We start from the raw sequence: 194,942 nt of genomic DNA, 5'->3' as shown, positions 1-194,942 counted from the left end.
CGAGCGGTTTTGCCTACTTTTTCCAAGAAAAAAGTAGGCCGCCGTAAGGGCGGAAGGGGCCGGCAGCGTCGCCACACAAAATGGATAAGCTAGCAGCACCACCAACCCAACCCAAAAATCTCAGCCCCCGAAACTCCACCGTCCCAGGTGCATCAAAGCTGTTGCTCCAACTCCGGAACAGCCTCAAACAGATCCGCCACCAGACCGTAATCAGCCACCTGAAAGATCGGCGCTTCCTCATCCTTGTTGATCGCAACAATCACTTTCGAATCCTTCATACCGGCCAGGTGCTGAATCGCCCCGGAAATACCAACGGCGATATACAACTGCGGCGCAACGATCTTGCCGGTCTGCCCCACCTGCATATCGTTGGCAACGAAACCGGCGTCGACCGCAGCGCGGGATGCCCCGACACCAGCACCAAGCTTGTCAGCCAGACTGTACAAATGTTTGAAATTGTCACCGTTCTGCATACCACGCCCGCCCGAGACAACGATCTTGGCAGCGGTCAGCTCCGGCCGATCAGACTTGGCCAGTTGCTCCCCGACGAACAGCGAAATGCCCGCATTATGCGCGGCAGCGACAGCTTCAACCGCAGCCGAACCACCCACAGCGGCAACGGCGTCAAAGCCGGTGGCACGCACGGTGATCACCTTGACGGCAGCGTTCGACTGCACCGTGGCAATCGCGTTACCGGCATAGATCGGACGCTTGAAGGTGTCCGCCGACTCCACCGAAATGATCTCGGAGATCTGGTCAACGTCCAGTAGCGCAGCAACGCGTGGCAGGATGTTCTTGCCGTTGGCCGTGGCCGGCGCAAGGATGTGGCTGTAGATCACACTCTGATCGATGACCAGACTGGCCACCAACGGCGCGACATTCTCCGGCAACTGGTGAGCATAGACCGCAGCGTTGGCCACCAGTACCTTGCTGACGCCCTCGATGCCTTGCGCCGCAGCCACGGCGCCTTCGATATCAACACCGGCGACCAGCACATGAATCTCACCGCCAATCTGTTGCGCCGCAGCGACCGTGTTCAACGTCGCGGCGGCAAGCTGGGTGTTGGTGTGTTCGGCAATTACCAGAATAGTCATCAGATTACCTTCGCCTCGTTCTTCAGTTTCTCGACCAGTTCAGCCACCGACTTGACCTTGATACCGGCGCTGCGTGCAGCTGGCGCTTCGACGTTCAGGAGTCTGTTGGTGGAGGCAGTGGAAACGCCCAGCGCGTCTGGCGTAACGGTTTCCAGCGGCTTTTTCTTGGCCTTCATGATGTTCGGCAGCGACGCGTAGCGCGGCTCGTTCAGACGCAGGTCGGTGGTGACGATCGCGGGCAGGTTCAGCGCAACGGTCTGCAGGCCGCCGTCGATTTCACGGGTAACCTGGACCTTGTCGCCAGCCACTTCAACCTTGGAGGCGAAGGTGCCTTGAGCGAAGCCGCTCAGCGCCGCCAGCATCTGGCCGGTCTGGTTGTTGTCGCTGTCGATCGCCTGTTTGCCAAGGATCACCAGTTGCGGCTGCTCTTTGTCGACCACAGCCTTGAGCAGCTTGGCCACGGCCAGCGAGCTCAGCTCTTCAGCGGATTCGACCAGGATGGCACGGTCGGCACCCAGTGCCAGCGCGGTACGCAATTGCTCCTGAGCAGTGGCCGGGCCAACCGTCACCACCACCACTTCAGTGGCAATCCCTTGTTCCTTGAGGCGTACCGCCTCTTCCACGGCAATTTCGCAGAAGGGGTTGAGCGCCATTTTCACGTTAGCGAGGTCAACGCCAGTGCCGTCCGCCTTGACGCGGACTTTGACGTTGTAATCGACCACGCGCTTTACTGCAGCCATTACTTTCATGGAGCACTCCTGTTGAGTGGGTTGTTTCAACTGTCCAGGCGATGCAGGACGGCTTGCTGGTCAAAAGGTTGATAACGCGATTGCCGGTCACGACTGACCTTGATCAGCGCAACACTGGGGTCGCGAGGCAGAAACAGTCGTCCGCCAATAGCCACCAGGTGGTCGAGCAGGCGTTCTTTTTCATCAATCAGGCATTCCGGATTGCGGTCGAAGGCCGTGGTCAGATCAAGGGTGAGCCACTGCATGGCAGGCACCAGGTCGCCGGCGAAAATCAGCGGACCACCAGGCATGCGGATTTCCGGCAACAATTGCCCCGGGGTGTAACCGTCGCTGAGATGAAAACGCCAGCCGTCGCCCAACAGGTCGTCGGCATGCTCGTCCAGCAGACGCAAACGTCCGCTGCTTTGCAGCTGGCTGATGATCTGCGCAACGAACAGGGTTCGATCGCGCGGGTGCGGTTGGTTGGCGCGGATCCAGTGCTGGCGGCCAACCAGGTAACGGGCGGCCGGGAACAACAGCCGAGGGCTGTCACCGTCGCTGACCGCCCGACGCACGTCCGGCGCAAGCATCGCATGCAGGTGCGTGAGCACCACGGCGTGTATCTGCCCTTCTGCCACCCCCAGCCGCGCCAGGCTGTCGAGCAGGCCATGCGCTGGACGCTGACAGCGGCAGGATGGCGGCAACGGTGCCAACAACGCCTCGGCGCCCGCCATGACCAGGATATTCATCCCGTCCTGTTGCACCAGCAGGACGCGCGAAGCCATCTCGACCTGATTGTCACTGTCAGGGCTCAACCACTCGCTCCAGGTGCGCCGCGGCGTGGTGCCGAACAGCGCGCCACCATCGAGCTGGCGCGGCCTGCCGGTCACTGAAAATAGCTTGCGATACACCACATTCACCTCTTCTTTGCATGCACTTCACCCCGGTTGCCTTCGACGGCCTCGGGTATTGCTAGCTTATGCAAAGAAAAGTGATCAGTACCCCTCCCGTGAAGGGTGGCTCGGGCATCCGAATTGCGCCCGCAACCCCACCCCAGGGGAACTCAGAGCACCTCGAACAAACCGGCCGCGCCCATGCCGCCGCCGACACACATGCTCACCACCACATACTTCACGCCGCGGCGCTTGCCCTCCAGCAAGGCATGACCAACCATGCGCGCACCGCTCATGCCGTAAGGATGGCCGATAGCAATCGCACCACCGTTGACGTTAAGTTTCGCCGGATCGATTCCCAGGGTTTGCGCGCTGTACAGCACCTGGCAGGCAAAGGCTTCGTTGATTTCCCACAGGCCGATGTCGTCCACGCGCAAACCGTGCTGGCGTAGCAATTTGGGAATTGCCAGTACCGGGCCGATGCCCATCTCTTCCGGCGCCAGGCCAGCCACAGCGATACCGCGATACAAGCCCAGCGGACTCACAGAGGAGCGCGCCGCCAGAGCGCCACTCATCAGCACGCAGGCGCTGGCGCCGTCGGACAACTGGCTGGCGTTGCCGGCGGTGATGCAACCGCCTTCGCGCACCGGGGCCAGCTTTTGCAGATCGGCCAGGGTGGTTTGCGGGCGGTTGCCTTCATCCTGAGTCAGTTGTACGTCTTCATAAGTGATCGCGCCGCTCTGTTTGTCGACGACTTTCTTGCGCACATTGACCGGCACGATCTCGTCAGCGAACACCCCTGCCGCTTGCGCCGCCGCGGTACGCTGCTGCGATTGCAGGCTGTAGGCGTCCTGGGCCTCACGGCTGATGTTGTAGCGCCGGGCAACGATTTCAGCGGTCTGCAGCATCGGCATGTACGCGTGTTCGGCCATGCGCAGCACCGTGGCATCTTCGGCGGCGGCCGCCGCCTGCATATGCGCGTTCTGCACCAGGCTGATCTGCTCCTGGCCGGCACCGATGGTCAGCTGCATGCCATCGACCATGATCTGTTTGGCGGCGATGGCAATGGCCATCAACCCGGACGCGCACTGCCGGTCGATGGTCTGGCCGCTAACTGACAACGGCAGGCCCGCAGCCAGTGCCGACAAGCGTGCGAGGTTGGTCGATGCGGTGCCGCTCTGCATGGCGGTGCCCATCACCAGGTCGTCGATTTCACCCGGCTCGATTTTCGCGCGCTCGACTGCGGCACGAATGGCCAGCGCACTCATGGACGGCGACTTGAGGTCGTTGAACGCACCGCGAAAGGCTTTGGCGATTGGCGTGCGGGCGGTGGAAACGATAACAGCGTCTTGCATGGTCGTGTGCTCCAACGGGATCAGTCACAAAGCAGGCGGTTCAATGCCGCCCGCAGGGGTTGAGGAACAGGTACAGGGCGACTGCTGGCGCGTTCGACGAAGACATGCACAAAGCGTCCGGTTGCGCAGGCCTGTGGCTCCCCGGCCTTGAAAATGCCCAGGCTGTAATGCACCGAACTGTTGCCCAGCTTGCTCACCGACAGGCCAACCTCAATGCGCTCGGGAAAGGCAATCGAGGTGAAGTAGTCACAGCTTGAGCTGACCACAAAGGCAATCACTTCACCCTGGTGGATATCCAGCCCCCCAACCTCGATCAGGTAGCTGTTCACCGCACTGTCGAAGTAGCTGTAGTAGACAACGTTGTTGACGTGGCCATAGACGTCGTTGTCGTGCCAGCGTGTGGTGATCGCCTGGAAATGCTGAAAGTGTTCGCGCAGGTGTTGGCTCATGGCCTGGAGTATCCGTTCATGTCAGTAAGCCGCGCGATAGATCGCCAATGCGTCGGCTTCGCTGACGGCACGCGGGTTGTTGACCAGCAAACGCTGCTGAAGCATGGCGTCGCTGGCGAGTTGTTCGAGGCTGTCGGCAGGCACCCCGGCATCGCGCAACCGCGTGGGCAGGCCGCAACGCGGGCTGAGTTCGGCCAGGGCGCTGACCAATTGCTCGGTCTGAGCGTAGGCATCCCCCGCCTGTAATCGGTCACCGAGCAACAGCGGTGCCAGCTCAGCGTACAGAGGCGCGGCCGCCTCGGCGTTGAAACGCAGCACATGCGGCAATACCAGGGCATTGGACAGGCCATGGGGGATATGGAAGTGGCCGCCCAGCGGATAGGCCAGCGCATGCACCGCTGCCACCGGCGCATTGGCGAATGCCTGGCCGGCCAGGCAGGCACCGAGCAACATGGCCTGGCGGGCCTCGCGGTTACTGCCGTTGTGCACCGCCAGGTCAAGGTTGCTGGCCAGCAGGCGCAACGCCTCACGGGCCAATAGGCTGGACAGCGGGTTGCGCTTGAGTTTGCTGGTGTAAGCCTCGATGGCATGCACCATGGCATCAATTCCGGTGGCCGCCGTGACCTGCGGCGGCAAGCCGAGGGTCAGGTCGGCATCGAGCAGCGCCAGGTCTGGCAGCAACAAGGTCGAAACCACACCCATCTTGCTGTGCTCACCGGTGGTGACAATGGCAATCGGCGTCACCTCCGAACCGGTGCCCGCCGTGGTCGGCACCTGGATCAACGGCAAGCGTTGCCCGCGAGCCTGATCGACCCCGTAGATATCGCCAAGCTGTTGCTGGCACTGCGGGTGCGCGAGTAGCGCCACCAGCTTGGCCACGTCCATGGAGCTGCCACCACCGAAACCGACGATCAAATCTGCTTGCATGGCCCGGGCTTGCTGCACCACCTCAAGCACACAGGCTTGCGGTGGATCGGCCTGCACCCGGTCGAACACCTCCACCGCCAGGCCCTGACCGGCAAAGCCGGGCAACAGCGGCGCCAGTAAACCCAGGCGGGCGATGCCCGGGTCGGTGACGATCAGCACCCGGCGTGCACCGCGTTCACGGCACAGGTGCGCCAGGCGCGACGCGGCGCCCGCTTCGCAGAGGATCTGCGCGGTGGTAGCAAAACTGAATGACTGCATGCGGCGTCTCCCTTTGTTGTTATGGTCCGCAGCGTGAATCAGAAAGCGAAATCAGCCTCCGGCATCGCCATCAGGCAATCGGCACCGGCGAGCAAGGCCTCGCGATGGGCATTGGCCCGTGGCAGTACGCGGCGCAAGTAGAAATCCGCCGATCGCAGCTTGGCCCGGTAGAACGCCGGCTCCCCGCTGCCGGCCGCGAGTGCTTGACTGGCACGCTCTGCCGCCTGCAACCACAACGCCGCCAACAACACATAGGCCGAGTAAGCGAGAAAATCCACCGACACCGCGCCGATCTCCTGCGGGTCGCGGCGGCAGGCCTGCAGCACCGAATCGGCCAGCAGCCGCCACTCTTGCAGGTGCTGCCCGACCCGCTCGGCCAGCACCGCGTGCGACGTGGCTTGCGCCACCTGGGTGGCCAGTTCGTCGATCAAGGCATTGAGTTCGGCACCGTCGTCGCCGAGCAGCTTGCGGCGGATCAGGTCCAGCGCCTGAATGCCGTTGGTGCCTTCGTACAGCTGGGTGATGCGGCTGTCGCGCATCAGTTGCTCCATGCCCCACTCGCGGATATAGCCATGACCGCCGTACAGCTGCACGCCAAGGCTGGCGACTTCCTGACCGCAGTCGGTAAAGAATGCTTTGACCAGCGGAATCAGCAACGCGGCGCGGCGGGTCGCCGCGTCTCGTTGCGGCGCAGTGCTGGCGCTGTGTTCAAGGTCCAGTTGCCGGGCGGCGTAAGCTGCGAGCATGCGACAGCCTTCACTGAGGGTCTTCTGGGTCAGCAGCATGCGCCGCACATCCGGGTGAACGATGATCGGGTCAGCCGGTTTGTCCGGCGCCACCGGGCCACTGATCGCGCGCGACTGCAAGCGCTCGCGGGCATAAGCCAGCCCGCCCTGGAACGCCGCTTCGGCGATCCCCAGACCCTGCAACCCGACCTGAAAACGCGCATCGTTCATCATCGTGAACATGCACGCCAGGCCATGATTCGCCTGCCCCACCAGCCAGCCGCTGGCAGCGTCGAAGTTCATCACACAGGTGGAGGCCCCCTTGATGCCCATCTTGTGCTCCAGCGCCCCGCAGCTCACGGCGTTGCGTTCACCCAGCGAGCCATCGGCGTTGACCAGCCGCTTGGGCACCAGGAACAGGCTGATACCTTTGACACCGGGCGGCGCATCGGGCAAGCGGGCGAGCACCAGGTGGATGATGTTGTCCGTTAAATCCTGCTCGCCGCCGCTGATGAAAATCTTGCTGCCGCTGAGCCGGTAGCTGCCATCGGCCTGAGGCTGGGCGCGGGTGCGCAGCAGTGCCAGGTCGGTCCCGGCCTGAGGCTCGGTGAGGCACATGGTGCCGGCCCACTCGCCGCTGACCAGCTGCGCCAGGTAACGCTGCTTGAGCTCGGCACTGCCATGCCGGTCCAGGGCGACGACGGTGCCTTCGGTCAGCCCGGAGTAAACCCGAAACGCCAGCGAAGCACTCATCAACATCTCGTGAAAACTCGCCGAGACCATTTGCGGGAAACCCTGGCCGCCGAAATCCACCGGCCCGGTCATGCTCGCCCAGCCCTGCTCGACGAACAGCTGGTAGGCCTGGCGAAAGCCATCAGGCGTGGTCACTTCGCCATCCTGCAAGTGACAGCCCTGCTCGTCACTGTTGCGGTTGAGCGGTGCCACCACCTCGGCGGTAAAACGCGCGGCCTCTTCGAGCACGCCGTCGATGGTCTCGCGATCCAGGCCGTTGCCCAGTTGCTGGCAATGGCCGCTCACGTCAAACAGCTCGTGCAGAACAAAACGCATATCGCGCAATGGTGCCTGATACTTCATACCCGCCCCTCCCCTACATTGCCCAAGCCCTTGCCTGCTGCCACCAACCGGGTAATCAGCGCGGCCGGCTTCCAGTGTTCACCGTGTTGCTGCTGCAGCGCCTGCAGACGTTGTTCGATCGTCGCCAGCCCTTGGGCGTCGGCCCAGTTCATCGGCCCCCCCACTTGCGCCGGGAAGCCATAACCGTTGAGGTAGACCAGATCGATGTCGTGGCTGTTGGCGGCGATGTTTTCCTCAAGAATCTTCGCGCCCTCGTTGACCAGGGCGAGCAAGCTGCGCTCGATAATTTCCTGATCGTCGATCACCCGGCGGCGATAGCCCAGCTCGCGGGCAATGCTTTCGATCAGCGCATCGACTTGCGGATCATGCTCGGCTTCGCGGCTGCCTTCGGCATACCGGTAGTAGCCGCGGCCAGTCTTCTGGCCAAAGCGCTCGCGCTCGCACAGGGCGTTGTCGACCTGCGCCAGCGGACTGTCCATGCCCTGCCTGGCCAGTTGCCGCGCGCGCCACTCCAGATCGATGCCGACCACGTCGTACATGCGAAACGGCCCCATGGCAAAGCCGAAAGCCTGCAACGCCGCGTCCACCTGCTGCGGCAAAGCCCCCTCAAGGAGCATCTTGCGCGCCTCGTCGGCGTAGGTCTTGAGCATGCGGTTACCGATAAAGCCACGGCAGTTGCCCGCCACCACTGCGACTTTGCCCAGGCGTTGCCCGAGCTGCCTGGCCTGCGCCAGCACCGCCGCTGAGGTGTGTGCGCCACGGACGATTTCCAGCAGTTTCATGATGTGCGCCGGGCTGAAGAAATGCAGGCCCAGCACCTGCGCAGGGCGCGAGGTGACGGCGGCAATGGCGTCGATATCCAGCGCCGAGGTGTTGCTGGCGAGAATCGCATCAGGTTTGAGGGTGCTGTCCAGCAGGCGAAAGATTTCCTGCTTGAGCTCAAGGTTCTCGTACACCGCCTCGATCACCAGGTCGACATCGGCCAGGGCCGCGTAACTGTCCACCGCCTGTAACCGGGCCAGATTCTGCTCGGCCTGCGCCTGGCTGATGCGGCCCTTGGTGACTTGATGGGCCCAGGTGTCAGCTGCCATTTTCAGGCCAGCACTGAGCATCTGCGCATTGGCGTCCAGCCACAACACCGGGATACCGGCACTGGCCAGGCTGATGACAATCCCCCGGCCCATGGTGCCGGCCCCCACCACCGCAGCCTGTTGTATCTCGAATCCGTCGCTCACAGCGGCACTCCCAATCAGTAAAGAAGGATTGCCGACACCCTAAGCAGCCGCCTACTATTTGAGAAATTTCATTTTCATATGCGTGATATTTGCGAAATGAATATAACCAACTTCGATCTCAACCTGCTGCGCATCCTCGACGTCTTGCTGCGCGAGCAGAATGTCTCGCGCGCCGCCGAACGCCTGGCCCTCAGCCAGCCAACCGTCAGTAACGCCCTGGCACGCCTGCGTGAGCTGCTCGAAGACCCGCTGCTGGTGCGTATTGGCCGGCGCATGCAACCCACCCCGAAAGCCTTGGCCCTTGAGGGCCCGATTCGCTCGGCGCTGCAGCAGATCGAACAAACCCTGAATGTCGGCGAAAGCTTCGACCCGCGCTTGAGCCGACAGACTTTTCGCATCGCCATGACCGACTTCGTCGAGCAACTGTGCATGCCCGAACTGCTGCGGCACCTGCAAGACAGTGCCCCCAACCTGCGCCTGGACATCACCCCGCTGGCCCCCACCCTGCCGGTCGATGCGCTGGACCGCGGCCGGCTCGACCTGGTGCTGGGGCGCTTTGAGGAAATCCCGGCGCGCTTCGCCCGCCATCACTGGCGTAGCGAAACCCTGCAGGTTGCGGTACGCCAGGGCCATCCACTGGTCAATGACGCGCTGGACCTTGAGACTTTCCTGCGCCTGCGCCACCTCTGGGTGCACGGCGGGCAGACCCGCGGCATGGTCGATCAATGGCTGGGGGAACAAGGGCTGGCGCGGCAGATCGTCTACACCACGCCCAGCTATCTGCAGGCGGCACATCTGGTGGTGGCTTCAGACCTTTGCGTGGTGTTGCCGACGCAACTGGCGCGGTATTTCGCCACCTTGCTGCCCTTGCAACTGTATGACCTGCCGTTTGCCCTGGAGGCTTTCGAACTGGAGCTGGTGCACCTGGCACAGCACGGACAGAATCGGGCCCTGGAGTGGTTGGTCGGGGAAATGCTGCGCGTAGGCAAACACTGAAGGATGCAGATGTGCAGTCCTATCAGGTGCAACTGCGCAGTAGAAAAAAACAATGGCCTTCAGCATAAGGCGCTGTTGGTGTGTCTCTATACTGCGCTGAATACCAGAGGCTCGGACGCCTACAGCGCCATCTGATTCATCCTACATGGAGGTGTGATGAAAAATCGGACAGCCGCGCAACCGCAGCGATTGCTCGACAACCTGCCGTTGCTCATTGAGAAGCTCGGGTTTCACTACTACGCATTTACCTTCATCGGTTCCGATCAGCACACTTACACAACCAACTACCCTGCTTCCTGGCTCGAACACTATAACCGCTGCGGCTATGCCGCTCAGGATCCGGTACCCGCTCATTGCCAGACCTCCAGCTTTCCGTTGTTGTGGGACGCTGAAACCTTTGACAGCACACCCGAGATCTGGATTGCGGCGCAAGCCTACGACCTGCACCACGGCTGGGTTCAACCCATTCATAGCCAGCAAACGCGAAGCAGCTTGAGTGTTTTGCGCCCCCACGCTAGCGTCTCGCGCGAGGAGTTTTACGCGAAGGCGGAACAGGTGATGCTGCTAGGCGCGCAATTGCATCGGGCTGCGACCTGTTTTTCGCCCTCCGCACACATCACCAGCCCGAAGCACCGGCTTGATTAGGGTATGGAATGCCCCGAGGTCCCGCGCAGCAATGTCAGCGTGAGTTCAAGCATCAAGGCCCGCTGAGCCGCCAGACGTGCGTCCCGGATGCGGTTCATCTGCGCTACGCGCTCACCTTCCGGAACTGTCTCGGCGTCCATCAGCACGGCGAGACGGTCATGGAACGGCGCATCGATTGTGTCGAAACGTGTCCTGTGCGTACGCAACAGATGTTCCTGCCAGAACTCCCGCGCTACCAATGATTGGGCCAGTTGTTCGGGGGTTTCAGCGGCCTCGACTCGGGCCAGGGTTCGCGCGATGCGTTGCGCATCCAGGCCAGCGACTTCGCCGAACAGCATGTCACTGGGCTGTGCCGGTAGATCAAGGGCGTCACGCAGGGCCAGGCGATAGGCCAGTGCGACCTCGATCTGGTCTGGATTACTGCCCGAGGCCCGGCGTGCCTGGATATCCTCCAGGGCGATGCGATCGACTTCGTCCAAACGCCATAATTGCCGTCCCAGATACAGCAATGCAGCCTGCGGGTTATCGGCCGATGACTCGGCCCGCCACACCAGCATGCGCAGCTCCAGGTTGCTGAAACACAAAGCAACGCTGTCCTGACAGCTCAGGTCTGGGAGGTCTCGGGTAATATGACTCAATAACGCTTCGCGCAGGCTGGCATGATCGTTCATCGCCCTGATCATGGTGAACACCCGGTTGGCCAGGGCTTGACTGTTCTGCTGGAAATCGGCGGTTTCCAGCAGTCGTCTGAGCATGTCGAAAAAGTCGATTGACCCGGGTTGATTCTCCAGGTCCTCCCAGCGTGCAGACCATTCATCGCGTGTCAGACTGTTGGTCGCATCGAGCCAGCGCTGGCGAATGGTCACAGAGCCTTCAGCAGCGACTGCATGATGCGCAACTGCTCCGGTATCCGACAGCGAGGCCTGGAATCGCAGGGCTTCCTGGGCAGTCAGCGGGTTGTCCGCAAGCAAGATAATGCGCCTGAGCCATGGCGGGGAATGATAGAAGTGCTCCGACAACTCAGTGATCTGGTTTTCGCGCAAATCGGCCAACAGCAAATCGGGGCAATCCAGAATCGCATAGGGCAGCCGGTTGATCCCGGTTTGGCGCAAGTGCAAACGGCGCAGCCGGATCAGCCTGCGCAGAGAAAAAGAACGTCCCAACGGGTTGTAGGACAGGTTGAGGTACTCAAGGGCTTCACAATTGGCGAGGATGGCCCCCTGTGCTTCATCCAGCACAATCTGATTGTTGAACAGATCCAGTTCCCGCAGGTGTTCGAGTTGCGCCAACTGTTGTGGCACCCGGTTCAGTCGATTGCCGGGGAGTTCCAGTATCCGCAGTTGAGTGAAGGCTCGCATGAAGCCATCGGGTATCTCCCGCAGCCCCATGCCCAAAAGGGCTAACTCAAAGACGTGCGAGAAACTGATTTGCGCAGGTAGCTCAGGCAAAGCCCCGATCTCTGCGCCATACAAGGTGAAGCGATAGTTCACCAGATGCTCGCTGGTACTTGGCCCAAGGCTTGCCGTGCGCTGCCAGCAGTTAACCAGGGACTCCCTGAAATAGTGGCGATCGTCCCGCACCCCGGCATTGTCGGGCTGGCTTGCCCAATGGTGCAGAGTACTGTTCAGTTGTTCGAGTTCCTGGCTGAGCCTGGCCAGTTCAGTCTCGATCCGTATGCCGGCATGCTGCATATCGTTGATCCAGGCAATGACCTGCGCGTCAGTGAAACTCGGGTACAACGCACGCACCATAGCGAACAGTGATTGTGGTCTGCCCCTGCGCGCGCTGCCCGCCGAGCCACGCCCGCTCAACGGATAGCCGATTCGACCATCGGCCAGGCGTTGCGGTGGCTGGAACCAGCCAGTGCGCCCGCGTGCGCTCAATAGCGATGCCACTTGCTCGCGTCGACGAACAGCTTGCCGCCCGAGCAGCACCCGCACATTGTGCGCGAAAGGATCAGCAATGCCCATGGCCTCGCGCTGGGGTTCGTCATAGGCCATTGCCATGACCTCGAAAAGCTCACCCGCATCGCCAATGCTCGAGCCATTGCCATCGAGCAGCTGAAATGCTCCATTCAGATGGATCAGACTGAATGTCGTGGGGGCCTCTCCGGTCACTAACAACTGCGGCCCGGCGGCGTGTCCTTCGATCAAGCGCCACTGCACACCTGCGGTGCCCGGCAGGTGTTCAAGCATTCCCAGGGCGACACGAGCGACGTCGGCATTTTGCGAAGTATCGATAACGAACGCTTCATATGCCCTGGCCACACGGATCTGCTGGACGCTGGCCCTGGCCGCTTCAGCCAGGTGCAATGCCACCCGCCCGGTGTCGAGTAGCCGCTGGCGATCAGCAGTGCTTGCCCTGCCCACAAGCACGTTTGCAGCGCTACTGTGCAAACTCGGAAACACCCGGCGCAGTGCTACAACACCGGGCCCGTCACTGTCCTGCAGGCTGTCGTACAAGCGCTGGAACAACTGTCGGCGTTCGTTCCAGGCCAGCTCGGCCAGGTTCTGGTCGGACAATCCGGCTGCGCCCGGCAAGCCCTGGGCATGGTGCAGCACGGTAATGTCCTCGACCGATTCGCCGCTACGCAAACGGCGAACCAGATTGCGAATGCGCTGGTCCAGCCTGATACGCGTCACGCTGTCCTGCAGCTCGGGCGACGGCGCCTGCGCATACACATGCAAAGCGCGCAGATCGTCGTTGCCCAGACCATGGATGCTCAGGACCAGATCGATCTGCTCGGCGTCAAGCTCACCGAAGGCCCCGCCCAGGCGGCGGAACATGAGCTGAGTATCGTCCCACTCGGCCGGTTGATCACACCACAACCGCCAGGCTCCGGCGCCGTTGTGACGCAGCAGCGGGCCGTGACCGTCCTGCGGTCGCAGTTGCCACTGGCCAGCGCTGGCCCGCTCGACCACGGCATAGTACCGGCCGTCCATCTCGATCCAGGACTGTTCAGCCAGGCGATGGACACCCAGGCTGTCACGCGTTGCTTGCGGCACTGGCTGTGCACTGCGAAATAGCGTCAGGTCCTGGCTCCACAGTTTTGTACTGCCGTCCTCCAGGTGCGCCGGGACCAGTGCATCCACCACCGAGGACCGCTGCCACACCCTGCTCACGACACTGACACCGACAGCGGTGGCAGCAATCACCGCAAGATCGATGGCCACATTCAGCAGATGATCGAAGGCCTCACTGGTATCCCCCTCATGCCAGGCATCGATGCCATGATAGACCTCACCGAGCAGCTGCCAGGCGTTGACCGCCAGCAGCGCCGCGCCTATGGCCGGCACGAAGAACCCGGCCAGACCGAGCAGCGCCCAGCCTTCGGCAGCCAGACGCTGGTCATGCGCGCGCTGGACCTCGCGGTCCAGATCAGCCACCGGCACTGCGATCATCGCCGCGTCGTCCTTGATCTGGCGGATGCGTGCTTCAGCCAGTTTTTCGAACAATGGCCGCCGATAAGCCAGCACGTGTTCTTTGAGGTTGATGTTGGCCCAGATCGCCAGGTCCGCATAGGCCGGGATGACCACGGAGAAGAAACGCTGGCTGTCACGCCGCCGTACAAAGCGGCTGAAGAAGCGTTGATACTGACTTGAGCGAAGGCGTCTGCCCAGCTCATTGGCGAGATAGCGCAGGCTTTTGCAGACAGTCCAGGCGCCATTCGGATCGCCGGGAATATGCACCAGCACGCGCTTGGTGGTAATGCTCAACACGCCTTCATCGAAGACATTGAGCACGACAATCTGCTCCATGGCGCAGCCGAGCAGGTTCAGTTGCATGGCCACGACAGGGTCGCCGTCGAGGCGGCCCAGCCTACCCACGTCGCACAGCCCGACCACTAGCTGGAGTTCGCTCTCGGTCAATACGCCCTTGAGCCTGGCCTCATAGGCATCGGTGAGCATGGTGTAGCGATGCGAATTGTCCAACAACTGCGCTACGTTATCGGCACTACCACTCCCGGCTTGCGGCTGGAGGACGCTGTCCAGATGGCGCTGATACTGTCCCCCGACGTCGGTATCACGGCACAGCCTGGCAAACTCAATGGCGCTGGGTGGCCGGATGTTGCCTGCCTGAGCGTTGTTCAAACGGTTACCCTTCGGCTGCCCGCCAGCCACGCTTTCAGCGGCGGTGAAATTGCGCAGCGCCGCCTCGAGCAGAGGAGTTTCTTCATACACAACTTCGGTAAGGTGAGCACCGACGGGCTGTTGATTGATCACCGGCTCCCGGTGCCCGCTGATAAATTTCCAGCGCCGTACGTTGTAATCGTCGGCGAAACGCTCTTTCAGGGCCTTTTCCAACGCGTTGATCGCGAAGTTGTCGATACTCTGAATACGCGCCAACGCCTTGCTCAGCCGCTGGCGGACGACCAGGCTGTGGCGCATCGCATCGCCAAGCGCGCTCAGTTGCTCGGCACTGGCCTTGCGCAGCCAGTCTGGTAAGCGTTTGCCGATGATGCTGTCTTGATAGGTTTGTTCTGTCGCGAGCGTGTCTGCTGCCGCGATGTCCTGACTGTGGCTGGTTTCCATGGCGCGTGCCTTCTGTGTGACTGAAGACGCGAGCCTAAGCGTCGAGGGTTGTCAGGCGTGCTTAGATAGCTACTACCCCGGTTCAAAACGGTTACTTATGAGGCAACCGCCGTTGCTGGCCAGCTTCGATGGCTCAAGTCGCCACCTGCCCCCCATGTGCAGTATGACCTGGCGCCGGCACCGCGTTCTGACTCAACCGATACAGCCTGCTGGCCCGCTCCATGCGGGCGATCTTGAGGACAATCAGCAGCGTGCCTGCCATGCAGAACAAGGCGAGCCCGAGCAGCAGCGAGCGCTGTTCACGCAGCCCCGTTCTTACATGCTCCACGTAACCGGGGTCCATGAAGAAGGAACAGATCAGGTCCAGCTGTGTTTCTGGCAGACCCTCGCGGATGAAGGGCTGCAGCGTCGCGGAAGAGCGACATTTTTCAACAGTCAGGAAGTCGTCGGCGAACAAGTCGAATTTGATGTCGTTCTCGGACAAATAGAAACCGGGAGCGTCTGGCGCATTTTTCAATGAGACCGCCAGGTATTTCGCTTCGGTAAATGTAGGCAAGGGCGCCAGAACGAGTAGCAACAGGATGAACAGTGAACCCCAAAGCTTGAACTTGAGGGGCGAAAAGCGTTTGTTCTTGAAAGCTGGAGCATTGAAGTCGCCCCAGTCGATGTAGTTGCGAGAGCGCCCGACATCGGCGGGTGCCAAGCGATGGGTGATGATCCATCGTCGCGCCAGCTCGGCGTCGCTCAATGTGCTGGCAGGAATATTGAATTCATAGCGGAACAGTTCAACTTCGCGCATTTCCCTGCGCATCGTGTTGAGCTGTGGGTTGTTATCGAAATCTGTCTTGCCGCCAAAGCTGCGCCAGATCAGATCACGCAAGAAGAACAACGACCCGGCACGGTTGTAGATGAACCAGAGCAGCCATACGAACAGTAATACCGTGGCGATACCGCCAAGCGAGGCGATTGACTCCGCGTTCCATGTCAGGGGGATGGTAGCTGGGGAAGGTGTTGTCATGAACGATCCTTATTCAAACGGCTATGCAGTACAGCTGGCCGCGTCAAAGCGGCGAAACTGACTGCAAGAGAAAGAACTCGGAATGATAGAAGAGGCGTTACCAGGTTGTCCGCAGCGAAAAATCTGAATACGGTGTAGGAAATATTTCGACGGGACGAGCGCGATGCTGTCTACGGCTCAACGCACTGACTGAAACGAAAAAAAGAGGCCTAAGCCTCTTTTCTTTGAAACCTACAGACTTCAATGGAACCCTGTAGATCGATATCTGGAGCGGGAAACGAGACTCGAACTCGCGACCCCGACCTTGGCAAGGTCGTGCTCTACCAACTGAGCTATTCCCGCATTTGGTGACGGCCATTCTATAGGATCATGAATCGCCGTCAAGCCCTTGATTCAAAAAAGCTTTATTTTTGCTCCGAACCTTCGCGCAGGTGCGGCCAGGCGGCGCGCAGGTAGTGCACCATCGACCACAGGGTCAGGCCGGCAGAGACCATCAGCAAGGCGTAGCCCAGGATCACCCAGAAGGTCAGCACCGGCGGGTTGGCCAGCAGGATCACCAGCGCCAGCATCTGTGCCGCGGTTTTCCACTTGCCCAGGTTCGATACGGCCACATGCGCCCTCGCCCCCAGTTCGGCCATCCACTCGCGCAGCGCCGATACCACGATCTCGCGACCGATGATCACCGCCGCTGGCAGTGTCAGCCAGAAGTTCGCATGCACCTGCACCAGCAGCACCAGGGCCACGGCAACCATCAGCTTGTCGGCTACCGGGTCGAGGAAGGCGCCAAAGGGCGTGCTCTGCTGCAGGCGACGGGCCAGGTAACCGTCAAGCCAGTCAGTGGCCGCCGCAATGGCGAAGACGCTGCTCGCTGCGATATAGCTCCAGTGATACGGAACATAAAACAGCAGAATGAAGATCGGAATGAGCAGGACGCGAAGAACTGTAAGTAGATTTGGGATATTCATCGGCACAACTGGCTGCAAAGTGAGCGTGCATTCTACTCGCTATGCAGGTTGGCATAAATCGACTCGGCAAGCTTTTTACTGATTCCCGGTGCTTTGGCGATTTCTTCGATGCTGGCGCGGGTCAGCTCCTGCAAACCACCGAAGTGTTTGAGCAGGTCACGACGACGCTTTGGCCCTACCCCGGCGACGTCTTCCAGGCTGGAAGTACGCCGGGCCTTGCCACGCCGGGCACGGTGGCCGGTAATGGCAAAACGGTGCGCTTCGTCACGGATCTGCTGGATCAGGTGCAACGCCGGCGAGTCGCCCTTGAGGGTGAACTCATGGGCAGCGTCGTTGAGGTAGAGGGTTTCAAAGCCGGCCTTGCGCGTCACGCCCTTGGCCACGCCAAGCAGGATCAGGTCGGGAACCGCCAGCTCCTGGAGCACTTCGCGGGCCATGTTCAACTGGCCTTTGCCGCCGTCGACCAGCAGCACGTCGGGCAGCTTGCCCTCGCCGTCCTTGATGCGCCCGAAGCGTCGGGTCAGGGCCTGGTGCATGGCCGCATAGTCGTCGCCGGGGGTAACGCCTTCGATGTTGAAGCGCCGGTAGTCGGACTTCAACGGGCCTTCCGGGCCGAACACCACGCAGGAGGCGACCGTCGCCTCGCCGCTGGAATGGCTGATGTCGTAGCATTCCAGGCGTTGCGGGGTTTCATCCAGGGCCAGGACCTGGGCCAGGGCTTCGAACCGTGAAGCCATGTGTTGGCGGTTAGCCAGGCGTGCACTCAGTGCCTGCTCGGCGTTGGTCACCGCCAGCTGCTGCCAGCGCGCCCGGGTGCCGCGCACGCGGTGGCTGATACTCAGTTCGCGCCCGCGCAGGGCTTCAATGGCGGCGGTGATCGCGGCGAAGTCTTCGTGCACCACGTTGACGATCAGCTCGCCCGGCAAGTCGCGCTCGGCGTTGCCGATGTAATACTGGGAAAGGAACGCGGCCATCACTTCGGCCACCTCCTCTTCGATCCCCACCTGCGGGAAGAAATTCTTGCTACCCAACACCCGCCCGCCGCGCACGCTGATCAGGTGCACACAGGCGCCACCCGGGTTGGTGAACGCGGCGATGACGTCCACGTCGCCGCTGCCGCCCTCCATACTCTGCTGGTCCTGAACCCGGCGCAGCAAGGCGATCTGGTCGCGCAATTCAGCGGCCTTCTCGAACTCCAGCGCCATGGCTGCCTGCTCCATCTCGGCATTCAGCTCGTTGGTCAGTTGATGACTGCGGCCTTCGAGGAACATCACCGAATGACGTACATCAACGGCGTATTCCTCTGGCTCGACCAGGCCGACACAAGGCGCCTTACAGCGTTTGATCTGGTATTGCAGGCACGGCCGGGTGCGGTTGCTGTAATAGCTGTCTTCGCATTGCCGGACGAAGAAGGTTTTTTGCAGCAGGCTCAGGCTTTCACGAATGGCCCCCGCGCTGGGGTAAGGCCCGAAGTACTTGCCCTTCTGCTTCTTCGCGCCGCGATGAATCCCCAGCCGCGGGAACGGTCCGTCAGAGAGGAACACATAAGGGTAGGACTTATCGTCGCGCAGCAGGATGTTATACGGCGGCCGCCATTCCTTGATCAGCGTCTGCTCAAGCAGCAGCGCTTCGGTCTCGTTGGCGGTGATGGTGGTTTCGACCTGGGCGATACGTGCCACCAGGGCAGCCGTCTTCGGCGCCAGGCCGGTCTTGCGGAAATAGCTGGCCAGGCGCTTCTTGAGGTTCTTCGCCTTGCCGACATACAGCAGCCGGGCTTCACCGTCGAACATCCGGTAAACACCCGGGCGACCGCTGCAGGTCGCCAGGAAAGCACTTGAATCGAACACAGGGGTCATGAGTTCAGAGACTGGCGTCAACCATGCCATGGCGGACCGCCAGCAGCGTCAGTTCGACGTCGCTGGTGACCGAGAGTTTTTCGAAGATCCGGTAACGGTAAGTATTGACCGTTTTCGGTGACAGGCACAGCTTGTCGGAGATGATCTGCACTTTCTGGCAACCGACGATCATCAAGGCGATCTGGATTTCCCGCTCCGACAGTGCATCGAACGGCGAGCCTTGCGGCTGGAACGACTTGAGTGCCAGTTGCTGGGCGATCTGCGGGCTGATGTAGCGCTGACCGGCAAACACCAGGCGAATGGCCTGGACCATTTCATCCAGGCCCGCACCTTTGGTCAGGTAGCCGGCTGCTCCCGCCTGCAACAGGCGCGTGGGAAACGGGTCTTCCTCGCAGACGGTCACCGCCACCACTTTCACATCCGGATGACTGCGCAGCAGTTTGCGCGTGGCTTCAAGGCCACCGATCCCGGGCATTTTCACGTCCATCAGGACCACATCGGGCTTGAGTTCACGTGCGACCTTCAACGATGCCTCGCCAGAGTCGGCCTCGCCCACCACCTGCAGACCATCGATATCGGCCAGCATGCGGGTGATGCCCGTACGTACCAGATCGTGATCATCGACCACCAGGACCCTAATCAAGCAGACACCTCACACTGCGGCGGCAATTGGATCCCGCCACCTTAGCAAAAAACCAGGCGCTAGAGCTAACGGAACACGTCATCGCATCGCTGCTATTTCGCCGTTGCCCGCTTCACGGCCAAAAACACTCGAATCACGCCCGGAAACCTTCGCATAGGCCCTTGGCAGAGCATTGGCAAGACTACCGAGCAATTGCGCGATGGCGGCCTGATCGGCTGCGGGCAAGCCGCGAAAAGCCCCCAGCAAGCGCTCCTCCTCCGGGCTCAGACTGCCCTGGATGACAGGCGTACGCGTACCGCTCAACACATACAGGGCATCGACGCCACGCGTTGCCACCGCAGCCAGGTAATCGGCCTTGGGCGTTCGCTCGCCACTCTCGTACTTGCCCTGGGCATTGGGCTCGACCCCACCAATGTCACCGAACACCCGCTGGGTCAGACCCAGACGTTCCCTTTCTTCCCTTAGACGGGCACCGATTCCGTTCATTGCGATCCATGTCCTTGATACATCACCCAGATCGGGCAACTACGTAAGACCTACAGGATAGGCCAGTCGCACAGCACTATGCACAGGAACACGAGTACTGCACAAGCCAGCACATGCCTCGCCTACCCGAGGTTGTCTGTACAAGGCATTTACCCGGCACTGGATGGCCTTCTAACCGAACATCGGCGGACAAACTTTGATCCCGGCGAAAATGGCACTTTAGTGCTACTTGTAACTATCTAAACGCCATCATCCACGCCAACTTAAACCAACAAAAAAGTTCAATGGCAACAGCAAAATCCAGCAACAAACCCGCCAAAACGTCGTCGGAATGGTAACAAAATTCATTTTATTGGCGCCATGAAACCGCCAGACCATGCAAGACTGTTTTTTGACACACAACTTATTGGCAACTTTAAGCTATTGATTTATAAGTGTTTTTTAAACTTAACAAACAAATATCAATTAGTTTTGAATTAACAACAACAGATTGCTTGCGTAACTAAAAATTTCCCCCTTAGGATAGAAATAAGACAACGAACAACACGGCCATCGCCTGTTCAGTGCGCGATATGTTTATGCGTGCTCGCCTCGTCGACATCACCGATAAACCGAGTAACCGGGTCGGCATTGCCGAACCCGGAAGAGGGAACTATGAACATCAGTATTTTTGGACTGGGTTATGTGGGGGCCGTGTGTGCCGGCTGCTTGTCTGCCCGTGGCCACCAGGTGTTGGGCGTCGACATCTCTCAGGCCAAGGTCGACATGATCAACCAGGGCAAATCGCCGATTGTCGAACCCGGGCTTGAGCAACTGTTGCTCGATGGCGTGAATCATGGCCGCCTGCGCGGCACCACTGATGTTCAGGCCGCCGTGCTGGCGACCGAGATGTCACTGCTGTGCGTCGGCACGCCGAGCAAGAAAAACGGTGACCTGGACCTGGTCTACATGGAAGCGGTGTGTCGCGAAATCGGCATGGCCCTGCGCGACAAGGGCAGCCGCCATACCATCGTGGTGCGCAGCACGGTACTGCCAGGCACGGCGAAAAATGTGGTCATCCCCCTGCTTGAGAAAGCCTCGGGCAAACGCGCCGGTGTTGATTTCGGGGTTGCCGTGAACCCCGAGTTCCTGCGCGAAAGCACTGCGATCCAGGACTACGACTTCCCGGCCATGACCGTGATCGGCGAGCTGGACCAACACTCCGGCGACCTTCTCGAGTCGCTGTACAAGAGCCTTGATGCACCGGTGATCCGCAAGTCGATCGAAGTCGCCGAAATGATCAAGTACACCTGCAACGTCTGGCACGCGACCAAGGTCAGCTTTGCCAACGAGATCGGCAACATTGCCAAGGCCTCCGGTGTCGATGGCCGCGAAGTGATGGATGTGGTCTGCCAGGACTACAAACTCAACCTGTCGCGCTACTACCTGCGCCCAGGTTTTGCCTTCGGTGGCTCTTGCCTGCCCAAGGACGTACGCGCCCTCACCTACCGCGCCGGGCAACTGGACGTTGAGCACCCGCTGCTGGCCTCGATCATGGACAGCAACCGCAACCAGGTGCGCAATGCCTTCGAGCTGATCGCTCGTCAGGACAAACGCCGCATCGGCCTGCTCGGCCTGAGCTTCAAGTCCGGTACTGACGACCTGCGCGAAAGCCCGCTGGTGGAACTGGCCGAGATGCTGATCGGCAAGGGTTACGAGCTGAGCATCTATGACGCCAACGTCGAGTACGCACGGGTTTTCGGTGCCAACCGCGAGTACATCGAATCGAAGATTCCTCACGTCTCGTCCCTGCTCTGCAGCGACCTCAGCCAGGTCATCAACGGGGCTGACGTGATTGTGCTGGGCAACAACGACGATAGCTTCGCCCAGGCGCTGGATGTCGCCGCTGGCAAACAGGTCATCGACCTGGTCGGTTTCATGCCCCATGGCAGCAACAGCAGCCAACAGGGTATCTGCTGGTAACGCCTGAGACTCCATAGAGAGCACCCGGCAAGCATCCCAGGCCTGCGCCTGAGCGAACTGCACATCTGCCTCTGTCTGCCTGCCGCATTGCGGCCGGGCCTGGTAAGTGCGCGTTTCGCTCAGGCTCAGGCGCCTGTACAACGGAGCAACGGTTAGATGGAACGACAGCAACAACCGCCTTCGGGCGCACGACGGGCAGCCATGAGCTTATGCGCCTGGGCCTGCCTGTTCGGCCTGATCGCCCTGGCCTCGGAGATGATCGCCCCGGCGTATCTGGACCCGAGCCACCACAGCTTCATCTTCTTCATCGGCACCCTGGGCATGTGGCGCTATGGCAATGCCATCGTCCACTACGTGCGCGGTATGTACTTCCTGCACTGGAAGTTCCCGCGCATCCGCAAGGCCGTCGAGCGCATGGGCGATGCGGCGCTGCCTGCGCACATGTTCATGGTGGTGACCAGTTTTCGCATCCCCACCCACACCACCTTCAAGGTCTACCAGTCGGTGTTCCAGGAGGTGCAACGGCTCAAGGTGCCGTGCACGGTGATTGCCTCGATCGTCGAAAAAGGCGACGAGCAGTTCATCAAGCAAATCATGCGCAACGAGGTCAAGGACCGCGACGACATCAAACTGGTGATCGTTCGCGCCCGTGGCACCGGCAAACGTGATGGCCTGGCCCATGCCTTCCGCGCTCTGTCGCGGCAAATGCCACTGGAGGATTCGGTGGTCGGTGTGGTCGATGGCGACACCATGATGCTGCCGGGCTGCGTCGAACGCGCGGTCAAGCTGTTCGCTTACCTGCCCAAGGTTGGCGGCCTGACCACCAACGAGTTCTGCGAGGTCGAAGGCAGCAATCTGATGCGCCAGTGGCACTCGATGCGCTTTGTCCAGCGGCACATCAACATGTGCTCCATGGCCCTGTCGCACCGGGTGCTGACCCTGACCGGACGGCTGTCGTTCTTTCGCGCCAGCGTCATGACCAATCCGGACTTCATCCGCGACGTCGAAGCCGACTTTCTCGAGCACTGGCGCCTGGGCCGCTTCCAGTTCCTCACCGGTGACGACAAGTCTTCGTGGTTGAGCCTGATGCGTGCTGGCTGGGACACCTTTTACGTGCCCGACAGCAACACCCTGACCGTCGAGCATCCACCAGACAACAGCTTCTGGCGCGCCACCCGCCAGTTGATGTTCCGCTGGTACGGCAACTCGCTGCGCCAGAACTTTCGCGCCACCGCCCTGCTCGGCCGCGCGCGTCTGGGCCTGTTCACCCTGTATGTGCTGCTCGATCAGCGGGTGTCGATGTGGACCTGCCTGATGGGCCTGACCGCCTCGGTGGTCGCAGGCCTGGTGTTCGGCATCCAGTACCTGCTGGTGTACCTGTTCTGGGTGCTGCTGTCGCGCAGCATTGTCACCGTGCTGTTCCTGTTCGCCGGCCACCCAGTGAGCCCGGTGTACCCCTTTGTTCTTTATTACAACCAGATTGTCGGCTCGGTGATGAAGATCTACGCGCTGTTCCACATGGACCAGCAGCGCTGGACCCGACAGAAAACCACATTAAGCAACGGCGCCGTCGACTTCGATGCCGCCCTGAACCGCTGGTCCTCCAAGGCGATGCTGTTTTCTTCCATCGCGATTTTCTTCGGGGTCATCTCGGTTCTTCTCGAACTCACGCAACGTTAAGGAAAGCCGCCTGCCATGAGTAGCTCAAGTACACCTACAGTTCCCGGTAAAACTGCTGCCAATGTCGTCCATGAAGCGATCGACGAACGCCAGTACGTGCGCACCCGGATCAATGCCCGCGTCACCCTGGCAGCGGCCGGACAGCCTACTGTCGAAACCACCTTGCAGGACATTTCCCTGGGCGGTATCGGCCTGCGTCACGACAAACCGCTGACCATCGGCAGCCTGTACAACGCCTCGATCCGCCTGCGCCTCAATCAGGTCGACCTGAGCCTGGACAGCAAGGTGCGCATTGTCTCCCAGCGCGGCGAAGAAGTCGGCGCGCAGTTCGTCGACCTCGACGCGCAGAAGCGCGACATCCTGCGTTACATCATCAGCGCCTACCTGTCGGGCGAGATTGCCGACATCAACGGCCTGTTCAACGTGATGCAGCGCGAGAACTACATCAAGGAACGCAAGCAACAGCACGCCAGCGCGCGCAGCAGCAGCGATCGCCTCAAGGCCGTGACCGGCACCCTGCTCTACGCCGCTGCCGGCCTCGCCGCCCTGGGTTTTGTGGCCTACAAGAGCTACCTGCTGTTCTTCCGCATTCCGGCGGTGCAGGCCCAGGTCTCAGCCAACGCACAGCTCATCAGCATGCCCGACAACGGTTATGTGAAGTTCCTCCTGCAGCCCGGCCAGACCGAGGTGAAAGCCGGCCAGCCGCTGGCCAATATCTCCACCCAGCTGGCCACCAGCTTCACCAGCCCGGCGGACATGAAAGCCGTGGCCGACCTGTCGCCCGGCGATCTGCAGACTCTGCTCGGACGCGCCACCATCGAGACGGTGATCAACAGCCCGTGCGACTGCGAGGTTTACTTCCCGAGCAAGCCGCTGGATGGCTACGGCTACAAACAGGCGCCGCTGATGCACTTGCTGCCGCGTGACGAGGGCCTGTTCGTTACCGCCAACGTGCCGTTCGACAAGCTGGCCGATATCTCCCGGGTCACCTCGGTGGACCTGAAAGTGTTCGGCCTGGATGAGCACTTCAGCGGCAAGGTGGTCGACTCGCGTGTCGATGAAGCCAACAAGAACCTCGCCCTGACCATCGCTCCGGACACCCCGTTGCCACGCCAGGCCTACCAGAAGCCGGTGGCGGTGGACCTGTTCCTGGGCTTGCCGTTCACGGCATCGCGTTGAGCGCAAAGGAAGGATTGGCGATGAACGCGATGATGCCCTCCCGTCTGCTGCTGGCAGGTCTGTGCGTAGCCTGTGCCAGTGCCGTGTCGGCCGGCCAGAGCCTGGAGCAGATCCGCTATGCGCTGTACAAGGACCCCAGCGCCAATGTCAGTAGCGACCTGCGCCTGTTGTCCGATCGTGGCGACCTGGCCTCCAAGCTGTTGCTCGGCGATGTGCTGGCCAACACCGACGGCACCAGCCGTCAGGAAGTGCTCGGCCTGTACAAGGAAGCATTCGCTGATGGCCGTGGGCAGATTCCGGCACTGGCCTCGCTGGCGCGCCTGCTTGACCGCACCCCGAGCCTGCAACAGGGTCAGCGTAACTGGGTGGCCCAGGCCTTGACGCGCTACCCGGCAACCCTCGATCCGCGCAACGCCAGCACCACCCTCGAGGTGTTTCTGGTCTACCCGCAACTGGTCTCCAACGACCAGGCGCAGCACCTGCTGGCGCTGTACCAGCAATCGTGCCTGCTCAACTGCCGCCCCGAGCTGTACCGTGCAGTACTGGCTGAGCGTCAGGGCGATCGGCAGACCGCCGAGCACTGGTACCAGCAGGCAGTGCGCGTGGATGTGCGGGCCATCGATCGCTACTACCGCTTCCTCGGTGAAGACCAGGACCGCGCCTTCCCGGCCTTCGCCCGTAGCCTCGAAGCCCAGCGGCCAACCCTGGCGGTGGAGATCGTCCACCGCATCGGCTCGCTGCTCGACAGTATCAACAGCGTGCAGCGCGCCGACCTGGAAAGCGACCGCCAGGCGCGTCAGGTACGTGCCATGGGCACTGCCCAGGTGCAACCTGATGCCGCGCAACTGGCCCGGGAAAAAGCCCGCAGCGACGAACTGGAGCTGGCTCGGGCCGAGGCCCTGCGCTGGCGTGACCATGCTGTCGAGCGCGGCTATGTACCGGCGATAGCGTCCAAGGCCAGCTACATGATCTCCGACCCCACCGCGCATAACGCTGAAGAGACCCAGGCCCTGATCAACCAGGTGCAAGCCCATGAGCCGACCCGCGCCAAGGCCCTGCAAGCCTCGTTCTATATGGTCAACAACTGGTTGACCCTGGACCCGCAAAAAGCCCGCGCGCTGATCGATGAACTGATCGCCAGCCACTACCCCGATGCCCAGTTGCTGCTCGCCGACTACTACAGCAAGGGCGTAGAGGATGAGCCGGACCAGGACAAGGCCCTGCAGATTTTCCAGGCCCAGGCCCAGGCCGGCTCAACCACGGCCTGGTACCGCATGGCCACCCTGCACGCCTACGGCCGGGCCATCTGCCATGACCCGGTCAAGGCCTACACCTATGCCCAGGTGGCGCTTGAACTGGGTGAAAGTGGCGCCCGCAGCCTGATCAAACGCCTGGAAAAGACCCTGAAAAAGGATGACATCGACCGTGCCCTGGCCGCACGCGCCGATCTGTTGAAGGAGGCAACCCTGTGAAAGCGCATCACTCCCTGCTCGGTGCCCTGCTGGCCCTGACACCGCTGTACCCGGCCATGGCCGCCGAAGAAATCACCGGCCCCGAAGCAGACAGCAACGAACCGGTACGGGTGCTGCCCAGCGACGGCAGTGCGCCGGTGATTACCTCGGAGTTCTTCAACAAGCTGACCGTGCAGACCGGCTACGGCCCGGAAAACTCCGAGGTCGGCCGCAGCCGCGAGATGTTCTACAGCCTGCGCTACGAGCCATCGTTTGCCTGGTACTCGCCGGAAAAGCGCTGGGCCAAGTGGATGGTCTATGGCCGCCTGTGGCTGAACTACGACTCCAGCCAGTCGATCAGCACGCAGAACGAGAACAGCAACAGCTTCGACCGCGAACAGCCTGAAGGCTGGTACGCCGAACTGCGCGAGCTGTACGTCAAACGCAACCTGCTCGGCGATGACCCGCGCTTCTCGCTGTCGGTCGGCCGCCAACGCTATTTCGATGACTACGGCATCTGGTGGGACGACAGCCTGGAGTCGCTGCGCTTCAACTACAACGACACCTTCTCCCGTGGCTTTTTTGCCGTGGGGCAGAAGTTCTACAACTACAACAGCGACGTCAACAGCCTGGCCGACAGCGAAGAACGCACCACCTACCTGATGGGTGAATACGCCTACCGCTGGAGCGAACGCAACTGGGCCGGCGTGCGCCTGATGCACGAGAACGACCACAGCGGCCACGACCCGGAAGATCGCTACGACTTCAAGGGCATGCGCTACGGGCTGTTCTTCAAGGCCGATGACCTGGATGTCAGCCCGCTGTTCAGTGACTACCACCTGGAGCTGGCCGGTCTCGATGGCAAGGTCGACAACACCGATGGCAACGGCACCACCAGCACCGGCAACAATGCCAGCGGCTGGGCAGCCCTGGGCGAGATCGGCAAGCGCTTTCACGACCTGCCCTGGACGCCACGGGTAGCCCTGCGCGGTGGCCTGACCGACAAGCCGAGCAACGAAAACGACGGCTTTCGCCTCAATGCCATCCAGTCCGACCGCATCACCCGCCAGGGCAGCTACAGCACGCGCCTGACCAGTTCCTTCGTCAGTCTCGACCTGCGCAACCTGAGCTACTACGGCATCAGCCTGGAAACCAACCCGACCCCGCGCAGTGCCCTCGACCTGCGCGTGACCGACCTGAAACTGCGCGATGCCGACGGCACCCTGCCGGTGCGCATCGACGGTGACCAGCGCAGCGAACGCAACCGCGCCATTGCCCAGGGCAACCACGGTGGCGGCAAGGATGTCGGGCAAATGTACGACCTCAATTACTACTGGAAGATGTTTCCGGTGGCCATCGACGGCAAGCACCTGGACGTCAACGCCCTGGTCAGCGCCAGCTACCTCAATGCCGGCAACGCCCTGGACAGCGGTGATGACTACCAGCTGAGTGTCGGCGTGGTGATCAGCTACTAAGGACGGACCCTCCGATGATCTTCGCCTCCAACGTCTTTTTATTCCTCTACCTGCCGTTGTTCCTGGCCGTGTACTTCCTCGCCCGGCCACAGTGGCGCTCGACCGTGATCGTTGCTGCCAGCTACATCTTCTATGCCTGGTGGCGGCCGGACTTTTTGCTGCTGTTCGTCGCCATCACCTACTGGAACTACTGGTTCGGCCTGCGCATCAAGGCGCGCCTGGACGCCGGCGACAAACGCTGGGCGCTGCGCCTGCTGTGGATCGGCATCGTCGGCAACCTGTCGACCCTGGGCTACTTCAAGTACGCCAACTTCGGCGCCGAAGTGCTCGCCGCCCTGCTCGCGCCGCTGGGTATCAACACCTGGAGCCTGGAGACCATCTTCCTGCCGCTGGGCATCTCCTTCTATGTGTTCCACGCCCTGAGCTACATCGTCGACATCTACCGCAAAGACGCCACGCCAACCAACAACTTCATCGACTTCGCCGCCTTCGTCGCGCTGTTTCCGCACCTGGTCGCCGGCCCGATCCTGCGTTACAGCCAGCTGGCGCCGCAGCTGCGCCAGCGCACCCATTCCCTGGAGCTGTTTTCCCTGGGCGTGTGTCGCTTCATGCTCGGCTTCATCATGAAGGTGTTGATCGCCGACCAGCTGGCGCCGATCAACGTGCTGTTCATCAGCGAAGGCACCCTGCAGCTCAGCGACGCCTGGTTCGGCCTGGTGGTCTCGACCCTGCAGCTGTACTTCGACTTCGCCGGTTACAGCCATATGGCTTTGGGCCTGGCGCTGATGATGGGCTTCCGCTTTCCGGAGAACTTCAACCAGCCCTATGTCTCGCAGAGCATCACCGAGTTCTGGGCACGCTGGCACATGACCCTGGCGCATTTCCTGCGCGACTACGTGTACATGCCGCTGGTGCGCAAACGGGTGGCCGGGGCACTGCCGGCGCTGGTCTACACCATGCTGCTGTCGGGGCTGTGGCACGGCGCAAGCTTCGCCTTCATTTTCTGGGGCCTGTTCTTTGGCCTGGGGATGGTCATCGAACGCAAATACAACCTGGCGACCAAGATCACCACGCCCTACCACCTGGGACGCAACCTGCGCACCTTCGTGCTGATCATCCTGAGCATGCCGCTGTTCTTCACCAACGACCTGCGCCACAGCCTGGACATCTACCAGGCGCTGTTCGGCTTCAACGGCCTGGGCTCGCTGGACCTGTATGTGCTCGGTGCGTCGAAGATGGCCATGTCGTTTGCCGCCGTCGCGCTGTGCTGGCTGGTGCTGGCCGGCAGCAACAACGTGCGCTACTACGCCGGCAATAAAGAGCAGTACTTCATGCGTCATGTCGGTGGCCTCAAGGCCGTGCTGTTGTGGGCCGGTTTCGCTCTGGCGCTGAGCAGTCTGGCGGCGAACTCCTTTTCACCCTTTCTGTACTTCCAGTTCTAGGAGACGGCCATGTACCCGGTCATGAATTCGGCGAGCAAGGTCAACGGCATCCTCTTTGGCGTAGTGCTGGCAGGGATGTTCGTCTATTCCCTGCCGCCGGTGTTCAGCTTCGCCAAAAGCCAGAGCGATGCCTGGAACCTGTTTGTCGATGGCAAGTTGCTGCGCAAGTTCGAGCAGGTCTACGACAAGCGCTTCTTCCTGCGTGAACCCTCGGTTGAACTGTGGGCCAACGCCCAGTACCGCTTGTTCGACGAAGGCACCAAAGGTGTGGTGCTGGGCAAGGACGGCTGGCTGTACACCAACCAGGAGTACCGCGTACCGAACAACCTGCAAGCCAACCTGGACGGCCAGCTGGCGCAGATCGCCGAGGTCGAGCAAAAGCTCAAGGCGCACAACAAACGCCTGATCCTGCTGCCGCTGCCGATGAAGGTGGATGTCTATGGCGCCCACACCGAGCGTGCCGTCGATCCGCGGGCGATCAGCCTGTACGACCGCTTCATTGCCGGCCTGCAGGCGCAGAAAACCGAGGTCACGCCAGTGCGCTCGGCCTTCCTGTACAACAGCGCCGGCCCGCAACTGTTCCTTAAATCCGACACCCACTGGAGCCCGGAAGGCGCGCGGCTGACAGCCTATGAACTGGCCCGTCAACGCCCCGACCTGCTCGGCGATGAGCGCTACGTGTCGCACAAGGTCGCGGAAAAATCCGTCAAGGGCGACCTGATGAACTACATCCAGTTCAATCACGCCCAGCTGGCCCCGCAGTTTGGCCCCAGCCAGATCGCCCTGTACGAAACCCTCAAGGCCGAACAGAACAGTGACGCGTTGTTCGCCGACGAACAGCAGAGCCTGCTGCTGGTCGGCACCAGCTACAGCAAGATCGACGACTGGAACTTCACCGGTTTTCTCAAAGAGGCGCTCAACCGCGACCTGCTCAGTGTCGCGGTGGAAGCCCGCGGCCCGTTCGAGGCGATGAACCAGTTCCTCGCCAGCGACGACCTCAAGAACCCGCAGATCGACACGGTGATCTGGGAGTTCCCGCTGCGCACCCTGCTCGCCCACCGCCTGGGCTCACTGAGCCGTCCCGGCCAGACCCAGCATTTCTGACACTTTCAAGGAGATCGACATGAACCGTTCGCTCAAGCACCTGCTCACCGCCAGCGCCTTGTTGCTGGTCAGCAGCCAAGGCGTGGCCGCCGAAGGCAACGCCGACCTGTACGACGCCGTGGCCCCGGCCGACTCCGCCTTTGTGCGGGTGCTCAACCTGTCTGACAGCAACATCGACGTGACCCTGAGCGGCAAGGTCAACCCGCAGCGGGTCGCTGCCGGACAACTGAGTGGCTACCGTTTCACCCCGGCCGGTAGCCACAAGATCGCTGTCGGTGCCAAGGCCATCGAGCCACAGCTCAAGGCCAATGCCGCGAGCACCGTGGTCTATGACGGCAACACCCTGACGCTGATCGCCGACAAGTACGTCAACGAGCCGAAAAAGGCGCAGATCGCCTTCTACAACCTGACCCCGGCCAAGGTCGCGCTGAAAACCGTCGATGGCAAAAGTGTGGTGGTCGACACCCTGGGCAAGGACCAGACCGGCAGCCGCATGGTCAACGAAATCAAGATCGGCTTTGCCGCCTATGACCAGCAACAGAAAATCGCCCAGTTCGACGAACTGTTCCTCAAGAAAGGCCGCTCCTATAGCTACGTACTGCTGCCTCAGGGCAACGGCTATCGCAGCATGAGCCTGGCCAACAGCATCGACCCGAGCGAGTGAGCGGCACCATGAAAAGCCTATTCGCCCTTGGCCTGGCCGTTACCGGCGCGCTGTTCAGCGTGCACGGCGCGGCCGCCGACAGCAACCCGGCCACCTGCAAAGGCCTGGAGTGCTTGATGTGCCCCGGCTTGAGCAATCCCCAGCATTACGCCGAAGGCCGCATGAAGCTGATGCGCGAAATCGTTCCGGGCAAGGATCGCTGGCTGTTTCGCTCGGCGGTCGACCTGACCAACGACTTCGGCATCCCGGCGCCGATGCGCCCGGAGTTCGCACGCCTGATGGACACCTTCCATCGTCAGGGTATCCAGGTGGCCATGGCCATCCAGCCAACCCGCGGCCTGATGCACCGCGACAAGCTGTACGCCGACAAACTGCATGGTTTCGACTTCGCCCGCGCCAGCGGCAACCTGAGCAGTTATCTGCAGCAGCTGCGCAACGGCGGCGCCATCGTCGCACCGATGATGCAGGTGGTGCAGAACCCGCCCCAGGCTGAGTTCTTCTTCCGCCGCGATCACCACTGGACGCCGGCGGGCGCTGAAGCCACCGCCCGCCTGGTGGCCGAGGAAGTACGCCGTCAACCGTTCTATGCCTCATTGGACAAGAAGCAATACCGCACCGAGCCCGGAGTGATGGTGCCCAAGGACGGCACCCTGAACCTGGCCCTGAGCTACATCTGCGGCAACAACTATGGTTTCCAGTACGTGCGTGGTTACCAGACCATCCCTCAGGATCAAGGTGCCGAGGCCTTGTTCGACGACGCGCCGGATCCGCAAGTGATCCTGGTCGGCGACAGTAACGCCGCCGCCCGGGAAGACGAAAGCAAGCAGTTCAATTTCGACGGCTACCTCAAGCAGTACCTCGACGTCGATATCCTCAACTACGCCCTGCCCGGCGTCGGCCAGGACGGCTCGTTGCTCGAATACCTGCTGTCGGAGAACTACAAGCCCAAGGCGCCGCCCAAGCTGATCATCTGGGAGTTGCCGGCCAACTACCAGCTGGAGTCCGAGCTGATGTACCGCCAGCTGATTCCAGCGATCAAGGGCGGCTGCCCGGTGTCCACCGAGGTTATGGCCAACCGTTTGCAGCGTCCGGCGCTGAAGGTCAACGAGCGTATCGAACTGCTCAGTAACGCAGGCCAAGCGCGCAAGGCGGTGAATGCCGGCTTCCTCGACATCCGCATCAGCGACAAGAACGTCAAGGATTTCTACGTGATCGTCTATTACGACAACGGCGCGCGCGACAAGGTCTGGTTCCGCCGCGAGGCGGTGGTCACTGGTGGCCAGTACTACCTGGAACTGAGCCGCGCCAAGGAGTTTGCCGGGGCCAATCTGCTCTCGGTGTTCATGGAGCCGACCAAAGCCGGCAGCGCCGCCACCCAGGTGGAAACCCGACTATGCCTGTGAAAACCTGGAGCGCCCTGGCCCTGGGTCTGTACGCCAGCCTGCAACTGGGCCACAGCCTGGCCGCCAGTTCGATCTGGCCGCCACGGGCCACCGCGCAATCGGCAATGATCGCCGACTACCGCACCCTGCAATGCAGCAAGGAGCCACCAGCGCCCTACACCGGCAGCTTGCAGATGCAGAGCAAGTACGACCAGCGCGATGCCAGCAAGTCGACCCTGCGCAGCAGTCCCGATGCCAACAGCGCAAAGATCGGCAAGCAGGTCAAACAGTTCATCGGCGGCCTGATCTATGCCAGCAAGCGTTTCCAGCGGGCGAAAACGCCGCAGCAAGCGAACATGGCCCTGGCCTGCCAGGACCAATGGCTGCAGCAGTGGGCCGAGGCCCGGGCGCTGCTCAATCCGGACGCCAGCAGCACCGGCATGGCTGCGCGCAAATGGGCGGTCGCGGCCATGGCCTCAACCTTGCTGATGACCCAGGCGGCCAGCGACGGCAAGCTGCAACTGACGGCGCAGCAGCGCGAATGGTTCACGCAGTTGGGCGAACGCATCATTGCCGAGTACCAGCCGCGCCGGGCGCAAGGTTTTGCCTGGTTCAACAACCATGACTACTGGGCCGCCTGGGCGGTAGCGGCGACCGGCATGCTGATCCAGCGCGATGACTTCATCCAGTGGGCCGACGGCAACCTGCGCCTTGGCCTGCAACAGGCGGTCAAGGCCCGCGATGGCAGCTATGCCTATCTGCCGCTGGAAGTCGCCCGCGGCAAACTGGCCGCCACCTATAGCCAATACGCACTGGTGCCGCTGGTATTGCTGGCCGAGTCGGCGCGGGTCAATGGCCTGCCCTGGAGCGCGCAAGACCAGCAGACCCTGGAACTGCTGGGCAACTTCGCCGCACGCAGCATCCTCGATGCCGACGAACTGCCCGAGCTCAAGGGCCAATCGCAGATCGCCGTGGCGCCTTACAAGCTGGCCTGGCTGATCCCCTTCCTGCAGCGCGCACCAGACCATCGCCTGGCTCGCCAGCTGTACGACAGCGAAGACGGCGACGTCGACAACTACAGCCAGATTGGCGGCCCGCTCAAGCCGCTGTACCCCAAACTGCCGTAACCCAAGGACGAATCGCCATGGCCATGCGCCCTCTTTCCCTTTGCTGCCTCGCCGTTCTGCTTTGCGCAGGCACGGCCCAGGCGGCAAGCCAAAGCCTGCCACTGCAGCAGTCGCTGAGCGTGATCAGCAACAGCGAGCATCAGGCACAGTTGCAACAGCTGCAACAACAGGCTGCCCAGGCCGTGCAGTTGCAGGTCAAGGAACGCCCGCGTCCGGCCGGGCGTGCCAGTGTCAGCCTGCAACCGATGTTTTCCTCGCAGACCGGCAGCTGGCCGTTCGAGCCGTTCGTCAACAATGGCCTGTTCCGCGCGATTGCCGGCTACCAGGCACATCACCCGCAGGCGGTACTGATTCGTGGCGGCAGCATCACTCTGGGGCAACTGCACGACGCGCTGAACAACCCACGGATCCTCAAGCCCTACAAGGACGGCTACCTGCTCAGCTATCCGCTGATGATCGGCAGTGATGGCGGCCTGGTGCTGGAAGGCACCAGCCTGTACCTGTACAGCTACTCGGGCACGGCGCTGATCAACCAGGGCTGGCTGGGCCTGAACCAGTCACGCCTGGAAAGTGTCGCCGGCGACAAACCGGGCAGCACCGACCGTGCCTGGCGCCCGTTCGTGGTGGCCTGGGCCGGCAGCCATACCCAGATTATCGGCTCAACCCTTGAACGCCTGGGTTACAACGCCAACCTGTCCCGTGGTCTGAGCACCGCCCTGAGCAGCCAGCAAGCGCCGGGCACCGCCCAGGCTACGCTGATCGTGAGTAACAGCCAGTTCAACGAGCTGTCCAGCGCCGTCGAGTTGCAACACACGCAAGCGCAGATCAACGACAGTCGTTTCGAGCAGTCACAGCAGTACGCCATCGACGTACGCGACAGCCAGGTCAACCTGGTCAACAACCAGCTGCGCGGCATCGACAACAATAGCGGCATCCGCCTGCGCGGACAGACGGTGGCACGGGTCGAGCGCAACCTGATCCTCGGTGCACACAAGGCCGCCATCGAAATCAGCGAGCAGCGCGGCGCCCTGCTGCTCAGCGCCAACCTGATCGGCGACAGCCGCGGCAACGGCCTGCAACTGCGCAACCTGGCACCCAGCGCCCAGGCGCCCCTGCTGATCGAGGACAACCTGATCGGCAACAGCCAGGGCAGCGCCGTGGATGCCAGCGAAGTGAGCGGCGCAATCCTGGTCAATAACCGTATCGGCAACACCCCGGAATATGCCATCAGCCTGCGTAATGTCGCGCCATTGGCAGGTCCACTGACCCTCAGTGGCAACACCCTGGGCAAGGCAGGCAAGGCAGTGGTGCGGGTCGAAGGACTGCAGCAGGTGGTGCTCGGGCGCAATCGCTTCGAAGGCAAACCGCTGCTGCAGAACCTGTTGATCGGTGACCTGCTGACCATTCAGGGACCGCTGCTCGACGCCACCCAGCGCCAGGAGCGCGTGGTGCGCGTCAGCCGGAACGCTAGTCAATAGTCCGCTGCATGCGCACGAAACATTCATCCTCGCCCACTGCTTGAAACCCCCGGCGCTGGTACAGGGCCTGCGCCGGGTTGCTTTTGAAGACTGTCAGACGCATCAGCGGTAAACGCCGTTCGGCAGCCCAGCCGGCCAGTTGCTCCAATACCTGGGTACCGATGCCGTGTCCACGGGCATTCTCGAGCAGATGCAACTCGCGGATGTACAGGGCCTGGCGGTCCTGGCTGAGGCTGCAGAAGCCCAGCACCGCATCGTTTTCGACGATCAACCATTGCTCACGCCAGCTCCAGGCCTGATCGAAGGCTTCTTCGATCCACAGCAGGTCGAACTCGTGGTAGTAACGCAGCATGGCGCGGCGGGTCAGGTCGCGGGCGAAGGCGCAGTGCTGGTCGGTGGCGGGGATAAGTTGCAAGGGTGGGTCCCTGAATGAGTTGTTTACGGTGGGAGCGGGCTTGCCCCGCGATTGCGGTCTGTCAGTAGCATCGTATCGCGGGGCAAGCCCGCTCCCACCGCAAGCCGCCTACAAGGGTTTGACCTCCCCGGCATAACACACCGGCGAACTCATCGGCCCCTGCCGGTCCAGCTCATCTTCCAGCCACTGGGCCAGTATCAGGGCATTGTTGTGTTCGGTGTCTTTGCCTGCATAAACCAGGGTCAGGTCGCCCTTCCCGGCCATCCCAAGCAGTGACCACCAATGCTCGGGCCGCGCCGCCAGTTCCTGACGGTAGCGCTCGGCAAAGCCGGCAAAATCCACTTCGCCTTTATGGAAGGCCTGACGCAATGCGGTCGACGGCGCCACCTCAGGCAACCATAGCGCCTGCAGCTGTTCCTTGCGCTTGTTGCGCGGCCACAAGCGGTCGACCAGCACACGCTGGCCATCTTCGACCGCCACAGGATCATAAACGCGCTTGCAGCGAATCATCGGCACCTCGTCATTATTTTGTATCAGCCTAGACCTTTCATTGATCGGGATCAGGTCGGTTTCGCTCCTATCTTCTAAGCTTGCCGCCTGAGGTAACCAACCCGGAGTCATCATGACTACCCCGACGCTGGCCAGCAGTCCATCGCTTGCCACAACCGACCCACGACCGCAGCTGAACCACAAGCCCGGTCGCGGTACCCTGATCCTGTTCTTCGGCCTGTTGCTGGCCGGTCTGCTTTACACAGCCTGGAGCCTGGCGCACGACATCGATGCCAGCGGCACGGTGGTCACCACCTGGACCCCCTTCCTGTTGCTCGGGGTGGCGCTGGTGATCGCCCTGGGCTTCGAGTTCGTCAATGGCTTTCACGATACCGCCAACGCCGTGGCCACGGTGATCTACACCCATTCCCTGCCCGCCTCGGTGGCGGTGGTCTGGTCCGGTTTCTTCAACTTCCTCGGGGTGCTGCTGTCCAGCGGTGCCGTGGCCTTTGGCATCATCGCCCTGTTGCCGGTAGAGCTGATTCTCAAGGTTGGCTCCTCGGCCGGCTTTGCCATGGTCTTCGCCTTGTTGCTATCGGCGATCATCTGGAACCTGGGCACCTGGTGGCTGGGCCTTCCGGCCTCCTCCTCGCACACATTGATTGGTTCGATCATTGGCGTCGGCGTGGCCAATGCGCTGATGCATGGCCGCGATGGCACCAGCGGTGTGGACTGGGCCCAGGCCAGCAAGGTGGGCTATTCGCTGCTGTTGTCACCGCTGGTCGGTTTTGCCTGTGCGGCGCTGTTGTTGCTGGTGCTGCGTCATCTGGTCAAACGCCGCGATCTGTACCAGGCCCCCGTCGGCAACACGCCGCCGCCCTGGTGGATCCGCGGTTTGCTGATCCTGACCTGCACCGGGGTGTCGTTTGCCCACGGCTCCAACGACGGTCAGAAAGGCATGGGCCTGATCATGCTGATCCTGGTCGGTACCCTGCCGATGGCTTACGCCCTGAACCGCACCATGCCCGCCGAGCAGTCACTGCAGTTTGCCGCAGTCGCCGAGGCCACCCAGCAGTCTCTGCAGCGCGGCGCTCCACAACTGTTGAGCGCCGATCCACGGAAAACCCTGACCGAATTCATCCGCCAACCGGCAGCCAGTCCTGAACTGGTTCCGGCCCTCGCCGCCCTGACCGGCGCCATCGGTAGCGAAGTCGAAGGCTATGGCTCGCTGAACCGGGTACCCGCCGAGGCCATGGCCAACGTGCGTAACGACATGTACCTGACCAGCGAAACCATTCGCCTGATCGACAAGCACCAGTTGGTCCGCTTCGACAGCGACACCCAGGCCAACCTGCAACTGTTCAAGCGCCAGCTGGACGACGCCACCCGCTACATACCGCTGTGGGTGAAGATTTCCGTAGCCATCGCCCTGGGCCTGGGCACCATGGTCGGCTGGCGGCGGATTGTGGTCACGGTCGGTGAGAAGATCGGCAAAACCCACCTGACGTACGCTCAAGGGGCTTCTGCAGAGCTGGTAGCCATGTGCACCATTGGCGCGGCGGACATGTACGGCCTGCCGGTATCGACGACCCATGTGCTGTCTTCGGGGGTGGCCGGGACCATGGTTGCCAATGGCTCGGGCCTGCAGATGCGGACCATCTTCAACCTGCTGATGGCCTGGGTGCTGACATTGCCAGCGGCGATTGTGCTGGCAGGCGGGTTGTACTGGTTGTTGCGGCACGTGTTCTAACGACTACGGGCCCATCCTTCGCGGATGGGCCCGTAGTGTCTTCAGCTGCGGTCGCTGACCGCATTGCTGCCGTGAGAAATGATCACTTCCACGCGGCGATTGAGCTGACGCGACTGAGCATCGGCATTGGAAGCCACCGGAAACTCCTTGCCGTAGCCGGCCACCTTGACCCGCTCCGGCGCAACACCGGCACGACGCAGCGCGTTGGCGACTGCAGCGGCGCGACGCTCCGACAGCTGCTGGTTGAATGCATCGCCACCGGTGGAATCGGTAAAGCCTTCAACCCGCACCTTGCGCTCAGGGTTGGCGCGCAAGTACTCAGTCAGCTGATCCAGGTTACGCAGGCTGCTGGCCTTGAGTTCAGCACGACCGGTATCAAACAGCACATCACCGAATGTGACCACTGCACCGCGATCAGTCTGCTTGGCATTGAGCTGTTGCAACGCCTTGAGCTGGGCGGTGCGCACATCCAGACGCGCCTGGGTACGTTGCGCCTCGATGCCCAACAGGCCGGCTTCGGCCTTGCGCAGGTCGATGGTCTGTTCGGCAATGGCAATTTTCTGTTTGGCCAGATACGCCAACTGCTCGACCTGCGGGGCCTTGCGATCCTTGAGCGAGGCAAGGTCCGCCTGGCCCAAGGCGGCAAATGCCGCTTTGGTTTCCAGCCCGGCCAGGCGAGTGGATTCAGGTTTGCTCTGCAGTGCACTGAATTGTTCGCGCGCTTCCAGCAAGCCGGCATTTTCCGGTGTGGTGCCACAGCCGCTGAGGATCAGGCCCGCTGCAGAGACAGCGATAAACAGGTATTTGAGTTGCATGGAAACGATCCTTATCGGCTAGGCGAAACAATGGCGTCGGGGGCTTGCAGCATTTCCTGCCTGAGCACTTCGATACCCTGCCGGGCTTCTTTGAGCTGCTGTTGGGCCCGAAGGGCCCGCGCCTTGCGCTCGGCCAGATCGGCATCGGCTTCGGCTTGCTCAGCCAGCAGCCGCGCTTGGGCAAAGTCCTGCTCACCCAGTGCACGCTCTACTTTGTAAAGCTTGTCCTGGGCCGACTTCATTTCCACCGGGGCAAACTGCGTCGCGTCGGCGGTTACCGCACGACTGACCGCATTGCGGGTCAACTCGACCTGCTCGGTAGGAACCGCCACACTGGCACAGCCGCCGAGCGTGGCGAACAGCGTCACCATCAGGCCGGAAACGGCGAGGTGTTTTGAGGTGCGTTTTACAGCCATAGGGAGACTCCATCACAGCGTTTAACCAGCTTTCGCACCTTTCTGGCACGCAGACGCCTCCGTTGCCCTGAATCACAGGGCAAGCGCTAGTACGAGAGGTTTGCGAACCGGACGTGATGATCGGCGCTGCTAGCGCGCGATACACAAAAGAAGGTGAGATGAACTGAACATCGGCGACAGCCGTTTAGTTGAGACGCCGCAAGGGTATTCCTACAGATAAGGCCCGCAAACAGGAAACACCCTTATTTCATGTAGGAATTTTCAACCAATTATATTGATGCCAATGGGAGTTCCTGGCCCCTGGGCAAACTTCAAACACCCTTGAGAGCGCCCACAACCGGGGCCGGTTTGGCGGTGTAGTTTCAGCTTACGGCTACCGCAACGGGCAGCGCCACCGAGTAACCCTTAGCGCCGACGAAACAACGGCCGCGGCTCAATCACCGAGCGCCCGTACAGCACACTCATCCCTGCCAGGCCCTTGAGTGCGTCCTCGGCGCACTTGTCCTCGCGCACGGCAAAACTGTCGAAACCGCACTGGCGCATGTGGCTCAGTTGATCGCGCAGTACATCGCCGATGGCGCGCAATTCGCCGTGCCAGCCCAGGCGGGTGCGTAACAGGTAGGCCTGGCTATAGCCACGCCCATCGCGAAAGCTGGGGAAATCAATCGCAATCAGCGGCAGTTGCGCCAACCAGGGCTGCAGCGGCTCAACCTCGTCATCCGGCCCCAACCACAGACCATCGCGACCGCCGGGTTGCGACGCCTGACGCGCCAGCCAGAGATCAAGCGGCAGAATCAGCAAGCCTTCAGGCAACGCCGACTCACTGTCACGTACCAGTTGCCAGCCATCCTCGGCGAGCAGCTGCGGCTCGCCGTTGCGCAAGGCAATCACATTACGCATATCAGCTCCTCGGGGCGTTTGGCATAGACCCGCTCTTTGAAGGGCTCCAGGCCAACCCGGCGCACGGTGTCGACAAACGGCTCGTCCAGCTCGCGATAGGCGCAGTAGGTGGCAATGATCTGCTCGATGACCCGCGGGATTTCGTCGGCGCTGAACGATGGGCCGATCACCTTGCCCAAGGTGCTGTGCTTGCCCTGAGCGCCGCCGAGCGTCACCTGGTACCACTCGCTGCCGTTCTTGTCGACGCCAAGGATGCCGATGTTGCCGATGTGGTGATGGCCGCAGGCATTGATGCAGCCGGAAATGTTCAGGCTCAGCTCGCCCAGGTCGTGCAGGTAGTCGAGGTCTTCGAAGCAGCGCTGGATCGACTGGGCAATGGGTATCGACTTGGCATTGGCCAGGGCACAGAAGTCGCCGCCAGGACAGGCGATGATGTCGGTGAGCATGCCGATATTGGCGGTCCCCAGGTCGCGCTCGCAGGCCAGGCGCCAGAGTGCGTGCAAGTCCTGCTTGCGTACGTCCGGGAGGATCAGGTTCTGTTCATGGGCGATACGGATTTCACCAAAGCCGAACTGTTCGGACCAGTCCGCCACCGCTTCCATCTGTGCCGCGGTCAGGTCGCCCGGTGGCGAAGACGCCCCCGGTTTGGTCGACAGCACCACGCTGGCATAGCCAGGCACCTTGTGCGGTTTCACGCAGCAGGACACCCAGCGTGCAAACCCGTGGTCCTGGGCCAGGTGGGTTTCGTACTCGAGTTCGCTGTCGGCCGCACTGGCATACGCCGGCGGTTCGAAGGCTGCGGCCACGCGCTGGAATTCATCGATGGTCAGCTGCGCCGGACCGTCCTTGATGTGTTGCCATTCCTGCTCGACTTCCCGGGAGAAAGCCTCGATACCCAGCGCCTTGACCAGGATCTTGATCCGCGCCTTGTACTTGTTGTCGCGGCGACCGTGGCGGTTGTAGACCCGCAGGATCGCTTCGACATATGACAACAGATGCTGCCATGGCAGGCCCTCGCGGATCTGCAGACCGAGAATCGGCGTACGCCCCAGACCGCCGCCGACCATGACCCGCAAGCACATCTGGCCCTGGCCGTCGCGGTACAGGTACAGGCCGATGTCATGCATCATGATCGCCGCGCGGTCTTCAACTGCCGAGCAGATGGCGATCTTGAACTTGCGCGGCAAAAACAGGAATTCCGGGTTGATGGTCGACCACTGGCGCAGGATTTCGGCCAGCGGCCGTGGGTCGAGCAACTCATCGGCAGCGACGCCGGCGAAGGCTTCAGTGGTGATGTTGCGCACACAGTTGCCGGAGGTCTGGATGGCATGCATCTCGACCTCCGCCAGGTGCTGGAGGATGTCGGGCACCTGCTCCAGTTCGATCCAGTTGAACTGGATGTTCTGCCGGGTGGTGAAATGCCCGTAGCCGCGATCATAGTCGCGGGCGATGCGCGCCAGGGTGCGCATCTGGCGGGCACCGAGGGTGCCGTAAGGAATCGCTACACGCAGCATGTAGGCGTGCTTTTGCAGGTACAGGCCGTTTTGCAGGCGCAGTGGCAGGAACTCTTCTTCACTCAGTTCGCCAGCCATGAAACGCTGCACCTGATCGCGAAACTGCGCCACGCGCTCGAACACCAGCGCACGGTCATACTCGTCATACTGATACATGGTTCGGACCTCATCACGGAGGCCCTTACTATGGCGTTGAGGTGTACTGAGTTACAGATTCAGGTTTATAGGATTTATACGGATCAGTTGAGTATCCGGCGGCTGATATTGCCCAGATCATCCGCCCACAGCCAACGCATAAGGCCCCTCGCTCAACTGCTCCCGTAAAAACGCCACACAACTGCGCACCTTGGCCGAACTGCTTGAGCGCGCAGCCGTCACCGCCCAGACATCCGCGGGCTGGTGGTAGGCCGGCAGCACCCGCTGCAGCGAGCCATCTTCAAGGTTGCCGACCAGATCCCAGTACGAGGCCATGATGATGCCGTGCCCGTCCAGCGCCCACTGGCGGACGATGTCACTGTGGTTGGCCGCCATCGGCCCGGTGACCTTGACCGTCTCGGCGCCGTTCGGACCAAGCAGGCGCCAGACCCCGAAGCGGTCATCACGGCTGCGAAACAGCAGGCAGTCGTGCTGCGCCAGCTCCGCCGCCACGCGCACCGGCCCACGTCGCGCCAGGTAATCGGGGGCGGCAGCCAGCACCCGTTTGTTCTCGGCGATGCGATGGGCGATCAAGTGTTTTTCCTGGACTTCACCGACGCGAATGTCGATGTCGAAGTTCTCGCCAATCAGGTCGACCCGGCGGTCCATCAGCTCCAGCCAGATATCCAGATTGGGATGGCGCTGGCGCAGCAGCGACAGAATCGGCGCGACATGCTCGCGCCCCAGGCGCAGGCTGGTGCTGATCCGCAAGGTGCCCCGTGGCTCGCTGTGCGCTGCGGACAATGACTCGAACATCGACTCGACGTTCTCGAGGATCTTCTGTGCCCAGACGAACGCCGCCTCGCCATCGCTGGTGATGCTCACCCGCCGAGTGGTGCGATTGAACAGCTTCACCCCTAATAGCGTCTCCAGGGTGGCGATGCGCTTGCTGACATGGGCCGGCGACAGGCCAGTTTCGGTTGCTGCGGCAATGAAGCTTGAGCGCCGCGCCACCTCACAGAACAACTGAAGATCGCGCAGCAACGGCTCATTATTCGCTAGCAGCATATTCTGATTCTTCATTCTGGCCGATTATCTCCCCAGCGTTTTTTATTAGCCTCTCACAAAACCGCCGTCGCGGTCTGCCTTGCCCCACAAGAACAATGAGAGCGCCATGACTCCCCTACGCATCGCCGTCGCCGGTGCCGGCCTGATCGGTCGGCGTCATGTTGAACTGATCCAGGCCAGCAACGCCTGCCAGCTCTGCGCCCTGGTCGACCCGGCCCCGGCCGCTGCCGAACTGGCCACAGCCGCCGGGGTGCCGCTGTACTCGTCTCTGGCCGAGCTGTTCGCCGAGCAGCGTCCGGACGGCGTGATTCTCGCCACCCCGAACCACCTGCATGTCGAAGGCGCCCTGGCCTGTGTCGAGCAAGGCGTGGCCGCGCTGATCGAAAAGCCGGTGGCCCATAGCCTGGCAGAGGGCCAGCGCCTGTTGGCCATTGCCGAGCAACGCGGGGCGCGGCTGCTGGTCGGGCACCATCGTGCCCACAGTGCGATCCTTGCCAAGGCCCGCGAGCTGATCGCCGAAGGCTTGCTCGGCAATCTGGTGGCGGTGATGGGCAGCGCATTGTTCTACAAGCCTGACGACTATTTCGAGGCAGCGCCCTGGCGCCGCAAGGCAGGCGGCGGGCCAGTGCTGATCAACATGATTCACGAGATCGGCAACCTGCGCTCGCTGTGCGGCGAGATCGTTGCCGTGCAGGCCCAGGCCTCCAGCGCCACGCGCGGCTTTGCCGTGGAAGACAGCGTGGCCATCAGCCTGCGCTTTGCCAGTGGCGCGCTGGGCACCTTCCTGCTCTCGGACACCGCCGCCTGCGCCCGCAGCTGGGAACAAACCGCGCGGGAAAACCTCGATTACCCAAGCTATGACGACGAAGACTGCTATGTCATCGCCGGCACCCGCGGCTCGCTGTCAATTCCTACCATGCGCCTTAAATACTACGAACAACCCCAGGATCGCTCCTGGTGGACGCCCTTCGCCAGCGCCGTTGCCAGCCTGCAACACGCCGATCCACTGCAGCGCCAGCTTGCGCACTTCTGCCAGGTGATCCGTGGCCAGGCCCAGCCGCTGGTCACGGTACGCGACGGCCTGCGCAACCTGCAGATCGTTGACGCCATCAACCAGGCCGCGCGCAGCGGCCAGATCGTAATCACCGACACCCTCACTGGAGACCTTCAGCCATGACCACCCTGCTCGTGCTCAACGGCCCCAACCTGAACATGCTCGGCCTGCGCCAGCCCGAGGTCTATGGCCGCGAAACCCTCGCCGACGTCCATGCCCTGTGCCAACAGGCGGCCAGCCGCCTGGAACTGACCCTGGAATTCCAGCAAAGCAACCACGAAGGCCAGATGATCGACTGGATTCACCAGGCCCGTGGGCGGGTTGACGGCATCGTCATCAACCCCGGCGCCTGGACCCACACCTCGGTGGCCATCCATGACGCGTTGATCGCCGCCGAAGTACCGGTGATCGAAGTGCACATCTCCAACGTGCACCGGCGTGAAGCTTTCCGCCATCACTCCTATGTCTCACTGGTGGCCAAGGCCGTGCTGGCCGGATTCGGCACTCATGGTTATGTACTGGCCATCGAGCATTTCGCCCGTGAGCTACGACCTGCAGCAGGCCAATAACCACTGAGGGTTACTCCATCGCAGTAATGTGCGGCCAGCAACCGGCCGCGCATACTCGGTTCCAGCTCTGCACAAGGAACCGCGATGAAGATCGAACTGATACAGATTGATGGCCGCGACGGCGATACCGCCTACAACCTGCAACGCACGCTGGAGGCCATTGCCAGCTGCAAGGCCGACACCGACCTGCTGGTGTTTCCGGAAACCCAACTGATGGGCTTTGCCAGCGCCGAGCAGCTGCCGCTGGTTGCCGAACCGCTGCATGGCCCGGCCCTGCAAGCGGTCCAGCAGGCAGTGTGCGAACGCGATGTGGCGGTGGTGATCGGTATTGCCGAACAGGCCGACGGCGTTTACTACAACACCTCGGTGCTGCTGACCCCCGAAGGCATCGCCCTGTCTTATCGCAAGACTCACCTGTGGCCGTCCGAGCGTGGACTGTTCCAGCCCGGTGACCGTTACGCCAGCGCATGCTGGAAAGGCCTGCGCATCGGTCTGTTGATCTGCTACGACATCGAACTGCCAGAGAGCAGCCGCGCCTTGGGCCAGCTGGGTGTCGACCTGATCATCGTCAGCAACGGCAACATGGACCCCTACGGCCCGGTGCACCGTACCGCGATCATGGCCCGTGCCCAGGAAAACCAGGCCTTCGCGGTGATGGTCAATCGGGTCGGCGCAGGAGACGGTGGGCTGCTGTTCGCCGGTGGCAGCGCCGCGGTCGATCCCTTTGGCCGCGTACTGTTCGAAGCCGGTCGCGAAACGTGCCGCCAACAGATCGAGCTGGACCTTGAGCAACTGCAACTCGCCCGCCGCGACTACGACTACCTCAAAGACCGCCGCCTGCTACTGCCGGGTACACGGATCGAGCACCCTGACGGGCGCCGCGAGCTGCTGATCCCCTAGGGTCTGTACGAAATATCGCCGAGCGTCGCGCAGGCATATTTCGTACAGAGCCTAACACTGCCTGACAACAACAAGAATCCTGGAGTGTCCCCATGAAGCCGATCCGCTGTTTGCCCCTGGCCCTGGCCGCATTGCTGTGCACTGCCGGCGTTCAGACAGGAGAAGCTGCCACGCCCAGCGTGCACATCTACAACTGGTACGACTACATCGCGCCGAACACCACCAAGGAATTCCAGCAGGCCTCGGGCATCGCCCCGGTTTATGACGTGTTCGACAACAGCGACGTGATGCAGGGCAAGTTGATGGCCGGGCGCAGCGGCTATGACGTGGTGTTCGCCAGCGGCGACCTGCTGCCCAACCTGATCAAGGCCGGCGTACTGGCCGAGCTTGATCGCAGCCAGCTGCCCAACTTCCCCCACCTCGACCCGCAGATGCTCGCCAAGCTGCAGAGCAACGACCCCGGCAACCGCTACGCCGCCCCCTACATGTGGGGTACCACCGGCATCGGTTATGACCAGGACAAGGTCAAAGCCTTGCTCGGCGAACAGGCCCCGGTGGACTCCTGGGCATTGATTTTCGACGAGGCCAACCTGGCCAAGCTGAGCGAATGCGGGGTGGCCATGCTCGATGCCCCGAACGAGATCATTCCCATCGCCCTGCACTACCTGGGTCTGCCCTACAACAGCAAGAACCCGGACGACTACCGCAAGGCCGAAGCGCTGTTACTCAAGCTGCGCCCGCATATCCGCTACTTCGACTCGTCGCGGTTCATCTCCGACCTGGCCAACGGTAATGTCTGCGTAGTACTGGGCTGGTCCGGCGGTGTGTTCGAGGCCAAGCTCAGTGCGGAGAATGCCGGCAACGGCCGCCAGCTGCGCTACAGCATCCCGCGCGAAGGTGCGCCAATGTGGCTGGAGAACATGGTGCTGCTCAAGCATGCGCCGAATCCGCAACAGGGTCTGGCGTTCATCAACTACATGCTCAGGCCCGAGGTCATCGCCGCCTCGACCAACTACCTGGGCTACCCGAATGCCAACAAGGACGCGACCGATCTGGTCGATACCAAGATCCGCGACAACCCCACGGTGTACCCGCCGCAAGCGGTGCTCGACACCCTGTTCCCGCTCGAACCCTTGCCGCTAAAGCTTGAGCGGGTGCGCACCCGGGTGTGGAGTCAGGTCAAGACCGGCAGTTGATCAGCCTCAGTCTTCCAGTGGCTTGGGCGGTGGCAGCGGCTTGGCCGGTTTGGCGGGTTTAGCCGGTTTGCCTTCTTTAGCCGGGGTGGTGGCGGCCTGTTTCTGTTCTGCCACGGTCGGGGCGACGATGGCTTTTTCTTCGGCCGGCAAGGCGTCTACGGCGTCAAAGATCGCCTTGGGTTCAAGGGTGCCCGTGTGTGCTATCCGATGCTGTACGCCATCCTTGCCCACCAGCACCACCGGGGTAACGACAGTGTCGGCGGCGCTGAACCTGAACTGACGGATCAACGCCATGGTCGTCTGCTGGTCGAGGTCCTTGCCTTCGCGTTTGCCCATCATGCCGGCAATGCTGTACAGCACCAGGTTGCGCTCCTGGAACGCAGCCTTGGTGGCCGGGTCTTCCAGCGCCTGGTTCAAGGCACGCAGGGTCGGGTCCGCAGTACTGGGCGCAATGACAATCAACGGACGGGCCTTGTACAGATCCAGGTCCAGCGGTTTGGGATCACTGTTGTCAGCGAAGACTGGGCCGGCAACTATGGCCAGCAAGGTGGCAAAGGTCAGTGACCGTACGAGCATGCGCATCTCCTTCAAATTCCATGCATCAAAGACTACAGATCGCGACGAAAGATCCGAGGTGCGAGCCTAAACTACAGGACGAAATCCGTGGACAGCTCAAAGGTAACTTCCGATTTCCATGTATGGCCTTGGGCATGTCCAGAACAGGCTGACATCTGAATCTGAGGATAGCTGATGGCTGTCAGCCACGCCTGCCCCTGCCGCTACTGAAGGACCGGACCATGAGCGTTGTCGATGCCTTGCTGTTGTTGCTGATCCTGGCCACGGCCCTGGGTTGTGGCCTGATGGGAGGGTTGTTCTTCGCCTTCTCCAACTTCGTCATGAAAGCGCTGGAACGTATCCCCGAACACAGTGCCGTGGCGGCCATGCAGTCCATCAATCAAGTGGTGCTCAACCGCCTGTTCCTGGCCTTGTTCCTTGGCACGGCGTTGACCAGCGTCGGCTTGCTGATCTGGGCTTACCAGCGCTGGCCGTTGCCAGGCAGTTTGTGCATGGCCATTGGTAGCGGCCTGTACCTGGCGGGCAATATCGTCGTGACGATGCTGTTCAACGTGCCGAAAAACCAGGCACTGGCACGCCTCGACCCGGCCAGCAGCGAGGCGGCAGCGGCCTGGCACCGTTATGTACCGAGCTGGAATCGCTGGAACCACGTACGCACGATCACCGCTCTGGCTGCGGCGGCGTGGCTGATGTTGGCCCTGTGGTTGGTTCGCGGTATGTAGGCAGGCGCTGAGCCCTGTGGGAGCTGGCCTTGCCAGCGATTGGTTCCACACTGGCCTCATCGCCGGCAAGGCCGGCTCCCACAAGTACCTCAGGGCTAGAACAAGCCCATCTGCCGATCGATCAATGCGCTGAAGTCATCCTGCACAAACGGCAGGATGGCATCGGCCACCGGTTGCAGTTGCCGCGTCAGGTAGTGGTCGTAGTCAATGGCCGAATGCCGGGTCTCCAACGGCTCGGGGCCGGCCACGGTGATCACATAGCTGATCCAGCCACCGTTCTGGTACTGCCGGGGTCGGCCCTGGCGCTGGTTGAAGTCGTCAGCCATGCGCGCCGCCCGTACATGCGGCGGCACGTTGCGTTGATAGTCAGCCAGCGGCCGGCGCAGACGCTTGCGATAGATCAGCAACTCATCCAGCTCCCCGGCCAGGGTCTGGCGCACATATTCGCGCACATAGGCCTGGTAGGGCTGGCGGCGAAAGATGCGTTCGTACAGTTCCTGCTGGAATTGCCGGGCCAGTGGCGACCAGTCGGTACGCACACTTTCAAGCCCCTTGTAGACCATCTCTTCGTGCCCGTCACCGCGCTGCACCAGGCCGGCATAGCGCTTCTTGCTGCCCTCCTCGGCACCGCGGATGGTCGGCATCAGGAAGCGCTTGTAGTGGGTCTCGTACTGCAGCTCCAGGGCACTGTCCAGGTCGTGGCTGTCGCGTAAATGCTCGCGCCACCACTGGTTGACCTGCTGCACCAGGCGCCGTCCGATCACCTCGGCATCGGCTTCGCTGTGGGCGCTCTTGAGCCAGACGAAGGTGGAGTCGGTGTCGCCATAGATCACCGCATAACCCTGGGCCTCGATCAGCTCACGGGTGCGGCGCATGATCTCGTGGCCGCGCAGGGTGATCGATGAAGCCAGGCGTGGATCGAAGAAGCGGCAACCACTGGAGCCCAGCACGCCGTAGAAGGCATTCATGATGATCTTCAACGCCTGCGACAACGGCGCGTTATGTTCGCGCTTGGCAGTCTCGCGCCCTTGCCAGACCCGTTCGACAATCGCTGGCAGACAGTGATGGCTGCGGGAAAAGCGGGCGCCGCGAAAGCCGGGTACCGATGTCTCGTCACCCGGTTCACGCAGGCCCTCGATCAAACCCAGCGGGTCGATGAGGAAGGTGCGGATGATCGACGGATACAGGCTCTTGTAATCGAGCACCAGCACCGATTCGTACAAGCCAGGCCGTGAGTCCATGACGAAGCCGCCGGGGCTTGCCTCATCGGGTCGCTCACCCTGGTTTGGCGCAACAAAACCCTGGCGGTGCATCAAGGGGATGTACAGATGGCAAAATGCAGCGACCGAACCACCGCTACGGTCGGCTGGCAAGCCGGTGACCGTGGCCCGCTCCAGGAGGAAGGTGAGCAGTTCGGTCTTGGCGAAAATACGCGTGACCAGTTCGCAGTCCTTGAGGTTGTAGCGCGCCAGGGCGGGCTTGTCCTCGGCGAACATGCGGTTGATTTCATCCATGCGCTGGTACGGCGTGTCGATCGCCTTGCCCTCGCCGAGCAGGGTCTGGGCGACGTTCTCCAGGCTGAACGAAGGGAAGCTCCAGGTCGCCGAGCGCAACGCCTCGATACCGTCGATGATCAAACGCCCAGTGGCGCCGGCAAAAAAGTGCGCACGGCTGCCATGTTCGCGCCACTCCATTGGCTCGCCCTCACGCCCCAGACAAAGCGGGACCTGCAGTTGCTGGGCGTGAGCCTGCAGTACGCGCAGGTCGAACTGCACCAGGTTCCAGCCAATGATCGCATCGGGATCGTGCAACGCCAGCCAGTGGTTCAGGCGCTCCAGCAATTGCGCACGGGTGTCGCAATATTCAAGGTCGAAATCGATGCCAGTGGCATCGCCGTTGGCCGGGCCGAGCATGTACACCTGGCGTTGACCGCAGCCTTCCAGGGCAATCGAGTACAACTCGCCGCGCTCGGTGGTTTCGATGTCGAGCGATACCAGTTTCAGCCTCGGGCGGTAGTCGGGTGCAGGTTTAAGCTGGGCGTCCTGCACTACTCCCTGTTCGTCCGGGGTGCCACTGAAACTGACCGGAGCGGTGATGAAACGCTCCATCAGGTAGCGTTCGGGCGGACGAATGTCGGCTTCGTAAACCTGCACCCCGGAAGCGCGCAGGCGCTTCTCCAGCTGTATCAACTGGCGATGCTGACGGCAGTACAGGCCCAGCACGGGCCGTTGTTCGAAGTCGCGCAGCTCAAGTGGCCGCAGCTCTACCCCGCGCTCGCCGCGCAGCACGCTCTGGGCCTGCTGGCGGTGGGCTGCGGGAATGAAGGCCACGGAGGTTTGCAGCGGCAAGCGCAAACGACGCGGGCCCTGATCGGTGGCCAGACAGAACTCGACACAGGTGCCTGCCGGGGTGTCACGCCAATGCCGGGTCAGGACAAAGCCCTGCTGTAACTCCACCGCTGCAACCTCGAAACCTGCTGACTGAGCAGCGATTCTACCTTAGCCAGCCACCCGCGCGCCCGGCGCAAAGCCATGGCGATGGGCGCTACCGGTAATCAGCAGGGCCAGACCGATCAGCAGCAACAACACCCAGGTGAAACTAGCCACGCCCCAGTGCGTCAGTAACAGCCCGCCGAGCAGGCCGCCAACGGCAACGGCCAGATTCCACACGGTGACCAGCATCGACTGGGCGACATCGACACCCTCCCCGGCGGCATCGGCGCTGGCGGTTTGCAGCAAAGTCGGCGCGCCGCCGTAAGTCAGTCCCCAGAGGGCTACGCTGACAAACACCAGCAGCGCCGACTGACCGACAAACCCCAGCACCAGCGCCACCGTGGCAAAGCCGATCAGGCTCGACAGCACCAGATTGCGCAAGTGCCGGTCGACCCAGGCGCCGACCAGGGCGATACCGGCCAGGGCAGCGATGCCGAACGTCAGCAACACCAGGCCGGTACTCGCGGCCAGCCCCGCCGCAGCGAGGAACGGGACGATGTAGGTGTACAGCACGTTGTGAGCCAGGATCCAGGTGAAAATCACCAGTAACACCGCCAATACCCCAGGCGTGCGCAACACGTGCAACACACCTGGGCGCTGACCCGGCTTGTGGCCCTCGAAGTCCGGCACTTTGCATAACACCCAGACCACCAGACCCAAGGTTGCAACCGAGACCAGGGCAAAGGTCATCCGCCAGCCGAGCAGCTCTCCCAGCCAGGTACCGGCCGGCACCCCGAGCGACAGGGCCACCGGCGCACCGATCATGGCCACCGCCATGGCACGCCCCTGTTGAGCGGGGCTGACCATACGCCGTGCATGTCCGGCGATCACCCCCCAGGCCAGGCCGGCGGCGACGCCGGTCATGAAGCGCGCCACCAGGGTCAGCAGGTAGGATTGCGACACGGCAGTCAGGGTGTTGAACAGCAAAAAGCCGGCAATCGCCAGCAACAACACCGGACGCCGGCGCCAGCCTTGCGTCAGGGTCACCAGCGGAATGGCGGTGAGCAACGAGCCCAGGGCATAGACCGTGACCAGTTGTCCGGTCATGGCCTCGCTGATCTGCATACCTGCCGAGATCTGCCCAAGCAGGCCGGCGGGTAAGGTTTCGCTGAGGATGGCAATGAAGCCGGTCATGGCCAGGGCCAACAAGCCGCTGAGCGGCAACGGTTGTTCGATCATTCCGGGCGCTGCCGGGGCGGCGGTGCAACTCATCTGAGTCATGGTGAAACTCCTGGGCAAAAGACCAGGGCAACTTTACGGGCGGCGGCTACTACGGAAAAAGACGGGTAGTATTCCGCACATCCAGGACATAGATGTCCGCAATAGGAGTTTCAGATGGATAGCCTCAATGGTTTCGTGGTGTTTGTCCGGGTGGCCGAAACCCGCAGTTTTGTCGCTGCCGCCCAGTCTCTGGGGGTAAGTGCCTCAGCCGTTGGCAAACGGGTTGCGCGTCTGGAATCGCGCCTGGGAGTACGCCTGTTTCACCGCAGCACCCGCAGCATCACCCTCACCGCCGAGGGTATGGTGTTTCTCGAACGCAGCCGGCGCATCCTCACCGAAATTGAATCCGTCGAGCTTGAGCTGTTGCAATCAAACGAAACGCCGCGCGGCCGCCTGCGCATCAGCCTGCCGCAGGTCACGGCCCTGGTGATGCCGGCCTTGAGTGAGTTCATGGCGCTGTATCCGGAAATCGAACTGGACCTGGATTTCAGCGACCGCATGGTCGATATCATCGGCGAAGGCTTCGACGTAGTGATGCGCGGCGGTACCCCTTCGGATTCACGCCTGCAGGCGAAATTCCTCGGCCACTTCCACCACCTGCTGGTGGCGTCGCCCGGTTACCTGCAACGTTGCGGCACCCCACGCCACCCTGATGACCTGACCCGCCACACCTGCCTGCACTATCGCTTCCCCAGCAGCGGCAAACTCGAGCGCTGGCCGTTACGCCGCGAAGCGTCCGAACGCGACTATGAGATCCCGGTGTCGATGGTCTGCAACCATGTCGAAACCCGGGTCTGCTTTGCCATGCGCGACCGTGGCATTACCTGCTTGCCGGACTTCACCGTGCGCCAGCAACTGGCTAAAGGTGAGCTGGTCACCGTGCTCGACGATTACCTGGAGCGACGCGGCAGCTTCTACCTGCTGTGGCCGTCCGGTCGGCAGATGCCGACACGCTTGCGGGTGTTCATCGACTTCATGGCTGAGCGGGTGTTTGCTGAACATCAGCGCTACGTGCCGCACAGCTATTAGTCATACAAATAATCAACCCCGTGCAAGGGCGGTTGCGGCACCCGGGCACGCAGAAATTCACCCAACACCCGTACATGCCGGGCCTGGGGGCTGGACTTTGGCCAGGTCAGGTAGTAACCCTCGGTGGTGGCCACGGCCTGGGGGAAAGGCATGACCAAGCGGCCACTGTCGAGCTCGCCTTGGGCCAACAGCAAATCGACCACGGCGATACCCGCCCCCTGCTGGGCAGCGCTGATACCCTGGTCGAGGGTGTCGAACAGCTGGCCACGGTCGATCGTCACCTGCGCCGCACCCAGGCGCGTCAGCCAGCGCCGCCAATCGCGGCGGTCTGCCGAGCAGTGCAACAGCTCAAGGCGGTTCAAGGCGTTCAGGTCCCGCGCTGCTGCAGCCTGATGTTCCGGGCTGCACACCGGTACCAACCACTCGTCAAACAGCTTGAGGCTGTCGACCTCGGCGGCAAAACGCCCGTCAGCCAGCAGAATCGCGGCCTCGAAAGGTTCGCTGTAGAAATCGACGTGATCGATATCCATCCACACGCTGGACAGCTGCACACGGCGGTGTAAATCCTGCTGGCGAAACTGCTCGAGTACCTTCAGCAACCAGCGCACGGTCAGGGTCGATGGCGCCTTCAGACGAATGCCATTGCGGTCCTGTTTGAGCAGCCCGCAGGCATTTTCGATGATTTTGAACCCGACTTTCAGCTCCTGGGCCAGCAAGCGCCCCGGCTCGGTAAGCGACAGTTTCGGGCCACGACGTTCGAACAAAGCGCAGTCGAACAGCCCCTCAAGGGTCTTGATGTGATGGCTGATAGCCCCTTGTGTCAGCGCCAGTTCCTGGGCTGCCCGGGTAAAGGAGCCATAGCGCGCCGCCACCTCGAAAGCCCGCAGGGCCTGCAGCGCAGGAATTCGTTCGGACATGGTCGCCCTTAAGCATGAGTAAAACTAATAGAAAGCCATAACAACAGGCGTTTTACAAGGTTGCAGGGGCTGTCGAGAATGCCCGGCCATCTCCTTGCTGCTGAGCGCCATTGATGAACACCGCCCTGCTGTTGACCTATGCATTGACCGTTACGCTGTTGATCGCCACGCCGGGGCCGGTCGTTGCCCTGGTCGTCAACACCGCTGCCAGCGCCGGTCGCCGCCAGGCCCTGATGACCGCCGTCGGTACCAACGGCGCTTCGTTGGTGCTGATTGCCCTGGCTGCCGGCCTGATTCTCACCAGTGCCGCCATCGCCCCGCATTTGCTGACAGCACTGAGCCTGGTGGGCTGCCTGTTCATCGGCTACCTGGCCATTGCCAGCCTGCGTCAGACACTGGCACAAAAGGCCGATGCCGTCGTCACTGCCAGCACACGGGGTAGTCTGTGGAAAGGCTTTGCCATCGGCCTGTCGAACCCGAAAGACATCCTGTTTTTCGTGGCGTTTTTCCCGCAGTTCATCCAGGTCACGACTGACACAAGTCACAGCCTGTTACTACTTTCGCTGCTCTGGACCGTAATGGATTTGGCCATATTGAGTCTGTACATCCTCTTGACCAGCAAACTGGCAACCCCGCAGCGCCAGCGCTTGATCAGCCTGACCAGCGGTATTGTGCTACTGCTGATCGCCGCAGCGGGCCTGCTTTACAATCTCCATGTGCTCTGGCCCTGAGGCTTCGTGGCTTTCGAGACCGGTCCTACAACGGTTAGAATGTCCGACTTTCCCCCAGGCCCCTTCGAGCCCCACTATGGACAGTCGGATTGAACCCTGAAAATCACCAGCCTGCTAACTGCTTGATGCGCACCCGTCAGATACCCCTCTCAAGTGTTTTCCCCCTGCTACGCGCACGCTTTCTGAGTGTATTGCTGGTGGCACTTACTCCTGCCTGCGCCCTGGCTGACAGCCCGCCAATCGATCCCCACGCCGACCTGCTGTACCGCCAGGCGTTGACCCTTCTGGAGCAAGCCGACCAGCAGATCAGCGGTTTCAGCCTCAAGACCAGCACCACCGACCAGGACCTCGCGCAACAGGGCCGGGCCATGGGCCGCAGTCTGGCCCCGGCGGTGAGCCTGTTGAACAAAGCCGTGGAGCTGGAGCATCCGGTGGCCCGCTACCGCCTGGCGCTCTACTACATGACCTACCTGCCCGCTGAACAGGTTCCGGCAATTGCCTGCCCACTGCTGCAGACCAGCCTGGACCAGGGCTTTGCACCCGCCGCCCTGGGGATCGAGGCCTGGTGCCCGGACTACCGCCAGAGCGCTGCGTTTGCCAAGGACCTGGAAAACATCCCGAGCGCGGCCAGCCGCTTCGCCGCTTACTATCCGCAACCTGCCGAGCGCCTGCTGTGCAACCGTGAGCAGCCCCAGGGCCTGGCCATGCAGTGGGGACGCCAGCGTGACTTCCAGGCTGAAGTCTACCGGCTGCAGGGCAACAGCGATCCGGTGCATCGTCAGTGGTACTGGAAGAAAGCGGTGGACCTCAACGGTTGCTTCTCGGTCAGTCAGCGCTTACTCAGCAGCCAGCACTGAACCTTGACTTGGCAAAGGTGACCCTGGACAGCAAGATCGTTCAAGTCACCTGCGCGCAGCTCTGGCATGCTGTGCAACCTTGTTCAGTAACTGCATATTTCCATGTCCAGTCCACCGTTCGCCCGCCAAGCCTTTATCCAGGGCGCCATTGCCATCCTGCCATTGTCCCTGGCCGTTGCCCCCTGGGGGCTGCTGGCCGGCTCCATGGCCATCGAAGCCGACCTCACGCCGTGGGAAGGCCAGGGCCTGTCAGCCATTGTTTTTGCCGGCGCCGCCCAGCTGGTGGCGATCGGCATGATCAAGGGCGGGGCCAACCTGTTCTCGATCCTCTTGACGACCCTGCTGCTGACTTCGCAGCACTTGCTCTACGGCCTGTCGATGCGCCCGGTGCTCTCCGGGCTACCAACCCGCTGGCGGCTGGGCCTGGGTTTTCTGCTGACCGACGAGTTCTTCGCCCTCACCAGCCAGTATGACCAGCAGCAGTTCAATCGCTGGTACGCCCTCGGGGTGGGCCTGACTTTCTATATTGCCTGGAACCTGTTCACCCTGGCCGGCATCATCCTTGGCCAGAACATCCCGCACCTGGATCAACTGGGCCTGGACTTTTCCATTGTCGCCACCTTCGTCGCACTGATCGCGCCACTGGTGCGCAACCTGCCCACTGTGGTCTGCGTCGCGGTGTCGTTGTTCAGTTCGGTGCTGTTCAGCTTCTGGCACTGGGAAACCGGTCTGGTGGCGGCCGGTCTGCTGGGCATGAGCGCCGGCTTCATCTGCCAGAAGTTCAGCGGAGCACGCGCATGATCTTTGCCTTGATTATCGGTATGGGGTTGCTGGTGTTCCTCAACCGTTACGCCTTTCTCGAACCGCGTCTGCCGCTGCGCCTGAGTTCCAACGCGCGCCAGTTTCTGGGGTTTGCCGTGCCGGGCATGCTCACGGCAATCTGCGGGCCGATCATTTTCCTGCCCGGCCATCAGCTCGACCTGAGCCTGGCCAATCCCTACCTGCTGGGTTCGGTGGTCGCAGTAGTACTGGTATTGTTGACCCGCAGCACCCTGATCAGCATGCTGGTGAGCATGGCTTTCTTCTTCGTCTTTCGCTGGTGGTTGAACGGCAATCCATGAATCTTGCGCCGCAGGAACAGACCCGCTTCTGGCAAGCGCCAGCACTTGGCGATATCGAGATGCTGCACGCCAGGTATTTCCAGCAGCGCTTTGCTCCTCATGTGCATGAAGGCTATGTGATCACCATCATCGAATCCGGTGCCCAGCGTTTCTGGCACCGCGGCAGTGAACACCTGGCGCCGGTGGGCAGCATGGTGCTGATCAACCCCGATGAATTGCACACCGGGGCAAAGGCCCATGAGCAAGGCTGGCGCTACCGCGGTTTTTATCCGGACAGCGAACGCATCACCGGGGTACTGGACGAACTGGAACTCAAACGCGACGGTATGCCCAGCTTCGAGGCCAGCGTTCTGCACGACCCGCAACTGGCCAAGGCGTTCAGCTGGTTGCACTGTTCGGCGGAACACGGTGCCAGTGCGCTGGAGCAACAGACTGCCTGGCGCGAGGCGGTGTTGCTACTGGTGCAGCGCCATGGCCGTGTCGGCGGTATGGCCAGCGTCCGTCAGCCGGGCAACGAACCCTGCGCCGTGGCCCGGGCCAAGGAGCTGATGGACAGTCGCCTGGCCTACCCGCCCTCACTGCAAGAGCTGGCCGAATCGGTCAACCTCTCGCCGTTTCACTTCGCCAGGGTGTTCCGTCAGGCCACCGGCCTGCCACCGCATGCCTGGCTCAAGCAACGGCGCCTGAGTCGGGCGCGGGAACTGCTGAAAAGCGACTGCTTGCCGTTCAACGTGGCCTTTGCGTTGGGGTTTTCTGATCAGAGCCACCTGAACCGGCAGTTCAAGCAGGCTTATGGAGTGACGCCTGGAGAGTATCGGCGTGCCTGTGTCGGGGAGCGTTCGGCTTGAGAATGTAATCGCGGGGCAAGCCCGCTCCCACAGGTTTTTCCTAACCTTGTGGGAGCGGGCTTGCCCCGCGATTTGACGTATCAGGCTGGTGCCGAAGTCCGGATCAGGTGATCAAAGGCTGCCAGTGACGCCTTGGCCCCCTCGCCTACCGCAATCACGATCTGCTTGTACGGCACGGTGGTCACGTCGCCTGCGGCAAACACGCCTGGCAGGTTGGTCTGGCCACGGGCATCGACAATGATCTCACCACGCGGCGACAGCTCGAGCGTGCCTTTGAGCCAGTCGGTGTTGGGCAGCAGGCCGATCTGCACGAAGATCCCTTCCAGCGCGATGTCATGCAGTTCGTCACTGTTGCGATCCTTGTAGCGCAGGCCATTGACCTTCTCGCCATCACCCAGCACTTCGGTAGTCAGTGCACTGGTGATCACTTTCACGTTCGGCAGACTGTGCAGTTTGCGCTGCAATACGGCATCAGCACGCAACTGGCTGTCGAACTCGATCAGCGTCACCTGGGCAACGATACCGGCCAGGTCAATAGCCGCTTCCACGCCCGAGTTGCCGCCACCGATCACCGCCACACGCTTGCCTTTGAACAGCGGGCCATCGCAGTGCGGGCAGTAGGCCACGCCACGGCTGCGGTATTCCTTCTCGCCCGGCACGTTCATTTCACGCCAGCGCGCACCGGTGGCCAGGATCACGGTCTTGGCCTTGAGCGAAGCGCCACTGGCCAGGCGCACTTCGTGCAGGCCGCCATCGGTGGCCGGAATCAGCGCTTCGCCGCGCTGCAGGTTCATGATGTCGACGTCGTACTGTTTGACGTGTTCTTCCAGGGCCATGGCCAGTTTCGGGCCTTCGGTTTCCTGTACCGAGATGAAGTTTTCGATAGCCATGGTGTCGAGCACCTGACCGCCGAAACGTTCTGCCGCCACGCCGGTACGGATGCCTTTACGCGCAGCGTAGATCGCCGCTGCCGCACCCGCCGGGCCACCGCCCACCACCAGTACGTCAAAGGCGCCCTTGGCGTTGATTTTCTCGGCCTGGCGTTCACCGGCACTGGTATCGAGCTTGGCGAGGATCTCTTCCAGCCCCATGCGGCCCTGGCCAAACACTTCGCCGTTGAGGTAGACACTCGGCACGGCCATGACTTTGCGCGATTCCACTTCGGCCTGGAACAGCGCGCCGTCGATGGCGACATGGCGGATATTGGGGTTGAGCACCGCCATCAGGTTCAGCGCCTGGACTACATCCGGGCAGTTCTGGCACGACAGCGAGAAGTAGGTTTCAAAGCTGAACTCACCTTTAAGGGCGCTGATCTGCTCGACCATCTCCAAGCTGGCCTTGGATGGATGACCGCCGACCTGCAGCAGGGCGAGCACCAGCGAGGTGAATTCGTGGCCCATGGGGATGCCGGCAAAGCGCAGGCTGATGTCGCCCCCCGGGCGGTTGAGCGAGAACGAGGGACGACGCACGTCGCTGCCGTCCTCACGCAAGGTAATCAGGCTGGACAGGCTGGCAATTTCCACCAGCAGGTCGCGTAATTCGCGGGACTTCGCGCCGTCGTCGAGGGAAGCAACGATCTCGATCGGCTGAGTGACCCGCTCCAGGTAGGCTTTCAACTGAGTTTTAAGCGTGGCGTCCAACATACGGGCGATTCCTTTTTCAAACGGTAGAAATAACAACGCCCGGGCGAAAGCGCCCGGGCGTTTTGCGGGGCGGTGACAACGTCAGGTGCGGTAGACCACCGCCCTCGGCTGGCTCACGGTCTTAGATCTTGCCGACCAGGTCCAGCGATGGCGCCAGAGTGGCTTCGCCTTCTTTCCACTTGGCCGGGCAGACTTCGCCTGGGTGGGCAGCAACGTACTGGGCAGCCTTGATCTTGCGCAGCAGTTCGCTGGCGTCACGGCCAACACCGCCGTCGTTCAGTTCAACGATCTTGATCTGGCCTTCAGGGTTGATCACGAAGGTGCCACGGTCAGCGATACCGGCTTCTTCGATCAGCACGTCGAAGTTGCGCGAGATCACGTGAGTCGGGTCACCGATCAGCGGGTACTGGATCTTGCCGATGGTGTCCGAGGTGTCGTGCCAGGCTTTGTGGGTGAAGTGGGTGTCGGTCGACACGCCGTAGATTTCTACACCCAGATCCTTGAACTCGGCGTAGTTGTCGGCCAGGTCGCCCAGCTCGGTCGGGCAGACGAAGGTGAAGTCGGCCGGGTAGAAGAATACGACGGACCATTTGCCCTTGAGGTCGGCTTCAGACACTTCGACGAACTTGCCCTGGTGGTAAGCAGTGGCTTTGAACGGTTTTACCTGGCTGTTGATGATAGGCATGAGTGACTCTCCTTCAGGGGGTTGAAAAATCTGATGGGAGAATCGTAGCTAATACATTCGCTCAATGCTCATTGGCAAAGCTCATGTTGCTGATTGGTTTTGGCTATAAGCCGCGCAGCAGATAGGTTGAACCTTCATAACAGTGACCGCGACCGATCATCAGCGGCGTGCTCGCAGGTCGCCGACAAGCGCACCGGTGCAGCGTCAGTCGGCTGGGCACCGGCCAGCTGGTAGGTCAGGAAGCACTGTTGCTGCACACTTTCGCCCCAACGTACCTGCAAGCGCCCCTGCTCATTGACGCCCCGCACATGCAGGCGGCTACCCTGCCCGACCATTCCCAGTTCATCGCCAGACTCATCCAGCACCTGGGCAGCGAACGGCAAGGCGCCACCGTCAGCCAAGCGTGCGTCGATCACAGCGCTGCGCCCGCTACGGGTGGGGTAATACAGCAACGGCGCAGCACCGGCGCGCGGCACCACTTGCTGGCTGCTGATCTGCAGTTCGACATCCTGCGACGTGCCTTTGGGGTCCAGTTCTACGGTGTTGAGACTATAGGGTGTCAATTGCGGCAGGACGGCATAACCGCGAGTATCAAGGCGTACCTGCGGCGCCTGTTTGAGCCGCGCGTGCGCTGCCCCCGGCGCGTGCACAATGGCAAAGCTCTCGCCAAGTGACTGCGCAGCTGTCACTCCTCCAGCATGGCCGACCAGCGCACCACGAACGCCCAGGGAGGCCTGACGATAATCGCTGTGCTGGGTTAACGCGCCACTGAACTCCGCGACCGGGCCGCTGTAGAGTAGATTGGCGTCCAGACCGACAGTGTTTTGTTGCTGATCATGCCCGGTGGCAACGCCCAGGCCGTAGCTCCATTCGCTGTACTCACCTGCCGTGGTACTGAGCCGGGTGTTGGTCGTGCGCTGGCCCTGGCCATCGCTGTTCAGGCTGCTGCTCAACGAACTGCGCCGGGCTTCACCGAGCGGCAAGCTCAAGCTCAGGCCGAAATGATTGCGCTGCCCCGCCGATGAGTACTGCTCGCGACTGGCCGTAAGGCCATAACCCAGCGAACCATAGTGATTGAAGTAGCCGAGCGAGTAACTCAAATCGCTCCCCGCTTGCCGCCAGTTTTGTGTACGTGTGGCCTGCAGCCTCAGGCGGCCACCCTGCCCCCCCAATCCCTGGCTGACGGCAAGGCTCGCGCGCAGGCGCGCAGAGGCCTGATCGTGCAGGTTGCGCCCGTTGTCGCGCTGCAGACGGGCAACGTCGTTGAAACCGTAGTAGTCCAGGCTACTGCTGGTCAGATTGGCGCTCAGATCGGTCATCGACGCGGCCATCACCTGGCGCCAGCTCAGGCGCAGCGCCTGACCGTCGGACTGCCTCTGCCAGGCCTGGTCTGTACGTGAGTGCAGCAGGGTCAACGCCACGGCGCCCAGACGACTGTTCAGGGTTGCCCCCAGCGCCCCCGACTGGTAGCCATCGGCGCCAAGCAGGCCGGCATGGACACTGAACCGGTTGCTCACGCCCTGCTGCCAGCTGCCCTGCACATGTTCCGGCCCGCTGCCGCCCAAGCCATCGCGCCAGCGCCCGACGCTGAAATCAAAACGACTGGCCCCTGGGCGCAGAGCCAGGGGTGCCGCCTGATAAGGCACGATGAATGTTCGCTGGTTACCATCGGCCTCCCTGAGGGTCACATGCAGATCATCGCTGAAACCGTTGGCATACAGGTCGCTGATTTCGAACGGCCCGGGTTGCACGGTCGACTCATGTATCACCACCCCGCGCTGGCGTATGGTCAGCAATGCCGTACTGTAGGCAACACCATTGACGGTTGGCGCAAAACCGCGCTGCGAAGCCGGCAACATGCGTTCGTCACTGCCAAGCCCCAGGCCCAGGTAGGCGATGCTGTCGAACACTTCGCCACGGCTGTAGGCCTCACCCAGGGTCAATTGCGCCTGCCACGCCGGAACATCGCGCTGCAGGTAAGTGGCCACGGGTTGATAGCGCTGCTCGATGCCTTCTCCGGCCTGCAGATTGCCTTCGTGGCGCCAGTACCAGGCGCCGGTGTTGACACCACTGCGCAGCCCCAGAAATGACTGGTTCCAGCGCTGGTTATCAGTGCGGTTCTGTTGACTGAAAAGATTGAGGCGATAATCGATGAAGGCCGCGCTTATGCCACTGTCCCATTGCTCCGGGGGCAGATAATCGCGCGGTGTGTGCAACAGCGATTGCTGGGCGATCTGCAGGTTTAGCCGCAACTGGGAAAACTCGAGGTGTTCGCTCGCATCAAGCCCCAGCGCCGACAACGGCAGGCAACTCTCGGCGCGCGGCAATTGTTCGCGTACAGAGACCGCAAGCTGCTTCTGATCTACGGCCAGGTCCTGGAGCAAGGTGTTGGTGTAACAGGGACTGGGCTGCAGGTCGTCAGCCTGCCGACGCAACGGCACCGACCAGCGTCCACCCCAGTTGTCATTGATCATTACGTCCAGCACCTGATTGCCTTCAGGTACCGAATCTGCTTGCTGAAAACGGCTGACATCGGCAGCAGGGCCGCTTTCTCCCTGCAAGAACCTGGCATCGAATTCCAATGCTGTTGCCTGAGCTTCACATCCGGCCAGCGCTGATACAACGCACAGCAGAACCCGCACCGGCAGCCGCTGCGGGCCGGTAGAAGAAGTATTCATTGACGTCGACTCCAGCGCGCTCAGTACCTGTGCACAATCTCGGCAGGCTGCTGTGCAGGCAGCACCGCGCCATAGTCGTTGACGCTGGCAAAGTGCACGGTGGCGCTTGGCCCCTCGGCCCGGTCCAGGCCCGGCAGTGCAAACAGCCCAGTCGACAAGGGGGCGATATGGCTGCTGCTTGCCTCATACTCCCGTCCGTTCAAGTGCACGGACAGTTCAGCGAGGTTGACGTAAAAACGGCTGGGGTTGAGCGCCTCGAGCATCCAGGCGTTGTCACGCTTGAGCAATCGCCAGGTCAATGTTTGCGGCGCCTGCCGGGCATTGCCCGCAAGCTTATGAGGGCGGTACAGCAGCTTGATTCGTGAGCGCACAGCCAACTGCAAGGCATTGCCCTGGCCTTTGGGGGGAATGTCCAGCACATTCAGCCAGTACAGGCTTTCACGGTCTTGAGCAAAATCATGCTGTGTCTGGAACAGACGCAGCACCTGGCCCTTGCCCGGTTCAAGACGAAACAGCGCCGGTGTCAAGCTGAAAGGCACTTGTAGTTGCTCCACCGGTACGTCCGCTCGACCTTCATCGATCCAGACTTGCACCAGTGAGGGATGCTGCCCACTGTTGCTCAGGCTTACCGTGACTTCCGCTTCATCAGCGGGGTAGATCACCCGGGTCGTGGCAATGACCACATTGGCATTGACCGTTGCACTGAACAGACAGGCAGCCAGCAACCACCCGCGCCAGAACGGCAGGCAGAGACTTTTCATGGAGGTTTCCTGGATCAAGGGAAGGCAGCCCAGAAAGAGCTGCCTGAGATATCAAGGGTAGATAATGGTGTACTGCACTCGGGTGTTCACGGCCCCTGGGGTGGTGTTACCCAACGAGTAATATTCAGCCGAGTAGTTGAGCACCGCTTGGCCGTTGCTGATGCCAACAATCTGGGAGTTCTGGCTGCCTTGGGCACCCGCCAGGTTCATCGGTATATTGGTTGAGTTGCGCAGTTGAACTTCGACATTAGCGCTTCCACCTGCATCAACAATCAATCGCCCTTGGGGATTGACGGTAGGACCGGGTTCAAAATAGGTGGAAACGCGGGTCAGGCCAGGCGAACAGTTGGTCAACCTCAAGGCGAACGGCGTGTTGCCAGCGAACTGGCCGGGATTGGCCAGAAGGCGTGCCTGCACCGGCGGCAGCGGAACCGCCACGTTGTTCTGGCCACCATTGACCTGGCAGGTGCTCGCCAGAACGCTACCGCTGAAACTCATCTGACCGTTGGCTTGCGCCAGTCCCGTACTCAGAAGAAGGCTGCAACCCAGTGCAAGAAGATGCTTTTTTGAAGGTTTCATAGTGACATTCTTGTGGGAAATGATTGGGACAATCAGGCCCTGACCTGACTGTGCGCTGCTACGCAATACCCAGTCAGTATCTACAATGTCGCTATCGGAGAATGTCAGCTACGGTCAATCGGAGTGCCAGCTTTCGTTACAGCTCAGGTAGGAAAAAAACACCGACCCTGCGCGGCAACCGCGCAGGGTCGTGGCTTAACGCGAAACCGGCGTACGCAGGGTCACGAACTCTTCGGCAGCCGTTGGATGCACACCGATGGTTTCGTCGAACTGCTGCTTGGTCGCCCCGGCCTTCAGCGCAATGCCAAGGCCCTGGATGATTTCGCCGGCATCCGGGCCGACCATATGGCAACCCAACACGCGGTCGGTGTCGGCATCGACCACCAGTTTCATCAGGGTCTTTTCCTGGACTTCGGTCAAGGTCAGCTTCATCGGCCGGAAGCGGCTTTCGAATATCTGCACCTTGTAACCCTGTTCCAGTGCCTGCTCTTCGGTCAGGCCCACGGTGCCGATGGGCGGCTGGCTGAACACCGCCGTCGGAATGTTCTGGTAGTCCACCGGGCGATATTGTTCGGGCTTGAACAGACGTCGAACCACGGCCATGCCTTCGGCCAGGGCCACCGGCGTCAGTTGCACACGGCCGATCACATCACCAATGGCCAGGATCGACGGCTCGGTGGTCTGATACAGGTCATCGACGCGGATGAAACCGCGCGGATCGAGCTCCACGCCGGTATTTTCCAGGCCCAGGTTGTCGAGCATCGGTCGCCGGCCGGTGGCGTAGAACACGCAGTCGGCCACCAGCTCGCGGCCATCCTTGAGGGTAGCCTTGAGGCTGCCGTCGTCCTGACGCTCGATACGCTGGATATCACTGTTGAACTGCAGATCCATACCGCGTTTTTCCAGCTCTTCCTTAAGGTGCGTGCGCACCCCGCCGTCGAAGCCGCGCAGGAACAGCTCGCCGCGGTACAGCAGCGAGGTTTTCGCTCCCAGCCCCTGGAAGATGCCGGCAAATTCCACGGCGATATAACCGCCGCCGACCACCAGCACACGCTTGGGCAGGTCTTTGAGGAAGAAGGCCTCGTTGGAGCTGATCGCCAGTTCCTTGCCCGGGATGTCCGGAATCTGCGGCCAGCCACCGGTGGCGATCAGAATATGCTCGGCGCTGTAGCGCTGGCCGTCGACTTCCACTTCATGGGCACCGGTCAGCCTGGCGTGGCCTTCGAGCAGGGTCACACCGCTGTTGACCAACAGGTTGCGGTAGATGCCGTTAAGCCGCGCGATCTCGCGGTTCTTGTTGGCGATCAGCTGGCCCCAGTCGAACTGGGCATCTTCCAGCGACCAGCCAAAGCCTGCGGCCTGCTCGAAGTCGTCGGCGAAATGCGCGCCGTAGACCAGCAGTTTTTTTGGCACACAGCCGACGTTGACACAGGTACCACCCAGGTAACGGCTTTCGGCAACCGCCACTTTTGCACCAAAGCCTGCGGCAAAACGCGCAGCGCGCACACCGCCAGACCCGGCACCAATCACGAACAGATCAAAATCGTAGGCCATTTCAGTCTCCTTGCCAGGCCGTCAGCATACCCCGACTGACAAGTCGGAAACAAAAAAGCCACCCGAAGGTGGCTTTTTCATACAACACCGAAGACTTAGTAAGCCTTGCCGGTCTTGTAGAAGTTCTCGAAGCAGAAGTTGGTCGCTTCGATGTAACCTTCGGCGCCACCGCAGTCGAAACGCTTGCCCTTGAACTTGTAGGCAATAACGCAGCCATCCTGGGCCTGCTTCATCAGGGCGTCGGTGATCTGGATTTCACCGCCCTTGCCCGGCTCGGTTTCTTCGATCAGCTTGAAGATGTCCGGGGTCATGATGTAGCGGCCGATGATCGCCAGGTTCGACGGGGCATCTTCAGGTTTTGGCTTCTCGACCATGTTGCGTACACGGTACAGGTCGTCACCGATCAGGTCACCAGCGATCACACCATACTTGCTGGTTTCCTGCGGGTCGACTTCCATGATCGCAACAATGGTGCAGCGGTACTGTTTGTACAGCTTGACCATCTGCTTGAGCACGCCGTCGCCTTCGAGGTTGACGCACAGGTCATCCGCCAGCACCACGGCGAACGGCTCATCGCCGATCAGCGGACGACCGGTAAGGATCGCGTGACCCAGGCCTTTCATTTCAGTCTGACGGGTGTAGGAGAACGAGCACTCGTCGAGCAGTCGGCGGATACCGACCAGGTATTTTTCCTTGTCGGTGCCCTTGATCTGGTTTTCCAGCTCGTAGCTGATGTCGAAGTGGTCTTCCAGGGCGCGCTTGCCACGACCGGTGACAATGGAAACCTCATTCAGCCCAGCTTCCAACGCTTCTTCAACGCCGTACTGGATCAGTGGCTTGTTCACCACCGGCAGCATTTCCTTGGGCATGGCTTTGGTAGCAGGCAGGAAGCGAGTGCCGTAACCGGCTGCCGGGAACAAGCATTTCTTGATCATATACATCCTTAACAAGGGCTATGCGTACTAAATTCGGCGCAGTCTAATCAGGCGGCGGTCACCTTACAATGCCCTGCCACCTGTCGAATGGTGCCATGATAGAGAAATCCTAGTGTAGATAGTTCCCGCAATTCGTAAATATTGCACCAGACAATGACCACCGGCATGCGCTTGGGGCTTGGCAACCGAAGAAAATCCACCTGGCAGAACCTGACTTCAGCGTCAGAACTGCACATCAAGAATCACACTGTCCAGGTAGGTGCCAGCCGGCGGTGTGGCCTGATCGGAGTAAACCTTGGCGTTGTAGTTGAAAACCTGACTACCGGTTCCGGTACCCGCCCCCGGATTGATGTCGGCGTCACTGCTGGCACGCCGGGCGCTGGAGAGCATGCCCCAGCGCTGCGTACCGGCGCTTTTGAAAATGTCATAGGCCAGGTAGTTATTGGCACTGGACTTCATCCGCCGCCGCCCACCTGCCGCATTCTGGCCGTCATCCAGGCCTACCGTGTAGCTGCTGCCCTTGGTGCAGGACAGGTTGATGCTCTGATTGACTGCGGTAAAGCCACTGATCACCGGGGCACTGCCAAAGCTGATGGCCGGCGTGGTGATCTGGCAATCGTTGGTCACCGTCAGATTGATGGTCAGACTGGTCGATTGCTTCAAGATCTGACGACCGAGGCATGCGCCAAGCAGGCCGATGCCATAGCAGTAATTGATGTCCCACTCCACCACGAACGACTCCTGATACAGGCCGGCCGCGACATTGCTGCCGATCAGGCTTTTCAGGTAGATCGGCACACTCTTGGGTGAAGTGCCGTTGAGCAACCCGAGCGCATCGATGATGCCATTGCGGGCAAAGTCGTAGCGTTGGTTGCGGTTAATGGCAAAGCTGGTGGTGTTGTTGGCATACAAGGTGTAAGCGATCACATCACCCGTGGGCCCGACCAGCCCGCTGGTACCGCCGACCGGGGTGAAAGTGGCATAAAAATGGTCGTCGCTGGCCAACAGGCTCAACAGCGAGCCGGTGCACTGCAGGCCGGCGTTGCTGGTGGAGGCGGACTGCACCACATTGCGCACCTGCGTCGAGTTGAGCGAGCCAAAACTCGCCGGGGTGGTCGCCACCACCGCGCACTGAGCCTGCACCTGAGCGGTGAGCAGCAGCGCCAGGACCGCCAGCGGACGCTTCATTGGCACACCAGCGGCCCGATCAGCGGCACCTGCGGCTGATCGCCCTCGACACTGAACTGCACACGACATCTGCCACCATCGCTGCGTTCGACCTCCAGGCTGTTGTGTTCGGCCAGCCCTTCCAGATAGACCAGCCCGTCCCAGCCAACAACGGTGCGAGCGCCACTCTGTTCAAGCCGCACCTGGCTGCCCAGCGGCAGATCGCGCTGCGCGCCGTCGACCAGGTGGATACTGGCCGCTACCACCCGCTGCATCGGAAACTCCAGCAGATACCCCGTGCCGCGGCGCACCGCCAGGCGCTGCTCGACTTGCGGCACTTGCACGGTGCTGGGCAGCTCCATCGGGTCGATCTCGTATTTCCCCCGGTAGTAACCGCTGCTCCAGGGCACCAGCAAATGCCCGTTGCGATCGGTGCGGCCGACCAACTGGTTCTCGTAACGCACCGGGACATCGGCAAAACCATCGGTACTGACCACAACGAAAGCGTCGTCAATGCGATTGGCGGCAAACATCCCGGCATCCATCCAAACCAGCGAACCGCTGGCATCCGCCCAGCGCGTGGTGTCGCCATCCGTGCCATAGGCGCCAGCCTGCAACTGCACTGACTGCAGGCGCCAGGTCAGGTCGGCCTGACGATAGGCCTCGCGGTCACCCTCGGCATAGCCGAGGTTGTAGCCCACGCCGCCGCCCGCCGGCACTGCACGACTGTAGTTGACCCGCTGCAGGTTTTCGCCGTTGTTGTTGCGTTCGAGGCTCAGGCTCAAGGTGCCGCTCATGTCGAACGGGATCACCCATTGCGCCTGAACAGCCCATTGGCTGTCACCTATCTCGCGGTTGGCCGACAGGTACAGGCTGCTGTTGCCCCACAAGGGCTTGCTCCAGCTCAGGTTGAGCAGGCGGGTGCGGCTGTGGTCACCGGCACGCACATCGAAGTAGCCAGCCCCCAGGCTGCCGTAGCGCTCCAGGTTCAGGCTCAGGGTGACTTGCTCACTGCGCTGGCTCAGGCGCGTGTAAGGGCTGTCGACCAGTGACAGGTCGGCGTAATCGCCGCGTCGTTGCAAGCGCTGATAATTGAAGCCCAGACGCGGGCTGTTGTACTGATAACCCAGACTCCATTGCTGGCCGCTGCGGCTGTCAAAGCTGCTCTGGCTCAGCGCCGCATTGAGCACACCCCAATTACCGACCTGCCAGTTGCCACCCACACCGCCCAGCGTCAGTGACTCAGCGGCTTCGACGTGACTTTCCAGGGTGAAGCGCTCACTCACACCGTAACGCAGGCTGGCGGCGGCCACGCCCGGGCCGTAGGCAAAATCACGCAAGGCGTAGTCGCGACGCAGACTGCCGGCGGCAACCGAGAAATCGCTCAGGCCCTTTTGCAGCAAACTGCTGGTGACGTAGAACGGCAAGGTGGTGGACACCTGGCGCCCCAGGGCATCGGTGGTCACCACCACCGCTTCACCGGCGCCATTGATAAAGGGGATGTTGGTCAGGGTGTAGGGCCCAGGCTGCAACTCGGCACTGGAGCTTTTGTAGCCGTTGATGAACAGATCCAGCGATGAGGGGACCGCCGCCTCACCGGCAAACGCCGGCAAGGGATAGGTGACCAGGTCCGGGCGCACGGCAAAATCCCGCGAGACCTGCACGCCGCCCAGGCGCACCGAACTGGTCCAGGGCAAGGCACCACTGAGCACGTCGCCCACTTCCAGGGTCAGCAGGCGCGCTTCGTCGCTATAGCGCCAGGTGGTGTCGTAGCGTCGAAAGCCGCGCTGGCTGTCATCGAACTCGTTGCCGCCCAAGGCCTGACGCCACTGCCCGGTGGTCGATAAGGTGCCCCAGCTGTCAAACAGGCGCAGCTCGTTCCAGGCGGCAAGGTAGGTGCCGCCGTCGTCGCTGTCGTTCAGATACAGGTCATAGTTCAGCAATGCCCCAAAGCTGCTGCGCGCATCGCTGGCCGGGTACAACTGACGGTTACCGATGGCCTGGGTCGGCAACCAGGTAGCGGGCACTTGCAGGAGCAGGCGCTGGCCCTGACTGTCGTAGTCGGCGTGCAGACCGCTGATCGTGTCCAGGACCACTTCAGCGCCGCTCAGCCCTGGTACCTGGATACCCGCCGCCTGCAGGTCCGCCGTGGCCATGTACAGGCGCCCGGCGCGTTGCTGCACCGCCACCAGTTCAGGGCTGCTCATCTGATTGACCACCAGCTCCAGGTACAACTGCGCATCGCCAACCGCTTGCAGGCTGGGCGGTGGCGGTGGCAACTCGGCGCCAAGCAGTGGGCCACAGCCCAGCACCAGCAGCGCACAGGCCGCCAGCACCCGCGAGCGGGTCATGGCCGGTGAAATACTCACACACGGTATCCAACCATTACCGGGTCCTCCCTGGCCCCTGTTCCCGCAGTATCACTGAGCGCTTATTGCCCCTGGCTCAGGGTCTGTGCCGGTTCCTGACCGTTGACCCGGCCCTTGAGCACCGTGGCCGCTGTCATCGGTTGCGGCACCGGCCAGCGCATGCTGGCGCCAGGCAATACGTAGCCAAGCAGGCCTTCGACCAGCGGACGGTGTTGCCCCCCCTGTTGCAGCACCACATCGGTCAGGCGCGCATGCACAGGCCCGGTGTTGCGAATCTCCACATAAGGTCGGCCCTGCACCGAGACCTCGCGCCAGCTCAGCGCCGGCTTGCCGACACTGTTCGGGTCGCGCTGGCCGCTGGTGTCCGGCTTGCCCCACAGGCCCTGGCCGTAGACGAACAACGGTACCGAGTAGCGCATCTGAAAGCGGATCGCAGCCTGCGGCTTGTCAATGTGAGTGGCGTCCGGCAAGGCCGGCGGGATCTCATCGATAATGATCCGGTAGGCTTGCTCCTGGCCCGCCGGGGAGGCACTGGTGCGGGTCAGACGGATCAACTGCTTTTGCCCTGGGGCGATAGTCGCCACCGGTGGGCTGCCGATAATCTCGCGCTGGGCCTGGTACTGATCGTCATAGTCGCCCTGGCGCCAGGCGAATACTCGCACCTGCAGGCTGGCCGCTGCTGTGCCGCGGTTTTCCAGCCACAGCGCGGCAGCTTTCTGGTCAGCCTCAAGCACCGGATCAATCGGCCAGATCAGCACCGAGGTAGCCGCCTGCAAGGGTGCGCCCGACAGCACCGCCAGCATCAAGCCCAGCCCTTTGATTACCCCGCGCGAATTGCCAGCGCTTACCCTCATCCGCAGTCTCCTTGGTTGTCGAATACACCCGGCAAGTCCTCTCACCAGGTCAGCACCACTTGCACCACATCGGTGTAGCTGCCAGCCGGCAGGTTGCCGCTCAACTGCGCCCGGGCGTACACCGGCAACTTGATCGCATTGGGGTCGCTGTAGGTCACTGCGACGCTCTGGTCGATACCCAGGCTCTGGCTGAAGCCGGCGTCACGAAACAATTGATAGGCCAGCAACTGCGGGCCCGTGCTGCGTTTGAGATTGCGGGTGCCACTGCTGTTGTTCTGTCCGCCACCGATGCTCATGCTCAGGGCCACCCCCGGCGTACATTGCAGGGTCACGCTGGTGCCGGTGAACGCGGTGCTCACAGGGCCGCTGGAAAGCGCCGAATAGCTGCCGAAGTCGAGGCTGCCGTAGTTACTCCCCCCACCAACCACCAGGCATCCCGCCACCACCTGGGCACTGACCTGGAAGCTGCTGCTGACTTGCGCTGTCAACGGCGCAGGAACGGTCCACACCAGCACCATCATTAGCCCGTGCAACGGACGCAACACGCCTCAGAAACTCAACTCGACGTTCACCGTGTCGGTGTAGACCCCGGCCGGCAGGCCGGCCTTGCCCTTGGCCAGGCCATAGAGGTTGACCGTCTGCGCGACGCCCGTGCTGGTCGGTAGCGTGATCGTGCCGTTGATCGCCAACGGCTGGGTATGCCCTGCATCGGTATAGAAGTCGTAAGGCACGAAGTTGCCAGCACCATCGGCCAGCGCCCGGTTGCCGCCGGCAGACTGAGCGTCGTGCGCGCCGGTGCCGATTTTCACCACCGGCACCGTACCGCTGGAACAGAGGATACTCATCGCCCCGCCACCACCGCCCAGCACCTGGCCCGGCGCCTGGGTGAACAACGCTTCCTGGGTGCCAAAATCCAGTGCACCGAAATTCACACCACTGCTGCCGCTGGCACCGTTGACCTGACAGCTGGCCGTCAACGTCAGGGTGGCATTGATCTGCCCGGTTACGCTCGCCGCCTGGGCTTGCGTACACAGCGCGAGGCCGACGCCGGCGAAGAGCAATCGAGAAATGTAAGGCTGCATGAGTCACTCCTTGCGTGTTACCAGTCCAGGGTCACCATCAGGGTGTCGCGATAGATGCCGGCCGGCAGTGCCTTGGGATGGGCGAGTACCGCGCCGTAGATGGGTATGGGGATCTGCGCGGCACTGTTGATGGCGAAATTGCGCTGCTGGCCAATGCCATAGCGGGCCGCACCCGAGAGGTCGGCCGACAGCTGATAGGGAATCAGCTCGCGGCCATTGCGCAGACGGCGATTGGCCCCATCGCCATTGGCGCCGCCATTGATACTGACGCTAAAGGCCCGTACCGAAGGGTTGCAGCGCACCTGCAGGCTGCCCGCTTCACCCACTTCATCCAGGCGCGAATGCAGCGGGTTGGTCCAGCTCGGGCCTTGGCTGCCAAAGTCCAGCACACCGGCTCCGGAGGCATCGATGCTGCTGCCGGGGTCGCCACTGATCTGACAGGCGGCACTGATCACCAGTCGCGCCTGGATATGCCCGCTCACACCGGCGAAGGCGTCAGGGCTCACCAGTAACAACGGGCCGATACTCAACAACAGGGCTTTTTTCATGCTGCCAGTTCCTTTAGCAGGCACCTCTTGAGCAGGCGACACAGTGGCCTTCACCAGGTGACGGTCACCTTGAGCAAATCCGAATAACGTCCCACCGCTGGCACCTGGGCAAGACTGTCGATGCGGGCATACAACGGAAGCTCCAGCGAACCGCTGGCGGGCACTCGCGCATGCTGTATCACGTTGACCGGCAGCGGCACGCGCCAAGCCGGATCCTGATACAGGCGATACGGGATCGGCCGGGCCGAAGGTTGGGCGTTGGTCAGGTAGCGTACTTCGCCCACGCCGCCGTGTTGACCGGCGTCGACCTGGACCTGGTAGCTGGTGTCAGGGTTGCACTCAAGCCGCGGCGGGCGCTGGCTCAGTAACTGGGCGGTCATGGGGCCGGAGGGCGAGTCCAGCCGGGCCGTGCTGCCGAACTCGAGGGCACCCAGTGCCTGGGCACCGGCTTCGCGGGTCTGGTGGATAAGCATGCAGCCGCGCTGCACCTCCACTTTCACCTCAACCATGAATTGGGCGGCGAGCGCACTGTCAGCCACGACCAGCCCGAGCATCACCGCCAGAGAGCATCCCTTCACCATCACGTCCTTGAATGCAGGATTAATCTGAACTTGAGGGTAGCAGCCGAGAAAAAAGCTGCCAGCTGGCGAGAAAACGTACAAGTCCGGTACAGGATTTTTCGCCAGGCTAGCCCGGTCGGGAATGCTGGCAGCCCTGGAACATATTGGTTAGATTAGCCGCGCTCGCTCAAGCCGGTCCTTGAGCCGCACTAACCTCAAGGAGCCCAGATTGCCTGCCCTGCCAACCTCCTGGATACGTTCGCCGCTGCGTGCCCTGCGCCGACGCCTGGGGGCTGTGGCGGGCGACGAAACCGACTGTGCCGACAGCGTTCGTCAGTATTTTCGCAACAAGGCCGCCGCCCAGGGCTACACCCTGAGTCTCGGCCAGTTGCAGGTTATCGAACACATGGCAACCCAAGCCGCCCGCCTGGACAGCGGCCAGGCCCGCAGCCTGTACCTGCATGGAGCGGTCGGCCGCGGCAAAAGCTGGCTGCTCGATGGTTTTTTCCAGGCCTTGCCCCACACGCACAAGCGCCGCTTGCACTTTCACGATTTTTTCGCCCACCTGCATCAAGGCATGTTCGAACACCGCCATCAGGACGATGCCCTGGCCTGTACCCTGGACCAAATGCTCGAGGCCTGCCAGGTGTTGTGCTTCGATGAATTCCATGTCCACGACATCGGCGACGCGATGCTGATCACCCGGTTGTTCCAGGCCTTGTTTGCCCGGCGCATTTTTGTCCTGGTGACGTCCAACTACGCGCCTGAGGGGCTGTTGCCCAACCCGCTCTACCACCAGCGCTTCAAGCCGGTCATTAGCCTGATCAACAGCCAGATGCAGGTGCTGCAGGTCGATGGCGAGCAGGATTACCGCAGCCTGCCCAACGCCGCCAGTCAGCAGCGTTTTACTCAAGGCCACTACCTCTGCCCTGGCAGCCCGCAACAACGTCAGGCGTTGCGACTGCCTTCGCTGGGTGAGGTCTCGATACCCCTGCAGGTGGGCAAGCGCGAGCTGCAGGCGCGGCTCATCCGGCAAGACACGGTGGGATTTGATTTTGCCCAGCTCTGCGCACAGCCCACGGCCGTCATCGACTACCTGGAACTGGCCCGGCGTTTCGATCACTGGATCCTCGACGGCCTGCCGTGCCTGGAGCAGTGTTCGATCGCCGAACAACAGCGCTTCATCAACCTGGTGGATGTGCTCTATGACCAGGACAAGCACCTGGTGCTGATCGGCGCAGCGCCGCTCGACGAGAGCCTGCAAGGCATGGCCAGCGACCTGGCCCGGACTCGCAGCCGTCTGGGTCAACTGCGCCAGATCGGCTGAGGATATGACACTAGCGCATTGCCCAGGCTGACAACGTGTGGGCGTCGGTGATCTTGCCGGCGCGGATCAGGCCTTTCATCTCTTCCTCGGAATACACCAGGGTACCCTTGGTCTCGCCATCCGTTTGCGTTGTCACCTGCACCGCATCAACGGCCAGGTACACTTCGACCGAGCTGCGGATCAGTGAGGTGTTGGTGTGCACCTTGCCAAGAAACGCCCAGGACTCAGCTTCATACCCGGTCTCCTCCAGCAGCTCGCGCCTGGCGGTCTCCAGCAGGGTTTCGTTCGGCTTGCGGCCACCGCGCGGCAGCTCCAGGGAATCCTGGTCGATGGCACCCCGGTAGTGCTGGACCATCAGGTACTGGCCCTCGGTATTCCTAGCCAGGATTACAGCAGCGTTGACCTCATGCTCTTCCGTCACGATAAAGTACTTACCGCGCTTGATTACGTTGAAGAACGGGGTCTGCAGCAAGATCTGAAAAGCCTGCTCTGGTGCGTTCATGATTTACGCCTTAGTCATCTGACAGTGCCCGGTCAAACTCGAAAATCACTTCCGGTTTGAGCTTGAGGTAAAGGTATTGTGGTCGGCCCATGGCGAGCTGGACGGTTTCGTCAGTCAACGCGATGAGCTGCGCTTCGATCATTTTCTTGACCCGCTGGACGATGCTGGTCTTGCCCTTGGCCGGATTGGCGCCCCTGACCACCGAGAACAAGGTGATCACATCAGTCATGGTGAACTTCATCGGCAGCATGGAGAAACCGATGCTGGTGTAGCGGAATTTACCCGCGAGACGCCCCCTGATTCTGGCGACCAGATCGTTGTGGTCGAACGCCAGCAAGAACTTCTTCTCGCTGACAGCAACCAGGTCTACCCACTGCTTGTCGCCTTCAACCTCCACCGAGTCGTCGACCATGGCCATGTAAACGGTGGTCGTGGCCCAGCCCCTGGGATCACGTACGGCATTACCGACTGTTACCACCTGCTCGCAATGGCTAACGCTAAAACCGACCTTGGGTGAAAGCAGCAGGCGATCGATTGCCGCTTCCAGGCTTTGATCCTGGGTGTCCCCGTTGATGACCAGGCCAGGCAAAGCCCACTGACCGAAATAAGGTTCGTCCGGGTTTTGGCGCTTGTGCAGGAGAATTTCCGCACGGCCAAGCTCGCGATTGAATCGAAGGATCCCGACATCGACCGACTGGATGGCCCCTCTTCGTTCTTCACTCACTTTACGCACTCTTCAACGATTGATCTGACGACATCCGCCCAGTATCGGCGAAAACCCGGTAGTCCGTCATCCGCAGGCCTGGCGCTATCCAGCTTGAAGGGATGTCGCCACCGGCCTTGAGGGCATCACGGATCATCGTGCTGTGGACGTTGATGGTCTCCGGCATGGTGACGACCGAAAACTCGTCCATGATCGCCTGGTAGCCATGAAACGTGTGAAGCACCTTCAGGTTGTCTTCACCCATCACCAGGGCAACGTCTTTTTTGTCCAGGCCGAAGCGATCGGCAATGAACCTGAGCAGGTCAATGCTGAAAATCGGCGACTTGCGCCGGAAAAGTTCACGCTCGCAATCATCGACAACCAGGCGCGGCTCGTTGAAAACACCGACGATTTTTTCCAGCCACTGCACGCGCAAGTCGAAATCCACCATTTGCTTTCCAAACGGGTGGCAGAACGAAGGCACCACCAGCACCAACTCCGCTTGAGGCAGCAGTGCAGCCATCACCTGGGCGTGCCCTGCATGTGGAGGATTGAACGCCCCGCCATATACCGCCAGTTTTGCTTTGTTCATGCCGCCCTCCTTTCGCACATAGTACGTATCACGTATTATGTAGTCAAATATATCATCGAAAAAACTGCGGCATCCCTAGGGCGATAAGCACTCAAGCAGCACCTTATAAAATGGCACTGCATGATCCACCTTCACCTATTTCAACAATTCATGTTGACTACTTAATACGCGTCACGCATTATGTGCTCAAGACGACAGCGGAGGCACTGAGATGAACTTCCCCCAATCCGAAATTGCTAGCTTTGACGTTGATGCACAGTGCGGGTTCAGCCCGCTTTGCCCAGATGAACTCCCGGTGCCCGGCGGCGATGAAATCGTACCGGCACTGAATTTCATGGCTTCGCTCGCCGGCTTTCGAGTGGGCAGCAAGGATGCGCACAGCCCCAATGCCAAATGGGTTGTCAGCTCTCACGCCGAGATGGGTGCCCCGACAGGGCTTGCCCACGCAGACAAAACCTGGGTTCCACACTGCGTCGTTGGCACACCGGGTTTCGAGCTTCTCCCCGGCCTGCCGAAAGTCACTGAATACGGTTACATGGTCTACAAGGGCCTGGAGCTCGACTTGCACCCTTATGGCGCGGTCTATCACGACGATGCGATGACCACCGGCGTTATCGAAGTGTTGCGCGCCAGGGGCATCAGGAAAGTACTGGTCGGCGGGCTTGCCCTTGAGTACTGCGTGAAAATGACTGTGCTGCAATTGCTCGCCGCAGTTTTTGAAGTGGCGTTGTACCTGCCCGCCTGCCGAGCGATCAGTCAGGAGGATGCCGAACAGGCACTGCTGGCGATGAAAAATGCCGGCGCGGTGCTGGTGAACACTGAAGAACAATTGAGCCAATTCGTAAGTGAGGGGAAGTAACATGGAAAGTGTCTTCGACTACAACAAGCCAATCGTCCGCTCACCCACCGACGACGATTTCTACAAGCTGACGATGGGCCAGGCTATCTATCACTCGTACCCTGCAGCTGACTCGGAATGGGCTTTGCGCGTACGCTCGAATGAAGACCTGACGCCTTACATCGGTGAGATCCGTGAGGCCATCGAACAGCTTCAGGAACTGCACAGCACCCAGGACATGCTGCGCCACCTGCGCGCCATCCCGTTCATGAAGCATGACTATGTGGACTACCTGGAAGACTTCCGCCTCAAGCCCCGGTTCGTGAAGGTCGGCAAGGCCAACGGCCAGCTGGAAATCCGCGCGCGCGGCCCCTGGGTCGGTATCTCGCCATTCGAGATCAAGATCCTTGCCATCGTCAGCGAGATCCGCAACCGCCACGTTTACCCCGACCTGTCTCTGGAGCAGGTGCGTGAAAGCCTGTACAGGAAGTTCGACTGGTTGAAGGCCAACGCCAGCGCCGATGAGCTGGCTGATTTCAAAGTGGCCGACTTCGGCACCCGGCGCAGGATCTCCTTCAAGTCTCAGGAGGAAGTCGTTAAAACGATGATGCGTGACTTCCCGGGTGTGTTTGTCGGTACCAGCAACGTACACCTGGCCCGCGAACTGGACATCAAGGCCATCGGCACCAACGCCCACGAGTGGTACCAGGCTCACCAGCAACTCGGCCCCCGCCTGATCGACAGCCAGAAGGCCGCACTCGATGGCTGGGTCAAGGAATATCGCGGTGATGTCGGCGTGTGCCTGACGGATGTGATCAACCAGGACGCCTTTTTGGCTGACTTCGACGCTTACTACGCGAAGCTGTTCGATGGCTGCCGCCACGATTCGGGTAACCCGCTGGCATGGGGGGATCGCATGATTGCTCACTACGAGTCACTGCGCATCGATCCGCGCAGCAAAACCCTGATCTTCAGCGATGGCCTGAACCTGGGCGATCGTTCACTGGAGATCCTGCGTCACTTCCGTGGCCGCATCAACGTCTCGTTCGGCATCGGCACGGATCTCACCAATGGTGTCGAAGGGGTCAAGCCACTGAGTATCGTGATGAAGATGGTCACCTGCCAGGGCCAGCCGGTAGCCAAGATTTCCGATGCACCGGGCAAGTCGCAGTGTGAGTCACCGGAGTACCTGTCGTATCTGAAGCAGGTTTTCAACGTCAAGGAGGGCCAGCAATGAGCACTAATCTGCAATCTGACAACCCGGCTGCTCGCATCGCTCACGACCTCAAGGTCAATCAGTGGACGGATGAGGCAAAAGATGCGGCGCAAGAAATCGCTACCCGCATAGACTTCCTCAAAGAACGCGTACGGGCCACGCACACCAAAGGCCTGGTGCTGGGTATCAGCGGCGGCGTTGACTCCACCACGGCGGGCAAGCTCTGCCAGATTGCGGTTGAGCAGTTACGGGCCGAAGGCTACTCGGCGAAGTTCTACGCAGTGCGCCTGCCCTTCTACGTCCAGCGTGACGAAGAGGACGCTCAACAGGCACTGCGTTTCATCAACCCCGATGAAACCCTGACTGTCGACATTGGTCAGTCCGTCGATGCCATGATGGGTGCGTTGAGCGGCCAGCACACCGCTGATGAGCACGCGATCGACTTCGTCAAAGGCAACGTCAAGGCGCGCGCACGCATGATCGCCCAGTACGCTATTGCCGGTGATAAAGGGTGCCTGGTGGTGGGTACCGATCACGCGGCTGAAGCGGTGATGGGCTTCTTCACCAAGTTCGGTGATGGCGCTTGCGACCTGACCCCGCTGGCTGGCCTGGTCAAAGGACAGGTCCGCCAGATCGCGTTGGTACTGGGAGCGCCTGCAGACCTGGTAGTGAAAACCCCGACCGCCGACCTCGAAGATCTCGACCCAGGCAAGCCGGACGAGTTGGCCTACGGCTGCACTTACGATGAAATCGACAACTTCCTGCTCGGCAGGCCGGTTTCTGCGCAAAGCGCCAAGGTCATCATTGGCGCTTACGCGAAGACCGCCCACAAACGCGCCCTGCCCTATGCTCCCTGACGAAGTCGCTTTCAGTGGCCAGGCTGTACTCCCACCGCTCAACCGGTGCGAGCGAAACTGGCCAGCACTGCTTCGATTTCCCCCAGTACTGCTGGATCGTCCAGGGTCGAGGGCGGTGTATAGGCCTGCTGATCGGCGATCTTGCGCAATACCGCACGCAGGATCTTGCCCGAACGGGTCTTGGGCAGGCGCTTGACCACCCGCACCTGATTGAAGCACGCCAGAGCGCCGATCTGCTCGCGCACGCTCGCCACCAGTTCGCTCTGCAAGGCGGCCTCGTTGATGCCCTGGCCGTCCTTGAGCACCACCAACGCCAAAGGCACCTGGCCCTTGATCTCGTCGTGCACACCAATCACCGCGCATTCCGCCACCGCCGGATGACGGGCGACCAGGTCTTCCATCTCACCGGTGGACAGCCGATGCCCGGAGACGTTAATGACGTCGTCGGTACGTCCCATGATGTAGACAAAGCCATCGTCGTCCAGATAACCGCCGTCGCCGGTGTGGTAGTAACCCGGATAGGCCGAGAGGTAAGCGTCCAGGTAGCGCTGGTGATCGCCCCACAGCGTCTGGCTGCAACCTGGCGGCAATGGCAAGGCAATGACGATGGCGCCCTGCTGGTGGGCACCGAGCAACTGGCCGTCGTCGTCCAGTACGCGCACGTGGTAACCCGGCACTGCGCGGTTGCTTGACCCCGGCCGCGCCGCGCTGCCGTCCAGCCCCACGCAAGGTGCGGTGACCGGCCAACCGGTCTCGGTTTGCCACCAGTGGTCATGGACCGTCTTGCCGCTGGTCGATTCCAGCCACTGATGGGTGCTGGAGTCGAGCTTCTCCCCCGCCAGGAACAACTGGCGCAGTGAGCTCAGGTCATAGCGGCGCAGCAGCTCGCCATCAGGATCCTCCTTGCGGATTGCGCGCATGGCGGTTGGCGCGCAGAACAGGCCATTGACCCGGTACTGCTCGACCACTCGCCAGTAAGCGCCAGCATCCGGGGTGCGGATCGGCTTGCCCTCGTAGAACACCGTGGTGCAGCCATTCATCAGCGGACCGTAGACGATCAGTGAGTGACCGACCACCCAGCCGACATCGGAAATCCCCCACCACACATCACCGGCCTGCATGCCGTAGATATGGCGCATGGCAAAGCCCAGGGCCACGGCATTGCCGCCGTTTTCGCGGACGATGCCCTTGGGTTTGCCGGTGGTGCCGGAGGTGTACATGATGTACAGCGGGTCGGCGGCCGCCAGCTCCACCGGTGGCACCGGGCTGGCAACGGCCACAGCGCTGTGCCAATCCAGATCGCGGCCCTCTACCAGGGTCGCCTGCGCTTGCGGCCGTTGTAGCACCAGCACCCGCTGCGGCTGATGTTTGGCCAGCGTCAGGGCGCGATCAACCAGCGGCTTGTATTCGATCACCCGATCGAATTCCAGGCCGCACGAGGCCGTCAACAACAACTTGGGGCGGGCATCGTCGATCCGCAGCGCCAGCTCGTTGGCGGCAAAACCGCCGAACACCACCGAATGCACTGCACCGATACGGGCGCAGGCGAGCATGGCCATGGCTGCCTGGGGCACCATGGGCATGTAGATGATCACCCCGTCACCCTTCTGCACGCCAAGTTCGCGCAACAATCCGGCCAGGCGCGCCACTTCGTCGCGCAATTGCACATAGGTGAATTGTTGCTGGCTGCCGGTCACTGGCGAGTCATAAATCAGCGCGGTTTGCTCACCACGGCCCTGTTCGATCTGATGGTCCAGGGCCAGGTAGCAGCTGTTGAGGCGACCGTCGGCAAACCACTGATGGGTGCCATCGGCGTTTTCACTGAGGGTCTGCAGTGGCTTGCGGTACCAGGCCAGGTCATCGGCCTGATCGGCCCAGAACGCAGCAGGTTCGGCGATGGAATGGGCGTAACTGTGCTGATAAGTCATCGATACTGAACCCTGAACTTGTTGTTATTTAAAAGGGCGAATGTCGAGTATGGACGCACGTGACGAGGCTGCCATATGACTTAAGTCTTATCGGATGTGCACAAATGCATGCCCGGTCCTCAGGGATGAATGACTGGCACCCAAGTCACCTGCTGCGGACCGATTCCGCTATCATGGCGGCCGCTTTTTTACCGGACCCGCGTTCTCCTCATGCACACCCTCACCGACCTCAAGACAGGCCGACTGGCAGGTATTACCCGGCTCGATCTGAGCGACGAGCTTGAACACTTCCCACGGGAAATCTTCGATCTGGCCGACAGCCTGGAAGTCCTCAACCTGAGCGGCAACCGCCTGAGCGAACTGCCTGATGACCTGGGGCGCCTGCACCGGCTCAAGGTGCTGTTCTGCTCGGACAACCACTTTACCCACGTGCCTGAAGGTGTCGGCCGGTGCCCTGCGCTGGAAATCGTGGGCTTCAAGAGCAACCGCATCGAACAGCTCAGCCCCAACGCCTTGCCCAGGCGTCTGCGCGCATTGATATTGACGGACAACTGCCTCACCGCTTTGCCCGAGGCGCTGGGTGACTGCGCGGACCTGCAAAAGCTCATGCTGGCCGGAAACCGCTTACAGTCGCTGCCCACCAGCCTCGCACGCTGCCAGAAGCTTGAACTGATGCGCATTGCCGCCAACCAGTTGCAGGCGTTGCCGGACTGGTTGCTGCAGATGCCGCGCCTGGCCTGGCTGGCCTATGCCGGCAATCCGCTGCCGGCGCCGTTCTGCACGCCTGAAGATCCCGGGCATTGCCCGCGCATCGATTGGCAGCATGTGCGCCTGGCCCAGGTGCTGGGCCAGGGTGCCTCCGGCGTGATCCATCAGGCCCGCTGGCGGGAGCAGGATGAACCGGTGGCAGTCAAATTGTACAAAGGCCAGATGACCAGCGATGGCTCTCCCCTGAACGAGATGGCCGCCTGCATCGCTGCTGGCGATCATCGGCAGCTGGTGCGTCTGGCCGGGCGTATCGACAACCATCCCGAGCAACTGCCTGCGCTGGTGATGCAACTGATCGACCCGAGCTGGTTCAACCTGGCCGGGCCACCGAGCCTGGCCTCTTGCACCCGCGACACTTACCCGGCTGAACGGCGCCTGAGCCTGTCATCGGTCAGACGACTGGCAGGTGCCATTGCCTCGGTGGCTGCCCATTTGCACGGGCATGGCATTACTCACGGCGACCTGTATGCGCACAACATTCTGTGTGATGAAGCGGGCGACTGCCTGCTGGGCGATTTTGGTGCGGCATCGTTTTATCCGCAGGATGGCAGCACTGCAGCGGTAGCCCTGCAACGGATCGAAGTGTTGGCATTCGGGGTGCTGCTGGGGGAATTGCTTGGATGCTGCGAGGAGGATTGCCAAGCATTGCGCGAGGTGCAGCAGCTATGTGTACAGCCTGAGGTCATGCGGCGACCAGGGTTTGCGGCGATCAGTCAGCACCTTCGCGGCGTCTGAATCGCGGGGCAAGCCCGCTCCCACAGGACCTGTGGGAGCGGGCCTTGAAGCTGTATATCAGCCAGCCAGACCTACATAGACATTCTGCACGTCATCATTGTCATCGATGGCCGTGAGGAAGGCTTCTACTTCGGCCATCTGCTCATCGCTCAAGCCGCTGACCGGGTTCTTCGGGGTGTAACCGATCTTCGCCGAAACAACGGTGAAACCTTGAGCAGGCAGGGCTTTCTGCACGGCATCCAGGTCGGTGGTGTCGGTGATGAACAGGGTCGAGCCCTCTTCTTCACCTTCTGCGAAGTCCTGGGCGCCGGCTTCGATGGCGGCCATTTCCGGGTCGGCGTCGGCCGAGCTCGGTGTGGCTTCAATCAGGCCAACGTGGTTGAAGTCCCAAGCCACCGAGCCCGAAGCACCCAGCTGGCCTTTGCGGAACAGTACGCGGATTTGCGCCACGGTACGGTTGACGTTGTCGGTCAGGCACTCGACGATCAGCGGCACCTGGTGCGGGGCAAAACCTTCGTAGGTCACCGCATTGTAGTTCACCGCGTCGCCATCAAGCCCAGCACCCTTGCGAATCGCCCGCTCCAGGGTTTCGCGGGTCATCGAGGCCTTTTTGGCCTGCTCGACCGCCAAACGCAGGCGTGGGTTCATGTCCGGGTCAGCGCCAGCCTTCGCGGCGATCTGGATCTCTTTGGACAGCTTGCCCATGATCTTGCCTTTGGCGTTGGCTGCTGTTTCTCTATGCTTGGCTTTCCACTGTGCGCCCATCTCGACTCTCTTTGTTTCAGGTGCCGGTTCAGGTAGCGACCGGCAAAGTGGGTGCAGTTTATACGTCCTCGTGGTGGCAATCGACAAAAAAACTACTCAGGCCTTGTCGGCTTTGCCCGCCGCCGCGGCAAAGCGCGCCAGGCGTACGTCCAGGCGGCGCGGGCGATGCCCGTGGTCTTCGGCCTGCTCCTTGCGACGAATGGCATTGCGCACCATCAGCGAGCCCAGGTAACGGATCGGTTCAGGCGGGAAATAGCCCAGCGGACCGTTGACCAGCGGCGAGCGGGTCCATGGGTTATCCAGCCCCAGCGACAGCGACGAAAGGATCTGCCCGCCCATATGACACGGGCCGACACCGCTGCCCGAATAACCGAAGCCATAAAACACATTGCCCTGGCTGCCCAGACGGCCGAAGAACGGCAAGCCGGTAACCGAACGGTCCGAAGGCCCATTCCAGGTCGCCGCCACCGGTACATGGGCCAAGGTCGGGAAAAAGTCCCCGAGGCTACGCCGCAACAGCGCCTCGTAAGGCGACGGCTGGTCGAACACCGGCAGCATCCGGCCGCCGTAGGCAAAGGTATTGCCACCCTTGCCGAGCATCAGCCGGCCATCGCTGGTGTTGTGGTAGTAATGCACGAATATCCGCGAGTCCAGGACGCTGACGCCGCTGGTCAAGCCGATCTGACGCAGCAGCTGCGGCTGCGGTTCGGTGATGATCATGTCGCTGGAGACAATCGCCACGCTGCGTTCGAACTGCGGGAATGCCCGCGCCATCCAGGCATTGAGGGCCAGCACCACACGGCCGGCGCGGACCGTGCCACCGGCGGTTTCCACCCCGGCCTGGGGCCCTTCCTGCAAACCGGTCATGGCCGTGCCTTCGTGGATGCGCACACCTTTTTGCAGGGCAACCCGGCGCAGGCCACGCACCAGCTTGCCCGGTTGTACCGTGGCGGCGGCCGGCGAGAACCAGCCTTCCAGGTGCTTGGCCGAGCCCGCCAGGCGTTGTACCTGCTCCACCGGCAAACGCTGGAACGAGTTGATGCCCTGGCGCTCCAGGGCGGCAATCACCCCATCGGTGGCGCCCATCTGGGCGCGGTTGGTGGCGGTGTACAGGGTGCCGTCCAGACGGTAGTCGGCATCGATGCCATGGGCCCGGCAAAAGTCACCGATGGCATGGATGCTCTGTTCCGAGGCCTTGACCAGGCGCACCGCCTCCTGCATCCCGAACAGGCGTTCGAGGGTGAAATACTTGGCCGACCACGACAAGGCACAACCGCCATTGCGCCCACTGGCCCCGGCACCACAGATGTCGGCTTCGATCAGCACGACGTCCAGCGCCGGGTTGTGTTCCTTGAGCATCAGCGCGGTCCACAGGCCGGTGTAGCCACCGCCGACAATGCACACATCGCAGTGGGTGTCAGCGGCCAGCGCCGGACATGCGCTGGCGTGTTCCTGATCCAGCGCCTGTTGTAGCCAGAAGGGTCTCATGATCGGCTTCCTTGAAGGTTTCAGGTACGCAGCGGTTTGATTGCCATGGCGGTGTTCGGGGCCACGGCCGGGGTATGCTCGGCCGTTGCCGGTCGGCTGTTCCAGTGCGGCACCAGTACCAGCGCCGAGAACAGCGCGCAGCCGGCAAAGACGATGAACACCGTGACACCGTCGAAGTAACCCGGCAGCAGCCCACCGAGAATCGCCCCCACCGAACCACAGCCGTTGACGAAACCGGCCGCCGTGGCACCGGCCTTGGCCGTACCGAAATCGATGGCTGCCGCGCCGCTGATCATCGAGTCCGGTCCGTACAGGGTCAGGCCCATGACAAACAGCAAGGCCACCACCAGTGCCACACTGCCGCTCTGCATCGCGCCCATAAACAGCGCCAGCACCACCGTGAGCACAATCAGGCTGATCACGCAGGCCGGCATGCGCCGGGCGCCGAAGAGTTTGTCCGACGCCAGGCCGATCATGATCGGCCCCAGCAGGCCGGCCAGTTCGAAAGCCGTGGGGATGATCGCCGCACCGACTTTGCCCACCGAAGGCATCTGTTCAAAGACGATCACCGGGCCCCACAGCAGAATGGCGTAACGGGCTGGCTTGAGCAGGAAGTACGCCAGGCCCAGGGTCAGCACGGTGCGATTGCGCAGAATCTCGCGCAGCGGCGCCCAGATGCTGCAGATCGTGGTGCCAGGTACCATGCTTTCAGGCTCCGGTTCCACCGCCGGCAGGCCGACATCTTCGGGCTTGTTGCGCTGCAGGAAGAAGAACAGCACGGCCACCAGCGCCACTACTGCGGCACTGGAGAAGAATGCCGCATGCCAGCTGCCGATCAGGGTGTAGGCCCACCAGCCGGCAAACGGCGAAGCGACCAGGCCGCCAAAGGCGTAGCAGGAACTCCACAGCCCCAGTACCCGCCCGCGTTGCGATGACGGAAAGAAACTGCCGATGTTCTTGCACAACCCCGCCCAGCCGGTGGACTGCGCCAGGCCCTGGACCAGCATGCAGGTGGCGAAGATCGGGAAGGTCGCGTAACTGCCCATCACCAGGGCTGCCGCCGCCGAGATCACCAGGCCGCCGAGCACCACCACCCGTGGCCCGAAGCGGTCGGCGAGCATGCCCCAGGTGAACTGCCCTACCGCATAGGCCGCCAGGTAGATGGCGTCGAGGTTGGCCATGGCCATTTTATCGAGGGTGAAGCTTGGGTCTTCGCCGATGCCCAGTTTGGCAACGGAGAAAGCTTTGCGGGTGAAGTAAAACGCAGCGTAGGCAATCCAGGTAATGGCAAAAATCTGCACGCGCCAACGCTTGATATCTGCAATGTGTTTATTCATGGTGACCCTGACCTCGGAGCTTGAGTGTGCCGGCAGAATTTGAAAAAACGCCTGTTTTGTTCTTGTGTTGCGCACTGCGTGACGGCCGGTCAGGACCGTCACCTGGTCAGATGGAACCTGGAGCAAGGGGTGTTGTTATGCCTTGTCAGCCAGCTCCATGACCCACCGGTCACTGCAGGTGACGTGGCGGGCTGGAGGAGATAGAAACAATTACTGACTGATAAATAAAATCGATTTATCGTATTTCACAAATAAGCTCAGCTTGTAACAGGTGCTGCGATGTCGGTTTCCCATGCTCAGTTGAAAGCTTTTCACGCCGTTGCCCTGCATGGCAGCTTCACCCGTGCCGCCGAACGGTTGTTCCTGACCCAGCCGGCCATCTCCGATCAGGTGCGCAAACTGGAGGAACGCTTCGGCGTATTGCTGTTTCACCGCAACAAGCGTTCGGTGCAATTGACCGATCTGGGTGAACGCTTGCTGGGCATTACCCAACGCCTGTTTGCCGTAGAGGCCGAAGCCCATGAGTTGCTCCAGGACTCACGCGCCTTGCAGACCGGCACCCTGGTGCTGGCGGTGGATGCGCCGGTGCACGTCCTGCCGCAAATCGCCCGGTTCTGTCAGCAGTACCCCGGTATCAGCGTCAAGATCGAGACCGGTAACACTGATGAGTCGCTGCTACGGCTATTCAATTATCAGGCCGACCTGGCCCTGCTCGGCCGTGATGTCGATGACGAGCGTCTGCTGTGCGTGCCGATGCGCAGCGATCCGATGGTGGCCTTTGTCTCGCATAACCACCCCTGGGCCAGCCGCGGCTCGATCAGCCTGGCCGATCTGGATGACACGCCAATTGTGCTGCGTGAACCGGGCTCGGTGACCCGCCAGACCCTGGAAGAAGAAATGCAACGCGCGGGCCTGCGCATTCGTCCGGCGATTCAGGTCGAAGGCCGGGAAGCGGCGCGCGAGGCGGTGGTGGTGGGGATCGGCGTCGGCGTGGTGTCGGCGGCCGAGTTCGGCGCCGATGCGCGGGTGTGTGCGTTGCCGATTGTCGATTGTCAGCGGCGCCTGACCGAGACCCTGGTGTGCTTGCGCGAGCAGAGTTCACGGCGTCTGGTGGCGACGTTTTTGCAGATGGTGCGGGATAGTCTGTGAGTTCGCGGTGCAGCCATCGCTGGCAAGCCAGCTCCCACAGTTGATTGGCATACATCCACCTTGTGGGAGCTGGCGTTGCCAGCGATGAGGCCCTCAAGCCTTAGGCCGCTTCCCTCCCCCGCGCCACCGCCTGCGCCGCCGCCAGCATCGCGCGCAACAACACCGCGCAGCCATCTGCCAGGTCCTCCGGTGCGGCATTCTCGATTTCGTTGTGGCTGATCCCGCCTTCACAAGGCACGAAAATCATCCCCGCAGGCCCGAGTTCGGCGAGGAAGATCGCGTCATGCCCGGCGCCACTGACGATGTCCATGTGTGACAACCCCAGGCCCTGAGCAGCGCTGCGCACCGCCTCGACACAGCCCTGTTCGAAGTACAGCGGCGGGAAGTCCGCAGTCGGGGTCAGGGTATGGCTCAGCCCATGCTGCTGGCAGGTGCTGCTGATCACATCACGCACCTGGGCGATCATCGAGTCCAGCCGTTCCGGCTGCAGATGGCGGAAGTCCAGAGTCATACGCACCTCGCCTGGTATGACATTGCGCGAGCCCGGATACGCCTGCAGACAGCCGACAGTGCCACAGGCATGCGGTTGATGTTCCAGGGCCACACGATTGACCGCCGCGACCACCGCACTGGCGCCAACCAGGGCGTCTTTTCGCAGGTGCATCGGCGTCGGCCCGGCGTGCGCCTCGACACCGCGCAAGGTCAGGTCAAACCACTTCTGACCAAGGGCGCCAAGGACCACGCCGATGGTCTTGTGCTGATCCTCCAGGATCGGTCCCTGCTCGATATGCGCTTCGAAATACGCCCCCACCGGGTGACCACTGACCGGCCGCGGCCCGGCATAGCCGATGGCGTTGAGCGCCTGGCCGACGCTGATGCCCTCGGCGTCGGTCTTGGCCAGGGTTTCTTCCAGGGTAAATTTCTCTGCGAACACCCCCGAGCCCATCATGCACGGGGCAAAGCGCGAGCCTTCCTCGTTGGTCCAGACCACCACCTCCAGCGGCGCCTCGGTTTCGATCTTCAGATCATTGAGGGTGCGCATGACTTCCAGCCCGGCCAGCACCCCAAAGCAGCCATCGAACTTGCCGCCGGTGGGCTGGGTGTCGATATGGCTGCCGGTCATCACCGGCGGCAATAGCGGGTTGCGGCCCGGACGCCGGGCGAAAATGTTACCGACGCCGTCGATGGTCACCGTACAACCCGCCTCCTCGGTCCATTTGACGAACAGGTCTCGGGCCTGACGATCAAGGTCGGTCAGCGCCAGGCGGCACACCCCGCCTTTGACCGTGGCGCCGAGCCGGGCCAGATCCATCAGCGACTGCCATAGGCGTTCGCCGTTGATATGCCGATGGGTCGATTGCAGAACGTCCTGTGCTGTTTGCATGCTGTTCTCCTGCATCTGCTGCCTGGCCTCTGCGGGCCATAGGCGCTACACGGTGGGTTTGAAGTTGGCCGCACGGGCAGTCTTGAGCTGGCCGAGCGCGTAGTAGATCAGCCCGCCCAGGGCGGAGCCGGTGAACCAGCCAAAGTCGTAGAACCAGCTGAAAACCTGGCTCTGCAGCGACAGCAGGGTCAGCGCCACCGGCACCCCGAAGGCAATGAAGCCGGCGGCATTCCAGGCCGGGTAGACGTCATCGCGGTACAGGCCGGCCAGGTCCAGGGTCTGTTTGCGCAGCAGGAAGTAGTCGACCACCATGATCCCGGCAATCGGCCCGAGCAGGCTGGAGTAACCCAGCAGCCAGTTGGAATAGACACTCTCCAGGCTCACGTCGCTGACGATCAGCCCAAGCTTTTTCAGCAGCTCATGCGCCATCAGCAACAAGCCGACCAGGCCGGTGAGCAGCACCGCCTTGGTGCGCCCGATCCACTTGGGCGCCAGGTTCTGGAAGTCGTTGGTGGGCGAAACGATGTTCGCCGCAGTGTTGGTCGACAAAGTGGCGATGATGATCAGGGCCATGGCCAGGGCCACCCACACCGGGCTCTGGATATGCCCGATCAGGCTGACCGGATCGGACACAGTCTGCCCCACCAGCGACGCCGAAGCCGCAGTCAGTACCACACCCAATGCCGCGAACAGGAACATGGTCAGCGGCAGGCCGAAGATCTGCCCGAGGATCTGGTCTTTCTGGCTTTTCGCGTAGCGGCTGAAGTCCGGGATATTCAGCGACAAGGTGGCCCAGAAGCCCACCATGGCAGTCAGCCCGGCAAAGAAGTAGCCATAGACGCTGGCCCCTTCCGGACGTTTGGGTGGCTGAGCCATCAGCTCACTGATCGAAACGTTGGGCAACGCCCACACCAGCAGCCCGGCACCGACCAGTACCAGCAACGGCGCCGAGAGGGTTTCCAGCCATTTGATCGACTCGGCGCCACGCAGCACCACCCACAGGTTCAGGCACCAGAACAGCATGAAGCCGATCACCTCGCCGGTGCCGCCCAAGGCCTTCCAGTCCGCCGACAACGACCCGAGGAACAGGTGAATGGCCAGGCCGCCGAACATGGTCTGGATGCCGAACCAGCCACATGCAACCAAGGCACGAATCAGGCACGGCACGTTGGAGCCGATGATGCCGAACGAAGAACGCAACAGCACCGGAAAGGGAATGCCGTACTTGGTCCCGGGAAAGGCATTGAGTGTCAGCGGAATCAGCACCACGGTGTTGGCCAGCAGGATTGCCAGCAATGCTTCGCCCACCGTCAGGCCGAAGTAAGCGGTCAGCACCCCGCCCAGGGTATAGGTTGGTACACAGATCGACATGCCGACCCACAGCGCGGTGATGTGCCATTTGTTCCAGGTGCGCTCCTGTACCTTGGTTGGAGCGATGTCGTGGTTGTACCGGGGGCTGTCGAGGACGTCGCTACCGGCGTCGAGTTCATACAAGCCATCACGTTCACGCACTTGCGATCGGGTCTGCTGCATGGCCACTCCACTGTTCTTGTGTTTTTGGAGGTACTTGCACGGGCATGAGGGCAATCACGGGTGCCCATGAGAAATCTTGACCATTTCCACAACCTGTCAAGAACGACAAGACCACTGGTCGTTTTGTCAGAACACCAGAACAGCTATGAATATGTTTAATTTCATACAGTTACATCAGCTATCAGCTTATAAATTTATTATTTGCCGATTTCCTGAAGCCCTACTAGATTCATTTCCTGACAGCGATGACAGGTTTTGACCTACGCTGCAAAAAGAACAAAACCTAGAACCGGTATCAACCGGTCAAGCCTGCGAGGAGCCTCTGATGACGCTTATGATTCGTGGTGCCACCCTGATTACCCATGAGGAAAGTTATCGTGCCGACGTGCTCTGTGCCGACGGTGTGATCAAGGCCATCGGCACCGACCTCGACCTCCCCAACGGCTGCGAGATCCTCGATGGTAGCGGCCAGTACCTGATGCCCGGCGGCATCGACCCGCACACCCATATGCAGCTGCCCTTCATGGGTACCGTGGCCAGCGAGGACTTCTATAGCGGCACCGCTGCAGGCCTTGCCGGCGGCACCACCTCGATCATCGACTTCGTCATTCCCAACCCCCAGCAATCCTTGCTCGAAGCCTTTCATCAGTGGCGCGGCTGGGCTGAAAAATCCGCCTCCGACTATGGCTTTCACGTCGCCATCACCTGGTGGAGCGAGCGGGTCCGTGAGGAAATGGGCGAGCTGGTAAGCCAGCACGGCGTCAACAGCTTCAAGCACTTCATGGCCTACAAGAATGCGATCATGGCCGCCGACGACACCCTGGTCGCCAGCTTCGAACGCTGCCTGGAGCTGGGTGCGGTGCCCACCGTGCATGCCGAGAACGGCGAGCTGGTCTATCACCTGCAGCGCAAGCTGCTCGCCCAGGGCATCACCGGGCCGGAAGCACATCCATTGTCGCGCCCCTCCCAGGTTGAGGGTGAAGCGGCCAGCCGCGCCATCCGCATTGCCGAAACCCTCGGTACACCGGTGTACCTGGTGCATGTGTCGACCCGCGAAGCACTGGACGAAATCGCCTACGCCCGCGCCAAAGGCCAGCCGGTCTACGGCGAAGTGCTGGCCGGGCACTTGCTGCTGGACGATAGCGTCTACCACCATCCCGACTGGCAAACCGCCGCCGGCTACGTCATGAGCCCACCCTTCCGGCCGCGCAAGGACGGCCACCAGGAAGCCCTGTGGGGTGGCCTGCAGTCGGGCAACCTGCACACCACCGCCACCGACCACTGCTGCTTCTGCGCCGAGCAGAAAGCCGCGGGCCGCGATGACTTCAGCCGTATTCCCAACGGCACCGCCGGTATCGAAGACCGCATGGCGGTGCTCTGGGACGAAGGGGTGAACAGCGGCAAGTTGTCGATGCAGGACTTCGTTGCGCTGACGTCCACCAACACCGCGAAAATCTTCAACCTGTTCCCGCGCAAAGGTGCTCTGCGCGTCGGGGCCGATGCCGACCTGGTGCTCTGGGACCCGAAAGGCACGCGGACCATTTCTGCGGCGACGCATCATCACCAGGTCGACTTCAACATCTTCGAAGGCAAGACCGTGCGCGGCATTCCCAGCCACACCATCAGCCAGGGCAAGCTGGTCTGGGCCAATGGTGACTTGCGTGCCGAGCGAGGTGCCGGGCGCTATATCGAACGGCCGGCATATCCGGCGGTGTTCGATCTGTTGAGCAAGCGTGCCGAGCATCAGCGTCCGGTAGCGGTAAAGCGCTGAGTTCTTGAAGAGCATCGCCGGCAAGGCCGGCTCCCACAGGGCCCCTCTGTGCACAGGCCTTTGTCGGAGCCGGCCTTGCCGGCGATGGAAGGCACAGCCTTCCCAAAAAAAGAAAAAAAGAGGAAACCACCGTGATCGAGTCCCTCAACCACCTCCCCCGACCGTCCACCGACAATGCCGCCCTCGCCGAGCACTTCAGCGACCTGGCGCCACCGCTGAACGCACGTCAGGCCGCCGTGGAAGCCTCGCGCTGCCTGTACTGCTACGACGCCCCGTGCGTCAACGCATGCCCCAGCGACATCGACATTCCCTCGTTCATCCGCAACATCCACCAGGAGAACGTCCAGGGTGCGGCGGAAAAAATCCTCTCGGCCAACATCCTCGGCGGCAGCTGCGCGCGGGTCTGCCCGACCGAAATCCTCTGCCAGCAAGCGTGCGTGCGCAACCATCACCAGGAGTGCGCCCCGGTACTGATCGGCTTGCTGCAACGTTATGCCCTGGACCATGCCGAGTTCAAAGAGCACCCCTTCCAGCGCGCCGCCAGCACCGGCAAGCGCATTGCCGTGGTCGGCGCCGGGCCTGCCGGTTTGTCCTGTGCCCATCGCCTGGCCTGGCACGGCCACGAGGTGGTGATCTTCGAAGCCCGGCCCAAGGCCGGCGGCCTGAACGAGTATGGAATCGCCAAGTACAAAGTGGTCGATGACTTCGCCCAGCGCGAGGTGGACTTCGTCCTGCAGATCGGCGGGATCGAAATCCGCCAAGGCCAGGTGCTCGGCGAAAACCTCAGCCTGGCCGAGCTGCAACAACAGTTCGATGCGGTGTTCCTTGGCCTTGGCCTGAACGCCAGTCGCCAACTGGGCCTGGCCGACGAAAGCGCCCCCGGCATGCTCGCCGCCACCGACTATATACGCGAACTGCGTCAAGCCAGCGATCTGACCACCCTGCCCGTGGCCGACCGCTGCATCGTCCTCGGTGCCGGCAATACCGCCATCGACATGGCCGTGCAGATGGCCCGTCTCGGTGCTCGCGATGTCAATCTGGTGTACCGCCGTGGCTTCGAGGACATGGGCGCTACCGAGCATGAACAGCACATTGCCAAGGAAAACCAGGTGCGTTTGTTGACCTGGGCGCAACCTGAACAAGTGCTGCTCGACGAGCAAGGCCGGGTACGCGGCATGCGCTTTGCCCGCACGCAAATGCTCGACGGTCGCTTGCAGTCCACCGGAGAAACCTTCGAACTCGCCGCCGACGCCATTTTCAAAGCCATCGGCCAGGCCTTCGACGGTCAGGCGCTGAGTGACAGCAGCGCGCAGACACTGGCCCGCGACGGCGAGCGCATTCGCGTCGATGAACACATGCGCACCAGCCTGCCCGGCGTGTACGCCGGCGGCGACTGTACCCACCTCGGCCAGGACCTCACCGTCCAGGCCGTGCAGCACGGCAAGCTGGCCGCCGAGGCCATGCATGCGCAACTGATGCTCAATGTGGAGGCTGCATAATGGCTGACCTGTCGATCGAATTCGCGGGCATCAAAGCGCCCAACCCGTTCTGGCTGGCCTCGGCGCCGCCTACCGACAAGGCCTACAACGTGGTCCGTGCGTTCCAGGCCGGCTGGGGTGGCGTGGTCTGGAAAACCCTTGGCGAAGACCCGGCCGCGGTCAACGTGTCGTCGCGCTACTCGGCCCACTACGGGGTCAACCGCGAGGTCATGGGCATCAACAACATCGAGCTGATCACCGACCGCTCGCTGGAAATCAACCTGCGCGAAATCACCCAGGTGAAAAAGGACTGGCCCGACCGCGCGCTGATCGTGTCGTTGATGGTGCCCTGCGTCGAAGAGTCGTGGAAGGCCATCCTGCCGCTGGTGGAGGCCACCGGTGCCGACGGTATCGAACTGAACTTCGGCTGCCCTCACGGCATGCCCGAACGCGGCATGGGCGCGGCGGTCGGCCAGGTGCCGGAGTATGTCGAACAGGTGACCCGCTGGTGCAAGACCCATTGCTCGCTGCCGGTGATCGTCAAGCTCACCCCCAACATCACCGACATCCGCCAGTCCGCGCGTGCTGCCCATCGTGGCGGCGCCGATGCGGTGTCGCTGATCAACACCATCAACTCGATCACCAGCGTCGACCTCGAGCGCATGGTCGCCCTGCCGATTGTCGGCGACATGAGCACCCACGGCGGCTACTGCGGCTCGGCGGTCAAACCGATTGCCCTGAACATGGTCGCCGAGATCGCCCGCGACCCGGCCACCCGCGGCCTGCCGATCAGCGGCATCGGCGGCATCGGCAGCTGGCGCGACGCCGCCGAGTTCATTGCCCTGGGCTGCGGCGCCGTGCAGGTATGCACAGCAGCGATGCTGCATGGCTTTCGCATCGTCGAAGACATGAAAGACGGCCTCTCGCGCTGGATGGACAGTCAGGGCTACCGCAGCCTGCAGGACTTCAGCGGTCGCGCCGTGGGCCACACCACCGACTGGAAGTACCTGGACATCAACTACCAGGTCATCGCCAAAATCGATCAGGACGCCTGCATCGGCTGCGGACGCTGCCATATCGCCTGCGAAGACACCTCGCACCAGGCCATCGCCAACCTCAAACAGGCCGATGGCAGCCACCGCTACGAAGTGATCGACGCCGAGTGCGTGGGCTGCAACCTGTGCCAGATCACCTGCCCGGTGCAGGACTGCATCGAGATGGTGCCGCAGGACACCGGCAAGCCGTTCCTCGACTGGCAGCATGATCCGCGCAACCCCTACCGCGAAGCCTCCTGAGGCGCGGCCACAAACAACGAGGGAGGATCAGTGATCCTCCCTCGTTGTTTGTCCTCAGTGCATATCGCTGCGTCGATACAGGCTCAAGCCCACCGCCAGCGCCGCCAGCATCCCGGCGCAGCTGCGGTTGATCCATTGCATGGTGCGCGCCGAAAATCGCCGCATGGCATGCCGGCCACCGTAGGCATAGACCGCCATCATCACCCCGTCGAGGGCAGCGCTGGTGATCGCCAGCACCAGGTACTGTTCGGCCACTGGCTGGTCGGGGCGAATGAACTGTGGCAGAAATGCCGAGAAGAACAGCAGCCCCTTGGGATTGGACAAGCCAACGAACAGCGCGCGTAGAAAGGCTGAACGGCCACTGGCGCCGGTATTCATCGGCACCCGCTCCAGGGCATTGCTCGGCGCGTGCCAGAGCACCCAGGCCAGGTACAGCAGGTACACCGCACCGACCCATTTGACCAGGCTGAACAGCTGTTCGGAGGCCTGCAACAAGGCACCCAGGCCACAGCCAACGGCAGCGATCAGCAGCAGGTCGGAGAGCATCGCCCCGGCCATGCCGAAGCCGGCCACGCGCATGCCGTGAGTAGCGCCGTTATTGAGCGCCAGAAGCATGGCCGGGCCCGGGGTGATCATCACCGCACCGGCGGCGATGATGTAGAGCAAAAGTGTGGAAGCGTCCATGGCGGTTTCCGCAGACAGAAAGGCGCCAGCATGCCTGTTCGATGCGCTCAGGACAACGCCTGTCATCAGGCCGCGACGGCCCTTGGCGGTTTGCCTCTATCATGGTGCGTACAAGGAATGTTTGTCTCGAGGAAGCCGCTGCCATGCTGTACCGCCTGAGCGCCGATGGTCTGGTGCTGTTTCACCTGTTGTTCATTCTGTTCGTGCTGTTCGGCGGCTTGCTGGTGCTCAAATGGCGCGGGGTTTTGTGGTGGCACCTGCCGGCCGTGTGCTGGGGCATCGCGGTGGAATTCTTTCACCTGTTCTGCCCGCTCACCGACTGGGAGAACCACTTGCGTCAGGCTGCGGGCCAGGCCGGTTACGAAGGCGGTTTCATCGAGCATTACATTCTGCCGGTCATCTACCCAGCGGGGCTGACGCCGGGTATTCAGGTGTTGCTGGGCTCGGTGGTGGTACTGGTCAATGCCCTGGTTTACCTGCAGGTAATCCGCCAGTGGCCGCGCCGGCAGCCCAGCCGCTGAAGCCGGCCTTCAGCGCGTAGCGACAATGAACAGCCTCGGGAATGGCAACAGCACCTTGCCGTCAGCCGCTGGCGGGTAGTCTTTCTCCATGGCATGCAGGTAATCCGTGAGGAAGCCCTGCTGTTCATCGCCGTCCAGTGCCGCCAGGTACGGACGCAAGGCGGAGCCCTTGAACCACTCCACTACCGCCTGTGCCCCGCCGGTCAAAGGATGGTAATAGGTGGTACGCCACACTTCGACCTGGCGGCAATGGGGGCTGAGGATGTCGTAGTACTCGGCGGCGGTATGCCGTGGCGGATGCTTGATTGCAGCGATCTTGTCAGCCCATGGGCCTTGGCTGGCGATCTCGCGGGCCCGGCGATGGGCCGGCTCGTCGAGATTGTCCGGGGTCTGGATGGCCAGGCTGCCGCCCTCGGTCAGTTGCCTGACCAGCTGCGGGTACAACTCGGCATGATCGGGCAGCCATTGCAGCGAAGCGTTGGCGAGGATCACATCCACACCCTCGGGCGCGGTCCAGCTGGCAATGTCACCCAGGGCGAAGTCGATAGTTGGCAGGCGCTGGCGTGCGGCCCGGAGCATGTCCTCGGAGCTGTCGATGCCACTGACTGCTGCCGCCGGATAACGCTCGGCCAGGACCTGGGTAGAATTGCCCGGGCCGCAGCCCAGATCGACGGCCGTGCGGATGTTCTGCTGCACCAATGCCGCCACCAGGTCACGTACCGGTCGGGTGCGCTCGTTTTCGAAGGTGCTGTACTGCGTCGCGGACCAGCTCATTGTTGAGTCCTTGTTCGTCAGTGAAAAAGTCGCAAGCAGCATAGAATGCCCGGCACAATTCGCCTATTGCCACGCGCTTGCCTTTAACATGAGCGCCATCAGTCCAGCTGCCGGAAGCCTGCCATGACCTTGCACATCCGCCCTGCCCGCCGCGACGACGCGGCCCAGATTCTTGCCTTCATCACCGAGCTTGCCGACTACGAACGCGCCCGCCACGAAGTGATCGCCAGCGTCGCCGATATCGAACGCACCCTGTTCGACGACGGCGCCAAGGCCCTGAGCCTGATCTGCGAGCGTGACGGCAAGGCCATCGGCTACGCGGTGTACTTCTACAGTTACTCGACCTGGCTGGGACGCAACGGCATCTACCTCGAAGACCTGTACATCACCCCCGACCAACGTGGCGGGGGTGCGGGTAAACAGCTGTTGCGCCATATCGCCGTGGAAGCCTGCGAAAACGGCTGTGGCCGCCTGGAGTGGAGCGTGCTGGACTGGAACGAGCCGGCAATCCAGTTCTACCGTTCGCTGGGAGCCCAGCCGCAAGACGAGTGGGTGCGCTATCGCCTGGAAGGTGACGGGCTGAAGGCATTTGCCGGGCGTTAACGATGAGGCAGCCTACTTGGCGGCCACTTTATAAAGCACCCCGGAGTCAACATGCTCGAAGGGTTCACCGTATACATGCAAACTTATTGTCTGTGTGTATTTCATCGTCGAACCCGTGATATCGAAGGTCATGGCGAAGTTTGTCGTCTTGTCATTCTTCGTCATATAATCTGATTCAGCAACACCCCTGGCCATTGCCTTCAACTCCATTTTTTCGCCGGCCGTTCCCTCAGCAACTACACACACGGCGCGCGGAATGCAATAAGAGTTGTACACCATGTTTCTTTTCTTGTCATAGATCAAATAACCGCGCTGATCGTGGATTTTTGCATCATCTCTTTTTCTGAATACTTCCTGCTTGTAATACATGGCCACCAGGTATTGATCGCTGGCATTCTCGGCATCTGCGACCGGTTCGAATGTCCTGATTTCATAGAACGGCTCTACGGCAACACCGCCCTTGCCTACCAGAGATCCGGTTTTTCCTGGCGCGATGTCGACCCCACCCGCTTCATCACTTTTCCAGGAACCGGCGAACTTCGCCAATGGGCCAAAATCAAGACCATTGATGATTGTGCTCTGGGCGAATGAAACAGAGGGCGCTGCAAGAATAAGCGCAAAAGCGAGTGACCTGGCTTTCATGAGGATTACCTGTTTGATATTGAGTTTTCGAAGTACTTATTTGCTTTTGCCGATTATCGTCTCAATACCCACAGTGCTTTTGACACAAGTCAAATCACACCAGAACCCCGCGATAAGTTAAATGCATCAGCCCCATAGATATATTAAATTGGTAACTACTGCGCACACTAATTAGTGCTAACCATGCGTCACGAAATTGGCACTTCGGCAAGACAATAATTACTTGGGTTCATGGCTCCAGACCGATCCCGCGCAAGATCACACTGGTCACCGTCTGCACTGCTCGCTCGAACTGCAGGTCGGTGAGCGGCTGGTGGTCGTTGAGCAAGCCGACCTGATGGCTGAAATCGGCGTAGTGCTGGGTCGACGCCCAGATCATGTACAACAGCCCCGAGGGCTCCACCGCGAGGATGCGGCCATCGTCGATCCACTGGCGGATCTTCGCTTCCTTCATCTTGGCCCAGTCATACAACGGGTCGTCCAGCGCCGCGCCGAGGTTGGGCGCGCCATGGATGATCTCGTTGGCCCAGACCTTGGAACCATAGGGACGCGTGCGTGAATGGTTCATCTTGGCGCGGATGTAGCTGCTCAGCACGATGCGCGGATCGTCGTAAAGCTCAAAGCACAAGGCATCCTGCTTCCATACTTCAAGCAGGCCGAACAACACCGCCTGGTACAGCTCGGCTTTGGTGCTGAAGTAATAGTGCACATTGCTGCGTGGCAACTGCGCCGCCTCGGCGATGTCGGCCATGGCAGTACCGGCGTAGCCCTTCTCAGCAAAGACCTGCTCGGCGGCCAGGAGGATATTGTCGACATTGCGTTGGCGAATGCTGAGCTTGTGCTGGGTCATGACCAGATCCATTGCGACTGACGCTGCAAGGCTACCACCAGGCTCTGCCGATTCGTGCGTCGGCGGCAAAAAAGTTGTGTCGGCGCAGGGATTTTTCCTCAGGCGCGCAGTCGCAATACTGCACGCCTCATTTCAACAGCCCTTCACAAGGAGCCTTCCCATGTCCATTCCCCTGCTCGGCCTCGGTACCTTTCGCCTTAAAGACCAGGTGGTGATCGACTCGGTCAGCCAGGCCCTGGAACTCGGCTACCGGGCCATCGACACCGCGCAAATCTACGGCAACGAAGCCGAAGTCGGCAGCGCCGTTGCCGCCAGCGGCATCCCACGCGACCAGCTGTTCCTGACCAGCAAGATCTGGATCGAAAACCTCAGCGCCGACAAGTTGATCCCCAGCCTAAAGGACAGTCTGAGCAAGCTGCGCAGCGACTACCTGGACCTGACCCTGATCCACTGGCCATCGCCCAAAGGCGCTGTTGCGGTCAGCGAGTTCATGAGCGCCTTGGCCGAAGCCCGTGACCAGGACCTGACCCGTCAGATCGGCGTGTCCAACTTCACCATCGACCTGCTGCGTCAGGCCATCGACGTGGTCGGCAAAGACGCCATCGCCACCAACCAGATCGAACTGCACCCCTACCTGCAAAACCGCAAGCTGGTCGAGTTCATGCACAGCCAGGGCATCGCCGTGACCTCATACATGACCCTGGGTTATGGCAAGGTTCTGCAAGATCCGGTGATCCAGGCAATCGCCGGGCAACACAACGCCACCCCGGCGCAGGTCACCCTGGCCTGGGCCATGCAGCTGGGCTATGCGGTAATCCCGTCCTCGACCCGCCGCGAGAATCTCGCCAGCAACCTCAAGGCCCGCGAGCTCAAGCTCAGCGATGCGGACATGGCGAAAATCGCCGCCCTCGACAGCGGCCTGCGCCTGACCAGCCCGGAAAGCCTGGCACCGGCCTGGGACTAACCTTGATCGCTGCAGGCCAGGGCCAGCTTCAGGTACTGCAGGGTGTGTTGCCGGCCGGCCGAGTCGATATAGACCATGCTGGCCTGCACCACATCGCAGAGGTCGGTTTCAGGCTCGCTCATGGCCACCACCCGAGCGATATCCAGCGGCATGCCGTAGTGATACACAGCGATTGATTCGGCGGCTTGGGCGCTGGCTGTAAGCAACAGCCCCAGGCCCAGCAGAGTTCGCAGGTACATGGCGACGCTCCTGTGTGCGCAAGAGGTTCGCCGACGTGCCGGAGAACCCCGACTTCTAAAGTGTGGCGCGCCTGCGCCAAGGCGTCGGCCGAGGGGATCAACGGCAGTTTCAGGGTAAATCGGGTAATCTCGATGCCAGTCAATGGCGCACGGATTCACCCCAGCATGGAACTTCACATCAGCCTGCAAGGCAGCAAAGGTCTGGCCGAACAGCTCTACCAGCAACTGCGCGAGGGTATCGACAGCGGGCGCCTGGCCGCCGGCACGCAACTGCCGCCAACCCGGCTGCTGGCCGAACAATTGGGTGTGTCACGCAAGACCGTGGCCGAAGCCTACTCGCGCCTGACCTACGACAACCTGCTCAGCGGCAAGGTCGGCAAGGGCACCTTCATTACCCCGGCCTCGACCCGTTTAGCACCCGCAGGCCCCGCCATCCCCCTGGCAAGCGCCGCGACCCTGGCCAAATGGCGTTCCCGATCCAACCTGCTGGCTGACCTGGCGCCAAGTACCTTGCGCTACGACTTCATCGGCGGTGCTTCGAGCAAGGCCCAGTTTCCTTTCGATGACTGGCGCCGCTGCAACCAGTACGCGCTGCGCCAGATCCGTCGCGGTAGCGCCCGCTACGCAGCCCATCAGGGTTTGCCGGAGCTGCGCGAAGCCATCGCCCGGCATATCGCCTTCGCCCGCGGTGTGCGGTGTCACAGTAGCGATGTACTGGTGTGCAACGGCGCCCAGCAGGCCCTCGACCTGATCGCCCGGATCCTGATCGAGCCTGGCTGCCGGGTGGCCATGGAAGACCCCGGCTACACCCCGGCACGCCAGCTGTTCCTGTCTCAGGGCGCGCTGCTGCAGTACGTGCCCGTGGATGACCAGGGCCTGTGCGTGGAGCAGATCGCCGAAGGCACCCGGCTGATCTACGTCACCCCCTCGCACCAGTTCCCGCTGGGCATGCCGATGAGCCTGGCACGTCGCCAGGCCTTGCTGGAACGCGCTGCGGCATTGGGCGCGATCATCATCGAAGACGACTACGACAGCGAATTCCGCTACGAAGGCCGGCCCACCGATTCGCTGCAGAGCATGGACCGCCATGGCCTGGTGGCCTATGTCGGGACCTTCTCGAAAACCTTGTTGCCGGAACTGCGTCTGGGCTACGCCATCGTCCCCGAGGCCCTGCGCGAAGCCATCTGTGTTGCCAAGCAACTGACCGACTGGCACACCCCGACCCTGAATCAGTGGGCCCTGGCCCGCTTTATCAGTGAAGGCGCGTTGCTCAAGCATATCCGCCGCGTGCATGAGGTCTATGCCGCGCGTCGCGAACGGATCCTGCAACGCTTGCAGGGCGACCTGGCGCCCTGGTTCGAGGTGATTCCGGCCACTGCCGGCTACCACCTGAGCGCCCTGACCAAGGGTGGTCTGGAAGTGGAGTTCCTGATCAACATGGCGCGCAAGGTCGAAGTCGGGCTCTACTCGCTGGCGCCCTTCTATGCCCAGGCACCGGTACGTTCCGGGCTGTTGTTGGGTTTTGGCGCGATCGAGTTACTGGACATCGACCCGGCCCTCGACCGGGTGCGTGACACCTTGCAGACCCTCGGTTGATTGGCCTCCTGAGATTCACCGCAATTGGCTATTCGAGCATCAGCGCAGCGGCGCTAAGGTAGTGCCATCGCCGCCTGATGCGGAACTTACCGGAGAACAGAGATGAGCAATCGTATCGAATGGGCCAAGCACTCGCCTGAGGCCTACAAGGCAATGGTCGGCCTGGAAATGGCCCTGGGCAAGTCCGGGCTGCAAACCTCGCTGCTGGAGCTGATCCGCCTGCGCGCTTCGCAGATCAACGGCTGTGCCTACTGCGTCAACATGCACGCCAATGATGCGCGCAAGGCCGGCGAAACCGAGGCCCGCCTGCAAACCCTGAGTGTCTGGGAAGATACTGCTTTCTTCACGCCCCGTGAGCGTGCGGCCCTGGCCTGGACAGAAAGCCTGACCCGCCTGCCTGACCGCCATGCACCGGAACACCAGTACCGCGCCCTGCTCGAACACTTCAGCGAAGCCGAGGTGGCCAACCTGACCCTGGCCATCGCCACCATCAACGCCTGGAACCGTTTCGGCGTCGGCTTTGCGATGATCCCCAGCTAATCAGAGTTTGCGGGCAACCTGTGGGAGCCGGCCTTGCCGGCGATGAGGCCAGTGCAGCCAGCACATCGAGCGCTGGCTGCACTGCGACCGCTTCGCGCCCGATCGCCGGCAAGGCCGGCTCCCACAGGATTTGCAGGGTGCTCGGGGTTAGTGTCGATCAGCCGGCCGGCGTCGGCATCACCGGTGGCGTGTATTGCAGTGTGGTACCGAGCAGCCACAGCAGGAACAGCACCAGCGGAACATGCACCAGCAACTGCACGAAGGAGAAGCCGATCAGGTCGCGCGCCTTCAGGCCCAGCACCCCCAGCAGCGGCAGCATGTAGAACGGGTTGATCAGGTTCGGCAGCGCCTCGGCGGCGTTGTAGATCTGCACCGCCCAGCCCAGGTGGTACTGCAGGTCATTAGCCACCAGCATCACGTACGGCGCTTCGATGATCCACTTGCCGCCACCGGAAGGAATGAAGAAGCCCAGCACCGCCGAGTACACGCCCATCAGCAGCGCGTAGGTGTCGTGGGTAGCGATCTGCACAAAGAAAGTCGAGATGTGATGCGCCAACGTTTGCGCATCGACCCCTTGAACCTGGGTCAGGATTGCCGCGATCGAGCCGTACAACGGGAACTGGATCAGCACCCCGGTGGTGGTCGGCACCGCGCGGGCGACTGCGTCGAGAAAATTGCGCGGACGCCACTGCAGCAAGGCACCGAGCATGATGAACAACAGGTTGTAGGTGTTCAGCCCGGAAATCGCGGTGATCGCAGGTTTGGTCGTGAACTCGTTGTACAACCAGCCCGCCGCCAGCGCTACCAGCAGCAGGATCAGGATCGGGCTGTATTCCAGCCACTCGCCCGGCCGGGTGCGTTGCGGCGGCGGTGGTAGCGAAAAACTGGGGTCGATGCCGCAATCCTGAGCGCTACGGGCACTGCCCGGCCCCGGTGCGGTGGCGTAAGCCACGACCAGGGAAACCAGTACCAACGCCAGGAGCATTACGCCCGACTGCCAGAGGAAAATGGTTTCGGTGAACGGGATCACGCCAGTGATGGCCAGAATCGACGGTGGCAGGCTGGCCGGGTTGGCCTGCAACTGCGCCGCCGACGACGACAGGCCCAGGGCCCAGACGGCACCCAGGCCCAGGTAAACGGCAGCGCCAGCGGCGCGGTAGTCCATGCGCAGGTCGGTGCGGCGCGCCAGGGCGCGTACCAGCAAGCCGCCGAACACCAGCGACAGGCCCCAGTTGAGCAACGACGCCAGCATCGAGATCAGCGCCACCCAGCACACCGCCGAGCGACCGTTTTTCGGGAGCCGCGCCAGGCGGTCGATCAATTTGACTGCGGGGGGAGAACTGGCCACCACATAACCGCCGATAACCACGAAGGCCATCTGCATGGTGAAGGGAATCAGGCTCCAGAAACCGTCGCCAAAGGCCTTGGCGGTATCGGTAGGCTTGCCGCCCATGGCCAGGGCCGCAACGGAGACCAGTATGACTGCCAGGGCGGCAAACACCCAGGAGTCGGGGAACCAGCGTTCGGCCCAGCTTGAGCAACGCAGGGCAAAGCGAGCGGAGCGGCTGTCTTGGATTTCAGCGGCCACGGGGTTTTCCTTTTTTTGATTTTATCGGAACGACACAAGGCCCCATCGCTGGCAAGCCAGCTCCCACAAGGTCCTGGGTACACCGAACCTGTGGGAGCTGGCTTGCCAGCGATGAGGCCAGAAAAATCTACAAAAAACTCAAATCAGAAGGTCATCTCTTTGACATCATCCGGCACGATCAGCTTGCCGGCGGTCTTCTCGATGATTTCCTCCACCGTCACCCCCGGCGCGGTCTCGCGCAGGATGAAGGCGCCGTTTTCGATCTCCAGGTAAGCCAGGTCGGTCAGCACCTTGCGGATGCAACCGGCACCGGTCAGCGGCAGGCTGCAACGCGGCAGCAGTTTCGACTCGCCGTCCTTGGAGGCGTGGGTCATGGTGACGATGATGTTGTCGGCACCGGCCACCAGGTCCATGGCGCCGCCCATGCCCTTGACCAGCTTGCCGGGGATCATCCAGGAGGCGATGTTGCCTTCCACGTCCACTTCGAAAGCGCCCAGCACCGTGAGGTCAACGTGACCGCCACGGATCATTGCGAAGGATTCGGCGGAGCTGAAAATCGACGCGCCACGGCGGGCGGTCACGGTTTGTTTGCCGGCGTTGATCATGTCGGCATCGAGCTGCGCTTCGGTCGGGAATTCGCCCATGCCCAGCAGGCCGTTTTCCGACTGCAGCATCACGTCCATATCGGCCGGGACGTAGTTGGCCACCAGGGTCGGGATGCCGATGCCGAGGTTGACGTAGTAGCCGTCCTGGAGTTCGCGGGCGACGCGCTGGGCCATTTGTTCGCGGGTAAGTGCCATGGTCAGGATCTCTTTGTTGTTCTGTTCGGGGACGGTTCAGGCTTTGAGGGTGCGCTTTTCGATACGCTTCTCGAAGGTGCCGACAATCACCCGGTCGACGTAGATACCCGGGGTATGGATCTCGGTAGGCAGCAGGACACCCGGCTCGACGATCTCTTCGACCTCGACCACGGTGATCTTGCCGGCGGTCGCGGCCAGCGGATTGAAGTTCTGCGCGGTGTTGCGGTACACCACGTTGCCGTAGTGGTCAGCCTTCCAGCCTTTGACAATGGCGAAGTCGCCGGTGATGGCTTCTTCCATAATGTACTTGCGGCCATTGAACTCGCGTACTTCCTTGCCTTCGGCAACCGGCGTGCCGTAGCCGGTGGCGGTGAAGAACGCCGGGATGCCGGCGCCGCCAGCGCGCATTTTCTCGGCCAGGGTGCCTTGTGGGGTCAGTTCGACTTCCAGCTCGCCGCTGAGCAGCTGGCGTTCGAATTCGGCGTTCTCGCCGACATAGGAGGCGACCATCTTGCGAATCTGGTGGTCCTCAAGCAGCACGCCCAGGCCAAAGCCGTCGACGCCGCAGTTGTTCGAGACCACGGTCAGGCCCTTGACGCCACGGCGCTTGATTTCGTTGATGAGGTTTTCCGGGATGCCGCACAGGCCGAATCCACCGGCCAGTACCGTCATGTTGTCGGTCAGGCCTTCAAGAGCCTGTTCATAGGTTGCTACGCGCTTGTCCAGTCCGGCCATGCTGATCCGCCTTTTGTAGTTGTTGAACCGACAGGGGTGTCGGTAAGCGTTTGACGCATCTTCACCCCAACCGACTTATTTGTTAATTTTGTTTTTATGATTGTTTGATTAATTTTTCAAAAGAATAGATCACACCGATGAACGTCAAGCAGTTGCGCGCCTTTGTCACCGTTGCCAAATACCAGAGCTTTGCCCAGGCCGGCGAGCACCTGCATCTGTCGCAACCGGCCCTGAGCCTGACCATTAAAGCCCTGGAAGACAACCTCGGCGGCGCCCTGCTCAGCCGCACCACCCGCAGTGTCAGCCTGACCCCGGAGGGCGAAGTGCTGCTGCCCCTGGCCCGGCAGTTGCTGGCCGACTGGGACAACACCGAAGAACTGCTGCGCCAGCGCTTCACCCTGCAGCTGGGGCGGGTGTCGATTGCCGCCATGCCGGCCTTTGCCGGCAACCTGCTGCCGGCGGTGTTGAAGGTGTTTCGCCAGCGCTACCCGCGGGTCAATGTCACGGTGCATGACGTGATCAACGAGCAGGTGCTGGAACTGGTGCGCCATCGCCGCGTCGAGCTGGGCATCGGTATCGAACCCGAGGCCAGCGCGCCGATGCTGTTCAAGCCGCTGTACCTGGACCGTTTCGTCGCGGTGGTGCCCACCGATTCACCTTTGGCACAGCAAGCCCAGGTCAGCTGGCGCGAGTTGCTGGCGCAAGACTTCATCGCCCTGCAGCGGCCTTCGGCGGTGCGCTTGCTGCTGGAGCAGGCCCTGGCGGCCGAGCATGGCAAGCTGGCGGTGGCCTTCGAGAGCCATCAGCTGTCGACCATCGGCCGCATGGTTGCCAACGGCCTGGGCGTCAGCGCCGTTCCGGCCTTGTGCATCGGCCAGATGCAGGAACTTGGCGCCCGCTGCGTGCCACTGGTCGAGCCGATCATCGAACGGCGCATTGGCGTCTCCCTGCTGGCAGACCATAAACTCTCGGCAGCAGCCCAGGCGCTGCTCGATGTACTACAAGAACAAGCCCGCCCTCAGGAGATGACATGCGTACAGTGAAGTTTGCCGGCCAAAACGTTCCAGCCATCGGCCAGGGTACCTGGTACATGGGCGAAGACCCGAGCCAGCGCAGCCGCGAAGTGGCGGCGCTGCAGCAAGGTATCGAGCTGGGCCTGACACTGATCGATACAGCCGAGATGTATGCCGAAGGCGGTGCTGAGCAGGTGGTCGGCCAGGCCATCGCCGGGCGTCGTGATCAGGTCTTCGTGGTCAGCAAGGTGTACCCGCACAACGCCAGCCGCAACGGCATCCCGGCAGCCTGCGAGCGCAGCCTCAAGCGTCTGGGCACTGACCATATCGACCTGTACCTGTTGCACTGGCGCGGCCAGTATCCGCTGGAGGAAACCGTCGAGGCCTTCGAACGCTTGCGTGAAGCGGGCAAGATCGGCCGCTGGGGCGTGTCGAACTTTGACACCGACGACTTGCGCGAGCTGCAAAACCCCGACTGCGCCACCAACCAGGTCCTGTACAACCCCGCCCAGCGCGGCATTGAGTTCGACCTGCTGCCCTGGAGCCACAAACGCCAGTTGCCGACCATGGCCTATTGTCCGCTGGCCCAGGCCGGGCGTTTGCTCAAACACCCGACCCTGAGCGAAATCGCCGAGCGCCATGGTGCCACCCCGGCCCAAGTCAGCCTCGCCTGGGTGACGCGTCAAGACGGTGTGATCGCCATCCCCAAGGCCGTGGACCCGGAACATGTGCGGCTGAATGCGGCGGCGGCCAGCCTGACCCTTAATAGCGAAGACTTGCGCGCTATTGACCGGGCCTTTCCGGTGCCGACGCGCAAACAGCCGCTGGCGATGCTCTAACGAAAATCCCGACTGCGCACATCCAGCCCCTGCAACAGCGGGCTGAGGTCTTCCAGGCGCTGAGCAATCAGGTGGCGTACCCCGCTTTCACACTCAAGCCGTCCGCTCACCCGTAACAACTGTGAGCCGACCAGGGCCCGGCGCTGACGCTCGGCCAGGTCGCGCCAGACCACCACGTTGACATTGCCGAACTCATCCTCAAGGGTGACGAAGGTGACGCCGCTGGCGGTCTGCGGGCGCTGGCGGCCAGTCACCAGCCCCGCCACGCTGACCTTGTCGCCATGTTCGGCGCTCTCCAGTGCCTGTGAACTGCGACAGCCCAGCACGTCGAGACGGCGGCGCAACAAGGTCAGCGGATGCGGGCCCAGGGTGGTGCCGACGCTGGCATAGTCGGCGAACATATCCTCGCCGATCGATGGCTGCGGCAAGCTCACAGGCGCCTCCTCAGGAGCATCGACCCCGGCGAACAACGGCAGCTGCGCCTGCACCGCTGCCACGCTCCAGCGCGCCCGGTAACGGTCGCTGGCCAGCCCGCGCAAGGCACCGGCATCGGCCAGCAGTTCGCGCGCCCGGGCATCGAGTTGCGCACGCAGGCAGAGATCGCTGACATCACGCCAGGCAGCCGCGCTCCGGGCCTGTTCGATACGCCGGGCATCGTCCTGGCGAAAGCCGCGAACCTGCCGCAACCCCAGGCGAATGGCCAGCGCCTGCCCTGCCCCCGGTTCCAGGCTGCAGTCCCAATCGCTGTGGCAGACATCCACCGGACGGATCTCGATGCGGTGACGACGGGCATCCTGAAGAATCTGGTCGGGACTGTAGAAGCCCATCGGCCAGCTGTTGATCAACGCACAGGCGTAGATCGCCGGTTCATGGCACTTGAGCCAGCAACTGGCGTAGGTCAGCAAGGCAAAACTGGCGGCGTGGGATTCGGGAAAGCCATAACTGCCAAAGCCCTTGATCTGCTCGAAGATCCGCTCGGCGAATTCGCGGCTGTAGCCATTGCCGAGCATGCCGCTGATCAGTCGTTCGCGGTGTGGTTCCAGGCCGCCATGACGTTTCCAGGCAGCCATGGCCCGACGCAACTGATCGGCCTCGCCCGCCGAATAGCCGCCCGCGACCATGGCCAGCTCCATCACCTGCTCCTGGAACAGCGGCACGCCGAGGGTGCGCTTGAAGACTTTTTCCAGCGCCGGTGATGGATAAGTCACCTCTTCCAGTTTCTGGCGCCTGCGCAAGTAAGGATGGACCATGTCACCCTGGATCGGCCCGGGGCGAACGATCGCCACTTCGATCACCAGATCGTAGAAGTTCTCTGGCTTGAGCCGCGGCAGCATGGCCATCTGCGCCCGCGACTCGATCTGGAACACGCCGATGGTGTCGGCGCGGCCGATCATTTCATAGGTGGCCGCGCAATCGGCGGGGATCTGCGCCAGGCTCAGTTCACGGCCGCGATGGCGGTACAACAGGTCAAAACAACGGCGCAAGGCACTGAGCATGCCCAAGGCAAGGATATCGACCTTGAGCAGGCCGACCAGGTCGAGGTCGTCCTTGTCCCACTGGATGACCGTACGCCCCTCCATCGCGGCGTTCTCCACCGGCACCAGGGTGTCCAGCGGCTGCTCGGAAATCACGAAACCGCCCGGATGCTGGGACAGGTGGCGGGGAAAGCCGATCAATTCGCCGGTCAACGCCAGCACCCGGCGCAGCAACGGGCTGTCGGGGTCAAAGCCGGCTTCACGCAGTTGCTCGGGCGGCGGCAAGCGATCGCTCCAGCGTCCGCAACAGTCGGCCAGCGCGTTGATCTGCGCCACCGGCAAGCCCAGCACCCGGGCGATATCGCGCACCGCGCCGGCAGCATGGTAGGTACTGGCCACGGCGGTCAATGCCGCGCGGTGACGGCCGTAACGGTTGAACACGTACTGCAGGACTTCTTCACGGCGCTCGTGTTCGAAATCGACATCGATATCCGGGGGCTCATCGCGCTCGCGCGACAGAAAACGCTCGAACAACAGGTGGCTGCGCATCGGGTCCAGCTCGGTGATGCCCAGCACGAAACACACCACCGAATTGGCCGCCGAGCCACGGCCCTGACAGAGAATGCCCTGGCTGCGGGCAAACTTGACGATGTCGTGAACGGTAAGGAAATAGCTCTCGTAGTTCAGCTCGGCAATCAGCTCAAGTTCGTGCTCCAGCGCCTGACGGGCTTTCTCTTCGAGACCGTTGGGCCAGCGCCAGCGCTGGCCCTGTTCGCACAAGTGGCGCAACCAGGCGCTGGCCGTCTGCCCGGCGGGCACCAGCTCGCGGGGGTACTGGTAGCGCAGCTGGCTCAGGTCGAAACGGCAGCGGGCGGCAATGCGCAGGGTTTCATCGAGCAACGCCTGCGGATACAGCTCGGCCAGTTGCGGCAGTGGACGCAAATGACGCTCGCCGTTGGCGAACAGGCGTTGCCCGGCCTCGGCCACGCTGCAGTGATGACGGATCGCCGTCATGCTGTCCTGCAAGGCACGCCGCCCTCGGGCATGCATGTGCACGTCGCCCGTCGCTACAGCGGGAAGTTCCAGGGACGCGGCCAGGGCCAGCAACTGTTGCAGACGCAGCCCATCGTCGGCGCCACGGTGCAGCTCGACCGCCAGCCACAGGCGCTCGGCGAAGCGCTCACGCAACCAGTGGCCGACAGCCAGGTCCTGCTCGCCTTCATCCGGCAGCCACAGGGCCAACAGTCCCTCCAGCGGGGTATCGAAGTCTTCACGCAGCAGCTGGTAGGCGCCCTTCTGCGCCCGTCGCCGGCCCAGGGTGATAAGCCGGCACAGGTGCTGGTAACCGAGCAGATTTTCCGCCAGTAACACCAGCTTGGGCCCATCATCCAGGCGTACTTCACTGCCGACGATCAATGGCAGCTCCACCGCCCTCGCCGCCTGCCAGGCCCGGACGATTCCGGCCAGGGTGCACTCGTCGGTGATGGCCAGGGCCTGGTAGCCCTGCTGACGGGCGCGGCGGAACAACTCCTGGGCGCTGGAGGCACCGCGCTGGAAACTGAAGTTCGACAGGCAGTGCAGTTCGGCGTAAGCCACTGGCGTGTTCATGCAAACCAGCCCTGCAGCCACAACGGCCCGTCTTCACCGAGGTTGCGGTAGGCCCAGGCATACAGCCCGGTGGGGGTCTGCACCCGGTAGTAGTCGCGGCGCACATCGCCACCATCCCACCAACCGGACTCGATCCGCTCGGCGCCGGTCAGCAGTTGCACGCCCACGCCCGGCAAGGCCTGGGGCTCAGCCAACAGCCAGCCCGGACGCAGCGCTGCCGGAGCAGCCGCTGCCAGGGTGGCCGGATTATCCAGGCGCCAGGCGCACTCCGGACGGTGATCGGCCTGGGCCGACAGGCTATGCACCGCCGTGTCGCCCAGACGCGCGCGCAGGCGTTCGCGCAGTTGTTCCCAGGGCTGGTTCTGCTGCGGGCGTGGCTCGAACAGTTCGCGGTGCTGCGGGACAAAGGCCGGCAGGTCTTCAGCCAGCAAGCGCAGGTTGCGTACCGCGGCCCTCAGTTGCAGTTGCTCAAGGCGCCCACGGGCCAGCTCGAACAGCATCAGCGGGTCACGCTCGGCGGCCAGCAGACCAACGGCCACATCGGTATCGGCGCCCTCGGCGTGCTCCAGGTGCAGGGTAAAACGCTGCACGCCACTGTCACGGCCCGCCAGGAACGCGGCCAGATCGTTGATCAGACGGCGCAGCGGAAAGAGCAAGGCCTGGTGCGACTCGACATCGAAATTCAGCTCCAGACGGGCATCGAAGCGGTCCGGCGGCAGGTAGAAGGTCAACGCCATGGGCCGTAAGCCCAGCAGACGGTCCAGGTGCAGTTGCACCGCCGCGGCAAAACGCCGGGCCAGAGCCTCGCGGGGCAGCGCCATGACCTGGCCGAGCCGGCGCAGGCCCATACGGGTGAAGGCGCTGGCCGCCTCCGCTGGCAAACCGACCCGTTCGATAGGTAATTGCTCAAGGGCGGCGCGGGTCTGCTCGGGACAATCGAGCGCCAGGCCATCGTGGCAGTTGGCGAGCATACGCGCGGCCACCGGGTTGCTGGCCAGGACGATACGGTGGCGAAACCCCAGGGCGCTCAGCTCGGCGCGCAAACGCGCTTCGAAGGCAGGCCAGGGGCCGAACAGACCGAGGCTGGATTCGACTTCCAGCAACAGTACCCGCGGGTAATGCAGGCTGACCTGGGAGCTGAACTGGTAAGCCCAGGCGGCGAGCAGTTGCTGCAAGGCGTCGATGGCGGCCGGGTCATGGTCGACGCAAGTGAAATTGCCCGCCAGCGCCTGAGCCGTGGTCAACGGCTGCCCGGCACGCAGACCGAGAGCCGCCGCTGCCGGGTTGACCGCCTGCAGCAGACGGCGCTGGGGCGGGCCACTGAGCAGCACCAGTGGCGTGTCGGGGTCGGCGCGCCCGCGCAGCACAGCGTCGAGCGCCAGCTGCGGCAGCAGGATACAGGCCCAGAGCATGATCCATCAGCCTCGCCCGGGGCAGGCAATGGGCAGCGCCGGGGCCAGCCCGCCCCGGCATTTGAGTACCCGCCACTGGGCCGGGCGGGCATCAATGGCAATGCGCAACGCCGCCGGTGACGGGTTCAACGCCGCCTGCAGAGGACGCAAGGCAAAGGCCAGGGTCTGGCCACTTTCGGCCGCTACCTGCAAGCGGCGCAAGGCGCGGTCGTCGGCCTTGTGCGGCCAGCACAGCACAGCGCCACAACTACCTGAGCGCAGGCATTGCTCTGCGGCCCAGAGCGCATCGGCCGGTGCCGTCTCGACCAGGGTCAGCCACTGCAGGTCGACGCCCGCCGCCTGCCAGGCCGGTGCATAGGGAATAAACGGCGGAGCAATCAGCACCACCCGCTCAGCGCTGGCGGTCAGGCGGGCCAAACTGGGCCAGAGCAATTGCAGCTCGCCGCAGCCCTCAACGCTGAGCAGCACCTCGGTGAGCGCGCCGGGCGGCCAGCCACCGCCCGGCAATGCCGTATCCAGCGCCGCATGACCGGTGGGCTGCAGGCCCTGGGGCTGGGCCTGGGGGCGGCCCTTCCAGACCCGTTGCTGGTCGAGCAGGCCCTCGAGGCTGAGCACCGCGCCCATCAGCCGCGCCTCACCAGGCCGCAGAACACGCCCTCGATGACAAAGTCCTGACCGGGACCGACCTCGATCGGCGCATAGGCCGGGTTGCGTGGCAGCAGACGGTACTGCTGGGCACTGACCCGCTCGAAACGCTTGATGGTCACCTCGCCATCGAGGCGGGCGACGATGATCTGCCCGTCACGGGCTTCTGCCTGCTGCTTGATGCCGACCAGGTCGCCGTCGAGGATGCCGTCATCGAGCATCGAGTCGCCACGTACCTTGAGCAGGTAGTCCGGCGAACGGCTGAACAGCTGGGCGTCGAGCATGAGCTGCTCGTGGATATCAACGTCCGGGCCGATGGGCCGCCCTGCGGCCACCTGTCCCAGCACCGGAATTTCCAGGACCTCGGGCCGACGCAGAGCCCCGGCCAGGCGAATGCCGCGGGCCTGGTTGCGGGTGACCTCGATGAAACCGGCCTCGGTCAGGGCCTGGATATGCTTGCGCGCCACACTGCGCGAGGCAAAGCCGAAGGCTGTGGCGATGTCGGCCAGGCTCGGCGGCTGGCCATGATCGGCAATCCGCTCACGGATGAAAGTGAGGATGGCGCTGCGTTTGGGCGATAATCTGTTCATGGAGTACATTTGTACTCTTTTCGGCGCGCACTGACCAGCCCCTGTGATCCGGTTATGATGAGCGGCCATTGCAACGGATGCCCGGAATGCTTGAAGCCTTGCTGTTCGATCTCGACGGTACCCTGACCGATACCGACAAACTCCACCTGCTGGCCATGCAACAGCTCTTGCTGGAAGAAGGCCGGGTGTTGACCGAGGCGGAGTTCGATGCTCACGTCAGCGGTCGGGCCAACGCTGATCTGTGCCGCTACCTGTTCCCCGAGCGGTCAGTGGCCGAGCACCAGGTTTTTGCTGACCGCAAGGAGGCGCGTTTTCGCGCACTGTCACCGACGCTGCAGCCCACCGCCGGGCTGATCCGCTTGCTCGAGCATGCCGAACAGACAGGCCTCGGCATGGCCGTGGTGACCAATGCGCCACGGGCCAACGCTGTGCATATGCTCAATGCCATGGGCCTGGGCGAGCGTTTCAAGCATGTGCTGGTGGCTGAAGAGCTGCCGCGGGCGAAACCGGATCCACTGCCCTACCTCACCGGCCTTCAATGCCTGCAGGCGCGGGCCAGTCATGCCCTGGCGTTCGAGGACTCGGTGCCCGGGGTGACGGCAGCCAGCCGCGCCGGGATCTTTACCGTTGGTCTGTCCACCAGTCAGGCGCCCGAGGCCCTGCTCGCGGCCGGAGCGCAGCTGGTAGTGGCGGATTTCGAGGATCCGCGGTTGTGGGCGCTGATGGGACAAATGAGTGGGGTAACTATCTGACTTAGACATCGCGGGGCAAGCCCGCTCCCACCGATCCGGTGGGAGCGGGCTTGCCCCGCGATGGCATCAACGGACTCACCCGGAAATGCAGCGCGTCGCCGCAGTCTTCACGTCACCCAGGCGCAGGGGGAAGTTGTTCAGGCGCTCGTACAGCTTGATGCTGCTGCCGCTGCCACGCTCATTGATGTCCACCAGCGCAGCAGGCCCGGCACCGACCTTTTGCGGCACGACCAGGCGCAGGCCGTCATGGTGCGGCTCAACCTCAAGAGGGCCACGGGTTTCAGCCAATTGTTCCTGTACGCAGGTGGCGTACTCCTGGGGCTTCTTGCCGGAAATCACGTTCAGGGTTTCCGGCGAGCTTTCAAGCTCCGAGACGCTGACGCAACCACCCAGCGTAACTGCCAACGCTGCTACAACCCACTTCATCAAGCTACACCTCCACCACGGAAAAAGACTCTGACCGCGCCCAGACCATTTTGCTCCCTTGATTGGCAGATTTATCGTGGGTCGGGCACGAAGGGCGACAGTGTAACCGTTGATCATGGTATCGTTTTGATTTGCCCAAAGATCCATTGCGGAGAGCAACATGAAATTCGTACACCAGCGCGAACACCTCAATGAAGACGACATCGTCGTCATCGAGTGTTCCCAGCGCTGCAACATCCGCCTGATGAACGACGCCAACTTCCGCAGCTTCAAGAATGGCGGGCGCCACACCTATCACGGCGGCGCTTTCGTCGATTTCCCGGCGAAGATCACTGTGCCCAGCACCGGTTTCTGGAACATCACCATCGATACCGTTGGTCCGCGTGCGTTGTCGGCAGTGACCAAGCCGACCTTCACCCACAAGATCAAATTCATCCGCCGTTCGTCGTCGAAGCTGAGATAAGCCATGAGCCAGACCACCAAGTACGTCATCAAGTACAAGATCGATGGTGAGCGTCGTTTCGACTTCGCCCAGATGAGCAGCGACGCCCCTGAAGAAGTACAAGCCGCCCTGGAAAAACTCCACGGCGAAGACGCGAAAAAGATCACCGACATCAAGGTCAGCAAAGCCCTGTAACGGACACAGCGCAGAAGGAACCCCAGGCATGAGCCCATGGCCGGACACCCGTCTTCTCGATCTGCTCGGCATCGAACTGCCGATCCTTCAGGCGCCCATGGCCGGTTCCACCGGCTCGGCCATGGCCATTGCCGTGAGCAATGCCGGCGGCCTGGGCTCGCTTCCTTGCGCAACCTTGAGCCTGGAGCAGATCCGCGCCGAGCTGCAGGCGTTCAAGCAAGCCAGCGACGGCCCGCTCAACGTCAACTTCTTCTGCCATCAGCCACCGCAGCCGGACCCGGCCCGCGATGCGGCCTGGAAGCTGGCGCTCAAGCCCTACTACGAAGAGCTGGGCGCCGACTTTGATGCGCCGACGCCAGTGTCCAACCGCGCACCGTTCGACGATGCCAGCTGCCAGCTGATCGAAGCCTTCAAGCCGGCAGTGGTCAGCTTTCACTTCGGCCTGCCGGAGGCAAGCTTGCTGGCACGGGTCAAGGCCACGGGCGCGAAGGTGCTGTCCAGCGCCACCACCGTCGACGAGGCGATCTGGCTGGAGCAACACGGCTGCGACGCGATCATTGCCATGGGCTATGAAGCCGGCGGGCACCGCGGGATGTTCCTCAGTAGCGACCTCAATTCCCAGGTCGGCACCCTGGCGCTGGTGCCGCAAATCGTCGATGCAGTGCAGGTTCCGGTGATTGCCGCTGGCGGCATCGGCGACCATCGCGGCATTGTGGCCGCCCTGGCGCTGGGCGCGTCGGCGGTACAGCTGGGTACCGCGTACCTGTTCTGCCCGGAAGCCAAGGTCTCGGCGGCCCACCGCCAGGCCCTGCACAGCGCCAAAGAAAGCGACACGGCCCTGACCAACCTGTTTACCGGGCGTCCGGCCCGCGGCATCAGTACGCGAATCATGCGTGAACTGGGGCCCATCACTGCGCTGGCGCCGCACTTCCCGCTGGCCGGCGGTGCACTGATGCCGTTGCGGGCGATCAGCGAACCACAGGGTAACAGCGATTTCAGCAACCTCTGGTCAGGCCAGGCGCTGCGCCTGGGGCAAGCCCTGCCGGCCGCCGAACTGACCCGCAAACTGGCTGCAAACGCCCTCGCCCAGCTCAAGCGCTGAAGCAGTGCTTTCCGTTTGTCGGGCAATCGCTATATATTCACGTATATAACGACTACCCCTCAGCCCATGGAGCTGTGTTTCATGAGTAAGTGCGCACCGCGTTTCGCCCTGGCCGCCCTGGCCACCTTCATGACCTTCAACAGTGCCTGGGCCGATGAGGTTCAGGTGGCTGTCGCCGCCAACTTCACCGCACCGATCCAGGCCATTGCCAAGGACTTCGAGAAAGATACCGGTCACAAGCTGGTCGCCGCCTACGGCGCTACCGGCCAGTTTTACGCGCAGATCAAGAACGGCGCGCCGTTCGAGGTGTTCCTCGCCGCCGATGACAGCACCCCGGCCAAACTGGAAAGCGAAGGCGACAGCGTCAAAGGTTCGCGCTTCACTTATGCCATCGGCACCCTGGCTTTGTGGTCGGCCAAACCTGGTTATGTCGACGCCAAGGGTGAAGTGCTGAAAAAAAATGAGTTCAAGCACCTGTCCATCGCCAACCCGAAAGCTGCGCCTTACGGCCTGGCTGCCACCCAGGTGCTGGACAAGCTCAAGCTGACCGAGGCCACCAAGGCCAAGATCGTCGAAGGCCAGAACATCACCCAGGCCTTCCAGTTCGTGTCCACTGGCAATGCCGAGCTGGGCTTTGTCGCCCTCTCGCAAATCTACAAGGACGGCAAAGTCACCGAAGGTTCGGCCTGGATTGTCCCGGCCAGCCTGCATGAGCCGATCAAGCAAGATGCGCTGATCCTCAACAAGGGCAAAGACAACCCGGCAGCCAAGGCCCTGGTGGACTACCTCAAAGGTCCGAAAGCCGCTGCATTGATCAAGTCCTACGGTTACGAAATCTGATGCCACTGGATGCCAGCGACCTGGGTGCCATCTGGCTGACCTTCAAACTGGCCAGCCTGACCACGTTGATCCTGTTGCTGGTCGGCACGCCCATCGCCTGGTGGCTGGCGCGCACGCGCTCGTGGCTGCGCGGGCCGGTGGGCGCGGTGGTGGCCTTGCCGCTGGTGTTGCCCCCTACGGTCATCGGCTTCTACCTGTTGCTGGCCCTGGGGCCCAACGGCTGGATCGGCCAGACCACCGAGGCGATGGGGCTGGGCACCGTGGTGTTCAGCTTCAGCGGCCTGGTGATCGGCTCGGTGATCTACTCCATGCCCTTTGTCGTGCAACCGCTGCAGAACGCCTTCAGCGCTATCGGCGAGCGCCCGCTGGAAGTAGCCGCCACTTTGCGCGCCAGCCCCTGGGACACGTTTGTCCATGTGGTGCTGCCGCTGGCCCGGCCCGGCTTCATCACCGCCAGCATCCTCGGCTTTGCCCATACGGTGGGTGAATTCGGCGTGGTACTGATGATCGGTGGCAACATTCCCGACAAGACCCGCGTGGTCTCGGTACAGATCTTCGACCATGTCGAAGCCATGGAATACCTGCAAGCGCACTGGCTGGCCGGCGCCATGCTGGTGTTCTCGTTCCTCGTGCTGCTGGCGCTGTACTCCAGCCGCCAGGGCAAATCGGCCTGGAGCTGAAGCATGCACAAGATGATTCATGCCCGGCTCAAGGTCGCCCGTGACGATTTCGACCTGGACGTCGACCTGCAATTGCCCGGTCGCGGCATCAGCGCCCTGTTCGGCCACTCAGGCTCAGGCAAGACCACCTGTCTGCGCTGCCTTGCCGGCCTGGAACGGGCATCCGAGGCCTATATCGAAGTCAACGGGCAGATCTGGCAAGACTCGCGCCGCGACCACTTCATCGCCCCGCACCTGCGCCCGGTCGGCTACGTATTCCAGGAGCCCAGCCTGTTCCCGCACCTGACTGTCCACGGCAACCTGACCTTCGGCTGGCGCCGTATTCCGGCCCAGGCGCGCAAGGTCAGCCTTGAACAGGCCTGTGCGTTGCTGGGCATCGAGCACTTGCTCGAGCGCAAGCCCGCCACCCTGTCCGGCGGTGAGGCGCAACGCGTGGGCATCGCCCGGGCCTTGCTCAGCAGCCCGCAACTGCTGCTGATGGACGAACCCCTGGCAGCCCTCGACGGCCCGCGCAAGCGCGAGATCCTGCCATACCTGGAGCGCCTGCACACCGAGCTGGAGATCCCGCTGATCTATGTCAGCCATGCCCAGGATGAAGTAGCCCGGCTGGCTGACCACCTGGTACTGCTGGAGCAGGGCAAGGTCCAGGCCAGCGGCCCGATTGCTGCCACCCTCGCCCGCCTCGACCTGCCGCTGGCCCAGGGTGACGAAGCCGGGGTGATCATCGAAGGCCAGGTCAGCAGTTACGACACCCGCTATCAGTTACTCGGCCTGCAACTGCCGGGCAGCAGCCTGGCGCTGCGCCTGGCCCACGAACCACTGGCTCTGGGCACCTCATTGCGGCTCAAGGTGCAGGCCCGGGATGTCAGCCTGAGCCTGGTCGAAGATACCCACTCAAGCATCCTCAACCGCTTGCCGGTACGGGTCAGTGGTCATCAGCCGGCGGATAACAGTGCCCATGTCCTGGTCAGCCTCGATGCTGCCGGCAGCGTACTGCTGGCCCGGATCACCCGCTACTCGGCCGACCAGTTGGGCCTGCACAGCGGCCAGCAACTGATCGCGCAGATCAAGTCGGTGGCACTGCTGGGCTGAGCGCGCAGGAACGCAAAGGGCTGGACGCCGGAAAAAGGTGCCTGGTGTTGATCCTGTAACGTCGTTAGCCCCTTGAAAGTCGATACAAAAGACCTCAGTTCTCATATCATGCAGAGAAATTTCCCATATTCGCTCAAGCCCCCTATGCTTGCCGGTGTGAGCAGCGTTCGCTGCTGTGGAACGCTCAATCGCCCCTACCGGCACCTGCGACTAAAGACTCACAACAGAATCTGTGTTCGGCGGAATTAATATTTCCCGAAAGCGTCTTTAATGAAGGAAAAGAGGAACGCGTTCCGCGTGTTCCCGGCTTGCGCGGGCGCGGCCTGCAAAGCAACTTACGTTACCAAGGAGATATACATGCTGATACTCACCCGCAAGGTTGGCGAAAGCATCGTCATCAACGATGACATCAAAGTCACCATTCTGGGCGTCAAAGGTATGCAAGTGAGGATCGGCATCGATGCACCGAAAGATGTTCAGGTGCACCGCGAAGAGATTTTCAAGCGCATTCAGGCCGGCAGCCCGGCACCGGAAAAAGGAGACCCTCATCACGAGTAACGCTCCCTGATTCAAGCCGCACGGATGCGCTTGACCCCGATCGCGTCAGCCCTGGTGGCGGGCCGCAATGGCCTCATGACGACGTGGGTGGGCGGAGCAATTGGTTAACCTTGGCAATCAACTTGGGTATATCGAAGGGTTTGTCGAACACCGCTGCGAACAACTCCGGACAGTCCCACCCCTCGTGCGCCTGGGCGCCGCTGATTAAAATTATCGGCAGCGGCTGCAACTGCGGATTTTCGCGGATTTTAATCGCCAGGTCCTTGCCATTGAGCTTGGGCATCATGTAGTCGGTGATCACCAGCTCCACCCGCGTACGCGCCAATGCCTCCAGCGCCATTTCGCCGTTGCCGACCTTCAAGACCTCAAAACCCTCATCTTCCAGAAGAAAGCCGAGAATATCGGCAATCAGGTACTCGTCGTCGACGACCAGAATCGTGCTCATGACTGTCCAGCCTGCAGGCTCACGTGCCCGCCACTGGCGCCGGCGTGCCGGAAAGCACTGCGGTGGCCTGAGTGAACGCTTTTTTCAGATCGATGCCGTGCTCGCTGATGATCACCTCCAGTAATGCAGGGTCGTAATCACTGTCGCGCACCTTGAGAATCGACAGCAAGCGCCTGAGCTGCGCGTCCAGTTCGACAAAGCGCATTAGCAGCAGGTTATCGACAATGCTCGACAGGTCCGGCGCCGGCGCATTGATTTCCGAGCCAAAGATATCGCGCATCTCCCAGGTCGCCATGACACTGACATCGCGAGCGCGCAGCTCTCCGGTCAGGGCCCTGAAAAATTCGTTGAGCCGCGCCGGATGGTTAGCCAGGCGGGTGAAAGCGCCCAGGCTATCGATCAGCACACGTCGAATACCATGCGCCTGAACCTGACGCAGCAGCCGCGCGCCCACCTCATCGAGTGCGCCCTCGGTGGTCGGCTGCCAAGCCAAATGCAGTGCGCCACTGCGCTCCATGGCCGTGAAATCATGCCCCAGGGCGCTGGCTTTCACGCGCAAGCGCTGGGGCGTTTCATAAAAGCCGAAGTGCAGCCCCGGCTCCTTGACCGACGAGGCGGCGAGAAAGCTCACCCCTAACGACGTTTTGCCGATCCCTGAAGGCCCCATCACCAAGGTCACCGAGCCGCCGGGCAAACCGCCGCCAAGCAACTCATCAAGGGCCTTGATCCCGCTGCCGATCCGGCTCAATTCGCCACTGCCCAAACCGCTGGGATGGCTGTACAGCGACTCCAGCCGCGGGAAGACCTGCAAGCCGTCGTTGTTGATTTCGCATTCATGCAGCCCCGACAAGGCACCACTGCCACGGGTTTTGCGCAGTTGGACAGTGCGTACCGAACGACTGCCCATCAGTGCTTCACCCAGCTCGATCACACCATCGACCATCGTGTGTTCAGGACTGCCTTCCTCCAGTCGCGAGCTGGTCAGAAACAACACCGTGCAGCCGGCAAATCCCGCATGACTTTGCAGCGCGGCGATGAATTTCTTGGTGTCCAACGGCGTTTCAGCACGCGACTTGGCTGTCAGCAAGCCATCGACGATCAACAGCGACGCCTGGTGATGACTGATTTCGCCGCGCAACAGCTTGACCACCTGATCCAGCCCCTCGCTCTCCAGGGTATCGAAAGCGCTGACGAACTGGATCTGTGCACCGACCACGCCGGGATCGAAGAAACTCAAGGTTGCCAGGTACTGGAACAAACGCTCATGAGACTCGCTCAACAGGGTGGCGACCAGTACCCGTCCGCCCTGAGCGACATGATTGAACGCCAATTGATTGGCCAGAATGGTTTTTCCCGACCCCGGCCGCCCTTGAACGATATAGGAAGCGCCGACAATCAGACCGCCCTTGAGCAGTGCGTCAAGCCCTTCGATGCCGCTGGCAAGGCGTTTAAGTGATTCCACGATACACGCACCTGTTCAGTTCGATGTAGTGGTGACCGGCGCAAACACCGGCAGGTACAAGGTCATGCACGTCCCCTCGCCAGGCACACTGGCAACGCTGACCGCACCATTGCTCTGCCTGATAAAGCCATAGACCTGACTCAACCCCAGTCCAGTTCCCTTGCCAAACGCCTTGGTGGTGAAAAAAGGCTCGAAGATCCGCGGCAACACACTGGGGTCAATGCCCCGGCCATTGTCACTGATATCCAGCCGCACGAAGACGCCGTGCAGATCTTCGACTCCGCCATCCAGCTGACAGTTACAGCCCATCAGTCGAATCACCCCTTCATTACCCACGGCATCGCGGGCATTGAGAATCAAGTTGAGTAAAACCATCTGCAATTGCCCGCCATCAACTGCGATGTCCTGCAATCCCTCCTGCAGCTGTACTTGCAGCTCGACGCCCTTTGGCAAGGCATGCGCCACCAGCAAGCGAATCGACTCGATCAATGTCACCACCTGTACTCGCCCCTGCTTCAACGCCTTGTGCCGAGCAAAGCTGAGCAACTGCTGGGTCATTTGCGTGCCGCGCTCACCGGCATCGAGAATGTGCTCAAGCAAGCGCTGGCTGCGCTGCGGATCTTTACTGTTAAGGGCCAGCCTCGCCGAGCCGATGATGATGGTCAGCAAGTTATTGAAGTCATGGGCCATGCCACCGGTCAACTGGCCGAGGGCTTCGAGCTTCTGTGCCTGAAACAGCTGCGCGCGCATCGCATCAAGCTGCAGGGCGGCCTCGCGACGGTCGGTGATGTCACGGGTGATCTTCGCCAAACCGATAATTTCGCCATCCGCTGAGCGGATCACATCCAGCGCTGCCAGCGCCCAGAAGCGCGTGCCGTCCTTGCGCACACGCCAGCCTTCGTCTTGTGCAACTCCGGTGCGCAAAGCGCGTTCGAGCAGCAACGCCGGCTTGCCTTCGGCGCGATCCTGTTCGGTGAAAAACTGCGAGAAATGCTTGCCGATGACTTCGTCGGCAGTCCAGCCTTTGATTCGCTGCGCACCGGCGTTCCAGGAAACCACATGACCACCCGGATCGAGCATGTAGATGGCGTAGTCCACCACCGCCTGCACCAGTTGCTCGTAACGATAGGCGTGCATGGCGTGCAAATCCGAGCGATCAGAAGAACTCATAACAGCTCCACGCAAACAGCAGTCGTAATCAAGCATAGACAGCCAGCGCTACGCACAATTCCAAGTGTTTGGCATTGCTGTTGAAAGGGCTCGCTGCGTGCGTCGAAGAAGGCCGGTCCAGACCCTTCCTCGGCGGTTGACTCAAATATAACGATGAGTTATAAAGCTCGCTTGATTGCGGAGGCAACGCGTTTTCTCCAGGGCTTCGATCCAATAGCGCGCCCGGTCGCCAGACCCTTTCAAACCTGTGCGAGTGTGGTGGAATTGGTATACACAGCAGACTTAAAATCTGCCGGCGTGAGCCTTGCGGGTTCGAGTCCCGCCACTCGCACCATCTTCTGAAAAGGCGCCTTACAGGCGCCTTTTTGCTGTCCGCGATTCACCCCGCCCAACGCAAAGGCGGCAAGCAACTGCTAAGGTGAAATTGCCCGATAACAAAGGAAGGTGGCCATGCGTTATACCTTGTTCGACAACCAGCGTGATGTAATCATTTTGCTCGCCCGTATCCTGCTGATGATCCTGTTCATCATGTCTGGCTGGAGCAAACTGACCGGCTTCGACGGTACCGTCAGTTACCTGACCTCACTCGGCGCACCCATGCCCACCGTCGCGGCCGCCGTTGCGGTGATCATGGAGTTTTTTGTCGCCATCTTGCTGATCGTGGGGTTCTACACCCGTCCGTTGGCGTTTCTGTTCGCCTTGTTCGTGATCGGCACGGCAGTGATCGGCCATCCGTTCTGGACCATGGTCGACCCGGAACGCGCGGCCAACAGCACCCAGTACTTCAAGAACCTGAGCATTTGTGGCGGCTTGCTGCTGCTGTCGGTGACAGGTGCCGGCAGATTCTCGGTGGATGGGCGATAACGCGGCGACCTGCAGCTACAGGTCATCAAGCGGATCGACACCCTCGTCCCAGTCGATTTCATCCAGGGCGTCGGCTTGTTCGTCGTCGTCCTGCGGATCGAACAACGGGTCGACTTCATCCTGCTGAACAGGCTCGCCGTCATAGAACTCATGATCGAGCAAGTGATCGTGTTCAGGTTCGTGAATATCCGGCTCGTCGTGCATCATCAGTTCCTGCAGCAGCGCTTTTGGCAATAAGGGACGCCTGTATAAGCCAGGGGCTGCAAATCGTCAACGCCAGGGAGCGCCAATGAAATACCTGCTGATTTTCATCCTCAGCCACCTCGCGACCTACTGTGCCATTGGCGCGGTTGTTGACGCTCGCCTTCAAGGCCTGGCCGAAGACCTGCGCCATTACCCCCATGCACCCATTCAGGCCCAGTACTTTGAAGATGTGCGCCTGCATGCGCAGCATTCGAAGATCGAATACTGCGCGGTGCTCGGCACGCTACTGGCCGCGCTTCTATCCCTGCTGGCATGGGGACTGAGCTGATCGGCAGGGACACCAGAAAAGCTAACCTGACTGGCGAAGCAAGGCAGCGTTGGCCTGACGCACCATATCCAGCCATTCACTGGCACTGACCGAACCCGCCCGCTCCAGTTGCTCAGCAGCCATCAATGCCTGGTCATAGGTTGCTTCCTGCAGCACACCCTCGCCAAGGAAACGGGTACGCCATTGCACAATGGCTACGGCCCCTTTCTTGTCTTCCATCCCCATCCCCACCTAGCACCGGTTACGGGCAGCAAATCGGCTTGCCGCCCAAGCGGCGGCGAGATTACACGACAGCTACAAGCTTGAGAATAGTTTGCATTATCACCGTTACAACTGAATAGACAGACGGTCAGTAGCCCCACAGTCAATCGAAACAAACCACCTCAATGATTTCCGTACAATCGCCACTGAACCAAGCATGGAGGCGCAAATATGAAAGCAATCGGTACATTATTGTTAGCGATATCACTAACAGGCTGCGGGACGATAAACACCGTATTCAGGGACGACAGTGTGGCGAGCAGCAAGCTTGCCCAATGGCAGTCGCATTGCGACACCATCCCACGGGTCTACAGCGGCGTCGCCCTGGATTTCTGCGCATTGCATGCCGAACCCCCGCAAACCACCGACACCACCGGCCAACCTTCAGCAGTGTCGATGCTGGTGGACCTGGCATTGTCGGGCGTGGCCGACACCATTGCGTTGCCCTACACAATCTACGTGCAACACAGAGACGGCAATATTCCGAAGACCCGACTGCAGTAGTGGCGAGGAATCTACATACCTCTGGTCGCCTGCCTTACAGCTTTGTTGCAGCTACCCAAATGGATGACTAATAGTTAGTTGTCTGCCTGGGGAGGCACAAAAAATGCAACCAAGATTCGTTATCGTTCCGGCGGTGCCAATAGAGCAGGAATCCTTCCGCGCTGGCACCCGCTTCTACGCTACAACCGTGTCGGGCGGCTTCGACATCTACGACAACCAGGAAAAAATGCGGCTCAAGCCAAGCTACCAGGGCAAGGAAGAAGCAATGGCGCATTGCGCCCGAATGAACGCCGAAGACAGTTCAAGCCCAGTGAACTGTCCCGCTTACCTGATGCAGACCTAGCCAAGCAGTGCCCAGCGTCACGTAGCCATGAGTGCGGGCATCGTGACGTTGGGTTGTTTGCGCCACCGACCCTGACGCTTCGGGATGCTCAAGCCGAACCCATCCAGTCGCTCAGGCCTTTTGTGTTGAATCTGCGATTGCCTGCAAAATCCTGGGCAAATTTCCAAAAGCTGACTGTCGGGCTTGAGCAAATCGATTCAACACTGCCAGCTTTTCAGGATCGCCCTCCTGCAGGCTTCTCAGCACTGACGGCAAAAGGTGCAAACGGCACTGCGCAAGCCAGTTGGACAATCCCGCGTGGTGCTTCCATTGCCGTTGATTGTCGAGATAAGCGACCCACATTTTGATCCAGTCCACCGGTGAGTGTGGCACCGGGACAACTCCACAGAGTGCATTCATCTGCACCTGATCGTTGAGGTGGCTTTCCACGTAGGCGATCACTGCGGCACTGAACAGGATCTGATAACTGCTCACGGTCACCAGGTTGATGCGATCGCCATCGAACGCCTTCACGCTTCCTTCCGGAATGGAGGGGATAGCACTCGCGCTGCAGTCGATGTAAAGGGCGTCAGAATTGCCTGCGATGCTGCCCTTTTCGAGCGATATGCCGTTGGTTTCAATCGCGCGAACCCGCCCCAAGTGCACGACATCGCTTATGCCTCGTAGCGCATGCAACTCCCCCTGCGACACCGTCGCAGCGCGGAATGCGGTGGGTTCGATGGTTTTGTCGATGCGCAGTAGTTCGCCAGCATTCTCGAGCCTGAGGAACAGATCGGGGATCGAATCGGCAGCGCCTATGGCTTCGAACTGGTTCGCAAGGCTGCCGATCGTTCGGACAAAATTCTCCGGGCCCGGCTGAATGTTGGCGCGATCCAACAGCCAGGAAGTGTTTGGAACGATCCACTGAATCCTGTTTGCCGCCACCCCGTTCTGCAGTAGCCACAGACAGGCATCGATGCCGGTCTTGCCTCCCCCCACCACCACGTACCGCAAGTAAGGCTGGCTGATCTTCGGCAGGTCGTTCAGCGGTATGCAGCGTATACCCGGCGCTACCCGGTAATGCGGTGAGTGGGTCGAAGGAACGGCTGTCTGGGCAATAGTCGCATCCACCAGCTTCCTGCGCACCTGGACAGGTTTGCTGTCGCCGGTGAGCAAGGATGTGATGCAATGGCTATCGCTGCGATTACCTTCGTAGTTGTGCATCGGAAAGTAATGCACCCGACCTGACGGCAAGAATCGCTGGTGCATCAGCTGATCGAAGTAACTGACAATCTCGGCGCCTGAGGCCAGCTCATACAAGCCCCCGCCCCATTCGGATTCGTCCATGCGACCGGAGCCAAGCACGCGGGAGTTAACGCCATAGAAGGCAGACGGCTGGTGCAGACGGACAAACGGGTAGGCATCGTTCCAATGTCCACCCGGTTGAGCATGTCGATCCACCATCAGCACATTCGCATCCGACTCATCGAGTAGCGTATCGACGAAGGCCATAGCTGTTGCCCCCGCGCCGATTACCAGATAATCCGTCGCTATACTGCTGGTGTTCATAGGCACACCCTTACTACGCTTGAGTATTCTCCTACTTCATCTCAGGCTAGTTCTTTTCTGCATGCCGCAAGAGAACAGTTGTTGCTAACCTACATAGCCAACAGCTTTAAAAGCGTAGACCTCGCAATACACGCCTTGCGAAGAGCGGATTTCAACTGCAAAACTTTCTGCTATAAAATCGGAAGAACCACCATAGCGATTACAAGTACATTTCTTTTCAAAACCATCTTGAAATGATGCGCTGGAACGCGGGTACCCGGGCTCAGCCTCCAGCGGTAAGCGCTCCACTTTCTCCGCACTCATCAGGGACAAGTAACGCCCTCAGCGCCTGAGGAACTTCAATAATTTTTCTGGTAACCGGTGAGACGCACACGTGTGTCAGGCTAGCGGTAAATGCCTTGATATCTGGCGCTACATTTCCCTCGACTAGAAATGTAAACGAGTGAAGCGAAACACTGGAAACGCTGACCGTCATGGAAAGTTCGTCATCCCAGGTGAGCGGATGAAGAAACTCCAGCGAAAATGCCCTTGCTGGAGGCAGCAAATCAAAGCCTAACAGGGTTCTTAATCCAGGACCGGACAGCCAAACTGAAAGTGCATCATGAACGGCTTCAATAACGAAGTACGAAAATCTGGGTGTATAAACAATCCCTTCCGGGTCACAGTCACCGAACAATACCTTTCTTTTGACAATCACTGAATTCGGCACAAGATCAATCCTTAATATAGAGTGACAAAGCTCTGACAGCCGCCTTACAAGGCCTGGTTGTCCAGGGTAGACGGTACCTCCCTCTTATCTCCATTGCATAGCCACCAGCGTGGCAGAAGATAGAGGTGTACCCGGGGACGTTATTGGACAGCCAGTAGTTGATGGCAGCGGTCTCCAACAGTACCTTGCGCTCGCCCTAAGGTGACGGAGGGCGGCGCATGCATAGTGAAAGCCATGAGCAACCCTCAGGCCTAGTGCGCGATTCCCATGGCACCAGCTGAGGTCTTCCTGATCAGCGCCACGTCGACGTGATAGTTGGAAAAATCACTCGACCTGCCGTCAGTTCGCAAAGTAGCGCTCAAGACAACGTCCTGTTCCCTTGTCAGCTGCTGCAGGGCACTGGAGAACTGGTGTTCGTGAACGAGCAGCAACAGAGCGCTCTCCGCGCCTTCAGCAAGCTTCTGCTTCATTTCCGAAACGCTGAACACCAAGGCAACACCGCGCTGGTAAGAGGCAACAAGATCACGGGTGGATTCGATATCCAGATTCAGTACACCGTCAACTCGACGAAGGTTGGCGACCCGTGACTGGGTTAACACATGGCCACAAGCTTGCAAAAACAGCGATTCATACCACTCCACAACGATCTCCTTGAAATAAACGCGACATCAATACCCCACTTAAACGAATCACGCCACCACGAAGAGGGCGGCGCCTGCCTGGAGATTGCCGTGAAGCTACAGATCAAGGCTGTTTACAAGTGCGGATCCTGCGACGAGGTCCACGCCCATGGAGATGCTTGAGCAACATGCGCTCCTCCTCCAGGGAGAGAACGAGCAGCTGCAGCACGACCTCTCCCGGGCACGGAAGAACATCGAGAAGCTGGTGGTGATCACCCTCGGCCAGGCCGAGCAGGTCGCGCAATTGAACGGCAGGGTCAAGCAGCTCACTCGGGACCTATCCAGCGCCTACGTGGAAATCACGGACCTGAAGAATCAACAGCTGACTGGCCGCTCATCTACCCCAGGCGGCACGGCCTTTGGACTCGTTGTATCGGCAGAGCGCATCCATCGCCTGCCGCATCAGCGGCTCACCAGCGGCGATCTTTTCGTCCAGGTCATCCATGATTCAGCTCCCTGTTAATTGGTCACCTCGCACACAGAACCAACCGTGCGAATTTGGTCGACAGCCCACGAGAGGAAATAGCGGAACCTTACTATTAGCACTGCATCTCTTATAAAAAATAGAAGCTCGTAAAGAGTATCGTCACCCTTAAATTTATCGCGAAATACAGGAGATTTCGCTCGGCGCACTAGCCAATTAAAGTGCAAAGTGAAACTTCCCCACCTCATCAAATAAGAAATAAATTGTAACAAAGACCTCTTGAAATACTCTAAATACCAAGAAACCAACATTTACTGAGCAAGAATGAGAAACCTTGCCTTTTATAGCTGGATGGAAAGCCAGTACATTAAAGCCCCACCCAATGGTAACGTATGCTTTCGCATTGCTCAGCACAAGAAACAACATGAGCAAACTTGTTGGTTGAATAAAGGATTAACGAATGACTATCGAGCGAGAGATTTTCTCGGCCCTTATCGCCCAGAACGCACTTCAAGGTGAAAAGCCGAGCGTACAAAGCTACGCCCAGCTAGCCGTCGACAAGGGATTTAGAGCGCTTTCGTCAAAGCAACAGGCAGTGGTAAGCCCCTTCCTGCAAAAAAAATGCGAGGGTATGAAAAAACCAAATGAAAAACATAACAACTGCCAAAATATTATAAGCGGTCGTGAATTGGTCACAGCCCTTGAGAAATCCGAGCATTATAAAGGATGGCGCTGCGAGAGCTGCCGAAGTGCATCTGAAAAATAATGAAGCGATCTAAAGATAGTAACAATCTAAAAACCTATAAAAACAACCAGAAAAATTACTATTGCTCGCGCTACTCCTGAACGTTATTGCAGCAGGCCACCACAGGCCTGCTCGCAGGTCTTTCTTTTCTTTAGGCCCTGCTCAATCCACCCATCAAATCGCCGTTCACTCGTCACGCACTTGAGCACTTCGGAAAAATTTTTCACGACGCAGCCAAATCCTTCTGCGTGACTGATTTTTTAAGGCCCCGACTACAACAGCTTCGACGACGACATTCCCTTCGCGCCGCTACGTCACTTGGCCGGCTGGGGAAGCCAGCCCGAGTCTGACTCAGCGCTTCGCTGCGCGCTGGTACACGCCGTTGAAACGCACGTTCATGCCACCGCATTCGGCGTTGTCGGACACTACCAGGGCATCGCCCAACCAATGCACGTCCATGTGGCAAATGTCGTCGCGCAAGGTAATGGTGGCGCCCTTCGGTGTGGCCGAGGCCTCGATCTCGCCGAGGTGTGTCGAAGGCCAATCCGCAGGATTGGCGGATGGCCAGAAGGCATTACCCTTAACATACAGCTGGCCGCCACGCGCGCGGATGCGCAGGTTGTTGTCGCCGTTGTGCCAGTCGCCAGCCCAGTCCTTCAGTTTCGGTGTGGCCAACGGCAGCGGCTGTAGGTGTGTCTTGTCGACCCAGCCCGAACTGCCGCCCCCCTTGTTCGGGAAAAACGCACAGCGGAAGCGACCTATGTCGCGGCCGGTTAGCACCGTATCGCCGCTGATCACGTAGCTGCGCTGTCGGCAGGCTGGTTCGCCCTTGGCCGGGCAGCCATCCATATCGCCGAGTAGAAAGAGACGCGGTGTGCCGACCACCTTGGCCAAGGCGAAATCGCTTTGCTCGGAAGGAAATGCACCGTTGCGGCAGGACATCGGGTCGACCATTTCGCTGGCAATCGCAGCCGTGGAAAGCAGTGTAGAGAGCAGGAATAGTGGCCGCAGAAGTGTTGCTGAGCCCCCAGAACCGGCGGCGCGCCGCCACCGTCCTGATCGTCGCCGTACTGCAGGGCGCAACGCTGCGGTAATGCTCTGGAGCAAGGCATCCAGCCGTGTGTGTAGTGACTCGATGGTTCGGGAAGTAGAGAGCATGTTATGGGAGTCCATGGTGTTTGGTGCCTCGTAGCGTCAGTTGATGGCAGCACGACCTTGTGAGAAGTGGTCAACCCCAACACCATGTGTACGAACGTGGCATGTGGAATGTGCCGGAAACTCTAGTGCCACTAACTTGAGTCACTCAGTATCCAGCTCAGCCTGTATGCGAGCGGCTACCGATGGAGCCCAGTTCTGCCCCGTCAGTTGATAGGTAGAGCGAGTCTTACTCACGATGTGGATCTTGTAGCTATCGGAGAGTTTGTTCGTTGGAGTGATGAATAGCCCAACCACCTCTCCCCATGTTGCCATTCCGGCAGGAACTTCAATCACCGCTACCACTGCTACTAAGCGTGGCCTTCGGCGCCATCCGCAGAAAATTCAGCTTCCGGAGCCAGCTCAGCAGCCTCCGAATCCATATAGTAGGCCTTCCGTACTAACTGGCTCGTTTCGTATGCGCAGTATCCGCTGATGGTAGATGCCGTGGTTATGGCCAGCCCGAAAACCACCATAAGTACTCTGTTGCTCATCTGGCTCTCCTGCCAATCGAAAAAAAGCCCGGACTCTACCGAACCACTCCCCTCAACGCCACCCCGCAAGACGGATGGCGCCTGCCCCCAATCGAATCAAGCCACCCCGATATGGTCGGCGCCAGCAATGGATCAAACTGCCGTCCGCCTTGAGCTTAACGCCAGAAGGGCTTTCTTTGCTTGCTGAGGCCGTCAGCGACTGTGGCGCTATCGATTCAAGCAGAGCATGAGCCGGCGTGGAAACTGCCACGACAATGCACCGATGGAACGGTTGTTACGCAGCCTGAAAACGGAATGGGTACCGACCGTGGGCTACATGAGCGCTTCGCTAGCACAGCAGGATATCGGCCGGTTTTTGATGCAGCGCTACAACTGGCAACGGCCACATCAATTTAACAGCGGGCTGGCGCCCGCTGTGGCCGAGGAAAAACTTAACGCAGTGTCCGGGATTAGTTGACCACTACAAGGGAGATCTCAGGCGGCTTTGCGACGCCGAACACGCCGAAGCACACCAAAAGCGATATTCGGCAACATCATGATGGCGAACATGCCCCAAAACTCTACCTTGCCTTGTCCATGAAGGTAGCCACCCAGTGCGATGAAAGCCAACGTCAGCAAGAACTGAAAAGACACGAATTTCTCTAGGCCTCTCACCCTAACTCCTCAGATTCATTAATAAATTTCAAACGATTCTACAGCCTGCAGCACGGGCATGGAGAGCTATTGCCATGACGAAACAAGATTTGGTCGGCCTGCCCGAGAAGGTCCGACTCGCCATCGAGGCAGGCAAGGCTGCCGCGGCGGCCTGCAGCAACGATGGCGGCAGCGCCAACCTTGATCGCGTCGTAATCCCGGTACCGGGCCTGCGCGCAAGCCAGCTGCCCACCCTGCCCGGTTATGTGCAGAAGAAAAGCCGCTATCACCAGCAAGGAGTACGGCTGCACGCGGTACCAGTACAAGACGAATTACGGCATGACCACCGATGGCGAGGCTCCAAAGAAATCGCTGACCGAGACGACCTGACCTCTGTCAGGACCAAGATCGTGCCAGACAAGAATGCGATTTCCGCGAAGCTCAAGGCCGAGCGCGTGCACAACGAAGCCGTGCGCAAACGCATGGCTGCGGGCGAAGACTGTGAACACGAACTCATCCCCGAACCTGCCTGGGCTCACCTGGAGCGCGGCGAGAGTTCGATTCGCATCAAGTGAGGGGGACTCATGACCAACAATCAAATCCTCGTCGGCGCCCAGCGCCAGGCACAACTGGAGGCAGCGAAAGCTGCCTTCTTCGCATCTGGAGGTCAGGCAGTCGAACTGGCCGGCTTCACCTACAAGCCCCTGCCCTTTCGGCGGCACCCAGAGCCCACCCAGAAAATCCCGAAGGGTGTCCAGCAAGGCGCGAGACAACAACGCTCCAAAGAACGCGTGGCCCTGATTGCTGGCATGGCCAAGACCATGACGTGCCGCGAGGTCTCCCAGGCCTTGGGAATCTCCCAGAACACACTCTGGACTATGTCCCAGCGGGAAGAATTCACGTTCGTCCCTGGCTGCCAGGGAAAACGAAAGACTCCCTACACCAATGCGGCAGCAGACGCCACGCTGGCTGAACGAATCACCGCGCTGCGGGACATTGGCCTGACTCGCCACCAGGTGGAGAAGAAGATCGGAATCGGTAACGGAACACTGGTTCGAATCCTCAAGGCATTCGAAATCGACTTCCCCAAGGCGACAGGCAAGCGGAACGGCTGAGGATGATCCATGAACAAACACGACGCTAATGATTCATCATGTGGTCGCGCTGGAAGGACCCGCCCTGCTGCAACTGCTGCACCACGAAATGGCAGGTGGTGAGGTTGCGCTGCGGAACGAGGTGATCGTTTCAACCCTTAATAGGTGGCCGCGGTCGACCAACCTTATTTCACATTTCTGGCGTTTTCGGAGCAGAACTTGAACCAGTCATTGGCCGCTTGGGTGGATTCAGCATTAAGTATTTCGTAATCCTCAACAGCTCCAGGTCTGGATAGGCTAGGGTCAGCCTCTCGGAACCTCTGAGCGACCTCAAGGTGCTTATCAAGTTTTGCCTTTAACGCAACCGCTTTCAGTACAAAATCGTCTCTAGTCATAAATTGCCCTTTACCCGGCCCCATGCCGGTCATCCGTAATACCCCATCCCAAACCAAATTGCCACCATGCCGCATCCAACCTCGGATGCCCCGCTTCAGGGCAAGCCTTGCCCGTACTTGGGTGTCATGGCTTATGTCTCAGGTAGAAGATCAGAGCTACCACATCTGCCGCCACCACGACTGTGACGATGAGAAGCATTAACCAGCGATCCATCGGAAGCATCTGTTCATTCCCCGCAAGATGGGACTCCTGAGGCAAGAGCAATTCTCATTCCAATTTACCATGCCGCATCCGGTCACGGAGGGCGGCGCATGCATGGGGAAAGCCATGAACGACTACATCTGCGCCTAAGGTGGGGAAATGGTCAGCACTGTAGATCCAGAGAAAGGACCCGGCTCCACGGTTCCGTTGCTGGTCAGCGTTGACTTGATGAAGATAGGAGTAGGCATACCTTCTTCAACTTTGATTGGAACACCATTTGCCGGGGCTTTACCGTCAATCGTGAGCTTGGAGTACAAGCTGCCATCTGCTCTGAGCTTAACGCCCGAGGCGCTTTCTTTGCTGGCGGAGGCAATTACGCTAGAAGTTCCAGTGCAGGTCAATTGAAGAGTGACTGCCGCTTCATTACCATCGATAGCAGCATCACTGACATTATTATGGTTAATTGTAGTATTACCTTTTATCTCGCACTGCAGCGCTGGTTTTATAACCTTCGCACAGGGACCGACAGGCGCAATCAGCCCCCCTGCCCCGACATATCTGAATCCTTGAGCAAAACTGATGCAAAAGCTATCACTGACCCTTTTTTCTTTCGGAACAAATAAGTCACCTTTAAAAGGAATTGAAAAACCACGCATTTGGTTGCGTACGGTTGTCATGGAAGTGCTTGGCCTTATTTCATACCATCTATGCGTACTGAATACCATGGCCTGGTAGTCGCCAGGCGCCTGCGCACCAACCAAATACAAAATACATTCAGTAGCCGTGGTGTCGCTACAAACACTATGACCGCCACCCTCCCAGCTAGTTACCGTAAAATAGTAGCGAGCCCCACCAGGCTCGTACTGACTTTTGTTAAATTCGATAGAAATGGCATGTGCGGCATTGACTACGAAGCAGAGTAGAAACAAAAGCGCAGCCCAATAAGATTTATTACTGTTCAACACATTCAGTCCTGCTTACAAAGAAAAGCAGGAATGGTATGTGCCGCTTGTTGGTATTGATCTAGGAATCTGCCGTAGCTCTTGTAGGAATTTTCCGAGAGCACACTGGCGACCCTTGCGGCCAACAGGCAACCACCCTCCCACTTCAACGAATCACGCCACCCCGGCGAGGAATGGGCCCTCACTCTTCGAGAAGAGCCCACCGTCACCTTCTTCTTCCGCCCCCCTTGCTGGTTAAGGGTTCAAGAGTTGTAGGGGTTGGAGGAGCTGGTTGATCAACTCGATCATCACGGTGATCAGTACTAGCCATTTAGTCAGTCTTGCCATCGGCATCTCCATTGAGCCTTGGGGAAATCCCTTTTGGAGATGGATAACGCACGCCTATAAATCGCGATCTGATCAGCTCATCAGCATCGCTCTCGAGGAACTCTCATGCCCACAGCAATCGACCTATTCGCCGGCCTCGGCGGATGGAGCACCGGCGCGCGCGCCGCAGGCGTCCAGGTTCTCTGGGCGGCAAACCACTGGCCTGAGGCAGTGAAATGGCACGCAGCCAACCACAAGGACACCGAGCACGTTTGCCAGGATCTGCACCAGACCCGGTGGGAGCAGGTGCCGAAGCATGACCTGCTGCTGGCTTCTCCGTGCTGTCAGGGTCATTCGAAAACCCGCGGCAAGGCATCGGGCAACCCGCAGCATGACGCCTCTCGCTCGACAGCCTGGGCCGTAGTATCCGCCTTGGAGTTTCACCGGCCGAAAGCGGCGCTGGTGGAGAATGTCGAGGAGTTCACTGACTGGGCGCTCTACCCGGCCTGGGTAGCTGCTGTGCACGCCCTCGGTTACCAGGTCGCACCGCATGTGATCGATTGCGCCGATCTGGGCGTGCCGCAGCACCGCGTGCGACTGTTCCTGGTCCTGACCCGCAGCAAAGCGCCACTGATGCTCGAGCTGCACCAGCGCCAGCATGTGCCGGCCGCCAGCTTCCTCGACTTTGACGCAGGCAAGTGGACTTCCATCGAGAAGCCAGGCCGTGCCCAGGCAACGCTGAATCGCGTGCGCAATGGCCGGGCGCGCTTCGGTGACAGGTTCATCATGCCCTACTACGGCAAAGGCTCCGGTACCACCGGGCGCGACATCAACCGCCCGGTCGGCACTATCACCACCCTGGAGCGCTGGGCCTTGGTCGACGGTGACCGCATGCGGATGCTCAGCGCCAATGAGGCCCTGGCCGCGCAGTCATTCCCGGCTGACACCCTGCGCCCGAACAACCACCGGCTGACCATGCACATGGCGGGCAACGCTGTACCGCCGCTGGCCGGCCAGAGGTTGATTGAAGCGCTGTTGAAGGCGGCTTAACCACTCACACCTATTGCGCCGAAGCATCGGCCTCGTGTGAATTTGGTTTGATTTCCGTATACCAGTGGGGCGGCTCACCTACCCCCCAGATCACGATATTGACCTTTTGGCAGTGCTCACACTGGAACTCAAACTCAGGCCTTGGGTCATCGGGGTCGAAGTCCATTGCCTCCCCGCAGCCCGCACAGCCCGACATTAGCGACTCTTTATTGTCACGCTCGCTCATAACGCGCACCTCTCTGCAATACGTTAAGCGTAGCCAACTCCAACGCCACAGAATCACGCCAGCCCGGCGAGGTATCCCCATGCCCACAGAAAACCGATCCAGCAACACCGAACAGATGGTCAGCGTGCCGCGCGATGAAGTTGAGCGCCTGGTGAAGTTGCTGCAGTACCAAGCCCATCCATCCCCGTCCCCACACGCTGAGTTCTGGCAGGGCCTGCTTGATGCTCCAGCTGCCCAGCATCAGGTGGATATGATCGAGCAGCAAAAAAATCTGATAGTCAGCCTTCGCGCAGAGCTTGCTGAGTCGCACCGCATTGACGCCCAGCACCAGGGCGAGCCGGTGGCGTATCGCTGGGAGCAGCTAGGCGGACAAGGCTACTGTTATGGCGAAAATCTCCCCGCGATCTTCCTCGGCGCCTGGCAGGAACTCTATACCCACCCACCAACCGCAGACGTCGCCAGCGCCGAGCAGATGGCAATCCAGGGCACCGACGGCTACCGGAACGGGATCAAGGCTGCAGCTGAGCTTGCCGCAGATTATCCGGAACTGGCCCAGGCCATCCGCGACTTGCCGCTGCCGCAGTAGCTTTTGACCCATGGAGTACATTTGTACTCCACCCGCCCCCCCTATCGAGCAGACGCAAAAAGGCCGAAGCATTTGAGCTTCGGCCTCAATAGTTACGCTGTCTGGAGCGATGGAACAGAATTCTCGCCGATGGCGAATGCCCTTGCCCGGCCAACGCCCCAGGCCAAAGCTCGAGTCATCGTTTCATTCGGCCTGGTTTGATAGGCCTCTTCTACTAACCGGGCGCCGCTTTTGGCATACACCCCAATAAAAAGCTGCGTCTCACCTGTTCGTGAGAGACGGGTTTGCACATCAATCTTGGTGCCGTCATCAAGGATTTCATCGTGATGACGATGGTGAAGGCTCGGGTCTGCCCAGTCCCAAAATAGATCTCCGCGGTAGTTCATATCGATCTCCTCTGATTTCTCCAGTAGGCGCTGCCTTCAGTGAGATAGATATGCACTTCGCTGATTTGCGACCACCGGTGCAACAACGATCATTTACTGGCCGATAAGCCACCGAAATGCCCATTACCCCATTAAATTTCAGCCGCTATATGACGGCTTTGGAGAAGTCATGCCTGAAGAAAAGGTGATGCCATGAAGGCCCGTATCGAGAAGAAGCTGAGCAAGCGCTTGCCCGAGATTGCCCCCTCGCAATTCCACGGCGCATGGATCGACAAGGACGAGCCGAGCGAATTGGCTTACGAGCAGAACACCCGGGTCAGCCACGTTTGGAGCGTTGGAGGTGGTGTCGACTACTGGGGTGAAGGCTGCGATGCCTACACCGTTTGGGAAATCTGGAAGATGAACTGGTGCTGGCATGGGCCGTTCAAGGCCTATCCGGAAGGTCACCGGCTGGAGGGGTACCCAAACACTGATAGCTTCCGCCCTACCACGATCAATCTGCTGAAGCTGGCCGCTAACTGCGAGCTCACCTGCAAGGAGGCACGCCGATGACCCGCCTCGCCCTCTGCCTCCCGCTACTGGCCACCAGCGTCAGCGAAGCACTGACCAGAAATACCCAAAACAATAAATATGCCATCCAGAGCATTTTCCGCAACCTTTAGGCAAATAATGGGGCACCCCGCCTCCACTATTTAGCCTGAGGGATACCTCAGACTAATTAATAACTGGAGCAACTTGTATGGATTATCGTATTTTCGTAGCCGTCGCTGTAATCGTAGCCATCGGCCTGTTTGGGGGCTGCGTCGGATAACCGCACCCACCAACCGCTCATTCACGTCATTCAGGCGGGAATGAGCGGTTCATCGATAAAAACTTTCCGCATGCGAAAACAATTCGCGCGCTAGGAATCGTTTGAGTTCCATTCAGCTTTAACCCCTCCCCCTACAACAACTCAAGCCTGCCGGTAGGCCCATTTCCAGAAACTTCAGCCTGCGCGGCTTAGGCGAATGTACCTGAAGGCAATAAGAGCCAGATTTGGCAGCAGCATGATTGCGAGCATTCCCCAAATACCTACTACACCGGCGCCATAAAGGCCTCCGCCTACCGCAGCTGACAGGAACTGAAGCAGCGCGCCTGGGCGCCCTGCTCGACCGCATCATGCGACGAACAAGCCAGCACCTGTCGCCGTTTTTTATCGTCAACGAGCATGGCAAGCGGATGAGCTGGCCGATGCTACGTAACAGGTGGGGCGGATGCGCGTGAGGCTGCCCGGGTGAAGGCCGAAGTGGAGAAGAAGCCTGACCTGGCCAACCGAATCGCCCAGTTCCAATTTAGGGATATCCGACCGAAGGCTGCGTCGGAGATCAACGATCTGAGCGATGCGAGCGTACTGCTCGGCCACTCGAAGGAGGGAATCACCGAGCGCGTTTACCGTCGCGTCGGCGCCATCGCAAAGCCTTCCAAGTGAGGAAGTTTTGGGACTGCCATCTAATTGTTTTGGGACTTACGCACTTTCGAGCGCGCAAAGAAAAACCCCGCAGACGTTAATCTGCGGGGCTTTCAATAATGGAGGCCGAGGTCGGAATCGAACCGGCGTAGACGGATTTGCAATCCGGAGCATAACCACTTTGCTACTCGGCCTCAAATGCCCGAGACCCTTGAACAAGCGATCTCCAACATATACAACTCTTTAAGGAAACAACTCAATAAAATCGCTATCCCCTTGAAAACGCTAAGCTTTTCAGCTGCCTCGTTTTCGATGGACGCAATTATGGACTCATTCGATTGAGCTGGCAACCCCTTGAATTCAAAAAGTTTATTTTTTTCTGCAAGGAGCGCCAAGCGCCTGTAGAACCCGGGTCCAAACGCAGGGTTCGGGGTGACGCATGCCCGCAAAAGCGCCTTATCATACAGTTCATGCCCCCTGCCCGCGCCATAATCCGTCGATGATGCAAACCGAACTGGACCTGTTCAATCCTCAAGATCCACTGCAACCGCAATGGGTCGGCAATCAAGCGGTGCTACTGCCAGGCTTTGCCCTGCCCCAGGTTCAGGCGTTGCTGCCGGTACTGCGTGAGGTTGTTGCCCAGGCGCCGTTTCGCCATATGGTCACACCCGGTGGGTTGAAGATGGCTGTGGGGCTGACCAATTGCGGGGCGCTGGGTTGGGTGAGTGATCGTCAAGGCTACCGCTACAGTCCGGTAGATCCCCTGAGCAATCAGTCCTGGCCGGTACTGCCCGAGGTGCTGCTGGAACTGGCCAACCGCGCGGCCGCCTTGGCCGGGTTCAACAACTTTCAAGCCGATGCCTGCCTGATCAACTGTTATCGCCCAGGCAATCGCTTGAGCCTGCACCAGGACCGCGACGAACGCGACTTCACCCAGCCGATCGTGTCAGTGTCGCTAGGGCTGCCTGCGGTGTTTCTGTTCGGCGGGCACACCCGTAAAGAACCCACCCAGCGTATTGGCCTGCGTCATGGTGACGTGCTGGTCTGGGGTGGCGAGGACCGCTTGCGCTACCACGGGGTACTGCCACTCAAGCCGGGGGCACATCCGCTGCTGGGCAATCTGCGGATCAACCTGACCCTGCGCAAGGCCGGATAACACCCCGCCTGAATTGCACTCCTCAGACTCAAACTATACAGTCTTGCCCGCAGCCCAATCCGTAATGAAAATTGTTTCCCAGCCCGACAGGAGTCGCGGTGTAGATGCGATGGATCAAAGCACTTATTACAACTCTGGCCGTCGCCTTGCCGCTGACCGCCAACGCATTGCCTGACGAGACCTCGGTGCAGGTTCCAGGCCCCGAGGGGCCGTTGGCAGGCAGCCTGCTCACAACCGAGCGCAACGCGGCGGTGGTGATCATCATTCCCGGCTCCGGCCCTACCGATCGCAATGGCAACAACCGTCAATCAGGTCTCACGCCCTGGACCTACAAGATGCTTGCCCAGGACCTGGCCGAACATGGCATCGCCAGTCTGCGTATCGACAAGCGTGGTGTGCGCGCTAGCGCCGGGGCGATTGCCGATGCGGACCAGGACACCATCGACAACTACGCCACCGACGTGAAAGCCTGGGTAGCCTTGTTGCAAAAGCGCTTGCCCGACACACCGATCTGGCTGTTGGGCCATAGCGAAGGTGGCACGGTCGCCTTGCGGGCTGCACAGAGCACCCCCGACATCCATGGCCTGGCCCTGGCCGCCGTTGCAGGTCGCCGCCTGGATGCAGTGATCCGCGAACAGCTGCAACAGCTCCCTGATTACGCCCCACTGGTCGAGCCTGCTTCGGCACTGCTGCGCCGTCTTGCGGCGGGTGAAATGGTGGACAATCAGCACATCCCGCTCGCACTGCAGCCGATCCTCGGCCGCGAGGTACAAGCGCTGCTCATCAGTGAGCTGGCCCTGGATCCGCTGAAGCTGATCGCCGATATCAACCAGCCGATCCTGATCCTGCAGGGCGGCCAGGACCTGCAGATCACCGAGGCCGACGCCCGTTTGCTACAGGCAGGTCAGCCCAATGCCCATCTGGTAATGCTGGAGCACGCCAACCATGTGCTCAAGGACGTGCCCGCAGGTGATCGGCAGGCCAACCTGGCCGCCTACAGCAACCCGCAATTGCCCCTGGCAGAAGGCCTGATGCAGGCGCTGAGCAGCTTTATCCTCAAGCAACAACCCGCTAACGTTCTGGAGACGCCTCACCCGTGAATAACAAAGCCTTGAGCCAGGCTCAGTATCACCGCGCAGCCCTGCAAGTACAGGTCTACCCGCATCTGATCCAGGCAGTGGAGCAATCAGGCTTGACCGCTGGCAGCATCGCTGTGGACGTTGGTTGCGGTGCCGGCCGCGATACCCGTTACCTGCTGGAGCAAGGCTTCGTCGTCCATGCCTTCGACCAGGATGCCAACGCCCTGGCACATCTGCAGGACTTGAACGAGCACCCTCGACTTGCCGTGCGACAAAGTCGTTTCGAAGACTTCGATTACCCGCAAGCCGACCTGATCAGTGCGTGTTCCAGCCTGTTTTTCTGCCCGCCTCAAGCCTTCGAGCAAAGCTGGCGCAAGATCGTCAGCGCCTTGCGTCCTGGCGGCGTGTTCTGCGGCCATTTCATGGGGCCGGAAGACAGCTGGGCACAACTGGAGCGCGGCGATCTGAGCATCCATTCAGCTGAGCAGGTCAAGCAACTGTTCAGTGAATTCGACGTACTTGACTGGCATGAACACAATCAACCGGGACAGACCCTGCTCGGTCTTAGCAAACACTGGCATACCTGGTCAGTGTTAGCGCGAAAGACGGGTGCCCGCTAGCAACACATTAACTGTATATGCATACAGATAAAGCTTGCCAGCCCCGTCAATCCTGCGCATTCTATGCCTCACTCCAGCCATAGAATGACACCCAGCCGGCATGCGTCTGTTTCTCTGCGAAAAGCCCTCCCAGGCCAAGGACATCGCCAAGGTCCTCGGCGCCAACCGCCGCGGCGATGGCTGCTGGGTGGGCACTGACGTCACGGTCACCTGGTGCATCGGCCACCTGCTCGAAACCGCCCCGCCCGACAGCTACGACGCCCGTTACAAACGCTGGGCACTGGCTGACCTGCCGATCATCCCGAGCCAGTGGAAGATGCTGGTCAAGCCGAAAACCGCCAGTCAGTTCAAGGCGGTCAAACGTCTGCTCGGCGAAGCCCGGGAACTGGTGATCGCCACCGACGCCGACCGCGAGGGCGAGATGATCGCCCGTGAACTGGTCGAGCACTGCCGCTACCGCGGGCCGATCCGCCGCCTGTGGCTGTCGGCCCTGGACGATGCCTCGATCCGCAAGGCCCTGGCTGCGCTCAAGCCCGGCAGCGAAACCTTCAGCTTGTATCACTCGGCGCTGGGCCGCTCGCGCGCCGACTGGCTGATCGGCATGAACATGAGCCGCCTGTTCACCCTGCTCGGACGCCAGTCCGGCTATCAGGGCGTACTGCCGGTAGGTCGGGTGCAAACCCCTACCCTGCGCCTGGTCGTGGATCGCGACCGCAGCATCGCCGACTTCGTGCCGGTGGCGTTCTGGGCCATCGATGTTCTGCTCGACAGTGCCGGAACCCGCTTCAGCGCACAATGGCGCGCCGCCGAAGACACCTGCGACGACCAGGGCCGCTGCCTCAACCAAGCCCTGGCCCAACAGGCCGCTGTGGCTATCGGCAATGCCGCCAGCGCCCGTGTGGTCAAGGTGGCCACCGAGCGGGTACGTGAAGCTGCGCCCCTGCCCTTCGATCTCGGCACCCTGCAGGAGCTGTGCTCGAAAAAGCTCGGCCTCGGTGCTCAGGAAACCCTCGACATTGCCCAAGCGTTGTACGAAACCCACAAGCTGATCACCTACCCGCGCAGCGACTGCGGTTACCTGCCGCTGAGCCAGCACGCCGAGGCAGCAGCCATCCTTGCCGCGCTGCTGCGTGCCGACGCCAGCCTTGCACCACTGCAGGGACATCTTCAGGCCCAGCGCCGCTCACGCGCCTGGAACGATGCCAAGGTCAGTGCCCACCACGGTATCATCCCCACTGCGGCGGCCAGCGACCCTGCGCGTTTGCCGCCCAAGTACAAGGCGGTCTACACCCTGATTCGCGCCCGCTACCTGGCGCAGTTCCTGCCCAACCACGAATACGACCGCACCCAGGCCGACTTCGACTGCGCCGGCCAGGCCCTGCGCGCGGTGGGTAAACAGATCGTCGAGCCGGGCTGGCGCCGCGCCCTGCCTGAGGCGCTGACCCCGGCCAAAGGTCGTGAGGCTCCGGTCGCGCAAGTACTGCCAGCCTTGCAGCAAGGGCAGGACTGCGCCGTGGCCGAAGTCAATCTCAAGGACCTGTGGACTCAACCGCCCAAACCCTTCACCGAAGGCGACCTGATCAAGGCCATGAAAAACGTCGCCAAACTGGTGGACGACCCACGCCTGAAACAGAAGCTCAAGGACACCACTGGCATCGGCACTGAAGCTACCCGTGCGGGGATCATCCAGGGTCTGCTGGACCGTGGTTACCTGATCAAGCAGGGCAAGGCACTGAGTGCCACGCCAGCAGCCTTCAGCCTGATTGACGCCGTGCCCCGGGCAATTGCCGATCCGGGCACCACGGCAATCTGGGAGCAGGCGCTGGACATGGTCCAGAGTGGTGAAATGAGCCTGGAAGACTTTGTTGCCAAGCAGTCGGCATGGATGAGCAAGCAGGTGGAGCGCTGTGCCGGGTTGAACCTGACCATCAGCGGTCCGGCGCTGCCGCGTACACCGTGGAAGAAGAAGCGCAAAAGTAATGCGGGTGCGGGTAAGCGGGTGCGGGCATCATCGCGGGGCAAGCCCGCTCCCACGGCTTCGCGATAAAGCTACATAGCCTGCTTGATCGCCTGCAAGGTGTAGCTCAACGGCAGCCGCCAACGGTCCTTGTCCAGCGACCATTCCCCTTGCGCATTCTTGCTCATCTGCCCCGGCAAGGCCTCCCAGGGGATGCTGTCGTGCTCCACCAGTGCGCTGATCTGCAAACCATGGCGCAACAGGGCACTGACGACCTCGCCCAACCCATGGTTCCATTCATGGGTCACCGTGTGGCTGAGCGCGGTGTCCGTCTCGACATAGGTCTGGTCACTGTCCCAGACCGTCGGGGCTTCGCGTTCGAAATAGGGATACTCGATCAGCAGTCGATCCTGATGATCTTCGTTCACCGCCAGCAGCATCGGATGACCCTCGCGCAGGAACAAGCGGCCACCTGGCTTGAGCAAAGCCGCTACCGTGCGCGCCCAGCGATCGATGCTCGGTAACCAGATCAAAGCACCGATACCGGTGTAGACCAGATCGAAACTACCGGGAGTCAGTACCTGGTCAGCGGCATAGACATCCGACTCGACATAGTCGATTGACGTGTCACAGCGTTGCGCCAGGACACGGGCCTGGGCCAGCGACTGCGAGGAAAAATCCAGTCCGCTCATCCGCGCCCCCAGCCGTGCCAGCGACAGGGTGTCGGTACCGATATGGCACTGCAGATGCACTGCGCGCAAGCCGCTAATGTCACCCAGGCGTGGCAGGTCGAAACGTACAACTTCGGAGAGGTGCTGCGGATCGGCAATGAACCTGTCCACTTCATAGTCAGCGGACGCCGCATGCAGTGACGCCCGCTCATCCCAGCTGCGGCGGTTGAGTTCCTGCGAGTCGCTCATCATCAGCCTTCCTTTGGCAAACACCTGAACGCGCGACTATAGCCCGCTCACAGCGCCAGGTTCAAACTGACCATCAGATTGCGCGGCTCGCCCGGCAGGTTCCACACCGCGTTGTAGCCGCGCTCGTAGTATTTGCGGTCGAACAGGTTATTGAGGTTCAGGCCGACGGTGGCGTGCTCGCTGACCTTGTAGTGGGCCAGCAGGTCGAGCGTGCTGTAGCCCGGCAGGCGAAAACTGCTACCGGCCTGACCGGAGCGATCACCGACATAGTTGGCCGCCGCGCCGATATCCGACCCCTGCAGCACGCCCTGCTGAAACTCATACACCGCCATCAGGCTGCCGCTGTGCCAGGGAATGCCAAGCAGGTCGCTGCCCTCGGGCAGGCTGGCATCGCCCTTGGTCACCTCGGCATCGATATAGGCATAGGCACCGATCAGGCGCACGGCATCACTCAGCTGGCCACTGAACTGCAAGTCGACACCCTGGCTGCGGGCCTTACCGGCAGCAACGCTGTCGCCGAAAGCATCAGTGGTGATGACGTTTTCCTTGTCGATCCGGAACAGCGCCAGGGTCGCGCCCACGCGGCTGTCGAACAGATCGAACTTGAACCCGGTTTCATAGCCCAGGCCCTTCTCCGGCTTGTACACCTGACCCTGGGTGCCGATGCTGTTGGGCTTGAACGAGGTCGAGGCGTTGGCGAACACACCGACTTCAGGGGTGAGTTGATACAGCAGTCCCACTCGCGGCGTCGCCACGTCTTTTTCCTGCGTGTTGCCGACCTGGCTGCTGCGGTTCTGTGCAGTCTGCTCGATATGTTCCAGGCGCACGCCGATCAGGCCGCGCAGGCGCTCGGTGAAGCTGATCTGGTCTTGCAGGTTGAGGGCGTAGCTCCGCGTGCGTTCAAAAAAGTCATTGGGCTTGACCAGCGCTGGCTTCGGCTTGCCATACACCGGGTTGTAGATATCCAGGCCATAGGCCAACGAAGTGGCGCTCTGCGGGTACTTCTGGCTGTTGCGGTAGTTCTCGTACTCCAGGCCGATCAGGCTCTGGTGTTGCCAACCGGCGAAGTCGAACTGGCCATGCAGTTCAGCCTGGCTGATGTTGTCGTTCCACTCGAAATCCCGCTCGCGGTAGAAACGGCTGAGGGTGGTGCCGACTAGGCGTTGGGGCTCGGAGCTGTTGCCCTTGAGTCGGCCCTGGGTGTAGTGATTGGCCAGGCGCAGCTTCCAGCTGTCATTCAGGTAGTGCTCCAGGGTCAGGTCCAGGGTCTGGTTGTCGTTGCGGATGCGCCCGTCGTTCGGTTCGCCGAAGAACGTCGAGCGGCTGACCGGGCCCAGTTCGTTGTTTACCGCCGGGACCCCACGATCAAACACCGACTCGGTGCGTGAGAACTCGCTGTCGATCGACAACAGCGTGTCCGGGTTCAACTGCCAGCTCAGCGATGGACTGACGATACGCCGCTCATTGCCAACGTAGTCGCGAAAACTGCCGTTGTCCTCCACCGCCATGTTGACCCGCGACAGCACGCGGCCGTCTTCGCTCAGTGGCGTGTTCACATCCAGGCTGCTGCGATAGCGGTCCCAGCTGCCGGCGCTGGCCTTGAACTGCGTGAAGGTTTCGGCCTGGGGACGCTTGGTGACGATGTTCACCAGGCCACCTGGATCCCCCCGCCCGTACAGGCTGGCCGCCGGCCCCTTGAGCACCTCGATGCGCTCGATGTTCGAGGTGTCTGGGGCGCTGTAACTGCCGCGGTTGACGGCAAAGCCATTCTTGTACAGCTCGCCGGTGGTGAAACCGCGCACGCTGTAGTTGAGAAAGGTCAGGCCACCGAAGTTGTTCTGCCGGCTCACCCCGCCGGCAAAATCCAGGGCCCGATCGATACGGGTGCTGTTGAGATCTTCCAGCACCTGGCTCGGCACCACGACGATGCTCTGAGGGGTGTCACGGATGTCGGTGTCGGTCTTGGTCGCAGTGCTGGAGCGGTTGGCGCGATAGCCTTGCACCGGACCTGTAGCGGACTCTTCGACGTGGCGCTCACTGACGGTCAGGGTATCGAGCAACACAGGCTCGGTGGCGGCAGCGGGCAGCGCCAACAATGAGGCAGACAGGCCGAGAGATAACCTTCCTGGGGGGTAGTTCATGGGGGCTCCTTAATGATTATGTAATAACATAACAATTAATGGAGCCATTTGAAAATGATTGGAAAGCTTCATCGCGGGGCTAGCCCCGCGATCAAACCTCAGGCATGCACCCAACGCCGATGCAGCCCACGCGCCAGCGCATCGAGCATGAACCCCAGCACCCCGATCAACAGCACCATGGCCATCAACTCCGAGTACGCCAGGCGGTCACGGGTATCGAGGATGAAGTAGCCCAACCCGGCACTGACCCCGAGCATTTCGCACGGCACCAGCACGATCCACAGGATGCCGATCGCCAGGCGCACACCGGTCAGCACATGGCCGATCACGCCAGGAATGATCACCTTGCACAGCGTCTCCCAACGGGTGGCACTGAGGCTGCGGCTCAGTTGCAGCCAACGCGGGTCAAGCTGACGCACACCAGCCGCGGTATTGAGCAGAATCGGCCACAACGCGGCAAAGGCCAGGAGGAAGTAGATCGGCTGGTCGCCCACGCCCATCAGCATTACCACCACCGGCATCCATGACAGCGGCGAGATCATGCGCAGGAACTGAAACGCCGGAGAAGTGGCCGACTCCAGATGGCGATAGCTGCCCACCAGCAAACCCAGCGGCACGCCAATCAGCAACGCCAGCAGCAAGCCGATCAGGATACGCTTGAGGCTGACCCAGACATGCTCGTAGACCTCAGCCTGCCCCAGCAACTCGACAAGACTGGCCAGGGTGGCCTCAGGCGAAAAACGTGCCGACAGCCCATCAGCCTCACCAAACAGGTGCACACCCAACCACCACAGCAGTAGCAATCCGAGCAAGCCGGCTGCCCCCAGGGCGCCATGCAGTACATGCTTACCCATCAGATCGCAAACTCCTCGCTACGCTCGAAGCTGTCCGGCAAGCCGAAGGCCTTGAGCCCACCCACCGCCTCGATGCTTTTACGCACAAAACGGTCATCGACCAGGTCGCGGGCCGTCTGTTGCGGGTCGAGGCCGGCAAGGAAGCCCTTCTCACCTTCAATCAGGGTGTTCTGCAAGCGACGCACCAGCTCCTCGGTGTAGCTGGGGAACGGATACGGCTGGAAGTCGATGCGCTTTTCATCCCACTGCGCATGCTGGATCGCGCCACTGGCAATGTAGGCCGCACGGTCATCGGCAGACGGTGCCAGCACCTGGCTCAGCACCTGCGGGGTATGCGGGGTGTAGCGGTTGGGACCGGCCTTGGACAGCAGGGCGGCGGCTTCGGCACGGTGATCGCGAGTCCACAGCTGGGCTTTGACGATGGCGTTGACCACCTTCTGCGACCATTCCGGGCGGTTGTTGAGGTCATGCTCGTGCATGAATACCACGCAGCAGGCATGGTTACGCCAGATATCACCGGTAAAGCGTTGCACGCGGCCGACCTTGAGGTCTTCGGCCAGGGCATTGAATGGTTCGGCAACGATGTAGCCGGCGATGCGCTTGCTGGCCAGGGCTGGCGGCATGTCCGACGGCGGCAGTACCACCAGGTTGACCTCGTTGGCGGCCAGCTGCGCGGTGGTCGGCTTCGAGACCGGCGTCAGGCCATGGTCGCGGAACAGCTGCTGCACCACCACGTTGTGAATCGAATACCAGAACGGAATCGCCACGCTCTGCCCGCCCAGCTGCTTGACCTCGGTGATGCCCGGGGCCACGGTCAGGCCCGAGCCGCCGACATGGTTCCAGGCCACCACCTTGGCCGGGACCTTGCTGCCGTAGCGCGCCCAGACGGTCATCGGCGAGAGCAAGTGAATGACGTTGACCTGGCCGGAGATGAACGCCTCGATCACCTGCGCCCAGCTGCGCAGCAGCACCGGCCGCTCGGCCTTGATGCCTTCGGCTTCGAACAGGCCATTGTTGTGGGCCACCAGCAATGGTGTGGCGTCGGTGATCGGCAAGTAGCCGATGCGCACCGGGGCATCCGGATCGCTGGCGGCGCGCGCCTGCAAACTGCTCAGCAGCGGCATGGCGCCACCGGCCGTCAGCAAGGCGCTGAGTTTGATGAAATCACGACGAGTGTGGGTAAAGTCGTCCAGGCACATGGGCAGTCTCCAACGGCAGCGGCAAGGGTTCAGAATCAGGTTCAGGAGTGCGGCTGGCCCGCCGAAGGGTTTTGAGGATGTCGATACGCAGCGCGCCCAGTTCCTCGACCCGTTGCTCGCGCGGTTGCGGCAGGTCGATGTGCCATTGGCCGAGGGTGCGCGCCGGGTGATTGCCCAGTAGCAGCACGCGATCGGACAGCAGCAGGGCTTCGTCGATATCGTGGGTGATCAGGACCGCCGCAGTGTTGTGCCGGGCGATCAACTGCAGCAACAGCTGCTGCATGTCGGCGCGGGTCACTTCATCCAGCGCGCCGAAGGGTTCATCGAGCAACAGCACCTGCGGCTGACGCGCCAGGCAGCGGGCCAGCGCGGTACGCTGCGCCATGCCACCGGAGAGCTGCGCCGGGTATTGCTCGCGAGCGTGCTGCAGGCCGACCGCCTCGATGGCGTGGTCAATCCGCGCACGGCGCTCACTGGCCGCCAGTTTGGGCTGACGGGCAAAATCGAGGCCGAAGGCAACGTTCTTTTCCAGGCTCAGCCAGGGCAACAGGCTGGGGTCCTGGAACGCCACTGCCAGGCGCGGATGCGGCCCCTGCAGCGGCTCACCGAGCAGGCTGACGTTGCCACTGCGCGCTTGCTGCAGACCGGCCAGCACCCGCAACAGGCTCGACTTGCCGACACCGCTGGGGCCGAGGATAGTGATCACCTCCCCCGGCGCCAGTTGCAGGTCGAAGTCTTCCAGCACGCTCTGCCAGCCTTGTTCACGCGGGTAGCCAAGGCTGATTCCGCGGGCTTCAAGCAACACCTGGGTCATGCTGTCGACGCCTGCCGTTGCAACTCGGCGCGCAACTGCACCAGGCTTGGCGTGACGATCGGCACGAATGCCGACTCGCGCCAGCGCCGCGCGAAGCCTGCGCCATAAGCACTCAGGTAGGCCTTGCCACCGCTGGCCTGCAACTCCAGTTGCACGGCATCGGCAGCCGTCTCGGCCAAGGTGATGCGCAACTTGAACAGTGCGGCGGGCTGGGTCAGGAAGCGCCCCTCGAGCAGGCCCTTTTTCAATTCGGCAACGGTGTTTTCCAGGCGTTCGCGCAACACGCTCAACGCTTCGCCGAGGAACGAACGCACACCTTGCAGGTGGCCTTCCACTTCGTCCAGCGAACGCCGCGCCAGGCCGATGGCCATGCCACATTGCAGCCCAAGGAACGAAGGGCGAACCGCAGGCAGGAACTGCTTGGCGTTCTCGTGCAGCAGCCAGTCACGACTGAGGGCGACCTGCTCGAAATTCAACGCTGCGGTATTGCTCGATTGCAGCCCCATCAGTTGCAGGTCGTCCGAGCGGGTGAGCCCGGCAGCGTTATCCGGGATCGCCAGCACAAACGGTGAAGCGCCCTCTTCTTCAATCGCTGCCGCCACGACAAAACCACCCTTGCGCAGATTGGTGACCCAGAACAGGCGTCCGTCGAGGGTCCAGCCCCGTGCATCGGCAAGGCCTTTGACTTGCAGCGCTTCGATGCCGGACAGGTATTTCATGGCGTTGGACAGCCCGGTAGCGCCGGCCAGCTCACCGCTGAGCAGTTTCGGCAACAAGCGCTCGCGCAAGGCGGTATTGGGACTGTGCAGCAGGTATTCGATAAAGGCACGCTGGCCCCAGAATACGAAGGCAGCGGCCAGGGAATGACTGGCGACGTTGGCCACGGTTTCCACCGCGTCGGCGACCGTGCCGCCACTGCCGCCCAGGGTTTCGTCGATACCGACGCGCAACACCTGCGCTGCGGCCAACTGCCCCAACACTGCCTGCGGGTCGCAGTGGCCCAGATCGAGGGCTTCAGCCTCGGCATCCAGCCAGGTGACCAATGCAGGATCGAGCATAGCGTTTACTCCTTTAAAAAAGCGCCAGCCTGCGCCGGCGCCAAGGGTTCTTATGCCGAAGGCTGCCAGCGGTACTTGCTCAGCTCGTCATTGAGCGGCGTCTGGGCGAACACATTAGCAAAGTTGCACAGGGTGGCGAGGCTCACACCGAGAATCACTTCCAGGGCGTGACCTTCGCCATAGCCGGCTTCACGTAAGGCGCTGTAGCCGGCATCGCTGACATTGCCACGGGTGGCGATCACTTCACGGGTGAATGCGGCCAGGGCTTCAAGCTTTTCCTGCGGCAGTTCGCCGCGGGCGCGCAGGGCGTCGACCACCTCTTGCGGCAGCTTGGCCTTGTTCAGCGCCACGGCGGTGTGACCGGCCACGCAGAAGTCGCAGCCATGATTGGTGGCGGCCACCAGCTGCACCACTTCGCGCTCGGCCAGGCTCAGCTCGGCCGTGCCGTTGAGGGCCGAAACGGTGACGTAGGTTTCCAGCGCGGCCGGGGCATTGGCCAGCACGCCGAGCAGGTTGGGAATGAAACCCGAGTTCTTCTGGGCGTTTTCCAGGAAAGGACGTGCGGCTTCAGGGGCGCTTTGCAGCGTGTGTAGAGTAACGCGCGACATGGAGTGGACTCCTGCATACTAGGGTGTCGCACAAGTCTGTTGGTTATAAGAAATACCTTCCATATTCTAGAGTCGTTATTACTTGCTCCTGAGTCTTTCCCTTAGATGATTTCCTCCAGCCCACTTGTCGATTGGTTATTAGAAAGCCTTGAGCTAGACGCCAGCCTGTTCCATGTCGGGCGTTATTGCGGTGGCTGGCACGCCAGCACCCAGGGCCTGGCACGGGCCAGTTTTCACCTGGTGGTGCAGGGCCATTGCTGGCTGCACATTGCCGGCCAGCCCCAGGCCATTGCCCTGGAAGCGGGTGATGCAGTGTTCCTGCTGCGTGACCTTGAGTACCGGTTGTCTGGCACCGCCGACTGCGAACTGGCCCGCCAGCAACCGCGCATGGCCATGCTGCCGCTGGAGCATGATGCCAGTGACGGCGTCGGCCTGGTGTGCGGGTTCTTTCATTTCCAGCCGGGCCTATCGTCGCTGATTATCGAAGGCCTGCCTGACTGGCTGATCCTGCGTGCCGGCGACCCGGCCCTGAGCGCCGCCACCGCGCTGTTCGAGCTGATCCTCGCCGAATGCCAGCGCCAGCCTGCGCCCTCCTCGGCCTTGCTTGAGCGTCTGAGCCATCTGCTGTTTCTCTACGTACTGCGCCAGCAGGTGCAGGCAGACCTGCCCATGGGCGGCCTGGTGTCATTGGCCCGCCACCCGCAATTTGCCGCCCTGGTCGAGCAACTGATCAAGCATCCCGAACAACCCTGGCCGCTGGAAAGCATGGCAGCCTGCACCGGACTATCGCGTTCGGCCTTCTTCAAGCGTTTCAGCGAGCTGGCCGGGCAGTCCCCCGGGCAAGTGCTGCTGGCCCTGCGCATGCGTCACGCCTGCCGCTTGCTCAAGGCGCACAACACCGTCGAACAGGTGTGCGCTGCCGTCGGTTACCAGTCCATCGCTGCCTTCACCCGCGCCTTCAGCAAGGCCATGGGCGTGCAGCCAGGTGCCTACCGGCGCCAGCATGAAGGCCGTTGAGGCAAACTGCGGGCGGTAATCGAACACAAGCGAATTCCAGCCCTCAAGTCCATCCGGGCAGACTCCGATAGCAGACCACCCACCGCCGATTGCTCGGTACAGCGTGGTGCTGATAACAATTAAAAGGAGTACTGCCAGCATGTTCGCCGACCTGAAAATTCGCACCGGAATGTTCTGGGTGCTGTCGCTGTTCAGCCTGACCCTGCTGTTCTCCACCGTCAGTGCCTGGCGCGCGGCGGTGGGTAGCGATGAGCAGATCACTGAACTTGACCTCACCGCGCATCAATCGGACCGTTTGAACAACGCCCTGTTGATGGCGATCCGCGCCAGCGCCAACGTCTCCTCCGGCTTTGTCGAACAGAGTGGCGGCCACCACGACAGCGCCAACAAACGCATGGCGCTGTCCGCACAGCTGATCGACAACAGCCGCAGCCTGCTCGACGAGCTGGTCAGTAATGCCCGGGACCCGGCACTCAAAACCCTCGCCGTCGACCTGCAAAACACCTTCGGCAAATACGCCGAGGCCGTCGCCGGACAACGCGAGGCGACCGGGCAGAACGACCTGCAACGCTACTTCATCGTCAACACCGAGGCTGGTAACGCCATGGCCCGCATGCAGGCCCTGCGCCAACAACTGGTGGCGGCCTTGAGCGAGCGCAGCCAGCTGATCATGCTTGAATCCGAGCGCCGCTTGAGCGCCGCCAAACTGCAGAGCCTGGCACTGGTCGTGGTCACCCTGCTGCTCGCCGTGCTGTGCTGGGGCTTTATCGCCCGCCGCGTGTTGCGCCCGCTGCTCGAAGCCAGCCAGCACTTTCAGCGTTTTGCCCAGGACGACCTGAGTGTGACCGTACAAGTCACCCGCCGCGACGAGATCGGCGAGCTGTTCGCCAATCTTGCCCATATGCAACAAAGCCAGCGCGCCACCTTGAGTCAGTTCACCGGCTACGCCACGCAAGTGGCCCAGGCCGCCCAGGTGCTGGAGAACATTACCGAACAGAGCACCCACAGCCTGCGCCAGCAGGACCAGGAACTGGAACAGGCCGCCACCGCTGTGACCGAAATGACCACCGCCGTGGAAGAAGTCGCGCGTAATGCCGTGACCACCTCACAAGCCGCCAACGCCTCCAACCAGCTGGCCGAGCAAAGCCGTCAGCAGGTCAGCGACAACCTTGAGGGCACCCGCGCCATGGCCAGCGAAGTGCAGACCAGCAGTGAGCGCTTGCAGCAGCTGGCCGGGCAGATTCGTGACATTGGCCAGGTGCTGGATGTGATCCGCTCGGTCTCTGAGCAAACCAACCTGCTGGCGCTCAATGCCGCCATCGAAGCGGCGCGCGCCGGGGAAGCCGGTCGCGGTTTTGCCGTGGTCGCGGATGAAGTACGCACCCTCGCCTACCGTACCCAGCAATCGACCCAGGAAATCGAGCAAATGATAGCCGGGGTGCAACATGGCACCGAGGCGGCGGTGGCTTCGATGCAGGCCAGCACCCAGCGTGCGCAGTCGACCTTGGGCATCACCCAGGCGTCAGGTCAGGTGCTTGAGGGGATCTACAGCGCTATCGGCCAGATCAACGAACGCAACCTGGTGATCGCCAGTGCGGCTGAGGAACAGGCGCAGGTGGCACGCGAGGTGGACCGTAACCTGCTGAACATTCGTGAACTGTCGTCACGCTCGGCGACCGGAGCGCAGCAGACGCGGCAGGCCAGCCAGGCGTTGTCGGGGTTGGCTGCGGAGCTGACGGCGTTGGTGGCACGGTTCAGGGTTTGAACGTGAGGGCCCTATCGCTGGCAAGGCCAGCTCCCACAAGGTCAGGTGTTGACCCGGACCCTGTAGGAGCCGGCCTTGCCGGCGATGAGGCCATTTGCAGCCCTACACATCCACCAGAATATTGAACCCGCCAAAGATCAACCGCTGCCCGTCAAAAGGCATCGGATTCTGGTCGGGCTGCAAGCGCGGGTCTTCCATCATCTTCTTCATCCCGGCATCACGCACCTCACGTGAAGGCCAGAGAATCCAGGAAAACACCACGGTTTCGTCCGGCTTGCATTTCACCGCCATCGGAAACGAAGTCACCTTGCCTTCAGGCACATCATCGCCCCAGCACTCGATAACGCGCTGGGCGCCACACTCCTTGAACACCACCGCCGCTTCCTCGGCATGCTGCTTGAACTTCTCGCGGTTGGCGGTAGGCACGGCAAGCACAAAACCATCGACATAAGACATGACCTTGACTCCTGCACAGGGGTTGAATCGATCAGGTGGATCTGTGCAGTAGTCGATTGACTGCCGGGTGATTCGACAGACCGGAACATTCACCGACGAGCGGTCAGACTCAAGTGCTTTTTCGTTTCTGCGTCGCTTTTGCGTTTCTGTGCGACAGTTCGCACTTCAGGGGCTCCTCTAGTGATTCCTGCTGATGTTAATTTGCAGAGATGCCTGCTTCTTCAAGCAGACACCTCCTACTCACTATCTGCAAAGGACTGCCTCCAGCAATGGACTTCTCACTCAAGCACCTGGCTGCCACTACCCTGATGCTGGCCAGCCTCGCGTCGTTCACCAGCCAAGCGCACGCCAACATCACCCCGCAACAGAGCGCGGCCATCCTCAAGACCTTCAACGACGCTTCGGTGAAGGACTTCAGGCAGTTCCTCGGCAGCCTGGCCAAGAGCGATGTGGGCAAAACCGACAACCTCGGTGCGACCATCAGCGCCTTCCTCGACAACAAGACCCTGAGCGCTGAGCAGCAGAACGAAATCCATCGCCTGCTCGGCCTTTATGCGCGGGTCAAATACGGCAGCGCAGCCACCGAAACCCTGCGCGAACTGGTGGCAATCCCGACCATGCGCGTCGATGGCGTTGCCCAGCACGAGAACCCCGAATTCATCAAGATCGCCGACAAGATCAAAGCCCTTGCCCAGGCCTTCAACCTGAACTTTCGCAACATCGACAACCGTGTCTACGAGATCGCCCTCGAAGGCAGCGGCGATGAAGTGGTGGGCATCCATGCGCATGCCGATGTGGTCCCGGTGACCCCGGAAAACTGGGTCCTGCAGGACGGCACCCAACTCGATCCGTTCAAAGTCACCCTGATCGGCGACCGCATGTATGGCCGCGGTACCGAGGATGACAAGAACGGCATCGTCGTAGCGCTCTATGCGATGAAGATCATCAAGGAAGAGCAGCTGCCGCTGGCGCGCAACTTCAAGCTGCTGGTGGACACCACCGAAGAGACCACTGGCGACGCCATCCCCTACTACTTCGAACACAACCCGATTCCCAACTACAACCTGGCGCTCGATGGCGGCTACCCGGTGGTGATTGCCGAGAAGGGCTACGGCACAGTCATGGCCAGCTTTCCTCGCCGTAGCGCAGAGGGCAAAGGCGCCGAAATCACGTCGATGACCGGCGGCCTGGCGACCAACCAGATTCCCTCGACCTCGGTCGCCACGCTCGTCACCGACAAGCCCGCAGAACTGGCCGCCAGTCTGCAGAAAGCCGGTACGGACTACGCCAAGCAAAATGGCGGCAATTTCGGCGTGACCGCCAAGGTCGTCGGCAAAGACGTGCAACTGACCGTCACCGGCGTTTCCGCCCACTCCTCCGAGCCCGAATCCGGCGTAAACCCGGTAGCGAGGATGCTCGACTTCATCCACAGCCTCGACGGCAAGGTGGCGCTCAAGCACAACCAGATCACCGACGCGGCCCGCTACGCCGCCGACAGCTGGGGGCTGGACTACCTGGGCGGCAAACTGGGGGTCGGCTTCTCCGACGCCTTCATGGGGCCGCTGACCACCTCACTGACCTACGTCGGCATGGATGACAAGGCCTTCAAACTCGCGGTCAACCTGCGCGTGCCGGTCGGCAAGTCGCCTGAAGTGCTCAAGCGTGAACTCAGCGACAAGCTCGCGGCCTGGAGCAAGCAGTCCAAGGTCACCGTGGCCTTCGACACTTCGATCGCCGAGCCGATGTACCGCAACCCCGAGGGTGAATGGGTCAAGGCACTGCTGGCGGTGGCCAGTGAAAACCTGGGCATGGAGAAAAAGTTCGGCACTTCCGCCGGCGCCACGTCGGTGCATGAATTGCCTAATGGTGTGCAGTTCGGCCTGGCCATGCCTGACGTCAAATACACCGGCCACAACGACAACGAGTTCAAGACTGTTGAACAGTTCATGCTCGACCTGCAGATCGTGACCGAGATGATGGGCCGTATCGGGCAGATGCCGAAGCTTTGAGGCGCTTGTGGGCCCGCTACTGAGGCGGGCCCCTTGGCAGCGTGCGTGCTAGCTCAATTGAGCGATCAACACCGCATTGCTATAGATCAGGCTGCCATCACTGGCCCGGTGTCCAACCAGATGGAACTGACCGCGTTGATCCTCATCCAGATAAACGCGTAACTTGCAGTCGGCCAGTGGGCCATAACCCTCTGGTATGACCAGGTTCAACGCGGCCATATCGACATCAACCATGGCTTCAGGCTCGTGGCTGTTCTGCAAGCGCTCTTCGGCCTGCTCCAGCCTGGTATGGTTAGGGCCCAGAATGTCGAAGTGTATGTCTCCGACCGGAGTGGATTTTTGCTCGCCGTTGCGTTTGCACCAGCCTTCGATCGTCAGGGTACTCATGGCAAATCCTCATGATGTAGACCGTTTTGATCACTACTGAAGGTGTTGACCTCGGTGCAGGTTGAATCGTTCCGGATTTTCTCGGCGCCATATCAGAGAACATTAGGAAATAACACATTCCAATAAACGCTACCCAAACGTACACTTCGCTGTGTGAATAAACCTCAAGCGTTGATTTCACATCGAATTTACGCAACACCAACGGACGATTTCACGAAGACCCCACCATTCAAGGACTACAAGGAGTTATGAATGAGCGCTACTGAACAAACCCGTGAAGCTGCAAGCTACAGTGCAAAATGGCAGGAACGATTTGCGTTTTTCGATGCCCACGGCGCCCCTAACAGCCCCACTTACAAACCTGCGCTAAAGCAGCTGCCATTCGGCAAGAAGATACTGGTAAACGCCAATATCATTGCCTTCTTCTTCGGCCCTATTTACCTGTTCGTCCTGGGGCTGTGGAAAAAGAACCTGGCCTTGATCGGGATCATTGTGGCGGTGTCGATCGTGATCGATATCCTCTTCGGCCTGGCCGGCATGATCACGCCGCACCCGGTCGATGTCGGCATCGGCTTTGCCACCAACATCCTGTATGCGCTGTCCACCAACTACGCCTATTACCTGAAAGAGCGTAAAGGCGAGCAGGGCTGGAATCCGTTTAAAGGTATGCGCTGGTAAGCGTCCTGAACAAGTACTGACTGGATGCGCTGCCCGAAGCGGAGTGTTCAGTCAGTGTTCCCGCCGTTCATACATGCAGGCATGGGCCCACTGTTCGGGTGGGCCCTCGGCTTTCCGTCATTGCTCATCCCAAGGAATATCGCCCCACGAAGCCTGCCCGGAGGTCGAGGCAATGTGGTGTGACCAAGCGATGTCCCTGTAACGGATAGCCAAATTCTCCTGAGCCTGCTGGTCGTTCAACAGAATCGAATGGGGCATCTCCAGCTGTTGATCAACGATCAGACCGTCCCAGATCTTGATGCTGAAGTACTTTTCCTGATGACCGCTCAGACTGATGCGATAGAAGTTCAGTGTGCAATCGACTACCTCACGATTGGCCAGGGCCTGCGCTAACAAAGGCGTCGCCTTGTCGATGTGTTTGGTAATGATCAGCGGTCGATGGGTGGCGTGCCTGGTGTTGTCGAGGTTGGAAAGATTGTGGGCGAAGGACAACACCATGATTTCGTCGAAGTGCCCGGCCTGACATTTGTTGCCGATGGAATCCAGGCTGGAACAGCCTGCGGAAATCAATCCCTGTTTTTTGCCGGTGATCGACAGATAGCCATGATGAGCCAAAGTGCGTACTCCTTGTAGGTAAAGCACGCAGACTATTGCTTGGGTACTGATCGCGTATGTCAGGCATTTCCGAAAAGTATTTCCAAAGTGTTACAAACAGCAAATACAAGATGGCTGATTTTCAGAAGTGTCCGACATACCTTTGGCAAAAAAACTCGTAGCCTGCGTGGTCCGCTTACAGGGAGTACGCAGCATGGCCTATCACTACTTCGCGTCGCTCAACCGCAAGTTCCAGGAACAGCCCTTCGCCCACCAATTCTCAAGAAGGAATACGTGATGGCGAAGCCGAGCGACAAGTCGAAACTGAGCATGAATGACTTCTGGGAAGTCAGCCATGCCGCGGCGCAGTTTACCGGCTTCGCCTGCACGATCAGTGCGCGGCATCTGCAGGATGACCAAACGCGCATGCAGTTCAATCGCGAACTTTCCTACTACGCGCGACGGGTGGTGCAGGATGTGGAAGAGCGGCGTTTGAGTCCGCAGGAGGGGTTGCGGGAGTTAAAGGCGGAGCAGCAGAGTCTGCTCAGTGAGTCACGCCGTATTGTCGCCCAAACACTGGGTTTGATCGGAGGGACCGTTCAAGTCGCGACTGGGGCCGGTATTTGCTATGGCTCAGCAGGAGCTTTGTGCGCGCCCCTCGGAGCTCCGCTGATGATGCATGGCGGTAATAACGTCTATGAGAATGCAAGAAATCTTTACGAAAGTCGCAGTGATATTGAAGGGCCGGTACGCAAAGCTTACCAGCACGTCGCGAAACAGCTCGGCTACAGTGAAACTGAGGGCAACATGGCGTACTTGACGGGAGATCTTGCTATGTCTGGCGCTGGTTTGTTTCGTCAAGTGTTAAGGCACGACGCTTGGAGACTCTTCCGATTCATGAAGACTGACCGGGAACGCGCGTATAGGCAGATGAGTACCAAAGCATTAGCACTCGAGATCGGGATAGATGGTCAAACCGCTGATCAACTGCATCAAGAGTACAAAAAATGAACATGTTTGGATTCTGTTTTTTTGTGCTCTCCAGCGGTGGCGGCTCTCTGCTACTCAATCGCTGCCTTAAATTATTAAGCTCGGCGATACTAAAGGTCGCCCTCGGACTTCTTTACAACTCACTGATGATCGTGTTTTACATAGACGCGATAAAGAAAGGCAAATTGTTATTCATCGAATTCGATCCAAGCATAACCGCATATCACCCTACAATCTTAGCAATCTCCACAATCATGGTTTTCTTCCACCTCTGGACATTCAGGACTGAAATATAAATTTCATTACCCGCCCTGACAACAGCAGACCGAGGCATAGATACCCCTACCATACAACAACTCAATAACGAGCACAAAAAGTGACCATACTAGAATTTACTTGCCTTGTCATCTTTAGCATGGCCGCCTCCTTAGTACTGAATCGCTTTCTAACCATGCTTCGATTCGCCACTTGGGCAGTCTTGATCAGCCTTACCTACAACGTTTTGATGATCGCATCCTATCTCGATGTTGCCGAAAATAAAAAACTATTTAACTTACAATTCGACCCAAGCGTTTCCGAGTACTATCCGGTACTCACGATAGTCTCATTGACCATGATAGCCTTCCATTGCCTAGCGTTTAGAAGCTGAATGCTATCCAATCCTTGTAAATCATAAAATCGACCTTCTCCAGATTAGCAACTTCAGACTTTCCAGCAATTTTTCATTGAGACATCTGGGCGTTCCGACCTGAAGGTTGAACATGTGCAGAACCCCCCTGCCAACCCCGCAGTCGATCTGTAACCTCGTGTGGCTGCCCTGCTCCAACGCTTGAATCCCACCCCCAACCCCGTTACCTCCCCTACGTCGCTGTAAATCCAGCGACCGGGTTTGGTAGCCCAGGTGATAATCAAGGCACACAAGCGTCCTATCCGAACAGTTGACGCTTTTTTTTTGTGTCTACTGTTTCGTGTTATGGCGGCTGTGCGCGGGGCGCCTTCGTGCGCGCCGGGTTCTTTGATTCCCGGTTGACCAACCCGTGTACAGTCGCCACCCACCACGCAAACCAGCACCACCTTCGGCTCCTGCAACGGCAGCCACGATCCGTTCTTCGCTGTCCGTGCCGGTGTCTCTTCCAGCAGCCCACCGCACAGGCTACTGCGACAGAAAGCTGACCAGCTGACGACCATGGGTACTAAGCGACTCCCAGCCCTTGATGCACAGCCGCAGTTCAAGCGTCGCCCAAGCCTCTTCAAGCAGCACCACACGTACCGGCAGTTCTTGTTCCATGCGCCGCGCGGTGGTCTCCGGCAGCATGGCAATCCCGGCACGCTGAGCCACCAATTGAGCGATGGCCTCAAAGCTGGGCGCGCGTACGCGGATCTGCAGGGGCATGGCCAGTTTCATCGCCCGCTCTTCGACAAAACGTTGCATGGCCCGCTCGGCCGGCATGCCGATGAAGGGGTAACCCAGGGCATCGCGCAGGCGCGTCTGTTCACGTTCTGCCAATGGGTGCCCGTGCGGTACCAGCATCACCAGCCGCTCGCTGCGAAACGGCAACGACAGCACCCCATCGCTGATGACGCTGCCGTCATACACGCCGATTTCACACTCACCAGTGAGCACGGCACGCATGACATCAGCGCTGCGGTACTCGGTCAGTTGCAGATCGACTTCCGGGTAGTCGGCCAGAAACGAGCCAAGCACCGCGGGCAACAGGCTGCTGGTGGTCACGGTGGTGGCAGCCAGGCGCAGGGTGATGCGGCGTTGGCCGGCGAGCTCCTTTAAGGTGTCCTGCAGCTTTTGCGCTTCGCCAAGTACGCTACTGGCTGCCTCCAGCACCAGGCGACCGGTCGGTGTCAGTTGCATGCCAGCGGCCGTGCGGGTGAATACGGTGACGCCGCAACGCTCCTCGAACAGGCGCAGACGGGTGCTGGCGGCCGAGACGGCAACCGGAATGCTGGCAGCAGCCTTGCTCAGGCTGCCGGAGGCGGCAATGGCGCTCAGCAGGCGCAAATCGGAGAGATCAAAGTGCACTGGGGTTCTCTTTTGGCGAAGGCTTCGTTCTGGAAAATGCGATTCTTCGGCGGTTGCCTTCACTTTAGAATAACGCTTGTACCTTCTCCTCTGTCGGGCTGCTGATGAATAAATTACGTGGGTTTTGCCAGCGTTGCGTCGAAAACGGCAGCCTGTTTGCAGTGCTGTCGGCACTCGGTTTCAGCCTCAAGGCGATTTTCGTCAAGCTGTCTTATGCGGCCAGTCAGGTGGATGCAATCACGCTGCTGGCGATGCGCATGGGTTTGTCGTTACCACTGTTTGCCTGGCTGGTGTGGGCCAGCCGGGGCCCGGCCAATGCGCCCATGACCCTTGCCGATGGTGTACGGGTGATGCTGCTGGGACTGTTCGGTTATTACCTGGCGAGCCTGTTCGATTTCTACGGGCTGCAGTACATCAGCGCCGGGCTTGAGCGGCTGATTCTGTTCACTTACCCGACCCTGGTGCTGGTGTTCCAGGCCATCGCCCTGCGCGAGCGCCCTACCCTGCGCACCCTGGCGGCGATGGGTTTGTGCTACCTGGGCCTGGGCATCGCCTTCGTGCATGACGTCGGCGCTTCCGGAATGGGCGGCCAGGTGATGCTCGGCGCGGCATGGGTGTTTGCCAGTGCGGTGACCTACGCGCTGTATTACTCAGGCACCGGCATGATGCTCAAGCGCATGAGTTCCATGCGCCTGGCCGGGCTTGCCGGCAGTGCGTCGTCGTTGATGGTGCTGGCGCACTATCTGCTGACGGCCGATACCCAGCTGCTCTGGCAGCTGCCCGCTGCGGTATGGGTGTATGCGGCGTTGATGGCTCTGGTTTCCACGGTGTTGCCGATCTATTGGGTGGCGCTGGCGATTCAGCGCATGGGCGCCACCCATACCGCTGCGGTCGGCAATCTGGGGCCCGTGCTGACGGTGCTGGCGTCATGGGCTGTGCTCAGCGAAGAAGTATCGCTGTACCAGATCATCGGGCTGGCCTTGGTGTTGTTCGGGGTTTCGCGGCTCAAGCCGGTGCGGGCCAAGGGCGAGACACAGGTGCCGGGTCAGGCCAGCACGGCGGCGCAAAAAACATAGGTGGGCAGATCAACTAGACTGCAAGGTTCGGGTGCTGAATTTTCCTGAATGCACCCGTTCCCCAACAGTAGTTACTGCCACCGAGTTGATCTGAGTACACACCATCATGTGTAAGTCATGTGATTCAACTTCCTCTTCAAACACAACTGATCGTCGTCGTTTTCTTCGCATTGCCGGACTTGGAGCAGGTGCCCTGCTGCTGTCTGGCGCGCTGCCTGGCAGGTTTGTCACGGCGGCCGAAAAAACGGCTGCGCCCCCCAAACCGCAAAACGCAATCAACCCCGACCAGGCGCTACAACGGCTGATTGCAGGCAATGAACGCTATGTCAGCGGAAACTCGGACACACACGACTTCAAGGACGAGCGCGAAGCCTTGGTGTCCGGCCAGAACCCGTTCGTGGCGGTGCTCAGTTGTTCCGACTCGAGGATCGCCCCCGAATACGCGTTCGACACCGCACGCGGTGACCTTTTTGCGATTCGCGTGGCCGGCAACTTCGTCACCGGTGAAGGCCTGGCCAGCCTTGAATACGCCGTCGCCGTACTCGGTGCACCGTTGATCCTGGTACTTGGCCATGAAAGCTGTGGCGCCATCGATGCCGGGATCAAAGCGCTGAAAGATTCCACCGTGTTCCCCGGGCACATTCCGAAACTGACGGAGGCACTCAAGCCCTCCATCGAGAAGGTCCTCAAACAACCTGGCGACCTGATGGAAAATGCCACGGCGCAAAATGTCAAAGACTCGGTCCAGAGTCTTAAGGGCGCCACGCCCTTGATCACCGATGCGCTCGACAAGGGCAAGTTGAAAATCGTCGGCGGCGTCTATCGCCTGGCCACCGGCAAAGTCGAGCTGATTGCCTGACCCCGGACACGGGCAAGGAAGCCCGGCTGACGGTGCGGTCACAAAAGTGCGTGCTGAAAGCTGAAAAATCGCCGCATCGTTTCACGTCAACAGCAATTGGCAAATGCTCTGCGGCGATTGATCTACGCACATGATTATTTCAGCGCGACCTTAAAGCTCCAGAGCCTAGAGATCCATTGAAAAAAACCCGCTATTTATAACATATTCACCCTTATCAGTTTCAAACGAGCCATGAAAAATTAAACTTGATTGATTGTCTCCTTTCAATAACACCAAACGCCCAACAACTTCCCGCAGTTTATTATTATCATCAGACCGCGAACGGATCACCGTCACCCGGCCGGGAAAGTCATAGTAGCCAGAGCCCAAAGAAACAGGGATCGTAATTTCCAAAAGGTCAGACGGCCCTCCCCGCAGAATCTTATATATTTCATCATCCCTGCTCACGCTTGCCCTTTCGTGAACGCTCTCTTCATAGCCGGGCCCTGTAATTTCAAAACGAATCATATTCTTTTCAGTGCTATTCATAATCAAACCCTTCCTGTTATCAGATGAAAATAATTTGTTGCCGCAGCGTCGAATCTAAGCAAGGCGTCTTCTACGCACAACTGACAAAAATGCCAGGTGCACAGCTATTGACTTTCACTCCGGCTACAGAAAAACAGAAAGTTAAGTTCGTTGGGTGATATCACCACCATATTGATGTTCATGTGTACCCATGAACACAACGCCCTACAGCTCAAGCCTTGGCCCAGGAGCCAGAATCCGGATCGCTTAAAGATCAACCCGCCCCCTCAGGAAATGTACGCCTAGACTGAATGTCCCCAGTCCCGGTTTCGGAGACCCAAGATGACCAGCAAGAATACGATTTGCCTGTGGTTTGACGGCACGGCGCTGGACGCTGCGAGCTTCTACGCCAAGACCTTTCCGGACAGCGCCGTGGTGGCCGTCCATCACGCGCCTGGCGACTACCCTTCGGGCAAACAAGGCGATGTGCTGACGGTGGAGTTCACGGTGATGGGTATCCCTTGCCTTGGGCTCAACGGCGGTCCGATATTCCAGCACTGCGAGGCGTTTTCGTTCCAGGTTGCCACCGATGACCAGGCCGAAACGGATCGTTTGTGGAACGCGATTGTCGGCAATGGCGGCGAGGAAAGTGCCTGTGGCTGGTGCAAGGACAAATGGGGACTTTCGTGGCAGATCACGCCGCGCGTCCTGACGGCAGCGATCAGCAACCCTGATCGGGCAGCGGCCAAGCGTGCGTTCGAGGCGATGATGGAGATGAGAAAGATCGACGTGGCAGCGATTGAAGCCGCGCTGAAGGGCTGACGGCCTTCGATCGCGGGGCAAGCGTGCTCCCACAGCCAGATCAAAAAAGGGGCCTTGCAAGGCCCCTTTATGTGGATGATTACTGGCTGTAGACCGTCTTCCCGCGGAACACTGTCTGCAACACCTTGGTCTCAGCGATTTGCTCGGGCTTGCCCTGCTCGACCAGGTCGAACAGGTTGCGGTCGAGAACGATGAAATCAGCCGACTTGCCCGGCTCGATCGAGCCGATCAGTTGGTCCTGCCGAACCGCGCGGGCACCGTTGATGGTGTAGGCATCGAGCATCTGTTCCAGGGTCGCCGACTGCTCTGCATTGTAGGCCGGCTCACCGGGTATGGCGCGGGTAATGCCGGCGGCGATGTTCATGAAAGGACGCGGGTCGCGTGAGTCGACCGGCGCGTCACTGCCGGCGACCAGTACTGCGCCTGTTTTGGCAGAGCTTTGCACCGGGTAGATGGCGTTCCAGGTGTAACTGTTTTTGTTATAGAGCAGGTCGTTGATGTCCTGACCCTTTTTGCTTTTTTCCAGGAACGGTGTGATCAACACGTCGTAGTCGGGCTGCTGGTTGATCCAGGCGTAGGTGTAGGTGAGGTACACCCCGAGCTCGCCAAGGCGGCGTTGATCGTCCGGGTGAATGACCTGCAGATGGGCAATGGTATGCGGGATGTGTTTGTTGCCATTACGCTGACGAGCAGCTTCCAGGGCATCGAGCGCGACACGCGTGGCGCGGTCGCCAACGCTGTGGACGTGAATGCTGAAGCCATCGGCATCGAGGGCGCTGGCGTAGTTCTTGAAGTCTTCAGCCTTGTAATTGACGATGCCGTTTTTCTTCGAGTCTTCGCTGTCCTTGGTAACGGTGACAACCCCGGTGTCGGCGTTGTGCTTGAGGTGGGGGGTCTGATAGTTGTGCAGCATTCCGGCATTGGGTGAGAACGGCGGCGTGCTGAAGGAATCCCCTTCGAGCACACCGTCGGCAAATATCTTCACCGCATCGGCCTTGATCAACGGGTTGTCCGCGAATGCAGCACGCACTTCCTGCGCTTTTCTCAGGTGCCCGGCAATGTCCACCTTGCCCTTGTAATCGTCGTCAATGAAACAGGTGGCGGCGGTGACCCGCATGTTCAGCAGATCCTGCTTCTGCATCTTCACCAACTGTTCGCGGATGAAGTCATTGGTGCAAGCATCCTGAATGCTGGTGATGCCGCTTTGCGCCATGACCTTGGCGACCTCCGGCAAGATGTCGCCATAGACCTTTTCGCCGCGCGGGTCGCCGGGCTTTTGCGCAAACATGTCAAAGTTTCCGACCGGGATTTTCTCTTTGGCCGCGTCGCGCACTACGCCGGTGTCCAGGCTGACGTAGGGCGCCAGCTCGGCGAACACACCACCTTTTGCCAGGGTTTTGGCAGTGAAGCCAACGCTGTTGCCCTGTTCATCCTCGGCCATGCTCAAGGCTTTGGAGTTGTAGGCGCTGGCATGGCCATCGACTCCAGACAAGATGATCGGGTGGCCATCGGCGGCCGCATCGAGGGCCTGGCGGATGGTTTTGTAGTTGGCCGTCGGTTCATTGCCTTCATAGGGAACCCACTGATCGATCTTCAGCCAGGCGCCGGGTTCGCTGGCGTAGCGCGGCAGGCATTCCTTCACCTTGCTGGCCAGCTGATCGAGGTTTACCGCCTTGCCTTCAAGGTCGCAGACATCCAGGGCGACGGTGCCCAGCACATGGATATGGTTGTCGTGCAGGCCTGGCAAAACCATCTTGCCGCCCAGATCGACCACCTGAAAACCTTGCTTGATGAAGGATTCCGCGCCGTCCCGGTTGCCGGTATAGACGAACCTGTCGTTGGCAACGGCGATCGCTTCGACCTTCCGGTGCTGACCATCCTGCGTGTAAATCTCGCCGTTGAGGTACACCGTATTGGTGCCGACAGCTGGCACAGGCGTCTGGCTGCAGCCGCTGATCCCGGCGAGCAAGGCGAAGGAGCAAAGCGTTAAGTGTTGTTTTTGTTTTAAGCGCATACCGTCTCCGATTAAATTACAGTAATTACTGTAATTTGCACTTCTACCAGCGTTGCCCATTGGCGTCAATCGGTGAGATTTGACTCGGTTGGGCAAGACAATGTGAAATGCGCGCCTACTAACAATAAGGCTGTGGGTTCGATGACTTCGCTAGATTTGAAGATGCGCCGCGAGCCGCGCCAGCAACGTACTCTGGCGATCATCCAGAAGATTGAGCAGGCGACGCTGGCGCTGCTCAAGGAAGGCGGTATTGGCCTTCTCAATACCAATGCCATCGCCGAACGCTGCGACATCGACATCAAGTCGCTGTACCGCTTTTTCCCGAACAAGGAAGCCATCGTTTATCGCCTGGCCGAGCAGTGGCTGGAGGAGATACGCCGGCGGGAACAGGCGATTTATCAAAGCGATCTGGGCCTGGTTGAAATCTGGGACGCACTCGATGACATGATCGACGGGATCGAGCAGCAGTTTTCCGGCTATGGCGCACTCTGGCAGGCCATGGATGTCATTCCGGCGTTACATGGCCTGGAGCAAGCGCACGAGACACTGCAGATAGACAACATGGTGGTGCTGCTCAGAAAGCATGGCTGCTGCTGGCCGCAGAAGGACATCACCGAACTGGCCAGGTATTTGTACCGGACCTGGGATGTGGTCAAGCAAGGCAGCATCGAGCAAGGCGAGGCGCGTGGGCTGATGTGGCGTGCGCATAAAAAGTGGCAGCATCGCCTGCTGTTGTCGGCGGTTAAATGCCGGGACAGTGCCGAGTTTGAACAGGGTCTGGCAGATTAAGCCACCATCGACGAACCCAGGGAGCTACACATGACATTGACTGTCGACGGCTTGGTCAGCATCGCCATGACCAACCCCATAAACGCCGAGCTTGCTGCACGTTTGCCAGCGTTGGGCCTGAGTCAGTGCATGCTGACGGCCGGCTGTCTTTTCCAGGCGGTCTGGAATCATCAGGCGAACCAGCCAACGGCGTGGGGCATCAAGGACTACGACGTTTTCTACTTCGACGATGACCTCTCCTGGGAAGCCGAGAACGAGGTCATCAAGACCGCTCAACAGCTGTTTCAGGACCTTGGGGTGAATGTCGAGGTGAAGAATCAGGCGCGCGTTCACCTCTGGTACGGCGAGCGCTTCGGCAGGCCGTATCCTCAGCTCCTGTCAGCCCGAGACGGAGTTGATCGTTACCTGATTGCCGGTACCTGTATCGGGCTGGATATCGGGAATGGTGAGCTCTATGCACCTTACGGTTTGACCGACATTGAACACGGGCTGCTGCGGATCAATCCGAACAACGCACAACCTGATCTGTTCGAACAGAAGGCGAAGAGCTACCAGGCACGCTGGCCTTGGCTGAAAATCCTGGAGCCTCGTGTAGGAGCTGGCGACAGCCTGCGATCGAGCGCGCAGCGGTCGTAAACGCTAAGTCCCGGATCTAACTGATGCTCCGCACTGGCCGGTTTTGCTGCCGCGTTGCGGCAGATCGCGGGGCAAGGCCCGCTCCCACAGAGGTCGCGTCAGCCTAGATCCGGCAAGCTGTAACGTTCGGCAAAGTACTGGCGGAAAAACTCCACCGCCACCCGCACCTTGGCCGAGCTGGCCAAGGGCGAGGTGTACACCGCCCAGATATCCGCCGGCTGATGATAGTCGCCCAACACCTGAACCAAGCGCCCGTCTGCCAGGCTGTCATGCACATCCCACCACGAGCGCAGCAAGATCCCGCGGCCATCCAGACACCACTGGTGCGCGACCTCACCATGGTTGCTCGACAGGCTGCCGGTCACCCGCACGCTCTCCTCGCCATTGGGCCCTTCCAGTTGCCAGATGCCGAAAGGATGGTCGCGCTCTTTGATCACCAGGCAATCATGACTGCCCAGCTCGGCCAGCACTTTCGGCGTTCCACGCCGCGCCAGGTAGGCCGGTGAGGCGCACAGCACCCGGCGGTTCTTGGCCAGCGGCTTGGCAATCAGATTGGGCGAAATCGTGTTGCCGACCCGGATATCCAGGTCGACGCCCTCTTCGATCAGGTCGACCAAACGATCATGAACATCCAGGCGAACGTCCAGACGCGGATAACGCTCGGCCAGTTCCGACAAGGCCGGCGCCACGAATCGCCGTCCCAGGCCCAGGCTGCTGGCAATGCGCAGTTGACCTGTCGGCTCGCGGTGCTGGGCGCTGATGTCGTCACCCATGCGCTGCACCGCATCGAAGATCTGCTGCGCCCACTGGTAAACCCGCTCGCCCTCCTCGCTCACGGTCACCCGTCGGGTGGTGCGATGCAGCAGGCGCACTTCAAGGGTCTGTTCGAGCACACGGATGCGTTTGCTGATGAACGCGGCTGACATGCCCAGTTCGTCGGCCACGGCGGCAAAGCTGGCGCGTTTGGCCACCTGAAGGAAGATATTGAGGTCGTCGAGGCTCGGAAGATTATTCACGTTTCGTGTTCTAAGAATCTATGAATGGCGAGATTATCTCTGAATAAAGCCCTTATAGCATGGTCCGCACCTGTTCCCTAGACAACGAGTGCGCCCCCATGAGCAAGACTTTCAGAATCGCCGCCATCCCTGGTGACGGCATTGGCATCGAAGTTCTCCCCGAAGGTATCCGCGTAGTCGAGGCCGCTGCGCGCAAGCATGGCCTGGACATCAGCTTCGAATTCTTCGAGTGGGCCAGCTGCGATTATTACCTGGCCCACGGCAAGATGATGCCGGACGACTGGTTCGAACAACTGAAGGACTTCGACGCCCTGTACTTCGGTGCGGTCGGCTGGCCGGACAAGGTCCCGGACCACATCTCGCTGTGGGGCTCGCTGCTCAAGTTCCGCCGCGACTTCGACCAGTACGTCAACATTCGCCCGGTACGCCTGTTCCCTGGCGTGCCCTGCCCGCTGGCCGGTCGCGAGCCAGGCGACATCGACTTCGTGGTGATCCGCGAGAACACCGAAGGCGAATACTCGTCCCTGGGCGGACGCATGTTCGAAGGCACCGAAAACGAGTTCGTCCTGCAGGAATCGGTGTTCACCCGCCGCGGTGTCGACCGCATTCTCAAGTACGCCTTCGACGTGGCCCAGACCCGCGAGCGCAAGCACGTCACCTCGGCGACCAAGTCCAACGGCATGGCCGTGAGCATGCCCTACTGGGACGAGCGCACCGCTGCCATGGCTGCCAATTATCCGGAAATCAGCTGGGACAAGCAGCACATTGATATCCTCTGCGCCCGCTTCGTGCTGCAGCCGGATCGCTTCGACGTGGTAGTGGCTTCGAACCTGTTCGGCGACATCCTCTCCGACCTCGGCCCGGCCTGCGCCGGCACCATCGGTATCGCGCCATCGGCCAACCTCAACCCTGAGCGCAAGTTCCCGTCGCTGTTCGAACCGGTACACGGCTCGGCCCCGGACATCTTCGGCAAGAACATCGCCAACCCGATCGCGATGATCTGGTCCGGCGCGCTGATGCTCGAGTTCCTCGGCAACGACGGTGCCGACCCACGCTACCGCGCCGCCCACGATGACATCCTCAAGGCCATCGAGCAGGTCATTGCTGCCGGTGACACCACCCGCGACATGGGCGGACAGAAGTCCACCCAGGAAGTGGGTCGGGCGATCACCGCACTGATCGAAGGTTGATGGGACAGGCCCGATTGTCAGAATTGTCAGACAAGAAGGGCCTTTTCCTCTTGCGAGCGGTACAGATTGTATGCAGAATCTGTTAACCAAAAGATTCACGTTAACTTTTAGTTAACAACCAAGGAAGGAGCGTTACCGCAACACCCCGGAATGCCTGCCGGGTATAGATAAGTACGCCAACGTCCAGGAGACGATGATGTCGCACAAAAATAAAAAGATTGATGTGTTCCTGATCACCGTGAGTTTGATTGCCGTGCTGCTCACCGTGATAGGCCTTGCAGCCTTCCCCGGCGAAGCTGAAAGCGCGGCCAACCAGTTGTTCGAACTGTCCACCCGTACCTTCGGCACCAGCGTTCAGGTGTTGGTGTTCGGTAGCTCCCTGGCCGTGCTGTACCTGGCCTTCAGCAAATACGGCAATATCCGCCTGGGCAGTGGCAAACCCGAGTACGCCACCGCGACCTGGGTGTTCATGTTCATCTGTGCCGGTATGGGTTCCTCGACCCTCTACTGGGGCGTCATGGAGTGGGCCTACTACTACCAGACCCCTGGCCTGAACATCGCCGCCGCTACCCCTAAAGCCCTCGAATACAGCGTCAGCTACTCGTTCTTCCACTGGGGCGTCAGCGCCTGGTCGATCTACGCCCTGGCTTCGCTGGCCATGGCCTATCACTTCCATGTGCGCAAGAAGAGCGGCCTGAACCTGGCCTCGATCGTCGAAGCGGTCACCGGCTTCAAGGCCACCGGCCCGGTTGGCCGTACCGTCGACCTGATCTTCCTGCTGACCATGATGGGCGCCCTGACCGTGTCGCTGGCCCTCACCGCCTCGACCCTGACCCGTGGCCTGCATGACCTGACCGGCACCCCGGACACCTTCACCGTGCAATTGATGGTGATCGGCGCCGTGGCGGTGATGTTCTCGCTCAGCTCCTACATCGGTATCGATGGCGGTCTGCAGCGCCTGAGCAAGATGGTCTGCATCGGTGCCCTGGTGTTTGCCGGTGTGGTGCTGCTGGTCGGCCCGACCCAGTTCACCATCAACAACACCGCTAACTCGATTGGCCTGATGATCCAGAACTACGTGCACATGAGCCTGTTCACCGACCCGGCCGGCGACGGTGCTTTCACCCGCAACTGGACGGTGTTCTACTGGCTCTGGTGGGTGTCTTACGCCCCGGGCGTGGCAATGTTCGTGACCCGCGTTTCGCGTGGCCGGCAGATCAAGGAAGTGGTCATGGCCCTGCTGCTCGGTGGCAGCTTCGGGTGCTGGTTCTTCTTCGGCGCGCTGGAAAGCTACAGCATGCACCAGTTCATCACCGGTGCCGTGGACGTGCCGAAAATGCTCAGCGAACAAGGCGGCGAATCGGCGGTGACCCACCTGTTGCTGGCCCTGCCGTGGGGTCAGGTATTCCTTGGCGTCTACCTGTTCATCATGGCGATCTTCTGTGCCTCGCACATGGACGCTGCAGCCTATGCGGTGGCTGCCACCAGCACCCGCAACCTGCGTGAAGGCGACGACCCGACGCCAACCCATCGCCTGTTCTGGTGTGTGGTGCTGACCCTGGTGCCGCTGGCCATGCTGTTCGCCAAAGCCTCGCTGTCGACCATGAAAACCGCCGTGGTGCTGACCGCAATCCCGTTCATGGTGATCCTGCTGGTGAAGATCTACGGCTTCTTCAAATGGATGATCGAAGACTACGGCCAGGTACCGGCCTACCGCATCGAAGAAGAGGCGGCGCGCATGGCCGGGGAAGAACCGCAACACCAGGCACCACGCAGCGCTGCTGCCGTGCACTAAACATCCCCTGTGGGAGCGGGCTTGCCCCGCGATGGATGGTGGCTGACACACCGCAATCGCGGGGCAAGCCCGCTCCCACACAGCAGCCAAATTTTTTTGCCCGACCTGTTAACTGATAGATACGCGTTAACTGACAACTAAAAAACCGAGCTTGTGAGAGAACTGATCATGAATGACTTCAAACGCCTGCCCGCCGATTTCTGCGCCAACGCCGAAGAGGCTTTCACCATCCCTGCCAGCTTCTACACCCAGCCGGCAGTGTTCGAGCACGAGAAAGAAAACATCTTCGCGCGCAGCTGGATCTGCGTCGGCCACCGCAGTGAAGTGGCAGAAAACAACGCCTACATCACCCGCGAAGTGATTGGTGAAAGCATCATCGTCGTGCGCGGTCGCGACAGCGTGCTGCGCGCCTTCTACAACGTCTGCCCGCACCGCGGCCACCAACTGCTCAGCGGCAGCGGCAAGGCCAAGAACGTCATCACCTGCCCGTACCACGCCTGGACCTTCAAGCTCGACGGCGAGCTGGCCCACGCGCGCAACTGCGACAACGTGGTGAACTTCGACAAAGAGAACTCGACCCTGGTGCAGCTGCGCGTCGAAGAATATGCAGGCTTCATCTTCATCAATATGGACATGGAAGCAGGTTCCGTCGAAGACCAGCTGCCAGGCCTGCAAAAACGCATGCGTGAAGCCTGCGCGGTGATCGACGACCTGCACCTGGCGGCACGTTTTGTCAGCGACACCCCGGCCAACTGGAAATCGATCGTCGACAACTACCTCGAATGCTACCACTGCGCCCCGGCCCACCCAGGCTTCGCCGACTCGGTAGACGTCGGTCAGTACAGCCACAACCTGCACGGCAACTGGACCCTGCAATACGGCCTGGCCAAGCCTTCCGAGCAGTCGTTCAAATTCGACGAAAACGTGAAAGACCCATCCTTCGCCGGTTTCTGGGCCTGGCCGTGCACCATGTTCAACGTGCCGCCAGGAGCGAACTTCATGACCGTGATCTACGAGTTCCCGGTCGATGCCGAAACCACCCTGCAGCACTACGACATCTACTTCCTCAACAAGGACATCACTGAAGAGCAGCAGAAGCTGATCGACTGGTACCGCGAAGTGTTCCGTCCGGAAGACCTGCGTCTGGTGGAAAGCGTACAGAAAGGCCTGAAGTCCCGCGGCTACCGTGGCCAGGGCCGGATCATGGCCGACCGTGAGCGCAGCGGCATGAGCGAGCACGGCATCGCCCACTTCCACAACCTGATCGCCGTTGCCCACCTCAACGACTGATAACCACCGCCGCCGGCTGCACAGACAGCCTGCGGCGGCTTTCGGAGTGCCTTGCGTGAAACTCAATGACAACAAGCTGTTCCGCCAGCAAGCCTACATCGCTGGGCGCTGGTGCGACGCCGATGATGGGCGCAGCCTGCAGGTAACCGACCCGGCCAACGGCGAGCTGCTGGGCAGCGTGCCGCTGATGGGCGGTGCCGAAGCGGTACGCGCCATCGAAGCCGCCGAAGCCGCCCTGGGCGACTGGCGCGCCCGCACCGCCAAAGAGCGTGCACAGATTCTGCGCCGCTGGTTCGAACTGCTGCTCGAACACGAGCAGGACCTGGCCCGGCTGATGACCTTCGAACAGGGCAAGCCGCTGCATGAAGCCCTGGGCGAAATCCGCTATGCCGCCTCCTTCGTCGAGTGGTTCGCTGAAGAAGGCAAGCGCGTCTATGGCGACGTGATCCCAAGCCCTGCCAACGACAAGCGCCTGCTGGTGATCAAGCAAGGCATCGGCGTATGCACCGCGATTACCCCATGGAATTTCCCCGCGGCGATGATCACCCGCAAGGTCGCCCCGGCCCTGGCGGCAGGCTGCACCATGGTGGTCAAACCGGCCAACGAAACGCCGTTCTGCGCCCTGGCGCTGGTCGAACTGGCCGAGCGCGCCGGTGTTCCCGCTGGCGTGTTCAGCGTGGTCACCGGTGATGCGCCGGCCATCGGCGCGCAGTTCACCGGCCACCCGTCGGTGCGCAAGTTGAGCTTTACCGGCTCCACCCCGGTCGGTCGCCTGCTGATGGGCCAGTGCGCTGAAACCATCAAGAAAGTCAGCCTGGAGCTGGGCGGCAACGCACCGTTCATTGTCTTCGCCGACGCCGGCATCGACGCCGCGGTCGAAGGCGCGCTGATCGCCAAATACCGCAACGCCGGGCAGACCTGTGTGTGCGTCAACCGCTTCTACATCCATGACAGCGTCTACGCGCAGTTCAGCGAACGCTTCATCGAACGCGTACGCCAGCTGGGTGTTGGCCATGGCAGCGCCGAGGGCACGCAGATCGGTCCGCTGATCAGCGACAAGGCGGTGGCCAAGGTCCGCAGCCTGATCGACGACGCGATCGGCAAAGGCGCCGAGCTGGTACTTGGCGGCCAGGCCCATGCCCTGGGTGGCAACTTCTTCGAGCCTACCGTGCTGACCAATGTCGGCCCGGGCATGGAACTGCTGGAAGAAGAAATCTTCGGCCCGGTGGCTGCGCTGGTGCGCTTCAACAGCGACGAAGAAGTCATTGCCCTGGCCAACGCCACCCAGTACGGCCTGGCGGCGTACTTCTACAGCCGTGATATCGCCCGGGTGTTCAAGGTCGCCGAGCAGCTGGAATACGGCATGGTCGGGGTCAACACCGGGTTGATCTCCAACGAGGTCGCGCCGTTCGGTGGCATCAAACAATCGGGCCTGGGCCGTGAAGGCTCCAAGTACGGCATCGAAGATTATCTGGAAATCAAATACCTGTGCCTCGCCGTCTGAGCGAGCGTCGGGTTCCGGGACGCGGCAGGGCCTGCCGCGCGCCCCTGCAGTCGAGGTGAATCATGGCCAACAAATACGAAATGTTCAGCGTGCAGGTAACCGACGTGCAACAGGCCACGCCGCTGATCAAGCGCTTCACCCTGGCCCGCGAAGACGGCGCGCCGATGCCCGCCTTCACCGGTGGCAGCCATGTCATCGTGCAGATGCAGGGCGCCGACGGCAGCCAGTTCAGCAACGCCTACTCGCTGATGAGCGACCCGCGCGACACCCGCAGCTACCAGATCGGCGTGCGCCTGGAAGAGCAGTCCAAAGGTGGCTCGGCGTTCATGCACCAGCAGGTTGCAGTCGGCACCCGCCTGACCATCTCCTCGCCCAACAACCTGTTCGCCCTGGACCCCAGTGCCGGTCGCCATGTGCTGATCGCCGGCGGCATCGGCATCACCCCGTTCCTGGCGCAACTGCATGAACTCGAAGGCGGCGCTGCCGACTACGAACTGCACTATGCCTTCCGTGCCCCTGAGCACGGTGCGTTCCAGGATCAGCTGGCCAGCGGACCGCATGCTGACAACACCCATTTCTATATCGACAGCCTTGATCGCAAGCTTGACCTGCACACGCTGTGCGCCGGCCTGGCTGACGATGCGCATCTGTACGTATGCGGGCCCAAGCCGTTGATCGATGCCGTGATCGCTGCTGCCGCCAAGGCCGGGATTGCCGAACAGCGCGTGCATTGGGAACAGTTCGCTGCCGCTCCTGTGACCGGTGCTGCCTTTACCGTGGTGCTGGCCCAATCGGGCATCGAACTGCAGGTGGAAGAAGGCATGACGATTCTGCAGGCCATCGAGAAATCCAAGGCCGCCAAGGTCGAGTGCCTGTGCCGGGAGGGTGTGTGCGGCACCTGCGAGACGGCGATCCTTGAAGGTGAGGCCGAGCACTTTGACCAGTACCTGAGCGATGACGAAAAAGCCGCGCAGCAGAGCATGATGCTGTGTGTCTCGCGGGCGCGGACGGCGCGGTTGGTGCTGGATTTGTAAGGCTTGTGCAATAGAGGCGGGGTTGCCCTTTTCCGGCCAAGTGCTTGTATTGGATCAATGGCCTGGTCCGATTTTAGCCTCGCACAGACAAGTCAACACGGGCCCTTTCGCCTGCAAGTATGCGAATGGGCCCGTATCGACAATCGAGGTTAATGTTATTTAGTGAGGTCAAAACTGCCTTCCACTTTATAATCTTTACCCGAAATATTTTGCGTAAAATCGAACCTGCCAGCCGCTTTTACTGGCTCAGAGCAATCCGTGATAATAAGTGCCAAATATATTCTAAAATTTTTATTCACTGATCTGTTAAGCATCGGAGCATGAAGCCAATTCGGCCATTGCTCGATTCGAAGTCTGAGCCAGCGATGAGTGTCTTCCCATCAGATTCGAGGCTGGCGGTTAATGCCAGATCGATACTGTCACCCAAAGCAATGCGTGCCCAACCTTCGTTTTCTCCAAATGCCTTGTCGGGGGTGCCATTAATACCGTACCGCCCCACCACTACGTCAGCTTCATCGCCTCCCAGGGTAGTACCGACTGCAATGATGTGCTTTCTGGAAGTATCGACCTGAACCTCAGTCCATTGGCCGCCAGAGCCACCAAATTCAGTTTTACTTATAACGAAGCCAGGAAGGTTTGAACCTAGGGGAGTAAACGCGATAATAAGCCCCTTGGCCAAGCTGTCATCTCCAGCGCAAACAATATTACCTTGGTCATCCAGTACGGCTAAGCTAGCAAGCCGTACATTAGCACCCAGATCAGTTATCAAATACCCATTTTTGCCAAATTGCGGATCCTCGGCACCTGTACTTTTTAGGCAAATGATGCAGGGATTTGACGTCTCGCCGGTATAAGCGCTGCCGCTCAGATAGATTTTCTTGTCGTTGATCAAAATGCCACTGATGCCGGTTTCCAGAGCTGAGGGAGCTGTTAGGTATTTGTAACCTACATTATTAAATTCCTCGTCCGGTTCTCCGTCGATATTAAATTTGAGCAAAACCGAGTGGGAGAAAGGATATCGATAGGTCACGTAGAGTTCGTTGCTCGCCAAGGCACTAGACTGGCGGGGGTTGTTGGTACTCTCATGCTTGGCTGACTGTTGTTTTTGGCCACTGCTCGGTGGGGGAGGAAGCTCAATGACCACATGACCTTCATGGCCAAAGCTTTTATCCAAGTTCCCCGATGCATTGAAGCGAGCCATTGCTGGGTAATAGGCCGCCGTTGATTCATTGTAGTAACTACCCATGACGATGATCCGTCCGTCGGCTAAAACATGCAGATTTTGGCCTGTGGAATTTGTGCCCTCCTTGAAGCTACCAACAGTAATACCCTTCGTTCCGAATTGCTCATCCAGTTTGCCTGAATTGTCGACACGCAGAAGAGCATAGCCCCAACCAGATCCAAGTTTTGCCTGGCCAATACACAACCTATCCGAGCCAAATTGAATGGAGGCTGAAATCTGGAATAGAGAATCATCTGGATGGGCGACTCCTCGATCGCCATAGTTTGGGTCCAGAAGAGCAGAAATCCGTTCTGAGTTCGTCATATCTATACCCTGCGAGTGATGAAAACGAGCATTCAAGGTAAAGGCGAAACTGGGACGTCGCTACTGGTAAAAATGCTAGGTCCAGCAGCATTCGGGTTCCATTTCTCGCGGGGTAAGCCCGCTCGCACCGGGACTGCTGGCACACCGTCAACCCAAAGTTGACAGCTTAGGTATACTGACAGGCTCTTGGCCCCGATCAGGACACCTGCCCCATGTTGGAAAACAGTTTCGCCTTCCGCCTCAAGGAACTGCTCGAGCATCACAAGCTGACCCTGCAAGCCGTGGGCACGGCCTTGGGGATCTCGCGCACCGCGGTGCACAAATGGACCCGCGGCGGCGAAATCGACTACGACAACCTGCGCAAGCTGGCAGACTTTCTCCAGGTCAACTGGATCTGGCTGCGCTACGGCGAAGAAGCCCTGCAGAACATCCAGCAGCCACAGGTGGTGGAGCTGCCGATGACCGACCTGCGCCGGCGCTACACCGCTGAAATCATGGAAAGCGAAACGCGCATGAAGCTGGCCCAGGAAGGCGCGCGCATCGTCACCTGGGAGTGGAACCTGATCAGCGACGAGGTCACCTACTCGCCCAACGTCGAGCAGGTCTATGGCTGGCCGGTGCATCGCAACGAAGACTTCTGGGCCCACCTGCCAGCCGAAGACGTCGCGCAGATGCAGGCCATGTATGCGCAGGCGGTGGCCGACGGCAGTGGTTGCGAGTGCGATTTCCGTATAACCCGCCCTGATGGCGAACTGCGCTGGATTTCCTCCCGCGCCACAGTGGTACGCGACAGCGCCGGACGCTCGGTGAAGATGGTCGGTATCAGCATGGACAACACCGAACGCCAGGTCGCCGAGCAGGCGCTGCGCAACAGCGAAGAGCGTTTTCGCGCGATCTTCGAACTGGCCTGGGGCGCCCTCGCCTATATCGACCCAGACGGCAGCTGGCAGCGGGTCAACAACAGCCTGTGCGAGCTGCTCGGCTACCGCCCTGAAGAGCTCTACGCCATGACCTTCCAGCAGATCACCCACCCCGACGACCTGGCAGCCAACCTGCAACTGCTGCAGCGTATGCTGGCCGGTGAAACCGAGCGCTATGAGGTGGAGAAACGGGTGCGCCGCAAAAACGGTGAGTACATCTGGGTACGCGCTCGCACTTCGTTGCAGCGCCGGGCCGACGGTGAGCCGGAACACCTGATCAGTGTGTTCGAAGACATCAGCGCCGAGCGCCAGCAGCACGAACGGCTGCAGGCCCATATCGCCGGTCTCGAAGCCAGGTTGGCGCAACGCGCCTGAGTCACTTCACGTTTATTGGGAGCGTAATGGATGCTGCCAGGTTCCTCATATCTTTCGGCCCGGTCCCTGCGCGTGGCCAGGCTGCGCGGCAAGGTCGGGCTGTATTTTGTCGCCGCCTTGTCGGTGCTGGCCGGCATGACCGATGCCATTGGTTTTATGGCCACCGGTGATTTCGTCTCGTTCATGAGCGGCAACACCACGCGCCTGGCGGTATCGCTGGGTGAAGGTGAATTCGCTCTGGTGCTGCGTATTGGTGTGGTGCTGCTGGCCTTTGTGCTGGGCAACGCCCTCGGCGTGGTCATTGCCCGCCTCACTGGCCGGCGCCCCTGGCCGCTGTTGTCGATCATCGCCGCCCTGCTGGCGCTGGCCGGCCTGTTGCCGCTGAGCTGGCAATTGCCGGCGTTGGTCGCGGCCGTTACCGCCATGGGCATGATCAACGCCGTGGTCGAAGAAGTGAACGGTTTGCCAATCGGCCTGACCTACGTCACCGGCGCGCTCTCGCGCTTTGGTCGCGGACTTGGCCGCGCGCTGCTGGGCGAACGCCGGCACGGCTGGCGGGTGCAGTTGATTCCCTGGACCGGGATGTTCGTCGGCGCCATTGCCGGGGTCTTGCTGGAGCAGGCTTTCGACCTGGCCGCCCTGCTGTTCAGCGCCCTGCTCGCTGCCGCCCTGGGGTTGATCTCGTTGAAGATCCCCCGGCGCTGGCAGCTCGGGTACATGCCCCGCTAGTGTTTACAGGCAGGTGGCCAATGCCGCCATACGACGCAGGGCGACACTGTCGTCCTTCTTGGCGTAGTAGCTGACAGCGGTGTTTGCACCTTGCGACTGGATGTCCGCGAAGGACTCCGCTTCACGCGTATAGACCGTAAAGCCGCCCTGCTTGCCTGGCTCCAGGTAACCACTGGCGTCGACGCCAAACACCGCCTCGTCCTGCCAGCCGAACTGGATGCACTGGGCAACGCGGTCGGCGGGTTTGCTCGAGGTGAAGCTTTTGTTCGGTGCCTGGGTCCGTGCCGCTTCCATGGCCGAAGAGGCACAACCGGCCAACAGTGCTGCAGCGACCATCGCCATTACTACCCGCATGACACACCCTCGTCGGAAAAAAAGCCGACTTTATCATTGCCGGGCCGCCAACGCCCGCGCCTCACACTGTAGCGATGATAAAGGTGCGCTTGAACGGAAACAGGGTGTGCCCGTCATCCTCGACCGGGTAGTGACTGTGCAACAGCTTCAGGTATTTGTTGAGAAAGACTTCGCGCTCGAATTCGCTCAACGCGTTAAGCACCGGCCGCAAAGCCGACACCTTGACCCAGTCGAAAATCGGCGAATTGCCTTCGACCACCTGCAGGTGCTCGGTTTCCCAGATATCCAGCTCACGGGTCAGCGGTGCCAGCAAGCGGTAATAGCTGTCCAGCGACAGTACATTGCGCGAAGCCATGAACTTGCGCAGCGCCAGGGTACCCAGAGGCAGACCGCTGGGCCCGGGTTCGCTCAAGGCGCGCAGCATCAGCTGGTACCAGGGTGCATCGCGCCAGTTGGGCATGTGCACGGCCAGACAGCCACCCTTGCGCAGTTGCTTCAGCAATCTCGGCAGCAGGCTTTCGTGGTCTTCGATAAAGTGCAGCACCGCAGCGGCAAACAGCAGGTTGGCAGGTTTTTCCGCCTGCCACTGGCTGACATCCGCGCTCAGCCAGTTGACCTTGATGGGCAAGGCTAACGCCTCCTGCAGCATCTCGACGGAGCTGTCGACACCAAACAGTTCAGCCTGCGGCCAGCGCTCGGCCAACAGTCGCGTGGCAATGCCGGTGCCACAGCCCAGGTCATAAATGCACTCGGGCGCCTGCAAGGGCAGACGCTCCAGTAGCTCGAGCACCGGCCGTTCACGCAGACGGGCAAATTGCAGGTAACTTTTCGGGTCCCAGGCGGTATTACCGCCGGGCACGGTGGTGCAGTGTTTAGCGATCATCTCAGCCTTCCTTTGCCTACGATCAATCCTGGTGTCCAATTGCATTCAATACCCTGAGCACCAGGGCAAACCCACGGCGGGTTTGCGGTTCTCGTAGTAGCAACAGCAGGCCATACAAACTAGGGGGTGTAGTTTCCTGACGGGTCTGGGCCTTGGCCAGGCGAATGGCGTTGCCAAGGTTCCAGGACAAGGCCGTGGCTTGTTCGAACTGCACCGAGAGTTTTTCAACCATGGCCGCATCGAGCAGGTCGACCAGATCGGACAGCAACGATGCCAGATCGACCAGGTTGTCCAGGCGACCACCATCGAGCAACGGCTGCAGTTTGTTCAAGAAGGCCTCAAGGCCGGGGTTTTCGCCCTGCAGGGCGAGCGTATCGGTCACTTCCATGTCAGTCAGCTCCTCCCGGTGTCGGGTCACAGCATGCCGCGCGCAACGGCCCAGTACAGGCCGCGGTTGAATCCATTCCTGAGCAGGCCACCGAGCTTGGTCGGCGGCGTCGGCAGCACATCGTGGCGGTAGTCGTAGGTCAACGGCATACCGGCGTTCAGGCCCATCTGCGCGGCGGCCTGGACCTTGCCGTCATACACCGCCACTGTGGTACCCAGGCGGATCTCGCCGGCAATGTTGTCAGCAATCACCGGCGCCTGGTTGTGGCAGGCACCACCGGCCTTGCTGACAGGCAGATCGACGGTGTCGCCGATCACATACACTCCATCCAGACCATAAACCTGCAAGGTTTCGTGGTTGGTCGGCAGCCAGCCTTCCTGGTTGGCTGCCTGCGACGCGCCACTTTCCCGCACCGCATCCACCGCGCGAATCGGCGGCGTGGCCATGAGGATGTCATAGGGTTGTGCATCACCTTCTTCCGAATAGGCGATGCGCTGGTCAGGATCGACCTTGCCGAGGGTGAAGCCGCGCTGAAACTGAATGTTCTTCTGGGCAAAAATGCCCGGCAGGATCTCACCGGTAGGACGCTGCAAGAACAGGCAATTGCGCAGCAGCTGTGCGGTGGTCGGGTAGGTATAGATGATCTCGACCTTGTCACGCACACCGCGGCGGCGCAGGTAGTCATCGAGCATCAACGTGGTTTCCACCGGCGCGATACCACACTGATGGGGCACGTTGGGGGTTTGCGGAAAGGACACGGTGATGAAGATCCGTCCCTTCTCGATTCTGGCCAGGCGTTGCGCCAGCTGACGCGCCGGCTCGTACTGGTAGAAATGATCACCGCCCTGCTGCAGCCCTTCGATACGTTCGGGTGCCGGCACGCATCCGGTGGCGATTACCAGAAAGTCATAGCCAAAGCGTTTGCCGGAACGGGTATGAAGCGTTTGACCGGCGAAATCAAAGCGGGTGACTTCCTGCACCTGAAAGTCGATTTCCGGGCGCAGCAATGAACGTTCGGGGCGCTTCAGTTCTTCCTTGAAGAACTGGTTGAAGGCCACGTACATGAAGGCTGGTTTGTAGTAATGATCAGGCGAATTGGACAGCAGCGTAATACGCACCTGATCGCGCAGTATCTCCGGATAGAGTTTGCCGACCAGTTGATTGGCGAGCATGGTGCCGCCGACCCCGCCTCCGACGATGAGAATATGGTTTGCCATACGCACGCTTCCCTGCGAACAAAGCCCTGACACTTCGAGGGCTATAGTTGGAGAAGCTGCGGTGATATGCCAATAACCCTTGGCTATATGGGTTAATTCGTTTTACTTGAATTTCGCCGAAGATGACCTCTGATACCGTATCAGATGACTAATAAAGGCCACATTGCATGTGCGGAAGACTCAGTCAGTACCGTGGCATTCACGATTTCGTCGACGCCCTGAGCATGCCCGGTGCCCTGGCCAATGAAGTCGGCGATCAGCCTTTGGCGCACTACAATGTTGCCCCCAGCAGCAACGTCGCTGTCCTGTCCGCGCACCGTGCCCATTGGTTGCGTTGGGGCTGGCGCCCGCACTGGGCCCATGACCGGGCAGCGCCGATCAATGCGCGGGTGGAGAAAGTCGCGCATTCACCGTTCTTCCGGGCGATCTGGGGGCACCGGTTGATCGTACCGATTGATGGCTGGTTCGAATGGGTCGATGAAGGCGAGGCAAAAAAACAGCCCTACTATATTCATCGCCGCGATGGCCTGCCGGCGTTCTGCGCCGGCATTGGCCAATGGGGTGTGGCCGAGGACGATGGTTTTGTCATCATCACCGCCGACAGTGTCGGCGGCATGGTTGATATCCATGACCGCAGGCCGGTGGTGCTCGCGCCGGCCCTGGCCCGGGATTGGTTGAACCCTGATTGCGCCAAGGGCCAGGCTGAACAGATGGTGCTCAACCTGGGTGAGCCGGCCGAGTCGTTTGCCTGGTATCGAGTGGATAAAGCGGTAGGTAATGTACGCAACCAGGGTGCAGAGTTGCTCAGGCCCATTGCGTAGAAGCGCTTACGCAAATCAATGAACCACCCTCCACTTTCTGCCAAACTTCCAGCCTTCAAGGATCGGGAAGACTGCATGAACCACGAATTGCTCTGGGTGCTCGGCCTGCTGTTTACCAGCGTGGTCTTGTTCATCGCCAACAAGCCACGCATGGATGTGGTCGCCCTGCTGATGATCGTGGCGTTACCACTGACCGGTATCCTCAGCGTCCAGGAAGCCCTGGCCGGTTTCAGCGACCCCAACGTGGTACTGATCGCCGCGCTGTTCGTGATCGGCGAAGGGCTGGTGCGCACCGGCATTGCCTACCGCATCGGCGAATGGATGGCCGATCGCGCCGGCAACAGCGAAGTGCGTTTGCTGGTGCTGCTGATGGTCTGTGTGGCCGGGCTGGGTTCGGTGATGAGCTCCACCGGGGTGGTGGCCATTTTCATTCCGGTGGTGCTGAGCATCGCCGCGCGCATGAAGGTCTCGCCCAGCCGGTTGATGATGCCGCTGAGTTTTGCCGGTTTGATCAGCGGCATGCTCAGCCTGGTCGCCACACCGCCCAACGTGGTGGTGCACAGTGAGCTGGTGCGCCACGGCCAAAGCGGTTTCAGCTTTTTCAGCTTTACCCCGTTCGGCCTGGTGATCCTCGCGCTCGGCGTCGGCTACATGCTGCTGACCCGCCACTGGCTCAGCGGTGAAGTGCGCAAGGACGGCAGCCCGCAAACCCGCCGCACCCTGCTTGACCTGATCATCGACTACAAACTCGCTGGCCGTGAACGACGCCTGCGGGTGCGCCCGGACTCGCCCTTGATCGGCCACAGCCTCAGTGAGTTGAAGTTGCGCACCGTGCATGGGGCCAACGTGGTCGGCATCGAACGTCAGCACAAGTTCACCACCCGGGTCATCAGCCCCGACTCCAGCACCACGGTGCATGAGGGTGATGTGCTGTTGCTTGATCTGTTCGCCCCGCGTGATGACCTGCGCAGTCTGTGCCAGACCATGAAACTCGAACCGCTGCACTTCAAGGCCGCCTATTTCATCGACCAGTCCCACGCCGTGGGCATGGCCGAAGTGGCGGTGGTGCCCGGCTCGCAGCTGATCGGCAAAAGCGTGCTGGAGCTGAACTTCCGCAGCCGCTGGGACCTTAACGTGGTCGGCCTGCGCCGCGGCCAGAATGCAATTGAAGAACAGTTGGTGGAAGAGAAGCTCAAGCTTGGCGACACCCTGTTGGTGATCGGCCCGTGGAAGTCGGTGCGCCAGTTGCAAGCGCAGCCCAAGGACTTTCTGGTATTGAGCCTGCCGGCGGAAGTCGACAATGTCGCCCCGGCCCTGAACCAGGCGCCCTATGCCCTGATCAGCCTGGCGGTGATGGTCGGCCTGATGATCAGCGGCGTGGTGCCCAATGTCATCGCTGCGCTGATCGCCTGCCTGCTGATGGGCGCCGGACGCTGCATCGACATGAACAGCGCCTACCGCGCGATCCACTGGCAGAGCCTGGTGCTGATCGTCGGCATGCTGCCGTTTGCCCTGGCCTTGCAGAAAACCGGTGGGATCGCCATCGCGGTGAATGTGCTGGTGCAGTTGCTCGGCGAGGCCGGGCCTTACCTGATCCTCGCCTGCCTGTTCGCCATTACCGCGATCATCGGTCTGTTCATTTCCAACACGGCTACAGCGGTACTGATGGCCCCGGTGGCGATCAGTACCGCTGAACAGCTGGGCGCCTCGCCCTACCCCTTCGCCATGATCGTCGCCCTGGCGGCTTCTGCGGCATTCATGACACCGGTTTCGTCACCCGTGAACACCCTGGTGCTCGGCCCCGGCCAGTACCGCTTTGCCGATTTCGTCAAAATCGGCGTGCCCTTCACCTTGCTGGTGATGGTGGTCAGCGTCTTCATGGTGCCGTGGATTTTTGCCCTGTGAACGCAGCGGCGTTTTGCTGCTTGAGGGCCACGGCGGCATTGCGCCAATCCTGCGCCCAGCCATCGAGCACCCGCTTGAGGTTCTCGGCGGTCATCACCTGATCGTCGTTCTCCAGCGGCAGGCCGGTGCCTTTGCGCACCACTTCGGCGACCACAGTGCGACTGCCGCCATCGAGGAACGCCGCTTCGGTGGCGATCACGCTGTCCAGGTCACGGATGCCGACGGCGCTGCTGACCCCTGCGGCCACCAGAGTCACCGGCAGATATTCATAGAAATGCAGTGACTGGGTGTGTGCGCTGACCGAGGTGATTGCCGGGCGTACGATCAAGGTGTTTGGCCCTGGCTGTTCGACCAGATTCAGCACCTTGCCCAGTTCGCGTTTAAGCGCTGCATCGTAATAGATGGTTATCGCTTTCAGGGTTGTCTCGGGGATCTGCGCGCTGGCCTTGGGTTGCGGGTAGAACTGGCTTGGCGCGATGTACACCTGGCTGTAACGTTCCATGCGCAGTTTCGGGCTGACCCAACGCAGCACCGAATCACCCGATGCGGTCTTGTGCTCGCTCAACTGGTCATAGTTGCGCAGAAAGCCGGAATACTCCTTGGGCGATACCCTGTTCTGGCTGCAGCCGACCATTAACAGCGACAGGCACAGTACCGGGGCAGAAATCAGTTTACGCATGACGAGTGTTCCCGGCCTGGTGGCGGATGGCCCTGGGGGCAGTACCGGAGCGATCGACTTGCAGCTGACCGTTGGCCATGATCCAGTGCACCAGCTCGGACAACGACACTTTGTAGCTGTATTCCATCCATTGGCTGTTGCTGGGACTGTACCGCTCGAAGTAATGGCTCAGAATCACATGTGTACCCTCGCGGCACAGGCCCAGGCGAGAGTCCTGGTAGCTGAGCAGCGCGTTGCGCCACAGATCCTGGGTGCGCAGGTCGAGGGTCAGGGATTGGCTGCAGTCAAGGCCGTCGATTGGAGGTTGTGCCGGCATGGAAGATTCCCTTGGTTTGGTCTGCCGACAGGATCGCCCAGGGCCTTTGCTGGCTGATGTCCGCTTTGTGTCGCGAATGCAGCTTTATTACATGATTGAAATATGTGACCGGCGCAGCAGAATAGTTTTAGATACGCACTTTTGACGCCCCACTGGACCTGATCGTGAGCAGACTGCTGATCGTCGATGACGATGTGGAAATTTGTGCCCTGCTGAAGAAGTTCTTTGTCATGCATGGCTACGAAGTCGACCTGGCCGCCAATGGCACGGCGATGTGGGCGGCTATCGAAAAACAACGTCCGGACACCATCATCCTCGACCTGATGCTGCCCGGCGAAAGCGGCCTGAACCTGTGCCAGAAGCTGCGCAGCAGCACCGGCATCCCGATCATCATGCTCACCGCCATGGACGAGCTGAGCGACCGTATCGTCGGTCTGGAGCTGGGCGCTGATGACTACGTGGGCAAGCCCTTCGACGCTCGCGAACTGCTGGCCCGCTTGCGTGCCGTGCAACGCCGCGCCGGCGAGCAGCTGCGCAGCCTCGGTGAGGACACCCGACCGCTGATCCGTTTCGACGACTGGCAACTCGATGTAACCCGCCGTGAACTGCGCACCCCGCAAGGGGTGATGGTGCCGTTATCGGCCGGTGAGTTCGATTTGCTTCTGGTGTTTCTCGAGCATCCGCAGCGCATCCTCACCCGCGAGCAGTTGATCGACCTGGCCCGTGGCCAGGGCCATGAAGCCTATGACCGCAGCATCGACGTGCAGGTCAGCCGCCTGCGCCGCAAGATCGAGCCGGACAGCAAGCGCCCGGCGCTTATCCGCACCGTGCGCAACGGTGGCTATCTGTTCGACGCCAAGGTCAGCCGCACATGATCCGCCTGGGCCTGCACCACGACGGCATCAGCCGGCGCATCGCACTGACCATCATTGCCGCCATGCTGATCTCGGTGGCGTTGAACATCCTGTTCGTGCAACTGGCCGGGGTCTGGGCACGACCGCCGCTGGAGAAAACCGGCCTGCTTGAACAGATCGCCGTCACCGCACGGGTACTGGAAGCCGCGCCAGCCGACAAGCGCATGCAACTGGCAAACGCGGCGAGCAACCCGATGCTGCATGTGCAGTGGAGCGCCCAACGTGACGCCCTCGCCTTGCCCGGTCCGGGTGAACAGGTAGCCCCGCAGGCGGTGCCGGCTCTGACGCAACTGCTGGCCACTGTTCCGCTGCGGCTGGAAGTCTACCAGCCCGCCGACTGGCCGGCCGACAACCCCGACGCGCACTACAAACTGGTCATGCAACTGGCCGACCAGAGCTGGCTGGCGTTCACCCCGCCTTATCGCAGCTGGGGCCTGAGCACCGGGATGCGCTTTACCATCATCGGTATCCTGGCACTGATTGCCGCGTTGTTGGTGGCCTGGATCGGTACCCGTCAACTGGCCGGCCCACTGCAGCGTTTCGCCCGTGCCGCGAGGCGTTTTGGCAGCGACCTGCGCGCCCCGCCGATCCGCCTGGAGGGCCCCCATGAGCTGCGCCAGGCCATTACGGCGTTCAACACCATGCAGGCGCAGATCCAGCACTTCGTCGCCGAACGAACGCAAATGCTGGCGGCCATTTCCCATGACCTGCGTGCGCCGCTGACGCGTATGCGTCTGCGTGGCGAGTTCATCGAAGATGCCGAGCAACAGCGCAAGCTGTTCCGTGATGTGGATGAAATGCAGAGCATGATCAATGCTGCGCTTGGTTTCTTCCGCGACGAAACCCACCTGGAAACGGCCACACCTTTCGACCTGGCCGAGCTCCTGCAAACCCTGGTCGACGATTACCGCGACCAGCAGATTGACGTGGATTTCGAAGGGCCGGCGAACCTGGTGTACCTCGGTCGACCGCTGGGCTTGAAGCGCGCAGTAACAAACTTGATAGAAAACGCCGTCAAGTACGCGCAGCCACCGTCGATTCGCCTGAGCAGCAATGCCCGCAGCCTGTTCATCGAGGTGCGTGATCATGGCCCGGGGATTCCGGATGCAGCGCTGGAGGACGTATTTGTGCCGTTCTTTCGCCTGGAAAGCTCGCGCAATCGCGACACCGGTGGCGTCGGTCTGGGCTTGCCGTCGGCGCGTACGGCGATTCGTGAACAAGGCGGTGAGCTGACCTTGCGCAATGCGCCTGATGGCGGGTTGCTGGCGAGAATCGTATTGCCGCGGGTCAACGACTGACCACAACAGCCGTTAACGCCCACTTAACGGCAGACCTCTACATTAGGGTTTCTTCCCTTCAGAACGTCGACTTTGGCTCACCTCGTGTGAGCCTTTTTTTTTGGGTTTTAGGCGGTGAGCTTATCCATTTGATGTAGCGCCGCTGCTGGCCCCTTCCGCCTTTACGGCGGCGCCTGTGCTGACGCATCTCCGAAATCAAATGCTGGCGGAGTCAGGCTGAGGTATCGCGGGACAAGCCCGCTAGAAGTAAGTACCGACTCGCTCCTGATCTTGATCTTCATGCGCGTAAGTACAGGCGCCGCGGACTGCGACTTCAGGAGGCAGAGTGGAGGTGCCTGTAGGGGCCAGTGCGTAGCACCTTCGGCGTAGCCGAAGAACGCGAGCCGTAGACTTGGCGCAGCAAGTCGTAGGCCGCGTGGCCCCGGAAGGTGCCGTAGCGAAGGGACCCGGAGCGCAGCGTAGGGCCGGATGCGGGAGCAAGCGGCTTTGCCTACTTTCCCCAAGAGGAAAGTAGGCCGCCGTAAAGGCGGAAGGGGCCAGCAGCATCACCATACAAAATGGATAAGCTCACAGCCTTAACATCCCAACCCAAGGACTCCCCAGGATTGCGTAAAGAAACCTTTCTTGCCTTGAGCACTCCGGAAACAAAACCCCGAACGGCTGGTCTGAGCCTGTACCCTCCCTACCGCTGTGCGGATCAAGGAACCACAGTGCTGAAACATCTGACCCGCTTCGCCGTGATCACCACGGTACTGGCCACCGCCGGTTGCTACTACCACGACTACGACCGCGACGATCATCGCTGGGACCGCGACCATCGCTACTCCCGCGATTGGGACGACGACCGCGATGACCGCGACCATCGCAAGTACAACAAACGCTATCGCGACGACGACCGTTATCGTTACTACGACAACGACCACCGTCGCGACCGGGATGATGATGACGACGATTAACCGCCTGTGGGAGCGGGCTTGACCCGCGATGCGATGTGACTGTAACTCCGCAATCGCGGGGCAAGCCCGCTCCCACCGACAGCACCGGCCTGGATCAGATTTCCCAGATCACGTTGACCGCTGCATAACGCCCTGGCTGGGTCAAACGGCCCAGGCCAGCGGCATCTTCATCACGGCCCTGAACGTCGCCCCAGTTCCAGTACTTCTTGTCGGTGACGTTGAACAGGCCGCCGTTGATCGACACTTGTTCGGTGACCTGCCACCAGGCGTTGAGGTCGAGAACGCCATAGCCCGGGGTCTCGAACTGACGGTCGATCAGCAAATCGGCATCGCCGGTATGGTCGACGCGGTCCTTGGCTTGCACCAGGGTCCAGGTCAACTGCCCGCCATAGATACCACTCGGGGCATCGTAACCCAGGCCAATGACCGCCTTGAGCGGATCGACACTATTGAGTGCCTGACCGGTTTCTTCATCCTTGCCACGGGCATAGGCAATCGAACCCAGCGCACGGGTACCGGCAGGCATGAAGGCGTCGAGCTTGATGTCACCTTTGGCTTCGGCGCCACGGATGGTGACCTTGCCCAGGTTACGGGGCTGGAAGGTCAGCAGGCCGGTGCCGTTAGGGTCCGGCACTGTATCGGTGGCAATGAAGTCCTTGTACTTGTTGTAGAACAGCGCAATACCGAAACTGCCCAGGTCATAGCGACCGCGCAGACCGAATTCATAGCTGTCGCTGGTTTCCGGTTTCAGGTCCGGGTTGCCAATCTGCTGGTAACCGAACTGCGGGTTGCTGAACTCACCGTACATGTTCACCGGGCTCGGCGCGCGGAAGCCGGCGGCGTATTGCCCGTACACGCTTTCATGCTCGGTCAACTGATAGGTGACGGCGAATTTTGGCGAGATGTGGTCATCGGTGATGCGCGACGGATCGGTTTCTGCCGGCAGCCCGTTGAGGAATTCGTCGGTGACGTGCGGGGTCTGACGGTAGTAGTCGTAACGCAGGCCTGGCAGCAGGGTCCAGCGGCCGATCTCGATATTGTCCTGAACGAACAGGCCCAAGGACTCGCTGGTCGGATCCGGGAAGTCGCTGACCGGGAAGTTTTCGGTGGCCGGCACGGTGGCGCCGGTGTCAAGGCGAACCTCCTTGCCCGTACGCAGGTTGCTGGCCTCGATGCGTTTGAGCTCAGCACCATAGATCATGTGATGGCGGGTTTCGCCGACGGCAAACTGCTTGTCCGCCTGGGTGTTCAGGCTCCACAGACGCTCGTCGTACTGCGAATCACGCGTACGCACACGATTGACCCGCGAGACGGTCTGGCGCTGTTGCAGGGTTTTCTGCTTGTTGCTGCTTTCCTGGTAGTTGAGCTGCCATTTCAGCTGGTCGGCCAGCAGGCTGTCGAGGCTCAGGGTGTGCTCGAGGCTGTAGCGGTCACGGTCAATGCTGTCCTTCGATTGCGAACCGAGGATGGCCGGGCTGGTGAGGGTGGCCCGTGAAGTGATGTCGCTCAGCAGGTTGCTGTTGGCGTCGTCCTGATAGCGCTCGTAGGTGAACTGCAGGCGGTCGCCTTCGGCATAGTCCCACCCCAGCTTCGCCAGCAGGTTCTCGGTGGTGTAGTCGAGCGGGTTGGCCTCTTCTCGCGAGCTGCCGACGCCACCGTTGCCACCCCAGGTGTCGGTGGACTGACCGTCACGACGGCCCAGGTGCAACAAACCGTCAACCGTGCCGCTGCGCCCGGCGAAGGTAGCGCTGCGCTGCCAGCTGTCATCGCTGCCGTCGTAGCCAGTTTTGAATCGTGCGTACGTGTCGTCGCCCTCTTCGAGGTAGTCGGCGGCATCCTTGGTCAGGAAGCTGACTGCACCGCCGATCGCATCGCTGCCGTACAGCGAAGACGCCGGGCCGCGGATGATTTCCACCTGTTTGATGGTGTCGAGATCAACGTAGTTGCTGCGCACGTCCTGGAACGGGCTGAAGAAGTTGCTTTGCGGAACCCGCACACCATCCACCTGGGTCAGCACGCGGTTGCCGTCGATGCCGCGGATGTTGGCACCCGACAAGCCGAAGCGATTGCCGGTACCACTGACCGAAACACCCGGCTCGTAGCGCACCAGATCCTTGAGGTTCTTGTCGTTGTGCTGATCGATTTCACGTTCGTTGTGCACCGACACCGTGCTGGGCACCTGCAGCAGGGTTTGCTCGGTACGCGTCGCGGTCACGCTGACGGTATCGAACTGGGTAACGGGCTCGGCAGCCAGGGCCAGCGATGGCGAGAGCAGCAGCAAGGCAAGCCAGGAACGCTGGGGGAATGGCGGGCGGATCGACATCTAACTTGACTCCTATGGTCAGCCCCGTGCGTTAACCGTCGGGGCTGGCGGGGATGTGTTGGATTTTGTTTTGGGCTCAGCAATGCCCCTTTCTGTGAAGGGCCTTTACTGCAAATGCTTCTCAATGGCAGCGGAGGCGACGATAACCAGCTTGACTTACAAATGCAAATTATTACCATATGCATTCATATTCAATAAGAACTAGATCTGCATGAAACACCCTTGGGGCTACCTGGTGCTGTCGGTTGCGCTGCATGTCAGCGCGGGCTGGCTATTGCACTCGCTACGGGCAACGCCCGAGCCCCTGGCGTGGCAAGCGCCGATGGCCATTCAACTGGTCAGCCTGGCGCAAGCCGTCGAGCCTGCACCTGCACAGCCTGCTCGCCCGCAAGCACCACCACCTCAAGCCGCAGCGCCAGCGCCGGCGCCGCTGAAAGCGCCAGTGCTGCCAAAGCCGGTGCCCCCAGCCGCCAAACCACTGCCGGTAAAAAGCCAGCCTGCAATCGTCAAATCAGCGCCCGCGCCACGCCCCGAGTCACGCACCAGCCAGACCGCCGTTGCGTCAGCAGCATCGCGCCAAACCACCAGCAAACCGGTATCGCCACCGGTAAACAGCCCCAGCACGCCCGCCCCTGCTGCGCCGCCGATCTCGCCAGTGGTCAGCCTGCGCCCCAGTTTTGTCAGCCCTCCGCCGCCACCTCGCTACCCGTCGCAGGCCCGTCGCCGCAACCAGCAAGGGATCGTCCGTGTCGAGGTGTGCCTGGACGAGCACGGCAAGCAACTCAAACTCACGCTGGTGCGCTCGTCGGGGGTGACAAGCCTTGATCAGGCCGCCCTCGAAGCCGTGACCCAGTGGCGCTTTCGTCCCGAAATAGTCGATGGCCGGGCCGTGCCCAGCCGTGTGGAAATACCAATAGAATTCGCCCTTACGGCGAACCGATGACCCTGAAGGAGTTCACCATGACCGCCCCAACGCTCGCCCTGGCTACCGGACCTGAGCTTTACCAGCAGTGGCAACAACTGCGCACCGAGCAATCGGGCCTGCGCGCCCGCGATGCCGCCGCCAAGCTCGGCGTCAGCGAAGCCGAACTGACCGCCAGCCGCCTGGGCGTCGATACCGTGCGTCTGCGCCCGGAGTGGAAGACACTGCTGCCTGCACTGGGCGAGCTGGGTTACATCATGGCGCTGACCCGCAACGAACACTGCGTGCATGAGCGCAAAGGCGTGTATCACGAGGTGACCATCATGGGCAGCGGCCAGATGGGCATGGTGCTGTCACCGGACATCGACCTGCGCCTGTTCCTCAGCGGCTGGGCCAGTGTGTTTGCCGTCGACGAAAACACTGCACGCGGACCGCAGCGCAGCATCCAGATTTTCGACCGCCAAGGCACCGCCGTGCACAAGGTGTTCCTCACCGCCACCAGCGAAGAAGCCGCCTGGGCGCCTTTGGTTGAACGTTTCCGTGCCGAAGAACAGAGCGTCGAGCTGGACCTGCAACCGCTGCCAGCCGCCAAGCTCCCGCGTGCGGACAGCGAAGTCGATGCCGACAAGCTGCGCACTGAGTGGTCCGCCCTGCAGGACACCCACGACTTCTTCGCCCTGCTCAAGCGCAACGACGTAGCGCGTACTCAGGCTTTGCGCCTGGCCGGTCATCAATGGGCTGAACCGCTGGCCACCGTCGAGCTGACCAACCTGATTGAAGAAGCCGGCCAGCGCGAAGTTCCGATCATGGTGTTCGTCGGTAACCAGCACTGCATCCAGATCCACTCGGGCCCGGTCAGCAACCTGCGCTGGATGGACACCTGGTTCAACGTCCTCGACCCTGCGTTCAACCTGCACCTGAAAACCACCGGCATCACCGAACTGTGGCGTGTGCGCAAGCCAAGTGTCGACGGTATCGTCACCAGCTACGAGGGCTTCGACGCCAACGGCGAACTGGTCATCCAGCTGTTCGGTGTGCGCAAACCAGGTGTGCCGGAGCGTGATGACTGGCGTACTCTGGCAGAATCCGCGACTCCGATGACCGTCTAAGGAAGCACCTAGATGCGTAAGAAAATCCTCCTGGCCTGCGCTGGCTTGCTGTTCAGCCAGCTGGCCAGTGCCAGCGATGCCCTGCCCCAGCGCTGGGTAAGCGCTGGCGGTGCGTTCAGCGAATGGGTTGTAGCCCTGGGCGGCGAAAGCAAGCTGGTCGGTGTCGACAGCACCAGCCAGTACCCGCGCTCGTTGCACAGCCTGCCCGGCATCGGTTACCAGCGCGCGCTGGCGGCCGAGGGCATTCTGGCTCTGCGTCCGGACATTCTGGTCGGCAGTAGTGAAATGGGACCGCCGCCTGTTCTGGAACAACTCAAGGCGTCGGGTGTACGCATCGAGTTGTTGTCGGCCAAGGCCGATGTGCCCGCCTTGCAACAAAACCTGACAACGCTGGGCCAATTGCTGGGCCAGCAGAACCAGGCACAGGCCCTGCTGAGCAACTACCAGCAGCGTCTGCACCAGCAGGCCGCCGTGGTCAAACAGGCCCGTCAGCAACACCCGGCACCACGGGTATTGCTGTTGCTCAGCCATTCCGGGGGCAACCTGCAGGTGGCTGGCAAGGACACCCTGGCGGCCTGGATGATCGAGCAAGCCGGTGGACAAAGCCTGGGCGAACACACTGGCTACAAGCCAGTGTCCAGCGAAGCCATGCTGGCCCTCGATCCGCAGGTGATTCTCCTGGCCGGTAGTCGCCTGCAAGGCGACGCAGCACGTAACGCGCTGCTTGAGCAGAACCCGGTACTGGCGCAAACCCAGGCCGGTCGTGACGGTCGTGTGCTGGTGATCGACCCGACCCTGCTGGTGGGTGGCCTTGGTCCGCGGGTGCCGGATACCCTGGCGACGCTGACCGCAGCCTTCTATCCGCACGCCAAGACGCTGAGCGCCGAGGCTGGCCAATGACGGCAATTGTCCGACCGCGGCCGATGCTGCTCGCTCTGGGACTGGTGCTGGTGTTGGTGGTCTGGTTGTCGCTGGCCCTCGGGCCGGTCAGCCTGCCTTTGGGCGAAACACTGAAGGCCGGGTTACGTCTGATCGGCCTGCCGCTGGAGGGCGACGCCACACAGCAGGCAGACCTGATCCTCGGTCAGATCCGCATGCCGCGCACCTTGCTCGGCATTGCTGTCGGTGCGGTGCTGGCGTTGTCCGGGGTAGCCATGCAGGGGTTGTTCCGCAACCCCTTGGCCGACCCGGGCCTGGTCGGCGTATCGGGCGGCGCAGCGCTGGGAGCGGCCATCGCCATCGTCGGCGGTAGTCTGGTCGGCGGACTGCCGGCGGCCATCGAGCCTTATGTACTGTCGGTGTGCGCCTTCGCCGGCGGCCTGATCGTCACGGCCATCGTCTACCGCTTCGGGCGCAGCAATGGCCAGACCAACGTCGCCACCATGTTGCTGGCCGGAGTGGCGATGACCGCCATGGCCGGTGCCGGGGTGGGTCTGTTCACCTACCTGGCCGATGACGCCACCCTGCGCACCCTGACCTTCTGGAACCTGGGCAGCCTCAACGGCGCCAGCTACCAACGCCTGTGGCCGTTGTTGATTGTCGCCGTGGCGGTTGCCTTGTGGTTGCCGCGCCGCGCCGCTGCCCTCAACGCGCTGCTGCTGGGGGAATCGGAGGCACGTCACCTGGGCTTCGATGTCGAACGGATCAAACTGGAGCTGGTGTTGTGCACCGCCCTGGGCGTCGGTGCCGCGGTTGCGGCAGCGGGGTTGATCGGTTTCATCGGCCTGGTGGTACCGCACCTGATGCGCTTGCTGGTCGGCCCGGACCACCGGGTGCTGCTGCCCGCATCGTTGCTGGCTGGCGCGGGTCTGTTGCTGTTGGCCGATCTGATCGCACGCCTGCTGTTGGCACCTGCCGAGTTGCCGATCGGCATTGTCACGGCCCTGATTGGCGCGCCGTTCTTCCTCTTTTTGCTGGTACGGGGGCGCACCTGATGCTTGAAGCAGACAACCTGCTGGTACGCCGCGGCCAACGCACGGTCCTGGCCAATATCGACATTCAGTTGCCGCCTGGGCAAGTGCTCGGCGTTCTCGGCCCTAACGGCGCGGGCAAGAGCACCCTGCTGGCAGCGCTGTGCGGTGAGTTACCGATCACCGAAGGCAATGTCAGCCTTGATCAACGCAAACTTGCCGACTGGCCCGGCCAGGAGCGTGCCAAGCGCCTGGCGGTGCTGCCGCAGAGCTCAAGCCTGAACTTCGCCTTTTCGGTCAATGAGGTGGTCGGCATGGGGCGCCTGCCCCACGCCAGCGGCCGCGTGCGCGATGCCGAAATCGTCAGCGAAGCGCTGGCGGCGGCTGACGCCTTGCACCTGGCGCAACGCAGCTACCTGGCGCTGTCCGGTGGTGAGCGGCAACGCGTGCACCTGGCCCGGGTACTGGCCCAGCTCTGGCCCGGCGCCGAGGGGCAGACACTGCTGCTCGACGAACCGACATCGATGCTCGACCCGTTACACCAGCACACCATTTTGCAAGCGGTGCGCGACTTCGCCGAACGTGGCGCGGCGGTGATGGTGATCCTCCACGACCTCAATCTGGCGGCGCGCTACTGCGATCAACTGCTGTTGCTGCAAGACGGCCTGCCTCACGCCTATGGCCCACCGTCAGAGGTGCTGACCGCCGATGCCCTGGCGGCGGTGTATGGACTGCAAGTGCTCATTCACCAACACCCGGAACGCGGCCACCCGTTGATCATCGCGCGCTGAAACCGCCCCCTCATCCTGCCGTGATTGAGGGGTAACTCTTTAGCAAGGAATCCCGATGCGCCTTCTGTTGCTCTGCCTGGTCAGCCTGTTGGCGGCCTGCCAAACCCGAGACGTACTGCCACCACCGGCCCCGATCGCGCCACAGGGGCGCGATCACGCTGAACTTGGGGTGATCCGCGAACTGGCCAGCGGCCGGACCCTGACCCCACAAGAGCTGGTTCAGCGCCTGGCCGCCGCGCCACGGGTGCTGGTCGGCGAACAACACGACAACCCTGATCACCACGCCCTGCAACTGTGGCTGCTGCGCGAGTTGGCCGGCCAACGGCCGCAAGGCAGCTTGCTGATGGAGATGCTCAACCCGGACCAGCAGGACAAGGTCGATGCAGCGCAAGCCGCGACCCGTGCCGGGCAACCACCGAGCGATGCGTTCCAGGCCCTGGCCTGGCAGGCCAACTGGGACTGGGGCGTGTACGGCGCGCTGGTCACCTATGCCCTGCACCAGCCGTATCCGTTGCTCTCGGCCAACCTGAATCGCTCGCAGATCATGCAAATCTACAAACAGCGGCCAGTGCTCGAAGGTGCAGCGTCCACCCGTCCTGAAGTGCAAGCCACGCTGCTTGAGGATATCCGCGAGTCGCATTGCGGCTTGCTGCCCGAATCGCAGATGCCAGCGATGCTCGCTGTGCAGCAGCAGCGCGACCGGCGCATGGCCGAAAGCCTGCTGGCCGCACCTACGCCTGCCGTGTTGCTGGCCGGGGCCTTCCATGTACGCAAGGATCTGGGAGTGCCGCTGCACCTGAGCGATCTGGGTGCGGGCGAAGGTAACCAGGTGCTGATTCTGGCTGAGGTGGGCAAGACGGTGACTGCCGAAAGTGCTGACTATGTGTGGTATACGGCGGCACAACCGGTTCAGGATCATTGCGCCAAACTGCGTCGTTGACTTGGATGCCTGTACTCCTTTTTTGAGATTCTTCGCGGAATCCCGGGGGTATGATCGTTGGGTTGTTGAGGCTGTGAGCTTATCCATTTTGTGTGGTGACGCTGCCGGCCCCTTCCGCCTTTACGGCGGCCTACTTTCCTCTTGGGGAAAGTAGGCAAAGCCGCCTGCTCCTGCATACGGCCCTACGCTGCGCTCCGGGTCCCTTCGCTACGGTGCCCTCCAGGGGCATCGCGGCCTACGACTTGCTTCG

The 194,942-nt window shown here is 61.0% G+C and carries 190 protein-coding genes, 3 tRNA genes and 1 pseudogene; 95 read left to right on the top strand and 99 right to left on the bottom strand.

Annotation, left to right across the window (positions count from 1 at the left end; genetic code table 11):
- Positions 1 to 152 precede the first annotated feature (152 nt).
- The 8 genes from AC07OF_RS21190 to AC07OF_RS21155 all read right to left on the bottom strand — a co-directional run bounded on the left by AC07OF_RS21190 (position 153) and on the right by AC07OF_RS21155 (position 8,759).
- Positions 153 to 1,094, bottom strand: a complete 942-nt coding sequence (locus tag AC07OF_RS21190; RefSeq protein ID WP_495073409.1) for an electron transfer flavoprotein subunit alpha/FixB family protein — start codon at positions 1,092 to 1,094, stop codon at positions 153 to 155.
- Positions 1,094 to 1,843, bottom strand: coding sequence for an electron transfer flavoprotein subunit beta/FixA family protein (locus AC07OF_RS21185; protein WP_157193022.1), 750 nt, complete (start codon positions 1,841 to 1,843; stop codon positions 1,094 to 1,096). Before AC07OF_RS21185 ends, AC07OF_RS21190 begins: the two co-directional genes overlap by 1 nt.
- A gap of 26 nt (positions 1,844 to 1,869) precedes the next feature.
- Positions 1,870 to 2,733, bottom strand: a complete 864-nt coding sequence (locus AC07OF_RS21180; protein WP_157193023.1) for an MBL fold metallo-hydrolase — start codon at positions 2,731 to 2,733, stop codon at positions 1,870 to 1,872.
- A 152-nt stretch (positions 2,734 to 2,885) separates the two neighbouring features.
- Complete coding sequence (locus AC07OF_RS21175) at positions 2,886 to 4,070, bottom strand: acetyl-CoA C-acyltransferase (protein ID WP_157193024.1); 1,185 nt, start codon at positions 4,068 to 4,070, stop codon at positions 2,886 to 2,888.
- 20 nt (positions 4,071 to 4,090) lie between these two features.
- Positions 4,091 to 4,519, bottom strand: a complete 429-nt coding sequence (locus AC07OF_RS21170; protein WP_157193025.1) for an acyl-CoA thioesterase — start codon at positions 4,517 to 4,519, stop codon at positions 4,091 to 4,093.
- Positions 4,520 to 4,540: 21 nt separating this feature from the next.
- Complete coding sequence (locus AC07OF_RS21165) at positions 4,541 to 5,704, bottom strand: iron-containing alcohol dehydrogenase (RefSeq protein ID WP_495073408.1); 1,164 nt, start codon at positions 5,702 to 5,704, stop codon at positions 4,541 to 4,543.
- 38 nt (positions 5,705 to 5,742) lie between these two features.
- The gene (locus tag AC07OF_RS21160; RefSeq protein ID WP_495073407.1) at positions 5,743 to 7,524 is read right to left on the bottom strand and encodes an acyl-CoA dehydrogenase C-terminal domain-containing protein; all 1,782 of its coding nucleotides are present in this window, start codon (positions 7,522 to 7,524) and stop codon (positions 5,743 to 5,745) included.
- Positions 7,521 to 8,759, bottom strand: coding sequence for a 3-hydroxyacyl-CoA dehydrogenase (locus tag AC07OF_RS21155; RefSeq protein WP_495073406.1), 1,239 nt, complete (start codon positions 8,757 to 8,759; stop codon positions 7,521 to 7,523). Before AC07OF_RS21155 ends, AC07OF_RS21160 begins: the two co-directional genes overlap by 4 nt.
- Before the next feature lie 78 nt (positions 8,760 to 8,837).
- On the opposite strand from AC07OF_RS21155, the gene AC07OF_RS21150 reads away from it, so the two are divergent.
- Entirely contained in the window at positions 8,838 to 9,755 is a 918-nt protein-coding gene (locus AC07OF_RS21150) for a LysR family transcriptional regulator (RefSeq protein ID WP_495073405.1), read from the top strand.
- A 156-nt stretch (positions 9,756 to 9,911) separates the two neighbouring features.
- Positions 9,912 to 10,400 carry an autoinducer binding domain-containing protein gene (locus tag AC07OF_RS21145; RefSeq protein ID WP_495073404.1) on the top strand — a complete coding sequence of 163 codons (489 nt, stop codon included), beginning with the start codon at positions 9,912 to 9,914 and terminating at the stop codon, positions 10,398 to 10,400.
- On the opposite strand, the gene AC07OF_RS21140 is transcribed toward AC07OF_RS21145, so the two are convergent.
- The 7 genes from AC07OF_RS21140 to AC07OF_RS21110 form a co-directional block, all read right to left on the bottom strand.
- Entirely contained in the window at positions 10,397 to 14,932 is a 4,536-nt protein-coding gene (locus tag AC07OF_RS21140) for an NEL-type E3 ubiquitin ligase domain-containing protein (RefSeq protein WP_495073403.1), read from the bottom strand. The genes AC07OF_RS21145 and AC07OF_RS21140 overlap by 4 nt on opposite strands.
- Before the next feature lie 133 nt (positions 14,933 to 15,065).
- The gene (locus AC07OF_RS21135) at positions 15,066 to 15,950 is read right to left on the bottom strand and encodes a DUF6216 family protein (RefSeq protein ID WP_495073402.1); all 885 of its coding nucleotides are present in this window, start codon (positions 15,948 to 15,950) and stop codon (positions 15,066 to 15,068) included.
- A gap of 266 nt (positions 15,951 to 16,216) precedes the next feature.
- A tRNA-Gly gene (locus tag AC07OF_RS21130) sits at positions 16,217 to 16,292 on the bottom strand.
- A 62-nt stretch (positions 16,293 to 16,354) separates the two neighbouring features.
- A complete protein-coding gene (gene pgsA / locus AC07OF_RS21125) occupies positions 16,355 to 16,915 on the bottom strand; it encodes a CDP-diacylglycerol--glycerol-3-phosphate 3-phosphatidyltransferase (RefSeq protein ID WP_038612268.1) in 561 nt (186 codons plus the stop codon).
- 32 nt (positions 16,916 to 16,947) lie between these two features.
- Positions 16,948 to 18,771: an excinuclease ABC subunit UvrC gene (uvrC, locus tag AC07OF_RS21120; RefSeq protein ID WP_157193032.1), complete on the bottom strand. Its 1,824-nt coding sequence runs from the start codon at positions 18,769 to 18,771 to the stop codon at positions 16,948 to 16,950.
- A 4-nt stretch (positions 18,772 to 18,775) separates the two neighbouring features.
- A complete protein-coding gene (gacA, locus tag AC07OF_RS21115; protein ID WP_010221877.1) occupies positions 18,776 to 19,414 on the bottom strand; it encodes a response regulator transcription factor GacA in 639 nt (212 codons plus the stop codon).
- Positions 19,415 to 19,492: 78 nt separating this feature from the next.
- Positions 19,493 to 19,900, bottom strand: a complete 408-nt coding sequence (locus AC07OF_RS21110; protein WP_157193033.1) for a helix-turn-helix domain-containing protein — start codon at positions 19,898 to 19,900, stop codon at positions 19,493 to 19,495.
- 654 nt (positions 19,901 to 20,554) lie between these two features.
- Between AC07OF_RS21110 and AC07OF_RS21105 the strand changes: the two genes are divergently transcribed.
- From AC07OF_RS21105 to AC07OF_RS21055, 11 genes are all read left to right on the top strand, one after another.
- Positions 20,555 to 21,862 carry a nucleotide sugar dehydrogenase gene (locus AC07OF_RS21105; protein WP_157193034.1) on the top strand — a complete coding sequence of 436 codons (1,308 nt, stop codon included), beginning with the start codon at positions 20,555 to 20,557 and terminating at the stop codon, positions 21,860 to 21,862.
- A gap of 156 nt (positions 21,863 to 22,018) precedes the next feature.
- Positions 22,019 to 23,542 (top strand): glycosyltransferase, encoded by a 1,524-nt coding sequence (locus AC07OF_RS21100; protein ID WP_476446779.1) that lies wholly within the window; start codon positions 22,019 to 22,021, stop codon positions 23,540 to 23,542.
- A gap of 15 nt (positions 23,543 to 23,557) precedes the next feature.
- Complete coding sequence (locus AC07OF_RS21095) at positions 23,558 to 24,721, top strand: PilZ domain-containing protein (RefSeq protein ID WP_157193036.1); 1,164 nt, start codon at positions 23,558 to 23,560, stop codon at positions 24,719 to 24,721.
- Positions 24,722 to 24,741: 20 nt separating this feature from the next.
- Positions 24,742 to 26,193, top strand: a complete 1,452-nt coding sequence (locus tag AC07OF_RS21090; RefSeq protein ID WP_157193037.1) for a tetratricopeptide repeat protein — start codon at positions 24,742 to 24,744, stop codon at positions 26,191 to 26,193.
- Complete coding sequence (locus AC07OF_RS21085) at positions 26,190 to 27,647, top strand: alginate export family protein (protein ID WP_495073401.1); 1,458 nt, start codon at positions 26,190 to 26,192, stop codon at positions 27,645 to 27,647. The genes AC07OF_RS21090 and AC07OF_RS21085 overlap by 4 nt, the downstream gene beginning before the upstream one ends.
- 14 nt (positions 27,648 to 27,661) lie before the next feature.
- Positions 27,662 to 29,089: an MBOAT family O-acyltransferase gene (locus AC07OF_RS21080; protein ID WP_038612292.1), complete on the top strand. Its 1,428-nt coding sequence runs from the start codon at positions 27,662 to 27,664 to the stop codon at positions 29,087 to 29,089.
- Positions 29,090 to 29,098: 9 nt separating this feature from the next.
- Positions 29,099 to 30,193 (top strand): alginate O-acetyltransferase, encoded by a 1,095-nt coding sequence (locus AC07OF_RS21075; protein WP_157193039.1) that lies wholly within the window; start codon positions 29,099 to 29,101, stop codon positions 30,191 to 30,193.
- Between the two features lie 19 nt (positions 30,194 to 30,212).
- Entirely contained in the window at positions 30,213 to 30,857 is a 645-nt protein-coding gene (locus tag AC07OF_RS21070) for an alginate O-acetyltransferase AlgF (protein ID WP_157193040.1), read from the top strand.
- A gap of 8 nt (positions 30,858 to 30,865) precedes the next feature.
- Complete coding sequence (locus tag AC07OF_RS21065) at positions 30,866 to 32,260, top strand: alginate O-acetyltransferase AlgX-related protein (RefSeq protein ID WP_495073400.1); 1,395 nt, start codon at positions 30,866 to 30,868, stop codon at positions 32,258 to 32,260.
- On the top strand, positions 32,251 to 33,366 hold the full coding sequence (locus AC07OF_RS21060; protein WP_157193042.1) for a polysaccharide lyase: 1,116 nt from the start codon (positions 32,251 to 32,253) through the stop codon (positions 33,364 to 33,366). Before AC07OF_RS21065 ends, AC07OF_RS21060 begins: the two co-directional genes overlap by 10 nt.
- A gap of 17 nt (positions 33,367 to 33,383) precedes the next feature.
- Positions 33,384 to 34,844 carry a right-handed parallel beta-helix repeat-containing protein gene (locus AC07OF_RS21055; protein WP_495073399.1) on the top strand — a complete coding sequence of 487 codons (1,461 nt, stop codon included), beginning with the start codon at positions 33,384 to 33,386 and terminating at the stop codon, positions 34,842 to 34,844.
- On the opposite strand, the gene AC07OF_RS21050 is transcribed toward AC07OF_RS21055, so the two are convergent.
- A complete protein-coding gene (locus AC07OF_RS21050) occupies positions 34,834 to 35,259 on the bottom strand; it encodes a GNAT family N-acetyltransferase (protein ID WP_232478187.1) in 426 nt (141 codons plus the stop codon). The two genes, AC07OF_RS21055 and AC07OF_RS21050, sit on opposite strands and share 11 nt — an antisense overlap.
- A 108-nt stretch (positions 35,260 to 35,367) precedes the next feature.
- The gene (locus tag AC07OF_RS21045; protein ID WP_157193043.1) at positions 35,368 to 35,769 is read right to left on the bottom strand and encodes a DUF488 domain-containing protein; all 402 of its coding nucleotides are present in this window, start codon (positions 35,767 to 35,769) and stop codon (positions 35,368 to 35,370) included.
- Between the two features lie 112 nt (positions 35,770 to 35,881).
- On the opposite strand from AC07OF_RS21045, the gene AC07OF_RS21040 reads away from it, so the two are divergent.
- Entirely contained in the window at positions 35,882 to 37,498 is a 1,617-nt protein-coding gene (locus tag AC07OF_RS21040) for an inorganic phosphate transporter (RefSeq protein ID WP_157193044.1), read from the top strand.
- A 41-nt stretch (positions 37,499 to 37,539) separates the two neighbouring features.
- On the opposite strand, the gene AC07OF_RS21035 is transcribed toward AC07OF_RS21040, so the two are convergent.
- The 5 genes from AC07OF_RS21035 to AC07OF_RS21015 form a co-directional block, all read right to left on the bottom strand.
- Positions 37,540 to 38,313 (bottom strand): OmpA family protein, encoded by a 774-nt coding sequence (locus AC07OF_RS21035; RefSeq protein ID WP_157193045.1) that lies wholly within the window; start codon positions 38,311 to 38,313, stop codon positions 37,540 to 37,542.
- 11 nt (positions 38,314 to 38,324) lie between these two features.
- Positions 38,325 to 38,729 (bottom strand): DUF4398 domain-containing protein, encoded by a 405-nt coding sequence (locus AC07OF_RS21030; protein WP_157193046.1) that lies wholly within the window; start codon positions 38,727 to 38,729, stop codon positions 38,325 to 38,327.
- 405 nt (positions 38,730 to 39,134) lie between these two features.
- Complete coding sequence (locus AC07OF_RS21025; RefSeq protein ID WP_157193047.1) at positions 39,135 to 39,629, bottom strand: DUF934 domain-containing protein; 495 nt, start codon at positions 39,627 to 39,629, stop codon at positions 39,135 to 39,137.
- Positions 39,617 to 41,299, bottom strand: a complete 1,683-nt coding sequence (locus tag AC07OF_RS21020) for a nitrite/sulfite reductase (protein WP_157193048.1) — start codon at positions 41,297 to 41,299, stop codon at positions 39,617 to 39,619. Before AC07OF_RS21020 ends, AC07OF_RS21025 begins: the two co-directional genes overlap by 13 nt.
- A 117-nt stretch (positions 41,300 to 41,416) precedes the next feature.
- Positions 41,417 to 42,361, bottom strand: coding sequence for a LysR family transcriptional regulator (locus AC07OF_RS21015; RefSeq protein ID WP_038612332.1), 945 nt, complete (start codon positions 42,359 to 42,361; stop codon positions 41,417 to 41,419).
- A 91-nt stretch (positions 42,362 to 42,452) separates the two neighbouring features.
- Here AC07OF_RS21015 and AC07OF_RS21010 point away from each other — a divergent pair, with 91 nt between their 5' ends.
- From AC07OF_RS21010 to AC07OF_RS20995, 4 genes are all read left to right on the top strand, one after another.
- Positions 42,453 to 43,523, top strand: coding sequence for a Gfo/Idh/MocA family protein (locus AC07OF_RS21010; RefSeq protein ID WP_157193050.1), 1,071 nt, complete (start codon positions 42,453 to 42,455; stop codon positions 43,521 to 43,523).
- Positions 43,520 to 43,969, top strand: coding sequence for a type II 3-dehydroquinate dehydratase (aroQ, locus tag AC07OF_RS21005; RefSeq protein WP_495073398.1), 450 nt, complete (start codon positions 43,520 to 43,522; stop codon positions 43,967 to 43,969). The genes AC07OF_RS21010 and aroQ overlap by 4 nt, the downstream gene beginning before the upstream one ends.
- A gap of 84 nt (positions 43,970 to 44,053) precedes the next feature.
- The gene (locus AC07OF_RS21000) at positions 44,054 to 44,869 is read left to right on the top strand and encodes a carbon-nitrogen hydrolase family protein (RefSeq protein ID WP_495073397.1); all 816 of its coding nucleotides are present in this window, start codon (positions 44,054 to 44,056) and stop codon (positions 44,867 to 44,869) included.
- A 92-nt stretch (positions 44,870 to 44,961) separates the two neighbouring features.
- On the top strand, positions 44,962 to 46,065 hold the full coding sequence (locus tag AC07OF_RS20995) for a polyamine ABC transporter substrate-binding protein (RefSeq protein WP_157193053.1): 1,104 nt from the start codon (positions 44,962 to 44,964) through the stop codon (positions 46,063 to 46,065).
- Between the two features lie 6 nt (positions 46,066 to 46,071).
- On the opposite strand, the gene AC07OF_RS20990 is transcribed toward AC07OF_RS20995, so the two are convergent.
- Positions 46,072 to 46,641, bottom strand: a complete 570-nt coding sequence (locus tag AC07OF_RS20990; protein ID WP_157193054.1) for a DUF4174 domain-containing protein — start codon at positions 46,639 to 46,641, stop codon at positions 46,072 to 46,074.
- A gap of 221 nt (positions 46,642 to 46,862) precedes the next feature.
- Between AC07OF_RS20990 and AC07OF_RS20985 the strand changes: the two genes are divergently transcribed.
- Positions 46,863 to 47,363, top strand: coding sequence for an anthrone oxygenase family protein (locus AC07OF_RS20985; protein ID WP_157193055.1), 501 nt, complete (start codon positions 46,863 to 46,865; stop codon positions 47,361 to 47,363).
- 95 nt (positions 47,364 to 47,458) lie between these two features.
- Here AC07OF_RS20985 and AC07OF_RS20980 read toward each other — a convergent pair whose 3' ends face one another.
- Positions 47,459 to 49,819: a DNA polymerase II gene (locus tag AC07OF_RS20980; RefSeq protein WP_495073396.1), complete on the bottom strand. Its 2,361-nt coding sequence runs from the start codon at positions 49,817 to 49,819 to the stop codon at positions 47,459 to 47,461.
- A gap of 42 nt (positions 49,820 to 49,861) precedes the next feature.
- Positions 49,862 to 51,067, bottom strand: a complete 1,206-nt coding sequence (locus tag AC07OF_RS20975; RefSeq protein ID WP_408635428.1) for an MFS transporter — start codon at positions 51,065 to 51,067, stop codon at positions 49,862 to 49,864.
- Positions 51,068 to 51,190: 123 nt separating this feature from the next.
- Between AC07OF_RS20975 and AC07OF_RS20970 the strand changes: the two genes are divergently transcribed.
- On the top strand, positions 51,191 to 52,105 hold the full coding sequence (locus AC07OF_RS20970; protein WP_476446763.1) for a LysR family transcriptional regulator: 915 nt from the start codon (positions 51,191 to 51,193) through the stop codon (positions 52,103 to 52,105).
- On the opposite strand, the gene AC07OF_RS20965 is transcribed toward AC07OF_RS20970, so the two are convergent.
- Positions 52,102 to 53,022, bottom strand: coding sequence for a LysR substrate-binding domain-containing protein (locus AC07OF_RS20965; protein ID WP_476446762.1), 921 nt, complete (start codon positions 53,020 to 53,022; stop codon positions 52,102 to 52,104). The two genes, AC07OF_RS20970 and AC07OF_RS20965, sit on opposite strands and share 4 nt — an antisense overlap.
- A 113-nt stretch (positions 53,023 to 53,135) precedes the next feature.
- On the opposite strand from AC07OF_RS20965, the gene AC07OF_RS20960 reads away from it, so the two are divergent.
- From AC07OF_RS20960 to AC07OF_RS20940, 5 genes are all read left to right on the top strand, one after another.
- On the top strand, positions 53,136 to 53,753 hold the full coding sequence (locus AC07OF_RS20960) for a LysE family translocator (RefSeq protein WP_476446761.1): 618 nt from the start codon (positions 53,136 to 53,138) through the stop codon (positions 53,751 to 53,753).
- 125 nt (positions 53,754 to 53,878) lie between these two features.
- Positions 53,879 to 54,610 (top strand): sel1 repeat family protein, encoded by a 732-nt coding sequence (locus AC07OF_RS20955; RefSeq protein WP_408635429.1) that lies wholly within the window; start codon positions 53,879 to 53,881, stop codon positions 54,608 to 54,610.
- A 102-nt stretch (positions 54,611 to 54,712) separates the two neighbouring features.
- Complete coding sequence (locus tag AC07OF_RS20950) at positions 54,713 to 55,411, top strand: AzlC family ABC transporter permease (protein WP_038612366.1); 699 nt, start codon at positions 54,713 to 54,715, stop codon at positions 55,409 to 55,411.
- Positions 55,408 to 55,731, top strand: coding sequence for an AzlD domain-containing protein (locus AC07OF_RS20945; protein ID WP_157193061.1), 324 nt, complete (start codon positions 55,408 to 55,410; stop codon positions 55,729 to 55,731). Before AC07OF_RS20950 ends, AC07OF_RS20945 begins: the two co-directional genes overlap by 4 nt.
- On the top strand, positions 55,728 to 56,579 hold the full coding sequence (locus tag AC07OF_RS20940; RefSeq protein ID WP_495073395.1) for a helix-turn-helix domain-containing protein: 852 nt from the start codon (positions 55,728 to 55,730) through the stop codon (positions 56,577 to 56,579). Before AC07OF_RS20945 ends, AC07OF_RS20940 begins: the two co-directional genes overlap by 4 nt.
- Before the next feature lie 80 nt (positions 56,580 to 56,659).
- On the opposite strand, the gene ahpF is transcribed toward AC07OF_RS20940, so the two are convergent.
- From ahpF to AC07OF_RS20870, 14 genes are all read right to left on the bottom strand, one after another.
- Positions 56,660 to 58,222: an alkyl hydroperoxide reductase subunit F gene (ahpF, locus tag AC07OF_RS20935; RefSeq protein WP_191832485.1), complete on the bottom strand. Its 1,563-nt coding sequence runs from the start codon at positions 58,220 to 58,222 to the stop codon at positions 56,660 to 56,662.
- Between the two features lie 121 nt (positions 58,223 to 58,343).
- Positions 58,344 to 58,907, bottom strand: coding sequence for an alkyl hydroperoxide reductase subunit C (gene ahpC / locus AC07OF_RS20930; protein WP_038612379.1), 564 nt, complete (start codon positions 58,905 to 58,907; stop codon positions 58,344 to 58,346).
- 134 nt (positions 58,908 to 59,041) lie between these two features.
- Entirely contained in the window at positions 59,042 to 61,585 is a 2,544-nt protein-coding gene (locus AC07OF_RS20925; RefSeq protein ID WP_495073394.1) for a fimbria/pilus outer membrane usher protein, read from the bottom strand.
- A gap of 20 nt (positions 61,586 to 61,605) precedes the next feature.
- On the bottom strand, positions 61,606 to 62,346 hold the full coding sequence (locus AC07OF_RS20920) for a fimbrial biogenesis chaperone (RefSeq protein ID WP_495073393.1): 741 nt from the start codon (positions 62,344 to 62,346) through the stop codon (positions 61,606 to 61,608).
- A gap of 51 nt (positions 62,347 to 62,397) precedes the next feature.
- On the bottom strand, positions 62,398 to 62,925 hold the full coding sequence (locus AC07OF_RS20915) for a fimbrial protein (RefSeq protein ID WP_157193066.1): 528 nt from the start codon (positions 62,923 to 62,925) through the stop codon (positions 62,398 to 62,400).
- Positions 62,926 to 63,120: 195 nt separating this feature from the next.
- Entirely contained in the window at positions 63,121 to 64,479 is a 1,359-nt protein-coding gene (gene gorA / locus AC07OF_RS20910) for a glutathione-disulfide reductase (protein WP_157193067.1), read from the bottom strand.
- 95 nt (positions 64,480 to 64,574) lie between these two features.
- On the bottom strand, positions 64,575 to 65,414 hold the full coding sequence (gene galU, locus AC07OF_RS20905) for a UTP--glucose-1-phosphate uridylyltransferase GalU (RefSeq protein WP_157193068.1): 840 nt from the start codon (positions 65,412 to 65,414) through the stop codon (positions 64,575 to 64,577).
- A gap of 222 nt (positions 65,415 to 65,636) precedes the next feature.
- Positions 65,637 to 66,602 carry a Csu type fimbrial protein gene (locus AC07OF_RS20900; protein ID WP_157193069.1) on the bottom strand — a complete coding sequence of 322 codons (966 nt, stop codon included), beginning with the start codon at positions 66,600 to 66,602 and terminating at the stop codon, positions 65,637 to 65,639.
- Positions 66,599 to 68,932 carry a fimbria/pilus outer membrane usher protein gene (locus tag AC07OF_RS20895; protein WP_495073410.1) on the bottom strand — a complete coding sequence of 778 codons (2,334 nt, stop codon included), beginning with the start codon at positions 68,930 to 68,932 and terminating at the stop codon, positions 66,599 to 66,601. Before AC07OF_RS20895 ends, AC07OF_RS20900 begins: the two co-directional genes overlap by 4 nt.
- Before the next feature lie 80 nt (positions 68,933 to 69,012).
- On the bottom strand, positions 69,013 to 69,804 hold the full coding sequence (locus tag AC07OF_RS20890; RefSeq protein ID WP_157193070.1) for a fimbrial biogenesis chaperone: 792 nt from the start codon (positions 69,802 to 69,804) through the stop codon (positions 69,013 to 69,015).
- A gap of 41 nt (positions 69,805 to 69,845) precedes the next feature.
- Entirely contained in the window at positions 69,846 to 70,325 is a 480-nt protein-coding gene (locus AC07OF_RS20885; protein WP_157194761.1) for a Csu type fimbrial protein, read from the bottom strand.
- A gap of 27 nt (positions 70,326 to 70,352) precedes the next feature.
- Entirely contained in the window at positions 70,353 to 70,886 is a 534-nt protein-coding gene (locus AC07OF_RS20880; protein WP_157193071.1) for a Csu type fimbrial protein, read from the bottom strand.
- 17 nt (positions 70,887 to 70,903) lie between these two features.
- Positions 70,904 to 71,434, bottom strand: coding sequence for a Csu type fimbrial protein (locus AC07OF_RS20875; protein ID WP_157193072.1), 531 nt, complete (start codon positions 71,432 to 71,434; stop codon positions 70,904 to 70,906).
- A 50-nt stretch (positions 71,435 to 71,484) separates the two neighbouring features.
- On the bottom strand, positions 71,485 to 72,015 hold the full coding sequence (locus AC07OF_RS20870; protein WP_157193073.1) for a Csu type fimbrial protein: 531 nt from the start codon (positions 72,013 to 72,015) through the stop codon (positions 71,485 to 71,487).
- A gap of 208 nt (positions 72,016 to 72,223) precedes the next feature.
- Here AC07OF_RS20870 and zapE point away from each other — a divergent pair, with 208 nt between their 5' ends.
- Positions 72,224 to 73,321, top strand: coding sequence for a cell division protein ZapE (zapE, locus tag AC07OF_RS20865; RefSeq protein WP_408635332.1), 1,098 nt, complete (start codon positions 72,224 to 72,226; stop codon positions 73,319 to 73,321).
- Between the two features lie 10 nt (positions 73,322 to 73,331).
- Here zapE and AC07OF_RS20860 read toward each other — a convergent pair whose 3' ends face one another.
- From AC07OF_RS20860 to AC07OF_RS20850, 3 genes are read right to left on the bottom strand one after another with little or no spacing between them, the layout of a single operon-like run.
- Positions 73,332 to 73,823 (bottom strand): NUDIX hydrolase, encoded by a 492-nt coding sequence (locus tag AC07OF_RS20860; protein ID WP_157193074.1) that lies wholly within the window; start codon positions 73,821 to 73,823, stop codon positions 73,332 to 73,334.
- A 10-nt stretch (positions 73,824 to 73,833) separates the two neighbouring features.
- Positions 73,834 to 74,547, bottom strand: coding sequence for an NUDIX hydrolase (locus AC07OF_RS20855; RefSeq protein ID WP_157193075.1), 714 nt, complete (start codon positions 74,545 to 74,547; stop codon positions 73,834 to 73,836).
- Between the two features lies 1 nt (position 74,548).
- Positions 74,549 to 75,118, bottom strand: coding sequence for an adenylyltransferase/cytidyltransferase family protein (locus tag AC07OF_RS20850; protein WP_157193076.1), 570 nt, complete (start codon positions 75,116 to 75,118; stop codon positions 74,549 to 74,551).
- Positions 75,119 to 75,329: 211 nt separating this feature from the next.
- Between AC07OF_RS20850 and AC07OF_RS20845 the strand changes: the two genes are divergently transcribed.
- The 3 genes from AC07OF_RS20845 to nadE are packed head-to-tail and all read left to right on the top strand — an operon-like array spanning position 75,330 to position 78,029.
- Positions 75,330 to 75,977, top strand: coding sequence for a nicotinamidase (locus tag AC07OF_RS20845; RefSeq protein WP_157193077.1), 648 nt, complete (start codon positions 75,330 to 75,332; stop codon positions 75,975 to 75,977).
- Between the two features lies 1 nt (position 75,978).
- A complete protein-coding gene (gene pncB / locus AC07OF_RS20840; RefSeq protein ID WP_157193078.1) occupies positions 75,979 to 77,193 on the top strand; it encodes a nicotinate phosphoribosyltransferase in 1,215 nt (404 codons plus the stop codon).
- On the top strand, positions 77,190 to 78,029 hold the full coding sequence (nadE, locus tag AC07OF_RS20835; protein ID WP_157193079.1) for an NAD(+) synthase: 840 nt from the start codon (positions 77,190 to 77,192) through the stop codon (positions 78,027 to 78,029). The genes pncB and nadE overlap by 4 nt, the downstream gene beginning before the upstream one ends.
- A 38-nt stretch (positions 78,030 to 78,067) precedes the next feature.
- Here the strand turns inward: nadE and AC07OF_RS20830 are convergent, their stop codons facing one another.
- On the bottom strand, positions 78,068 to 79,957 hold the full coding sequence (locus AC07OF_RS20830) for a propionyl-CoA synthetase (protein WP_495073392.1): 1,890 nt from the start codon (positions 79,955 to 79,957) through the stop codon (positions 78,068 to 78,070).
- Positions 79,958 to 80,167: 210 nt separating this feature from the next.
- On the opposite strand from AC07OF_RS20830, the gene AC07OF_RS20825 reads away from it, so the two are divergent.
- Positions 80,168 to 81,460, top strand: a complete 1,293-nt coding sequence (locus AC07OF_RS20825) for a leucine-rich repeat-containing protein kinase family protein (protein ID WP_157193081.1) — start codon at positions 80,168 to 80,170, stop codon at positions 81,458 to 81,460.
- A 57-nt stretch (positions 81,461 to 81,517) separates the two neighbouring features.
- On the opposite strand, the gene AC07OF_RS20820 is transcribed toward AC07OF_RS20825, so the two are convergent.
- From AC07OF_RS20820 to AC07OF_RS20810, 3 genes are all read right to left on the bottom strand, one after another.
- Positions 81,518 to 82,225, bottom strand: a complete 708-nt coding sequence (locus tag AC07OF_RS20820) for a YebC/PmpR family DNA-binding transcriptional regulator (RefSeq protein ID WP_157193082.1) — start codon at positions 82,223 to 82,225, stop codon at positions 81,518 to 81,520.
- A 96-nt stretch (positions 82,226 to 82,321) separates the two neighbouring features.
- Positions 82,322 to 83,713 (bottom strand): FAD-dependent oxidoreductase, encoded by a 1,392-nt coding sequence (locus AC07OF_RS20815; RefSeq protein ID WP_157193083.1) that lies wholly within the window; start codon positions 83,711 to 83,713, stop codon positions 82,322 to 82,324.
- A 20-nt stretch (positions 83,714 to 83,733) separates the two neighbouring features.
- Positions 83,734 to 85,050 carry an MFS transporter gene (locus tag AC07OF_RS20810; RefSeq protein WP_157193084.1) on the bottom strand — a complete coding sequence of 439 codons (1,317 nt, stop codon included), beginning with the start codon at positions 85,048 to 85,050 and terminating at the stop codon, positions 83,734 to 83,736.
- Between the two features lie 279 nt (positions 85,051 to 85,329).
- Here AC07OF_RS20810 and AC07OF_RS20805 point away from each other — a divergent pair, with 279 nt between their 5' ends.
- Positions 85,330 to 86,199, top strand: coding sequence for a LysR family transcriptional regulator (locus tag AC07OF_RS20805; protein WP_157193085.1), 870 nt, complete (start codon positions 85,330 to 85,332; stop codon positions 86,197 to 86,199).
- A 100-nt stretch (positions 86,200 to 86,299) separates the two neighbouring features.
- On the opposite strand, the gene AC07OF_RS20800 is transcribed toward AC07OF_RS20805, so the two are convergent.
- Positions 86,300 to 87,583: a Zn-dependent hydrolase gene (locus tag AC07OF_RS20800; protein WP_157193086.1), complete on the bottom strand. Its 1,284-nt coding sequence runs from the start codon at positions 87,581 to 87,583 to the stop codon at positions 86,300 to 86,302.
- Positions 87,584 to 87,628: 45 nt separating this feature from the next.
- A complete protein-coding gene (locus AC07OF_RS20795; protein WP_157193087.1) occupies positions 87,629 to 89,116 on the bottom strand; it encodes an NCS1 family nucleobase:cation symporter-1 in 1,488 nt (495 codons plus the stop codon).
- Positions 89,117 to 89,441: 325 nt separating this feature from the next.
- Here AC07OF_RS20795 and hydA point away from each other — a divergent pair, with 325 nt between their 5' ends.
- The 3 genes from hydA to preA all read left to right on the top strand — a co-directional run bounded on the left by hydA (position 89,442) and on the right by preA (position 93,660).
- Complete coding sequence (gene hydA, locus AC07OF_RS20790) at positions 89,442 to 90,887, top strand: dihydropyrimidinase (RefSeq protein ID WP_157193088.1); 1,446 nt, start codon at positions 89,442 to 89,444, stop codon at positions 90,885 to 90,887.
- Between the two features lie 131 nt (positions 90,888 to 91,018).
- Positions 91,019 to 92,386 (top strand): NAD(P)-dependent oxidoreductase, encoded by a 1,368-nt coding sequence (locus AC07OF_RS20785; RefSeq protein WP_495073391.1) that lies wholly within the window; start codon positions 91,019 to 91,021, stop codon positions 92,384 to 92,386.
- The gene (gene preA, locus AC07OF_RS20780; RefSeq protein ID WP_157194763.1) at positions 92,383 to 93,660 is read left to right on the top strand and encodes an NAD-dependent dihydropyrimidine dehydrogenase subunit PreA; all 1,278 of its coding nucleotides are present in this window, start codon (positions 92,383 to 92,385) and stop codon (positions 93,658 to 93,660) included. Before AC07OF_RS20785 ends, preA begins: the two co-directional genes overlap by 4 nt.
- Before the next feature lie 54 nt (positions 93,661 to 93,714).
- Here preA and AC07OF_RS20775 read toward each other — a convergent pair whose 3' ends face one another.
- Positions 93,715 to 94,344, bottom strand: a complete 630-nt coding sequence (locus tag AC07OF_RS20775; protein ID WP_157193090.1) for a LysE family translocator — start codon at positions 94,342 to 94,344, stop codon at positions 93,715 to 93,717.
- Positions 94,345 to 94,487: 143 nt separating this feature from the next.
- On the opposite strand from AC07OF_RS20775, the gene AC07OF_RS20770 reads away from it, so the two are divergent.
- Positions 94,488 to 94,865 carry a DUF2784 domain-containing protein gene (locus AC07OF_RS20770; protein WP_495073390.1) on the top strand — a complete coding sequence of 126 codons (378 nt, stop codon included), beginning with the start codon at positions 94,488 to 94,490 and terminating at the stop codon, positions 94,863 to 94,865.
- 9 nt (positions 94,866 to 94,874) lie between these two features.
- On the opposite strand, the gene tam is transcribed toward AC07OF_RS20770, so the two are convergent.
- Entirely contained in the window at positions 94,875 to 95,639 is a 765-nt protein-coding gene (tam, locus tag AC07OF_RS20765; protein WP_232478189.1) for a trans-aconitate 2-methyltransferase, read from the bottom strand.
- Between the two features lie 123 nt (positions 95,640 to 95,762).
- Between tam and AC07OF_RS20760 the strand changes: the two genes are divergently transcribed.
- Complete coding sequence (locus tag AC07OF_RS20760) at positions 95,763 to 96,242, top strand: GNAT family N-acetyltransferase (protein WP_157193093.1); 480 nt, start codon at positions 95,763 to 95,765, stop codon at positions 96,240 to 96,242.
- Between the two features lie 12 nt (positions 96,243 to 96,254).
- Here AC07OF_RS20760 and AC07OF_RS20755 read toward each other — a convergent pair whose 3' ends face one another.
- Both AC07OF_RS20755 and AC07OF_RS20750 read right to left on the bottom strand, forming a co-directional pair.
- Positions 96,255 to 96,884 (bottom strand): heme-binding beta-barrel domain-containing protein, encoded by a 630-nt coding sequence (locus tag AC07OF_RS20755; protein ID WP_495073389.1) that lies wholly within the window; start codon positions 96,882 to 96,884, stop codon positions 96,255 to 96,257.
- 229 nt (positions 96,885 to 97,113) lie between these two features.
- Positions 97,114 to 97,734 carry a TetR/AcrR family transcriptional regulator gene (locus tag AC07OF_RS20750; RefSeq protein ID WP_038612464.1) on the bottom strand — a complete coding sequence of 207 codons (621 nt, stop codon included), beginning with the start codon at positions 97,732 to 97,734 and terminating at the stop codon, positions 97,114 to 97,116.
- 160 nt (positions 97,735 to 97,894) lie between these two features.
- On the opposite strand from AC07OF_RS20750, the gene dkgB reads away from it, so the two are divergent.
- Positions 97,895 to 98,698: a 2,5-didehydrogluconate reductase DkgB gene (gene dkgB / locus AC07OF_RS20745; RefSeq protein WP_495073388.1), complete on the top strand. Its 804-nt coding sequence runs from the start codon at positions 97,895 to 97,897 to the stop codon at positions 98,696 to 98,698.
- Here the strand turns inward: dkgB and AC07OF_RS20740 are convergent.
- The gene (locus AC07OF_RS20740) at positions 98,695 to 98,937 is read right to left on the bottom strand and encodes a DUF2790 domain-containing protein (protein ID WP_157193096.1); all 243 of its coding nucleotides are present in this window, start codon (positions 98,935 to 98,937) and stop codon (positions 98,695 to 98,697) included. The two genes, dkgB and AC07OF_RS20740, sit on opposite strands and share 4 nt — an antisense overlap.
- A gap of 165 nt (positions 98,938 to 99,102) precedes the next feature.
- On the opposite strand from AC07OF_RS20740, the gene pdxR reads away from it, so the two are divergent.
- Both pdxR and AC07OF_RS20730 read left to right on the top strand, forming a co-directional pair.
- Positions 99,103 to 100,533 (top strand): MocR-like pyridoxine biosynthesis transcription factor PdxR, encoded by a 1,431-nt coding sequence (gene pdxR / locus AC07OF_RS20735; RefSeq protein WP_157193097.1) that lies wholly within the window; start codon positions 99,103 to 99,105, stop codon positions 100,531 to 100,533.
- 102 nt (positions 100,534 to 100,635) lie between these two features.
- Positions 100,636 to 101,073, top strand: a complete 438-nt coding sequence (locus AC07OF_RS20730) for a carboxymuconolactone decarboxylase family protein (RefSeq protein WP_495073387.1) — start codon at positions 100,636 to 100,638, stop codon at positions 101,071 to 101,073.
- A 157-nt stretch (positions 101,074 to 101,230) separates the two neighbouring features.
- Here the strand turns inward: AC07OF_RS20730 and AC07OF_RS20725 are convergent, their stop codons facing one another.
- The 3 genes from AC07OF_RS20725 to AC07OF_RS20715 all read right to left on the bottom strand — a co-directional run bounded on the left by AC07OF_RS20725 (position 101,231) and on the right by AC07OF_RS20715 (position 104,196).
- Entirely contained in the window at positions 101,231 to 102,661 is a 1,431-nt protein-coding gene (locus tag AC07OF_RS20725; RefSeq protein ID WP_495073386.1) for a short-chain fatty acid transporter, read from the bottom strand.
- A 143-nt stretch (positions 102,662 to 102,804) separates the two neighbouring features.
- Positions 102,805 to 103,461 (bottom strand): CoA transferase subunit B, encoded by a 657-nt coding sequence (locus tag AC07OF_RS20720; protein WP_038612478.1) that lies wholly within the window; start codon positions 103,459 to 103,461, stop codon positions 102,805 to 102,807.
- A gap of 36 nt (positions 103,462 to 103,497) precedes the next feature.
- Positions 103,498 to 104,196 carry a CoA transferase subunit A gene (locus AC07OF_RS20715; protein WP_038612479.1) on the bottom strand — a complete coding sequence of 233 codons (699 nt, stop codon included), beginning with the start codon at positions 104,194 to 104,196 and terminating at the stop codon, positions 103,498 to 103,500.
- 137 nt (positions 104,197 to 104,333) lie between these two features.
- Here AC07OF_RS20715 and AC07OF_RS20710 point away from each other — a divergent pair, with 137 nt between their 5' ends.
- Both AC07OF_RS20710 and AC07OF_RS20705 read left to right on the top strand, forming a co-directional pair.
- The gene (locus AC07OF_RS20710; RefSeq protein WP_157193099.1) at positions 104,334 to 105,239 is read left to right on the top strand and encodes a LysR substrate-binding domain-containing protein; all 906 of its coding nucleotides are present in this window, start codon (positions 104,334 to 104,336) and stop codon (positions 105,237 to 105,239) included.
- The gene (locus AC07OF_RS20705; RefSeq protein WP_495073385.1) at positions 105,227 to 106,048 is read left to right on the top strand and encodes an aldo/keto reductase; all 822 of its coding nucleotides are present in this window, start codon (positions 105,227 to 105,229) and stop codon (positions 106,046 to 106,048) included. Before AC07OF_RS20710 ends, AC07OF_RS20705 begins: the two co-directional genes overlap by 13 nt.
- Here AC07OF_RS20705 and AC07OF_RS20700 read toward each other — a convergent pair.
- From AC07OF_RS20700 to lexA, 4 genes are read right to left on the bottom strand one after another with little or no spacing between them, the layout of a single operon-like run.
- Positions 106,045 to 109,152 (bottom strand): error-prone DNA polymerase, encoded by a 3,108-nt coding sequence (locus AC07OF_RS20700; RefSeq protein WP_198325365.1) that lies wholly within the window; start codon positions 109,150 to 109,152, stop codon positions 106,045 to 106,047. The two genes, AC07OF_RS20705 and AC07OF_RS20700, sit on opposite strands and share 4 nt — an antisense overlap.
- The gene (locus AC07OF_RS20695; RefSeq protein WP_157193102.1) at positions 109,128 to 110,543 is read right to left on the bottom strand and encodes a Y-family DNA polymerase; all 1,416 of its coding nucleotides are present in this window, start codon (positions 110,541 to 110,543) and stop codon (positions 109,128 to 109,130) included. The genes AC07OF_RS20700 and AC07OF_RS20695 overlap by 25 nt, the downstream gene beginning before the upstream one ends.
- A gap of 6 nt (positions 110,544 to 110,549) precedes the next feature.
- Entirely contained in the window at positions 110,550 to 111,167 is a 618-nt protein-coding gene (imuA, locus tag AC07OF_RS20690; protein WP_157193103.1) for a translesion DNA synthesis-associated protein ImuA, read from the bottom strand.
- Positions 111,167 to 111,787: a transcriptional repressor LexA gene (lexA, locus tag AC07OF_RS20685; RefSeq protein WP_157193104.1), complete on the bottom strand. Its 621-nt coding sequence runs from the start codon at positions 111,785 to 111,787 to the stop codon at positions 111,167 to 111,169. The genes imuA and lexA overlap by 1 nt, the downstream gene beginning before the upstream one ends.
- A gap of 77 nt (positions 111,788 to 111,864) precedes the next feature.
- Between lexA and AC07OF_RS20680 the strand changes: the two genes are divergently transcribed.
- Positions 111,865 to 112,530, top strand: a complete 666-nt coding sequence (locus AC07OF_RS20680) for an HAD family hydrolase (RefSeq protein WP_157193105.1) — start codon at positions 111,865 to 111,867, stop codon at positions 112,528 to 112,530.
- Positions 112,531 to 112,605: 75 nt separating this feature from the next.
- Here the strand turns inward: AC07OF_RS20680 and AC07OF_RS20675 are convergent, their stop codons facing one another.
- On the bottom strand, positions 112,606 to 112,956 hold the full coding sequence (locus tag AC07OF_RS20675; protein ID WP_157193106.1) for a hypothetical protein: 351 nt from the start codon (positions 112,954 to 112,956) through the stop codon (positions 112,606 to 112,608).
- 160 nt (positions 112,957 to 113,116) lie between these two features.
- Here AC07OF_RS20675 and AC07OF_RS20670 point away from each other — a divergent pair, with 160 nt between their 5' ends.
- From AC07OF_RS20670 to csrA, 7 genes are all read left to right on the top strand, one after another.
- A complete protein-coding gene (locus tag AC07OF_RS20670) occupies positions 113,117 to 113,419 on the top strand; it encodes a DUF1883 domain-containing protein (RefSeq protein WP_038612501.1) in 303 nt (100 codons plus the stop codon).
- Between the two features lie 3 nt (positions 113,420 to 113,422).
- Positions 113,423 to 113,593: a hypothetical protein gene (locus AC07OF_RS20665; protein ID WP_096335681.1), complete on the top strand. Its 171-nt coding sequence runs from the start codon at positions 113,423 to 113,425 to the stop codon at positions 113,591 to 113,593.
- Between the two features lie 28 nt (positions 113,594 to 113,621).
- Complete coding sequence (locus tag AC07OF_RS20660; RefSeq protein WP_157193107.1) at positions 113,622 to 114,695, top strand: NAD(P)H-dependent flavin oxidoreductase; 1,074 nt, start codon at positions 113,622 to 113,624, stop codon at positions 114,693 to 114,695.
- An 81-nt stretch (positions 114,696 to 114,776) separates the two neighbouring features.
- Positions 114,777 to 115,535, top strand: a complete 759-nt coding sequence (gene modA, locus AC07OF_RS20655) for a molybdate ABC transporter substrate-binding protein (protein WP_157193108.1) — start codon at positions 114,777 to 114,779, stop codon at positions 115,533 to 115,535.
- Positions 115,535 to 116,215: a molybdate ABC transporter permease subunit gene (gene modB, locus AC07OF_RS20650; protein ID WP_157193109.1), complete on the top strand. Its 681-nt coding sequence runs from the start codon at positions 115,535 to 115,537 to the stop codon at positions 116,213 to 116,215. The genes modA and modB overlap by 1 nt, the downstream gene beginning before the upstream one ends.
- Positions 116,216 to 116,218: 3 nt before the next feature.
- Positions 116,219 to 117,307, top strand: coding sequence for a molybdenum ABC transporter ATP-binding protein (gene modC / locus AC07OF_RS20645; RefSeq protein WP_157193110.1), 1,089 nt, complete (start codon positions 116,219 to 116,221; stop codon positions 117,305 to 117,307).
- Between the two features lie 357 nt (positions 117,308 to 117,664).
- A complete protein-coding gene (csrA, locus tag AC07OF_RS20640) occupies positions 117,665 to 117,865 on the top strand; it encodes a carbon storage regulator CsrA (RefSeq protein ID WP_157193111.1) in 201 nt (66 codons plus the stop codon).
- Positions 117,866 to 117,938: 73 nt separating this feature from the next.
- On the opposite strand, the gene AC07OF_RS20635 is transcribed toward csrA, so the two are convergent.
- From AC07OF_RS20635 to AC07OF_RS20625, 3 genes are read right to left on the bottom strand one after another with little or no spacing between them, the layout of a single operon-like run.
- Positions 117,939 to 118,310, bottom strand: coding sequence for a response regulator (locus AC07OF_RS20635; RefSeq protein ID WP_157193112.1), 372 nt, complete (start codon positions 118,308 to 118,310; stop codon positions 117,939 to 117,941).
- A gap of 19 nt (positions 118,311 to 118,329) precedes the next feature.
- Positions 118,330 to 119,775 carry an ATPase domain-containing protein gene (locus tag AC07OF_RS20630; protein ID WP_157194764.1) on the bottom strand — a complete coding sequence of 482 codons (1,446 nt, stop codon included), beginning with the start codon at positions 119,773 to 119,775 and terminating at the stop codon, positions 118,330 to 118,332.
- A 12-nt stretch (positions 119,776 to 119,787) separates the two neighbouring features.
- Complete coding sequence (locus AC07OF_RS20625) at positions 119,788 to 120,942, bottom strand: two-component system sensor histidine kinase NtrB (RefSeq protein WP_232478190.1); 1,155 nt, start codon at positions 120,940 to 120,942, stop codon at positions 119,788 to 119,790.
- Positions 120,943 to 121,191: 249 nt separating this feature from the next.
- Here AC07OF_RS20625 and AC07OF_RS20620 point away from each other — a divergent pair.
- Positions 121,192 to 121,276: transfer RNA gene (locus AC07OF_RS20620), tRNA-Leu, on the top strand.
- Positions 121,277 to 121,392: 116 nt separating this feature from the next.
- Positions 121,393 to 121,806 carry a DoxX family protein gene (locus AC07OF_RS20615; protein WP_157193113.1) on the top strand — a complete coding sequence of 138 codons (414 nt, stop codon included), beginning with the start codon at positions 121,393 to 121,395 and terminating at the stop codon, positions 121,804 to 121,806.
- A 15-nt stretch (positions 121,807 to 121,821) separates the two neighbouring features.
- Here the strand turns inward: AC07OF_RS20615 and AC07OF_RS20610 are convergent, their stop codons facing one another.
- Positions 121,822 to 122,040, bottom strand: a complete 219-nt coding sequence (locus tag AC07OF_RS20610; protein ID WP_306452872.1) for a hypothetical protein — start codon at positions 122,038 to 122,040, stop codon at positions 121,822 to 121,824.
- Between the two features lie 55 nt (positions 122,041 to 122,095).
- Here AC07OF_RS20610 and AC07OF_RS20605 point away from each other — a divergent pair, with 55 nt between their 5' ends.
- Positions 122,096 to 122,338 carry a hypothetical protein gene (locus AC07OF_RS20605; protein ID WP_157193114.1) on the top strand — a complete coding sequence of 81 codons (243 nt, stop codon included), beginning with the start codon at positions 122,096 to 122,098 and terminating at the stop codon, positions 122,336 to 122,338.
- Between the two features lie 21 nt (positions 122,339 to 122,359).
- Here the strand turns inward: AC07OF_RS20605 and AC07OF_RS20600 are convergent, their stop codons facing one another.
- Positions 122,360 to 122,557 (bottom strand): hypothetical protein, encoded by a 198-nt coding sequence (locus AC07OF_RS20600; RefSeq protein ID WP_157193115.1) that lies wholly within the window; start codon positions 122,555 to 122,557, stop codon positions 122,360 to 122,362.
- Between the two features lie 213 nt (positions 122,558 to 122,770).
- Here AC07OF_RS20600 and AC07OF_RS20595 point away from each other — a divergent pair, with 213 nt between their 5' ends.
- Together AC07OF_RS20595 and AC07OF_RS20590 are read left to right on the top strand one after the other, a co-directional pair.
- Positions 122,771 to 123,103, top strand: a complete 333-nt coding sequence (locus tag AC07OF_RS20595) for a YceK/YidQ family lipoprotein (RefSeq protein ID WP_157193116.1) — start codon at positions 122,771 to 122,773, stop codon at positions 123,101 to 123,103.
- Between the two features lie 103 nt (positions 123,104 to 123,206).
- A complete protein-coding gene (locus tag AC07OF_RS20590; protein ID WP_157193117.1) occupies positions 123,207 to 123,446 on the top strand; it encodes a hypothetical protein in 240 nt (79 codons plus the stop codon).
- Between the two features lie 111 nt (positions 123,447 to 123,557).
- Here the strand turns inward: AC07OF_RS20590 and AC07OF_RS20585 are convergent, their stop codons facing one another.
- From AC07OF_RS20585 to AC07OF_RS20575, 3 genes are all read right to left on the bottom strand, one after another.
- Complete coding sequence (locus AC07OF_RS20585; protein ID WP_495073384.1) at positions 123,558 to 124,994, bottom strand: NAD(P)/FAD-dependent oxidoreductase; 1,437 nt, start codon at positions 124,992 to 124,994, stop codon at positions 123,558 to 123,560.
- A 262-nt stretch (positions 124,995 to 125,256) separates the two neighbouring features.
- A complete protein-coding gene (locus tag AC07OF_RS20580) occupies positions 125,257 to 125,703 on the bottom strand; it encodes an acyl-CoA thioesterase (protein WP_342625193.1) in 447 nt (148 codons plus the stop codon).
- 251 nt (positions 125,704 to 125,954) lie between these two features.
- Positions 125,955 to 126,344 (bottom strand): hypothetical protein, encoded by a 390-nt coding sequence (locus tag AC07OF_RS20575; RefSeq protein ID WP_157193120.1) that lies wholly within the window; start codon positions 126,342 to 126,344, stop codon positions 125,955 to 125,957.
- Positions 126,345 to 126,492: 148 nt separating this feature from the next.
- Between AC07OF_RS20575 and AC07OF_RS20570 the strand changes: the two genes are divergently transcribed.
- Positions 126,493 to 126,846, top strand: coding sequence for a hypothetical protein (locus tag AC07OF_RS20570; RefSeq protein ID WP_157193121.1), 354 nt, complete (start codon positions 126,493 to 126,495; stop codon positions 126,844 to 126,846).
- Between the two features lie 421 nt (positions 126,847 to 127,267).
- Positions 127,268 to 127,573, top strand: a complete 306-nt coding sequence (locus AC07OF_RS20565; RefSeq protein ID WP_157193122.1) for an LIM domain-containing protein — start codon at positions 127,268 to 127,270, stop codon at positions 127,571 to 127,573.
- Positions 127,574 to 127,903: 330 nt separating this feature from the next.
- Here the strand turns inward: AC07OF_RS20565 and AC07OF_RS20560 are convergent, their stop codons facing one another.
- Both AC07OF_RS20560 and AC07OF_RS20555 read right to left on the bottom strand, forming a co-directional pair.
- Entirely contained in the window at positions 127,904 to 128,494 is a 591-nt protein-coding gene (locus AC07OF_RS20560; protein WP_476446735.1) for a hypothetical protein, read from the bottom strand.
- 563 nt (positions 128,495 to 129,057) lie between these two features.
- On the bottom strand, positions 129,058 to 129,240 hold the full coding sequence (locus AC07OF_RS20555; protein ID WP_157193123.1) for a hypothetical protein: 183 nt from the start codon (positions 129,238 to 129,240) through the stop codon (positions 129,058 to 129,060).
- A gap of 190 nt (positions 129,241 to 129,430) precedes the next feature.
- On the opposite strand from AC07OF_RS20555, the pseudogene AC07OF_RS20550 reads away from it, so the two are divergent.
- Positions 129,431 to 129,697: pseudogene (locus tag AC07OF_RS20550) on the top strand (integrase core domain-containing protein); the annotation flags it as partial.
- Between the two features lie 17 nt (positions 129,698 to 129,714).
- On the opposite strand, the gene AC07OF_RS20545 reads toward AC07OF_RS20550, so the two are convergent.
- Entirely contained in the window at positions 129,715 to 129,873 is a 159-nt protein-coding gene (locus tag AC07OF_RS20545) for a hypothetical protein (protein ID WP_198325367.1), read from the bottom strand.
- Between the two features lie 95 nt (positions 129,874 to 129,968).
- On the opposite strand from AC07OF_RS20545, the gene AC07OF_RS20540 reads away from it, so the two are divergent.
- Together AC07OF_RS20540 and AC07OF_RS20535 are read left to right on the top strand one after the other, a co-directional pair.
- A complete protein-coding gene (locus tag AC07OF_RS20540) occupies positions 129,969 to 130,448 on the top strand; it encodes a hypothetical protein (RefSeq protein WP_232478191.1) in 480 nt (159 codons plus the stop codon).
- 9 nt (positions 130,449 to 130,457) lie between these two features.
- Positions 130,458 to 130,988, top strand: coding sequence for a hypothetical protein (locus AC07OF_RS20535; RefSeq protein ID WP_157193125.1), 531 nt, complete (start codon positions 130,458 to 130,460; stop codon positions 130,986 to 130,988).
- Between the two features lie 722 nt (positions 130,989 to 131,710).
- Here the strand turns inward: AC07OF_RS20535 and AC07OF_RS20530 are convergent.
- On the bottom strand, positions 131,711 to 132,526 hold the full coding sequence (locus AC07OF_RS20530; protein WP_157193126.1) for an MrpH family fimbial adhesin: 816 nt from the start codon (positions 132,524 to 132,526) through the stop codon (positions 131,711 to 131,713).
- Between the two features lie 432 nt (positions 132,527 to 132,958).
- On the opposite strand from AC07OF_RS20530, the gene AC07OF_RS20525 reads away from it, so the two are divergent.
- A complete protein-coding gene (locus AC07OF_RS20525) occupies positions 132,959 to 133,882 on the top strand; it encodes a DNA cytosine methyltransferase (RefSeq protein WP_157193127.1) in 924 nt (307 codons plus the stop codon).
- 10 nt (positions 133,883 to 133,892) lie between these two features.
- On the opposite strand, the gene AC07OF_RS20520 is transcribed toward AC07OF_RS20525, so the two are convergent.
- On the bottom strand, positions 133,893 to 134,108 hold the full coding sequence (locus tag AC07OF_RS20520) for a hypothetical protein (RefSeq protein WP_157193128.1): 216 nt from the start codon (positions 134,106 to 134,108) through the stop codon (positions 133,893 to 133,895).
- 79 nt (positions 134,109 to 134,187) lie between these two features.
- Between AC07OF_RS20520 and AC07OF_RS20515 the strand changes: the two genes are divergently transcribed.
- The gene (locus AC07OF_RS20515; protein WP_157193129.1) at positions 134,188 to 134,694 is read left to right on the top strand and encodes a hypothetical protein; all 507 of its coding nucleotides are present in this window, start codon (positions 134,188 to 134,190) and stop codon (positions 134,692 to 134,694) included.
- Positions 134,695 to 134,786: 92 nt separating this feature from the next.
- Here the strand turns inward: AC07OF_RS20515 and AC07OF_RS20510 are convergent, their stop codons facing one another.
- A complete protein-coding gene (locus AC07OF_RS20510; RefSeq protein ID WP_157193130.1) occupies positions 134,787 to 135,080 on the bottom strand; it encodes a hypothetical protein in 294 nt (97 codons plus the stop codon).
- A 192-nt stretch (positions 135,081 to 135,272) separates the two neighbouring features.
- Between AC07OF_RS20510 and AC07OF_RS20505 the strand changes: the two genes are divergently transcribed.
- Together AC07OF_RS20505 and AC07OF_RS20500 are read left to right on the top strand one after the other, a co-directional pair.
- Complete coding sequence (locus AC07OF_RS20505) at positions 135,273 to 135,632, top strand: hypothetical protein (RefSeq protein WP_157193131.1); 360 nt, start codon at positions 135,273 to 135,275, stop codon at positions 135,630 to 135,632.
- A 721-nt stretch (positions 135,633 to 136,353) separates the two neighbouring features.
- Positions 136,354 to 136,548, top strand: a complete 195-nt coding sequence (locus AC07OF_RS20500; protein WP_269769806.1) for a site-specific integrase — start codon at positions 136,354 to 136,356, stop codon at positions 136,546 to 136,548.
- A gap of 99 nt (positions 136,549 to 136,647) precedes the next feature.
- Here AC07OF_RS20500 and AC07OF_RS20495 read toward each other — a convergent pair.
- Positions 136,648 to 136,721, bottom strand: a tRNA-Cys gene (locus AC07OF_RS20495).
- Positions 136,722 to 137,026: 305 nt separating this feature from the next.
- Here AC07OF_RS20495 and alkB point away from each other — a divergent pair.
- The 4 genes from alkB (at position 137,027) to AC07OF_RS20475 (ending at position 141,429) form a co-directional block, all read left to right on the top strand.
- On the top strand, positions 137,027 to 137,683 hold the full coding sequence (gene alkB / locus AC07OF_RS20490; RefSeq protein WP_157193132.1) for a DNA oxidative demethylase AlkB: 657 nt from the start codon (positions 137,027 to 137,029) through the stop codon (positions 137,681 to 137,683).
- 104 nt (positions 137,684 to 137,787) lie between these two features.
- Positions 137,788 to 138,783, top strand: coding sequence for an alpha/beta hydrolase (locus AC07OF_RS20485; protein WP_495073383.1), 996 nt, complete (start codon positions 137,788 to 137,790; stop codon positions 138,781 to 138,783).
- The gene (locus tag AC07OF_RS20480) at positions 138,780 to 139,382 is read left to right on the top strand and encodes a class I SAM-dependent methyltransferase (RefSeq protein ID WP_495073382.1); all 603 of its coding nucleotides are present in this window, start codon (positions 138,780 to 138,782) and stop codon (positions 139,380 to 139,382) included. The genes AC07OF_RS20485 and AC07OF_RS20480 overlap by 4 nt, the downstream gene beginning before the upstream one ends.
- Positions 139,383 to 139,482: 100 nt before the next feature.
- Positions 139,483 to 141,429: a DNA topoisomerase III gene (locus tag AC07OF_RS20475; RefSeq protein WP_495073381.1), complete on the top strand. Its 1,947-nt coding sequence runs from the start codon at positions 139,483 to 139,485 to the stop codon at positions 141,427 to 141,429.
- A 2-nt stretch (positions 141,430 to 141,431) separates the two neighbouring features.
- On the opposite strand, the gene AC07OF_RS20470 is transcribed toward AC07OF_RS20475, so the two are convergent.
- From AC07OF_RS20470 to AC07OF_RS20440, 7 genes are all read right to left on the bottom strand, one after another.
- Positions 141,432 to 142,259: a class I SAM-dependent methyltransferase gene (locus AC07OF_RS20470; protein WP_157193135.1), complete on the bottom strand. Its 828-nt coding sequence runs from the start codon at positions 142,257 to 142,259 to the stop codon at positions 141,432 to 141,434.
- A gap of 47 nt (positions 142,260 to 142,306) precedes the next feature.
- Positions 142,307 to 144,400, bottom strand: coding sequence for a TonB-dependent siderophore receptor (locus tag AC07OF_RS20465; RefSeq protein WP_495073380.1), 2,094 nt, complete (start codon positions 144,398 to 144,400; stop codon positions 142,307 to 142,309).
- A 98-nt stretch (positions 144,401 to 144,498) separates the two neighbouring features.
- The gene (locus AC07OF_RS20460; RefSeq protein WP_157193137.1) at positions 144,499 to 145,254 is read right to left on the bottom strand and encodes an ABC transporter permease; all 756 of its coding nucleotides are present in this window, start codon (positions 145,252 to 145,254) and stop codon (positions 144,499 to 144,501) included.
- Complete coding sequence (locus AC07OF_RS20455) at positions 145,254 to 146,453, bottom strand: ABC transporter substrate-binding protein (RefSeq protein ID WP_157193138.1); 1,200 nt, start codon at positions 146,451 to 146,453, stop codon at positions 145,254 to 145,256. Before AC07OF_RS20455 ends, AC07OF_RS20460 begins: the two co-directional genes overlap by 1 nt.
- Positions 146,419 to 147,267 (bottom strand): ABC transporter ATP-binding protein, encoded by an 849-nt coding sequence (locus AC07OF_RS20450; RefSeq protein WP_157193139.1) that lies wholly within the window; start codon positions 147,265 to 147,267, stop codon positions 146,419 to 146,421. The genes AC07OF_RS20455 and AC07OF_RS20450 overlap by 35 nt, the downstream gene beginning before the upstream one ends.
- Positions 147,264 to 148,325, bottom strand: a complete 1,062-nt coding sequence (locus tag AC07OF_RS20445; protein WP_157193140.1) for an acyl-CoA dehydrogenase family protein — start codon at positions 148,323 to 148,325, stop codon at positions 147,264 to 147,266. Before AC07OF_RS20445 ends, AC07OF_RS20450 begins: the two co-directional genes overlap by 4 nt.
- A 50-nt stretch (positions 148,326 to 148,375) precedes the next feature.
- Complete coding sequence (locus tag AC07OF_RS20440) at positions 148,376 to 148,933, bottom strand: carboxymuconolactone decarboxylase family protein (RefSeq protein WP_495073379.1); 558 nt, start codon at positions 148,931 to 148,933, stop codon at positions 148,376 to 148,378.
- A 105-nt stretch (positions 148,934 to 149,038) separates the two neighbouring features.
- On the opposite strand from AC07OF_RS20440, the gene AC07OF_RS20435 reads away from it, so the two are divergent.
- A complete protein-coding gene (locus tag AC07OF_RS20435; RefSeq protein ID WP_157193142.1) occupies positions 149,039 to 149,950 on the top strand; it encodes an AraC family transcriptional regulator in 912 nt (303 codons plus the stop codon).
- A 139-nt stretch (positions 149,951 to 150,089) separates the two neighbouring features.
- Positions 150,090 to 151,715, top strand: coding sequence for a methyl-accepting chemotaxis protein (locus AC07OF_RS20430; protein ID WP_495073378.1), 1,626 nt, complete (start codon positions 150,090 to 150,092; stop codon positions 151,713 to 151,715).
- 102 nt (positions 151,716 to 151,817) lie between these two features.
- Here AC07OF_RS20430 and AC07OF_RS20425 read toward each other — a convergent pair whose 3' ends face one another.
- Entirely contained in the window at positions 151,818 to 152,171 is a 354-nt protein-coding gene (locus AC07OF_RS20425) for a DUF1428 domain-containing protein (RefSeq protein WP_157193144.1), read from the bottom strand.
- Positions 152,172 to 152,440: 269 nt separating this feature from the next.
- Between AC07OF_RS20425 and AC07OF_RS20420 the strand changes: the two genes are divergently transcribed.
- Positions 152,441 to 154,180 (top strand): dipeptidase, encoded by a 1,740-nt coding sequence (locus tag AC07OF_RS20420; RefSeq protein WP_495073377.1) that lies wholly within the window; start codon positions 152,441 to 152,443, stop codon positions 154,178 to 154,180.
- Positions 154,181 to 154,228: 48 nt separating this feature from the next.
- Here the strand turns inward: AC07OF_RS20420 and AC07OF_RS20415 are convergent, their stop codons facing one another.
- Complete coding sequence (locus AC07OF_RS20415; protein ID WP_038612594.1) at positions 154,229 to 154,567, bottom strand: hypothetical protein; 339 nt, start codon at positions 154,565 to 154,567, stop codon at positions 154,229 to 154,231.
- A 252-nt stretch (positions 154,568 to 154,819) separates the two neighbouring features.
- Here AC07OF_RS20415 and AC07OF_RS20410 point away from each other — a divergent pair, with 252 nt between their 5' ends.
- A complete protein-coding gene (locus AC07OF_RS20410) occupies positions 154,820 to 155,245 on the top strand; it encodes a DUF2628 domain-containing protein (RefSeq protein ID WP_157193146.1) in 426 nt (141 codons plus the stop codon).
- A gap of 117 nt (positions 155,246 to 155,362) precedes the next feature.
- Here the strand turns inward: AC07OF_RS20410 and AC07OF_RS20405 are convergent, their stop codons facing one another.
- Positions 155,363 to 155,860, bottom strand: coding sequence for an Hcp family type VI secretion system effector (locus tag AC07OF_RS20405; protein ID WP_157193147.1), 498 nt, complete (start codon positions 155,858 to 155,860; stop codon positions 155,363 to 155,365).
- A 276-nt stretch (positions 155,861 to 156,136) separates the two neighbouring features.
- On the opposite strand from AC07OF_RS20405, the gene AC07OF_RS20400 reads away from it, so the two are divergent.
- Positions 156,137 to 156,850 (top strand): DUF4225 domain-containing protein, encoded by a 714-nt coding sequence (locus AC07OF_RS20400; RefSeq protein ID WP_495073376.1) that lies wholly within the window; start codon positions 156,137 to 156,139, stop codon positions 156,848 to 156,850.
- Positions 156,851 to 157,982: 1,132 nt separating this feature from the next.
- Here the strand turns inward: AC07OF_RS20400 and AC07OF_RS20395 are convergent.
- Positions 157,983 to 158,864 carry a LysR family transcriptional regulator gene (locus AC07OF_RS20395; RefSeq protein ID WP_495073375.1) on the bottom strand — a complete coding sequence of 294 codons (882 nt, stop codon included), beginning with the start codon at positions 158,862 to 158,864 and terminating at the stop codon, positions 157,983 to 157,985.
- A 104-nt stretch (positions 158,865 to 158,968) separates the two neighbouring features.
- Here AC07OF_RS20395 and AC07OF_RS20390 point away from each other — a divergent pair, with 104 nt between their 5' ends.
- Complete coding sequence (locus tag AC07OF_RS20390) at positions 158,969 to 159,940, top strand: DMT family transporter (protein WP_476446718.1); 972 nt, start codon at positions 158,969 to 158,971, stop codon at positions 159,938 to 159,940.
- Positions 159,941 to 160,046: 106 nt separating this feature from the next.
- Positions 160,047 to 160,799: a carbonic anhydrase gene (locus tag AC07OF_RS20385; RefSeq protein WP_422420115.1), complete on the top strand. Its 753-nt coding sequence runs from the start codon at positions 160,047 to 160,049 to the stop codon at positions 160,797 to 160,799.
- A gap of 165 nt (positions 160,800 to 160,964) precedes the next feature.
- On the opposite strand, the gene AC07OF_RS20380 is transcribed toward AC07OF_RS20385, so the two are convergent.
- Complete coding sequence (locus tag AC07OF_RS20380; protein ID WP_157193152.1) at positions 160,965 to 161,327, bottom strand: hypothetical protein; 363 nt, start codon at positions 161,325 to 161,327, stop codon at positions 160,965 to 160,967.
- 321 nt (positions 161,328 to 161,648) lie between these two features.
- Between AC07OF_RS20380 and AC07OF_RS20375 the strand changes: the two genes are divergently transcribed.
- Positions 161,649 to 162,128, top strand: a complete 480-nt coding sequence (locus AC07OF_RS20375; protein ID WP_157193153.1) for a VOC family protein — start codon at positions 161,649 to 161,651, stop codon at positions 162,126 to 162,128.
- Positions 162,129 to 162,207: 79 nt separating this feature from the next.
- Here AC07OF_RS20375 and AC07OF_RS20370 read toward each other — a convergent pair whose 3' ends face one another.
- A complete protein-coding gene (locus AC07OF_RS20370) occupies positions 162,208 to 164,142 on the bottom strand; it encodes an amidohydrolase (protein WP_476446717.1) in 1,935 nt (644 codons plus the stop codon).
- Positions 164,143 to 164,283: 141 nt separating this feature from the next.
- Between AC07OF_RS20370 and AC07OF_RS20365 the strand changes: the two genes are divergently transcribed.
- On the top strand, positions 164,284 to 164,931 hold the full coding sequence (locus AC07OF_RS20365; protein ID WP_342625167.1) for a TetR/AcrR family transcriptional regulator: 648 nt from the start codon (positions 164,284 to 164,286) through the stop codon (positions 164,929 to 164,931).
- A gap of 30 nt (positions 164,932 to 164,961) precedes the next feature.
- Complete coding sequence (locus tag AC07OF_RS20360) at positions 164,962 to 165,567, top strand: nucleotidyltransferase family protein (RefSeq protein ID WP_476446716.1); 606 nt, start codon at positions 164,962 to 164,964, stop codon at positions 165,565 to 165,567.
- Positions 165,568 to 165,665: 98 nt separating this feature from the next.
- Here AC07OF_RS20360 and AC07OF_RS20355 read toward each other — a convergent pair whose 3' ends face one another.
- The gene (locus tag AC07OF_RS20355) at positions 165,666 to 166,583 is read right to left on the bottom strand and encodes a LysR substrate-binding domain-containing protein (protein WP_157193157.1); all 918 of its coding nucleotides are present in this window, start codon (positions 166,581 to 166,583) and stop codon (positions 165,666 to 165,668) included.
- Positions 166,584 to 166,681: 98 nt separating this feature from the next.
- On the opposite strand from AC07OF_RS20355, the gene AC07OF_RS20350 reads away from it, so the two are divergent.
- The 5 genes from AC07OF_RS20350 to AC07OF_RS20330 all read left to right on the top strand — a co-directional run bounded on the left by AC07OF_RS20350 (position 166,682) and on the right by AC07OF_RS20330 (position 173,396).
- Positions 166,682 to 167,773, top strand: coding sequence for a tartrate dehydrogenase (locus AC07OF_RS20350; protein ID WP_038612630.1), 1,092 nt, complete (start codon positions 166,682 to 166,684; stop codon positions 167,771 to 167,773).
- A gap of 196 nt (positions 167,774 to 167,969) precedes the next feature.
- The gene (locus AC07OF_RS20345; RefSeq protein ID WP_051939447.1) at positions 167,970 to 169,568 is read left to right on the top strand and encodes a BCCT family transporter; all 1,599 of its coding nucleotides are present in this window, start codon (positions 167,970 to 167,972) and stop codon (positions 169,566 to 169,568) included.
- A 168-nt stretch (positions 169,569 to 169,736) separates the two neighbouring features.
- Positions 169,737 to 170,858 carry an aromatic ring-hydroxylating oxygenase subunit alpha gene (locus AC07OF_RS20340; protein ID WP_157193158.1) on the top strand — a complete coding sequence of 374 codons (1,122 nt, stop codon included), beginning with the start codon at positions 169,737 to 169,739 and terminating at the stop codon, positions 170,856 to 170,858.
- Positions 170,859 to 170,913: 55 nt separating this feature from the next.
- Positions 170,914 to 172,362 carry an NAD-dependent succinate-semialdehyde dehydrogenase gene (locus tag AC07OF_RS20335; protein WP_157193159.1) on the top strand — a complete coding sequence of 483 codons (1,449 nt, stop codon included), beginning with the start codon at positions 170,914 to 170,916 and terminating at the stop codon, positions 172,360 to 172,362.
- Positions 172,363 to 172,424: 62 nt separating this feature from the next.
- Positions 172,425 to 173,396 (top strand): PDR/VanB family oxidoreductase, encoded by a 972-nt coding sequence (locus tag AC07OF_RS20330; RefSeq protein WP_157193160.1) that lies wholly within the window; start codon positions 172,425 to 172,427, stop codon positions 173,394 to 173,396.
- Positions 173,397 to 173,691: 295 nt separating this feature from the next.
- Here AC07OF_RS20330 and AC07OF_RS20325 read toward each other — a convergent pair whose 3' ends face one another.
- Entirely contained in the window at positions 173,692 to 174,942 is a 1,251-nt protein-coding gene (locus tag AC07OF_RS20325; RefSeq protein WP_157193161.1) for an NHL repeat-containing protein, read from the bottom strand.
- Between the two features lie 212 nt (positions 174,943 to 175,154).
- Between AC07OF_RS20325 and AC07OF_RS20320 the strand changes: the two genes are divergently transcribed.
- Together AC07OF_RS20320 and AC07OF_RS20315 are read left to right on the top strand one after the other, a co-directional pair.
- Entirely contained in the window at positions 175,155 to 176,237 is a 1,083-nt protein-coding gene (locus tag AC07OF_RS20320) for a helix-turn-helix domain-containing protein (protein WP_157193162.1), read from the top strand.
- A gap of 30 nt (positions 176,238 to 176,267) precedes the next feature.
- Positions 176,268 to 176,966, top strand: coding sequence for a YoaK family protein (locus AC07OF_RS20315; RefSeq protein WP_157193163.1), 699 nt, complete (start codon positions 176,268 to 176,270; stop codon positions 176,964 to 176,966).
- A gap of 3 nt (positions 176,967 to 176,969) precedes the next feature.
- On the opposite strand, the gene AC07OF_RS20310 is transcribed toward AC07OF_RS20315, so the two are convergent.
- The 4 genes from AC07OF_RS20310 to AC07OF_RS20295 all read right to left on the bottom strand — a co-directional run bounded on the left by AC07OF_RS20310 (position 176,970) and on the right by AC07OF_RS20295 (position 179,808).
- The gene (locus AC07OF_RS20310) at positions 176,970 to 177,320 is read right to left on the bottom strand and encodes a hypothetical protein (RefSeq protein WP_038612659.1); all 351 of its coding nucleotides are present in this window, start codon (positions 177,318 to 177,320) and stop codon (positions 176,970 to 176,972) included.
- 61 nt (positions 177,321 to 177,381) lie between these two features.
- The gene (locus AC07OF_RS20305; protein ID WP_495073374.1) at positions 177,382 to 178,203 is read right to left on the bottom strand and encodes a methyltransferase domain-containing protein; all 822 of its coding nucleotides are present in this window, start codon (positions 178,201 to 178,203) and stop codon (positions 177,382 to 177,384) included.
- A gap of 22 nt (positions 178,204 to 178,225) precedes the next feature.
- A complete protein-coding gene (locus AC07OF_RS20300) occupies positions 178,226 to 178,591 on the bottom strand; it encodes a DUF1641 domain-containing protein (RefSeq protein WP_051939449.1) in 366 nt (121 codons plus the stop codon).
- Positions 178,592 to 178,617: 26 nt separating this feature from the next.
- Positions 178,618 to 179,808, bottom strand: a complete 1,191-nt coding sequence (locus AC07OF_RS20295) for an NAD(P)/FAD-dependent oxidoreductase (protein ID WP_476446714.1) — start codon at positions 179,806 to 179,808, stop codon at positions 178,618 to 178,620.
- A gap of 167 nt (positions 179,809 to 179,975) precedes the next feature.
- On the opposite strand from AC07OF_RS20295, the gene AC07OF_RS20290 reads away from it, so the two are divergent.
- Positions 179,976 to 180,629 carry an SOS response-associated peptidase gene (locus AC07OF_RS20290; RefSeq protein ID WP_495073373.1) on the top strand — a complete coding sequence of 218 codons (654 nt, stop codon included), beginning with the start codon at positions 179,976 to 179,978 and terminating at the stop codon, positions 180,627 to 180,629.
- A gap of 75 nt (positions 180,630 to 180,704) precedes the next feature.
- A complete protein-coding gene (locus tag AC07OF_RS20285; RefSeq protein WP_495073372.1) occupies positions 180,705 to 182,534 on the top strand; it encodes an SLC13 family permease in 1,830 nt (609 codons plus the stop codon).
- Here AC07OF_RS20285 and AC07OF_RS20280 read toward each other — a convergent pair.
- Entirely contained in the window at positions 182,506 to 183,213 is a 708-nt protein-coding gene (locus AC07OF_RS20280) for a DUF3313 domain-containing protein (protein ID WP_191832405.1), read from the bottom strand. The genes AC07OF_RS20285 and AC07OF_RS20280 overlap by 29 nt on opposite strands.
- The gene (locus tag AC07OF_RS20275) at positions 183,206 to 183,529 is read right to left on the bottom strand and encodes a hypothetical protein (RefSeq protein WP_051939453.1); all 324 of its coding nucleotides are present in this window, start codon (positions 183,527 to 183,529) and stop codon (positions 183,206 to 183,208) included. Before AC07OF_RS20275 ends, AC07OF_RS20280 begins: the two co-directional genes overlap by 8 nt.
- Positions 183,530 to 183,693: 164 nt before the next feature.
- Between AC07OF_RS20275 and AC07OF_RS20270 the strand changes: the two genes are divergently transcribed.
- The 3 genes from AC07OF_RS20270 (at position 183,694) to AC07OF_RS20260 (ending at position 186,697) form a co-directional block, all read left to right on the top strand.
- Positions 183,694 to 184,404 carry a response regulator gene (locus AC07OF_RS20270; protein WP_038612674.1) on the top strand — a complete coding sequence of 237 codons (711 nt, stop codon included), beginning with the start codon at positions 183,694 to 183,696 and terminating at the stop codon, positions 184,402 to 184,404.
- Positions 184,401 to 185,741, top strand: coding sequence for an ATP-binding protein (locus tag AC07OF_RS20265; protein ID WP_038612677.1), 1,341 nt, complete (start codon positions 184,401 to 184,403; stop codon positions 185,739 to 185,741). The genes AC07OF_RS20270 and AC07OF_RS20265 overlap by 4 nt, the downstream gene beginning before the upstream one ends.
- 710 nt (positions 185,742 to 186,451) lie before the next feature.
- Complete coding sequence (locus AC07OF_RS20260; protein WP_495073371.1) at positions 186,452 to 186,697, top strand: hypothetical protein; 246 nt, start codon at positions 186,452 to 186,454, stop codon at positions 186,695 to 186,697.
- A gap of 94 nt (positions 186,698 to 186,791) precedes the next feature.
- Here AC07OF_RS20260 and AC07OF_RS20255 read toward each other — a convergent pair whose 3' ends face one another.
- Positions 186,792 to 189,020, bottom strand: coding sequence for a TonB-dependent hemoglobin/transferrin/lactoferrin family receptor (locus AC07OF_RS20255; RefSeq protein WP_157193169.1), 2,229 nt, complete (start codon positions 189,018 to 189,020; stop codon positions 186,792 to 186,794).
- A gap of 211 nt (positions 189,021 to 189,231) precedes the next feature.
- On the opposite strand from AC07OF_RS20255, the gene AC07OF_RS20250 reads away from it, so the two are divergent.
- Genes AC07OF_RS20250 through AC07OF_RS20225 form a run of 6 tightly spaced genes read left to right on the top strand, consistent with a single transcriptional unit; the run spans position 189,232 to position 194,692 of the window.
- Positions 189,232 to 189,963, top strand: a complete 732-nt coding sequence (locus AC07OF_RS20250) for an energy transducer TonB (RefSeq protein ID WP_157193170.1) — start codon at positions 189,232 to 189,234, stop codon at positions 189,961 to 189,963.
- Between the two features lie 17 nt (positions 189,964 to 189,980).
- A complete protein-coding gene (locus AC07OF_RS20245) occupies positions 189,981 to 191,051 on the top strand; it encodes a hemin-degrading factor (protein WP_495073370.1) in 1,071 nt (356 codons plus the stop codon).
- Between the two features lie 12 nt (positions 191,052 to 191,063).
- On the top strand, positions 191,064 to 191,951 hold the full coding sequence (locus AC07OF_RS20240) for a heme/hemin ABC transporter substrate-binding protein (RefSeq protein WP_157193172.1): 888 nt from the start codon (positions 191,064 to 191,066) through the stop codon (positions 191,949 to 191,951).
- A 50-nt stretch (positions 191,952 to 192,001) separates the two neighbouring features.
- Positions 192,002 to 192,985, top strand: a complete 984-nt coding sequence (locus AC07OF_RS20235; RefSeq protein ID WP_167335147.1) for a FecCD family ABC transporter permease — start codon at positions 192,002 to 192,004, stop codon at positions 192,983 to 192,985.
- The gene (locus tag AC07OF_RS20230) at positions 192,985 to 193,752 is read left to right on the top strand and encodes a heme ABC transporter ATP-binding protein (protein ID WP_157193173.1); all 768 of its coding nucleotides are present in this window, start codon (positions 192,985 to 192,987) and stop codon (positions 193,750 to 193,752) included. Before AC07OF_RS20235 ends, AC07OF_RS20230 begins: the two co-directional genes overlap by 1 nt.
- 55 nt (positions 193,753 to 193,807) lie before the next feature.
- Positions 193,808 to 194,692, top strand: a complete 885-nt coding sequence (locus AC07OF_RS20225) for a ChaN family lipoprotein (protein WP_495073369.1) — start codon at positions 193,808 to 193,810, stop codon at positions 194,690 to 194,692.
- Positions 194,693 to 194,942: the final 250 nt, after the last annotated feature.

The organism is Pseudomonas sp. GW821-FHT10B02 (assembly GCF_059415665.1).
Note: the sequence above shows the minus strand (reverse complement) of the source record. Positions and strands in the feature narration are given on the sequence as shown.

Coding starts and splice junctions, on each gene's coding strand:
- AC07OF_RS21065 (WP_495073400.1), top strand. CDS start 30,866: ATGAAAAGCCTATTCGCCCTTGGCCTGGCCGTTACCGGCGCGCTGTTC.
- AC07OF_RS21170 (WP_157193025.1), bottom strand. CDS start 4,519: ATGAGCCAACACCTGCGCGAACACTTTCAGCATTTCCAGGCGATCACC.
- AC07OF_RS20595 (WP_157193116.1), top strand. CDS start 122,771: ATGAAAGCAATCGGTACATTATTGTTAGCGATATCACTAACAGGCTGC.
- AC07OF_RS20990 (WP_157193054.1), bottom strand. CDS start 46,641: ATGCTCGTACGGTCACTGACCTTTGCCACCTTGCTGGCCATAGTTGCC.
- AC07OF_RS20385 (WP_422420115.1), top strand. CDS start 160,047: ATGTGTAAGTCATGTGATTCAACTTCCTCTTCAAACACAACTGATCGT.
- AC07OF_RS20925 (WP_495073394.1), bottom strand. CDS start 61,585: ATGAATACTTCTTCTACCGGCCCGCAGCGGCTGCCGGTGCGGGTTCTG.
- AC07OF_RS21030 (WP_157193046.1), bottom strand. CDS start 38,729: ATGGCTGTAAAACGCACCTCAAAACACCTCGCCGTTTCCGGCCTGATG.
- AC07OF_RS20565 (WP_157193122.1), top strand. CDS start 127,268: ATGACTATCGAGCGAGAGATTTTCTCGGCCCTTATCGCCCAGAACGCA.
- tam (WP_232478189.1), bottom strand. CDS start 95,639: ATGAGCTGGTCCGCGACGCAGTACAGCACCTTCGAAAACGAGCGCACC.
- AC07OF_RS20875 (WP_157193072.1), bottom strand. CDS start 71,434: ATGAAAAAAGCCCTGTTGTTGAGTATCGGCCCGTTGTTACTGGTGAGC.
- AC07OF_RS20570 (WP_157193121.1), top strand. CDS start 126,493: ATGGAGATGCTTGAGCAACATGCGCTCCTCCTCCAGGGAGAGAACGAG.
- AC07OF_RS20850 (WP_157193076.1), bottom strand. CDS start 75,118: ATGAACAAAGCAAAACTGGCGGTATATGGCGGGGCGTTCAATCCTCCA.
- AC07OF_RS20240 (WP_157193172.1), top strand. CDS start 191,064: ATGCGTAAGAAAATCCTCCTGGCCTGCGCTGGCTTGCTGTTCAGCCAG.
- AC07OF_RS20975 (WP_408635428.1), bottom strand. CDS start 51,067: ATGAGTTGCACCGCCGCCCCGGCAGCGCCCGGAATGATCGAACAACCG.
- galU (WP_157193068.1), bottom strand. CDS start 65,414: ATGATCAAGAAATGCTTGTTCCCGGCAGCCGGTTACGGCACTCGCTTC.
- AC07OF_RS20295 (WP_476446714.1), bottom strand. CDS start 179,808: ATGGCAAACCATATTCTCATCGTCGGAGGCGGGGTCGGCGGCACCATG.
- AC07OF_RS20450 (WP_157193139.1), bottom strand. CDS start 147,267: ATGACCCAGGTGTTGCTTGAAGCCCGCGGAATCAGCCTTGGCTACCCG.
- AC07OF_RS20360 (WP_476446716.1), top strand. CDS start 164,962: ATGACATTGACTGTCGACGGCTTGGTCAGCATCGCCATGACCAACCCC.
- lexA (WP_157193104.1), bottom strand. CDS start 111,787: ATGTACTCCATGAACAGATTATCGCCCAAACGCAGCGCCATCCTCACT.
- csrA (WP_157193111.1), top strand. CDS start 117,665: ATGCTGATACTCACCCGCAAGGTTGGCGAAAGCATCGTCATCAACGAT.
- uvrC (WP_157193032.1), bottom strand. CDS start 18,771: ATGACCCCTGTGTTCGATTCAAGTGCTTTCCTGGCGACCTGCAGCGGT.
- AC07OF_RS20970 (WP_476446763.1), top strand. CDS start 51,191: ATGGATAGCCTCAATGGTTTCGTGGTGTTTGTCCGGGTGGCCGAAACC.
- AC07OF_RS21070 (WP_157193040.1), top strand. CDS start 30,213: ATGAACCGTTCGCTCAAGCACCTGCTCACCGCCAGCGCCTTGTTGCTG.
- AC07OF_RS20330 (WP_157193160.1), top strand. CDS start 172,425: ATGGCCAACAAATACGAAATGTTCAGCGTGCAGGTAACCGACGTGCAA.
- hydA (WP_157193088.1), top strand. CDS start 89,442: ATGACGCTTATGATTCGTGGTGCCACCCTGATTACCCATGAGGAAAGT.
- AC07OF_RS21145 (WP_495073404.1), top strand. CDS start 9,912: ATGAAAAATCGGACAGCCGCGCAACCGCAGCGATTGCTCGACAACCTG.
- AC07OF_RS20400 (WP_495073376.1), top strand. CDS start 156,137: ATGGCGAAGCCGAGCGACAAGTCGAAACTGAGCATGAATGACTTCTGG.
- AC07OF_RS20585 (WP_495073384.1), bottom strand. CDS start 124,994: ATGAACACCAGCAGTATAGCGACGGATTATCTGGTAATCGGCGCGGGG.
- AC07OF_RS20390 (WP_476446718.1), top strand. CDS start 158,969: ATGAATAAATTACGTGGGTTTTGCCAGCGTTGCGTCGAAAACGGCAGC.
- AC07OF_RS20995 (WP_157193053.1), top strand. CDS start 44,962: ATGAAGCCGATCCGCTGTTTGCCCCTGGCCCTGGCCGCATTGCTGTGC.
- AC07OF_RS20435 (WP_157193142.1), top strand. CDS start 149,039: ATGATTTCCTCCAGCCCACTTGTCGATTGGTTATTAGAAAGCCTTGAG.
- modB (WP_157193109.1), top strand. CDS start 115,535: ATGCCACTGGATGCCAGCGACCTGGGTGCCATCTGGCTGACCTTCAAA.
- gorA (WP_157193067.1), bottom strand. CDS start 64,479: ATGGCCTACGATTTTGATCTGTTCGTGATTGGTGCCGGGTCTGGCGGT.
- AC07OF_RS20555 (WP_157193123.1), bottom strand. CDS start 129,240: ATGAGCAACAGAGTACTTATGGTGGTTTTCGGGCTGGCCATAACCACG.
- aroQ (WP_495073398.1), top strand. CDS start 43,520: ATGACCACCCTGCTCGTGCTCAACGGCCCCAACCTGAACATGCTCGGC.
- AC07OF_RS20705 (WP_495073385.1), top strand. CDS start 105,227: ATGCGTACAGTGAAGTTTGCCGGCCAAAACGTTCCAGCCATCGGCCAG.
- AC07OF_RS20860 (WP_157193074.1), bottom strand. CDS start 73,823: ATGAACGCACCAGAGCAGGCTTTTCAGATCTTGCTGCAGACCCCGTTC.
- AC07OF_RS20660 (WP_157193107.1), top strand. CDS start 113,622: ATGAGCCCATGGCCGGACACCCGTCTTCTCGATCTGCTCGGCATCGAA.
- AC07OF_RS20430 (WP_495073378.1), top strand. CDS start 150,090: ATGTTCGCCGACCTGAAAATTCGCACCGGAATGTTCTGGGTGCTGTCG.
- AC07OF_RS21095 (WP_157193036.1), top strand. CDS start 23,558: ATGAGTAGCTCAAGTACACCTACAGTTCCCGGTAAAACTGCTGCCAAT.
- AC07OF_RS20370 (WP_476446717.1), bottom strand. CDS start 164,142: ATGCGCTTAAAACAAAAACAACACTTAACGCTTTGCTCCTTCGCCTTG.
- modC (WP_157193110.1), top strand. CDS start 116,219: ATGCACAAGATGATTCATGCCCGGCTCAAGGTCGCCCGTGACGATTTC.
- AC07OF_RS20230 (WP_157193173.1), top strand. CDS start 192,985: ATGCTTGAAGCAGACAACCTGCTGGTACGCCGCGGCCAACGCACGGTC.
- AC07OF_RS20740 (WP_157193096.1), bottom strand. CDS start 98,937: ATGTACCTGCGAACTCTGCTGGGCCTGGGGCTGTTGCTTACAGCCAGC.
- AC07OF_RS20365 (WP_342625167.1), top strand. CDS start 164,284: ATGACTTCGCTAGATTTGAAGATGCGCCGCGAGCCGCGCCAGCAACGT.
- AC07OF_RS20285 (WP_495073372.1), top strand. CDS start 180,705: ATGAACCACGAATTGCTCTGGGTGCTCGGCCTGCTGTTTACCAGCGTG.
- AC07OF_RS20470 (WP_157193135.1), bottom strand. CDS start 142,259: ATGAGCGACTCGCAGGAACTCAACCGCCGCAGCTGGGATGAGCGGGCG.
- AC07OF_RS20560 (WP_476446735.1), bottom strand. CDS start 128,494: ATGTCCTGCCGCAACGGTGCATTTCCTTCCGAGCAAAGCGATTTCGCC.
- AC07OF_RS21105 (WP_157193034.1), top strand. CDS start 20,555: ATGAACATCAGTATTTTTGGACTGGGTTATGTGGGGGCCGTGTGTGCC.
- AC07OF_RS20510 (WP_157193130.1), bottom strand. CDS start 135,080: ATGAACTACCGCGGAGATCTATTTTGGGACTGGGCAGACCCGAGCCTT.
- AC07OF_RS20350 (WP_038612630.1), top strand. CDS start 166,682: ATGAGCAAGACTTTCAGAATCGCCGCCATCCCTGGTGACGGCATTGGC.
- AC07OF_RS21080 (WP_038612292.1), top strand. CDS start 27,662: ATGATCTTCGCCTCCAACGTCTTTTTATTCCTCTACCTGCCGTTGTTC.
- AC07OF_RS20300 (WP_051939449.1), bottom strand. CDS start 178,591: ATGGAAGTGACCGATACGCTCGCCCTGCAGGGCGAAAACCCCGGCCTT.
- AC07OF_RS20415 (WP_038612594.1), bottom strand. CDS start 154,567: ATGAGTACCCTGACGATCGAAGGCTGGTGCAAACGCAACGGCGAGCAA.
- AC07OF_RS20410 (WP_157193146.1), top strand. CDS start 154,820: ATGAGCGCTACTGAACAAACCCGTGAAGCTGCAAGCTACAGTGCAAAA.
- AC07OF_RS20485 (WP_495073383.1), top strand. CDS start 137,788: ATGCGATGGATCAAAGCACTTATTACAACTCTGGCCGTCGCCTTGCCG.
- AC07OF_RS21060 (WP_157193042.1), top strand. CDS start 32,251: ATGCCTGTGAAAACCTGGAGCGCCCTGGCCCTGGGTCTGTACGCCAGC.
- AC07OF_RS20315 (WP_157193163.1), top strand. CDS start 176,268: ATGCTGCCAGGTTCCTCATATCTTTCGGCCCGGTCCCTGCGCGTGGCC.
- AC07OF_RS21160 (WP_495073407.1), bottom strand. CDS start 7,524: ATGAAGTATCAGGCACCATTGCGCGATATGCGTTTTGTTCTGCACGAG.
- AC07OF_RS20520 (WP_157193128.1), bottom strand. CDS start 134,108: ATGAGCGAGCGTGACAATAAAGAGTCGCTAATGTCGGGCTGTGCGGGC.
- AC07OF_RS21110 (WP_157193033.1), bottom strand. CDS start 19,900: ATGAACGGAATCGGTGCCCGTCTAAGGGAAGAAAGGGAACGTCTGGGT.
- AC07OF_RS20680 (WP_157193105.1), top strand. CDS start 111,865: ATGCTTGAAGCCTTGCTGTTCGATCTCGACGGTACCCTGACCGATACC.
- AC07OF_RS20890 (WP_157193070.1), bottom strand. CDS start 69,804: ATGAGGGTAAGCGCTGGCAATTCGCGCGGGGTAATCAAAGGGCTGGGC.
- AC07OF_RS20345 (WP_051939447.1), top strand. CDS start 167,970: ATGTCGCACAAAAATAAAAAGATTGATGTGTTCCTGATCACCGTGAGT.
- AC07OF_RS21015 (WP_038612332.1), bottom strand. CDS start 42,361: ATGAAGAATCAGAATATGCTGCTAGCGAATAATGAGCCGTTGCTGCGC.
- AC07OF_RS21055 (WP_495073399.1), top strand. CDS start 33,384: ATGGCCATGCGCCCTCTTTCCCTTTGCTGCCTCGCCGTTCTGCTTTGC.
- AC07OF_RS20955 (WP_408635429.1), top strand. CDS start 53,879: ATGCGCACCCGTCAGATACCCCTCTCAAGTGTTTTCCCCCTGCTACGC.
- AC07OF_RS21140 (WP_495073403.1), bottom strand. CDS start 14,932: ATGGAAACCAGCCACAGTCAGGACATCGCGGCAGCAGACACGCTCGCG.
- AC07OF_RS20475 (WP_495073381.1), top strand. CDS start 139,483: ATGCGTCTGTTTCTCTGCGAAAAGCCCTCCCAGGCCAAGGACATCGCC.
- AC07OF_RS20760 (WP_157193093.1), top strand. CDS start 95,763: ATGACCTTGCACATCCGCCCTGCCCGCCGCGACGACGCGGCCCAGATT.
- AC07OF_RS20445 (WP_157193140.1), bottom strand. CDS start 148,325: ATGCTCGATCCTGCATTGGTCACCTGGCTGGATGCCGAGGCTGAAGCC.
- AC07OF_RS20535 (WP_157193125.1), top strand. CDS start 130,458: ATGACCAACAATCAAATCCTCGTCGGCGCCCAGCGCCAGGCACAACTG.
- AC07OF_RS20515 (WP_157193129.1), top strand. CDS start 134,188: ATGCCCACAGAAAACCGATCCAGCAACACCGAACAGATGGTCAGCGTG.
- pgsA (WP_038612268.1), bottom strand. CDS start 16,915: ATGAATATCCCAAATCTACTTACAGTTCTTCGCGTCCTGCTCATTCCG.
- AC07OF_RS20325 (WP_157193161.1), bottom strand. CDS start 174,942: ATGACGAACTCAGAACGGATTTCTGCTCTTCTGGACCCAAACTATGGC.
- AC07OF_RS20255 (WP_157193169.1), bottom strand. CDS start 189,020: ATGTCGATCCGCCCGCCATTCCCCCAGCGTTCCTGGCTTGCCTTGCTG.
- AC07OF_RS20455 (WP_157193138.1), bottom strand. CDS start 146,453: ATGTGCCTGGACGACTTTACCCACACTCGTCGTGATTTCATCAAACTC.
- AC07OF_RS20945 (WP_157193061.1), top strand. CDS start 55,408: ATGATCTTTGCCTTGATTATCGGTATGGGGTTGCTGGTGTTCCTCAAC.
- AC07OF_RS20810 (WP_157193084.1), bottom strand. CDS start 85,050: ATGAATAAACACATTGCAGATATCAAGCGTTGGCGCGTGCAGATTTTT.
- AC07OF_RS20460 (WP_157193137.1), bottom strand. CDS start 145,254: ATGGGTAAGCATGTACTGCATGGCGCCCTGGGGGCAGCCGGCTTGCTC.
- AC07OF_RS20245 (WP_495073370.1), top strand. CDS start 189,981: ATGACCGCCCCAACGCTCGCCCTGGCTACCGGACCTGAGCTTTACCAG.
- AC07OF_RS21165 (WP_495073408.1), bottom strand. CDS start 5,704: ATGCAGTCATTCAGTTTTGCTACCACCGCGCAGATCCTCTGCGAAGCG.
- AC07OF_RS20540 (WP_232478191.1), top strand. CDS start 129,969: ATGACGAAACAAGATTTGGTCGGCCTGCCCGAGAAGGTCCGACTCGCC.
- pdxR (WP_157193097.1), top strand. CDS start 99,103: ATGGAACTTCACATCAGCCTGCAAGGCAGCAAAGGTCTGGCCGAACAG.
- AC07OF_RS20895 (WP_495073410.1), bottom strand. CDS start 68,932: ATGACCCGCTCGCGGGTGCTGGCGGCCTGTGCGCTGCTGGTGCTGGGC.
- AC07OF_RS20505 (WP_157193131.1), top strand. CDS start 135,273: ATGAAGGCCCGTATCGAGAAGAAGCTGAGCAAGCGCTTGCCCGAGATT.
- AC07OF_RS20710 (WP_157193099.1), top strand. CDS start 104,334: ATGAACGTCAAGCAGTTGCGCGCCTTTGTCACCGTTGCCAAATACCAG.
- AC07OF_RS20845 (WP_157193077.1), top strand. CDS start 75,330: ATGAACTTCCCCCAATCCGAAATTGCTAGCTTTGACGTTGATGCACAG.
- AC07OF_RS20885 (WP_157194761.1), bottom strand. CDS start 70,325: ATGATGGTGCTGGTGTGGACCGTTCCTGCGCCGTTGACAGCGCAAGTC.
- AC07OF_RS20950 (WP_038612366.1), top strand. CDS start 54,713: ATGTCCAGTCCACCGTTCGCCCGCCAAGCCTTTATCCAGGGCGCCATT.
- AC07OF_RS21045 (WP_157193043.1), bottom strand. CDS start 35,769: ATGATTCGCTGCAAGCGCGTTTATGATCCTGTGGCGGTCGAAGATGGC.
- AC07OF_RS20625 (WP_232478190.1), bottom strand. CDS start 120,942: ATGAGTTCTTCTGATCGCTCGGATTTGCACGCCATGCACGCCTATCGT.
- AC07OF_RS20915 (WP_157193066.1), bottom strand. CDS start 62,925: ATGAAACCTTCAAAAAAGCATCTTCTTGCACTGGGTTGCAGCCTTCTT.
- AC07OF_RS21040 (WP_157193044.1), top strand. CDS start 35,882: ATGACTACCCCGACGCTGGCCAGCAGTCCATCGCTTGCCACAACCGAC.
- AC07OF_RS20250 (WP_157193170.1), top strand. CDS start 189,232: ATGAAACACCCTTGGGGCTACCTGGTGCTGTCGGTTGCGCTGCATGTC.
- AC07OF_RS20280 (WP_191832405.1), bottom strand. CDS start 183,213: ATGCGTAAACTGATTTCTGCCCCGGTACTGTGCCTGTCGCTGTTAATG.
- AC07OF_RS21185 (WP_157193022.1), bottom strand. CDS start 1,843: ATGAAAGTAATGGCTGCAGTAAAGCGCGTGGTCGATTACAACGTCAAA.
- AC07OF_RS21010 (WP_157193050.1), top strand. CDS start 42,453: ATGACTCCCCTACGCATCGCCGTCGCCGGTGCCGGCCTGATCGGTCGG.
- AC07OF_RS20985 (WP_157193055.1), top strand. CDS start 46,863: ATGAGCGTTGTCGATGCCTTGCTGTTGTTGCTGATCCTGGCCACGGCC.
- AC07OF_RS20825 (WP_157193081.1), top strand. CDS start 80,168: ATGCACACCCTCACCGACCTCAAGACAGGCCGACTGGCAGGTATTACC.
- AC07OF_RS20340 (WP_157193158.1), top strand. CDS start 169,737: ATGAATGACTTCAAACGCCTGCCCGCCGATTTCTGCGCCAACGCCGAA.
- AC07OF_RS20675 (WP_157193106.1), bottom strand. CDS start 112,956: ATGAAGTGGGTTGTAGCAGCGTTGGCAGTTACGCTGGGTGGTTGCGTC.
- AC07OF_RS21150 (WP_495073405.1), top strand. CDS start 8,838: ATGCGTGATATTTGCGAAATGAATATAACCAACTTCGATCTCAACCTG.
- AC07OF_RS20320 (WP_157193162.1), top strand. CDS start 175,155: ATGTTGGAAAACAGTTTCGCCTTCCGCCTCAAGGAACTGCTCGAGCAT.
- AC07OF_RS21190 (WP_495073409.1), bottom strand. CDS start 1,094: ATGACTATTCTGGTAATTGCCGAACACACCAACACCCAGCTTGCCGCC.
- AC07OF_RS20920 (WP_495073393.1), bottom strand. CDS start 62,346: ATGAAAAGTCTCTGCCTGCCGTTCTGGCGCGGGTGGTTGCTGGCTGCC.
- AC07OF_RS20590 (WP_157193117.1), top strand. CDS start 123,207: ATGCAACCAAGATTCGTTATCGTTCCGGCGGTGCCAATAGAGCAGGAA.
- AC07OF_RS20275 (WP_051939453.1), bottom strand. CDS start 183,529: ATGCCGGCACAACCTCCAATCGACGGCCTTGACTGCAGCCAATCCCTG.
- AC07OF_RS20225 (WP_495073369.1), top strand. CDS start 193,808: ATGCGCCTTCTGTTGCTCTGCCTGGTCAGCCTGTTGGCGGCCTGCCAA.
- AC07OF_RS21135 (WP_495073402.1), bottom strand. CDS start 15,950: ATGACAACACCTTCCCCAGCTACCATCCCCCTGACATGGAACGCGGAG.
- AC07OF_RS20310 (WP_038612659.1), bottom strand. CDS start 177,320: ATGCGGGTAGTAATGGCGATGGTCGCTGCAGCACTGTTGGCCGGTTGT.
- AC07OF_RS20665 (WP_096335681.1), top strand. CDS start 113,423: ATGAGCCAGACCACCAAGTACGTCATCAAGTACAAGATCGATGGTGAG.
- AC07OF_RS20290 (WP_495073373.1), top strand. CDS start 179,976: ATGTGCGGAAGACTCAGTCAGTACCGTGGCATTCACGATTTCGTCGAC.
- AC07OF_RS21175 (WP_157193024.1), bottom strand. CDS start 4,070: ATGCAAGACGCTGTTATCGTTTCCACCGCCCGCACGCCAATCGCCAAA.
- AC07OF_RS20635 (WP_157193112.1), bottom strand. CDS start 118,310: ATGAGCACGATTCTGGTCGTCGACGACGAGTACCTGATTGCCGATATT.
- AC07OF_RS21000 (WP_495073397.1), top strand. CDS start 44,054: ATGAAGATCGAACTGATACAGATTGATGGCCGCGACGGCGATACCGCC.
- AC07OF_RS20305 (WP_495073374.1), bottom strand. CDS start 178,203: ATGATCGCTAAACACTGCACCACCGTGCCCGGCGGTAATACCGCCTGG.
- alkB (WP_157193132.1), top strand. CDS start 137,027: ATGATGCAAACCGAACTGGACCTGTTCAATCCTCAAGATCCACTGCAA.
- pncB (WP_157193078.1), top strand. CDS start 75,979: ATGGAAAGTGTCTTCGACTACAACAAGCCAATCGTCCGCTCACCCACC.
- AC07OF_RS20715 (WP_038612479.1), bottom strand. CDS start 104,196: ATGGCCGGACTGGACAAGCGCGTAGCAACCTATGAACAGGCTCTTGAA.
- AC07OF_RS20880 (WP_157193071.1), bottom strand. CDS start 70,886: ATGCAGCCTTACATTTCTCGATTGCTCTTCGCCGGCGTCGGCCTCGCG.
- modA (WP_157193108.1), top strand. CDS start 114,777: ATGAGTAAGTGCGCACCGCGTTTCGCCCTGGCCGCCCTGGCCACCTTC.
- AC07OF_RS21025 (WP_157193047.1), bottom strand. CDS start 39,629: ATGCGTAATGTGATTGCCTTGCGCAACGGCGAGCCGCAGCTGCTCGCC.
- AC07OF_RS20695 (WP_157193102.1), bottom strand. CDS start 110,543: ATGCTCTGGGCCTGTATCCTGCTGCCGCAGCTGGCGCTCGACGCTGTG.
- AC07OF_RS20770 (WP_495073390.1), top strand. CDS start 94,488: ATGCTGTACCGCCTGAGCGCCGATGGTCTGGTGCTGTTTCACCTGTTG.
- AC07OF_RS20940 (WP_495073395.1), top strand. CDS start 55,728: ATGAATCTTGCGCCGCAGGAACAGACCCGCTTCTGGCAAGCGCCAGCA.
- AC07OF_RS21035 (WP_157193045.1), bottom strand. CDS start 38,313: ATGCAACTCAAATACCTGTTTATCGCTGTCTCTGCAGCGGGCCTGATC.
- AC07OF_RS20960 (WP_476446761.1), top strand. CDS start 53,136: ATGAACACCGCCCTGCTGTTGACCTATGCATTGACCGTTACGCTGTTG.
- AC07OF_RS20615 (WP_157193113.1), top strand. CDS start 121,393: ATGCGTTATACCTTGTTCGACAACCAGCGTGATGTAATCATTTTGCTC.
- AC07OF_RS20815 (WP_157193083.1), bottom strand. CDS start 83,713: ATGAGACCCTTCTGGCTACAACAGGCGCTGGATCAGGAACACGCCAGC.
- AC07OF_RS20730 (WP_495073387.1), top strand. CDS start 100,636: ATGAGCAATCGTATCGAATGGGCCAAGCACTCGCCTGAGGCCTACAAG.
- AC07OF_RS20775 (WP_157193090.1), bottom strand. CDS start 94,344: ATGGACGCTTCCACACTTTTGCTCTACATCATCGCCGCCGGTGCGGTG.
- AC07OF_RS20795 (WP_157193087.1), bottom strand. CDS start 89,116: ATGCAGCAGACCCGATCGCAAGTGCGTGAACGTGATGGCTTGTATGAA.
- AC07OF_RS21090 (WP_157193037.1), top strand. CDS start 24,742: ATGAACGCGATGATGCCCTCCCGTCTGCTGCTGGCAGGTCTGTGCGTA.
- AC07OF_RS20800 (WP_157193086.1), bottom strand. CDS start 87,583: ATGCAAACAGCACAGGACGTTCTGCAATCGACCCATCGGCATATCAAC.
- AC07OF_RS20870 (WP_157193073.1), bottom strand. CDS start 72,015: ATGGTGAAGGGATGCTCTCTGGCGGTGATGCTCGGGCTGGTCGTGGCT.
- ahpF (WP_191832485.1), bottom strand. CDS start 58,222: ATGTTGGACGCCACGCTTAAAACTCAGTTGAAAGCCTACCTGGAGCGG.
- AC07OF_RS21075 (WP_157193039.1), top strand. CDS start 29,099: ATGTACCCGGTCATGAATTCGGCGAGCAAGGTCAACGGCATCCTCTTT.
- AC07OF_RS20720 (WP_038612478.1), bottom strand. CDS start 103,461: ATGGCACTTACCCGCGAACAAATGGCCCAGCGCGTCGCCCGCGAACTC.
- AC07OF_RS20965 (WP_476446762.1), bottom strand. CDS start 53,022: ATGTCCGAACGAATTCCTGCGCTGCAGGCCCTGCGGGCTTTCGAGGTG.
- AC07OF_RS20380 (WP_157193152.1), bottom strand. CDS start 161,327: ATGAATAGCACTGAAAAGAATATGATTCGTTTTGAAATTACAGGGCCC.
- AC07OF_RS20755 (WP_495073389.1), bottom strand. CDS start 96,884: ATGAAAGCCAGGTCACTCGCTTTTGCGCTTATTCTTGCAGCGCCCTCT.
- AC07OF_RS20425 (WP_157193144.1), bottom strand. CDS start 152,171: ATGTCTTATGTCGATGGTTTTGTGCTTGCCGTGCCTACCGCCAACCGC.
- AC07OF_RS20525 (WP_157193127.1), top strand. CDS start 132,959: ATGCCCACAGCAATCGACCTATTCGCCGGCCTCGGCGGATGGAGCACC.
- AC07OF_RS20900 (WP_157193069.1), bottom strand. CDS start 66,602: ATGAAGCGTCCGCTGGCGGTCCTGGCGCTGCTGCTCACCGCTCAGGTG.
- AC07OF_RS20600 (WP_157193115.1), bottom strand. CDS start 122,557: ATGGAAGACAAGAAAGGGGCCGTAGCCATTGTGCAATGGCGTACCCGT.
- AC07OF_RS20265 (WP_038612677.1), top strand. CDS start 184,401: ATGATCCGCCTGGGCCTGCACCACGACGGCATCAGCCGGCGCATCGCA.
- AC07OF_RS21100 (WP_476446779.1), top strand. CDS start 22,019: ATGGAACGACAGCAACAACCGCCTTCGGGCGCACGACGGGCAGCCATG.
- AC07OF_RS20420 (WP_495073377.1), top strand. CDS start 152,441: ATGGACTTCTCACTCAAGCACCTGGCTGCCACTACCCTGATGCTGGCC.
- AC07OF_RS20830 (WP_495073392.1), bottom strand. CDS start 79,957: ATGACTTATCAGCACAGTTACGCCCATTCCATCGCCGAACCTGCTGCG.
- AC07OF_RS20375 (WP_157193153.1), top strand. CDS start 161,649: ATGACCAGCAAGAATACGATTTGCCTGTGGTTTGACGGCACGGCGCTG.
- ahpC (WP_038612379.1), bottom strand. CDS start 58,907: ATGCCTATCATCAACAGCCAGGTAAAACCGTTCAAAGCCACTGCTTAC.
- dkgB (WP_495073388.1), top strand. CDS start 97,895: ATGTCCATTCCCCTGCTCGGCCTCGGTACCTTTCGCCTTAAAGACCAG.
- nadE (WP_157193079.1), top strand. CDS start 77,190: ATGAGCACTAATCTGCAATCTGACAACCCGGCTGCTCGCATCGCTCAC.
- AC07OF_RS20440 (WP_495073379.1), bottom strand. CDS start 148,933: ATGTCGCGCGTTACTCTACACACGCTGCAAAGCGCCCCTGAAGCCGCA.
- AC07OF_RS20670 (WP_038612501.1), top strand. CDS start 113,117: ATGAAATTCGTACACCAGCGCGAACACCTCAATGAAGACGACATCGTC.
- AC07OF_RS20605 (WP_157193114.1), top strand. CDS start 122,096: ATGAAATACCTGCTGATTTTCATCCTCAGCCACCTCGCGACCTACTGT.
- AC07OF_RS20465 (WP_495073380.1), bottom strand. CDS start 144,400: ATGAACTACCCCCCAGGAAGGTTATCTCTCGGCCTGTCTGCCTCATTG.
- AC07OF_RS20805 (WP_157193085.1), top strand. CDS start 85,330: ATGTCGGTTTCCCATGCTCAGTTGAAAGCTTTTCACGCCGTTGCCCTG.
- AC07OF_RS20750 (WP_038612464.1), bottom strand. CDS start 97,734: ATGACCCAGCACAAGCTCAGCATTCGCCAACGCAATGTCGACAATATC.
- AC07OF_RS20820 (WP_157193082.1), bottom strand. CDS start 82,225: ATGGGCGCACAGTGGAAAGCCAAGCATAGAGAAACAGCAGCCAACGCC.
- AC07OF_RS21020 (WP_157193048.1), bottom strand. CDS start 41,299: ATGTATCAGTATGACGAGTATGACCGTGCGCTGGTGTTCGAGCGCGTG.
- imuA (WP_157193103.1), bottom strand. CDS start 111,167: ATGGGCGCGGTGCTCAGCCTCGAGGGCCTGCTCGACCAGCAACGGGTC.